This window comes from Lacipirellula sp. (genome assembly GCF_965279485.1).
Lineage (GTDB): Bacteria > Planctomycetota > Planctomycetia > Pirellulales > Lacipirellulaceae > Lacipirellula.
The window spans coordinates 804,180-1,034,865 of sequence record NZ_CBDIIC010000001.1 but is presented as its reverse complement, the minus strand read 5'-3'; the positions used below and the strand labels follow the sequence as shown (position 1 = coordinate 1,034,865).

The window sequence follows — 230,686 nt, the reverse complement described above, 5'->3', positions numbered from 1 at the left end:
GCGCTGAAAGGTGTCGTGGATGGCAGTTCTAAGTCAACGTGAGTTTCAGCCGGAACTGATGGACCAATTCGACATCCCAAAAGCAGAGCATGTACGCGCGCTTCAGGGACTTCGACGGCTCAATACTGCTAGCGGCGTGAGTCGGCAACTCTGGAGGCAGATCGCGATGAACCGCGGTGTTTTACTAGGTGGCCGCCTGCGAGTTCTCGACGTGGCATGCGGCGGGGGCGATGTCGCGATGAGCATCTGGAAGCTCGCTCGAAGACATAGCGTCACCCTAGACATGGTCGGCTTGGACCGAAGCCCGACCGCTTGCGAACAGGCCTCTCAACGATGTCGAGTTGGGGGCGCATCGATGGAGTTAGTGTGCACCGACGCTGTCCAATCGCCTTTGCCTGGCGGCTTCGACGTGGTGATGTCGTCATTGTTCCTTCATCACCTGTCGCGACCAGACGCCGTGGCGCTACTCGCTAAAATGCGCGATGCGGGACGCCTGCTTGTGGTCAGCGACCTGCGGCGATCTGCTGTAGGGTATTTAGTAGCGCACGCCGCTTGCCGCTTGGTCACTCGGTCCCCAATCGTCCGCTACGACGGGCCGCAGTCAGTTGCCAACGCCTTTTCAATTACCGAAGTCGCCGACCTGTGGGATGAAGCAGGTCTCTCGGGAGCCATCGTCCGCCGTGCGTGGCCATGGCGTCTGACAATCACGCACCATGAGGACTGGAGCGGATCATCCTTACAACTGGTCAGATGACGGCTATCAACGAAAGCGTTCGCTGGGATGTCGTAGTCGTGGGAGCCGGACCGGCTGGAGCCATTGCGGCTCGCCAGCTGGGGCTACAACGCAAGCGCGTGCTGTTGATCGACAAAGCAGCATTGCCGCGCGACAAAGTGTGCGGTGGCTGCTTGGGAGGATCGGCTCTCACACTGCTGAAGGGCATCGGCCTGGGCCATATTCCGATTGCGTGCCACGGCGTGCCATTGAGTAAGTTTGAACTCTCCAGCGGGGGTGCTACCGCTCGCATAGCTATCGGCGAGCGCATCGCCATCTCGCGTCGCGCTTTCGACGACGCACTGATACGCGAAGCTATGCGGGCAGGTGTCGTAGTCTGCGACAAGGTGCAGGGAATACTTCAACCCGTCACTGACGACAAGTGTCGGAACGTGACGCTGCGGCGTGTGGGGAAAGAAATGAATGTACGTGCAGACGTTGTCGTTGTGGCTACGGGCCTAGCGAACGTTCCTCGAGAATGCGTCACGCATTCGACGCTCCATTCATTGATCGGATTGGGCGCTATATCGGACCATGTGCCCTACAATTTCGCACCGGGCTCGCTGCACATGGCCTACGGCTCGGCTGGCTACGTAGGCGTGACTGCCGTCGAGCGAGGACGTTTCGGCATCGCGGCCGCGATCGATCCGAGCGCCCTTGCCGCCGCGGAGTCGCCCGGGCGCCTCGTCCGAAAAATTCTGCAAGCGTCCGGCTCGATGTTGGCGACCGATTGGGAGAGTCTTCAGTGGCAAGGAACGCCGAGTCTCACCCGGCGCACAACGCCAATTGCCTCGCATCGCTGCCTGCTGGTTGGCGATGCAGCAGCATATGTGCAACCGTTCACAGGCGAAGGAATAGGGTGGGCGATGCAGTCGGGAGCGTTAGTGGCGTCGCTGCTGGTAGGGTCGCTCAGTCAATGGGATAGTGCGATCGAGTACCGCTGGAAACAACTCTTCGATAAAACTATAGCTGATCGGCACAGGTTCTGCCGCATTCTCTGCACTTGCATGCGAATCAAGGCTGTTCGCCAGCTCGCCGTTTGGGGATTGCGCCAAGCGCCTTGCTTAGGCGAGCCCGTCATGAGGTATCTCGATCGGCCCCTCGATCGTACTTGCTGAAAGTAGTGTTTAATGGACATTGAATTGCGTTCGGTCGGCGTTGCCGTCCCGGCGCACGAAATTACTCAAGCAGCGTCTCTGGCGCTAACCGAGCGAATATGTTGCATCGACAGCCGACAACGGCGATTCGCGAAGGTCTTGTATGAACATGCCGGGGTTGCCACGCGATTTGGCGTGTTGCCGTTAGAGGAGGCTGATCGCTGGGCACCGAACGGCTCGCTCACGACGGACGGGTCGCCTAATCTTGGCCCCTCCACCGAAGCCCGTATGGAGTATTATCAGCAGCACGCCCTACCGCTTGCGGTCGAAGCGTGCCGACAGGCGCTCGACCGCTCGGGTTGCCAGCCAAGCGCAATCACTCACTTGGTCACCGCATCCTGCACTGGATTCTCAGCGCCCGGGGTCGACCTAGGACTAATTCTGCATTTGAGGCTTCCACCGACCACCGAGCGCATTCATGTGGGCTACATGGGCTGTCACGGCGCGATCAACGCGATTCGCGCGGCACGCGGTCTTGCGTGCGCTGATGTTCGCAACTGTATCCTAGTATGTAGCGTCGAACTCTGCACGATTCACTACGCATTCCAGTGGAGCAATGAGCGCATGCTCGGCAATGCGCTATTCGCGGATGGCTCAGGGGCTGTCGTTCTGCGCGCGAGGGAGACAGCCACGGACCATCCGAATAGCTTGTGGCGCCTGGCCGCGACAGGCTCCTACATATTTCCCGATACCGCTGACGCCATGACGTGGAGCATCGGAAATCATGGATTTGTGATGTCTATTTCGAGTGAATTGCCGCGGCTAATTCAGACCAATCTCCGTGAATGGCTATCTGTGTGGCTGCAGAGCTACGGACTTGGTGTCAGCGATGTCAGCTTATGGGCTGTTCATCCGGGAGGGCCAAGAATCGTCGAGGCGGTAGAGGAGGCGATGGGCTTAAGTCGTGAGCAAACGGCGATTTCGAGGCAAGTGCTATCAACCTACGGGAATATGTCTTCAGCGACGGTACTCTTCATCTTGAAGTCTCTGCTTGACAGTGGGGCCCGGCCACCTTGCGTCATGCTAGGGTTCGGCCCTGGCCTAGTCGCCGAGGCGGCTCTATTCGTGTAAGGGCTTATTCATAATAAGACATACGCAGACTAATCGCACTACGACGATTGGCATTGAGGATGGGCCGAAAATCGCGGATGCGGGATGAGGCAATGGCCGCAAATGGGCACCGGCATCGGTAACGCTATACATAGACCGACTGATAGTCCTCCCACATACGTAGCCCGCCGTAGTAAGCGTTCATATCACCGCCGCGGCAACAACCTGGCGGAATTATTTCGAAACGCTCCGCGCCGCACCCGCCGAGTAGCACTTAATCAGCAATCATTGCGTCTTTGAAGATTGTCGCGGCGTCAGTCGCTGCTTCACGCCATCGCTTCAGTCCAATCCGGTCGAGAGCATCATTCGTTAGGTACTGGTCGAACTTTCTGCCACTTTTATATGGCAGCAGTCCGAGCGCCAACGGACTTATATGTCCGTCGATAACCATCGAAGTTCCGACCCCAGTTCCGAAGCCTAGATACAACACTCTGCCACCTGAATAGCCTCCCAGCGCCTGCATGTCGGCGTCATTCATAACTCGTACTGGGCAATCGAACTCTTGGGAGAAATCAATGCCAACCCAACCAAGTCCGAGGTTCACGGCTTCGTCAATTATCTGTCCCCACCTCACTCGTCCCGGGAAGCCGATCGAAATTCGATCAATACGTTGATCGCCAAGAGTGTTCTTAACAATAGTAACGAATTGCTTGGCAGTGAACTTCTTCCCGGTCTCGAGTTTAACTCGCGTACTGGCGTCTGGAGCCTAAAGCTTCAACGTGGTGCCGCCAATATCGAGTACGAGTGTGTTCATAGGTAAATAGTCAGAAGTGTAGATTCGGTGAGATGATGCCGCGCAATGATGGATTGCTTGAATTAGCCGAATTTCAAGCCTCGGCTCGTTGGGAACCCGTCAAGGTTCGAGTAAACGGCGATTGGTTAGCTGCAACGCGGTGACGGTCATGCGAAGGTGGCTCTCTGCCACGGTTACCGGCGGCTTGCACTAACTTCCCATGATCAACAGGATTATCTGGGAATCGCGTCAATGCTTGGCGGCCAATTTCGCTATGGTTGAAGTTAGGTCTGGAATGCTTACCGGCTTTGAAATGTGAACCTGAAACCCAGCGGCCATCGCGTCCCGCGCGTCCTTATCGTGCGCGAATGCGGTCAGAGCTACCGCCGGTAGCTCAGTAGCAAGGTGCCCACGAAGCCGTACTTCGCGAATTAGGTCATATCCATTGTGCTCGGGCATGCCGACATCGCTAACTAGTATGTCAGGCCCCAGATTTTTCGCCTTCGAATTGGTTAACGCGACAAGGGCCTCCGCGGCGCTAGCCGCCAATGTGACCGTTGCACCAATGCCTTCCAGAACCTTTCGCAGAATCTCACGAGCGTCAGCCTGATCGTCGACAACCAAGACTCTGATCCCGTCTAAACGCACATTCGGCGAGTGGCTACCGTTCGTCGCGTTGAGGCCACCGCCGGGCTCTGAAGGCGCGTTCTCAACGTCTACTACTTCGGCCACGGCACGGATTGGTAGGCGAATGGCAAACGTGGATCCTCGTCCTACCCCCGTGCTTTGAACCTCTGCCGTTCCGCCATGCATTTCGGCCAAATGCTTTACGATCGAGAGTCCAAGCCCTAACCCACCGTAGTGACGGCGAGTGCTGTTGTCGGACTGGCGGAAGCGATCGAACACGAATGGTAACAAGTCTGCGCTTATGCCCTCACCGTCGTCGCTCACGGCTATCCGCAAGTCAGAACGGTCTCGACGAAGTGTCACCCGGACGTGGCCACCTTTATTGGTAAATTTCAGGGCGTTGGATAAAAGATTCCAAATAATCTGGGTGATCCTTGCTGGGTCGCATTGAGCGAGACCTGCGGACGGATCTAACTTGCAGCTCAGCGATATATCCTTCGCATCTGCTGCTGGGCGGACGGACTCCATGCTTGCTTTGATGAGTTCCGCAATGTCGCAGTCGGCAATCTCCAAATTGAGTTTGCCGGACACAATGCGTGAAACATCGAGCACATCCTCAATGAGTTTTACCTGTGCATTCGTATTACGTTCGATAACGTTAAGTCCCTCAGTGAGGTCGGTCTTGCTACTGCCGACCATTCTAAGAATGGCAATCCAGCCGACGATTGCATTGAGAGGAGTGCGCATCTCGTGACTTAATGTCGCAAGAAACATATCCTTCGCGAGGTTGGCGTCCTGTTCATTCTTTAGGAGCTTTTCGCGGTCTTTTTCAACCTGCTGCGTGTAAGTACGGACCGCTTCCGTCAATGATTGATCCATACACTCATTAAACCGGGTGATGTCGCCCAGGTCGTGCAGGTCCGGTTCAGGATCGCTATTTCGCCATAGTTGAATCACGCTGGCGCGTAGCGCTCGATACTCTGAAATCACAGCCCACAGTTCAAATCCGGAGGTGTAACGTTCCGAACCATGCGATTCCGACGCACGATTCACACGTTCCCCAGCCGCACTGTCGCCTGCCTCGCCTTTGGACTTGTTTGCCTGCTGGGCGGGAGTCTGGATCGAGTTCATCTCGATAGCCGACGTCCGCAGAATAGCTTCGGCGTGGTCTCGTAACTTGGCGGGATCTGTGGAGGCGTCGATCAGAGCTTTTGGCCAAATGCTACGAGCAAACGCCTCCCACTCGACCAGAATAGCTTCGACATTGGCCAGAATGAATTCAGCTAGGCGCATGTGACGCTCCCGATGTGATCGCGTAACCCCGGAATCGAGGGCTTCGCTCTGAAATGGAGCGCAATTTACTAGTGTGTAGCAACTACCGCGCCGCGAGTGCTTTCAGGCTGATTTGAAGTTGGCTATCGAGTACGCGCACTTACGACTGGCTCCTCCGCCCTCGGCCCCGGAATGGTACAATGCCTGCCGTGAACGTCCCTTCCCCTTTGCATTAAGGCAGGTCATGGAGACCATCGAGCCGAACGAAAACCGGTTGAGCGTTCTCGCTCAGCACCTGTTCGTTCGGCGCGAAGCTATCCTTGCGGATTGGCGAATTCGGGTAGCCGGGGATAAGGACATCTCGACCGCTTCCACATTGCCGCGAGCGCAGCTCAATGATCACATTCCGCACTTGCTCGCCGATTATGAGTGCAAACTACGAAGAACGAAACGAAGCGCCACGGAGCTTGAGGCTTCCGAGAATGCAGTCCAACACGGGTTGCATCGCTGGCAGCAGGGGTACGATCTGCGTGAAGTGATGCGTGAGTGGGGACATCTGCAAACCTGCGTCCTGAACGAACTCGAAATCTACGCATCGACGCATCGGTCGCTGCCAGCCAAAGATCTCACGACCGCTTGGCGAATCCTGTCGCAGTTATTTAATGAGGGAGTGAGCGAAAGCGCATCTAAGTACTACGAGATGCAGGAAACGGAGGCAGTCGGGCACGTTCGAGATTTGGAGAATGCGGCGGAAGAGCTGACTGAACTTGAACGTCGACGAGGTGAACTGTGGCGCCAGGCCGCACATGATCTCCGAGGCAATGTTGGCGCTGTCGTAAACGTCACGGAGGGCCTCACGATGCAGGGGCTACCGGATTTGGTGCGAGACGAGTTCGTCGCCCTTCTGCAAAAGAGCGTTTCGTCGCTGCACTCCATGCTTGACGAGGTCATAGAGATTGGGCGACTTCAAGCGGGGCAGGAACATCGCCAGGTCGCGCGTATTGACGTCTCGCCAATCTTGCGGGATCTGGGAGAGAGCCTGCAGCCGATTTCGCGGGAGCGAGGACTGGTGCTTTCCGCCAATGGACCTGCATCGCTGGAGATCGAGTGTGACGCTGGCAAAATCCGGCGGATCGCTCAAAACCTGATCATTAATGCGTTGAAATATACGCAACAGGGGAGCGTCACGCTTAGTTGGGGAGACAGCCGCACTGATGACGTCGACCGCTGGATGCTGTGCGTGACGGACACCGGGCCCGGATTTCACGCTGGACCTGGAGCGCCACTGGCGGAGGCGCTCGTCGAGGCCACTTCAGAAGCGATGAAATTGGACGCTCAGTCTGAAGTTGAAGGAGCCTCGACTAGCGCAGCCCGCTCGCAGTCGCAGAGAGACCAGCCCATGGATGACCGCCCTGTCCACCAGGAACAGGGCGAAGGCATCGGGCTATCGATTGTAAAACGCCTCTGCGACTTGCTAGACGCGAGCGTCGAGTTGGAATCTGGACCTGGTCAGGGGACAATATTTCGCGTCATTTTCCCACGCGATTACCAAAAGTAGACACGCCCCTGTTAGCCCGCCCGCCGTGGGCGACCCGCTGCAATCTCCCCGCCATCATTAGTAGCTTGGGATTGCTTGATGGCCCGCCCCAATTTTCATAGCATCGCGGCGACGCCGAGGCCGTACGCGAGTACTGGGAAGAGCAGCAATCGCGCCGATGACACGCTGGCCGGTAAGTAGCCCCCGAGTTTTGCCGGTACGACGATGATCATCACAACGATCGCCGCAATGCAGCCGCCGATGTGGGCCGCCTTGCATGCTTTGCCGCGCGCTTCGCGGCTAGAGTCGATAACTGCACTCATAATGATCTCTCTGCTGGTGAACTGTAGTGAAACGGCAAGCAGCCTCAGCCGCTAGCGCTGCATGAGCAACAGCACGCCGGTACGCCTAGAACATCGCCGCGATGACCAGCTGGTACCGAGCCGCGGCGCCGTCGACGAGCCGAAAAGAAGGCGCCAGACGGCGGGGAGTACCATGCCATGGTTCTTGCTCGGTCTCAATAGATGGGGTCGCGGGCAAGGCGTCGCGGGACACGCTATGGTGAGATTCGACGCTAGCGTCGAATGAATTGAGCTGTTGATTCGCGGCGCGAGCTGTCGCGATAGGGTTGACGTTAGCGGACGACGCGATTGGGGTGCGACGGCGAAAGCCCGTGAGCTGCGAGTTAAAACAAATCTTCGCCGTTATTCACGTCGGGTATGGGCCGCGAATTTATCTTCTGTCGAACATCCCTCCGTCGCCACCGTGGAGCTGAATGCGCACGTACGGCGTCAACTGACTACTTTGACTCGTTCGGCCACGCCGACACCTTCAGTGGCTTTTCGCGACCGTGTAGTAGCCTTACGGAAAATGCGTGCTGATCGGAGCTAAGCACGAGCCAGAGTACCTGAGCTCTGCAATGAAAAACGTCGCGAGAAGTTCTGCACCTCACTTGCCGGCGACTTTACAAGCTGAGTTCACGAGACGGACCAAGACCACCACTGAAAATACGCTCGACCAGGTCAAACGCCGGCTCAAGGTGCGCGGTGATACTTTCCTTGATTCAGACGGCGAGAAGCTGCTCGCCGATTTAGAAATCACGGGTGCGGACAATCCCGACGCCGACAAAGCCCTCAAGGAAATCGAGCACCGCCGCAGCGAGAAAATTGAACGAACCGCTTGGGCAATGTTTTAGCTTGGGTGTGCGGCGAACAGTGGTGCTACGCAGAGGTAGGTGACGCTGCTGCGCCCATCGCAGTCGAAATGGAGCGGTATGAGTCTGAAGGTCGTATCATTTTGTACTGGCCCTATAGAGACAGTGGTTCACTAATTTGGAATGCCGAGCGGGTTGAATGAGTTCGTGTGGCACGACCGCTGGTAAACGTCCTGCGAAACAGTTAATCGCAGCTTGTGACCTCGAATGACCAAAGATAACTCCAACGATCGTGCGGAGGTCTTGAAGCGGAAGACTCCGCAGGTCAATCAGATTGTGGCTGAGTAAAACGCGCTAACCCCGCTGTAGGGGGAGATCAACTCGGCGGGATTCTCGTTTCCGATTGTCAGAGCTTCGGCTTGGCTATTTGCCGCGGCTCGTCAACTCGTCCTTCTGACCCGCCACCCTAGCTGCCTCGGGGTGACCTCTTGGACGATTGAAGCAGCGGTAAAGCAGCGATGTCCGCGAGTGTCGCCTTCTTCCGTCGTGCGAATTGCCGAAGAATTCGCTCATAGTCGAAACGCAAATGCCTCCGCGACCAGCAATGTGAGTATTATTCGCAGGATGCAATTTGAAGTGGCTGCCAATATTCGAATTTGGTAAGCCGCACTGTTCGGTCGTAACGCAAGTCAGCGTTACTTGTTTGGAACCTTTCAAGGAATGCACATGGTCGCTGCCGCCTTAAAGCTCTCCCCGCTCACCTCCCGCACTGTAACACGCCGCTCGACTACTGCGGATAGCATGCTCTCAATTGGGGCAGAATAGCTTGCCATGGCGGCACCTCGTTTTTGTTAACCTTCCCAATTCGGTCCGACGTGTCTTGTACCGATCATGCCTAGTGTAGTACCTGCTCATGACTCACGCCCGGCGATGACCGGAGCTCAGCAGCAAGCAATCGATAAGCGAGGATGCAGCGAGGCATTTGCACATGGAAACAAACCCCTTTTCTACTCATGATGCGCTGCGAGAGAGCAAATACTTCGGGCTAGCGAATGGCAGAGTCGTGCGGATGGACGATCTGGAGGCGACGCCGGAGCTTTTCACGTCCGCAGCTATCGGCGCGTTTCAGGGCTTTGTCGCTGACCCACAATTTCCCTGCGTAGGCGCTAAGAGTGCGATGACTCGCGAGAGCATCAGATTCGGCGTCTACGATAAGCTTGGAGCTGCAGCTTCGTCCGCCGGCCTCGCCCACGATCTGTTCACATTCACGCAGGATCCCCTAGTCCTGGCTGAAGATGACTTCGTGACATTCGTCGCAATATTTCGCGAACCCGGTGAGCTCACTGAGGTTGAATTCGAACAGCTCCTGTGGGATCAATTAGCTCAGCTTACTAAGGTCGATGCGCCGCTTCACGACTGGGATCCGACAGTAAGCAGAAAGCCCGACGACCCGCACTTTGCTTTCAGCTTCGCGGGCCTCGCATTCTTTGTAGTGGGCCTCCACCCACAAAGTTCACGACTCGCGCGCCAGTTTCCCTGGCCGACGCTGGTCTTTAACCCCCATGCGCAATTCGTCCGCCTCAAGGAATCTCAGAAGATGGCGCGAATGCAGGAGGTGATTCGTGAGCGCGAGAACGATCTGCAGGGGTCACTGAACCCGAATCTGGGCGAGCACGGCGAGATTAGCGAGGCTCGGCAGTACTCCGGGCGGCCTGTCGAACACGACTGGGAACCGCCAGTAGACCTCTGATGAAAGTGAAGGGACGATTAGAATGGAATTGAACGTCGTGCATCGCCTTGCGCCGCAGACCGGAACGGGGTTCGTGATGAGCGCGGGACAGCGACTTCGTGTTGTCGATCCAATGGGCGAGCAGGTCTCGGACCTAATCGCCTTTTCTCAACAAGATACGGGTGAGTGGCTTTCGGCCGGCAGGTCGATCGACTACGCCAACACCATCTATCTTACGACAGGGCACACGCTGTACTCTAATCGTAGTCGGCCGATGTTTACCATCGAGTCCGATGATGTGGGACGTCATGACTTCCTGCTGACGCCTTGTAGTCCGGAGACTTTCAGCATCATTTACGGGAACAATGATCCACATCCCAGCTGTTTTATGAACCTGGTGAAAGGCCTGGCACAATTTGGCATCGCGCCAGACTCGATCCCAACGACATTCAATATTTTTATGAATGTGACGATAGACGCTGACGGTCAATTAACAATTGGGCCGCCGCGTTCGAAAGCGGGGGACGCGACGATCTTTCGCGCCGAGATGGATTTAATAGTTGGACTCACCGCCTGCTCGGCCGAGATGAGCAACAACTACTCGTTCAAACCAATAGACTTTGAACTTCTTACGGCTCTGGACAGGTGACGGAAGTCTTTAGGGCATAGACGACGCAATCCGATGCGCGTCATCCATCAAATAATCTGTTTCGGCGGCGGCCAATTACCGCAACGGGCGAAGCTCGCTGATCCCTAAATTCGCTCGCAGGGAAATCACGTCATAGCACCGTCAAAGTTAGTAAAAGAGATGCTAAAACGGCGCTCGCTGGCGGTCCGTTTGCCGCGTTGAATAGCCTCCTGGCAAGTCGGTAAGCGAAGCGTATTGCCGCCGTCATGTTCGGTCAGGGCAATGCCGACGATGTGCTTCGTGGTCTAAATCGCCAAGCCATATTGTGATGGGCAAATTGCTCCTGAAATTCCTGTCACGCCAAAATTAGATGCATTAATCATTGGAATGTCTATTTACGACCTGAGAGGTTAATCAATGCTTTCTCGCCGTCGACTAAATAAACGACGAACGGCGGAGATTTCAGCTCCGCCGTTTGTTAGAGGTTTAGTCGACCTGCTACGCGATTACCGCTTAGCACCAGTAGACGCCTCGCCGGAAGTTGCAATGTCTTCAGCCCCGGCCGCTTCGAAAATCTTTTTAGCGCGTTCGGTCTCAGTAGAGTCCTCTGAATGTACCGAAATCAGCGCATTACCACCCTTCACTTTGCCCTCGTATCGCTTAGCCTCGTATTCAGGAATACCCATCCCAATCAAGGCTCCGGTGAGACCCCCAATAGTCCCGCCGACCGCCGCGCCAGTTAGGGCTGCCATGATGGGGCCGGCCGCGATCAGCGGACCGAGTCCCGGTATGGCCAATGCTCCAATGCCGGCTAACCATCCCAAGCCGCCGCCCAACACTGCACCCGTGCCAGCACCAGTAGCAGCGCCTTCCGGAGCTTTCGTTTTATTGTCGACGGCAAATTCCTTCGTTCCCGATTTGTCGGGCATCAATACGGAAATATCGTCGCTAGTAAATCCCGCGACTTTCAATTGGTCCACGACCCGCGTGGCTTGATCAGATGTTTTTACAGTACAGAAAACGGCCTTGGCCATGATGTAGCTCCTACGAGTCCATTAGCGAGTTAAACTAAGCAATAGTCATTTCTGTTCGATTTCCAACTGACTTTCGACGTTGTTAGCACCGGCGACTTCGATAGCAAGTTCTTCAACGCGTTTCTTTTCATCTGCCGAGGCAACAGGACCGCGAAGAGTCACTTTGCCATCTTGCGTCATGATTTTTACATTCTGCGCATTGACCGACATCTTGGTGTCGACCACCCGTTTCCGAATATTCGCTGTAACGTCGATATCGCTTTGGTTCTCATTCTGATCGATCGGAGTCTTTGCGCTTGAGGCTCGATCGCGTTCATTCACTGCAGTGTTATCGCGGTCCGGCGTGGACATTTTGTCTGCAGCAGGTTCATTGCACCCGATTGCTGTCACGCCCAATAGCACTATAGTCTTTGCAAATTTCATTTACGGAGTTCTCTGGTTTGGAAGCAATTGATTAAAACCTAATTGCAAATATTGCACCGGCCGAAAAGCTCTATTGCGCCCGCACTAGTTTGGATAACGCGCACACGTCGGATCGTTCGCCCACCTCACTCGTGCCTCACGCGGGTAGACTTTCACGTGGCGATAACTGCCGATGTGCCGGCGATGGCGTGTGAGTCGGTGGTGCTAGCGGAGACTCCAGCGCAACCTACTCCGCCCTACCGAGGTGAGAAAAGTCGTCTTTCTCTCAAACGCAGTTCGCGGCGCACAGCCCAAGCCTTTCGTTCGGCCTCTTTTTTCATTTCGGCTTGGTTCTCGACCTCTTCCTCGATAGCAGCTCCATATCGCTTCGGTCGTCCGTTAGTTCTATCGTCGCGTGCCATTGCTAGTCCTTCCGAGGTGTCGTGGTTCATCCCCGGGAAGGCAGGCAATATACATACCGTCTTTACGTATTTGGTCGCAGGCGGCCAGGATTCAGACAGCGCCGTAGGCTCCTCGAAACTTAGGCATGGTGGTCGCGTCGTAGCTTCACATCCCCCGAGACGAATCATAAAACTAATGGCATTAGTTACGGCTCCAGTTCTTGCGACCGCGGTTGTAAACGGCCGTGCCCCAGACGAAATGACACCCGGTCACCGCGAGAACGGGTCCGGTACGAGCTCCGAAAACCGCGGAGACGACACCATTGAAAACGTCGACGCTCCGGGCGCCGATGGCACATTGAGTAGGCAAATCATGCTTGGCGGAGCCGCTGCTCATGCGAACGAATGGGGCCATCGGGCTCAAGCTGACTCAACTACTGTCGATTGCGATGCGACGTTGTTTCAAATGGCGGCGTGTTATAAGCGGAGTGTTGTAGCTAAATCGGCCTTTCACTTTTCAATCCCACCTCGTCGGCGAGACGCTCACTGACATCGCACGGGAGTTTGTCCCGCTTTACATTTGCGCTCGGTGTGAAGTGCTACGGCATCGTTGAAGGCGCGAGGAGCTTGGTCACACCGCGTGATGCACCGCCACTGCTGAGCGCGTCACGGCTTTCAGAACTGCCTTTCATGTCCTATCGAGCGTCGTCTTGATCACCCCAAAGAGTGGAACCCGCCAAGCGGATTCTCAGCGGGTTTTGAGTATAATCGGGTCGCTCTTAGCAGATCACTCAGACCCCTGAAGCTTCACCAGCTTGTTGTAGAGGCCGAGGATCAGGAACGTAGGCGCCCACTGTCCAACGAACGTGGCGTCCCTATCCTGGCCCATCGACTTAAGAGCCAGAGAACCCAAAATGGACGCGCCAGCCGCCCAGAGAAACACATCCGATGGAACTTTGGCCGTCTGCTCCTCGATCATCTTGGCTACGTAGCCTTCTCCGGCGTGGGGTTGGGCGCCAATTCGACTGGCAGTTGCGGTTTGGGACATTCGCATTCTCCTAATGCTATTGGCTTGCGGAAGACGGGAGTCGTCTCACCTGCGCGTGAGGTAACTGCGGCAACTCGTGCGCCGCAGAGCGATACTAGCGATCCCATTGCAAGCGCGGGAAACTCTTCGTGAATCTTTGAATCCGGGGCGAATGAGGATCGAAGACAACACGCCCGCCATCTGTCACAGCGTTGGTCCCTTGGAGGACGTGACCTCAATTTCAGGTAGGGCTGAGCAGTCGACGCTTGGATGCTCGCCCAATGCCGCGGCGACCTGAACACGTGCGACAGATTTCGGCAACGTGGTTTGATATACGATAACCTTCCGCGGCTGATCGCTGAGTAGACCGCTCAAGTCATAGAGAGACATGCTAGCTAGGCGTTAGGGAGGTGCCTCTGATGCACGGCACATATCAGACGAGGCACGACATTTGCCTCTTAGCTCGTCTTCCAAGTGACGCTTCATTGCTCGGCTGTCTCACGAAATAGCTCAGCGAACGCAACTCTCAAGCGTCGTGAACGCCACTCTTGGCGGCTTATCAGTCAACTTATGCATCTGTAATTTTCATGCGCCAGATTACAGCGGACTAGCGCGCTCTAAGGAATCACGGACCTCTATGTTCTATCACTTTCAGAACCTGATCAACCCAATCGTCGACGATGAGCCAGATCCCTCCGCCGCCAACGCCCTGCAGGAAGGTCTCGGCGGTCAGTTTGGTGAAATGCGAACGATGATGCAGTACCTATTTCAGAGTTTTAACTTCCGAGGAGAGGCGACTCCTTACTTGGACTTAATTCAGGGAATTGGGATCGAAGAAATTAGTCATGTTGAATTGATTTCGAAAACAATCTCAAAGCTTCTCGACGGGGCACCCGAGTACCACGGGAAAAAGTTCGACGTGCCTGGCAAGGGCGGCAAGGCAACGATGGACATGGCTAAGGAGCAACAAAATCCACACCATTTCATCGTTGGCGCTCAGGGCGCGCTGCCGGTAGACGCCGCTGGTAACCCTTGGAGCGGTAGCTATGTCCATTGCAACGGCAACTTGGTTCTAGATCTCCTGGACAACCTCGTTCTCGAGTCGACTGGACGCCTGCAGAAGTGCCGAATTTATCAGATGTCTGAGAACAAAACGTTGCGCGCGACTGTGGCATTTCTGATTGCGCGCGATGAGGCGCACGAAATGGCGTTTGCGAAGGCGCTTGAGACCCTTGGTGTCGAATGGAATAAACTCTTGCCCATTCCAAAGTTCGACTCGTCGAAGTATCCAGAAGTTAAGAAACTGATCGATGCTGGAATAAACCGGGAGCAGTATCACTTTCGCCTTGATAGTTCTCAAATGGAAAAGATATTCTCTGGGGCGGCTCCGGCAAATGATGGAACTGAATTAGTTACCCTAGCGGAGCCAATCGAGAAATACCCGATTCCCGCCGCTCAAGAGAGACCTGAAGAGTTCTCTCCGGGACTGGACCCAGAGCTGGACGATTTAGCCGCCGCGTTGACCGAGGCGAAGGCAAAGCTGAAATCTGGAAGTGGCAAGGGCTAGAACCCGCGGACAGATGAATAGATTCGTGTGTAGCGGTTAGCGGCAATGATTTTCGGCTAAGCTACGGCCGTCAACTAAATGAATGCTGCACTTTGCAACAGAGAATTTCTGACGATCTCAAGTTAATAAAAGAATGCGGGTGCAATAAGGCACCACGCGAGTGGCCACTCGCGTGGTGCGCGTACCCACTCGCAGGAACCGCAGGCCGCGAAGCGCGGCTTCGGCAAGGACCACTGCGAGTGTGACCAGCATACCGGCGTTGAACCTTAGTTGGCCGCTAGATCTCGCTGATGTCATGAGATTTCTCCAAAACCTGACGGAGTTCGTGGAGAATCCCGACGTCGTCCCGCGTCTGTTATGGAGCTTTTCTGGCGCGAGGTGAAGATCGCATCTGCTAACTTGGCAACTGCGGCTCGTCCGACGGTAGAGGATAGGTATGCACTTCGCATTAGCGAGTTATCTACAAGCTAACGGCTCGCCTCCGCCGCTGCCTTACGCCACTAAGGTGGTCGGCCGGTCAATTGACGAAAAGCTAGTCACAAATGCACGCCACAGATGCCATCTATAAAGTTTCGAGAATTTTCGCCGAACTTCCCTACACGGATTCTTGGCTGAAGATTTGCCATCATGCCGAGCGGCTTGAACGCGTTGAGATCACAGCGTTCGACTCTAACGGCGAAGGGACTTGGCTGCGATTCACTTACGCCGACTTCAAGTTCGCGGTTGGCGAATACAACGAGCGAATCCGGCTGACTGTGAATGATGGGAATTGTCCACCTGATTTGCTAATCGAAGTGACCGAACATTTCGCCGCTTTACTCTCACCTCACATGCAACAGTGTTGAGACGCCAAGCCTTACGGCGGCTCATCGGGCTTCTGCTACGACGATGAGTCGTCGGCGGTTTGCGTTGAGCGCGCCTGGCCTCCGCTAATAAGCATACCGGGCGGAATAGTTTCTCAGCCTGTACGGTGATTAATATCGACCACCGCACGGGCCAATCGCAGATGTGGGTTGGGCATTGGCGCAGCAGTTCCCCGACCGGACCGGCCCACGCAGCGAAATTTGTTTGAGACGTACCAAGCGATCTATTTCTTCGCGCAATGTAACTTCCGCATCATTGAATCGATCGAACTTTAGATTCGGACGGTCAACTTTCCACTTGCACCGTACGAGATGTAGAACACTCAATCGAAATGGCTCGCCCGGCGCTTGAAAGATTTGGCCTACGATCTGCCGATCTATCGTGGCATACCAGGCATACCCTTTCTCTGGCGCGCCGTGGTCCGCGCCGGAGGTCAGTGAAGCGAAGCGCTCGTGGCTAATCGCTTCGATTTCCATAGCAAAAACCCCACGAAGGCTTGAGCGGCCGATAGAAAAGCTTCAGTCTAGATAATTCCGTTGTAGACGGTATGCCGCCCATTCGATAATCGAGCGCACCCTCCGAAACTAATCCTTGGTTTCGCGGTTGCGAAGTGCCAAGTTTGGAATGCGAGTATTTAGGGCAACGGATGGTCAACTTCTCGCGACGATTGAGGTGCTTAGTGCTGCAGGCGGGTCAGAGGCCGCTCGCAGGCGAAATGTTTGGGGCGGACTAACGAAAAAGCGTGATGGAACAGGAATGTTCCACCACGCTTACGCCGGGCAATTTCATGCTAACGCCAGTTAGTTAGCGGCGGGGGCCGTTCGTTGCGAGGTGCGGGCCGGCTGTCCTTTCGCGCCCTCGAGCTCCGCCATGATCTTCTTAGCTTCTTCCAAGTGCTTCGTGGCCATCTGTTCGCCTTCAACGATGACAGCTTGAAGCTGCGGGTTGGCGAAGCTTTTGCTGCCTTGGAGTTGAGCCAGCATTCCAACATGAGCGCCGATCTGCTGACCGATGTAGCACTTGTCGAACTCAGCGCCCTGCTTGCCTTCCATCTCTTTCTGGGTCAAAACCAGGCACTGTTGCTTGATCGCCTTTGCCAGCTCCAACTCCGGCGAATCTCCAGCTTTACCAGCCGCTTCGCCCTGTTGACGAGCTTGCCAGTCTGCAGTGCCTAGGGTGAGGCCAGCCACCTGAGGAACCGCTTGCTCCAGCTTAGTCATGGCTTGTTGATGCTGCTCGACCATGTGGGCGGCGAACTTCTTCACCTCGGGATGCTCCGCATGCTTTTGCGCGATTTCCGCTATAGCAACCTCTTCTTGATTCCCCAACACTAGGCATGAAGCGATTTGCTGGCTTAGATCGCCCGCCGCCTGGGCGTTCTCCGCATTGCCGGTCTGACGACCATTAGCTGGAGTTGCCTGACGTTGCCCAGGTTGGTTTCCTGGTGCGCCAGCGTCATTGATCCCCGACTGGTTCACCGCGGGCTTCCCGGTCGTCGAATCAATCGTTGTTTGCGCATGAGCGACCATGGTAAGGCATGTGACACTAGCCGCTGCCAGAACAGACTTTCGTAGCACCATAAATAACGCCATCTCGATATCTCCTACTAAACTTGACTCACGCCTCAGGATGAATCACGTCTACAAACATGAGGCCATGGCCCAGTTGACGCGATCAAAGCGATGGGATCTAAGGTGCAATCGATGTACCATTCAGCGTGTGCCAAGCTGCGACAACCGCGGAAAAATAGTAAGCGGTAGTAATCATCAAAGTCACGCATCAAGCCAGGAACTTGCCAATCACTTTCCGCGTGAAGCGAGTGACTAGAAGCTTCGTGTCACGTCCACAATATCGGTGGGCGCAAAGAAGTAACGCGAAGAGATGCCACTCTATCCCTCAGGGACGGTGGCTTGGCCCATCGCCTCTAGGTAGGTCATATGCTCTTGAACGGCTTGACTACTAGCCATGAGTCTGGGAATCCATCGCCTGCTCATCATGGCGTCTGCATCGGCTGATCCGCTGTCACATTGCGGCGTGAACCGATTCTGGCTTTCATTGAAGGGGACGCACCCATCTAGTAATTTACGATTTCGATATTTCCTTGGCATTGTGTTCAGCAGTTACCCTCAGTCGCCCCCGTCCTCCACACCGATTCCGAGGAAGGTTCATATATTGATCGCAAGTGCGCGTTCTACTCATATCTATGCAGTGCTTGGCAATTCGACTTGCCTAGGGGCGAGCCGCAGTGCGCCATGACTAAATGTTCGCTAGCATTACGTGACTGCGTCGGCGACGCTAAGGGTCGCAGGTGAAGCAGCGCCGTTAAGTCGCCGGTGCCGTGCCAATGGGACCACATCAGTCGCCAGCCCAACCCGCTCCAAGCATTTAATGAAGTAGTAATTCAAGTCAAACTCCCACCATCGGGTCTGCACCGATGCGGACGCTTGGTCTGAATGATGGTTGTTATGCCACCCCTCTCCACCAGTGATCAAAGCAACGAACCAGTTATTGCGGCTATGGTCAGGTGTGTTGAAGTTTCTATAGCCGAAAATGTGTGAGAGCGAATTCACGCTCCACGTGATATGCCATACGTATACAGTTCGCGCTAACACACCCCACACTAGAATGCTGGAAGCCATTTGGAATGCCGGCGCATTGCTTCTCATAACGGCGAAAGAGATGGCCCAAGCAATCAGAAAGTACGCGAAGGCGTGGAGGAGATAAATCCACGCGAACGCGGCTCGTGACCGTTCTAAATACATATAGAAGGGGTCCTGCAGTATGTCACGAGAATATTTCTCGTAGAACGACATTGGCGTTCGGCTTTGGTTCTTCACGCACAGCCATCCCACGTGCGACCAGATGAAGTTTACCAACGGCGTATGCGGATCCTCTTGTTCATCAGTGTTCCCGTGATGCTTGCGGTGCCACGCCACCCATTTTGCGGGGGTCTCCTGCGCACTGCACAGCGCGAGGACTACGAAGGAGTGTTCCAGCCATTTCGGCGTTTTGAAACTGCGGTGAGTCAGTTGGCGATGGTAGCAAACCGGAATTCCGATTTGTCCGAAGACGATTACACCTACCCAAAAAGCGATGACGCCAAACCAGCTGAAGAACCAGGGCAAGAAGACCAACATTGCCAAGAGATGCATGATCGCAAAGGATAGTGCATAACTCAGCTGCAAGTGATTCGCATCGACCGATGGGGGATGAGCAACCTTTCGTATCAGCGGCGCTGACCTTAAGAGAGCTCCATTCGGGGAGGGCATCCAAACACTCCTATTGACGGTGACGTGACGGTAGAATCGAGTAGAGAGCAATGCCCAAGCACTTGCTGTCAGGCGTCAATCGATATCATGTCGGGACGTGCCGAACATGCTTCTGCTAAACCTTACAACGACTTGTAATGCCTCTTCGCGTCGCGGTGGACGCCGCAGCACCGCACTGGACGCCCCGCTGCCTTAAATACTCGGAAAGCATATTGCCGTGGCTACTCTGACAGTTGTTCTGGCTGATGATCATTCAGTTGTGCGCGAGGGGCTCAAATCCCTCATTGCTGCCGAACCAGACATGAAAGTGGTGGGCGAAGCATCAGATGGACTGGCAGCCGTCGTGATGATTGACCGCCTCGCCCCCGACGTCGCGGTAGTAGACGTCTCAATGCCCGGCCTGAATGGAGTTGAAGCCACGCGACGGATCCGGCAAGACTCACCAAAAGTTAAAGTCCTCGCACTCACCGTCCATGAGGACCGAAGTTACTTGCGGCAAATCCTTGACGCGGGCGCGAACGGATACGTTCTGAAGCGCGCCGCTTCGCAAGCGCTGATCGGCGCGATCCGAGCGATCGCGTCTGGCGGCACGTATATCGATCCCGGCATCGCTGCCAAACTAGTGAAACGGCCGGGCCATGGGACCATCAGTAGCACAGCGTCAGCTGATGGAATGAGCGCACGTGAAGAGGAAGTGCTTCGGCTAATTGCTCAGGGTTTCAGTAATAAGGAAATTGCCGCGCGCCTCGCGGTTAGCACCAAATCAGTGGAGACCTATAAGGCTCGCTGCATGGAAAAGCTGGGCCTGACGAGTCGCGTCGAGATAGTCCGCTTCGCGGTCCAAGAAGGGTGGCTGCAGGGATAATGAATCCCGTATCTCAATCGGTCACCACATGAAGGTATCTCAGTGTCGTTGAGTTCAACGAAGGCGTTCCGAATTGTTGATTCGCCAGCTGGATGAAACAGTCGCATGACCGATTCTCACGCCACGCAGCCACCATCCCCCGGGGACATTGAGCGTCAGTTTCGCGAAGTGAATGAGGCGCTACTGCTCTCGTCACTTCGGCAACATGAACTCACCGAGCAGGCGCAAGAGAGCGAGGCGCGATATCGCGCTCTGTTCGAGACGTCTCCCATGGCCGTATTAGTATGTGATCGCGAGGGTGTGATTCAGGAATACAACGCCTGCGCAGTGCAGCTATGGGGCCGAGAACCCGTTCGCGGCCTTGAAAAGCATTGCGGGTCAACACGAATGTGGCACCCCGATGGCTCGCCGCTCCCCCACGAATGCAGTCCGATCATTGCGGTGCTCGAAAGCGGCATTTCGTCCCACAACGTTGAATTCGTAATGGAACGGCCAGACGGCTCACGAATCCCTGTGATAGTCGACGTGGCAGCCACCACGAATTTGCAAGGACAAGTCACAGGAGCAATTACAGCGTTCCTTGACATCAGCGATAGGAAATATGCGGAAGAATCGCTTCGCGTCGCCAATGAACATCTCGAACGCCGAGTCTCCGAACGTACTGCGGAACTTCATCAGGCGAATGTCGCCCTCCGCGAAGAAATCGAGGAGCGGAAGCAAGTTGAAAAATCGCGGCAACAGTTGCTCCACGCCCTCGTCACCGCGCAGGAGGAAGAGCGTCGACGAATTTCTCGGGAACTCCATGACCAAATGGGACAGCTGATCGTCGGTCTCATGCTCGGCCTCAAATCGATCGATGACGCCTCAAGCGAAAAGACCATCGGCAAGCGTCTTCAGACACTGCAAGATATCGCCAATCAAATCGGAAGTGAGATCCACGAACTCGCCTTCAGGTTACGGCCCACGGCACTCGATGACCTCGGCCTTGAGGCTACGCTTACTAACTACATCGAGAATTGGTCTGAGTCGACGGAGATAATGGTCGATTTCCACTCCCGTGGCATGGACTGCAATCGCTTGCCTTCGACAGTAGAGACTGCGTTGTATCGCATTGCGCAGGAATGCCTGACGAACGTGCTGAAGCACGCTCATGCATCCCGAGTGAGCGTGATTTTAGAATGCGATGAGGACATCACGACTCTAGTAATCGAAGACAACGGCGTCGGCTTCGATGCTGACGCGGCAACGTCTGGTGTGAGGAAGCTTGGAATCTTAGGAATGCATGAGCGACTCGCCGCGATCCAGGGACATATGCAAATCGAATCGACGGTTGGCCAGGGAACCACCATGATTGCGCGTATCCCTGTCGCATGACCAGCAACGCCGGAAGACCTCGACTTTAATGACTCCCGCTTTCGAAGCCAAGATCGCCGTTGCGAGGGGTTATGTCTTTAAGTTATCCCTTTAACTAGCGATCTCAAGGCAGACTTCGTCACTCTTTCTCCTCACGCCTTCGCGCGGCGGCCGCTCGATCGCGATCGGCTATTTCTTGATTAAGCGGCGTGGGCACGCCGGTGATGAGACCATGGTAGTCCGTGAGGTGATCGCCCACCCGCAAACCTTCCGCAGTAATCGCATATTCGCAAATGTCTTTACTGTGTTTTCCGCGCCGCATCTTGATCACCATCATTACATTGCGAATTTGCCCCGCGATTTCGACGTAGCGCAAGCGAATGACATCGTCGCTAAGGAACGATATCTCGTATGGGCTCAGCGCCAACTCAGTGAAGCTCTCCACCAATTCGACGGTGCTGATGATGGTGACGCCAGTGCGGGTGAGCGCTCCGATCATCCTATATAGGGATTCACGAAAGTCCTCGCGGAAGCCAGGCGCCAGGGCCAGTTCAAACCCAGCCAGCGAGTCAATGACCAGCCGCTTAGCTCCAGTCCGCTCGACCGCGTCGATAATCTCGCGCATGGTCTCGTCGACGGAAAGATCGAGCGGCCGGAGATAAAGGAGTGTCAGCTTGCCATTGTGTTGCGGACCGTCGAAATCCATGCCGAGCGATTTCGCCCGCCCTGCGTATTCCTCGGGCCGCTCCTCGAAAATCGCAATGATTCCTGGCTCTCCGTGCCGCAGGCCTTCATTGACAAATTGCGTGGCAATCACCGACTTCCCCGATCCGGACGGGCCTGCGATCAACACGCTGTCGCCCTCCGGGAACCCTCCGCCGAGCATCGCGTCCAGCTCTTTAACTCCGGACGAAAGTCGCCGTGGCACACCGCCGCTACTGCTGATCGGTCTACCTGTTAGCCCGTACGTACGGGGGAAAGTCTCGACTCCGCGATCGGTAATGCGAAATGTATGCAACCCCGGGATCGGCGCTTGCCCGCGTAGTTTCATGACTTGAAATTTTCGAACGATTGAGTTGCGCTCGATTTGTTGCGTCATCCAATACAAGCCGTCCGAGACTGTGAACACTGGGTTGTCGCGGATCTCCCCCTCGGTGTATTCGCCAATCAAGAAGGTCGTAGCCTCCCAGCTTGTTAGATGCAGCGCCAACCGTTGAACGAACGCTTGTAGCTCTGTTTCGCTAGTCCCCCCCGCGCTCTTTCGCACAACAGTTCGAAATGAATCCACAACGACGACGCCAGGACTAGCCGCCTCGACCTCCGTGATGATGGCGGCAAGAACAGCGTCGAGATCTTTCTCAAGGACCACCTCGCTGAGATTAATGAGACGCACCGCCTTGCCGAGTTTCTCAAGATCGAAGAACTCAAACTGCTGCTGGTAACGGAGCATCTTGATCGCCGGTTCACCCAGCACCGTGAAGTAGAGCGCCGGTCGCTCTGGGGTCGCATTGGCGAACATAATTTGGTGTGCGAGCGTCGTCTTCCCGCCACCGGGCGCTCCAGCAATGATATTGAAGGAGAACTCAGGCAGACCGCCGCCCATGATCTGGTCGAGGCCAGGGACGCCGGTCGGCAGCTTACGAATTGGGACTCGCTTCTTCGTAGTCATGATTTGTCCTCCGTGTTCGAAGGCGTGTTCTCCAAGTTCGCGTCCGGCCAACCGTCGCGTATCAAGCCTAGCGTGATGGGTTCACCGACAAACGTTACTAGCAACTTGAGCAAATGGGCTACCACGCTGATAGCAGCTTCGCGGTCGCTTTTCTCACAGTCCGCGAGACCCACAAGCGAGCCATCCATATTCGCTCGGACTGCAGCAAGGCAAGGAGCCTTGGACTTAGCTAGCGCGAGTGCTCGGGAAATGAGCGAGTGGTAACCCGCGTGACCGGCGAGCTTTGCGAGCGGAATCCGCAGCTTTTCGCATACGCTCGCGACTTCGCTCTCGATTTCCCCATGCATCTCGCCTCTCGAAATTTCGAGGGCGACTAATCGTCGGGCCAGTTCTTCAGGGGCGGCCGTCATGGAATCCATCGGCGCTCTGGTGGGAGTGAATGCCAAAAGGCCTGGACGTTTACGCCCAGCTTACCGTTGAATAGGTACTAGACTAGCCGAAGGCTGATCATAATTGACGTAATGTTCCTGATAATAGAACAGTGCTACCGCACAATGCCAAGGGTCATCGTGCCCTAATGATTCTTCGCGATCTCTCGGCACTAAACGCAATCTTGTCCGATGGCTTTCTCTCGGCCCAATTACTTCCTAATCATGTTTCCATCGGAATTACGTGTCAGGTTATTGCGAGGCCCCGTGAAGACTGAGAGACGAGATCTCTCCAGTGCCCGCAACGCTTCAATCTCTGGTGTGCCGAGCCAACGGCGTAGCAGAAACAATGCTGACGTTCGAAGCCATCCCCGCCACCCCAAGGCAATCGGTAGCCCAAGAGCTCAGCTCGATCTGCCACCAGAGCAGACCATGTTTAGTGGAGCTGGAAATGGCGTGGTGCGAGTAATGCCAGCGATCACCCAGTCCAAGAAGGGAGACGGCTCCGCATTCTTCTAGCGACTACCGGCGGATCCATCACCGGCCTACCTGCGATGAATCTGGGTGGAATTCCGAAGTGCGCGCGTCTCATGGCGATCTCCGAAAAACCTGACAGGGATAGCAACGAACCCTTACGCCGCTCGATCACGTCGACTGCTAAGTTTCAGGATGCGAGACTACGAACACGCCCCTGAAAGTGAACGATGGTTGACACTGATATGAGTTGCGTAGCGTGCGACGGTAGTGGCCGCTGTAATCACTGCGACGGTGAGGGGTCGTACCCGTCTGAAGACATGGAGCAGCCGGCCAACCGGCGAGCGTGCAAAGCGTGCTACGCCAGCGGACGGTGCCAGGTGTGCCAAGGCGGCAAAGTGCCAAGTCCGGCTGGGGTTCGAGGGGGCATCCGATGACTGAAAGGACCGACTGGTTGCCTGTAATTCAGTGGGGCAAGATGAACGTCAACGGCGCTGCGTATACAGGTCGTCGAACTTTCGCTGAACTACCTAACACGCACTGTTGGCTAAGGATTTGTCAGCACGCGGAGCTTATCGATCGCGCGGAGATTAAAGAGCTCAACATGGACGGCGACGACTCTTGGATCTGCTTCGAATGCGACGGCTACTTGTTCTCCATCGGTGAGCGCGGATCCCATGTCCGACTGTCGGTCAATGACGCAGATTGCCCTCAAGACGTACTCACTGAAGTAACTGAGCATTTCGCCGTATTGCTCTCACCTCACATGCGAGACTGTTAAGACGCAGGTCCGGACGGCGGCACCCTCTATGACACTGCGTCTGGCCGCTGAAATGTGCCGCACGGGCCCGGAGGCAGTAGCAAAGGCGGGCCGGCGCCGCCACCCAAGCGCAACCTCTGAGGCTACCTGGGCTCCGCCGCTGGGCATTTTGATTACCCGCGTGCTGGAATTCCAACTGTTTTTATTCGGATGTATTTGGCAATAATAGACAAAGCTGAGCCAGAATTGACGTGCGTGCAGGCACGTTGCTCGACACAGCAGAAGGAAGCACCTAAAGCGGCATTCGCCATCTGTGCATGCCAGATTGACGACACTCTCCTCACCGGACGATTCGCGACCAACGTCAGAGCGGCGTGAGCGAAATCGATTACCAGCGAATCGAAGAAGTCGAGTAGCCAGACCTGGTGCGTTGTAAGTGAGCGATACGCCATCTCCGGATCATTGGCCGAAAGCACCAGGCAAGCAACCAAAGATAGAGGGCGGCCTGCCGTGCTGTGCAGCCGGCCGCCGCACCCCACTCGCCCCTGAGCTAACCAGGGAGAGTAAATAGCTTTCTGGTGATAGTCTAATCCAATCCCTCTCGCACATAGCGTCGTCACGCTAACGCCCGGCCTGCACTTCGCGGCATCAGCATTGCGGTGTCGGTCGCTGCTTTCGTTCGCTGGCCGCCCGTCCCCGCGAGAAAGCTGCCCTTGCTCATTGGAGGCGGCGTTCGGCATTTTCGGTATGTCCATTGCGTTAATGCTATGAATCACGCAAGTCGCGTGGCGCCGCTATCAAGGCGGTTCATCAAACAGTCGCGTTTTCTCGCTTAACTCGCTGCGTTCTTTGAGCTCTCCCGTCTCAGCTCAGCGACGTGCCCGATTGTTTCGCAGTCACAGTGGTTCGCAATTGCGCTGTTGACTCGCGTCGCGGGGGAAGTGGAGCGGCAGTTGAGGGACAAGTTGCGATTTATTTTTGACAAAGATAGAAGAAATTAATTTCCCTTCATGCTGCGAGTGAGAGTGTTTCTTGAATCCGCCAGCAAATGGGAATATTAGCCGAGCTGAAATTAGTTTTGTGGAGTCGTGAACGTGAACGCGGATTTTCCGCCATGCCTCTATCGAGGCATGCAACAACCTTGGAGTGCGTAATGCAACAAACTTTTAAGTGTTTCTTACTGTTCCTGGCCTTCGCCTTTGCGAGTTCAGTTGGGAGCGCCGAAAGCCTATACGGAATTTCTAGCTTCGTCGCCGGGTCACCCCAGCAGCTGTACACAATCGACACCGCCACCTCAGTTGTTACTTCCAGTGTGGCAATTCAAGCACCGATCGGCTCGACTACCTTCGCACTGCGAAGTATCGATGTGCGGCCCTCGACGGGGCAGTTGTACGGCATCGGCTTCAACGACAATCAGCTCTACACGGTTAACACTGCGAGCGGTGTCTTGACGGCCATCGGCTCACCGCTGCCTGTGTCAGGTGCGATTGATTTCAATCCCACAGTCGACCTTATTCGACTGATCGGCCGTTCGACGCCGAACACGAGCTACCGCGTCAATCCCACGACCGGAGCTGTCGTAATGTTAGACGGGCAGCCAACGTTCGCGGCGGGCGACGCCAACGACGGAGACATCGCCGATATTCGCACCGTCGCTTACACGAATAGCGTGACCGGAGCAGTGAGCACGACGCTTTATGACATCGATGTTTCTAACGATATTCTCGCCACACAGAACCCTGCAAATGCTGGCACGCTGCAAACCGTCGGGTCCGTAGGGGTGAACCTTGCGAATGGATTCCTAGGCAGTGGTTTCACGGGTTTCGACATTAGCGGAGCGACTGGAGTCGCCTATCTCACTGATGCCCTGCCGGGGCAGTTGAGCGGCTTGTACACCGTCAACCTGACCACCGGATTGGCGTCGTTTCAAGGCAACATTAGCGGCCTAGTCGGTCAAGGCGTAATCGCCGACATTGCAGCCATTGGTAGTGCGGTCCCTGAGCCTGCCACCTTGTGTTTAGCACTTGCGTGTGGCATGGCGACTGTCGGAATAAAGCGTCGCCGCTAATTCAGAATTCCTTATCAATGTCGGTAAACATTGCACCCGTCATGCTCTCGCATGGCGGGTGTGTTTTTATTGCACGTGCGTCACTCAAATTGCTGGTATGGCCCGGGCAATTGCGAAAGCCCATGTTTCCTCCAGCTATAGTTGATGCGGGGGTGCTCCCGACTAGCGCGTGAAGCCGACTGCCTCGTCGAGCTGATTCGGTTTCTGAAGGTTTTAGTTGGTGCGTGCGGTGTGACCACTTAGGGAGCGTTTTCCGCCTCTGCGCGGTCCACTTGGAGCGAGATTGGGCGAACGTTCGCGGCCAGTGTGCTGCACGCAAGCGGCTGGCTGGCAAGTAAATGAAGAGAGCACACCCGGAATATTACCGGCGATATCCGTCAATCTCGCAAGTAAAAGGCGTCGAGTGCGTCGCAACATCATCAGGCCTCTGCGCTGCGTCGCCCTGGGGGATGGCCGCCGCTCCGCTGGGCCTCTTCGGCAGCTTGCCAGGTGTCCGACTCGCCAACGCAACTATAATTTCAGACATGTCGATTTAAATCCGCACTGCTTCGTCGGACACATCCAATCTGTAGGTAATTATTTGACCGAGCGTGCCCGCACTGAAGTGCGGGCGGTGGCCGTCCCAGCGTTTATCGCAAGTTAGCATTCTGCCCATCCCGCCGGTTATTAGGCTCCTGAGATTGCCGCCCCCCCCCTTGGATACGTCCGTCAAGCTTCGGATTTGGCCAGTTTTTGCGGGATGCTGGTGGTAAGAGGTTGCGCCGTACTATGTCTCGCCTTCTTTAATTCGGGTATCGATTTCCCTCGGACGCTGGCAGTTCCTACTTACTTTGCAATCCGCGATGGCCGCAACTGCTCGCACCTCACTTAGCGGCACCCTAGAAGCATCAGATTCAAATGGAGCCTGCCGGACACGTGCAAGTAGCTACTGTGCCGGCAGCTAGATGTACTCCTGTCTCCGGCATGCGAGGCACTTGCGACTGGTGGAAATACCCGATTGAACTTATGCAGCCAAGCGCCGGGGCAGGGCAGCATGTCACTTCTTACGTGCAGCGAGCTTCATAATATCTACCTGTGTTTTAGCCGGCAGCGCCGCCCATCGACTTAATATGAAGAGCAATTCCTTTGTAAGTGCTGTGGATTCTGCTGTGCTTTGGAAGAGGACCTCAATTTGCGCCCTTAATTCGTCATTTATTCGAGTCCCGACAGGCTCATTCTTATGTGGTAAGAAGTTAGGTCGATATCGGAGCGAGTCAAAATAGCGTGACCCTCCATAAACACTCCGCAACTCCCGCGGCCAGCTGCCGCGGAAGCCATCTTTCTGGCTTTCGCCCTGGTTAGCTTTTTTATCCATGTTGGGCTAACGCTCGCTATGCTCGCCGGCGCGAAGCGTATCGGCTGCCGATGGAAATTGGGCTAGTGCTCTGGAGGTGGACAACGCTCGTTGGTGGGATTGTTGCTGTAGGCAGTTACTCGTTGATGTACCATACGAGCTCATGCTCGGACCGCAACGAGCCCTCCAGTAGTCAGCCCGCCGCTTGGAGGGATCCGGTCGGCAGCTCCACTTCTCTTGGTCCGCTCCGCCACGTTGGAACAGGGGATCGCATGATCTACAGATCACTCGTCACTGCAGCAATTGTTGCTGCGTTTCTTGCACGCCCCATTTCTGCGGCGACGGTTGATTTGACAACCGCGACGATGGCCGGTCCCGATGCACATTTGCATGGGTCGCTTAGTGACGAGGGACTTATTAATCCCGGCGCATTCTCCATCTTGAAAAGCGCGGCCACTGTATCTGAACTCCGCGGCTACCTAGTATTTAATCTCGGCGGTATCCAGGGCCAAGTTACGAAGGCGGAGTTGCTGTTGCCCAACGGAACGCTTACGACCCAAGGTCAGCAGGAAGGTTTTGCGACGCTCGTGCTGCATGATTTCTACGCTCCGGTCAACGAGATTTTGACACACCCCACAGAGGCAATGTTCGATGATCTCGGGACGGGGATTCTGTACGGCGAAAGCTCAGAGTTTTCGACTTCCGCACCCGCTGCAACCATGAGGACGATCGCGCTAGACAGCACAGCACTGGTCGCTATCAATTCGCCGCATGATGGCAAATTCATGATGGGCGTATCGATTTCGTCGGCTGGCCAGCAAGCCCCGTGGTTCCGCTGGATCAACTACACTAGAGATATTAGGAACCTCACCCTGCGACTTACTCTCGTCCCAGAACCAGCCGCCGGTTTACTTGCGGTCTCGCCACTAATCGGAGTTGCGTCAGTTCGGCGTACATCAATCGCCTAGTCAGCGATTTGCCTCCACTGACTTTCGCCAGGTACAATCGCCCCCAGCCGAAACAGTCGCCGTCAGCAGCGACTCGGACGACGCGAATTCGTACCATGGAAACCGCAATGAACTCATCGACGTGAGCAAGGCATGGAGCGCCGTCGCCAGTGCTCGAGGGAGAACTGGCGACGGGCTTTTTCAAATTTGATTGCTTGTAGGTGCTAAGTCAGAGCCCCTAATGCGTTGGTCCAGCAAATCACTGATGCTTTATGTTTCGGTGTTTTGCGTTTGCTTCTCGCTGACTTGGCTTCCCTATAGAACTGGCGCGACGATTCTGGCGCTGGTCACACTGGCGTCAGCAGCTGTTCTACCTTTCGCACTCTGGTGGCGAATCGTCGTTTGGTCGACGTTAAGCATTTCCCTAGCGTTTGTTGCCGTCATATATAGGTGTATAGACAAATACGCCTCGACATTAAACGCTGCTGCAGACGCTGAGGCGTTCTTCCAGCGCTGGTTTCCGATTGCCGTTTGTCTTGGATGGCTTCTCGGCTGCACTCTCGCTGCGGTTCGGTACACCATGACGCGGCGCGCGGCGGATAACTAGTCACAACGCCACCGCCATCCCCAGAATCGCGGCGACGACGCTCGTTCCCACCAACGCCGACCGCGGCGTGAACTGGCGGCCGATGCGAATCGCCGTGAGTGCGGCGAGTGCAAAGGCGAGTGCGGGATACCAAAGAGGGAAATGCGCGCTCATGCCATGTGCATGGAAACGCCCATGCTTCTCGATGCGTTCGATGACGTTCCGCCTGAAGGAGGCCGCCGCATGCGACGCAAGAACGTACATCCGTTTTTCGGTAGGATCGGAATTGTACATGTGGTCCAATTCGACCAGAAGCATACCGTCAACTGATTGAAAAATTCGCCCGCAACCCGGCTGAGTTCCATTGGGCTTTTGGAGAATATCGCAATGGCCTGTACTCCGCCACCACAACGCCAAGCAGCCCACGCTCGCCGCAAGGCAAATCGCCGCCGAGGTGTAGTGGATGGCTTTGAGCATTTAAGGGCTGGCAGTTGCGGGCGCTATGCCCTTAGATGTGTGCTTCAACTCGCGACGTGTTTGCCGCTGATCTGACGGCAATAAGCAGCTGTCAGCGTCCCCCACAGCAGAAATGAGGCGAAAAGTGACGCCGGCTCAGGTACCAAGGCTGCAAACGAAACATTATTGGCGTCACTGCTAGTGTATGAGACTTCCCCGCTGGCGTCGGAGTAAATTAGCTGAACGTACGACGGAACGGTTACCGGCAGACCAGGGGCGAAGGCCACCCCCGCATGCGGTAGGTCTTTACTCAATAGAACGTCCGTTTCCGTGAATGCTTGAAATCCAATGCCGCTGTCGTCGTAGACGAATACAGAACTTCGCTGGCCGTTGGCAAACACCACGACATTGAAGTCGGAAAAACTATAAGGCGATGTGTAGCCGCCGGAGAACGCGAGTGTTCCGCCAATGACCGCCTTTGGGTAGGTAGAGAACTCGGAACTCGGAACACCTACCACGTTTTTGATTGCAAATTGCGCCGTCCACGTCTCGCCAACGTGAATCGCTGGGTTCGTAAGTCCTCCGTTCGCTGGGACGGTTCCTGTGAACTTGTAGATAAGCGATGCTTGCACTTGCGAGGCGCAAAGAAAAAAGATCGTCACGAGGCACGCATTGTATTTTGCGAGTGACCATTTCATGGGAGAAGCTCCGCGGGAAGTGTGAACTTAGCGGGAATCGATTATAGCGGATCGGGTTGTTGGATTCGAGGCAGGCAGCGGGTAGATTGGGGACTATGCTTCGGCCGTATTGGCAATACTTTCTGAGCTTAGTTGGCGACGTGGATTACTCGTCGCGGTTTGTTGAGCGTGCCGAAGACAATTTCGCGACATATTCAACTGATTGCACCGGTCTTCTGGCCGCTGCACCAGAGGTTGATGTTGTCGCCAAAGTGTTGTGCTACAAGGTTTGGCCCGGAAGTAAGCCGCATTTAATAGTCGACTACGGTGGCGTTCTACTCCCTCGGTACCCGGCACTGCCGACGATTGAAGTCTCGATTTCCCGCGTGAGCTTATCACTTGTGTCCTGGAACGGATGGACAGCCTCCTCACGCCCTGCATGATGGCAGTCCTACAACGCCGTTAAGCACGAACGACATAACCACACTGAAGCTGCCAATCGAAGAAACGCATTAAATGCTGTCGCGGCTCTCTGCGTATTGGTTTGCTTGCTACCTCGACTTTGAGTTCGTGGCAAAAGGTCCGGCGGACCGGCGGCCATTCCTTTTCTTAGACCGCCGGTGCAACACCGGCGGCTCAGTCCTATTCAGCAGCCACATTAAGTTGCCGGACATCGGATAAACGTCGCCGAAACAATCGGCGGCATGCTAAACCACTCACCCACTCCCACGTCCGTGCGGGCGTAGCGGTGCACTGGTTCCCGGCGGGCTAGCCCGGGGCTACTCGATGCCGCCTTCAAAGGTCATGCGCTCCAAAACGTCGGCAGTCTTCTTGTTGCTGCCCGGAATGGCCGTCAGTACGACTTCACGGCTTCGACCGCCGAACTGCTGCAAAGCTGGCATCAAAACGCGGCGACAGAGCCGGCTCCGCTCGTGCGTCCCCTCATTTCCCCAGCGCTTGCAAATTGCATGGTGAGGGGCGAGATTGAGTAGGCGTGACTATTCGACCTGATCGGAGGCGACGTGAAGTACTGCATATACGCTCTAGTTGGAGCAGCGGTCGGCTCAATCGCATTTGCCATGCTTGCTGGCGCAATGCATGGATACCGGACCAAAGTAAGGGGCGGTGACATCGAGTACGCTCGTCAGACGATACGTAAGCGACTGGACCCCATTACCTCTGTCGGCGCAATTGCTGGCGCCATCGCAGGCGTTAACGTCGCCGCATGGAGAGATCGGCGTTGATTTCCTATGCGATTCAGTCATGCTGCCGCATCGCAGCCTAGGTGTTGAGGCGCCATAAGATCGGCGGGCGGGCATTGGTATAGCAAAGGGAACTATCCTCTATCACGGCCGCATCTCGATCAGGGGCGTCGCATCTTACGAAGTATGCGTGATGTTCACGCGAAACCCACCTTATCAGCAGCATCGCCAAGTGGGCGCGATACTTGCCTACATTCGACCAGCTTGGTTGCTCGCTAATTCGCTGTAACCGCTGACGGCCTCAAGACGTCGGCGATGAAATCGGAAAGCGAGAACAAAAAATCGGAATGACTAAATCAGAGGATATCTTAGAATCCTACGCGAGCGCTTTAAATGGGTCGTTCAAGGACTCTTTCTCTTTTCTGCACGTCGGCTATTTCTTTAGTCGCGATTCCGCTTGACGGTTCGGCGAGTTTGTTTTTCGCCGGTATGGTCGTATTCAATGCCGCAGCATAGCGCTGTCGCAGTCAGCGTGAGCTTCGTCTCGTGTTCATATCTAATAGGAGATTCATGATGTCGATCTGGCGAGTTTCGCAGCAAACGACGGTTCAACTCCTTCTTGGCCTAGCGGGGCTTGCGCCGCTCACTGCGCAGGCGCAGACGCTGGCATTCCCGGGCGCAGAGGGGGCTGGGCGCTACGCAAACGGCGGGCGCGGCGGCGACGTCTACTACGTAACCAATCTCAACGACAGCGGCGCAGGCAGCCTGCGCAATGGCATTGGCACCGCCCCCGCGGCTGGGCGGACCATCCTGTTTAAGGTAGACGGCACGATTAATCTCAACTCGAACCTGGTGATTAACAAGCCTAACATCACGATTGCCGGGCAAAGCGCTCCCGGCGATGGCGTCACGATCGCGAACTACTACACGACCGTCTACAACACCAACGATGTCGTTCTCCAGTTCCTGCGATTTCGGCTCGGCGACTCACAGGCCGGCTCGAGCGCTTCCGATGCTCTTTGGGTTCAAGGATCGACGAACGTTATCGTCGATCACGTTTCGGCTTCATGGAGTGTTGACGAAGGACTATCTACGAGTGGTTCGGATAACGTGACCGTCCAATGGTCGACGATTAGCGAAGCTCTGAAGAATGCAGGTCATCCGAGCGGCAATCATAGCTTTGGATCGCTCATTAACGGCGGCGACGTCACGTATCACCACAATCTTTACGCCAGCAACGACAGTCGCAACCCGCGTCCGCAGGGCAACGCCACCGTCGGCACCAGCCTCAATTTGGATTTCGTCAATAACGTCATTCAAAATCCGGGTGGACGTTATGGCTACAGCGGAACCGGCGATACGCTCCACCTGAACTATGTCAATAACTACGGCATTGATGGGCCAAGTACGACTGCGACGACGTTGTTCGAGCCGGATTCTTCGACGACATCGATTCATTTCTCCGGCAACTACCGCGATGCCGACAAAGACGGTCGACTCGATGGGAGCGCGGCTTCCGGCACGGCGCTCGTGAACGGCAGCTATACGAGTTCCGGCAGTCGCTTTTCTGATGGCGGAAATCTTCCCGCCGTTACGACCGACACGGCAACTGCCGCTTACGTTCAGGTCGTCAGCCGTGCCGGCGCTTCAAGGGTTCGCGACGCCGTTGACCGGCGAATCATCAAGAACGTTTTTGATCAGACGGGCGCAATCATCGACCACCAGAGCCAAGTAGGAGGTTATCCCGCGCTAGCGTCTGGAATCGCGCCGACCGATACGAACAGCGATGGCGTTCCCGACTCATACGCCCTTGCACAGGGTTACACAATCTCGCAAGACATTCACAACACTGTCGCTGGCAACGGCTACACGCATCTACAGAATTACCTGACCTCGCTTACGCCCTATTCCTACGCGCCAACGGGAACATCGTCGGTCACGATCAAGGCCGTTGCCGACGCCGAGGTGCGCGAGAATGGCGGAAGCAGCGGCGCTACGAGCGTCGGCGACGGAACGTCGGGCTTCATCAACGCCCGGTTTAACGGCAATGATCGGAATGAGTACATCGTTTTGAAGTTCGACTTAAACGCGATTGTTCCCGGATCCGTCACGGATGCTTCGTTGCAATTGACGGCGTTTCGCGATATTACCGGGACGCAAGATTTGAAAATCTTCGGCGTCGTGAACGACGCGACTAATTGGAATTGGAGCGAAGGATCGATCCAGTTCAATAACACGCCAGGCCTTGCCTTCGACGGCAACAGCACGACCAAAGGCTTGGCGACCAACGCCCTCTACACGCTGGGAACGCTCAGCGCCGGCGGGCTGACGGAAGGTCAAGTCGCTAACTTCTCTAATGCCAACTTGGCGGCATTTCTCAATCTCGCTGCATACTTCGAGGGGAAACCTCAAGACGGCGTTGTGTCCATTTTGGTGCAGCGCACGACGCAGAGCGGATCACAAACTCGTTTTGCAAGCAAGGAAGCGACCTCGCTCGACGGCGGTTCCAGTCCAGCCGTGGCGGGTACTTATGCTCCGCGGCTCGTTCTCACGGCTCAATCGGCGGGCGGAAGTTTTTCAGTGGTCCCTGAGCCGCGTGGCATCACCGTCTCGGCGTTCGCTCTAGTCGGCTTTCTGGTGCAACGCCGGTCGAAGCAAGCTGCCGCCATGGAGTCGTAGGCGGATCGGCGCGATTCGACGGAAGCCGCAGTGCCGCAGAGTTGCGTGTGACTCGGCGACTAAGTCAGACTAAGCTTCGGGATTCTGGAGCGAGATAAGCTCAGCGGATACGCTCACGGCATCGGCTTGCCGGTCGTCCGCCCTAACGAAGCGGTCTTCACGGTCGAGCCGGCTGGTTCGTTACTCGCGCGGCTTCGTTCCTTGCCTTCCGACCATCGCGATCGAATCTCGGCGGCTAGGCGGGCGATCTCGTCCTCGCTGGGATCGGGATGTAGGCTCTGGCGTGCGTCGGACATTGAGTACCTAAGTCGTTAGCCTGATTGAAGTCTCAATTCTCGCATGCCGGCGCGGTTGCCTCCAAGACAATTGTGGCAAGCAGACGACGGATTGCTCAAGATGTAATGGGGTGCACTTTGAAGGACCGGCAGAATCGACATCGCTCTCCGGTGGTCACGACGCCGCCACCGTACCCAGCAACGCGGCGGCGACGCTCGTTCCCGACAGTGCTGAGAGCAGTGTGAACTGGCGGTCGACGCGAATCGCCGCCAAGGCGTGGCGAATGGCTTTGCGCATCTACGGTTCGAGGCCATTTGTTGGCGAATCACCGGCTTAGCGCCTCCGTCACGACTTGCGGCGCTTGGGCATTGTTGACGTGCCAAGTGCGTCCCGTCACAGTGTCGGTGATGTAACAGCCGTGGCCCTGAGGATTGCCGTACGCAGAGACCTGGTATCGCCCCGGTAGAATCGCCTCGGGCACGGCGCTCTCTACCGGTTCGAGAACGGGCCCAGCAATCGTTTCGCCAATTTGCAGGGTATCAACGCCGGTTTTCTGCTGAGCGTCCAACCCCGGCGGCACATTGGGCATCGACTCCGCATCGGCGTTTGGGGTAAATGCCGGCGCGTCAGTCGTTGGACTTGGTGAGGCCGAGTCCCTTTGCGGCAGTAGCCCACGACGACGGAGCACGCCATCGCCGCGACGAATCGATCGTTCCGCACCAGCGGGTGGCGGGGAGGATTCCTGTCCTACCGCTTCGCGGCTCCAATCGACGCCCGACGCTGCCCACCCGAGAACGACGCCAATGAGTAGCAGCCAAATAGGTTTCATGATTAGGCTCCGAAGGGGTTAGGGATGTGGCCGGAAGCAATTATAGCGGATTCGCTGGCGACTCCCGCTCGCACGCTCAGGAGGCAATCGTGAGGTTTAGTTTGGAAGGGCCTGGCGATTCAGGTCGCTCCTGCCCAGATTTTGCGGCCACTAAGATTGACAATCATTGAACGCGATTTTTGCACGAAAGCCACTGTTCGCGCCAGATCTTCTTGCTGGCCGAAACATCGTCTGCGATTCCGCTGACGACCTTTTAGCTGCGGATGAAAGCCCAGGCTCTGAAGACCGATTCGGCCACAGCACTGCAACTTACCAATCGGCAACTGCATCTCACAAGAATATGCGGCCGCAATACTCGCGCTGAAATATTAGCGACTGGCAAGTCAGGCGCGCGAGCAGCAACTCGTCGGCAGTGTTCACCGCATGGCCGACGTATGGGCTGATTGTCGACACGGCAGGTAGGGCTCCAACAAAAGTGGCGGCCCATTCGCCCGCTGCCACGTACGTTGATTGCCCATCTGCGTAGGGATGGAACGACCGCGCAGAGTGCGAGAGAGAATGCGCGTGGGGAGCCGCAAGCTTGGCCTACGGCGCGCTTGTAGAAGTCGCCTGCTTTCGAAATTCTCCCGGCGTTTGACCTACCTCGCGTTTGAAGAGCACATTCAAGTAAGCGGCGTGCGAGAGCCCGCTCTTTGCTGCAATTGTGTCCAAGGCATAGTCTGTTTCCGCTAAAAGCTGCTTCGCCCGCGCGACTTTGGTTCTCACAATCTGATCGTGGGGCGACATCCCCAAGAAGTGAGCGAAGGTTCGCTCCATCGTCCGCCGAGAAATGCCGCAATGCTTCGCGACGTCGGCGACGTCGACGCCTGCGCATGCGTGTTGCTTAATAAAGCGGACTGCTTTAGCCGTAAGTGCGTCGTCGATCGCCACGACGTCGGTTGAGCGTCTTGCAATGACGCCGCGAGGCTGAATCATGATCGGTTTCTTGGAGTATTTTTTGCCTTTCATCATGCGGTCGAGAAGTTCTGCTGCGCGATAGCCCATTAACTCATGGTCGAGAATAATGCTGGAAAGGGGCGGATCGCCGTGCATGCAGAGCGGCTCGTCATTGTCGACGCCGACAACGGAAACTTGCTCGGGCACGGTGAGCGCACCGCGGCGACAGGCGTCGAGCACGCACAGCGCTCGCAGGTCGTGAGCCGTGAAGATGCCGAGCGGCTTCGGTAGATCGGCGATCCACTCGGTAAGGTCTTGCTGGCCGCCTTCCCAACTTTCCGTGAAACGGCGCCGTGACAGCGGTGAATAGATGTGGCAGGGATGGCCTGCCGCACGCAGCGCGTCGACGAACCCGTCGCGCCGCGCTTTCGACCAATACGATCGCTCAACGCCCACGAACGCGAAGTGCCGGAAGTGGCGTTCGAGTAAATGTTGCGCCGCCATGATGGCGATGGCGCGGTGATCGGGAATGACGATGGGCACGTCGAGACCGCTGTACTGATGCAGCGTGTCGATCGCGGGGACTTTCAGATCGGCGACAATTTGGGCCATGCGCCGCGTTTGCGCGCGCATAATCACGCCATGCCCGTTCCAGTCTTGCAGCCACCCAGGAGGCGGGTCGTTGAGGCTGCGTTGATCGATGTAGGTCGACCAGTAGCCGTGCTCCGTGACGTACTGCGAAATTCCCTTGAGCAGTCCCCGACCATAAGCCATCGAGGTCTCAATAATAAGGGCGACGTGGGGAGTCGAAGCATCCATCTCGCGTTGCTCCTACGGCGAACCGCACGTGCGGAAGTCAGAAAAACGAAAAGATCCAGTCGCAAAAAAATATTGTGGCGTTGCGCTGGGCGACAGTAGAGTTAACGTTAATGCACGCCGGCGGCGGGTGCAAGCAACGTCAACAGGCTCCGCAAAGAGCAAGGAACGAAGCATTTCGCCGTTCTTTTCACTTTGTGCGGCTTGATGATTCGTCGCTGAATAGCCGTGTGGCATCATGTTCGGCGCATGAGACGGATCCTCTGCAGATGTCGCAAAAAGCAATACGTTATCCAAGATTGCGCCAGCCCCAGCGGGGGGCGATGCGAGAGGTCGGGGAGGGGTGAACGAATCGTCAGGGGGCAGCGTCCAACCCGCTCCGATCTCCGCTGACGCAATGAAGCGAGGAACGGCTTAAGGACCGCGTCAGAGGTGTAACTGTAGCCAGGAAGTAGGCGTCGTTTTTCAGGATCAGGACACTATCGATGTCAGTTCTCAGCGAACAACGAAGAGCGAACGATCTCCAGCGTCATGGATTTACGCTGGTTGAGTTACTCGTGGTCATTGCCATTATCGGCGTGCTGGTGGCGCTCTTGCTGCCAGCTGTGCAAGCGGCGCGGGAAGCAGCCCGGCGATCGCAGTGCGTCAATAACTCTAAGCAGATCGCGTTAGGGTGCCAGAATTACCACTCGGCGCACGGTGCGCTCCCGATCGGCTATGGCATGCTCGGGAAGAACGACTATGGCAAAGGAGGGCTCGCGACGGGCGCTGAATGGTCGTGGGTGGCGCGGCTCTTTGGAGTAATGGAGCAAGCGCCAATTAGCGGAGCGATCGACTGGGACTGGAATCCTGGCATCGTCGCGTCGCCGTCGGCGACCATTAAAGCGGTCCGAACAGCGAAGATTCCTGGCTTCCATTGCCCTTCAGACGAGAGCGTGAGCACCAACTGGAACGAAGGGTCTCCGTGCGCTGGCGGAGGAGATATCGAGGGCTGGGGACGGCTCTCTTACGCGGGCAACTTCGGCAGCATTGCGGACACTTCCGATTTTAAAGGCACTGCGGAGTCGAGCTATCTCGAGGCTTCGAGAGAAGTTGGTCGCACGCCGAGAGTTGACGGCGTTTTTAGCTTCAATCACGGCGATGATTTCGGCCAGATCACCGACGGAACGTCGAACACTTTGTTGACTGCGGAACTGATCGTCGGCGGCGTCTGTTCGATGCGGGGAGCCTTCGCGTACGACGAGGGTCCCGTCTTTATGCAGTTCCGCCTTCCGAATGATACGACGCCCGATCACGTTCGGTGGTGTGACGAACAAGACAAGATTCCCGGCGCCAAAGCGCCCTGCGACGGCACTGAGAGTGATTTGAACAAGGTCCTCCACACGGCGCGAAGCTATCACGCAGGCGGCGTCGTCACGAGTCGCTGCGATGGTTCGGCGAATCTGATCAGCGACAGCATTGATCTCATCGTGTGGCGCGCACTTGGCACTCCCACCGGCGACGAGGTGGTAACGCTGCCATGAGCAAGAGAAATTCATTCCATGTCTTCACGTTCGCCGCAATCTCAGCGAGTCTAATCGGTTGCGGATCGGGGGCCGTTGGATCGCTCGGCGGACAGGCCACCGTCGATGGCGCGCCGATTGAAACCGGAACCATCTCGTTTAAGCCAGCCGCCAACCCCGCGGGACGAGGGATTGGCGGCGCGCTCGCGAGCGGATATTTCGAGATTCCTAGCGCAGATGATGTGAATCCGGGCAAGTACCTCGTCACGGTGCAGGCGATGAAATCGACCGGCAAGATGCGGAACGATCCGCAGCGAGGCCCGGTCCCCATCGTGGAATCACTCGAACTAGCCGATTCGCCGCAAGAGGTGGAGATTACGAGTGCGAATGCTCAGGAACTGCAACTCGGGTTCACCGCCAAGAAAAGGTAATCAACTTAAGTTCAGCGACTCGTGCGACCCCGCTTATCTCGCGGTTTGGTAGTCGCCGTTTTTGATTCATCAACAGCCAGCCGTTTGTTCCTTTCCGAGGAGAAACTTCATGAGACGCCAGTTCGTTGCGCTGAGTTTGCTATTCGCTTGCCAAACGCTCGTTGCTTCAACGTCGGCGGATGCGGCGTCGGTGCAAACGATTAGTAACCCGGTCCCTAACGGGTACATCAAACTGGACGGCAACATTGCGGACTGGCTTGCGATCACTGGCTACGCGCAAGACACCGTCGGCGACGGTTCCACCGGCGCCGCGCGGCCGCTGGACATCGACATTTTGCAAGGCGCCATCGCGCATGACGAGAACTTCATATACTTCCTGTATCGCAATGCCGGCGACAACATGGTCGACGTCGCCTCTAACTGGGTCTTCATTGATCTAGACCAGAACGCCAGTACGGGCCTCAGTTCAATTTCGGCGATGGGCTCCATCGGTACGGACTACAACCTGGGTGGGACCGGCGGATGGAATGCTTGGAATGCCGCCGGCGGTCATGCAGGCGCGGCGGCAGGGCGATCGGTCGCCATCGGCGACTCCAATGGATCGGGCGGCGCCGATTTCATTGAATGGTCGATCTCAAGGACCGCCGTTCAACCCGGTGGCGGCACGTTCAATCCTCCGACCGGCTCGTTTAACGTTGTGTTCGGCGCCGAAGATACAACGATCGACACCAGCCCGAATAACGGCAACGTTGACTGGTTCACCTACAACGCCACGGGCGTGTACAACCCCGGCGTCGCCGGCGATGCAGACGGCAACGGGGTCGTCAACACGAACGACTACCTGCTGATCCAAGCGAATAGTTTCACCATCGTGCCGTTGGGAACATTGGGCGACGTCAACGACAGCGGGTTCGTCGACTTCGATGATTTTCAACAGTGGAAGACCAGTTTCCCGGGCGGCGTTGCCGCAGCGGAAGCGGCTGTAGCCGCGCTTCCCGAGCCGGCCTCCTGGGGCCTAGCGCTAAGCGGCATCGGTTTCCTCTTCGCGAAGCGGCGGAAGCGAGGAGCTTAATCCAGCTGATCGCCGTGGGCGTTGGGCCCATGCGGTTGCGTTGGATTCGTAGCTTCATTCTTTCGTCATTCAGCACTGAGGAGCATATTCAATGCGTTCGCTTCAACGAACTTTGCTGTCCCTCGCCGCGGCGACGGGATTGTGCGTTAGCGGCCAATGGGCCGTCGCACAAGATATCTTAGTCACCTTTAACGTCGCCGGCCCAGCGGACTGGAACACCGGCGGCAATTGGTCTTCCGGGTTCACGCCTGAGGCGCAATACAACGAGGTGGCTCTGATTGGCGCCTTGCGGCAAGCCTATGTCGCGGGTGCGGCGCCTGCCGTCGGCGGCATCATCATGGATTCGTCGACGCTCGAAATCCGCAGCGGCGGCAATCTGCAAGCCGTTGCCAATACGTCTGGCAGCAATACGGTTCTTGGCAACATCGTCGTAGGGCAGTCGGTCAACACGTTTCTCACCGTGAAACGCGGCGGCTCGCTGACTGCTCAGCAACTGACGACTGGCGGCGGAACCGGCACGGCGTTGACGCTCGGCGAAACGACTGGCGCGGGAACCGCTTCACTGTCGATTGCCGGCGGAACGCTCAACCGCATCACGCGCGTCGTCGGCAACAGTGTGAACTTCACAAGCTCCGGCGGACTGACGTTTGGCTCGGCGAGCGTCCTCAATCCCGTCATCACAGGGGCCGCTCAATCGACGATCAATGTGACTGGCACGGCGAACTTGGCAGGCGTCGTGCGGCCGGAATTCAGCGGCTACACCCCGGTGTTAGGAAACTCGTGGAATTTAGTGACTGCGAATCAATTGGCCGGCAACTTTACCGTCGACGCCTCGCTGGCGCCCGCAGGCCCGCTCGGAACGGCGTATGTCGTCAGCAAGACGAACACGACCGCGACGCTGAAGTACACCAACTTGCTCGTCCTCAACGTCGACCGCGCGACTGGGGCCGTTAATATCCAGAACAAGGTCGGCTCGCCAATCGCATTGGATGCCTACACGATCACGTCGCCGTCGGGAGCGCTTACCGGGAGTTGGAACAGCCTGCAAGACCAGGGCGTGACCGCCTGGGATGAGGCGGACAATTCGAGCAATTCGCGGCGAACAGAATTTCGTACGAACGGTTCTTCGTCAATCAACGCCGGGGGCCAACTCGCTATCGGCAATCCGTTTATGCCGACAGCGCCCGCCGCACTAGGAATCGAGCCTGGCGCCGACCTTGGTTTTCAGTACAACGTGCCGGGTCAAGGGACGTTCAACGGCATCATCGAGTACACCGGCCGGCTCAACAACGTCGTGCTGACGATTGATCCGGCGACGGGCAAGGCGGCGATTCAGAACGAGTCGCCGTACTTCTCGGCCGCGATCGACGGCTACACGGTGACGTCGACCTCTGGAAAGCTGCTCACCGCCAATGGAACGTGGAATAGCTTGCAAGACCAAGGCGTCGCAAGTTGGGATCAGGCCGACAACGCCAATGCGAATCGGCTCACAGAGTTCAAGACGAGCGGCACGACGACGTTGAATGGCGGCGGAACGGTGCTCAATCTCGGAACTCCAGTCTCGTTGGCAAGCGGCGCCCTCTCACTCAGCGACTTCGGCTTCCAATACAAGCTGAGCAACGGTGAAGTGAAGAACGGCATCGTGAAGTTCGGCACGATTCCCACCTTCAATCCTGGGGCTGGCGACTACAACAACGACGGCAAAGTCGATGGCGCCGACTTCCTGGCATGGCAGCGCGGTTTCGGCAGTTCGGTGACGCCGGGCTCGGGCGCCGACGGCAGCGGCAACGGCGTTGTCGATGCCGCTGACCTCACGATTTGGAAGAATGGCTTCGGCAGCGCCACGGCGACTGGCGAAGCTGCTGCCGCGGCCGTACCCGAGCCGACGACGCTGAGCACTGTGCTGCTTGCCCTCGGTTGTCTCGGCGGGAGATTCTCACGTCGGGCGGCCACCGGAGTCCGAGGCTAAGCATGAATCGATTTCGCAACGCTCTATGGCAGGCGAGCTTTCTGCTCGCCTGCCTGACGAGCGCCGGCAGCTACGGGCAGGACGGATATTTCGGAACGGCGAAGGTCAACATCAACCCGCTGACGCCGATCATGCTGAGCGGATACGCCGGTCGAGCGACCATAGCCGAATCGACTGGCGTGCAGCAGAACATATTCGTTCAAGCTGCGGCGTTCGGCATGGGCGCTGAAACATCGCTGCTGCTAACCGTGGACAGCACTGGGTTGCCGGACAACGTCGTCGATCCGTTGCGGGCCAAACTGGCCAACAACTTGGGGATCGCGCAAGAGCGAATCGTGATGACCTGCACCCACTCGCATAGCTGTCCGTGCGTAAGCGGGTATTTGCCAAATTTGTTCGGTGCACCGCTGCCCGCGACGCAACAGCAGCATGTCGATGCCTACACGGCGAAGCTTGTCGAATGGATGGAAGAAGCGGCGACCGAAGCACTCGACAACCGCACGCCAGGGCACGAGATCTCTTGGGCCAACGGTTCTGCTGGTTTTGGTCAGAATCGTCGCGGCGAAGGCGTCGACGACCACGACCTGCCGGTGATGCTGGTGAAGAACGCCGTCGGCGAGGCGAAAGCAATCATTGCGAGCTACGCCACGCATGGAACCACGCTTAACGCCAGCGACAATCTCGTCAGCGGTGACTGGCCAGGCTACGCACGGCAGGCGATCGAGACGCTGTACCCTGGCGCAGCGGCGATGATCATGATCGGCGCTGCCGCAGATTCGAATCCGACTCCGGCGGGAACATCGCTAGCGGCGTTCAATCATGGCCGCACCGTTGCCAACGAAGTGCGGCGGTTGATCGATAACAATTTGATGACGCCCGTCTCGTCGCAGATATCGGCGTTCCAGACGGAGGTGAAGCTCGACTTCGCCACGACGCTGCAGCCGGGAGATCCCTCCGGAACGATGCTGGCGCCATCGCCGAGCTCGATGAACTACGGCGTTACCTCCTGGACCTTCGGCAAAGACTTGGCGATGGTCTTTATGGAAGGCGAGGTTGTGGCGGATTACTCGCTGCGATTGAAGGCTGAGCTGGGCGACAAGGTGTGGGTTAACGCCTACAGCAACGACGTGATGGGATACATCCCTTCGGAGAGAGTGCTGAGGGCAGGGGGCTACGAGGCCGACTCCTCGAACTACTACTACGGCAATCCTGGCCGACTCGCGTACGGCCTTGAGGACAAAATCGTTGGCGCCGTGCACGAGCAGTTGTTCGACTTCACTGGGCAAGGCGACCGGCTGCAACTGTTGGTCGATTGGCGCACTGGCGAAGCATCAATCGTCAACATGGGCGATCTCACGCTCTCCATCGACGGGTACACGATCGCCTCGCCGGCAGGCAAGTTGAATCCCGCCAATGGAGCGTGGCAGAGTTTCCAAGATCAGGGACTTAGCAGCTGGGATGAAGCCAACAATTCAAACAGCAGTCGCATTACGGAGTTCAAAACGGCCGGATCGCAGTTGTTTGCGCCTGGCACGCGGTTCTCGATCGGTCGACCGGTGATTATCGTTCCTCCCGCCAAGTTTGGCGACGACGTCGGTGGCACGGTAGAACTGACGTTCGAGTACTCGCTCGCTGGCGGCGGAACGGAGCAGGGGGGCGTTCGGGCTGAGATTGGCGTCGACGTCATCAACAACCTCGTGATGACGATCAACCCCCTCACAGGGGCTGTGGGCATTCGCAACGCGTCGCCGTTCTTCGACGTTTCGATTGCGGCGTACTCGATCGCTTCGACGGACGGCAAACTGCGGCGTGCGGTCGGCTGGCGCAGCCTCGCTGATCAATCCCTCGCGGGCTGGGACGAGGCCGACAACAGCAACGCATTCCGCGTGACAGAGTTCAACCCCACGGGCCAACTCTATCTCGCCGAAGGCGGAACGGTGCTCAATCTCGGGACGTTGCTCGATGTCAGCGGCGGAGCGATCAACCTCGACAGACTCAAGTTCGAGTTCTTGCTGAGCAACGGCGAAACGCTTGAAGGCGTCATTGAACTCGCGCAGGTCGGAGCGGCCGGCGACTATGATCTCAGCGGCAGAGTCGACGGGGCCGATTTCCTCGCCTGGCAGCGATCGCTTGGCAGCCCGGTCGCCGTGGCGGGCGCCGGCGCCGACGGCAATTCTAACGGCATCGTCGATGCGGGCGACCTCGCCGTGTGGCGCAGTCATTTTGGATTGGTCGGCAACGAGACGGCCGCTGCGAGCGTCCCCGAGCCAGCCTCGAGCAGCACCGCGTGGCTGCTGCTTTCACTTGTTTTTTTGCATCGACTGCGTGGCGTCTGCGCCCGAGTCGCCGATACGCAGGCATGTTAGAATTGACGGACGGTCGTCAGCAGACGCCGTTCGCGGAACGAGAACAGCGATGAGTGACTTCACAAATTCTCTACGGCACTCGCTGCGTTGGGCCCAATTGGTCGGGCTGCTGTTGGCATTCGCGCCGATCTGCATGGCGGAAGAAGCCGTCTACGACGTCGGCGTAGCGAAAATCGACGTCACCCCCGCGTATCCGATTCGTTTGAACGGCTTTGGCGGCCGCCGCGACGAGTCGGAGGGGGTGACGCAACGCATTTGGGCCAAAGCGATCGCCATCGGCTCCGACGAGGCAAAGCCGGCGGTGTTGATCACGCTCGACAGCCTCGGCGTTCGCGAGGCGATGGTCGACGAAGTGGCGCGACGGCTCAAAGAAAAAGCCGGGATCGATCGCGATCGCGTCGCGGTGACGTTCAGCCACTCGCACACGACGCCAAAGCTGACCAACGTTTGCGATACGATCTTCAGCTCGCCGATTTCCTCCGAACACCAAGCCCACATCGAACGGTATACGGCCGAACTGACCGATGCGATGGAGAAGGTTGCGCTGGAAGCGCTAGCCGATCGCAAACCATCGACGCTGTCGTGGGCGGTCGGCAAGGTCAGCTTCGCGGTCAACCGCCGCACGCCTGGCGGCCCCGTCGACCACGACTTGCCGATCCTGGTGGTAAAGTCGGCCGACGACGGCGCCGTTCGCGCCATCTATCTGAGCTACGCCTGCCACTGCGTGACGCTGTCGGACAATAAGATCAGCGGTGACTGGTCGGGCTACGCGCAGGAGGCGGTCGAGCGAACGCATCCCGGCATCATCGCCCTAGTATCGATCGGCTGTGGTTCTGATTCGAATCCTGCCTCCGGAGTGACGGGGAGCAACACGGCAGCCGCGGCTGACCAGGGGGCGCAAATCTGCGACGAAGTTGACCGACTGCTGGCTGGGACGCTGAAGCCGGTGAGCGGCGAACTGACTGCTGCGTTGTCGCACATCGACATCCCGCTAAATCCGGTACCTGTTAAAGAAGAATTGGAGAAGCTCGCCGCTGCCGGCGGGGCGCCGGGGTACAACGCCGAGTATCAGCTGGCGAAGCTGCAGCGCGGCGAAGAACTGCAGGCAGCGCTCGACTACCCAGTGCAGACTTGGGCATTCGGCGACTCGCTGGCGATGGTCTTCCTGGCAGGCGAGGTTTGCGCCGACTACTCGCTGCGGCTGAAGGCCGAGCTCGATCCTGAGCGCATCTGGATGCACGGTTATTCGAACGACTTCTGTGCATACATTCCCTCCGAGCGGCTGCTGAAGGAGGGCGGCTACGGCGGTGGCGCCGAGGTCGTGTACTTCGCACTGCCGAACACAATCGCCACTGGCGTCGAAGAAAAAATCATTGGGCAAGTCCACGCCCAGATTCCGCCGCAGTTCGAAGGTGCGGGACCGCGTAAGCAAGTGAGCGCGCAACCTTGGCCGCTAGAGGAAGCGGTCGCGTCGATCGTTCCGAAGCCCGGCTTCGTGGTGGAAGTTGCCGCGGCCGAACCGCTCGTCGCCGATCCGGTGGCGATCGACTTCGGTCCCGACGGCAGGCTGTGGGTGGCGGAAATGCCCGACTACTCGCGGTTCGCCGATGAGGATTTTAAACCGAACGGCAGCGTGCGCGTGCTGACCGACGGCGACGGCGACGGCAAGTACGACGAAGCGAAGACATTCGCCGACGGCCTCCGTTTTCCGACAGACGTGAAATCGTGGCGGAACGGCGTGATCGTGTGCGATGCACCCGATGTAATCTATCTCGAAGACGCTGATGGCGACGGCAAGGCCGACGTCCGCAAGGTGCTGCTAACCGGATTTGAAACGCACAATGCGCAAGCTCGCGTGAACAGCTTGCGGTGGGGGCTCGATAATTGGCTCTATGGTTCGTGCGGCCTGTTCGGCGGAATGATTAAGACGAGCAGCGGACGCGAGATTCAACTCGGCGGCCGCGACTTTCGTTTTCATCCAGATTCGGGCGAGCTAGAGCCTGTAACGGGTTCCACGCAGCAAGGCCGCACGCGCGACGACTGGAACAATTGGTTCGGCTGCGACAATTCGTCGTTGATCCATCACTATCCGCTCGACGATCACTACCTCGCACGAAACCCCCACATCGCTCCGCCGGCGACGCGCATATCCGTACCGGGAGGCCCTGATCCGAGTGCGCTCCATCCCATTGGCGAACCATCAATCTTCCAACTTTCGGGTCCCCCGGGCCGGCCGACGGCGGCGTGCGGACTCGATATTTACCGCGACGAACTGCTGGGGAGCGAGTTCTCCAACAACTCGTTTGTTGCCGAACCGGTCAACCAGTTAGTACACCGCCGCATCCTGTCGCCGAACGGCGCGACCTTCACCGGCGCCCGCGCGGCCGACGAACCCGACGTCGAGTTTTTAGCATCGACCGATCCTTGGTTTCGGCCTGTGCAAATTCGGACCGGACTCGACGGTTGCCTGTACGTCGTCGATATGCACCGTGCGGTCATTGAGCACCAGAAGTTCATTCCAGAAACACTGGCGGAACTCGACGTCACCGCTGGCCGCGAGCAAGGGCGAATCTTCCGCGTTCGCCGTGCCGACGTACCGCCGCGGCCGACCACCCGCCTCGATCATCTGAATGCCGCGGGGTTGGCGGCGGCAATTGATTCGCCGAACGGACCGCTGCGCGACCTGGCGCAGCAACTGCTATTGCAGCGTCACGCGACGGAAGCGGCGCACGCGCTGAAGCAGCTTGCTCAGAAAGCGGCGCGGCCGGCCGTACGGCTGCAAGCGCTGTGCACGCTGGATGGTCTGGGCGAACTTGACGTACCGGCGATCTTGGCAGCGCTGGCCGATGGCGATCCCGCCGTGCGGCGCCACGCGATTCGGTTGAGCGAGCCGATGTTGGCAACCGCCCCTAACGTGCTCGATGCGTTGCTCGCACTGGCGGACGATGCCGATCCGCAGGTCGAACTGCAGCTAGCTTACACGCTGGGAGAAACGCAGGATCCTCGCACCAGCGCGGCGCTCGCCAAGATCGCTCTCCGCCAGGCGGCTGAGCCGACCATTCTGGCCGGCGTCTGGAGCAGCGTGAATAGCGAGAACGCGGGGCAGGTCGTCGAAGCGTTGTTCGCGCAATCGCAAGGTGAGACGATTCCCGACAGCGTCTTGAAGCCATCGATCCGATTGATCGCAGAACTCGGCAGCGACGCTGATGTTCTCGGAGCCGCGAAATCGCTTGGCGGTAAAGAAGGCGCTGCGGAGTTAGCGAGTTGGCGTTTTGCCGCCGCTGCGGAGTTGCTGGAGCAATCACGACGGCGGAGCGAAGCTGCGAACGGGCTGCAGAAGCAGTTTGCACCGCTGGCCGATCAAGCGCGCACGATTTTGGAAAACCCGCAAGAAGAAGCCGCCAGCTTGGCGGCGTTGAAAATGGTGGCGGCCACCGGCGTCGACTCCGATGAGTTGCTGGAACTGCTCACGCCGCTGCTGGAGCCACAACACTCGCCCACAGTTCAGCAAGCCGCGATCGAAATGATCGCTGCCATCGGCGGCGATGCGGCTGCCGAGACGTTGCTGTCGCCGTGGCGCGGTTACACGCCGGCCGCGCGGTCGCAAGCGTTCGACGTGATGCTGGGTAGCGCCGATCTCACGGGTCGCCTTCTGAGCCATCTCGAAGCCGGTACGATTGCCGTCACCGATCTCGACGCCTTGCAACGCCAGAGACTAGCAAACCACCCTGCCGAAGAGCTGCGCGCCCGCGGAGCCGCGATCATGGCCTCGGGCGTCGATCAAAACCGCGACAAGATCGTGAAGGAGTACATCGCCGCCGTGGCCGCCAACGGCGAGGGCGACGCCGGAAGCGGACGCCAAACCTTCGCAAAATATTGCTCCAGCTGTCATCGGTTGGAAGATCAAGGGCACGAGGTCGGACCCGACTTGGCTGCCCTTACCTCACGAGCTTCGGCCGCTCTCATCGAATCGATTCTCGATCCTAACCGCGCCGTCGACGAGCGATTCCGCAGTTATTCGGCGCTCACCGTCGACGGACTTGCCCATGCCGGCATCATGACAGGTGAAACCTCCACCAGCATTACCCTGACCGAGCAACAGGGCAAGCAGCATACGCTGCTGCGTACTGACCTCGATGCGTTGGAAAATACCGGCAAGTCGCTCATGCCCGAAGGGCTGGAGAAAGATCTCGCACCCGCCGCTGTGGCGGATCTGCTGGCGTACCTTAACTCCGTCGGGCCGCCTGCGAAGACGGTCGAAGGCAACAATCCGAAGCTGATCGCTCCCGACTACGACGGCACACTCTGGTTGCTCGCCGAGCATTGCCACATCTACGGCGCCGGCATCACGTTCGAAAAGCCGTTTCGCAACATCGGCTACTGGCATGGTCGCGACGAGTACGTCACGTGGCAAATCGATGCTCCCGCCCCCCAGGAGTACGAGGTCTACCTCCACTGGGCCACAGTCGATGACACGGCGGGCAGTTCGTACATTTTAGAGGGAGGAGAGAAGCCGGTGACTGGCCAAGTCGCGGGCACTGGCAGTTACAGTCGCTTTCAAACGCAACGCATTGGGCGCATGAAACTCGTCGCCGGCAAGCAACGCTTGATCCTTCGGCCAGACGGACCGTTGAAGACTGCCAACTTGATGGACCTGCGCGGCGTCTACCTCACGCCGGTGGGCGTGCCGGCCGATCGCGCTATCTCCGGCGATCCGCCGCAAGGGGGCGAGGACGCCGCCACGGCCATCTCGAAGCTGCTCGACGGGCTGGCCGTCGGCCAGCCGGAAGAATATGAGCGGATCCCGGCTATCTGGGAGCACGCGATCGCCGCTGGGCGCCGCAATCAGCATCACGAATTGCTGCGCGTGATGGACCTCGCGTTGCCCGGCGACGGCGAACCGCTTGCCGACTGGCAAGCAGTCGTTATTGGCGGCGGGGTCGTGAACGGCGTGAGCCAAGCCGGTGCATGGCCGAATCAACGACTAATGGAACTGCTGAAGGAGCACCCTCAATTGCAAGCCGAGTGGAATCGCACGATGACGCTGGCGGCTCAGATGGCCGCCAACGAGCAGGTTCATGGAGGCACAAGGTACGATGCGCTGCGAATTCTTGGCGCCGGTAGTTGGGAAACTTTTGGGCCAGACCTCGTTGAGAAGCTCTCGGTCGAGACCAGTCCAGAATTGCAAATGGGTTTGGTTAGCGCTCTTGCCGACATGGACGCCGATGAAGTCGGCGGCGTCTTAGTCACTGCACTCTCCTCCATGACCGATCACAATCGAAGTCTGGCTATTGAGGCGTTACTCCGCACGCCGGGACGGGCAGAAGTTCTCCTCAACGCAGTGGATAGCGGCAAAGTAGCGCCAAATTCCGTGGCGAACGATATTCTTGAACGGGCGAAAAGCGTTGCGAAGAATGGACCGCGGAACCCGTGAACTTCACGGTCGCCGCGACAAAGTAGCGAGAACGCGGCTCAGCGCTCTGTGGCGTTCGCTTAGCAGATCAGATCGACGAATGTTACTTCGCAACGCGACTTGTTGTTCGTACTAAGGACACTCACAGCAAGTCGATAAGGATGGCGGCGATCCCCTACGTCCGAAGAAGCGTTCGATCAGATTGCGGCTTCTTCAGCCCTGCGCCTGCACGTCGACGCTAGATTTTAGATAGACCTTCCTCTTGGCACGCGCTACTTACCGCCGGCTCTGTCGACTCGTCCGCTTCGAAGTTGAGTTTTGTACTTCCGTCGAACGCGACGTAAGCCCGCCGCCAGGGCTGATCGTTGACTAGGCGCCACTTATGGCCCGACCCGGTGACGTCGGTCGCCACCAATACATCGCCCGGAAGAATCGTGAAGGATTCTCCGGTTTGAGTGACGAACTCCAATTCGCCGGCGAGCGTCAGCACGTACTGCGTCGTGGGCGCATTGTGCCAATCGAGCGACGAGTATGGCGGCGACTCCGCCCACATCACCGACTTCGCTGCGGTCACTTCGCGTTCGACTAGACGGCCGCGCTGAACATGCGAGTGGCCGTCGCGCCCGGTGTAGAGGTAGTAGGCTCGTAGCATTGTGGAATATCGTTGATCTGAAGGACCGCAGCCGTCTCGGCCCGCACTTTCCGGCAAAGCGCGGCATTGTCGATGAGCGACTGACCGTAAGAGGGAATCATCTTCTTCAAGCGATCGGCCCAGCCGCCGCTGGCGAGCTTGTCAGCGAAGCACTTCTCGATCAGGCTGACCATGATCGCCACTGCGGTCGAAGCGCCAGGCGAAGCGCCGAGCAGGGCGGCAAGCGAGTGGTCTGCCGAGGAGACGATCTCGGTGCCGAATTGCAGAATGCCGCCGTGCGTCGGATCTTTCTTGATGATCTGCACACGCTGTCCGGCGACTTCTGGACGCCAATCCTTCTCGTCGACCTGCGGATAGAATTCGCGGAGCGCCGCGAAGCGCTCCGCGGAACTCTCTAGCACCTGGCCGATGAGGTATTCGGTCAGGGCCATGTTGTCGCGACCGACGGCCAAGAGCGGCAGAATATTTTCCGGATCGATCGAGCTGAACAGGTCGAGGTACGATCCGTGCTTCAAAAACTTGGTCGAGAAGCCGGCGTAGGGCCCGAACAGCAGCGACGTCTGGCCATCGACATGCCGCGTATCCAGATGCGGCACCGACATCGGCGGCGAACCGACCGAAGCCTTGCCGTACACCTTGGCCAAGTGACGCGAGACGACGGCTGGATTGTCGCAACGCAGCCAAATGCCGCTCACTGGAAACCCGGCGTACCCCAAGCCCTCGGGAATTCGGGATTTTTGCAGCAGCGGCAGCGCGCCGCCGCCGGCGCCTAGAAACACGAACTTTGCTTGAACGATCCGATGCTCGCCAGTTTGCTCATTACGGATGTCGACGCACCACACGTCGCCCTCGCGGTGCAGATTGGCCACGCGGCTGTGGTAGTGAACGGCAAATCCTTCCTCAGCGCTTAAGGCGTCGATCAGCGTGTTAGTGAGGGCGCCGTAGTCGACGTCGGTGCCGGTCGCCATGCGAGTCGCTGCGACGGCTTCGCTCGGATCGCGCCCTTCCATCACGAGCGGAATCCACTCAGCGATTTCCTGTTTGTCGGCGGTGTACTCCATCCCTTGATAGCAGTGGTGGGCAGAGAGCGTCTCGAAACGTTTCTTCAGGAACGCCACATTGTCGGCGCCGCGCACGAAGCTGCAGTGGGGTACCGGATGGATGAAGGTCTGCGGATCTTTGATCGCTCCCTTCATCACCAAGTAGCTCCAGAGCTGCCGGGAAAGGTCAAACTCCGTGTTGACCATCAGCGCCTTAGAAATATCAATGCTGCCGTCGCTGCGGGGCGGAGTATAGTTCAACTCGCAGAGCGCCGCGTGACCGGTTCCGGCGTTGTTCCAGGCGTTCGAGCTTTCTTGCGCAGCGCTGCCCAGCTTTTCAAAAAGCCCGATCTTCAGACTGGGTTGCAGCTCCTTCAAAATCGTCGCTAAGGTGGCGCTCATGACGCCAGCGCCAATGAGGACGACGTCCAACTGATCTTGCGAGGGATTATTGGATGAAGTCATCGAATATTTTTGGTTTGAAGGACATCCCTAGTGCGGGAAGCTGCGAAGTCGGGCTTGGCCGGGCCGGGCAAGGCGGGAGTTTCTCATCGTGTCGACGAAGCGTAGGTCGCGACGAACGCCAGCCACGGGCGTTGCGTTTGCTCGCTCCGTTTAGTCTAGTTGGCTTATTCCGGTCATAAGACCTGAAAGGATCGCCGTCGCCGTCGCCGTCATGCTAACGAAATTCGTTGGATGCGCCGCTAACGCCGCGAAAATCGGCAGAAATGGAAGTTCGGCCGAGCGCGTGACTTCGGAATCGTACAGCGCTAAATCTGTAAGGCGGCAGCGTGCCGCGCCAAATCAATCCTACGTCGACTTGGTCGAGTCGGACCTTTGATCGCCAAGGACCTCCTTCGCGATCAAAATGGCATTCGTCGCCGCTGGAAATCCGCAGTAGGCGATCATTTGCGTGATCACTTCAACAATTTCTTCAGGCGCGGCGCCGCAATTGAGAGCGCCCTGAATGTGGATTCTTAGCTCGGCTGAGGCATACCCTTGCACGGTTAGGGCGGCGATCGTGCAGAGTTCACGCGTCTTGTCGTCGAGCACGTCGCGCGTGTAGAGCTCGCCGAAGGGAAACTCGACGTTGACCTTGGCGAACTCAGGGGCGATTTCCTTGATGCTGCTAATCCACTTGTCGGCGGCGGAGCCGAGGTGCCGACGCATCTCCTTCATGCCTTTGTTGTAGAGCGCGCTGGACATCGAGATTTCTCCAATCGGTGGATGCAAATTGTCAGCGGAGCATTAGTGCCCGCGGTGCGGATCGGTCGACTCGAACAGCGCCATGTTATCCTGGTAGTCGATCGGCACATCGATCAACACGGGCCCCGGCATGGCTTGAGCCTTTTCGAGTGTGGGCAAAATTTCATCGGCGCTTCGTAGCGCGAAGCCATGGGCGCCAAAGCTCTCAGCGAACTTAACGACGTCGATGCCGCCAAAGTCGATGCCGTAAGTGCGGCCGTACTTCATTTGTTCTTGCGCGGCGACCATGTTGTACGAGCCGTCGCGCCAAATGAAGTGCACGAAATGTAGCTTCTCGCGGACCGCCGTCTCCAACTCGGTCGCCGAAAACAGAAACCCGCCGTCGCCTGAGATCGAAATCACCTTCTCGTTAGGCCGGGCGAGTTTCGTCGCCATCGCCCACGGCAGCGCAACGCCCAACGTCTGCTGTCCGTTGCTGAACAGCAAATGCCGAGGCTGGTAACAATAGAGATGGCGGGCCAGCCACATGTAGTGGGAGCCGATGTCGCTGACCACCGTCGTATCGTCGTCGATTGCCGATTGCAGATCGTGGATGAATCTGAGCGGATGGACGGGCGACGCGGCGTAACGCTGCGCGTCTTTCAGTCCCGCATCGAGTTCCGCACGCAGCGAAGCGACGAGCGCTGCATTGGCGACGCCTTTCTTCTGGGGTAAGACGGTCGTGATCGCATCGAGCGTCGTCGCCACGTCGCCGGTGAGCTCCAACACGGGGTGATACCTATGGCCGACGACCATTGGGGCGGCGTCGAGGTGAATGATCGCCAATCGCCCTTCCGCGTTCCATACTTCGGGATCGTACTCAACTGGATTGAAGCCAACCGTAAACACTAGGTCGCACGCGGCGAGCAATCGATCGCCCGGTTGATTGCGAAACAATCCCACCCGGCCGGCGAAGTACTTGGCCAACTCCCGCGACAGCGTGCCGGCGGCCTCAAAGGTTTCAACGGTGGCCAACGGAAACTTCGCGAGCAACCGCCGCACGGCGGCGGCGTTGGCCGGCGTCGACGCTGCAGCGCCGAGCAGCAGAACAGGTTGCTTCGCCTGCTGGAGCAGCTTCACCGCCTGAGCAATCGAGGAGATCGCGGCTGCACCGAGCGGACTGACGATTTCCGCTGAAAGGCCGTAGTCATCGACGGACGCGAGCGCGACGTCCTGCGGCAGGCTGATGAATGTGGCTCCGCCAGGCGAACGGGCGGCGATGCGGAACGCGTTCGCGACGATTTCAGGAATGCTTTCCGGGACGTCGACCTCGACGCTGCTCTTGGTCACAGGCCGGGCGAAGTCGACGTTGTTCAAATTTTGGTGCGTCTGCTTTAGCTTCATGCTGCGTGAGACGGCGCCGCCGATCGCAACGAGCGGATCGCCTTCGGTGGTGGCGGTGAGCATGCCAGTGGCAAGATTCCCGACGCCCGGCCCCGAGGTAACGAGCGCCACGCCGGGCTTCCCGGTCAACCGGCCGATGCACCCCGCCATGAAGGCGGCATTCTGCTCATGCCGACAAACGATCAGCCGCGGCCCGCTATCAGCCAATGCGTTGAACACCGAGTCGATCTTCGCGCCAGGAATGCCGAAAATGTACTCGACTCCCAATCGCTCGAGGCTGTTGACGAGCAGTTGGGCGCCGGTGATTTGCCCAGCCATTGCTAACACTTCCTTGTTCGCTGCGCAACGTTCACGTTGGGTACGCCGTCACTCTCCCGATACTAGTTCAGTGATTATAAGGTTCCTGCATCTTTCCAAACAGCGGACTTTTGCGCGATGCTCAGGCGGCTCTTTAGCCAAAAAGCCGTTGCCGTCGGCAGCGACGGTAGTGACTTCACTGTGGTTGACTCCAAAGTCTGTAAGGGTCGTCAAGCCGGCGCATTTCAGAGAGAAGCAACGCTTCCAACTCGGATAATTTGTTAGAGTAACGCGGGTCGCTGCACAAGTTTTTTTGTTGCGGCAGCGGCATGGAGCCAGCCGATCGTTCAATCTCCGCTAGTTGATGCTCTTCAAGTAATTCTTCCGGATTCTCCGCAAGATTAAAGAGTTGCGTTTCACGATTCGACTCATCGCCGCCGTCATACTTGATCAGTTTCCAATCGCCTTTTCGAACACAGCGAATTCCCGGCTTCGCTCCCCCGCAGTAGCAGCCGTACTGGACGTCGCGCACCGTATCCTGTTTGCCCTCCAACACGAGTTTCATGCTAAGACCTTCGTTGGTCGCTGGAGTCGCGACGCCAGCGAGATCGCAAAGCGTCGCGAGGATATCCAACAGGTACACGTTCCCCTTCGCCCTCGCGCCCTGCGCAATGCCCGGCCCTTTGGCGATGAAGGGGACGCGCCAGGTATGTTCGTAGAGGTTTTGCTTTCCCATCAGCCCATGCCGACCGATCGCGATGCCGTGATCAGAGGTGTAGATAACGACGGTGTTTTCCAACTGCCCCATCGCCTGCAGCTTGTCGAGCACGCGGCCGATTTCGACGTCGATATTTTCGCTGCACGCGAACTCTCGCCCAATCTCGTTCCTGATGGTGCGCTCATCGCGATTGTTCCAGACGCCGCTAACGTCGACTTCGTCCCGCACATCCGAGTGCGTCGTGTCGAAAGGATGGCGAGGCAGGTAACTGGCGGGCAATGCGGGTTGCTGATTGTTGGCGGGAGGGAGCGACTTCTTGTCCTGATGATTCACTGCACCATATTTCGCGAGCAGTTTCGGCTTCCCGTTGCGCGCGTCGTGGGGGTGGGAAAAGCCGAAGAAGATCAGGAAAGGATCTTGATCATTCGTCTCCGCTCTGGAGTCGAGATAATCCAGCAATTGGTCGCCATGCCAACCGCTGCCGGAATCGTGCGTGCTGCCGCGCTTATTCGCTTCTCTGCGAACGTCAAAGCGTTTGTTCGCGGCGGGATAAGTGTTGCCTTGCTTGCAGGTGTACATCGTGTCGTAGCCGGCGCGGTGGAAGACCGCGGCGAGCGTGTGGTCCGCAATCTCGGGCGGGCAGTGCTTGTTCTCGTCCGGCCCAATCGGAAGATGCCACAAGGTGCGGCCGCACATGATCATATGGCGGGAAGGGGTGCAGACGGCTCCGCAAACGAACCCATGTGGTAGGCGGCGTCGAGGACGATCCCTTCGGCCGCGAGGCGATCCAAATTTGGAGTCTCCAGAGGCGAATCGGGGTTATAAGCTTTGAGTTCGAAAGGAGATTGGTCGTCAACGACGATCAGTAAAATATTGGGGCGCTGGTTGATCGCTTGCGACGTTGACACGCAGCAGCACGCGATTGCGATAGCGATTGCCCACGAGGCTGACGGGATTTGACGAAGCGGGATGGAGAGGTGATTCATAACAACCTTTGATTTCATTTGCGGCGGCTCCTAGCCGGTCTGCCGCCATCGCGCTTCGAGGGCCAGCGCTGCAGGGATCTGTTCGAGCGTCGCCATTCGGTGAGATCGAGCTGAACGGCATTCAGCGCTGCCGTGCTCAATTCCGCCTCAACTCTCTCGATCGCTTCGACCCGCAAGCGCCGCCGGCAGCGGCCGCCCAGGCAGCACGGCAACTACCCGCGATCAACGCAAGCGTCATTGCCGTCGGCTCTGGAATCAAGCTTGTACTTGGCTGCTGCGACTGAACGCCTTGGAACTGTCGTTGCCAGACAAGAAAGTCGGCTCCGTCGATCACCTGATCGCCGTTGGCGTCGCCTTGCGACTGAGTGGCGCCGCTGGCGCCGAAGTGCCCTCGCCAAACGGCCAGGTCGTTGCTGTCGACCACGCCATTCCGATCGAAGTCAGATTCAAGAAATGAAGCTTCCAGCGCCGTAAGCACCAATTTCGGCGCGAACGTCCCGGCGGGGAATTCGCCCAGCGCGTCGCTTTCCAGGCCGGTGGCTTCTTTCGACGCAAAGCGAGACTGATTTCCGCCCGAGTTCGAGCGCTCGAGGATCAAAGTAACGACGCCGGCTTCGGGAGTTCCCGCGAAGTATGTCGAAAGGTTGAGGAAGACGGCCAGATTCGGGTTGTCGAACCGAACGGTTTGACCTTCGCTTGCTCCGGTGAGCGTTAGAACGCCGAGATTGTACATCTGATCGGCAATGAGGCCGCGCGTGCCCGGGTTGGCGTCGTAGCTAAGCCCCGGAGCGTCGGCGAACACGACCGACTGCTCGTCCCAGTCCCAGTTGGCGACGTCGTGCACCAATCCGTAGACTTTGATCTGCTCTGTGCCGCTGGCAGCGCGGAAGGCAGTGAGATCCAAGGCGGCGTCGGCAATCGAGCCAGCCTCAATTTTCGCTAAGTCAAAACGTAGTAGCGAGTACTCGTTTCGAGTGCCCGAAGCGCCGGCCCAACGAGCGTTCAGCGAGGCTGCGGTTCCGTTGCCTGCGCTGCTAACGATGCCTCCATCATTACGATTTTCATCAACCTGGGCGTCGGCGCCGCGACCGTCTGCGGTTGAGATCGTGAAAGGCGCCAAGTTTGCCGACGGGAGTGCGCGCGGCGTTAGCGATTGGAGGTAATTCTCTAAATAGGTATATCCGTTGGGAGCGTAGACCTGGGAGTTGTTCTGAGCAGGATTCAAGCCATTGGCGATGGCCCACGCCTCAGGGATGCCATCGTTGTTGGCGTCGGGATCCGCGACTCCTGCAGGCAAGGCAGGCCAGCCGCCGACTTCATTTTGCGAATCGATCAGTTTCCCTGCTTGGTTGATTACTTGGCGAACAATTCGCAAGTCGACCGGATCGCGAAACTTCGAATTTCCGCCGCGGCTCAGGGTTTGAATGTATGCCTGCCGCGCGCTCACGGTGGCGATCTCCGGCAAGGCGCCTCCGTTTGAAAACCGCGTGGGAGACGACGTGTACGCTCCGTCGACCAAGGCCGTGCCGGTAGCGGGCGTTCCGTCCAGGACGCCGTTTTTATTGGAGTCTCGGTAGTTTCCGCTGAAATAGACCGAGGTGTTCGCCGAATCGGGCTCGAACAGAGAAGCGCCGTTGGTGGTACTCGGGCCGTGAATTCCGTAATTGTTCACAAAGTTCATGTGCAACGTGTCGCCGGTGCCGCTGTACCCGTAACGGCCGCCGGGGTTCTGAATCACGTTATTGACGAAGTCAAAGTACAGCGTCGTATTCGCATTGCCTTGCGCGCGAGGGTTGCGGCTGTCGTTGTCAGCGTAAAGATTGTGATGAAAGCTAATATTGGCCCCGTTAATGAGCGAGCCGTAGCTATGTTCCCCCGAGGCGTGACCGGCGTCCTTGAGAGCCTCCGTGATGTACGACCATTGGACGGTGACGTTATTCGAGTTATCCGTAACGGAGAGGACTTCGTCGACGCTCCACGAAGCGCTCACGTGGTCGATCATCACGTTCGACGACCCCTGAACCCACAACGCATCGGGTTCGTACGTCGGATCCGTCGTGCGCGTGACGACGTCACCGACGCGAAATCGCAGATTTTGCAGCACAACGTCGTGCGTGTTGTAAATCGACGTGCGACGCCCAGCGATTGTAATTCCGCCGCCCGGAGCGCTTTGGCCGGCGATGGTGAGCTTGGGACGAGTGATTGTGAGATTCGACTGAAGATTGATCGTGCCCCCAACCTTGAAAAGAATCGTCCGTCCATTGGCTGGGGCCGTGTCGATCCCGTATCGCAAGCTGCCTAGCCCCAGGTCGTTGAGGTTAGTGACGTAGTAGACGTCGCCGCCTCGGCCCCCTGTGGCGTACATGCCGGCGCCTTCCGCTCCAGGAAATGCGATCAGCTGCGCCCAAGCGCGCGCGGGCATTACGGCAACGGTCATCGCCGCGCAAGCGAGCGCAAAGGATGCGCAAGTCGAGTTTATCTTCATGGCAGGGGTGTATCTAAGTTGAAGGGCTGGTTATAAGTAATTTTGTTGGCGTTGCGACGGCATGCAATCGCGACCTCACCAGTAACTCATCAGCGATCAAACGACGGTATCCGGTCATGAACAGATTGCAATTCGTTTGTTATTTGGCGCTGACGGCGGTTTGCCATCCTGCTCTTCACGCGTCGCAACGCCCGAACATTGTGTTCATTTTGTCCGACGACCACGCCTGGCAAACCGTGAGCGCGTACGGCGAATCGCGACGGCTCGTCGAAACCCCGAACATCGATCGCATCGCGCGCGAAGGGATGCGCTTCGATCGATGCCTGGTCACGAACGCGATTTGCGGGCCAGCACGGGCCACCATTCTTACCGGCAAGTATTCGCATCTGAACGGGTTCTACAACAACGCCAACGGTAGCTTCGACGGCTCGCAGCAAACGTTCCCGAAGTTGCTGCAGCAGGCGGGCTACTCGACGCTTTTGGTCGGCAAGTGGCATTTGAACAGCAATCCCACTGGCTTTACCGACTGGGACATCGTTCAAGGGCAGGGGACCTACTACAACCCAGTGATGATCCGAAACGGCCGAGTACAGCAACAAGAAGGTTACGCGACGGACGTGATCACCGATCACACGATCGAGATGCTGGAGCGGCGCGATAAAGAAAAGCCGTTTCTCATGATGTGCCATCACAAGTCGACGCATCGCGGCTGGGATCCAGCGTTGCGGCACCTGGAAGCCGACGGCAAACGCCAGTATCCCGAGCCTGCGACGTTGTTCGACGACTACGAAGGGCGCGGCGCCGCTGAGCGAGAGCAGGAAATGTCGATCGCCGAGGACATGCAGGGATTTGACGTCAAGCTGTCGGCGCCGGCGACGCTCAACGCCGAACAGCGAGCTGTGTGGGACGCTCACTACGCCGCCCGCATCGAAGAGTTCCGTGGGAACAAGCCGAAAGGCCGCGACTTGGTGCGGTGGCGCTACCAACGCTACATCCACGACTACATTGCGTGCGTCCGCAGCCTGGATGAAAGCGTTGGGAAGCTGCTTAAGTATCTCGACGACAACGGTTTGGCGGACAACACCATCGTCGTCTATTCGTCTGACCAGGGATTCTTTCTCGGCGAACACGGTTGGTTCGACAAGCGTTGGATCTTCGAGGAATCGCTGCGCACTCCACTCGTCGTGCGTTGGCCAAGCGTCGTTGCTCGGAATTCCACGAACGACTCGATTGTTTCGAATCTCGATTTTGCCGAGACGTTCTTGGACGCTGCAGGAGTGGCCGTTCCCGCTGACATGCAAGGACGCAGTTTGGTTCCTTTGCTGCGCGGCGAGCATCCGGCCGATTGGAGAACGAGCTTCTACTACCATTACTACGAGTATCCGGAGCCGCATCGAGTCAACCCGCACTACGGCGTCGTCACGGATCGCTATAAGTTGGTACGCTTTTACGGGACTGGAAATGATTATTGGGAACTGTTTGATCGCGAGGCCGATCCGCAAGAGATGAAAAGCTTCTGGGGAGCAGCCGAATATCAAACGGTGCAGGCCGAACTCACAAAGGAACTTGATCGCCTCCGCCAGGAACTAAAGGTTCCTGCTGTCGATGCCGAAGGCGCCTTCGGCAACTGATCAAGATTCGCGGTCAGCGTTTTATCCATCGCCGACGGGCGTCTAAGCGAAAATTTCGTGGGCCACGTAGCCATGAATATCGGTAAGACGCATATCTCGGCCGCTGTAGCGGTAAGTCAGTCGTTCATGATCTAACCCCAGTAAATATAAAATGGTCGCATGAAGGTCGTGGATGTGCATCTTTCCTTCCACCGCCTGTCCGCCATGCTCATCAGTGGCGCCGTACGCGAAGCCGCTTTTGACGCCGCCGCCAGCCATCCACATTGTGAATCCGGCGGGATTGTGATCGCGGCCGTCGCCGTTTTGCGCCTCAGGCGTGCGACCGAATTCGCCGCCCCAGACGACGAGCGTGTCGGCGAGCAGGCCGCGATCGTCTAGATCGGCCAGCAGCGTTGCGATCGGCAGGTCGACCTTTCGGCAATAGTCCGGCAGCCTCTGCCGGAGTTGCGAGTGATGGTCCCAGCCGCCGACGGAGAGTTCGACGAATCGCACGCCGGCCTCGACGGCGCGCCGGGCTAGCAAGCACTGCCTGCCAAAGTTGTCGGTCTCGCGCTGACCGATGCCGTAGCGCTTCTGCGTGGCTCGCGTCTCTTCGCGGAAGTTGAACAACCTTGGGGCCGTCGACTGCATGCGAAAGGCAAGTTCATAACTGCTGATGACGTTTTCCAGTTCAGGATCGAGCGATGGAGAAGGTCTTAGTCGGTGCAGGTCGGCGATCAGGTCAAGCTGCTCGCGTTGCCGCATGGGGGACGTCTGCGGGTTGGAGATGTGGGCGACTCCCGCCTTCGCGAGGCTGCGGCCTTCGCCTGCGATGCGCGTCGCCTGAGAATCTCCCGGCAGGAACGAGCTGCCGTAGTTCTGCGGGCCGCCAAACCGGCTGAGCGGATTGATGGCAATAAACCCTGGAAGGTTTTCGTTCTCAGAACCAAGGCCGTAGAGCGTCCACGCCCCTAGGCTGGGGCGAATGAATTGAGCGCTTCCCGTGTGCATCATGAGCGTCGCCTCAGGATGATTGGGAAGATCGGTGTTCAATCCATGCAGCATGCAGAGCTTGTCGGCATGTTGCGCTACTTCAGGAAACAGCTCGCTAATCCACATGCCGCTCTGGCCGTGTTGCGAGAATCTCCAAGGACTTTTCATCAACGTCCTTGTAGCGCCAGCGGTCAGCGTCTTGCCATGGTCGCGGATCAGCCGAGGCTTATAGTCGAAGGTGTCGACATGGCTGGGGGCGCCGCCCATGAAGAGAAAGATCACGCGCTTGGCGCGAGCAAGGTGGTGCGTCCCGCTACTTGCCGCCGAACCCTGCGACGGCGCAGCGTCAGCAAACTGATGGGCAAGACTCGCCAGCGCAAGCTGGCCAAAACCGCACGATGCGCGCTGGAGTAGTTGGCGTCGCGATAGTTGCTGCAAAAAATTCATGGCCAGCTCGCGTGAACGCGTTCGCGGTGACAGGGTCGCGTGATGACGTTACAGAGAGTCTTCCGAGAATGTTTCGTCCCCGGCAATCGTGCCGACCGCGTTGAACGTTTGCAGATCAACGTCGTTCTTGATTCCTCTGACATGGCCGTCGAGAAAGACGCACTGCATGAGCCCGTTGTGCTCGGAGCCGAACACGTCGCGAGCGGGAGTGTCGGGGCCGGCGGCGATGCCGCCGCCCGTTCCGGCGAAGATGGTGTGAGGCATGTCGCCCCCCATGATTGCCGTATCGCCTTGATCGTAGTGAAGCATCTCCTCGCTGCTGACTACTGGATGTTGCGGTTTATGCTTCTCGCCGATGCTGAAGGTATTCGACAAGCCATCAGTGACGTAGCGATCCTTCGTTCTGGAGAAACTGAAGATGGCGCCGCTGGCGGCCGTGTCGGGGCGACCATCGGACTGCGAACCGTTGTCGGCTCCTCCCGTGGCGTTCACAATGCCGTTCATCGCGCTGATGCCGGCGCACGCGGCGTAGTCGCCCAGCGTTGCCGCGGCGCGGACGACGGGCGGTTCGCCGTTGTTGTCAAAGTCGCGATCGGCGGCGGCGACGCGTCGACTTGGGCAGGCGTACGTTTCGATTGGCGTTCGCATGGCGACTGCATTCGCGTCGGCATCGACGCGCTGGCTCTTATCGTACGCCTTGAACACGTTGTGCTTCTCCAAATAGGGAAGCAGCCGAAACGCCCAAGAAACGGAGTTCTGCAAAATGGCATCTCGTCCCATGGGGTATTCTTTGGCGGCGTCATGGTGAGTCTGCACCGCCAGGCCAATCTGTTTTAGATTGTTGCCGCACGAATTGCGTCGAGCCGCTTCACGCGCCGCTTGAACCGCAGGCAGCAGCAACGCCACAAGCGCGCCGATAATAGCGATCACGACGAGCAGTTCGACAAGCGTGAACGCCCGGAGGCTTCTCTTGCTTCGATAGGCTGGCATAGATGGCAGTCTCCACTCAAGTCGGCGCAGTTGGAACGTCTAAGCCGAGGTTATGAAAGTCACCGGCGATGGTCCCCGCAGCGAGCAGGCCGCTGAGACGACGCCACGATGTTTTGCAATCAATCGAGGTAGCGAAACTCCGGCAAGGCAAAGACTGCCTGGGTAATCAGCGCCCACGTCTCCATTTCGTCGGCGCCTCCGCTGGCAGCGTCGGCATTGCGCACAAATTGTTTGATTCGATTTCGCTCCGGGCCATCGGCTCGTCGCGCCAAAGCAAGTTCATACAACAGATCAACCCGCGAGCCGACGTTCCGCGATGTCGAGGCGACTCGCAATGCTGCTGATCGCGATTGCTCAAGCACAAACGGACTATTCATCAGATAGAGCGATTGGCTTGGGCCGCCAGTCAAACTCCGCACGGGAACGACGAGATTTGAGTCGGCTTGATCGAATAGCTGCAGCATCTCCGGCGCGTATCCGCGCGGAGTCGGCAGGTAGATACTGCGGCGGTGATCTCGGCTGACAAGCTCCTGAAGCGTATCGTCGGCGTTCTGAATTTCGGCCATCCCGAGCGCAGCGATGATGATGGATCCTTGCGGCCGGGCGAGTTCAAGTTGACCGCTGATCGCTAACACTGCATCTCGCAGTTCTTCTGCATCGAGACGCCGCCGCCTCATCCGCCACAGCAGGCGATTCTCGCCGTCAATTCGCATCGCGGCGGCGTTCACGACGTTTGATTCTTGCCGGTAGGCGCTGCTCAGCACGAGCGAGCGGACTAGTTTCTTAGTGCTCCAGTCGTCCTTCACAAATTGCAGAGCCAGGAAGTCGAGGAGCTCAGGGTGAGACGGCGGATCGCCATGAATGCCAAAGTTGTCGGGAGTCGCCGCCAAACCGCGGCCGAATAGCTTGGACCAAATTCGGTTGAGCGCGACGCGCGCCGTGAGCGGGTTGTCTGGCGAAGCGACCCAGCGTGCGAACTCCAATCGGCCGCTGGCGTTCGCAGGCATCGGTGGGGAAGAGGGGCGGCGAATGACTGAGATCATGCCTCGCGGCGCCACTGCTCCTACGGCCGCGACTTCTCCGCGAATGCGGACGGCGACGTCGACCGGCGCAGGTAGGTCGGCGACTGCCATCACGTAAGTGCCGCTCGCAGCGAGCGCGACGAGCTTTAGCTGCTCGTTCAGTTCATATTCTAAAGTTTTCTTCTGTTCACGAAGCTCGATGACGCGATTGGAGTTCTCAGCGACGGCTTGGTTAATTTCCACCTGCACGTTATCGCGACGAGTTTCCAGTTCTTTGGCCTTGGCGACTCTGGCGGATAGCTCGTCTGACGGGACGCTCGCTGCGGACAATGGTTTGCAACTTGCGAGATCAAACGCGATGCGCCCCCCTCTGGTGGTGCTATCGAACACTTGCGTGCTGCGAAAGATGCCGGCCAAGGCGTAGTAGTCTGCCGTCGGCACGGGGTCGAACTTATGGTCGTGGCAGCGAGCGCATGCGACGGTCAGGCCGAGCATCGAGCGCGTGACGACGTCGATTTGCTCGTCGACTACATCCAGGAGGTATTGTTCCGGGTTCGGTTCGGCGAGGCCCTTCGTTCCGATCGCCAAGAAACCGGTCGCCGTTGCCAGCGCGTCGCGCTGCGCGATCGATTCCGCCGGCAATTGATCGCCGGCAAGTTGCTCAATCAGAAATTGATCATACGGCTTGTCGGCGTTGACGGCGTCAATCACCCAGTTGCGATACGGCCAAGCGAGCGGATAAGGACGATTGAATTCATTGCCGGTGCTCTCGCCAAACCGGGCGACGTCGAGCCAGTGCCTCGCCCATCGTTCGCCGAATTGCGGACTGGCGAGCAGCCGGTCAACGATCCGCTCGTAAGCCTCGTTCGACTCATCGTTGAGGAAGGAGTCAATCTCTTCCGGCGTTGGCGGCAAGCCGACCAAATCGAAGGTAACGCGCCGCAACCACTGGCGACGGCTGGCGGGGGGGGCCGGGCCGAGGCCTGCTTCCTCCAACTTGGCGAGGATAAACCGATCGGCGTCTGTTCGCGGCCAAGATTCATCTTGAACGGCCGGCGGCACTTGCAGCTGCGGGGGTTGAAAGGCCCAATGCTTTCTCGCGACGTCGCTGTCCACGTCGGGAGATTTAAGTCTTGCGACGACGCTCTCATCCGGTGCGCGCGGATCGGACGCTCCCATTTCGATCCACCTAACAAAGTCGGCGATCACTTCGTCGGGCAATGGCCCGCTGGGGGGCATTTCAAAGCTTTCTTGTCGCAGGGCGGAGATCAATAAGCTCTCGCCAGGGTTGCCAGGGACGATGCCCGCCCCGGAATTGCCTCCCAGCAGCGCTCCGTCGGCTGAATCGAGATTGAGACCACCCTTCGCTCCTGCTTCGGCGCTATGACATTCAAAACAGTGTTTGACCAACACAGGGCGAATCCGACTTTCGAAGAAATCGATTTCGTGCTGAGTCAATGCCTTTTCGATAGGAGCGTCGCGCGCTGTCGCTTGAGCGCCAACAAGCAGCAGCGCGCAAATGGAAGCGATGATGGGTAAGGGAAGACGCATCTGTTATTTCGTCGACAACGCGGCAGGCTGAACGTCGCTCTCTGGACCTTGGGTTGCCGCAGTCTCGTCGATGCGGGTCAAAAGTAGACGATTGAGCGACATCAGTTCGGCTCCCAAAACGTCCACTGCCGACAGTCGTACGACGGTTACACCGGCCGCCAAGTCAACGACGCCCACGGGGTGATCGACGAACGTCGTCGTTGTGGGCGTGGCCGCGACTTCCGCGGTCAGTTCGGCGTCTCCTACGCTCACTGAGTACTTTCCGCCTGCGCTGTCAGATGCTGCGCCGTAGGTTGCCGTCACTTGATAGCGGCCTGGCCGAACGACGTTGATTCGCCACTCAGCGGCATCGTCAGGCTGTTGCCAGCCCTCGATAACGTCCCAGTCGTAGCCATCGAATACGTACTTAAGCGTCGCGTCGCTCAGATCTGCCCAGCTAGCCGGCAATTCGATGGGGTTCTCGTCGTCGCGCCCGACTTCAATCAACGCCCGTTCAAAGCTTTGCCCCGCACACACTTCTTCGAACCACGCGAGAAACTCTTGTCGCAATCGTGAAGCGATGTCCGGATGCGCTGCGGCAATGTCTTGTTTTTCGCCCGGGTCGCTTTGCAGGTCGTAGAGCCGTCCGTTGGCTAACTTGTAGCGTTCATCGCAGACCGCCCAATTTCGTTCGCTGGATGGTTTTCCGCGACTCCAATTGTGGTACATCCGCTCATGCGGACTTGCTCCGCCTCCAGCCTTCAGCAGCGGCAAGAGATTGCGGCCGTCGATCGTGCGATCCGCCGGAACGTCGACGTCGGCAATGGCGGCGAGCGTTGGCAATAGATCAATGACGCCCGCCATGGCTCCGACTTTGGCGCCCGCTGGAAACTGGCCCGGCAAGCGAACAAGCAAGGGTGTGCGCACGCCTCCCTCGTATACCTGCGACTTCTTGCCTCGCAGCCCCGAGTTATAGTAGCTGCTCACGCCTCCGTTATCGCTTAGGAAGAGGACGACGGTGTTCTGGGCTATCTCCTGCCGATCAACGGCGTCTAGCAATCGCCCGATATTGCGATCGCATTGCTCGATCAGGGCGTAAATGCGGGCGTTGTCGTAATCGACTCCCTTGGCGAGGTACTTCGCAACGAGGCTATCCTCGGCAAGGAACGGAGAGTGCGGTGCGTTGTAGGCGACGCAAGCGAAGAATGGCTCGCGACGCTCGGAAATAAAGTTGATCGCAGCGTCGGTGATTAGTTCGGTAATGTGCCCGCGGCAAGCGACGCGATTTTTGTTCTGCCAGATTCGATCGGGGTGAAGGTAGCGCTCGACATGGCCGTATTGCCAGAACCCGAAGTATTCCTCGAAGCCTTGTTCGTTGGGGTGGTTCGGCATGAACCGTCCGAGGTGCCACTTGCCGAACAACGCCGTGCGGTAGCCGGCTTGCTTGAAAAGCTCGGCGATCGTGATTTCGTCGGCGGCTAACGTGTCGTGGCCGAAACGAGTGTCGAAGCATCCCGTTCGCTGCGGGTAACGCCCCGTCATGAGCGATGCACGAGTCAGACTGCACACAGGCGCTGCATAGAACCTTATGAATTCGACCGATTCTTTCGCTAACGCATCCAAGCGAGGCGTTTCCAGGGCAGGGTTGCCGTGCGAAGAAAGATCCCACCAGCCCTGGTCGTCCGTCATGATGAGCAAAACATTGGGGCGCGACGCCGTTGGCGCCGCAGCGCTGGCGGCATCTCCCCAGGCGACGATCGCCAGTGCCCCGACGATGGCCATCGTCGCCGCCGTAAACGTCATTCGTGGATGCAAAGCGGAGATCAAGACTTATCCTTTCGGCCTTGCCCAAGCGGCGTGCGAACCGGTTGCTGATCTCCCCACCGGGCCTTTTCTACCGGAAATTTCTCGATCCACGCCGACCAGCTTTGCGCAAGTTCTTGAGCGATGGATGAGTACGCAGAAGCGACGTCGCGATTCTCGCCTGGATCAGCGCTCAGATCATACAACTCGCCGTTTAGCCATTTCCAATTCCCGCGTCGCACAGCGCGTTCTCTCGTCAATGGCGCCTGCCGGAGGTACGACCAATACAGCGTTCGCTCGTCGGGCTGAGCCGATTGTTCGAGGAATGGCAGTAGATTGTCGCCGTCGAACACATCCGCTTCGTACTCTACGCCAGCAGCGGAGAGAATCGTGGGAGCCACATCGTGCGAGATCGCTGGCTGCGAATAAGTTGAACCAGGCGGAATGCGCCGCGGCCAAACAACGATCGTGGGCACGCGAACGCCGCCTTCCCATAAAGAATGCTTGGAGCCGCGAAACGGTCCTGCCGAGCCCCCGGCTTCGGTGACCGGTCCATTGTCGGAGGTGAAGACAATGAGCGTGCGCTCCGCTCGACCAGAGCGGGCAATCGCGTCGACGACTTCTCCCACAGCTTCGTCGAGAGCCGCAAGGCACGCGGCCATGCGCTGGCTGTTCGCGGACGAGGGCGGGACGGACAATTGACGCAGCCAGCGGGCAGGGGCTTGCACGTTGCCGCGCGTCTGCGGTCCCATCGACGTATGCGGAGCGTGGAAACTGAGCATCAAGAAAAAAGGTTCGCTGCCCGCCGATTCGATGAACTGGATTCCCTCGGAGGCAGTCAGATCGGTGACGTAGTCACCATCACGGACGTACGGCTCGTCGTTGCGCCATAGGTCATGCCCATGAGCGATCGTCTCGTGAGTGAAGAAGTCGAGACCTCCGTGCAAGCCGCCGACAAACTCATCGAAGCCACGGCGGTGAGGACGAATTTCGGCGGCGGCGCCAAGGTGCCATTTGCCGCATAGAGCCGTTCGATATCCGGCGGCCTGGAGCGATTGCACGAACAGCGGCTGATCGATCGACAGGTGCCGATGATCATCTGCCCGCGCTTCGATAACATTGGTCAGTCCATGCCGTTGCGGGTAACGCCCCGTTAGCAGCGAGGCGCGAGTGGGCGAACACACGGGCGCATCACTGTAGAACGACGTGAGCCGTGCGCCTCGCTCGGCGATCGAATTCAGACGGGGAGTTACGCCCGCCTCGCCCACGAAACAGCCGACGTCGCCGTAGCCTAGATCGTCTGCGACGATGAGGACGATATTGGGGCGATCTTCGGATGCCGACGCGGCGGCGCAAGTATCGACGCCGCTCGTCGCCACAGCTAGGCAAGCGATCGCGATACTCCGTACGAAGCAGACGACCCCAGGCCACCGCAACTGGCGCATCAACATTGCAGTTTCACGGTGCATCCGAATCCGAATTCCTGCTGGAGGAAAACCTGCATCGCCTACGACGTTGCCTTGGCAATTGATCGTCGACGAAGAACGGCTCCAGCGCTGACGGCGAGGGCGCCAAGCGCCAAGCTTGAAGGTTCTGGAACCGCTCCTAGGGTCGGCACAGCCGCCGTTTGCCCGAAGTGCGTTTTCCAGACCGTGAGATCGGCCGCATCGACGACGCCGTTCGCGCTTCCGTCGGCGCCCGATCCAGCGGGCGACGCGGACTGGCCAAATTGACGTTGCCAGAGGAGAAAATCAGCGCCGTTGACGACGCCATTACTGTCGTAATCGCCTAGCAGCGGCGTGGAGCCAGTCGACGTGATTTTCAGCCCGAAATCATTACCGGTGCCGCCAGCATAGGTCCAAACAAAACTGTAACCCCCTGCGGTGGCGGTTGCTCCTTCAGCAATGTTGCTAAAGGCGCCGCTGAAGCCGTTCGAACTCAGGTTGTTGATCAACGGCAAGAACGTGTTCACTGCGCCGCCGCTGAACGTTGGAGATATAGTGAAGTAAAGCGCTACGCCGGAGCCAATCGTCACCGGTTGCGCGCCCCCAGCGATCGTCACATCAAGAACGTCGAATGAAGCTGCGCTGGCGACTTCGAGCTTTAGCGATGCATTGTTGCCAAACGTCAGCTTGTCTGTTTGGAGGGCGATCTTGCCGACGTCGAGCGTGCCGTTGTTGCCGTCCGAGACGCCAGGAGAAAGGGCGCCATTGATGCGGACAGCCTTCACTCCGTCTGGCGCCATGGTGTTGCCAGTCGTGTTGCTGGGTTCGATGGCGTTTGCGAGCGTCGAATTAGTGATAATCATTCCGACGCCGCTGAGAGTTGCTCCCGCATCGACAGTGACAAAACGCCGACCGGTTGCCGAGCCGACGTTAGCGGGATTGTTGACGACAAGCGAACCTTCTTTCACCCAGGTGCCGCCCTCGTAGACGTTGCCGAGCGTGTTGTTGCCGAGGATGAGCGTGCCGCCGCCAACTTTGGTGAGCGTTCGGTTGTGGTTGACGCCGCTCCCGCCGGAAGAGTTGGCTCCGGTGACTTGCCCGCTGACGTTCAGCGTTCCGACAGTGCCGCCGCCGGCGTTCACGAAGATCGCGGCGCCAGCGCCCTGGTTGCTTGCGAAGACCATGCCGCCGTCAGCCGTGCCCCCCGTGGCTGGAATGCTGCTTTTGCCGCCCAGATCAATCGGCGAAGTGAAGTTCGTCGTTCCGCTGACACTGTTGTAACGCAAAGCCCCCTGGAAGTTGGCGCCATATCCATTGGCCGTGAGCGCCGCGGCCGACGTTTGCTTGCCGGGGCCCGTGATGCTGAGCACGCCATTGAGCGAAAAGGTCGCCGGAGCGCCGTCGATTTGGAGCTGACCGCCCGAAGCGACGGTGACGCCGGTGCTACCCGTGAGGCTGTTTCCGGTGACTCGCAGCCCGCCGGCGACAATTCCCACGATGCCTTGATAGGTTGGCGAGTTGCCCACGGTGAGATTACCGGCAAGCTTGCCATTCTCACCTACATCGGTTCCCGAGTTGGCTTCGTACGACGTCCCGTTAATGATTAGCTTGCTAACGGTGCTGCCAATCAGCCCGCCCGACAGCAGCAAGCCTTGATTGCTGTTAGGGCGATATCCCGTCGACAAGATCATTCTTGCGCCGTAGGACGCGTCGATGCCGGCGTCGTTCCGTCCGATTTGAATGGGGACTTGAATGTCGTTGGCGTGATTGTCGCTGAGGCCGCCATTGTCGCTCCCGTTGTCTGTGGGAGTGTAGGTGCCCGTGTCTAGCGGAATCTTGGTTGAACTAAAGCGAGTCTGGCCATTTGGGTCGGGCACCGGCTGGCCAAGCGGGCCGGCCATGATCAACTTGCTTCCATTGGCACTCGAAATGATCGTTTGTTGAGTGCCGCTCGTTTGCAGGTTGTTAATGAGTAACGCATTCAGCGTGACGTCCGTCGTGAGAACAATATTCCGCTCGACGTTGTCGCTAATGCCGAACCCCAACGAATCGATGATGGCGTTTCCTGTGGTATGGGCCGGCTCATTAACCCCTGGAACGTTGATGGGATTGTCTGGGTTTCCCCAGTTCACGTTGTCATTCCAGTTGTAGGGCCCCGTGCCGTACTTGTTGAACGGCAAGTTGTAGGCGATCGCAGTTCCCTGACTAACGAGGCATAAACACGCCGCGGCCCACGCAGCGACGCGCTTCGGTATGAGTTGAATCGACGTGGAGCCGTTAAAACCAAGAAGGCGTATCATAGCGGTTGCTTTCTCCTAAGCCGTCTGAAAGCAGACAGGCGCTGTGCGGGCATCTATTGCGGTGTAAGCGTTTTTTATCCTGGGGTCGCTGACAACGCGTTACTTGACTTCAAAATCAAACGTATTCGACGAAGAGCTGACTTCCACTTCCTGTGCCGGCGGCAGTTCCGGCGTCAACGGTTTGCCGCCGACCGTTTCGTTGCCGTAGTTCTTGGCAAACGTGACGCTATGCTTGCCGACCAGCGCACCCTTCTTATCAAGGGTGTAGAACAGCTCGTAAGCGCCATTTCCGTCGGTGCCGCCGTTTGACGCACGACCGCCGGCGGCTGGCGTGAATTGCACCATCACGCCGGTTAGCGGTTTCCCGTTCTTCGTGATGGTGCCAGTGACCTCGCCCAGTGATGGGCCCGAACTGCCACACCCGAGCAGGGCGACGATCGGTGCGGCAAGCAAAAGTATGCGAACTGAACGCGAGCGTTTCATGCGGTTATTTGGCGTCGATTGAATAAGGGGGCGAGTAAAGTAATCAAACCGCGCGCAGCTCAATAGGTTCCGGCCATGTCGCTTTGACACATTGACCCCAGAGCTTCGTAAGTGACGGGATCAATATCTTCAGAGATGAACTTCACGGCACCGTCGGCCATTGAAAAGTTGGCGCCGCCCGCGTGAAAACTTCCAGCGGCGTAGTCAGTGACGGCCGAGGTTGCATCGGGCGCGGCAATCGCCGGGACAACCGCATTAATTTGCGAACCGACGTAAATTTCAGCCTGACCCAACGACGCGAACCCATCCTTGCCAATCGGCGCGCCGATCCAGTAGGCGGCTTTTCTGCCTTTCAGTCCGATGGGATTGCCGTAGTACATGGCAAAGCTTGAATCTCTTTCGCCTACCAACAGCGTGTTCGTCGTACCATCGGTGACGTCCTTCATCTTCGTCTTGTAGCTATAAGTGAAGATGCCTCTTCCCTTTTGATTTAGATGGTAGTCGGTTCCTGCCGAGGGATCCCAGTAAGCTTTGCCGCTACCCGGGTCGCCAATTAATTGGTTGCGATTGCCCGAAATGCCGACATAGTTGGATTTGCCGTAAGGGTCTTTGCCGGCTTCGGGGCCGTGATCCGCCAGCGAGCCTGGTTGATTAAACACAGTGTTGATCGGCCCGATGATGTCGCTCGGGCAAAGGAAGACGGATGGCGACGGCAGTTCGGCGATTGCTTTCGCCTGCGAGTTATCTTTCCAGCTGTAGTTCAACGCCGGCGCAACGGACGCCAACTGCTGGTAGATCGTCGCCTGCTCTAGGTGCGGGAGCGTGAAAGCCCACACCCCAAAAATAGATTTCTTGCAATCGGGATTGCTGCTGCAAGGTATGTTCGTCGCGCCGGTGTAATTCATCCCCGGCGGAAAGGCCTTCTTGGACGATTCGTGATTCATGAGGCCCAAAGCCAGTTGCCGGATATTGCTCGTGCACTGCGCACGCCGAGCGGCTTCGCGCGCCGCCTGGACGGCAGGTAGCAGCAGGGCGACCAACACCCCAATGATCGCAATGACCACTAGCAACTCGACGAGCGTAAAACCGGCCAACCGCTTTGCGGTAACGGCGTCATGCCGACCGTTCCAAACCACCGGCATCGGTCGTTGCCGTGATTGCCGGCGCCCGCAAAGTGCGAGGTCCCTAACGCGCTTTGTCATCATATGTTTGCTACTTAAAGTCTTTGGAAAACGGAGTTCCCCGAAGATGGAGTATGAAATAACGGTGCGACGCCTCCGCAATGTTCGGGAGGCGTCGCGCCGTAGGACGCTCTGCTTTAAGTCGCAGCGACTCGTCGACGTCTCGCGGCCATCGCGACCCCAATCGCGCCGATGGCTACCGTAGCCATAGCGGCGGGCTCGGGAACGGGCACCGCCGTCGTGCTGATGCCCAACAGCACAATGTCGTTATTACCATACGAGCCAAACGTGCGGCTCACGTTTCCGCTTTGGTCGATGTTGCCAAAGTAAGTCAGCTGCCATTTGTACTCGAAACCGCCGAAGGTTCGCGTGATCATCGCGCTCGCCGAATTCTCTAGTAATAACGAAAGAGCACCCGTGCTTCCCAACGCATCGAGCCGAAACGGCGCGTATTGGCGTTGGATCGAACTGGCGATAATCGTCGTCCCCGTCTGAATGCCTCCGGCGACAATCGTCCCCGCCGATGCGGTCTGGCCATTGTTGCCGTCGCGAGCAGTGGCCGTCGCCGCCAAGGCAATCAATGGGAGGTCTTTAGGGCGATAAGTTCCCGAACCCGGCGAGGTCTCGACGATATCGACGGCCGAGTCGAGCTGGAAGTCTAGGAACACTCCGCGGTCGTCCGTCCGGGCTGCTGGGTCAGTGAGGCTGTTCTTTTCCGTATTCCACCGGTACGTGTTTTCCACAAAGATCGGGGTGACGCCGCGATCGTTGGGGTTGTTGTTGCGCGCTCCGTAGTGGAAGCCGTAGGTGACGGCGCTTTTCGCGTTGCTCGACGAATTGGCAACCATCGTCTGCGTCCAAACTGTTCCCGGCGAATCGTAGTACGTGGTGAAATTGGCTGCGTTAGCCGTCGCCGTCAACTGATTCGACGTGGCGCCGCCGCCGAAGCGGAAGCCCAGCCAGTTCGTGTCGTTGCCAGCTCCGCCGCCTGAACGCGGGCCGTTGTTTCCGGTTTTCACGTCGCCGTTCGTCGCCGTGTGCGTGCCTGCCGCCAGGTATCCGCCGCGGAATTCATAGTTTGTGGTGACGCCGCCGCCGTTGGACGTGCCGCCGCTGCCGGACAACCGCAGCTGCCCGTATCGCAGGTCGAGCGTTCCGCCCGTTTGCCGAATCGTCGTCGTGTTGCCGGTCGAGCTGCCTGCCTCGATTCGCGTTGCCGGCGATCCCGTTCCGTAGAACGGTCCCGTGGGATTGTCGGCGGCGTTGTAATGGGCGAAGTAAAGGTAGCCGCTCTTCAATTCAACCAGGCTGTTATCAATCGAAAGACGCCCCGTGACGTAGGTCGATTTCGGCGGGTCGACGTAGGCATTCGGGATTGTGTAGTTGGTATTCGGGCTCGGGAAAGGTCGAGTGACGAAGCTGGGGCTGCCGCTCATCGTTCCGCCGCCGCCGCCCGGTTGTGCGGGGTCGTTCGCGGCGTATGCCGAAATCTGCGGCAAGGCGGCAATGCCCCCGGTGTAGCCCAGGTAGTCGCTGACGTCTTGCGTCGCCGGATCGAAGACCACGGGCACGGCGGCGTTGTTGATCGAGTTGGAAACGAACGCGGGGAGCGTATCGCCTCCCCAATTCTCTTGGCTGTACCACGATCCGTCGCCAGCGCCATTGTCCCAACCGACGGCGAGAGCCAGTTGAGGAGCTGCCATCGAGCCCGATAAAGCGAGGGCAAGCGAGCAGCTTCTTAGCCGCCGGCGCGCTTGACTAAAGCGACCGTTAGAACCAACGCGGGATTTCATAATTAGCGACTCCTCAAAGTAGGTGAAAGCGATTGATTGTTTATCTGGCGTGGCAATTAAAAGAGATAAGTTCCCGGTCGACTTGCCGGCAGGCAGCAGCGTGAGCGAAGCAAACGACGCGTGCGGATCGCCCTCCCAGCATCAGTTCAACGCGACGCGGCGTTGTTCATGAACGGCCGAACGGAGCTTCCAACTTATTAGCACTCAGCGTGCCATTGGGATTCAGAGAAGCAAAAATGATGAGACTCTCGAAGTTTTTGAGTCGCCTCGAATCGACTGTCGTCGGATCCAGTAATTAAAGCAGATTATACTGTCATATATTAGCGTCTCCCGCGAAATGCTCTGGTTGTTTTCCGCAATGCGAGGTCTTGGGATTTCATCGTTCGATACCGAGCGAGCTTTCCCCTGAATGACGAAAACGTTACGGCAGTCCGTCCGCTTCGCCAGCGGCTTGCAGCGACTCGACCGACAGCGACCGACGTCGCGCTTCCATCAACAATTCCATCCAAGGCCCGATGAAATGACCGTGATCGTGATAGGTGCGCCCGCTCACCAAGTTGCCGTCGATGACGCACGGCTCGTTCACAAAGATGCCGCCGCAGACCTCGAGATCGAAGCGACACTTGGGAACCGTCGCCATCCGACGCCCTTCGAGGCAGCCTGCGTAAGCGGGGATTTCGACGCCGTGGCACACCGAGCAAATCGGCTTGTGCGTTTCAAAGAAATGCCGCGTGACTTCGACGAGATCTTTGTCGTAGCGGAGATACTCAGGCGCCCGGCCGCCACTTAGAAACAATCCCAGATATTCGTCGGGCACGATGTCGCGGAAGGCAATATCCGCCCGAATCGTGTAGCCCTCCCACTCCTTCGTAATCGTCCAGCCCGGTTTCACCTCGTGCATCACCATGTTGTAGACGCCGACTTCCGGCGCCGCGACAATGGGCGTGAAGCGAGATTCTTGCAGCCGGTAATACGGGTACAACGTATCAACCGTTTCGGAGGCATCTCCGACGATGATCAACACCTTGGAAGACCGAGAGCTCATTAGACGTCGTATTCTCAGGTAGTAACCGCTTCAGAGCGAATCGTCTGACGCGAATGTCGGTTGGAAAGTCGTGAGGCGCACCGCTGTAGGTAGTCGCGAGATCGATTGATTTCTGCGGTTACCTCAGCCGTAGTCGCGTGAATGGCCGTCCCGCGCGGAGTAGGGTGCATGAAGATTTCCGTCCAGCCGCGATAGTCGACGCGCTCCAGCGCGCCGAGCAACGCGGTAAAGTCGAGCGTCCCGCGCCCCGGCAACTGTTGCAGTTCTTCCTCCTTGGGCATTGGCTTATCGCAGCCGCGGCCATGTTCCCACGCTTGGAAGAAGACGAGTTTTTCGCCGAGCGCATCAATGACGTCGGCGATTAATGCATTGTCTTGGGGCAAGTGGTAGGGAGCCAACGCTATGCCCAGGCGCGGAGAGTCGGCGAACTCGCCGAAGTAGCGAATTGCATCGGGCGAGTCGAGGATGGTCCCGGAGTGATTCTCGATGCCGATCGTCAGGTCGTGAGCTTCCGCTGCCGCGAGTTGCGGTTGCAGGCTGGCGACAAACGACTTGACTTCCGCTTTGACGTCGCCGCCGCGCCGCCGCGGCGCGCCGGTGATCAGTAGCTTGCAGTTAAAACGCTTGGCGTAAGGCATTTCCTCGATCAAACGCGCCGTTCCCAAGTCGTACCGCGTAATGGCGCCCAACTGCAGCCCTCGCTCCGAGAGCAACTCAGAGACGCGATCGTCGCCGAGTTCCGTCATCTGCTCGCGGTGATTGGCATGCCGAAGCGGCCAAATGTCGACAGCCGTAGCGCCAACCTTCTTCGCCTCGTCGAGAACCTCCGCGAGCGGGGTCGTTCCGTACATGGGCGAGGCGAGGATGAAGCGCAACTTGAAAGGTTCGCTTGCTTCAGGCAAGGCGGCCTGAGCAGAAAGCCCCGCCAACGACGCGATCCCGGCTCCCGCCGCGAGGCGACCGCAGAAGGCGCGCCGCCCCAAGAGATTCAGCGAGTTGGCTGCTGCAAAATGCATGTAGGGACCGATGAGAGCTGCCGGCTGGGCGTAGATCTCGATGCCGCTGACGTTTCTGCGTCGCTGGGACAAACCGCCCTGATCGCCGCTGGCTTGACTGTGAGAATAGAAGCGGGACCGCCTGGAGAGCTTCCCGCCTCCCCAAAATTAATCTGAACCGGCTTACCAGTCATTCAGATTTCAGAATGTCCGTTTCAACAAAAACCGGTGGGAAAAATGGCGAATGGGCCGTCTCGGGAGGCCCTAGTGCCGCTGGGCGTTCGCGCGGAAGGACCCCGGAGTCAGGCCAAACCGCTTCTTAAACAGCTCGGCCATGTACTGTGGGTGCCGAAATCCCGCTCGATCCGCAATCTGCGCCAGGGATAATTCGGTTTCCGCTAGCAGCAGCTTGACCCGTTCTAGCTGGACGCGAACGATCTCCGCCTTCGTCGTCCTGCCGATGGCGTCCCGCATCCGTTGATCGAGGGCAGCGCGCGAGAAGGGGAATCTCCGCAGGATTTCCTCGACGCTCAGCCCCAGCGGCGCTTGGATGCGAACGTAACGCAGGACTTCGGCAATTTCCTTGTCCTCGACGGCGACGATGTCGGACGATTGCCTGGTGACGATGCCCAAGGGGGCGATGAGCGTGGGCTCCGCCGGAGGCGGCTCGCCCTTCATCAAGCGATCGAGCAGTGCGGCGGCTTCGTAGCCGGTTCGTTCGGCATGAAACTGAACGCTCGACATGGGGGGAGATGCCATCGTCGCCAGCGATTCGTCATTCTCGCAGCCGACGACCGCTACCTCTTCTGGAACGGCGACATTGGCCCGTTTGCAGGCGTCGAGAAACCAGAATCCCAATTGGTCGGTGCACGTGAGCACGCCAATCGGCTTTGGAAGCTGCTGGATCCACTTCACGAGTTGAAGTTGCTGCTGCTCCCAGTCGAGTGGGTGTTCTCCGCCGTGGTCTTGATTGAAAACCTCGCAGTGAAACCCCATCTCCGCGACGGCTTCGACGAAGTTACGGCAGCGTTCTTCAAAGAAATCTTCGGTGTCGATGCCATAAACCGCAAAACGGCGAAAACCTTGCGCCGCGAAGTGCTCGGCGACCATCTTTCCCACGGCTCGATTGTCGACGCCGGCAAACGGGTAGCCAGGCATGAGCCGGCTGGTTCGCAGTTCGACGACAGGCAAGTTGGCGGCTACGACGGCGTCGACGATCGCCTGGTTTCCGGTCCTGACAAGAATGCCGTCGCCTTTCCAGTGCTCGATCCACTCCGGCGGCTGGGAGTCGAGCGCCCGCAGCTCCATATAGACCGACCAGGGGCCCTGTTCCGAGATGTACCGCCGCACGCCGCGCAGCAAGCCGCGCCCGTAGCTTCGGGCCGTCTCGATCAGCAGCGCGACGTGAGGAGTTTTCTTCGCCATGGGGAGTCAATCTTGCTCGAAGAGAGGCGAGCCGAGTGCAAACTATCTATAGTTCATTAACGATATCCTCGTATAGGGCTGCTGGGCCGTCGAATACCTGATTCCTGATCGCAGGAATCTGATTGACCCGCTTTGTCGGCGGAGCTGAGAATAGCGAAAATATTGCCCCGCGTTTCTCTTCTCGGACTACGCATGACGAAGGCGACGAACTCCCGGCGTACCTTTCTGAAAACAGCATCGGCGGCGACCGCGGCCATTGTCGCAAGTCCAGCAGCTCGCTCGGCTCCCGCTCCCGCCGGCCCGCCGAAGCGCCGGCTCCACGTGGCATGTATCGGCATGCGCTACCAAGGGACGGTGATCGCGCTGAAGGCTCAGGAGTATGGCGAGATCGTCGCCATCTGCGACGTCGACCGCCATGTTCGCGAGCAAGCGCGAGCGTCGTTCGGCAGCACGCCGAAGATCTACGAAGACTACAAGAAAATGCTTGCCGACGGTGACTTCGACGTCGTCACCATCGGCACGCCCGATCACTGGCATACGAAGATGCTGATCGACTCGTGTCGAGCCGGCAAAGACGTCTATTGCGAGAAGCCGCTGACGCTGACCGTCGACGAGGGCAAGTTGATTCGCCAAGTCGTCAACGAGACGAAGCGCGTCGTGCAAGTCGGCTCATGGCAACGGAGCGATCATCAGTTTCGCTTGGCGGTTGAACTCGTCCGCCAAGGCAGAATCGGCAAGCTTGAACGCGTCGAGGTCGTGCTCGGGAAGAACGACGTCGGCGGGCCATTTGATTTGGCGTCGCCGCCTCCGTACTTGAACTGGGATTTGTGGCAGGGCCAGACTGCCGACGTTCCCTTTCAGTACGAGCGTTCTCACTACAACTTCCGCTGGTGGTATGCATACTCGGGCGGAGGAATGACCGACTGGGGAGCTCACCACCTCGACATTGCTCAGTGGGCCATCGGAGACAACCCTGTCGGTATCAAAGGAGAGGCCGTCTTCCAGAACGAAAAGAACGGCTACGACGTGGCGCGCGACTTCCACGTGACCTACGACTATCCGAACGATGTGACGATGACCGTTAGCGACACGGGGAGAAACGGGATTTTATTCATCGGCTCCGACGGTCGCGTCTTCGTCAATCGCGGCACGTTGGCGGGAAAGCCAGTTGACGATTTGCAGCGGAATCCCCTGCCGCGAGAGCAATTCACGTTGTACGCTCATGACAATGTCGAGCGCCCGCCGCGCACCGGGAAGCTCGACGCGATCATTAATCACATGGGCAACTTCTTCGATTGCATCGAATCCAGAGAACAGCCGATTTCCGACGTCGAGAGCCAACACCGCAGCGCGACGACGTGCCACTTGGGGAATATCTCGATGCGATTGGGACGGGCGCTGCATTGGGATGGCCGGTCGGAAACGTTCGTCAACGACGCTGAGGCGAACGCATGGCTGAGCCGTGAGCAGCGTTCCGGATTCGAGGTCGTTTAGTGAGTTCCGTAAACTTGCGTTGCATCGAGGCCTCGATTGATTCCACCAGATGACGTGAACGGCGCCGAGAGAACAGTTCGCAATCGCTTGGAGAAATGCTCCATGCAATTCTCTCTGGCTTTTGCATTCGTCGCTGCCGTTGCCTGCAGCGCCAGCGCAGCGTCCCCCGCCGCTTCGTTGCGCGGATCTCGACCCAACATCATCCTCATCATGCCCGACGATATGGGCTATGCAGATTTGGGGTGTCACGGCAATCCACTCATTCAAACGCCCCATCTGGACTCGCTGGCGTCGAACAGTTTTCGCTTCACGAATTTTCAAGTCAGCCCCACTTGCGCGCCGACTCGTGCGGCGCTTATGACGGGCCGGCACGAATTCAAGAGCGGCGTCACCCACACAATCGAGGAACGCGAGCGACTCGCACTCGACGCAGTCACCGTCGCTGAGGCCTTGCGTCGCGCCGGCTATGCGACCGGCATTTTCGGCAAGTGGCATCTCGGTGATGAAGAACCCTACCAGCCAAATCGGCGCGGCTTCGACGAAGTCTTTATCCATGGCGCCGGCGGGATTGGTCAATCGTATCCGGGAAGTTGCGGCGATGTGCCCAACAATTCTTATTTCAATCCGGTAGTTCGACGCAACGGAACATTCGAACGGACGGAGGGATATTGCACAGACGTCTTCTTCTCCGAAGCGATTAAGTGGATTGGCCAGCGGAAACAAAGCGGCCAGCCATTTTTCGCACTGATCACTCCCAACGCGCCTCACGAACCGCTCGTAAGTCCGGGCGCGCGCTATGACCGCTTGTACGCCGGCAAAGAGATCGACCGCAAACCACTGACGACTGCGGACGCCGCGTACTACGCCATGATTTCCAACATCGACGACAACGTGGGACGGCTGATTGCAGCGCTCGCTGAGTGGAAGTTGGAAGAAAACACGCTTGTCATCTTCATGTGTGACAATGGCGGCACGCGAACGCATCTCTTTAGTTCTGGCGAACGAGGTCGAAAAGGCTCGGCGCATCGTGGAGGCGTCCACTCCCCGGCATTTTGGCATTGGCCGGGGCATCTGCCTGCCGACGTGAAGTGCGATGCGTTGAGTGTGCACATCGATCTGTTTCCGACGCTTGCGGAATTGGCCGCCGTCGAGCTTACTGAGGTCGAGAACAACCAAATCGAAGGCCGCAGCTTGGTGCCGTTGCTGGAGAATCCTCGCACCGAATGGCCGGATCGCATCCTCGTAACGCACGTCGGGCGGTGGCCGCGAGGCCAGGCCGTCGATTCAAAGTTTAAGAATTGCTCGATTCGCAACAATCGATTTCAGCTTGTCGACAGTCGTGAACTGTACGATCTACAAGAAGATCCCGGAGAGACGGCCAATGTGATCGAAAAGCACCCGGAAATAGCCGCCGAGTTGAGCGTCGAGTACGACCGGTGGTGGCGGCAAGTGCAACCGCGCCTGGTCAATGAGCAGGCGGTCGGCCCAGAGGTTAATCCTTACCGCAAGCTCTACGAAGAACAGTTAACTCAAGATGCACGTCTTCGCGGAGAGTAGCGGGCGGCACGGAGCAGGCGCGTGCTTTGAGAAGGCAATGCGTCGGGTTAACATGCGGGTGAAACGACAACTTCACCGACTCAGGCAAGACTTCAAATGCAATCACCCCAACGCGTTGCACTGGTTACTGGCGGAAGTCGCGGCATCGGTTTCGGCATTTGCGTCGCGCTTGCCGGTGACGGTTGGAACTTAGCCGTCAACGGCATGCGGCCTGCTGATGAAGTCGAACAGGTACTTCATGATTTGCGTGCGCTGGGCGCCGACGTCGAATACGTCCGCAGCGACGTTAGCTCGGCTGCCGATCGGGACGCTATGCTCGCCGGCATTCGACGCCGTTTTGGCAGGCTCGATTTAGTCGTGAATAACGCCGGCATCACATCGCCTGGTCGCGTCGACATTCTCGACGCCACGGAAGAAGCGTTCGATCGCGTCATGGACGTTAACTTCAAGGGCGCATTCTTTCTCGCGCAAGCCGCTGCATTGTGGATGAAGGAGCAACGCGCGGAACGCGCCGACTTTACGGGATGCATTATCAACATCTCGTCAATTTCCGCCGTGTTGGCCAGCGTCAACCGGGGCGACTACTGTATTTCTTGGGCGTGCGTTTCCGAAATGACGAAGGTGCTTTGCGCGTGTTTTCAGACTGAAGGAATCCAGGTCTACGAAGTCCGACCAGGGATTATCCGAACCGACATGACCAAAGGCGTCACGGAAAAATACGACCGTCTCATTGCGAACGGACTAACGATCGAACCTCGCTGGGGAGAACCAGCTGACATCGGCCGCGCCGTTGCCATGCTAGCGCGCGGAGACGTTACCTACGCCCCGGGTGCGGCGATCACGGTCGACGGCGGCTTGACCTTGTTGAAAGAAATTGCATGAACACCGTTCGGATCGTGAGCGCCGCGTTCAGGTTGCCGGCATTCTTCGCGATTTGCTTTTCGTCTTTTCTGGCCGCACAGATTTCCAGCGGCGCTCCGCCGAATATCCTGCTGATCGTCGCCGATGACCTGGGGTATGGCGACGTTGCCTGCTTTCGCGACGGCGTGGCTTGGCGCACGGTAAAGCCTGCGCCGCCGGGGACGAAGCCCCCCGCGACCCTTCATCTCGATCGCCTCGCAAAAAGCGGGCTGATGCTCACCAGCTTTTACGCGAACGACGCGGTATGCAGCCCCACGCGCGCAGCGCTGATGACGGGACGCTATCAGCATCGCACCGGCGTCATCAACGTCCTCGGCCAACTCAGCGAGGCGATGGAGCAGACCGCTTCCACCGGAGAAACCCCTTTCACCGGCCTTGGCGCCGACGAAACGACGATCGCAGAACTGCTACAGAAAGCCGGCTATCGAACGGCATGTATCGGAAAGTGGCACCTGGGAGAAATGTCGACACAGCATCCCATGGACAACGGCTTCGACCATTTCGTTGGAACCACGGCGGGCGCCGGCGACAACTTCGCCATGCGCGATCAACGCGGCCGTTCGACGTTTTGGCGCGATCGCGAACTCGCGGAAGCTTCCGGAGAATACTATACCGACCTATTGGCGAACGAAGCGATCGGCTTCATCCGTCAGCCAAGCGATCAGCCTTTTTTCGTCTACCTGCCTTTCACAGCTCCGCATGTGCCATACTTCGCCCCCGGCGATCGGGACCTCGCGTGGGATGGAAATGAGAAGGGGCCGCGGTCTGATCTGCATGCCGCCTATGCAGAAGTCGTCGAAGCGTTGGATTCAGCTGTTGGTCGCGTGCTGCAAGCACTGGAAGAAGAAGGATTGGATCGACACACGCTGGTCGTGTTCACTTCCGACAACGGCCCCGTGGATTACGGCAGCGCGACGCCGTTTCGCGGACGCAAAACGAATCTCTATGAGGGTGGCGTTCGCGTGCCGACGATCGTTTCGTGGCCGGGAGTGATCAAGCCGGGAACGCAAGCGGATGCTCCTGCGATGTCGATGGATTTGTTCCGTACATTCGCGGTCGCTGCCGAAGCCGAAGTGCCGGCAGAGTTGCAACTCGACGGCGTTGACCTGACGCCGCTCTTTTCGGACGAAGGGCGGCTTCCGGAACGCAGCTTGTTCTGGGAGCGTGGCGTCGGCGTTCACATGAAGCAGTTTCATCGCCGCTTGGCTGCAATTCGCCGCGGGAATTGGAAGTTGGTCTTGCCGGGGCCTGGGAAACCTCCCGAGCTATACGACTTGTCCAACGACCCTCAGGAACGTCACAGCATTGCGACCGACCACTCTGCGGTCGTCGCCGAAATGAAGGCAGCGTTTGATGCGTGGCGAACAGACGTCTACGCCGACTGCCCGTACGATCCGGATGAATTAATCCTGCGACTCCGCAAGGCGGGCATTATTGCTGAACAGCAGCCAAGTTCATAAAGCCGCGTTCATTCGCACGCGCCTCACTATGCCAGAGACTAGCTGACACCAAAGAGTTCCTTCACCGGTCGACCATTGTCGGCGATCTGGAAGAGTTGTCCTGAGGGATCGGCAATCTTCTCCTCAATCGGCAGCCCCAGCGCCCAGGCGATGGTGGCGTTGAAATCTGGAATGGCGACCGCGCGATCGACGACCTCGGCGCCTTGGGCGTCGGTAGAGCCGTAAACTTGGCCTCCCTGCACGCCGCCGCCGGCTAGTAGGCAGCTAAAAGCCTTAGGGTGGTGGTCTCGGCCATTCTTGTGCGCAGGATTGATGGCGGGCGTCCTGCCAAATTCCGTCCCCACAACGACGAGCGTATCCTCCAGCATTCCCCGCTGCTCGAGGTCGGTCAGCAAGGCGCTGATGGCTTGATCGATGATCACCGCTTTCTCTCCGACGACGACAAAATTGTCGTAGTGGCTATCCCACCCATCAAGCCCCACTTCCACGAACCGCACGCCATGTTCCGCGAGCCGCCGCGCGAGTAAGCATCCTTGCCCAAACGACGAGGCCCCGTAACGCGTGCGCAGCGAGTCGGGTTCTTCCGCGACGTCGAACGCCTGCAGGTCTCGGCTCTTCATCAGCCGCACGGCTTCGGCAAACATGTCCGCATGCGAATCTGTTTGGCGAGACTTGTAGTGCGCGCGAAACTCTAGGTTGAGCGCTTGCGATAGCTTGAGACGCCGACTCAATTGGGCGTCGTTCACACGCGCCGCGCGGCGACTGTTAGGAAGGCCTTGCAGCGGATCGCCAATCGGCACAGGCGCGAATTGCGACTCGAGAAAACCGGTGCTGACGCTATCGTCGTTGCCGGCGATTGAGACGCTGCCAGGCAGTTCCGGATTGATTTTCCCGAGCGAGCGCAGCGCCCAGGCGGCCAGCGTGGGGTGCGAGATCGTCCCCCCCTGCAAGTAACTGCGATGAAGCAGATACTGGGCCGCAGGATGATCTCCCTGATTGGATGTCATCGAGCGAATGATGGCCGTTCGATCCATCAGATTCGCCAGCCGAGGCAGGAATTCGCTCACGCGAACGCCGGCGACGTTCGTGTTAATCGCTCTTACTGGCCCTTGGACGTCTGGCGACTCGGGCTTCACGTCGAACGTATCAATGTGACTCAAGCCGCCGATCATGTTGAGGTAGATCACTCTGGCGGCAGGACTGGGCGCCGTCATTGCTCCCTGGGCAGTTGATGCGAGCAGCGAATCGGACAATGGCGCCAATCCAACGCCGAGCAACGCCTTCGCCGCGCCGACAATTGCCTGCCGACGGGTGAGCTCAGGTACTCTGTTCGAGTACATAGTTGCCATCTTGATAGTGACGCCTTACGAACTCCAAGAAGCCTGCGCGGACTTATTGGTTTGACTGCCCGACTTACCTCACAAAAATAAACTCGTGCGTGTTGAGCAACGACCAAACCACGTCGTCGATCGCTGGAACATCCGCTTCTTCCAGCGTCCGCCTCATCAACGCCAACTCGTCTGCAGTCGGCTTGCGACTGAGAATGCTGACAAACGCAACTTCGACTTTTGCATCAAGGCTGGTGGCGTCGGTAAGATCCTTCATCAGCCGCGATTGAGGGTTTTCGATAATCGAGGCTTCGACGACTCCGTTAAACATCGACAAGAATTGCGGCACGGTGGGGGCCGTGCTGCCCGCTTCGATAAACTCTCGGTTAGATTGCCCGAAGATTCGCAAAAAGTGGGCGGGATACTCCGGAGCATGCAGTTCCGAAGCTCTAGCCAAACCGTTGAACGAAGACACGGCCTGTTTGCTACGCTTCATTTCCATATCGGCCTTGAGCACAGGCACCTCCGCGGCGACGTACTTCCAATGGGCGTCCACCGAATGGCGCCTCACTTCCTCAAACCGCGAGTAGTTGTCCTTCTTTCCCACCAACACCGGCAAACCGCTGTAGGTGATCGCATCGCTGTGGACGCCCGCTTGTTGGCGATCAACATCGTCAACAGTCAACGTCATCAACGAATCCCAGGTCTGCTCCGCTGTCATGCGCGTTAGGGTTCGACCACGAAAGTTATAGCCCTGGCCAGGTTCTGGTTCGACGGGGTCGGCGCTGCGTTGATAGGCCTGGGTGTTGAACAGGATGCGTTGATACGCCTGCATGTCGTATCGCAATTCCTTCATCAACGTTTCAAGATATGCCATGAGTTCGGGATGCGACGCCGTCGTGCCGTCGACGATCTCGTCGACAGGTTCGAACAGACCGCGTCCCAAGCTGCGCTTCCACAAACGATTGACGATGACCGTCGTGAAGCGAGGGTTGTCAGGAGAAGTCACCCAGTCTGCGAAGAGCTTGCGGGAGTCAGCTGTCGAAGAACCGGGAGGAATGGCGAGTTCCGGGCCAAAGATCGTCCGGGCCATCACCACGTTGCCCGGCTCCGCATCTCCGTATTGGTAGTCGATCGGCAGTTTGATTTTACCGATGCCGTTGCCATGAACGACGTCGCGATGGTACGTGTTGCGGATGAACTGAGAGTAGGATTGCAGCTCAATGTCGCCGAGGGTTTTTTCGCGTTGGACAATTTGACGAAAGCGTTCGTCGCGGTTCTCCGTTTCGAGGCCATGCGTGAACGCGGCCATTTGAAAGAACTCGTGACGCGTCCAGCGGTCGTTGGGGTGGTCGTGGCACTGCGCGCAAGACATGCGCGTTCCCAGGAACGCCCGCATCGTGTTCGCCATGTTGTCCAGCGGCATGCCGCGATCTCGCAGGTAATAGCCCACGGCGCCGTTGTCGTGTTCCCAGCCCGACCCGCTCGACGCCAGCAGTTGGCGAACCATCGCGTCGTAGGGCATGTTCCGCCCTAAAGCGTCTTTCAACCACTTGATATAGTACGCGCGTGTAATTCCCCCTTCGTCCGTCTCCTTCACGCGGAGAATGTCGGCCCAGTAGTTGAACTGGTGGCTTACGTAGCCGGGCGACCTGATCAGCTTATCGACCAGCGCACTTCGCTTCTCGACGGCAGTCGACTTGACGAACGCTTCCGTTTCGCGACGAGTAGGAATGCGTCCGATCGCATCAAGATAAAGTCGCCGCACAAACTGCTCGTCGGAAGTCCTCGGCAGCGGCGCCGTTCCTTCCCGCTTGAGCGCTTCGTCGATGAACCGATCGATCGCGGCTGCACGCTCGACAATTTGCGCCTGACTCAGCGGCGCGGCGTAGCACGTTGCCGCTGCAGCAAAAGATGCAGCGGCTAGCGCGAGTAAAATGAGGAAGCAAGCGCCGCGCATGACGTTTCCGATCGCGATTGCCAACGGGGCCAATTCCTATCCATGGTATTCGGCTTCAGGGCGACGAGCTATCAGGAAGTCATAGCGGCCGTTTCAGCTATTGGGCGTCGTTACCGGAGCGGAGCCTGCTTGGTAACCTGGTAGCCCCCATTTATCGCGGCAAACTCGCTGATATTTCGTAAAACTCGCCGCCGGCTCGGGCAGCGCTCGATCGATTTCATCAATTCGGTAGCAGAACCCTGTAGCTCCCAGTGTGCTCAAATCGAGCCGGCCGTCTTTGCGGGTATAGATTCCTGGATGGATCCTTGCTTCAGGCAACGAGGCGTTGGGGTAAAACTGCATCGCATTGGATTCCACTCCCATGATCGATGACACCTTCGCAGCCAAACGCACGTGAGGAATTTGCGCTAGCATTGGATTGGTTAAATCTTGCACCATGATTTGCATGCCATGAGCGCGTGCCCAGCAGAAGCTAAGAATCGAACCAGTTTGCGTCTTGCAGGTCTTCAAGCAGACCCCGTTCCAACCCAACGAGTGCCCAAGTTTAACGTGCCGCCAATCGTGCGCGCTCTCGTCGAGAAAGAGCGGTTTGATGGCCGAGAGCTGGCGCACGTCGAGACGATGCGCCGCAAGATCGTAGGGGAAGGGTTGCTCGACGTACAGCAATTTCTGGAACGTCGCCGGTTCCTCGCTGCGCAGGCGATCCAAAATGGCGACCACATACGCTGGCTCCTGGACGGTGCAGTTGAAGTCGGCGCTCAGGAACTCTACGCCTTGGACGGCGGCAATCGCGCCGACCTCAGCCAGCCGGCGGAAATCCCATTCGCCGTCATTGCCCCGCAGTTTGATTTTGAGGCATCGCAAGCCGTCGCGAGCGATCCAATCGCTGAGCAGCGTTGGGTAGCCGTCGTTGACTTGTTGCGACACGTCCTCGTCTGCCGGAACAAGCGGATCAAGCGCGCCGACTAAATGCCAGACTGGCAGTGATTGGAGTCGGCCCGGAGTCAGAAAATCGGCCGGGAACTTGCCCGCGAACGAAACGCCTTCCGTAGCAGGTTGCAGGTAATGCGCTAAATCATGCGGCATGTGCTCTGCCGAGTAGGCGTCGAAGACGTCAATCCCGTGCAGATTGCCGTAGGCGTCATGGACGGCGACGTCGAAGGCGCTAATGCTGATGAGCGCCGCCAAATACGGAAGCGATTCGCCTTCAAGTTGATCGCTGACGATCTTCTGCAGCGCTGGTAGTTGCCCTGCCTGGAAATGAACTCCCAAGTCAATTGGGTGACCATACTCACCGCTTCCTACCCATGCCCTGGCGGCGTCGATGGCGCACTGACGCATCGCCGCGGCTCGCTCCGCGTAGGGCAAATCCGACGGCCACGCCCATTGAGCAGAGAGCGGCGTCTCGCCCCAGCCGACGGCTGTCCGGCCCGCGCGATCCTGAACAATGACCGCGACTCGGCAGCATTCGACTTCGGTGAGCGTTTCCCGTCCAAATTTTAATGGAACGCGGGTCCGAACCGGCAGGAAGTATACGTCCGCCGCGACGACGGTCACTCCCTCGGCACGCTTGTTGGTTGAATTCGCCACGTCTGACCTTCCATCGCGAGCAGTGCGAAGTCGCGGTTGCGCGCACTACTTAAGTTCTCGAAGATGAATGTTGCGAAAGCTCGCATTGCCGCCATGGTTTTGAAGAGAGATGTAGCCGCTTAGCGGCTTTCGCTGAATCTCACGGAACGACGCTTGCTGAACATCTTGAATGAGCACGCCGTTTAACGTCGCTCGCACATGTTCGCCGCAACACTCAATGAGGAGAGCGTTCCACTCCATCGGGCGTTTGATCGCGTTACGCTTTGGCGCGACGTAGCGATACAGCGCGCCACTTGAGTTGACTGACGGGGGAGTTCCATAGTCATCCAAAAGTTGTAACTCAAATCCAGTGAGCGAGACGCGAGTGTCGAGTTCCCCAGTAAATGATCGGTGCCGAAAGCCGACGCCGCTGTTCGTTCCGGGGGCTGAACGATACTCAAGTGAAAGGACGAAATCGTTATGCTTTGTCGCGTGACGGAGGTACCCAATGCCATGTCCCTGGCACTCGATGATTCCATCTTTCACCCGCCACACCGAGTTGCCTTGGCCATCGCGATCCGCTCCTTCGACGACCCACCCGCTCAAATCCTTTCCATTGAACAGCGACGTCGCGGAGGCATCGCATCGCGTTTGAGGACGGCACATATCTTCCGCGCTTGCGGACAATGCTGACCCGGCAAAAAACGTTGCCGTAAGAACCATGGACAGCGGCCTGAAATTCATCAAACTTCGCCAATGAAACTGCGCTGATGATGAATCGTCTGGCTCAGCAGACGCAACGCGATGCCTGGGACGATCTAATGACGGCGCTCAGCGAAATTGCCGCAACAAGAACTTGTACGACCGCCGAAGGTGGCGCCCGTGCGGCAATTATGAGCACGCCAATATTGGCTTGTCGAGCCGCAGGAAGCGTTTCGCCACCGCGCCAGTAAGAGTGAATGGAAAAAGTTGAAACTCCGCGCTAGGAACCTGATTGACTTCTACAGGATGGCGCTGGAATTTGTGGTAGAAGATAGTCGAGAGACGCAGGGGCGTTTCTGCTCAGCTACGTCTTCGCCTGTTTTGCCTCTTCCTCTTTGCAGCGCGACAACGACATAAGTTGAAGCGTCCTCGTAGCAGGTTCAAAGCTCACGCGCCGCACTTCGTAAAACTAGCTACTCTTAGAAGACGCTATCTGATGACGATTGGCTGATGCAGGCCAAGCACTCCTTCATTTTATTAGCAGATCGACGACGGCCCTCAATGGCGCAAGACCTCGCAGCTTCGGGCGGTCAACGCGGCAAGTGGATGGCCCTATTGGCCGCGCTGCTTGGTTGGATGTTCGACGGCTTTGAGATCGGCATGTTCCCGCTGGTCGGGCCGAACGCGCTCAAAGAATTGCTGGCCGACGAACTATCTGCCAATCCGGCGGCGAAGGACCAATGGTTCGGCGTCATCATGGCGGTGTTCCTGATCGGCGCCGCAACCGGCGGCGTCGTCTTCGGTTGGCTCGGGGATCGCATTGGCCGCGTTCGGGCGATGTCCCTGAGTATTTTGACCTACGCAATCTTCACCGGCCTTTGCGGGTTCGCGACCCAAGCCTGGCACATCGCCGCACTGCGGTTCGTCGCCTCGCTCGGCATGGGCGGCGAATGGTCGCTCGGCGTGGCCCTAGTCACGGAACTGTGGCCGAACCGCTCGCGCGCGTTCCTGGCAGGGCTCATCGGCGCTGCGGCGAACGTCGGCTTCTTGGCCGTTGGCTTACTGAGTTTGGTGCTGGTGAATTTCATTCAAGGCTTCGGCGAGTTCCTCAGCGCCGTCGGTCTACCGGAGGCGACAGTTCAAACGCTTCTCCACGGCGACGGTTGGCGACTACTAATGATCGCCGGCGCGCTACCGGCGCTCTTGGTCTTCTTCATCCGTCTTTTCGTTCCCGAGTCGCGCAAGTGGGAAGCGGCCGCGAGCGAGCAGGAAACTTCCTACTGGGCGACGCAAGACTTGCTGGGCGTCGTCGTTGGCGCGTTCGGCGCTGCGGTCATGGTGTTTTTGTGGTCGCCGGCGTTCGACCAGTTCGCGCGGACGCTTTCTTCGCCTGCCGAGGGGAGCACGCCGCCAAACTGGCTCGGACCGCTGCGAATTCTCGCCACGGGGATAGGATTCGTCGCCGCGCTCGTTGGCTACATCTATCCGGTAGTACGTTACTTGGGCCGCGCGCATGCCGCCGGACAACTGACCGCCGCTGACCGGCGCCGCAACCTCAATCTCTTGCTACTCGGCGCCTGTCTCGCTGGCATTCCGCTGTTGGGGACTTGGGGCTCGTTTCAGTGGGCGCCGAAATGGGCGATCGCTCTTGCCAATCAACTCCCCGTTGACGGCGGCCCATATCATGCCAAGGAATACGCGCAAATCGCCGCATCGCTCGGCGCGATCATTGGCACGATCCTCGCCGCACTGGCTGGCGGAGCGATCGGTCGCCGGCCGACCTACGTCATCCTGTGCATCGGCTCGTTCGCCTCGCTCGTTTATTTGTATCTGGCGAATGACGCCTACGGTTCCCAGTTGCTTGCGTCCATCTTCGTCGCTGGCGGCGTGACGGCGGCATTCTACGGTTGGTTTCCGCTCTACTTGCCGGAACTTTTTCCAACAAGCATTCGCGCCACGAGCCAAGGCTTCGCCTACAACTTCGGCCGCGTCCTCTCCGCCGTCGGATCGCTGCAAACCGCTGTGCTGACGGCCTACTTCGCCCGAAACATTCCCGCTGAACGCGTTGAAGTCGAGGCCTTTCCCCGCGCGGGAGCGACGCTTGCCGCCATCTACCTTGTGGGCGTGGCCATCATCTGGCTCGGGCCAGAGACGAAGGGAAAGCCGCTGCCGGATTAGTTCGCACTAGAACTGGAATCGATGACGCTCCAGCTAGTAGCGTCAGCCCCTGACCGCATGCTGATCAATTCGAAGAATGACCGCTCTCGTCGTGCCGACTCGATATTCAGTGACCTTGTGATGGAACAATCTGTCGTATGAACGCCAACCGTCGCGATTTTCTGGCTTCGTCATCGAAAACGCTCGTCGGCGCCGCTGTGTTCGCTAACTCGTCGCTGCTGACGACGCGCCTGCACGGCAACCCATCGTCGGCAGCCTCGGGCGATCGCATCCGCCTCGGACTGATCGGCGTCGGCAACCGGGGAATGCAGAACCTCGAAGAATTGCTCAAGAAAACGCATTGCGTTGAGTTGGCAGCCGTATGCGACGTCGACCAAGCCAGAATGTCAGACGCTCAAAAACTGATTGAGCAGCGCAGCGGCCAACGCTGCGCGACCTACAACGATTACCGTCGCTTGCTCGATGACAAAAGCATCGACGCCGTCGTCATTTCCACCCCCGATCATTGGCATGCGCTCGCGACGATCGACGCCTGCCGCGCCGGAAAAGACGTCTATTGCGAAAAGCCGCTCACGCTCACCATCGCCGAGGGCCAAGCAATGGTAGCGGCAGTGCGCGCCAACAAGCGAATTGTTCAGACGGGCAGCCAACAACGGTCCGACGCGCGGTTCAGACGCGCGTGCGAACTCGTGCGATCTGGCGCGATCGGCAAGGTGCACACGGTTCGCGTCGGAATTTCCAAGGTAAACTTTAAAGGTCCGGAAGTCCCCGACGGCAATCCGCCGCCGGAACTCAACTACGACCAATGGTTGGGCCCCGCTCCCAAACGCCCATACAACAAGAACCGCGTGCATTACAACTTCCGCTTCTTCTGGGACTATTCCGGCGGTCAGATGACCAACTGGGGAGCCCACCATCTTGATATCGCCCAGTGGGGGCTCGGCAAGGATGGCAGTGGGCCCGTCTCCGCCCTTGGCAAAGCTCGCTACCACCAGAGCAAGTTGTTTGAAGTCCCCGAGTGGTCTGAGGTCGTTTACGACTACGGCGACGGCACGACTCTCTACTGCGGGCATGATCAACCCAGCGGCACGACGTTTGTAGGCGATCGCGGCACAATTTCGGTCAATCGTAAAGAACTCAAAACGACGCCTTCCGATCTTGAGCTGATGCCGCCCAGCGAAAATTTCGTCGAACTCTACCGTAGCGACGATCATCTCGATAACTGGCTGCAGTGCATCGAGACGCGCGAATTGCCGATTTGCGATGTGGCCATCGGTCATCGCTCGGCCACCGTTTGTCACCTGGGCAATATTGCCATTCAGTCCGGCAAGGAAGTTCGCTGGGATCCGGTCAAGGAGCAGGTGATAGGCGACGACGTCGTCGCTCAAATGGTTAGCCGTCCCTACCGAGCTCCTTGGTCGCTCACATCCACCCGATAAAGGTATTCGATTGATGGCACTCCAGAACCGCCGACAGGCGCTGCTGAATATTGCTGGCGCAGCGATTGGCGTCGGCCTGTCGAACGGAGCGTTGCGTCTCGGCGCTGCCGAATCGCAACAGCCACCGCTGCGGGTCTGCATGCTCTCCGGCTCCGAGGAGTATAAGTCGGATGAATCGCTGGCGGCATTTCAGGCCGAGGTCGAGCGCAACTACCCGATAAAGTGTTCGCGCGCCTTCGCCACCGCCGTCGACAATCTACTTAACCTCGACGCTCTGAGTTCTTGCGACGTGATGCTGCTGTTCACGAGGCGCCTGAAGATCGACGGCAAGCAACTCGACGCCGTCAAAGAGTATTGCTTGTCCGGTAGGCCGATTGTGGGGCTGCGCACGGCAAGCCATGCTTTTGAAAACTGGCTCGACCTCGATCGCCAAGTATTCGGAGGCGACTATCGGGGCCACTACGGTAGCGGCGTTTTCACTCGTATCTCGCTTGTTGAAACCAAGCATCCCGCACTGGCGGGCGTGACGCCGTTCGAATCGAGCGAAAAACTCTACAAGAACCCGCAGCTAGCGCCAGATACGACTCTGCTATTGCGCGGCGACAGAGAATCGCACCAAGAACCGGTTGCCTGGACGCGCATTAACAATGGCGGAAGAGTTTTTTACACTTCACTCGGGGGGCCGTCAGACTTCAAAACTACGCAGTTTCGGAAACTACTGATCAACGCGATATTTTGGGTCGCAGAGCGGGATGAACGCGAGCAACCGTAGGCCTCGACTGGCCGACGAAATTCGAGCCGAGCCAGTTCGTCCCAGTGAAATCCAGCCTTACCGCGGGCGCCTTCTCGTGCAGTGCCATTGAAAGCGAATGGGCGATGCGTCTGAGTGGCTCCTAGATTCAGCTCAAGCATTTTCCCAGACGCTGCAGTTCGCGGCCGGCATGCTAAGCCTTCTCGGGCGTCTTCACGTGAAACTCCCGTTGTGAACAGAGCCAAGCCGCCAAGACGACGCAAGCGATGGTTCCCATTGCTAGTGACGTGAAGGAAGTCGATGCGGCGGGGTGCAACAACAGCTGCGGATCTTCGCGCAAGTTGAGCTGCCACGCTTCCGCGGCAATATCCTCCTCCATATGCGGCGTGGTGACGACGAAGCTCAGCGAGCGATAGGCGATCATCCGGGCGTGGTAGATCACGGTAATCAGTCGGATGCCGAACGGAAGATTGGCGAGCAGCCCTTCGATGACTGCGATGTAGACGACGCCAACGATCAGCGCCCGCTTTGTCAGCAGGCTCAACAGGCCGAAGAGGCTGCAGTACGCGGTGACGGCTAACGAATGAAGGCCAGCGATTTTCGCGAGCCGCACGCTCCACTCAGCAAAGGGAACGCCGGATCCCACGTAGATCGCAGCAAAGGCGAGCGCCGTGAACGCCGCCGTTAAGGCGACCGTCGTCGTGACCGTCGCGAGGAACTTAACAAGATAAATGCCCCACTTGGGCAGCGGGCGGACCAACAGGTACGTAATGGTTTGCTCTTCCTGCTCATCTTCGATCATTCCAGATGCATAGAGCAGGGCGACGAGCGGAATCAGAAGTTGCGGCAGAAGCATCATGCCCAGCAGAAACTCTAGGCCGCGCGGCGGAACATCGGGCGAGGTAAACCTCACCAGCAACGCCAACGCTGCGGGGATCGAGAACAACGCGCTGATTACGAGCCACCGCTTACCGTGCAAGTGCTGCCGCACTGAAAGCGCATAGAGCGCGATAAGTCCGCGAACCGAGGTCCCGGATGAATGTCCGTTTGATCGCGAGGAAGCGGTGCTTGCGTCCATCATTTGCTCACCAAGTACTTGAATACCGCTTCCAAGTTGTCGTCGTCGGAGTAGACCGATTCGATCGCGAGTCCTTCGCCAAGAGAAAGGTCGGGCAGGCGTCCGTAAAAATCGTCGGGTGAGCGTGTTTCCACCATAAGGCCTCCTTCACGCTCCAGAATGCGGACGCCTTCGACGTCCGGCCACAGCGACACGCGACTCGCCAACTGCCGATACTCTTCGCAAATTAGAACAATATGATGCGGGTGCTTATCGATGAGACTGCGAATCTCGCGGACATGCCCTTCGGCAACCAGGCGGCCGTGATTCAACAGCACGATTCGAGAGGTGAGCGACTGCACTTCGTGCAAGACATGGCTGGAGACAATGACGCTCTTACCTTCGTCGCTCAGTCGCAACACGATGTCCATCAAGTCGCGGCGAGCGATCGGATCGGTGCCCGTAAATGGCTCATCCAGGAACAGCACCTCTGGATCGTGGACCAGCGATTGAGCCATCTTGATCCGCTGCCGCATGCCTTTGGAGTAGCCGCGAATCGCTCGTTGCTGATGCCTGGTCATGCCGACCGCACCGATTGTCCGCGCGGTCGCGTCGCGAGCCGCTGATCTAGTTAATCCGCTCAATCGAGCGCACGTGTGTACGAAATCCCAGCCGGTCATCCATTCATAGAATCGGTCTTGCTCCGGGCAGAGACCGATGGAGCGGTTGAGCCCAGGGTTATTCCACGCGTCTTGACCCAGGACTCGCGCAACTCCCTGACTCGGCCGAAGCTGACCGGTCGCCAACTGCAGAAGCGTGCTCTTGCCTGCTCCGTTGGGGCCGAGCAATCCCGTGACGCCAGCGGGGATCGCCAGCGTCAACTTATTGACGCCGATCACATTGCCGTACCACTTCGACAGATCGCGAAATTCAACGACGGGCGTCATTTCAGCCGGTCCAGGGATTTGACGGAACGATTGAGGAGCCACGCTGAGAGCCCGAAGAGTGCGAGCAGTACGCCCGCCGACCAAGTCCACGGATACTGCGAGCCTACGTTGCGCAGTCGCGCCATATCTCGCTCGGCGCTGGGGCGCAATTGAGCCAGCTTGTCCCACGCTGCCGGCGTTCCGAGCATCTCTTCGCCGACGCGCGCCAGGTTTGTCGTGTAGGAAACGAGCGGTCGCCAGTCGGTGCGAGCGGCCGTGAGCTCCTGCTCGACGTAAGCGCTGGGATCGCGTCGGTCGAGGCGGATCGCGGCATGCCGTCGCTGTTGATGCTCGATGCCTTGCAGCACCGTCGCGACGACCCCGGAACCAATCCAGACGGCGAGCCAGAACATCGCGACGTAACGCGAACTGCGCGATAGCGAAGACAACGCGAGAATGAGCGTTCCCGCCGATGCGGCGATGATCAGTCCGTACCCAATGCTCGCCAACAGCAAGGGAAGCGTCTCTTTCACGATGCCGAAGTCGAGACTAAATAAAACCCCAAGCACGTAGGCGACGATCGATGGAACGATGGTGACGGCGCCTAAGAACGCGACAACGACTCCCCATTTACCAATAAAATAATCGATGCGCCGCAAAGGCCGCGAAAGATAGAGGGGCAGGGCATTGTAACGGAGATCTTGGCTGATGAGATTCGGGCCGACAATGAGGATCAGCAACATGGCGAGCCGTAGCTCAGTCAGCATGAAATAGCCGTAACAGAGGGCCCACGCTTCTTGGCGGTACGCCCGCGGATCGAGGAGCATTTCCCGGTCGATGAAACCGAGCAGCGGCAGGAAGGATTGAATCAATTCCGATTGCTGTTCAATCAATCCCCAAAAACAGAGCGCCGTGGCGAGCACAAGCGCCGGGATCCACGAAATAACCAATGCGATGCGCAGCCAACGATTCGTCAGCGCCACGCGAATCCCATGTCGCGTAATCGGCAGCCAACGCCAACTACGCCCGGAAAGCGTTCCCGACCAATGCTGATAGCCTTGATCAAAAATAGGCATCTACGCGCGCTCCAGGGATGAGAGAAAAACTTCCTCGAGCGTGCTGCGTTGGGGCTTCAAGTGGCGAATCTGTTCGCCAGCCTCCGCTGCTGCGCGCCAAATCAACTGCGGCGTTGCTCCGAGAGGCACGAGAACCTTCAGCACGTCTGTAGCGACTTCGGCGACGCAGCCACAGCTTCGCAGGCGTTCGGCGAAGGGAGCGAGCTCGCCTTTGACGCGTACTTCGTACGACTGGCTGTGAACTTGCTTCAGGTCCGCAATTTCGCCTTGAGCGAGCAGCTTGCCGGCGGCGATGACAATAACATGGTTACAGACCGTCTCGACATCAGGAAGAAGATGACTGGAGAAGAGCAGGCTCATTCCCTTATTCCGCGTCAGATCGCGAGCTAATTCGAGAATCTCTTGTCGCCCGTCGGGGTCCATCCCGTTCGTTGGCTCATCGAGAATCAGCATCTTGGGATCGTGAACGATTGCGGACGCGAGCTTCAGGCGTTGCTTCATCCCGGTCGAGTACGACTCGACTTTCCGGTAGCGGGCTTCGCCCAGGCCGACGTAGTCGAGCGTCTCGTGCGCCCGCTGCAGCGCATCAATCCGGCTCATTCCCACTAATTCACCGGCGTACGCCACAAAATCGACCCCCACGGTGTGGGGAAACAGGCACTCGTCCTCGGGAGCAAATCCAATCTCCCGGCGGATTTCGAGTTGCTGCCGACGGAAGTCTTTTCCCAGCACCTGGCCAGTCCCGGCATCCACCGGGATGAGACCCAGCAGCGTCCGAATCATTGTCGTCTTGCCCGAGCCATTCGGCCCAAGCAAACCGATCGCGCCGATCGGCACAGACAACGTCAAATCGTTGAGCGCCGTGATCGAACCGTACTTTTTGGTGACATTGGAGAACTGAAAGAGCACAGCCGCTCCTCTGGATAGCGTCCGGGGGTAGAGGCAATCTAACGCATGCGCCTTCAACCTTCAAAGCGCGATCGGCGGCCCGCTTTCCTACCGGGTACGCTGGCTTTCTAACGAGGGCGAGTTCGGTCCGCGCTTTGTTGAGGTGGCGCGGCTCGTGTACCATGGAAACGACGAACGCGCCGCCTCAACATCGACGGCAAACTTAACGCAGTGAGTAAGCATGCGAAATCTGCTCCTGATCGCCATTTTGTCTGCTCTCGTTTTCGCTTCATCAGCTGACGCTGCGCGACCGAAGCCCCCCGTGCGAGATCCGCAGGAGGAAGGTTTTGTCGCAGCCGTTGAACTCCCCAATGGCGAGCTGCCGCCGAAGAATGTGGTTGGCAATTTTGTGATTGGCCCCAAGCACCCAGTCGCGCCGGAAATGCTCGATCCACCCGGCGGACTACGGGGCAGGGTGGTTGAGTTCACGATGAAATCGGCCGACAGCAAGATCTATCCCGGCGTGGCGCGCGATGCCGGCACCTCAGGCAAGGTTGATCCGGCCGACCCGGCGAAGCTGATCGTCACCACCAGCCGCCCAGCGCCGTACGATCGTCGCGTCGCCGTCTACATTCCGAAAGATTACATGGCGGGGACAAAGGCGCCGTTCATCGTCGGCGCCGACGGGCCTGACAACGGCCTGTTCACGGCGCTCGACAATCTCATCGCCGAGGGGCGGGTGCCGCCGCTCATAGCGATCTCCATCGGCAACGGCGGCGGCGACGCGCAGGGGAGCCAGCGTGGACTGGAATACGACACTGTGTCGGGCCTCTATGCCGAGTTCGTCGAGAAGGAAGTCTTGCCGCGCGTGGAGAAAGAATGCGGCGTCACGCTCACCGACGATCCGAACGGGCGCGCGACGACCGGCTGTAGCTCGGGCGCCTCGTGTGCGTTCACAATGGCGTGGTTCCGCCCTGACTTGTACCGGCGCGTTCTCAGCTACTCAGGTACCTACGTCAATCAACAGTGGCCTTCGAACCCTGAGACGCCGCACGGGGCGTGGGAGTTCCACGAGCGACTAATTCCCAACAGCCCGCCGAAGCCGCTGAAGATTTGGCTCGAGGTGAGCGACCAAGACAACTTCAACCCGAACCGCATGCGCGACGGTTTGCACGACTGGGTGCTGGCTAACGAACGGATGGCCCGCGTCCTGGCTGAGAAGGGTTACCAGTACCAGTTCGTCTTCGCAAAGAATGCCGGCCACTGCGACGGCGCCGTGAAGCGGCAAACGTTGCCTTATGCACTCGAGTGGCTGTGGAGCGATTACAAACCGGCGGAGTAGATCGAAACCGGCGGAGCAGAACGGCGTTACCGTCATTCTGAGCGAGTCAGCGTCATTCCGAACGAAGTGAAGAATCTAGCGGCTCGATCGCCACTTCAAAGCGGCCCGACGAGTCAGCCATCCCGCGCGGCATCGCATTGGTGTTGAATTCGGCGACGATATCGCCATCGCCATCGACGGCGATTAGCCCTGCCGTTTCCTTCGGCAACCGGTCGCGCACTTGCACAATCGCCGCATCGGCCAGCGAGGCGTCCGCATAGCGCATCCGCGCTGCAACGTCGTAACACACGGCGTTGCGAATGAACAACTCGCCGACGCCGGTGCCGGAGATCGCGCACGTTTCGTTGTCGGCGTACGTTCCGGCGCCGATGATCGGCGAGTCGCCGATGCGACCATACTTTTTCATCGCCAGTCCGCCCGTCGAGGTGGCGGCGGCAAGATTCCCGTGCGTGTCGAGCGCGACGCAGCCGACGGTGCCGTAGTGATCAGGCGCCGCGAGTTGCGAAGTCTTCGGCTTGGCCGCTTCGCCACGTGCTTCAACCTCGGCCTTTGCTTTCGCTTTCTCGTATTCCGCCCGCGTGCGATCGGTCCAAAAGTAATCAGGCGAAACAATCTCGGCGCCGACTTCGCGAGCAAACTTTTCCGCCCCGTCGCCGGCGAGCAGCACGTGCTTCGTGTCGGTCATCACGCGGCGTGCGAGCGAGATCGGATTCTTCACCGTCGAGACTCCGGCAACGGCGCCGGCTGTATGGTCGGCGCCATTCATAATCGAGGCGTCGAGTTGATGCTGCCCCGTCGCCGTGTAGGTGGCGCCATGGCCGGCGTTGAAGTACGGCGAATCTTCCAGCACGCGCACCGACTGCTCGACCGCGTCGAGGCTGCTGCCGCCCTTGGCAAGAATGTCGCGGCCAACAGTGAGCGACTTCTCCAGCGCCTGTTCGATTCCTTTGCGAGCTTCGGGCGTCAGATCAGCCCAACCGCCGGCGCCGCCATGAATCGCGATGGCATACTTCGCCGGTTCCGCTGCCACGGCCGGCAATGCGGCGATCAATCCAACAACAAGATGACAAATTGCGAACGCGACGAGACGATTCACGGCAATACCTTCCAGTGCGTGAGGAATTCCGGGCGCTGCTGCAGCATAATGGCCGCGACTCCAACTTGCCACCAATTGCGAACGGAGAAGCGATGCGGCGCCTTGGCTACGTTTTACTATTGCTCGCGATCGGAATCGATCGGCAGCGTGCGAGCGGCGCCGACGAATCTGCGCACGCAGCGAATCCAGTTGTCGCCGAGAACGCGCAGGAGGGATCGCTCGACTGGCAGCTCACGCGCGTTCGCGTCGACGATCGCGGCTTTCGCTCTCCGTTGATTGAAGGTTACTGCTCGCGGCAAAGCGTAAAGGCGGGCGAGTCGATCGACATCATGGTCTCGACGAACCCGCCGCAGCGATTCGAGATCGAGATCTTCCGCATGGGCTACTACGGCGGCCGCGGCGCGCGATTGCTGGCGAAGCTCGGACCATTCGACGGCGTCATGCACCCGGACCCGTCCAAAGGTGAAAAGAACCTCCACGAATGTCGTTGGCCTGCCGCTGCAACGCTGACGATTCCCAATGATTGGCTCAGCGGCGTCTATTTAGGGCGATTGACGACGCTGCCCGAGGGCAAAGAAAAACCATACTGGCAGAGCTACGTCATCTTCATCGTCACCGACGATCGCCCGGCGGACATTCTGTTACAATGCTCCGACAACACCTGGCAAGCCTACAACCGCTGGCCCAACGATTTTTCCGTCTACACGCATCCGCAGGGAGGGCAGGGGCCTTGGGCCGATGTGAGCTTCGATCGCCCCTACGCCCGCGAAGCGCAGCACAACGAAATCGTCAACGACCCGCTCACCGTCGGTGCCGGCGAGTTTCTGCCGTTCGAGTTTCCGCTTGCTTACTGGTTAGAAGAGCAGGGGTACGACGTGGCCTACTGTTCGAACAGCGACATGCTCACGCCCGATCGCGGGCTCAAGTGCAAAGCGTTCATCAGCGTCGGCCACGACGAGTATTGGGACATCCGCCAGTTCCGCAGCGTCGAGGCGCTGCGCGACGCCGGCGTCGACTTGCTCTTCCTCTCGGGCAACGCCGTTTGTTGGGTGACGCCGTATAGAGCGAGCGTCGACGGCCGCGAGAATCGCATCATCTTCCGCGGCGGTCCGTACGGCGCCGACAACGACTATGCCGAGCAGCGCCAGCGCGAGCATGGTCCGTTCCCCGAGCGCGGCCCCGACGAAGGGTTACTCATCGGCGCCCGCAACATCGAACCCGTCAACGGCGGCGGCGATTGGATCGTCACGCAGCCCGAACATTGGATGTTCAACGGCACAGGAGTCCAGGCGGGCGACAGAATCCCCGGACTGATCGGCTGGGAGTATAACGGCGCCCCGGCCGATATCCCGGGATTGGAGGTCGTCGCCGCGGGCACCGCCTGGGTCGGCGGCGACGAACCGCAGCAGTGGACGGCAACAATCTACCCCGGCCCAAAGCAAAACTTCGTCTTCAACGCCGCCACCATCTTCTGGTCGCAAGGCCTCAGCTCGCCGCCCGGGCACACGCTCCCCTGGTCGCACTGGTCCCGCCCCCACGGCCCCGACCCACGAGTGCAGCGGATCACCAAAAACCTGCTCGATCGAGCCCTCGCCCCGCCGTCGTCAGACAAGTAGCAACCCAAGGCAGCCCAGCCTCATCTATATAGACGCCATCTTGCCTTCTACCTCCCCGCCCCCGACCTGCCAAATTGGCGGAACCAGCCCGCAGCAAGAAATCGCCTCCGAACTCTCGCCCTGCCAATTTCCCCAAGAAACGCCGAGGATTAACGCCCACCCGCGGCAGTTTCTCCCCGTTGGCACGCCCATTGCCTTAACTGGCCCTCACACCACGGTCTGCCTGCCATTTCCGGCAGAACGCCCGCCTCGACGCTTCAAAATGCGGCCCGAGCGGCTATCGCAAACCCCTTAAGCCGTTTAGATTTAGCGATTCGCCGCAGTCCGCTCCAGGCAACCATACACACCTCGAATCACCGTCCGGCCGGCCCATCGCGGCCCCGGACCGATCGCATCAGTCATTTAGGAGGATTTCACGTGCCCAAGCAGATGGTCTTTGAAGACGACGCCCGCAAGTCGTTGGCGGCCGGGGTCGAGAAGTTGGCCCGCGCCGTTCGTAGCACGCTCGGCCCGCGCGGCCGCAACGCGGTGCTCGATAAGGGATGGGGTTCGCCCAAGGTGACCAAGGACGGCGTGACTGTCGCCGAAGATATCGAACTTGAAGACGCCTACGAAAACCTCGGCGCCCAGCTCGTCAAGGAAGCCGCCAGCAAGACGAACGACGTCGCTGGCGACGGCACCACCACCGCGACCGTGCTGGCTGAAGGCATCTTCCGCGAAGGCTTGAAGATGCTCGCCGCTGGCGCCGATGCGATGGCCCTGAGCCGCGGCATCCAGAAGGCCGTGAAGGCCGTTGCCGAAGCCATCCAAAAGGCTGCTGAGCCGCTCGACGTCAAAGACAAGAAGAGCCTCCAGCAAATCGCCACCATCGCCGGCAACAACGATCCGACGATTGGCGCCGTGCTGGCCGAAGCCTTTGCCAAGGTCGGCAAAGACGGCGTCATCACCGTCGAAGAAGGCCGCGGCAACGAAACGACCGTCGAGGTCGTCGAAGGCATGCAGTTTGATCGCGGCTACCTGTCGCCCCACTTCGTCACGAACGAAGACGACCAAACCGCCGATCTCGACAACTGCCTGGTCCTCGTCTTCGAAGAGAAGATCTCGAGCGCCAAGAGCCTCGTGCCGGTTCTCGAAGCCGTCTCGAAGGCAGGCCGTCCGCTGATGATCATCGCTGAAGACGTCGAAGGCGAAGCTCTCGCGACGCTCGTGGTGAACAAGCTCCGCGGCATCGTCCAGGTTGTCGCCGTGAAGGCCCCCGGCTACGGCGATCGCCGCAAGGCGATGCTCGGCGACATCGCCGCGCTCACCGGCGCCACCGCGATCTTCAAGGATCTCGGCATCAAGCTCGACGGCGTGCAGCTGTCGGACCTCGGCAAGTGCCGCAAGGTGATCATCTCCAGCGACAACACGACGATGGTCGGCGGCGGCGGCAAGAAGGAAGCCATTACCGGCCGTGCCGAGCAGATCCGTCGCGAAATCGAAACGACCGACAGCGACTACGATCGCGAGAAGCTCCAAGAACGCCTCGCGAAGCTCGCCGGCGGCGTGGCCGAAATCAAAGTCGGCGCCGCGACCGAAACCGAAATGAAGGAACGCAAGGACCTGCTCGTCGATGCCAAGTCGGCCACGCAGGCCGCGCTGGCCGAGGGCGTCGTCCCCGGCGGCGGCGTCGCCTTGCTGCGTGCGGAAAAGGCTCTCGATAAGCTCGGTCTCGAAGGCGACCAGAAGCTGGGCGCCGACATCATCCGCAAGGTGCTCGACTACCCGCTGCGGGCCATTGCTGAAAACGCCGGCGTCGACGGCGCCGTCGTCGTCAACCGCGTTCGCCAGCTCAAGGGTAAGACCGAAGGCTACAACGCCGACAAGGACGAATACGGCGACATGATCGCCGCGGGCGTCATCGACCCCGCGAAGGTCGTCCGGACCGCGCTGCAAAACGCCGCGAGCGTCGCCGCGTTGCTCCTCACCACCGACGCGCTGATCACCGACCTTCCGAAAAAGGAAGAAGAAGGCGGCGGCGGCCACGATCACCACGACCACGGCATGGGTGGTATGGGCGGCATGGGTGGCATGGGCATGGGCGGCATGGGTGGAATGGGCGGCATGATGTAAGACGCAGGCTTTCGGCCGTCGGCTCTCGGCTATCAGCCAGAGAGCTTGATGTTTGGCCGGTAGCCGTCAGCCAAACAGTCCCAACTCAAATTCGATCAACACCTCAAATAAACATAAGTAAGGATTCAAATTCATGGCCAAAATCAAGCTTCGTCCGCTCGACGATCGCGTTGTCGTTCAACCCCTCGAGGCCGAGGAAGTCACCGCCGGCGGCATCGTGCTGCCAGGCGCCGCTCAAGAGAAGCCGCAACGCGGCAAGGTTGTCGCCGTCGGCGCCGGTAAGCTCCTCGATAGCGGCAAGCGCGGCGAACTGTCGGTCACCGTCGGCGACGAAGTTATCTTCGGCAAGTACGGCGGTTCGGAAGTCGAAGTCAACGGCGAGGAATTCAAGATCCTCCGCGAGAGCGACATTTTGGCCAAAGTCGTCGGCTAACCAGCCGCGTCCGCGCATCGGACTGGTCGCTTAAGCGACCAGTCCAGCCCCGACGCTGACTTTCCATTCAAAACAAATTCACTCCTGAATCAGGAACCTTACAGTGCCAAAGCAACTCATGTTCGACGACGCAGCCCGCGCGAAGCTGCTCCGCGGCGTCGACAAGCTGGCCGACGCGGTGGCCGTCACCATGGGCCCCACCGGCCGCAACGTTATCATCAATAAGTCCTTCGGCGGTCCCACCGTTACCAAAGACGGCGTTACCGTCAGCAAGGAAATCGAGCTCGAAGACCCCTTCGAAAACATGGGCGCTAAGCTCGTGCACGAAGTGGCCGACAAGACCTCCTCGCTCGCCGGTGACGGCACCACCACCGCCACCGTTCTCGCCCGCGCTATCCTCCGCGAAGGCGCTCGCAACATCGTGGCCGGCAGCAACCCGATGGCCGTCCAACGCGGCATTCGCAAGGGCGTCGAAGCCGCCGTCGCGAAGCTCGACGAAATGAGCAAGAAGGTCTCCAGCAAGGAGCAAATTGCCCAGGTCGGCTCGATCAGCGCGAACAACGATCGCGTCATCGGCGACCTGCTCGCCGACGCGATGGAGAAGGTCGGCAAAGACGGCGTCATCACCGTCGAAGAAGGCAAGTCGACTGAAACGACCCTCGAGTTCGTTGAAGGCATGCAGTTCGACAAGGGCTACCTGTCGCCTTACTTCATCAACCAAACCGCCGACATGGCGTGCGTCCTCAACGACGCCTACATCCTGATCCACGAAAAGAAGATCAGCAACCTGCGCGAGCTGGTGCCGATCCTTGAGCAGGCCAGCCAAAAGGCGAAGCCGATCCTGATCATCGCCGAAGACGTCGAAGGCGAAGCCCTCGCCGCACTCGTGGTGAACAAGCTCCGCGGCATCCTCAACATCTGCGCCGTGAAGGCCCCTGGCTTCGGCGATCGTCGCAAGGCGATGCTCGGCGACATTGCGGCCCTCACTGGCGGCACGCTGATCAGCGAAGACCTCGGCATCAAGCTCGAGAGCGTCACGCTCGAACAGCTTGGCCGTGCGAAGAAGATCACCGTCACCAAGGACAACAGCACGATTGTCCAAGGCGGCGGTTCGAACGCCGACGTCAAGAAGCGGATCGATCAGCTGCGTAAGGGCATCGAAGGGACCACCAGCGACTACGATCGCGAGAAGCTCCAAGAGCGCCTCGCGAAGCTCACTGGCGGCGTGGCCATCGTCTCGGTCGGTGCCAATAGCGAAGCCGAAATGAAGCAAAAGAAGGCGCGAGTCGAAGACGCCCTCCACGCCACCCGCGCGGCGGTTGAGGAAGGCATCCTCCCCGGCGGCGGCGTCGCCCTCATCCGCTGCAAAGAAGCGGTCGAGGCGGCTCGCAGCGGCGCCAAGGGCGATGAGAAGATCGGCGTCAACATCGTCGCCGGCGTCCTCAGCGCCCCGCTGAAGCAAATCGCCGACAACTGCGGTCTCGACGGCAGCGTCGTCGCCGACGAAGTCAGCCGCAAGTCGAACAGCATCGGCTACGACGCCAACAACGGCGAGTACGTCGACATGTTCAAGGCTGGCGTCATCGACCCGACCAAGGTGGTGAAGACCGCCCTGTCGAACGCCGCGAGCATTGCCGGCCTGATCCTCACGACCGAAGCCCTGGTGACCAACCTTGACGGCAAGGACCAGGACAAGCGGGCCGTGTCGGGCAGCGTCCGGTAACGCGTCAGCCGTATAATTAGGAAAGTTCGCAAGCCGGGCCACTCGATTGGCGATCAAACGAGTGGCCCGGTTGCGTGTCACGGGAAAAGGTCGAATACGGATAGCCGCGATGGCGACCAAACGTTGTTACTACGAAACGCTCGAAGTTACCCGCACCGCGTCGGGCAGCGAGATCTCTGCGTCCTACCGGAAGTTGGCGGTGAAGTATCACCCCGACAAAAACCCTGGCGACGAAGAAGCCATCGCGCGCTTCAAAGAATGCAGCGAAGCGTTCGAAGTTCTCAACGATAGCGACAAGCGAGCCCGCTACGATCGCCACGGCCACGCCGGCGTTAACGGCGGCGGGGCAGGGCAGTTCAACGACGTCGAAGACATCTTCTCGGCGTTCGGCGATATCTTTGGAGACATCTTCGGCGGGCGGCAGCGAGGCGGCGGCCGTCGTGCACGTCGCGGCCGCGACGTGCGCTGCGAGGTGACGCTCACGCTCAAGGAGGCCGCCGAAGGCGCCCACAAGAAGGTGACGTTCCACCGTCACGAAAGCTGCAAAACCTGCGAAGGCTCGGGCGCCGCGGCGGGCAGCAAACGCGAAGTTTGCTCCTACTGCGGCGGCCGCGGCCAGGTGATCCAGCAGATGGGCATCGTCCGCATGCAGACGACGTGCCCGCAATGCCACGGCGAAGGTTCGGCCGTGTCGAACCCCTGTAAGCCGTGCCGCGGCTCCGGCCAAACCGCCAAGAAAGTCGAAGCTGAAGTCGACGTTCCCGCCGGCGTCGACAACGGCATGCAGATCCGCATGACAGGGCAGGGGGAGCCAAGCCTCGAAGGAGGCCCAGCCGGCGATTGCTACTGCGTCGTCACCGTGTTGCCGCATCCGCTGTTCGAACGCGAAGGCCAGCATCTCATTTGCCGCATCCCCATCGCCTACTCGCAGGCGGTGCTGGGGGCGACGCTCGAAGTGCCGACGCTCAGCGGCCCTATGGAACTGAAGGTCCCCGCCGGCACGCAGTCGGGCGAAGTCTTTCGCCTCCGCGGCAAAGGCCTTCCCGATCCCCGCGTCCACGGCGTCGGCGACCTACACGTGCAGGTGACGATCGAAGTCCCCAAGAAGATCACCGCCGAAGAAAACGAACTCCTCCGCAAGCTCGCGGAACTGGAACACAAAAACGTCGCCCCCGCGCGCAAAGGCTTCTTCGACAAAGTGAAGGAGTTCTTCGCCCCGGAGGAAGAACATACGGAAGTCGAAGCGTCCTAACGCTCGCTGGAGAGAAACAATGCCAAGCAATCCTTTTCGACAAGATCAGCCGTCGCGCGACGGCGGCGAAGACAACCCGTCCGACGCCCAGTTGGAAGGCGCCACCGCCGACGGCGCGCCGGGCGACAACGCCGGCATCGCCGACGGCATGAACGGCGGCGACCTGCTTGAAGCTGAACTCGCCGCCGAACGCGATCGCAACTTGCGGCTTCGCGCGGAGATTGAAAACCTCCGCACCCGCAGCTCGCGCGAACTCTCCGACCAAATTCGCTACGCCGCGCTGCCGATGGCTCGCGACCTGCTGCCGGTGCTCGATAACGTCGACCGCGCCATCGCCGCGGGCGAAAAGGCTGGCGAGAAGGGTCCGCTCGTCGACGGCATCAAAATGGTCCGTCAGCAGCTGATCAGCGCTCTGCAACAGCAGCAGTGCCAAGAGATCAAAGCCCTCGGCGAACCGTTCAACCCGCAGTTCCACGCCGCGATCCTGCAGCAACCCTCGGCCGACGTCCCCGCGAACCACGTGATGATGGTCACCCAAGCCGGCTACCAACTCCACGACCGCGTCGTCCGCCCCGCGCAGGTAATCGTCTCCAGCGGACCGGCCGCGTAAGCATTTCCTTCCTGAACCCCGACCCCTGAACCCTCCCACCTCTCCATGCCCACCTACGACTACGAATGCGACGCCTGCGGACATGAGTTCGAGTTGTTCCAGGGAATCAACGACGCCGTCCAGCGCAAGTGCCCCAAGTGCGGCAAGCTGAAGCTCCGCCGCCTCTTCGGCACCGGCGCCGCGGTAGTGTTCAAGGGCTCGGGATTCTACGAGACGGACTACCGCAGCGACTCGTACAAGAAGGCGGCCGAGAAGGATAAGAAGTCGTCGTCCGAATCATCAAGCGGCTCCAGCGAGAAGTCGTCGGAGAAGAGTTCTGAGAAATCGTCGTCCTCTGATAAGTCGTCTTCGAGCGGCGAATCGAAGTCGAAATCGAAGAAGCCGAAGAAAGATTAAACGCAGCGTTATGTTTGTCGATGGGAATGCATTTTTTGCCACGAAATACACGAACCGACACGAAAAATGCGTGAGATGAATGCTTTGATGGCATCCTTCTCCGCCTTCCATGCTCTTCAATTTTTGTGTGCTTCGTGTGTTTCGTGGCAAATCTCCCCGCATTTCCACCGTCTAATCCGCGTCCCATTCTTTCTTCCATCCTTCGTGCGTCTTCGCGACCGTCGTGTCTTCGTGGTGAGTTCTCTTTGTCACTGCTCCGGCGGGTCGTTGACCCGCGGCTACTATGCGTTGTCCCACCTGCGAACGCGAATTTCAGCCTGCTGAATCGACGATGCTGCCGTTTTGCAGCGAGCGATGCCGCACGATCGACCTCGGCCGCTGGTTGGAGGAAGGGTACGCCCTTCCTGAGTTGAGCGAAGTCGAAGACGACGACTCTTTCGGCGACGGCGAATAACACGCCTCCTCTGTCATTCCGAGCGGAGCGAGGAATCTCGCATCTCGCTCAACTCCAAAGCTTCCGCCGCCAGCCCCCAATTTCGCGGTCGCCGGCAACGGCGCGATTGGCCTATAATCCGGCCAACGCCGCGGCCTACGTACTGCCGCCGCGACCAAGCTCGCCGCCAGACGCACGCCTCATGACTCCCTCGCCGCATCAGCTTTCCTCCGTCCGTTGGTCTGCCATTTTTCCGTGGCTCATCCTGGTCCGCGCCGCTCGCGTCTCGCTGATGGTGCGCGTCATCATCTTGGCGCTTCTCGGCGTCGCGGCAACGCACGGCGGTTGGCGGCTGATTGATTCGACGCTGCAAGGCAGCCAATCATTGCAGTCGCTAGAGCGCGCACCGCAGATCTCGATTCCGCTGATGCCGGAAAGGCACGAACCGCCCACGACGTTCAACGAGCCTGTCATCGTGAGCGCGCGAATGACGACCGGCGCCTTCCTCTCCGCCTGGCATTGGCTCGGCCGGCCGTTCGGCTTGCTAGCGCTGCGGCCAACGCTGCAAGAGAGCGTCACGCTCGCGCTCGCTGGCGTTTGGAGCGTCGCTGTCTGGGCGCTCTTCGGCGGAGCGATCGCCCGCATCGCCGCCGTTTACCTCACCTACGGCGAAACGCTCGGACCAATCGCCGCCATCCGCGCAGCGGCCCGCACGTGGCTGGCGGCCATCGGCGCCATCGGCTTTGTCGCGCTCGCGATGCTTGTCGTCGCCTTGCCGCTAGTCATCGCCGGCGCGCTGCTTCGCTTTGATCTCATGGTCTTGCTAATGGGCATGGCTTGGATCGTCGCGCTCCTCTGCGGAGCCATTGTCGCCATCCTCGCCGTCGGCCTCGCGTTCGGTTGGCCGCTCATGTGGGCGACCTCCGCCGTGGAGCGCACCGACGCGTTCGACGCGATCAGCCGCGGCTTCGCCTATCTCTTTCAGCGCCCGCTGCAGCTCTTGTTCTACGTCTTTGTCGCCAGCCTGATCGGCGTCCTCGCGCAAGTCGCCGTTTCCGCCGCCGTTACGGCCACGACGACCGCCACGCATTGGTGCGTCGCCCTCGGCGCCGGGCAGGGGCGCACCAGTGACCTCGGCTTCGACCACCAGGGCGTCAGCGATGACGTCGATTCCGTCGGCGAGATCGGCGCCGGCGGCATTGAATTTTGGACCAGCGTCGCCCAGGGAGCGTCGAGCTATTTCCCGCTCGCCTTTTTCTGGCCTGCCGTCACGGCGATCTACCTGCTACTGCGGCGCGAAATCGACGGGACCGAGATGACCGAAGTCGTCTTCGACGAAGGCGAATCGTTCCGCGGTCTGAAGCCGCTCACGCCAACCGCCAGCGGCGTCCCGCAGATCGAAGGCTCTGCTGCCGCACCCGCGCCGCCGAGCAAATAAAAGCCACCGGCTCTGCCGGTGGACGGATTGAAAGAAGCCCTACGAGCGCAAGGTAACTCGACTGGCACGGCGTCCACCGGCGAAGCCGGTGGCTTTCATCGCGACAGCGCCGCGACGAGCGCATCGAGCCGCCCCTCAAACTGCCCGCGGGTAACGACCTCGTCGCATCCCGCCGCCACGGCCGCTGCGAGCGAGTCGCGCTGCACATGCGGCCCGCCGGCCAGAATCTTCGCCGCCGGCGCCGCGGCTCGTAATTGAGCAACCGCATCCGCCACATCGAGCGCGGGCAACCGCAAGTCGATCGCAACGAGCGCCACATCGTCCGCGGCACAGCGCGCGACGGCGTCCGCAGCGCTCCCTGCCACGCCCACGGTCGCCCCATGCCGATCTGCCGCCCCCTGGGCTGCCGACATCAGCATCAAATCAGAACTCAACAAGAGGAAGTGCATGGTCGTATGAATGTTGTCCTAAGCAGAACTATTAATGTCATCTCGTCGGCGGAACTATTAATGTCATCCCGAGCGGAGCGAGGGATCTAGTGGCGCAAACGAGCGTCCAGATTCTTCGCTGAGTTTACCCTGAGCGGGGCTAAGGGCTCAGGATGGCGAAGAGTGGCTCGGGCGAAGCGAATAAATCTAAATCGCCCCCGGCCCGCGCGCCCCGTCGCTCACCTGAATCGCCTCATCCATCGGCAACACAAACACCTTGCCGTCGCCGATCGTCCCCTCGCCGCCGGTACGGGCGACTTGTTCCAGAACCTCGATCGTCTTCTCGACAAAGTCGTCGTTCACGGCGATCTCAAGCGCCACCTTCCGCAGCAGGTTCGTTTTGTACTCGGCGCCGCGATAAGTCTCGTCCTGGCCGCGTTGCCGCGCAAACCCCATCGCATCGCCGACGGTGAGCCGCGACACGCCGATCCGCCGCAGCGCTTCTTGCACGGCCTTCAGCTTCGGGGGTTGGATGATTGCGATGATCAGCTTCATAAATTGCCGCCGCCTGACGAGAAACCACTCCTTTTGGGTAGGATAGAGCATACCCCGAGCGAGCCGATTCGAGTAGGTCGTCCGCCCCCTTGGAGTCGTTCCATGGCCGTGAAGCAACAGGTCGAAGAGCTGATCTACGCCCTCGGCCACTGGTTGCCGAACCCCCGAGTGGCTCAGTTCTGTGGGCTAGGGGAGGGGAGCAGTTTTAGCGGCGCCGGCCTGTGGCGCGTCGAGCACGGCGGTCAGGTTTACGTCCTGCGACGTTGGCCGCCGGCGGCAGGCAAAGGCTGCCATATCAACCGTATTACTTGGTTGCAGCGGCATCTTGCCGAAGCGGGCCTCCCCGTCGCCACTCCGCTACAGTTGCTGGAAGATCCCGAGTCGCTACTCTTCTCAATCACTTCAAAAGTTTCCGGCGAGCGCGAGATCTCCACCTGGACGCTCACCTCCTGGCTTCCCGGCGTCGCCGACTACTGGACCTACCCGCGGCCCGCCAAACTCAAAGCAGCGCTCCGCACGCTCGCGGACATCCACCTGGCCGCGACCAGCTTCAACATCGCCGACGCCCACGGCAAGTTGCGAGTCGCCCGCTCGCCCGCCTTATCGAGACGAGCCGACCGCCTCGCCACGTTGCAAGCTGGCGACCTCGCCGAACTAAAATCACCCGTCACCCGCGCCCCCGCCAGCCTCACGCGCGAGTTGGCGTTCCACGCACTCGCCCACGCCGAGCGCGCCCTTCCGCGCCTCGGCCATGAATCGCACCGCTGGCGTGACGAGCCGCTCCCATTGCAGTGGGTCCTCCGCGACGTCTGGCACGATCATCTCCTTTTCACCGAAGACCGCGTCACCGGCGTTCTCGACTTCGGCGCCGCCGCGGTTGATTCGCCGGCGGGAGACGTCGCAAGGCTCCTCGGCAGTCTCGTCGGCGACGACGAGGCGGCGTGGCAGCTCGGTCTCGACGCCTACGCCAGTCGCCGCCAGCTAGCGCCCGACGAACTCGCCGCCGCCCGCTTCTTCGACGCCAGTGGCACGCTCCTCTCGGCGATGAATTGGGTCCACTGGCTCTACCGCGACAGCACCGCGCTCGGCCCCAATGTCGACCTGCCCGCCGCCCACCGCCGCTTGGAACGGCTTGTCGCGCGGCTCCGTTCGCTCGCCCCCACCTGAAAACCACCAGAAAAAGTGTCGCTTTTGTCGGCAAACCGCACGCCGCTGCCGTTCGGTGCCGCCATCGCCCGCCGCCGATCGCCGTTGACCCGGTTTTCGCCCCAACCGTAAAATCTTCTCATCGGCAAAGGCGGCGGGGATTCCGCGCGCGATGCTGGCATCTCCCGGTTAGGAATTCGACGGAATGACTCTTACTCGACGCTTCGGGAACTTCGCCTGGCTGGCGACCGCCCTATTCGCGCTTGCTCTGCTGCCAACGGCGGCGGCCCAGGAACTCGACTTCAGCAAGTTCGACAGCAAGCTCGGCGGCGGCCTTGGGGGGGGCTTCGGCCAGACCCACAAAGAGGTTTCCATTTCCGCCGAGTTCACGGCGCCTACGCCCGACGCGCCTGCGATGCTCTTCGTCACCGCGAAGATGGCGCCCAACTGGCACATCTCCTCCATCGATCAGGGAGCCGACGGAAGCGGCGGCGGCCCCAAGCCGACGGTGATCAACATCGATGGCGGGCAAGAAGTCAAACTCCTCGCGCCGTTTCAACACATCCAGCAACCGACTTCACGCATCGACAACGAAGCCTGGATCGGACTGGAACTCCGCGAACACCGTGACGTGGTCACGTGGTACGCCCCGGTTGAATTCGCGGCGAGCATCGATCCAGCGAACGCTTCAATCAACGGAAAGATCGACGGCCAAGTCTGCGATCGTTCCTGCATTCCGTTCAACATGACGTTTACCGCCAAACTGGGCCAAGGGACCGCGATTCCGGCGACTCCCGCCGCCGTTGTGCCGGCGCCGATTCAATCGATCTCTTATTGGTCGCTGGTCGGCTCGGGCATTCTGGGCGGGTTGATCTTGAACTTGATGCCATGCGTGTTGCCAGTCATCGGCCTCAAGCTGTTCTCGTTCGCGAAGCAAGGCGGGCAAAGCCGTCTGCATAACATTTGGCTCAACCTCGCGTACACGGCAGGTCTTCTTACCGTGTTCATGGTGCTCGCGACGCTGTCTGCCGGCGTGCAGTTAGGGCTCAGCGGCAAAGGGATGGGCTGGGGCGAGATCTACACCTACACCTCGTTTAAGGTGGCAATGACGGCCCTCGTCTTTGCGATGGCTCTCAGCTTTCTCGGCGTTTGGGAAGTGCCGATTCCCGGCTTCGCCACGACGGGCTCTGCGACGGATCTTGCCTCGAAGGATGGCCCTGGCGGCGCGTACTTCATGGGCATCATCACGACGTTGTTAGCGGTGCCGTGTAGCGGTCCGTTCCTTGGCCCGCTCTTCGGATACACCATTTCGCAGCCGCCGATCGTTACTTACCTGTTGTTTTTCTCAATCGGCCTCGGCATGGCCCTGCCGTACCTGATTGCCGGCGCATTCCCCGCAGCGGTGAGTTGGCTGCCGAAGCCAGGCGCCTGGATGGACACGCTCAAGAACCTGATGGGCTTCGTCCTGCTGGCGACCGTCGTGTACCTCTTCTCGACGTTGGGCGACAAGTACTTCCTGCCGACCTTGGCGTTGATGTTCGGCATCTGGTTCGCCTGCTGGCTCATCGGACGCGTCCCCGCCTATGCCGAGCGAAAGCAACGGCTCAAGGCGTGGGGGTGGGGAACTGCGGTCGCCGCGGCCGTCGGCGTGACAGCTTTCATGCTAACCGTCCCCAGCAAGTACGCACTGGCTTGGGAGCCTTTCTCGCCTCAGGCAGTTGCTGTGGCGAGGGCGCAAGGCAAAACGGTGCTGGTCGACTTTACGGCCAACTGGTGCCTTACCTGCAAGTTGAATTTGGCGACGGCGATCAATCGCAAAGATGTGAAGGAAGTCGTCGAAGCGAATGACGTCGTGACGCTGTTGGCCGACTGGACCGATCAGAACGACACGGTCAAGAATGCGTTAACGGAACTCAACAGCCAAAGTATTCCGCTAATGGCAATCTATCCTTCTGATCCCAACAAGGAAGTTCTGGTGCTGCGAGACGTGATCACGCAGTCGCAAGTCCTTGAAGCCCTCGCCGAAGCGGGCCCCTCGCTTGACCCCAAAACGGCCGCCGTGACTAGCGAGAAAAAGTAGCCGCGGGTCAACGACCCGCCGGAGCAGCGAGAAAAAGGCTAACCACCAAGTCACCAAGGGCACAAAGAAGCACTAAGCAAGCGAAGCAAGGGAGATATTCCGAACCGTTAGCTTCGGCTCTCTGCATTTCTTCGTGTTACTACTTAGTGCCCGTCGTGCCTTCGTGGTGAAAAAGGAATTCGTTCCTACGCCCAACGCGCCTCGCCCTTGCCCTCAACAATCCGCCCAATCCTCCAGCTCTCAAACCCCAGCCCGTTAAGCTGTTGCTGGATGCTCTCGGCGTAGTAGTCGCTCACCACCAGCGTCAGCCCGACGCCCATGTTGAAGACGCGAAACATCTCGGCCTCTTCGACGTCGCCCAGCTTCTGCAGCCAAGGGAAAACCGGCGCGATCGGCCAGCTGTCGCGGAAGATCTCCGCATCGACGTGATCGGGCAGCACCCGCGAGAGATTCTCATGCAACCCGCCGCCCGTGATGTGGGCCACGGCGTGGACGACGCTTTTTACTTTGTAGTGATTCAGCACGTCGCGCACCGGCCGCGTATAAAGCCGCGTCGGCGTCAGCAGCACGTCGCCGACGGTCTGGTCGCTGAAGTCGACCTTGTCGTTCACTTTCAGCCCGGCATGATCGAGGACGATCTTCCGCACGAGGCTGTAGCCGTTTGAGTGGATGCCGCTCGAGGCGATGCCGATCACCGCGTCGCCTGGCGTGACGTTCTGCCCGGTGAGCATCCGCGACTGCTCGACGATGCCGACGCAGAACCCGGCGAGGTCATAGTCGCCCGGCTGGTAGAGGTCAGGCATGATCGCCGTCTCGCCGCCGACTAGTGCCGCGTCGCAGTCGAGGCACCCCTGGCTGATGCCGCTGACAATCTGCTCCAAGAGCCCCGGATCGTCCGCCGCCATCGCGACGTAGTCGAGGAAAAACAGCGGCTCCGCCCCGCAGCAGATCGCATCGTTAACGCACATCGCCACGAGGTCGATGCCGACCGTGTCGTGCCGGCCGAGCAACTGGGCCACCTTCAGCTTCGTGCCGACGCCGTCGGTGCAGGAAACCAGCACCGGCTCCTTGTAGTTTCGCGCGAACAGCCCGCCGGCAAAATCGAGCTTAAACAGCCCCGCGAACCCATTGGCCCACGGCAACACCCGCGGGCAGTGCGTCCGCCGCATCAGCCGAGGGAGCCGCGACATCGACTCCTCGTAGGTGGCCAGATCGACGCCCGAGTCTTTGTAAGTCAGTTTTGCCATTGAACTTGCTTGCGTGAAGATAGCTGCAAGGGAGCGATTTTAAGGGCCCAGCCGCTGACCGTCGAGGGTCCGCGCCTTCCCCGGTGCGTGGGGCCCTAAACGCTGCTACTTGTAACCGCCAAGGACGCCAAGGACGCCAAGGGGAAGGCGGTTCCAAATCCCCGCATTCCTTGGCGCTCTTGGCGTCCTTGGCGGTTCAATCCCCAACCCCGCAACCAGCCCCCAGGGCTGGCATCTCGCCCCCGCCCGGGTACGATTGTGCAGGTCCTATCGGTGAGCGGGCGACGGCGGCCGGCGCAACCCGACAGTGGCGCCGCGTAGCGAAACAAAGCCTTCCGCGCCGGTGCGCCTACCTGCTCCGCCTAAGCTATGTTGAAGCGGAGGCACGGGTTGACGCGCGTGTGCGGTAAGGCGAAGGTGCGCCGCGGCACATTTGCGTTTTCAAGACTAACGGGAGATTGAGTCGAAGCATGAGGCGTGGCCCAGCGCTGCGCCTTCAGGGAAGCAAGGCACGGCGGCGGCAACTGGAACCACAACTCCTGAAGCCGGCCACCGTCATCCCGAGAGCCTTCCCGATCCATGCTGACCCAATGGACCCCCACGCTCACCACGCCGTCGTTTACGCCCGTCATGCCAGCCGCGCAGCGATTCATGCAGTTTCGCTATCCGCTGCCTTACGGTGCGCTCTTACAGGACGGCGGGGTGCAGTTCGTCGTTTACAGCCGCTCGGCCACGGCCATGCGGGTGTTGCTGTATAAGCGAGTCACCGACCGCGAGCCCTATCGCGTCGTCGACTTCAATCGCACCACCGACCGGTGGGGCGACATTTGGAGTCTCTTCGTGCCTGATCTTGAAGCAGGCGCGTTGTACCATTTTCAAGCCGACGGGCCTTACGCCCCTGAGCGCGGCCATCGCTTCAGTCCGCAAGCGCGGTTGATCGATCCGTATGCTCGCGCGTTGGCCGGCGCCTTCCAAGCATCGGAAGACGGCATCATCCGCCCGCCGAAGTGCGTCGTCATCGACGATAACTTCGACTGGCAAGGCGATCGCCACTTGCGCCGCCCGCTGTCTGAGTCGGTGATCTACGAGATGCACGTCCGCGGGTTCACCAAGGGCGGCTCCAGCAACGTCGACTCGCCCGGCAGCTATCTCGGCGTCATCGAGAAGATTCCATATCTGCAGTCGCTCGGCGTCACGGCCGTCGAGTTGATGCCGATTCACGAGTTCCCCACGAACGGCGTGTTTGGCGGCAAGCTCGATCGTCCCAATTACTGGGGCTACGACTCGCTTGCGTTTTTCTCCCCTCACCGCGGCTACCAGCAGGGGAACGAGCCGGGCGACCAAGTCCGCCAGTTTAAGGAAATGGTCCGGGCGCTCCACGCGGCCGGCATCGAGGTGATCCTCGACGTGGTGTTCAATCACACCGCCGAAGGAAATCACATGGGACCGACGCTCAGCTTCAAGGGGCTGGAGAATCGCGTCTACTACATGCTCAACGGCGACGGCACCTACAAGAATTACTCCGGCTGCGGCAACACGGTGAACGGCAATCACCCGATCTGCCGCGAGATGATTTTCCACTGCCTCCGCCATTGGGTTTACAACTACCACATCGACGGGTTCCGCTTCGACTTGGCGTCCATCCTCAGCCGCAACCGGAACGGCGAGCTTGTGCCGAACCCGCCGATGGTCGAGCTGATCGCCGAAGATCCGATGCTCGCCGACACGAAGATCATCGCCGAAGCATGGGACGCCGCCGGGGCGTTCCAAGTCGGCAACTTCGCCGACAAGCGTTGGGCCGAGTGGAACGGTCACTACCGCGACGACGTCCGCCGTTTTTGGCGCGGCGATCAGGGGATGATCGGCCCGATGGCCACCCGGCTGTCAGGCTCGAGCGATCTCTACCAAACGAGCGGCCGGCATCCCTACCACAGCATCAACTTCATTACATCTCATGACGGCTACCCGCTCAACGACTTAGTCAGCTACGAGCACAAGCACAATCAGGCCAACGGAGAAGACAACCGGGACGGAGAGAATAACAACAACAGTGCAAATTACGGCGTAGAAGGTCCGACTCGGCGAAAGCACATCGTCGAGCTGCGTCGCCGCCAAGCGAAGAACATGATGGCGTCGCTCCTATTGAGCGAAGGGACGCCCATGATCGTCGCCGGCGACGAAGTCCTGCGAACCCAGCGCGGCAACAACAATGCTTACTGTCAGGACAACGGCACGAGCTGGTTCGATTGGAATTTGGTCGAGAAGAATTCGGAGATGTTGCGGTTCACGCAAGCCATCATTGAGTTCCGCAAGGCCCAACCCAACGTTCGTCGTCCCACGTTTCTCACCGGCCAAGCCGCCGGCGAGGGGCAGATCCCGGACGTCAGTTGGTACGGCCCGGAAGGGCATGGCGTGAACTGGAGTTCGCCGCAGAAGAGCTTGGTATGCGTCCTCGGCACCGCCGGACTCGATGATCCGACGGCCCGATACATCATGCTGCTGCTCCATGCGGGAGGCGATTCGCAAGATTTCACCATCCCGGCGGCCGTGCGACGGCTTCCTTGGCGCCTGTTCGTCGATACCGCAGCCGAGTCCCCGGGCGACGTTTATCCCGGCGTCAACGGCCCCGCAGTCCCCGCCGGCGGACGCGTGAAAATGGTCCATCACTCGCTGCGGTGCTATGTAGCATAGCCCGGCTCTAAGTTGTAGGCTGTAGGCCGTAGGCGGGGCATTGCTCCTCGCCTACGGCCTACTTCGTTTTCTATCCAGAATTGGAATTGATAGCACTGCCATGGCGGCCTCACGCTCCAACGTTTCGATCATCGGTATTGGCGACGACGGGCTCGACGGCGCTTCCGACGCCGTTCGCCGCATCATCACTGAGGCGGACTTGCTGGTCGGTAACGACCGTGTGTTGGCGCTCGTCCCTGGCAATGTGACGGAACGGCTCGTCCTCGGCGCCGACGTCGAAGCCGCCGCCGATCGCATTGCCGCCGAGCATGGCCGCGTCGCGGTCCTCGTTTCGGGCGACCCGCTGTTCTACGGCTTGGCTCGTTACCTGTGCGATCGCGTCGGCATCGAGCGTTGCGAAATCGTGCCGCACGTTAGCAGCATGCAGCTCGCCTTCGCCCGCGTGAAGGAGAGCTGGGACGACGCCTACCTCACCAACCTCGCGAACCACTCGCTCGAAGCCGTCGTCGAGCGGATCCGCACCGCCGAGAAGGTCGGCCTGTTCACGACCGACGAGCATGGCCCCGACGCCGTGGCGAGGGCTCTCGCGAAGCGGAAGATTGACTACTTCACCGCCTACGTTTGCGAGAACCTCGGCGCCCGCAACGAACGCGTCACTCGCGGCTCGCTCGCCGACATCGCCGGGCAGAAGTTCGATCCGCTCAACGTGATGATCCTCGTCCGCAGCAGCGACGCCCCCGACCGTCCCCGCGACGCCTCGGTGCGCAGCCTGTTCGGCAATCCCGACGAGGCGTTCGTTCAATCGAAGCCGAAGCATGGCCTGCTCACCCCGGCCGAGGTGCGTGCTGTCGCGCTCGCGCAAATGGCGCTCTCGCCGCGGAGTATCGTCTGGGACGTCGGCGCTGGCAGCGGTTCGGTGAGCGTTGAAGCCGCGCTCCTGGCACCCGCCGGGCAGGTGTTCGCCATCGAACAAGATGCCGAAGACTTGGAACTGATTCGCGAGAATGCCGACCGCTTCGCCGCCGAGAACGTGACGCCAGTCGTTGGCCGCGCCCCGGAAGTCTGGGCCGACCTCCCCGATCCAGACGCAGTCTTCATCGAAGGGAGCGGCCGCGAAATCGCCCGTCTCGCCGAACTCGCCTTCGAACGCCTCAAACCGGGCGGCCGCCTGGTTGCGAGCGTCTCGAGCATCGAAGGCCTCCACGAAGTGAAGGCCAACCTCGCCGCCGCCACCTCCGACGTCAACGTCTGGATGCTCAGCGTCGCCCGCGGCACCGACCAGCTGCAACGATTACGGCTGAACTCACTGAACCCTGCGTTCCTAGTCTCCGCAACAAAAACGCCCTAGCACCCTACAGGCGAGCCGGAGGCTTTATGCCTCCGGTCTTCAAGTCTCCGGTCTTCCCTCAAGTCACTCATCCCGATGAACCGTCCCCGGCGAAAACGCCGGCAGACAAACCGCCACGTACTCCGCCCCCTCGGCGCCCGGGCTGCTATAGCGAATCCACTCGCCCGCGTCCGTGATGATTGCTTGCCCTGCGGCAACGTCGAATGTCTCGCTGCGGGTCTCGACTCGCAGCGATCCGCGCAGCACCAGGGTGTACTCCGCGAACTCCGGCGTCTGGCCCGGCTCGCTCCAGCCTGATGGGCTCACCATCCGCGCGACGCTCAGCTCGGCAGTCTGAGAATTGACCCGACCGACGTATTCCTCAATCACTTTGGGCGGTTCGCCATGGGCGTGAATACGCGTCGGCGAATTGATGAGTCGCGGCATCGCATTTGCTCCTGAGTCGTAGCTGTTGGAGTTCAGGAATTCAACCGAACGATTGGCGCCAGTTCGGCAATCACGGAGCATACATGCGTTACCAAGCCCTCGCCACCGACTACGACGGCACGATCGCCCACAACGGCATCGTCAGCGAGAGCACCGTCGCCGCGCTCAGTAATCTACTCGCCACTGGCCGCCGGCTGATCCTCGTTACCGGCCGCGAGTTGCCTGAGCTTCTTGCAATCTTTCCCGAGGTAGATCTCTGCGAGTGGGTCGTCGCCGAGAACGGCGGCCTCCTCTACCACCCCGCGACGAAGGAGGAACGCCCCCTCGCCGAGGCTCCGTCGCCTGCGTTTCTGGAAATGCTGCAAGCCCGCGAAGTCGAGCGCGTCTCCGTCGGCCGCGTCATCGTTGCCACCTGGGAGCCGTACGAAAACATCGTCCTCGAATCGATCCGTGACCTCGGGCTGGAAAGCCAAGTCATTTTCAACAAAGGCGCCGTCATGATCCTGCCGGCCGGCGTCAACAAAGCGAGCGGCCTCACCGCAGCGCTCAAGGAGATGGGCCTCTCGCCGCACAACGTCGTCGGCGTCGGCGATGCCGAGAACGATCACGCGATGCTCAAGCTCTGCGAATTCTCGGCCGCCGTCAGCAATGCGCTGCCGGCCGTGAAAGAGACGGCCGACTTCGTCACCCCATCCGATCACGGTGATGGCGTCGCGCAACTCATTGCCGCGATGGTTGAGGACGACCTGGCGAAGTTTGACGAGCGACTCGCCCGCCACCACCTAGTCCTTGGAAAGGCCGGCGACGACGAAATCGCGATTCCCTCACACGGCCCCTGCATCCTCATCTGCGGTCCGTCCGCCAGCGGCAAATCGACGCTCGTCACGCGGATCGTCGAAACGCTCGAAGAGCAGCACTACCAGTTTTGCCTGTTCGACCCCGAAGGCGACTACGAAAATTTCGCCGGCGCCGTCGCGTTCGGCAGTCCCGACGCGCCGCCAGCCGCAGATGAAGCATTGCAACTCCTCTCGAACCCGGACGCCAACGCGATCGTCAATCTCACCGGCCTCAAAATTCCCGATCGGCCGCCAATGTTCCTCAGCATGCTCGGCCCGCTGCTGCAAATGCGGACCCGCACCGGCCGGCCGCATTGGCTGATCCTCGACGAGGCCCACCACCTCCTCCCCGCCGATTGGCGCCCGCCCGACGGCGTAGTTCCTGAAGAGTTTCAAAATGTGATCATGATCACCGTGCATCCCGAACTTCTCGCGCCTGAGATGCTCCAGCGCGTCGACATGCTGCTCGTCGTTGGCGAGAACGCCGAGGAGATGATCGCCACTTACTGCGAAACCGCCGGCATCGATGCCCCCGATTTCGCACCGCCGCATTTGCAGCAAGGCGAAGTCCTGCTTTGGAAGCCCGGCACGCAGGAGCCGCCGCTAAAAATCGCCGCCTACCCCTGCAAAACCGAACGCCGCCGCCATCGCCGCAAGTACGCCGAGGGCGAGCTCCCCCCCGACCGCAGCTTTTTCTTCCGCGGCCCCGATGCGAAACTCAACCTGCGGGCTCAAAATCTGATGATGTTCCTGCAAGTCGCTGACGGCGTCGACGACGATACTTGGGAGTTTCATCGCCAGCAGGGCGACTATTCCAAGTGGTTCGAAACGTGCGTGAAAGATGAGGGCCTCACCGTCGCGGCGAAGCAAATCGAATCGCTCGACGCCCTCGACCCGCACGAAGGCCGCGAGATGCTGCGGGCCGCCATCGAGCGCGAGTACATCCTGGCGCCAACGTCAAAGATGCCCGTCGCCGGCGCGAGCTGAGTCGTGTATTGAACGCTACGGACTACTCATGCTTCCTGCGGGGCGCTACTCGACCAGAGTTGATGGATCGATTCGCCAGTAAGAGAGTTGATCAAATCGCCGCTTCCGAGCATTAACTGCGAACCGCGCAAGCAGAAAGCGGAGTCGCCGCAATGCCCCAAGTCCAGGATCGGCTTGCAAGTGGGTAATGTATCGCCAAGGCGGAATAGAGTTTGGTGGCCACCACCTTCGTATGGCAAGCAAACTCCGGCGAACGAACTGGCTTGCTCAACGTATCCGAGGTTAAGGAAATGAGTTCCTTTCTCCGGAGCGAACCGCCAAACTTCTTCCCCAGATTGTGTATCGAAGCATCGGACGGCCCCCCCCACTTTCTGAGGTGCAGACGAAGCCAGGCGAAAACGCGGTCGACAATATTGCAAATGTCTCTTTGGGAATCTCGAAAAGTTTCTCTCCGTCTAAGGTTTGGAGAAATCTCCTTCTATTTAGATTCACCACTAGTCTTACGGGGTCGTAAGGGCTTTCCCATAACTCGCGAACGCCGCGAAACGTCCTGATCGTTTCGCCCGTGCTCCGATCTAGTTCCTGGCAGGGCTTCGTGTCGAGACAACAAATGATTCGTTTGTCATCTACAGAAATTCGAATGTATTGCGGATGCTTTAAGTCCTTGCGATGCCACTGAGCGTTTAGCGAAGTCGTGCAGTATGCTGCGACCCCCTTAGTCCAAGAGCCTGCGACGACTTGCTTGCCGTCTCCGGTGACGGCGAGACGATCTCCGCCAAAATCAAGCACGGTGTCGAGCGTGCCGAGGCATTTCGGCTCTGCAACATTCCATAAATGCACTGTCTTCTCAAATTCGCCAATCGCCATCACAGGACCGGCGTAACTTGCGGCGAGGTGGCTCGCATACACGTGAATGTCCTTAGGAGACAATAGTCATGGAAGAGGCAGTCTACCGCCGCGGCGAGCGCGATTGCGAACCTTTCGCTCCCTTAGCCCCTTTGCCACCCTTCGGCCCGCCAGCCCCCTTCGCCGCGGGATGCTTCTTATGCGGCCCAAGCGTGGCCGCAGCTGCCGCCCGGGCCTTCGCCGCGTTCTCCGCCTGCCCGGTCATCTCATACAAAAACCGGCTCGGCACCGTGTCCTTCGGCTTCCCCCACTTCCGCCGCGTGAGGGCGAACGACATCGTCAGCTTTTCTTGGGCTCGCGTGACGCCGACGTAGCAGAGCCGCCGCTCTTCGTCGATTTGCGATTCGTCCGGCATTTCGAGCGTCCGCTTGTGGGGCAGAATCCCTTCCTCCATCCCCACCATGTAGACGTACGGAAACTCCAGCCCCTTCGCCGAGTGGAGCGTCATCAGCGCGATCGCGTTGCGTTGCAGCTGGTCCTCTTTTTCGTCGCGGTTGTCGCTGCCGCCGAGGGCGACGTCGTCGAGGAATCCGCGGAGCAGCGGGATTTCCTTTTCGTCTTTCTTCGTCTTATTTCCTTTGTTGTACGCGGCGCCGGCGTTGATCAGTTCCTCGATCGACGCGGTGCGGGCCTCGCGTTCCATCGGGTCGGGGTAAAGCCGATCGAGCTCGCGGCGATACTGCGTGCGATCGACCACCGCGTCGACCAACTTGTCGACCGGCGCTCCGCGGTCGGCGATCTCTTTCAACTCGCCAATGAGTTTCACGAATTTCCCGATCGCGTTGCCCGTCGCCCCGCCGCCGCCGGCCGCTTCGCGGAGCACGTTCCAAATCGGTTCGCCGCGATTCACCGCCTCAGCCAGCAACTGCTTCACCGTCGCGTTGCCGATGCCCCGCGGCGGCGTGTTGATGATTCGCAGCAGCGACGTTTCGTCGGTCGGGTTCTCGACCGTCTTTAGGTAAGCCAGCAGATCGCGGACTTCCTTGCGATCGAAAAACGATTGCCCGCCGACCAGAATGTACGGCAGCTTGAGGCGTCGCAGTTCGGTCTCGAACGCCCGCGGCTGCTCATTAGTGCGGCACAGGATCGCAAAATCTTTTGCCTGCATCCCCGGCTGCGTCAGCTGCATCTGAATATCGCCGACCACCCGTTCCGCTTCTTGCGTCTCGTCCGGCAGCTGCATGATGATCGGCCGTTGCCCGGCGCCGCGCGCGGGCCGCAAGATTTTGTCGTGCCGCTTCTTGTTGAACGCAATCAGCGTGTTGGCGTATTCGAGAATCGCCCCCGCCGAGCGGTAGTTCTCTTCTAGCCGCACGACCTTTGCATCGGGCCAATCTTCTTTGAACCGCAGAATGTGCTCGACCTCGGCGCCGCGCCAGCCGTAAATGGACTGGTCGTCATCGCCCACGACGCACAAGTTGCGATGCCCCATCGCGAGCGCTTTGACAATGCGGTACTGGCTGCCGTTCGTGTCCTGGTACTCGTCGACCAGCACATGATCGAATCGGCCTGACTCTTCGCGACGGATCGCCGGATATTTGGTGAACAGCTCCTCGGTACAGAGGAGCAGATCGTCGAAGTCGACCATGCCGCGGGCCTTCAAGCTGCTCTGGTAGCGCCGATAGGCCGCGGCGGCGAGGTGCTCCTTGTCGCTTGTCGCTTCCGACGCCGCTTGCATCGGCCGCAGCGATTTGTTCTTCCAGTTGCTGATGATCGCCAGCAGGTCGCCCGGCCGCAGCGAATCTTCCGGACAGCGAATATCGCGGAGCGACGTCCGCGCGAGCGATTCCTGGTCGCCCCGATCGCAAATGGCGAACTGGGGGGGGTAGCCCAGCTGAGTGATGTGTCGCCGCAGCACCTGCACGCACAGCGCGTGGAAGGTCGAAATCTGCGGCCGAATCTTCGGCCCCTTCGGCTTCGCTTTGCGGTGCGTCTTCCCGCCCTTCTCCGGCCCGCCGAGCAGGGCCATCGCCCGCTCCTGCATCTCGCCCGCCGCCTTGCGGGTGAACGTCACCGCCAGAATGCGATCAGGCTTAATCCGATGCCGAATGAGATTCGCAATCCGCGTCGTCACGACGCGGGTCTTTCCCGTCCCGGCCCCAGCCAAAACGAGCAGCGGGCCGCTCAGCGTCTCAACGGCAGCGTGTTGGGCGGGATTCAGTCCGTGAGCCATCGGGCATCCATGCAGGCGGGCGAAAACAAGGCGGGCCGGCGGCGACTGTTTCAGCAGTGCGGCGCGACCCGCCAGTCTACCGTCACCCGCGCGAAAACAAACGGCCTCCGGCAAAGTCCCCGCGATCCGCCGACTCGATCAACTGAACCGCCAAGCGCCCCTCCGCGCAAAGTGACGGAAGCCTGCCGCGGGAACTGCTCCTCCGACGCTAGCCTTGACGCAAGTCGTTTCATGGCCTTACACTTCGGGTTTTAGGCGGCCTCTCACGCCCGGCACTACAGCCGGCAACGGCCCCCAGCGGTTTCGATCTGCCGACAGCCCACTGCCCACTCATCAATATTCATGAATACCGAACGCCGACACGAGCTGGAAACCAACGCCCTGGCCGAAGGGATCACCACCTGGAGCGACAAGGCGCGCCCCTACACGTCGGCGCTCCTCGGCCTGATCGCCGCGCTGCTCGGCCTGTTCATCGTCGCCTCGCTCTGGAATTCCTACCAAGAACGCCGCAACAGCGAGGCGTGGCACGAGCTTGAAGTCGGCCTACTTGAAGGCGACGTCGAATCGCGGAACTTGCGCACGATTGCCGATCGCGAAGACCTGCAAGGCACTGAGATGCAGGAATGGGCCTACATGAGCTGGGCCGATCGCCAACTCCTTCGTGCTTCGCAGCTCTATCTCACCAATCGCGAAGACGCCAAGAAGCGCCTCGATGAAATCGAATCGATCTACGAGCAATTCGCCGACGGCGCTTCGAACTCCGAACTGAAGAGCCGCGCTCGTCTCGGCTTGGCTCGCGTCAGCGAAATGCAAGGCGACATCACCGACGCGATCGCTCAGTACGAACTCGTCGACGGCGCTTTCGCCGAGCTTGCTGAAGATCGGATCAAGGCGCTTAAGGCGAAGCCGGCGAAAGAAACGATCGAATGGCTCGCCACCGTCGAACTGCCGAAGCGTACCCCGCCGACCGGCCCCGGTTCGCCCGGCGCACGGCCCGGTTTCGAAGCCGCTCCGCCGTCGGCCGATCAAGGTGGTGTGAATTTCGAAACGACGCAATCGCTCGAAGAAATCCTTGGTGGCATCAAGGCCGCCGAAGACGAAGGCAAGCGGTACTCGGAAGGCGCGGCTCCGGCCGAAGGCGCTGCGGCCCCCGCCGCTGAAACTCCCGCTGCTGGCACGACTGAAACACCGGCTGCGGAAGAAAAACCAGCCGCCACGACTCCTGCTGCCGAAACGCCGGCGGCGGAAACGCCCGCTGCCGACGCTCCCGCAGCTACCGAAACCCCCGCTGAATCGCCGGCCGCCGACGGCGCTGCCGCTGAGAAACCGGCAGCTCAATGACGGTGGACGACGAGGGGGCTTGGGATGACGAAGTCGCGCCAGTCACGTCACTGGCCAGCGAGTTCGGCGACTACACGCTCACTGTCGACGAAGCCGCGGCTGGCCAGCGCATCGATGCGTTCTTAGCCGCTGCGATCGATGGCGTCAGCCGCGCTCGCATTCGCCGCTCGATCGACGAGGGTCTCGCCACCGTCAACGGCACGCAGCAGAAGGCCGCGTACCGCACGCTGCTGGGCGATCAGATTCAAATCCGCATCGCCGCAGCGGTCGAAGCACCGCTCCCCGAGCCGATCCCGCTCGACTTGCTTTACGAAGACGACGTCATCGCCGTCGTCAACAAGCCTGCCGGCATGGTCGTCCATCCGGCGAAGGGGCATTGGGCCGGCACGCTCGCCGCCGCGCTCGTCCATCGTTTTAACGACGGCCTCAGCGCCGTCGGCGGCCAGGTTCGCCCCGGCATCGTCCACCGGCTCGATCGCGAGACGAGCGGCGCCATCGTTGTGGCCAAGAACGACGCCGCCCACGAATCGCTCGCCCGACAGTTTCATGACCGCCTGGTGCAAAAGGAATATCTCGCGATCTCCGCCGGCCGCTTCGATCGCGACGCCGATCGCGTCAACGAACCAATCGGCCCCCATCCGACGCACCGCGAAAAGATGGCGATCCGCGGCGACCACCCTGATAGCCGCCCGGCGGAGACCTTCTTCGAAGTGCTGGAACGCTTCCCCGGCTTTGCGGTGGTTCGCTGCCGCCCGAAGACCGGCCGCACCCATCAGATTCGTCTCCACCTGGCGTACCTCCGCTGCCCGGTGCTGTGCGACAAGCAGTACGGCAGCCGCTCGCGAATCACTTTGGGCGAGGTCCGCAGTATCACGCGGCAGAAGCGACTCGGCGGCGATGCTCCGGACGATGAAGTGCTGCTCGCTCGTCACGCGCTACACGCCCATCGGCTCAGCTTCGCGCACCCGGTGAGCGGCACGGCGATGACGGTCGAAGCGCCGCTGCCGAAAGATATGGAGCGTTTCCTGGAAGTGTTGCGATCGGCCGTCTGATCGTGATACAACGGCAGCGCGTCGATTCCTGCGACACGTGCCTTCAAGGAGATTCTCAATGGGACTACTCAGCGAATTCAAGAAGTTCGCCATGCGCGGCAACGTCGTCGATATGGCAGTTGGCGTGGTGATCGGCGGCGCCTTCGGGCTGATTGTCACCGAGATTGTCGGCAAGGTGATCACGCCGATCATTGGGTACCTGCAAGGGGGCGTTGATTTCAAGGACGCCGCGTGGGAACTGCCTGTACCTGAAGTGATCGACGGCATGAAGGCGCCGATGATCGGATACGGCGCCGTCCTGCAGGCGATCCTGAATTTCATCATCGTCGCCTTTGTGCTATTCCTCGTGATCAAAGCGATGAACCGCATGGTGAAGAAAGAAGAAGCAGCGCCCGCTCCGCCATCGGAAGAAATTCTGCTCCTGCGCGAAATCCGCGACGCGCTCGCGAAGCGCTCGTAGGTACAGCGAGTAAAAGGGGTCGGGATCGTTTTGCCACTGGCGAGCTTCGCCTGATGGTAGAGCCTCCAGTGGCAAAACGATCCCGACCCCGTCAGCGGCGCCATCTCATTGCAGATGGCGCCGCTTGAAACGCGCGCAATCGTCCCAGCAGATTCTTCGCGCCGCTCCACGCACACGCCGTGGCTGAATACATCGCTAACGATGCTTCTCAACGATTCTCAATCGTTTAACGCACGAAATTAAAGATTTCTCGAAATCGTTAAAAAAGCGTGCACTTTCTTGAGCTCGTCGCGCGCCAATCGCGCCGCGTTTTGCGCCAAGCAAATGTCCTAATCCGAGGCCCATTAGACGCCCGCGCTAGCGATGGTAGAATGCTCGCTTGCGAGTCTCAAAAACTCTTAAGCGTAGTGCGATTTAACTTACGGAAGCGAACAATGCCAGAAGTCGACGTCAGCAAGAAAGAAAAGAACTATTTCACCGACGTGCCGCAGCAAACCCCCGGGTTCTTCCTCAAGGGCAGCGGCAACCTCGATTGGGGCATGAAGCACCGCCTCTCGCACACCTTCAATCCGAAGACGGGCCGCACCGTGATGCTCGCCTTCGATCACGGCTACTTCCAAGGCCCCACCACCGGCCTCGAGCGCATCGATCAAACGATCGTTCCGCTCGCTCCGATGTGCGACGCCCTGTTCTGCACCCGCGGCATCACTCGCTCGATGATTCCGGCCGACATTCAGAAGCCGGTCTTCCTGCGTGCTTCGGGCGGCCCGAGCATCCTCAAGGAACTCTCGGACGAACAAATCGCGATGGACATCGAAGATGCCATCCGCCTCGACGCAGCCGGCATCGGCATCCAGGTCTTCATCGGCGGCGAGCATGAAACCCGCTCTGTCCACAACATGACGCGCCTCGTCGACGCCGGCATGCGTTACGGCATCCCCGTGATGGCCGTCACCGCTGTCGGTAAGGAACTCGTTCGCAACGCCCAGTACTTCCGGCTCGCGTGCCGCATGTGTGCTGAACTCGGCGCCCACGTCATCAAGACCTACTACGTCGCTGAAGAGTTCGAAACCGTCACCTCGTCCTGCCCTGTGCCGATCGTCATGGCCGGTGGCAAGAAGCTGCCGGAACTCGAAGCCCTGACGATGGCTTACAACGCCGTCCAACAAGGCGCCGCCGGCGTCGACATGGGCCGGAACATCTTCCAGTCGGACGCCCCTAAGGCGATGATGACCGCCGTCAACAAGGTCGTTCATGAAAACATGAAGCCAGCCGAAGCGCTCCAACTCTTCGAATCGCTCAAGGCGGAGTCGAAGTAGTGAGCCAGTCCGCAGTCCTTGAAACGCTTCGTACGCAGCCCCCGAAACTAAGCGTCGGCATCCTTGCCGCCGACGCGATGGACTACGGGGCCGGCGTGAAGCTGCTGGAGCAGTTCGGCGTGCTGTTGCACCTCGACGTGATGGATGGCCGCGTCTGGCCGAGCATCACCGCCGGGGCGCCGGTCCTCGTCGGGCTGCGCACCAGCTTGCTCAAGGACGTTCATCTGCTGATCGAAGAACCCGAGAAACACGTCGCCGCGTTCGCCAAGGCGGGCGCCGACGTGATCTCGTTCTCGATCGAGCATTGCGGCGACGTGGCCGCGACGCTCGATCTGATCGGCCAGCAAACGAACGCCAACGATCCGGCCCGCAGCATCGTGCGGGGCGTTTCGCTCGACCCGGCGACGCCGGTCGACGCAATTCGATCTGTCGCCGACAAGATCGACGCGGTGACGCTGCTCGCCGTCGGCCCAACCACCGGGAAGCAAAGCTTCATCGACGCGCTCCCTGCGAAGATCGCCGCTGTTCGTGCACTGAACGAACAGATCGTCATCTTCGTCGACGGCGCGGTCACCAAGGACAACATCAGCCAGCTGGCCGCGATGGGTCCGAACGGCATCGTCACCGGCAGCGCCGCGTTCGCCGGCAATCCCGCCGAGAATATTCAGTTCATGCTGGAGCAAATCAGTGTCTAAGGTTTTGAGCGGCAAGGTCGCGGTCGTCACCGGCGCCGCCGGCGCCATCGGCTACGGCATCTGCGAAGTCCTGCTGGAGAACGGCGCTACGCTGGTCGCCACCGATCTGCCGGGCGAGAAGCTCGACGCCTTCGCGAAGGATCTCGACGCGCTCGCTCCTGGCCAATCGATCGGTCTGCCGATGGACGTCACCAGTCCGGAAGGCGTTGGCGCCGCGCTCGACGAGATCTACGCCAAGTTCGGCCGGCTCGACATCATGATTCACAACGCGGGGATCGCGTACGTGTCGAAGATCGTCGACATGGACATCGCCCGCTTCCAGTTACTGGAGAAGGTGAACGTCGACGGCACGCTCGTCGTGCTCAAGGAAACCGGCAAGCGGATGATCGAGAAAGCGGCCGGCGGCGACATTGTCGTCATGTCGACGAAGAACGTCCCCTCGCCAAGCGCCGGCTTCGGCGCTTACAGTGCGACGAAGGCCGCTTGCCATCAGCTCGGCCGCATCGCGAGCGTCGAGTTCGCGCCGCACGACATCCGCGTCAACATGATCGCCCCCGACGCCGTGTTCGCCGAAGGCAAGTACAAGTCGGGCCTGTGGGACCTCGTGGGCGAAGACCGCATGAAGTCCCGCGGCGTCAGCGAAGCGGAACTCCACGAATACTACCGCAACCGCAACTTGCTGAAGGCGTCCGTCACCGGCCGCCACGTCGGCAACGCGGTGCTGTACTTCGTCTCGCGGCAAAGCCCCACGACCGGCGCCACGATCCCCGTCGACGGCGGCCTGCCCGACGCGACGCCAAGGTAGTCGTATCCTCTAGCCCCGGGCTCCGCCCGGGGGTCGGCCACCACTCCGTTTGGTTGGGTGCCATGCCCTCAGGTACTCCTGTGGGCATGTATTCAGTGTTAACGGCGAGGACGCTCCGCGCGCATTTGTTGTTATTGTCTGGCTCCCTCCCCCTGGAGGGGAGGGCGGGGGAGGGGGGAAGAACCCGGGTATCCGCTGCCGTCACCCCTCCTTAACCCTCCCCCTCAAGGGGAGGGGACCAGATGGCTTGTTGATGTGAGTGGGAGCCCGGGGCTACATCGGCGCATCCGAAGGCGGCGACACCACCACGTCCCCAAAAATCGCCCCCATCAGATCACGCGTCCCCAGCGTCCGCGGCGTCACCAGCAGTTCGCCCGCCGCGAACCCTGCGATTTCACCCATGTGTTTGGCCTGCGCCTCGACGCGCCCAAACACGTGCTCCTTCTCTTTTGGGAACTGCGTCGCATAGCACCGCACCGCCGCGAGCTTTTTCTCCAGCGTGGCACTAATATCCGAGATAATGTGCCCCGCCCCCTGCAGCGGCGTCGCCGAGTAAAACGCCAACGTGTAGTACAGCTGCGCCGCAATCTTATGCGGCGGCAAGTTCTCGAACTGATCGTCCCACTTCGTGAGCCGCGCGTAGAAAATCGCCGCGTCGGTGATCTGCATCGCCTGCCAATGATCGGGCGACGCCATCGGCGTCTTCTCGCCAAACCCAATTACCAGCTTCGGCCGATATCGCCGCAACTCGATCGCGAGCGCCACGCGATTTTCGTACGAATCGAACAGCTTCCGATTCGAAAGCTGCAGCACGATCCGCTTGTGAATCCCCAGTGCCGCCGCCGCCGCTCGCGCTTCCTCGAGCCGCGCCTCCGGCCCCGGCGAATTCGGCGTCGGCTCGCCGTCGGTGAGATCAATGATCCCGACCTTGTGCCCCTGCTCAGCCAGCCGCGCCAGCGTCCCGCCGCACGCAATCTCCACATCGTCCGGATGCGCCCCGACGGCAATCACATCCAGCGCTTCTGGAAGTTCAACAACGTTCGACATACTGCTCGCCTTCTCTCTCGTATTTCCTTTGCGCCTTCGCGCCTTTGCGTGAGACACTCTTAAAACAAGATCTCACGCAAAGGCGCGAAGGCGCAAAGAAGAAGTCCCTACTTCAGTTTGTCCCGTAGCTTGTCCGCGACGCGCTCGGCGATGCGCTCAATCAGCGCCTCTTCATCAAACGGCCCGCCGCTTCGCTTCGTCCACTCCGCCGCCGCCCGCGACCACGCCGGAATGCCGAACGCCCCGCCGTTCACGCCGCTCGCGGCCCACGCCTCTCGAAAGATATCGTCAGCGAACAAATCGCTCCCCTGATAGCTCGCCGCATGCCGCGGGTCGTCGATGCCGAACCGCTTTTTCAGCGCGAGCAGTTCCCATCCTTGCTGCTCCGATAGAAACTCCACGCCCCCCACCTGTTTTGCGAGAATGAGAATCCGGCAGTAGGCGTCGAGAATCTCAGTGAGCCAGTACGCCCGCTCGACGCTCTCGCCGTAGCTCACAACGCCGTGGCTGGCGAGAATCATCACGTTCGTCTGCGCCGTGAACGGCAGCACCGTCTCGGCAAACTCTCTACCGCCCGGCGTCTCATAACGCGCGATCGGCACGTTGCCGAGAAACACATCGACCTCCGGCAACACGCACGACGGAATCGCCTCGCGGGCCACGGCAAACGCCGTCGCATGCGGCGGATGGCAGTGAACGACGCTCTTCACGTCGGGCCGCGCCTTCAGGATTTCGAGATGCAGCAGCACCTCGCTCGACCGCTTCCGCTCGCCGGCAAGTTGATTGCCTTCAAGATCGACCGTCGCGATGTCGCTCGGCCGCATAAAGCCTTTGCAGATCATCGTCGGCGTGCACAGGACTTCGTTCGGGCCGATGCGATACGAAATATTGCCGTCATTCGCGGCCGCGAACCCGCGCTTGTACAGCCGGTCGCCAATGTCGCAAATCTCTTGCTTGATCTGTTCAATATCGACCATGGCATCGCGTCTTGCTTGACGGTGTCAATTCAATCATCAATCATCGCTCCGCCGCGCGGCCGCCCCGCGACAATCCGCACCCGCCGCCCGTCGAGCTTAATCCGCCCCGCCGCCAGCAACTTCAGCACATGCGGGTACGCCTCTTTCTCGACCTCAAACACCCGCGCCGCGAGCGTATCCGCCGTGTCGTCATCGAACACCGGCGTCGGCTGCTGCCAGATGATCGGCCCCGCATCGTACTCGTTGTCGACGAAGTGTACCGTCACGCCCGTCACCTTGGCGCCATACTCCAGCACCGCCTCGTGGACGCGATGCCCGTACATGCCGTGGCCGCAGAACGCCGGAATCAGCGACGGGTGGATGTTCACCACGCGCCCCGCAAAGTCGTCCGGCACCGGCGCGAGCTTGAGGAACCCTGCCATCGCAACGACGTCAACATCCGCCGCGCGGCACGCCGCGAAAATCGCATCGCCATACGCCTGCGCCGATGAAAAATTCTTCCGAATGAGCACTTCCGTCGGCACGGCCGCATCGACGGCGTACTGCAACCCGCCGGCCGTTGGGCTGCTGGAAATCACCAGCCGCACGTCGACGGGCAGGCTTCCCTCGGCGGCCAGCTCAAGGAAATTCTTCAGCGTCCGCCCGCTGCCCGAAATCAGCACGGCGATCTTTAGCGGCTTCACCGGTTCGCGACTCATGACGCCACCTGCAGGTAGAGTTCCACATCGGCGTCGCCGACCTTCGTGGCTAACGGCGCCGCGTTGGGAATCGCCTTCGTCGTCAATTTCGCCGCCAGCGTTTCTGCAGAGATATACTCGCGGAAGCTCTCGACGGCGCCGATCAGTTCCGGCGCCGCGGAAACAACGCCGACGTTGATCCGGTCCGTAAACTCGCAGCCCATTTCCTTACGGCGATCCTGAATCACCCGCACCAAGTCGCGAGCCAATCCCTCGGCGAGCAGTTCCGGCGTCACCTCCGTCGCTAGCACGACGACGACGCCCTTGTCGTTCGCCGCCGCCCAACCTGGCTTCGCCTGAAAGCGAACCTCCAGTTCCTCGGGCAACAACTCCACCGCTTGTCCGTCGATCACCAGATCAACCTTGCCGTTGTCGCGCAAGTTCGCGAGCAACTCGGCGCCGCTCTGGCTCGCCAGCGCGGGCTTGATCTTCGGCATCAGCTTGCCAAGCTTCTTGCCAAGCAACTTAAAGTTCGGCAGCACCTCGTGCTCCACATACTTGTCGGGCTCGTCGCTGAACTCAACCTGCTTGACGTTCAGCTCTTCCGCAATCACCTCGGCATGCTCTTCGAGCCACCGTCGATGGGTATTGTCGGCGAGAATCACCTCGACCCGCGCGAGCGGCTGCCGAACCTTGAGACTCGCAGCCGTCCGAGCTTGCCGCCCCAGTGACGAGATATGCCGCACGAGATTCATCCGCTCCGAAAGCTGCACGTCGACCGCCGCCGCATCCCCCGCGGGGTAGTCGCACAGGTGAACGCTCTCCGCCGCACTACCGGCCTTCGCGCCGTTCAGCGGTTTCGCGACCAGATTCTGCCACAAGCTCTCCGCCAAGAACGGCGTAAACGGCGCGATCAATTGCGCCGTCGTGGTAAGACACTCGTACAGCGTCCAATAAGCATCGAGCTTCTCCGCTGACTGCTTGTCCGTCGCCCAGAACCGATCGCGACTGCGGCGGACATACCAGTTCGACAACGCATCGACGAACTCGGTGATCGCCGCGCACGCCGCGAAGTTGTCGTAGGCGTCCATCCGCTCAACGACGATCGCCTCGGTGCGATTCAGCTCGCTGAGGATCCAGCGATCGAGCTCGCTCCGCTGAGCCAAAGGTCTTCTTGTACCCGCTCCGGCAGCTCGTTGAGCTGCGGCTACTGGCGTGAACCCATCGATATTCGCGTAGATCGTGAAGAACGAATACACGTTCCACAACCGCAGCAAAAACTCCGGCACGCTGTCCTTAATCGACTGCTCGCTATACCGAATCGACGTCCACGGCGGCTGATTCGCGAAGAAGTACCATCGCAGCGCGTCGGCGCCATACTTGTCGAAAATCTCCCGCGGCTCACGATAGTTCCGCTTGCTCTTCGACATCTTCTGCCCATCCTCGCCGAGCATGAGCCCGAGGACGATGCAGTTCTTAAACGGGTGAGGGTAGGGGAAGTTATGAGTTTCGAGTTTCGAGTCGCGAGAATTGTTTTCTTCTCGTGACTCGCCGCTCGCTGCTCGCTGCTCGCCCCACAACATCGTGCTCACCGCGAGCTGGCTATAAAACCACCCGCGCGTTTGGTCGATTGCTTCGCTGATGAAATCGGCCGGGAACTGGTTGTGGAAATTCCTGGCTGCTTCTTCTGCTCCCCTCCCACCGGAGGGGAGGGGTTGGGGGAGGGGGGAGGAACCCTGATTGGACTTCGCGCTATTACCCGCTGCCACCCCCTCCCCAGCCCTCCCCTCAAGGGGGAGGGAGCCAGAAAGATTTGAATTTGTTGGTTCGCCCTTATATCCCCACTGCGCAAACGGCATGGCGCCGCTATCGTACCAACCATCAATCACCTCGCTCACGCGCTCCATCCGCGCGCCCTTCGCGAACGGCGAATCATAGGTGACGGCATCGATGTACGGCTTGTGAACCTTCAAGTCCTCGACCAACTCCGGATTCTGCTTCTTCGCGGCCGCCCAAACCTCGGTCCCTTGCACGCCCGGCTTGGCGAGCAGCTCGTCATACCCGGCGAGCGCCTCCATCTTCCCCGTCTCGCTGCACACCCAAATCGGCAGCGGCGTCCCCCAAAACCGCTCGCGGCTCAGCGCCCAGTCGACGTTTGATTCAAGGAACTTGCCAAACCGCCCATCCTTGATGTGATCAGGCAGCCAGTTGATCTGCGAGTTGTTCTCCAGCATCGCCTCCTTGAACGCGGTGGTGCGGATGAACCAACTCTCGCGCGGGTACTGGATGAGCGGGTCTTGTTCTGCCCGCCAGCAAAAGGGGTAGTCGTGGAGGTACTGCTCTTGGTGAAACAGCACGCCCCGGGTTTTGAGGTCGCGGATGATTTCCTTATCGCAGTCCTTCACCCACCGGCCGCGCACGTACTCAGGCGCTTCGTCGGTGAACTTACCGTCGGGGCCAACCGCGTTGATCAGCTTCGGTCCGCTTCCGTCGGCAAAGCGAGCCTGCTCGGCGATCAGCACATCGTAGTCGACCTCGCCGAACGCCGGGGCCTGATGGACCACGCCCGAACCGCTGTCGGTGGTTACAAAGTCGGCCGCGACGACTCGCCACGCGATCGCCTGCTCGCCGCCGGCGGCGAGCTTGCCGGTCTGCTTCCCCTGCGTCGCGTGGTATCCATCGAACGGCGGTGCGTAACGCTTCCCGAGCAGTTCCGCGCCCTTGAAAGTCTTCACCGCCTGCAACTCGCGCTTGCTCTTCGCCGCGATCGCTTCGACCAGCGCGGTCGCAATGACGAGCTTCTCGCCCTCCGACTCCACGACGGCGTAATCGAGTTCCGGGTGCACCGCTGCGAACTGGTTGCTCGGCAATGTCCAAGGCGTCGTCGTCCACACCAGCAGCGACGTATCGGTCGGCTTGCCGCTGTCATCGAGCAGCGGAAACTTCACATACACGCTAGGATCCGCCACCTCGCGGTACCCTTGTCCCACCTCGCCGCTCGACAGGGCCGTCCCACCCTGCGCCCACCACCAAACGATCTTGTGCCCCTTGTACAGCAGCCCGCGGTCGAACAAATTCTTCAGCGACCACCAAACGCTCTCGATGTAGCTTTGGTGATAGGTGACGTAGGCGTTCTTCAAATCGACCCAAAAGCCGATCCGCTCGGTGAGCGTTTCCCACTCCTGCATGTACCGCCAGACGCTCGCCTGGCATTTCTGGATGAACGGTTCGACGCCGTAGTTTTCGATCTCTTCCTTCGAGTGAATCCCCAGCTCTTTGGAAACCTCGACCTCGACCGGCAACCCGTGCGTATCCCAGCCCGCCTTGCGCTCGCAGCGGTAGCCGCGCATCGTCTTGTAGCGCGGGTAAAGATCCTTGATTGACCGGGTGAGACAGTGCCCGGGGTGGGGCATTCCGTTCGCCGTCGGCGGCCCTTCGTAAAAGATGAACGGCGGCGCGTCGGCGCGGGCTTCGAGCGTCTGCTGGTAAACGTTCCGCTCCTTCCAGAAGCGAAGGACGTCGAGCTCACGCTCAGGAAAGCCGCGGTCTTTGTCGACAGGTGGGAACATGGGCGGAATTGGTGATCAGGGATCAGTGACTGGTGATCGGTGTGTCGTGAGCTGCCTTCTAGCCCCGGGCTCTGCCAGGGGGGCGCTCTGCCGGCCGTTAGGCATGGTCGCGCAAAACAACCGCCGCAGCCGTAAACGCTTAAGTTTAAGGGATTTCGGGCCACGAACCCAGGGGAGCGGCACAGGATACGGCCGGTGTGCCTCGCCCGTTGAAAGCCACCGGCTCCGCCGGTGGACGCGCCGCGAGTAGAGCGTCGATTGCCACTTCGTCCACCGGCCGAGCCGGTGGCTTTTGTTAGGTGCCAGGCGCCTCATCCTCAGCGGCATCCTCTTCCGCTTCAGCCTCTTCCAGCACCTCGCGGACCTTCTTCCGCGCCGTCACGTAGTACGCCGCCCCAATCCCCGCGACCACGTAGGTCATCGCTCGGTAGCAAATCGCCGCGAGCAACCCGTCGCCCTGCTGGCTGCCGACCGCCTGATAAAGCTGATCCATCGCCGCTTCGAACGTCCCGAGCCCCGCCGGCGTCAGCGGAATTGCCCCCGCGCACAAGCTCAGCGGCCCCACCAAAAACGTCGCCGCCAACGTCGGCGCTTCAATGGGCAACCCCTGGCCAATCAGCCAAATCGCCGCGACGAGCGACAAGTGGGTGCAGCACGCCACCCCGATCGCTGCGAACAGGTACCGCCGCTCGTGTCGGTACGCATCGGCAGCGCCGAACAGTCGCACGAGCGTCGACCCGACGCCCGGAATCTTCCGCAACCGCTCTCGCAACCATGGCCCAGTGAGCGCCGGCGTCATCAGGAGCGCGATTCCCACGGTTCCGATGACAGCCAGCGTTAGCACGAGCGCCATCAGCCCGCGCAATTCATCGTCGAGCGCCAGCGACTCGCCCGCCGCGATGGCGCCCACCGACGCCACGAGCAGCAGCGCATAAAGCCCCACGACGCGGTCGATGATTACGCTCGCCACCGCCTCGGTCCGCTTTCCCGGGTGCTCGCGGGCGACCACCATCGCTTTAAAGACGTCGCCGCCGACGCTGCCGAGCGAGACTTGGCTGAGCAGATGTCCGAGCGCTCCCAACCGAAACGCATCGCGGAAGGAAAAATCGAGCTTCAGCGCCCGCACCAGAATCTGCCAACGAACCCAATTGAGCGAGATGCCCACGAGCACGAACACCTGAGCCAGCGCGAGCCGCCCCCAATGTTTTGGCTCCTCGATAAGCCGCGTAAAGACCCCTTCGCCCTTCAGTCGGTAAATAAGAAACGCGAGGATCGCCGCGGCAATCGCCATCTTCAAAATGCCCACGACAACCCGACGACGGTGATGCGACGAGTGGGGCAGGGGAGCAGGCATCGGCGGCAGTTTGCAGAAAGTTGGATTGTGGTAAAGCCGCCGCTCTAGCCCCGGGCTCCGCCCGGGGGTGGCGTGACGCTGGAGTGTGATGACCAAGTCAGCCCGACCAGACCACTCATCTAACAAGCATCTGGTCCACCCCCTCCCCAGCCCTCCCCTCAAGGGGGAGGGAGCCGGAAGACTCACAATATCAAGCTTGATATCGGTAAACCCGCTCCCCAAGGGCCCCTAGTGTGACCGCCTCGCCTCCAATCCACCAGGGCGACCTACGCCGCAACCCGCCCAAACGCCCATTTTGCAACTCGCTTTTGGCCACTCATCGCGGTATACTGTACGGGTGTTTATTGGCGTGGCGTGGCGTGGTGGGCAGTGGGCAGTGGGCAGTGCGGTGCTGGAACCGAGCGGAGCTTCCAACTCCCAGCCCCCGTAGGGGGCGAAATGTTGTAGCCAGGGGCGCAAGCCCCTGGTCAGCAGCCCAATAAAATCCGTAGCCCCAGAGGGGCGACACAATTCCCAAGATGGGGCATTTGTGGGAGGCGTCTCCGACGCCGATCCGGCGTTCGATCCCTCTCGCACTGACCCATGGATTCGAGCTCACCCCAAACCCGCTCTTTGAAAACCGAATAGCCGACTACTTCACCGTGGCCCGCTCACCCGGCGTTGCCCCCCGATCGAGGGGCAAGTGTCGCCTCTAAATGCGACACTAAACGCGACGCGATAGCGTGTAACTCATTTCATGAAAACGACTTACACGCCAATCCTTAGTGTCGCCTAAAATCGCGTTTTGCTCTCGTGAGCAATGCGACACGACACGACGACGCTTGTCGTCAACCTCTTTCTAATCGCCCGCAACGCCCGGCCGCCCCCGCACGGGGCCGCCGCCTCTCTTCGTCCCGGCCGCCCGTACGACCGGTCCAACCAGACGCCGCCGCACCTGGTGCGGATGAAAAAAGGGGACCAATCTGCCCCAAAAAATTGCCGGTTTGCCAATCGGTGACTAGCGTGGATGTAGAGCCCACGCATTTTGCCCAGGCCATTCTCTTTCACCGCATTCCCTAACCGGACGAGGCAGGACTAATGACGGACTTCGACGCTCGCTGAGCGTCAGCCCTTCATCAACTACCGCAGACCGCTCCGGCGGCCCGCGTTTCTTCAGTCCACCTTGGGATGCGCTTCTTATGATTTTCCGACACCGATGGGGCCGCCGCGCGCTTGCGGCGACCTGCGCTTGCCTCGCCGCGACGCTCTTCGCGTCCAACGCTCTGGCCGTCAGCCGGCTCTCTGGTTACACGTACGTCGATCGTTATAACGATGGAATACTCCTGTTTAACGATGCGCCGCACCCCGATCTCGTCATCCCCAACGTCGAGATCAAGCTTTACAGCGTCTCCGGGATGACCGAGACGTTGCTCTCGACGGTCGTCACGAGCGACATCGGCCTCTACTCGTTCACGAACCTCGCGGCCGGCACCTACTCGATCCGTCAGACCCATCCGTTTCAGTATCTCGACGGCATCGACACGCTCGGCACGATTCGGAACTTGAACAACAACAACGTTCCGCCCGGCGCTAACGTCGGCACGCTGGCCGCCGATGCGTTCGTCAACATCGTGCTCCCCGACAACGCCCGCGGCGAGATGTACAACTTCGGCGAACGGGGCCTGCTCGCTCAGTACGCCTCGAAACGCAACCTGCTCGGCTCGGCCCCGCCGCCACAGTATGCTCCTGATCCGAACGGCGTCCCGGAACCGGCGACCGCCTCGCTATTCGCCCTCGGCGGCATGGGGCTGCTCGCCATGAAGCGCCGCGCGAACCGCAATCGCTAGTCGCTGTTTGGTCCTAGCCCCGGGCTCCGCCCGGGGGTCGGCAACCACGCTGTTAGACTTAGTCGCGCTCAGTGCGACCCCCGGGCGGAGCCCGGGGCTATAAGCCGGCGTCGCGCGCCGCAGTGATCGCCGCGAGGCTGCGATCAACGTCAGCCTCGGTCGTCGCCCAGCTCGACACGCTGATCCGCATCGCCTTGCGGCCGCGCCACATCGTCCCGCCGCACCAGCACTCGCCGGAGCGTTGAATGTGATCGATCACGCGATCGGTCGCGGCGTCGTCGGCAAATCCGACAAGCACCTGGTTAATCACCACCTCGTTGAGGACTTCGATCCCCGCCGCACGCAGCCCGGCGGCGAATCGTTGGGCGTGATCGCTGCAGCGATCGACCAAGTCCGCGAGTCCGCTCCGCCCCAGCGTTCGCAGTGCGGCCCACGCATCGAACGCTCGCGCTCGCTGCGATGACTGCGGCGTGTGGTGCATCGGATCAAGATCTCCCTCGGGCAAGTAGCCGGCCCGCGCCGACATCGTCGGCCGCAGCAGCGCCGCATCGCGGATGAGGATGATCCCCGAGTCGTACGGCACATTGAGCCACTTGTGCCCGTCTGTTGCCCACGAGTCGGCGCCGTTCATCCCCGCGGTGAGATGCCGCCGCGCGCGCGATGCAGCCGCCCAGAGCCCGATGGCGCCGTCGACATGCACCCAGCTGTTCCGCTGGCGGGCCCAATCGATGATTTCTTCGAACGGATCGAAGGCGCCTGTGTTCAACTCGCCCGCTTGCGTCGACACGATCACCGGCCCGTCGACGTTGGGCAAGCGGCTCGGAATGATCCGCCCTTGATCGTCCGTGGGCGCGACGATCACGCGCTTACGGCCAAGGCCGATGATCGACAGTGACTTGGCGATCGTCGAGTGTGCCTGCTCGCCAACGATCACGCTTACCGGCGGCGCGCCGATGAGCCCGTCGCCCGCTGCATCCCAGCCGACTTGCGAGAGCACAAAGTCGCGCCCCGCCGCGAGGCCGCACAGGTTGGCGACCGTCGCGCCGCCGACGAACATCGCCTCGCTTCCCGTTGGCAAATGCAACGCATCGACCAGCCACCGCGAAACGACCGACCGCACGCGGCTCGCCAGCGGCGACATCGCCGAGAGGGCCGCGTTCTGATCCCACGCCGTCGCGAGGATGTGGGCCGCCATCGTCGCTGGCAGGACAGCGCCGTTGACGAAACCGAAGTAACGGCCGCCCGTCGTCGCCATCGTCGCCGGCGAGCCGAGCCGATCGAGCATCGCCAGCGTCTCGTCCGCCGCGGCGGGCCATTCTGGGAACGGCTCGTCGAACTCTGCGAGCGCGGCCAAACTCTCGGGCGTCGGCGCCACGCCTCGCTCCGGCAGCGAGGCGTGGTAGGTCGCGGCGCGCTCGGCCGCAGCGCGAATCAGGTGGGTCGTCTCGTCGAGGTCCATCGACCAATTCGATCGGTCGATGGACCCGCCGTCAACATGCCGCAGTGATGCCAAGTGGACTTGCGGCAGACTGCGTTAGAACGTCAGTTCCAGCCCTAAGTCGGCGCCATGGGCGACCACCGTCGAACCGAACATCCCCGGGAACGCGGGTTGAGCTCCGCCGCCACCTTGCACCGGCGGCAAGTTCCGCGGATCGCTCGACAGGCCCGGCGGCAATTCCGAAGCGGCTTGCACCACGTTGGTCCAGACGATCACGTTGTAGCCGAAGCGAGCGCTGAGCCGTTCGGTGATCTGGGCGCCGAGGCCGAGTCGGAAGCGGGGAATGACCACCGCCTTCGTATCGGTGTAGTTGCCGATGTTCGTCTCGCCCGAGGTCAGCAGACCGCCGGGGTTCGAGGTCGAGCCGCCGCCGGCCGGAACGGTGATGTCGGTGCCGCCGTTGATCGACACCGCGCGATTGTTGGCGCCGATCGCCATCGTCGCGAGGCCGTCGATCCAGATCCAACCCTCTTGCCGGCGACCTTGTAGACCGATTTCACCGCCGTGGAATTGATTGCGGGCGCCGAACTTGTCTTCAACATAGATGGTCGTCCCCGGGACGAGCGGCGAGGTGGTGTTATCGAGCACCAAGATATCTTCGTTGACCTGCAGCGCGGAGTTGTGCTGGTAATAGCGGTAGCCGCCGACGAGGGTCACCCAGCCGCTCGGGCCGCACGAGTTTGCGTTGCCGCAGCTCAGCAGGCACTTCTCCAAACCGAGGCCGGCGCCTTGGAACTGGCTGCTGCTCTGCACGTGGACGTTGCCCGCCTGTTCGTCCGGCACGTTCACCAGCTGGGCGTCTTGCAGCCCGGTCTCGCTGTTGAAGAACGGGCGGGCGTAGATCGTGCCGTCGTCGGGACCAAGGCTGGAGTTGAAGTTGTTGCTGCCAACTTGGAAGTAGTCGCCGACGACCGCCAACCCGTTGCACGGATCGAGCCAGTAGCCGGTGCTCACAGCGAAGCCCGACCGCCACTTGTCGGTCAGTGCATCGTTGCCGACGAGCGTCGTCGTAGTGTTCTGACCGAGCTGGCCTGCCGTGGCGAGCGACGTACCGTCGGGGCTTGAGGTGACGAGCGCCGGCGAATCGGCGCCGGTAACTTGCCAGTAGAGGTACTCGCCCCGCACCCAGAAGCGGTCACAGCCGTTCGACTTGCAGGCGCCGCCGCAGTTCGAGCCGCATGAATCGCAGGAAGTGCAAGAATCGTCCGGAAACCCACAGACCGGTTCGCCGCAGTCGACGATGCCGCAATCTTGGGCGCTGGCGGAAAGCGGGCTAGAAGCCAGCAAGAGACAGAGCAGAGCAGCGCCGCGCCGCCCCGCCGAAGCGGTGAAAAGCATGAGATTCCCCCCCAGGAATTTGAACGGCGAGCTGCCCCATTGTGAATTCGCGCCGATTGCACCGGTCGCCGCAGTCGTGTTCACCTTTCCTATCGGCGAAACTGTGAGGCCCGATTGACCGCGAGTCTTGCTCCAAAGGCCGCTCGGCGGTTTGCGGGGTTTAAAATGGGAAGAGTTTGACGGCGCCCTCCCGCCCGCTGGGGTGATCTGCCCACTGAAGGAGAGTGTTTAGCTGCCAGCCAATCGCTCCTGCCCGCGGATTTCTTGCTCCGGGGCCGCTCGGGATATAATTGTCGCGCCGGTTGCGACAGTCGCCGACAGAAAGCTCCGGCCGGCACGCATCGCCGGCCGATCAATCGAGGCAAGGCCGCTGATTTCGGCGGAGTTTGGCTCCGCGACAGCCCCGTTTTCGGGCGGTTGGCGAGTCGGCAACCGTCGAAACGAGGCGTCAAGCAACTCTCGGGTGCGTTGACAGTCTTCGCAAGGCCTGATAATTTCGGCTTTCTGGCAACAACTTGTTGCCGCCCAAGGGGGATTAGCTCAGTTGGGAGAGCGTTTGGCTGGCAGCCAAAAGGTCATCGGTTCGAACCCGTTATCCTCCACTTCGACGTAAGTCGTGAATCTGCAACGCATCAAAGGCCGCTTGCCCGGACGGGGCAACGCGGCCTTTACGCTTAATCGGCCGTAATCGATTCCGTCTTTTCTTGTTTGTAGTGCACTGTCATGGCAGTCGAGCCGGGGCGTCGAGGCTCGTGACCAACCTGTCGGAGCCCGCCTCGCTAGCGGTTAGAATCTGGTTATGGCTGAAGAACCTACTCCCGAACTCGAGCTCACCTTCGAGCCGATTCCTCAAGCCCTCGCAGATCTCGGTATTTCGACGGAAGAGTTCGAGGCGGCCTTGGCCGTTGCGCTCGAAACCTTCGATGACGAGTCGTCGATCGAAGAGGCGCCGATCGTTATCAACGGCGTTGAGTACGAATTGGTGAACGTGGCTCGCATTTTCGTTCGCGGCGAGATCCAGACGCTGCGGGAGATGTTCGGCCCCAGCGACGCCGCGGATTGACCTGCGGACGAACGAGCAGAGCTTATGGCATCGATTCAATGCATCGCGTGCCCGGTTGAAGAGATTGGCCACTGGCGCGAACTCTACCGCCAAGAAATGAACTGCCAGATTGTCCACGATTCCTTTTGCGCTAGGCCAGGTTGGGTTCGCGCGTGGCAGTTCTTCGTTGACGGCGTCGCCGTCGGGTACGGCTCGCTTGTCGTCGCCGGCCCCTGGCAGAACGCGCCGACGGTTTACGAGATGTTCGTCCTCCCGCATTTCCGTTGCCATGCCTTTACGTTGTTCGAGACGCTCCTGAGCGCGAGCCAGCCTGTCGGCATTGAAGTGCAAAGCAATGATTCGCTGATCACGGTGATGCTACACGCGTATGCCCGTGAGATAAAAACTCAGAGCATCTTGTTTCACGACTGTCGCACTACTTCGTTGGCGGTCAGCAGCGCGACCATTCGCCGTTTGGAGAATACGGAGGGCTTCGCTGAGGCTGGCGAATGGATCGCGGAAGTTGACGGCGAGATCGCGGCCAAGGGGGGCGTCCTGTTTCACTACAACCGCCCCTATGGCGACATATATATGGAAGTCGCCGAGAACTTCCGTCGCCGCGGATTGGGAAGCTACTTGGTGCAAGAGCTCAAGCGAGTGGCGTACCAGTCGGGCAATGTCCCTGCCGCTCGCTGCAATCCAGCGAATCTCGCTTCCCGCCGCACGCTCCAGAAAGCCGGATTTGCTCCCTACGCGAACCTTCTTGCCGGGGATCTGTAGGCCTCGATGGCGATTCGCTCCGCCGGCAGCAGATATCGAGCCGGTGAGAAGCGGGTGGCTTTTTCTCCTACATTGAAGCCAGCGGCGAGATCCATTATCATCCAGGCTGTCTTGTAGTCCACTTTTCGGGAACAGAACAAGAAGGATCGCTCCATGAGAACCGCAGCACTGTGTCTTCTTCTCTCGTTGGCATCTACGAACGCCTTCGCAGCGCTCGTGCTCGACCAGGAATACAATCCGGGATCGCTCGGCCAGGTAGGCTCGATGACTTTTCTGACTGGCGGCGCCGGCGACCGTCAGCAGGCTCAGACATTCACGGTTGGCGTAGCAGGCGAGTTGAAGGCGATCGAGTTTTACATCTTCACGTCATCGACCGCGAGCCAACCGCTTCAAGTCGAACTCTTGTCGACCGTCGCCGGCCAGCCGACAGGCTCGGTCCTGGCCTCTGCAACCATCCAGCAGTCGGCAGTTCCGACGGCGAGTCAGCTACCTGGCCCAGTCGGCGGGTACAACGTGTGGGGCGGTCCGATGACTCGCTTCGAGTTTCCGGGCGTCGCTGTTGCGCCCGGCGACGTGCTTGCGTTCAAGCTCAAGACAAGCGATCCCCAGTTCGCGTATCAATGGATCGTTCCTACGGCGCTCAACATTAACGATCCCCCGTTTCCCAAGTATCTCGGCGGCTACCTCTGGGAGAAGGAAGCGGCAGAGGCCGCTTGGCAGGGAGGCGTATTCCAAGTGAGCGGCGTGTTCCGCACGTTCGTCGACGTCGTCCCGGAGCCGGCGTCGCTGGCGCTATTGCTGCCCGCCGCGATGGGAATCGCCCTCGTTCGCCGCCGGAACGCCTAGTAGTGGGAGAACTGGGTGGCACGTTTCTAGTCGCCAAGGCAAATGTTTAGTCTCGGTTGGCACGAGTTGAAAACGAAAAAGGCCCGGCGAGTTCGACTCGCCGGGCCTCTGTTATTTGATCGGTGCAAGCAGCGGGTTGCATTAGATTTCCAAATGATCAACCCCCGCTATCAGCGACCGCCAGCGGCATGTTGACGAGGTGCTCCGCCAAGAACCAGGCTTGCAACTCGTTCGGGCGAATCACGCCGCCGACAACCATGTCGTTGGTGCCGTCATCGCCAGCGTCGGCCGCTTCCTTCGCGATCGTATGACTGAGCTGCAGCACGATCTCATGGGCCTGCAGCAGCCGCGAGATTTGTACCGGCGCCTCTTCGCGACCTTTCGGCGGACGCGGAATCGTCGTCGTTTCAGCCACATCGTGAGCCATCGCGACGCTCAATCCGCCGAGCGTCATGATCCGCTCGGCTATCGTGTCGACGATTTCCGACTGCTCGCCGAAGTGCTTATCGAACAGCAAGTGAAGCTGGTAAAACGTCGGCCCCGAGACCTGCCAATGGTGCTTCTTGTACATGTCTCGCAGCGTCATCGTGTCGGCGAGCAACTGGTTGAGGTTGTCGACGCTTTGCTTGCGGACCTTCTCGCTCAGTGCCAGAGGCATCGCCACGACGTGGCCGAAGGCTTGGATTTCGTGGGCCTTCTGATTAATGATCGGGGTGGCGCGGTTCCCGGCGGTCGGGGCGTTTTTCGTGGCCGTGGTCATATTGGGTCACTCCAGAAACAAGTGATAGAGAACATTGAGTGATTGCTAAGCATATCAGATGCCAATCGCATCCCTGCCACGTTGGCGGGTTACGGCTTCTTAATGCGAGGCGAACCGCCGGCGATGAACACGTCGCCTTGAGGGAACTTGGCGAAGAATTCCGGCGGCTTGCCAAAGTGGTCGGCAAGCAGGTATGCAGGGTTGCCCGACATCCACTGCGAAATGCTGATCGCCGCGTAGACGCCTGTATTGAACGCGATCAACATACGCGCGGGAGTCGTCCCGGTGTTCTCGATCGAGTGGCCGTACCCTTGCGGGATGTAACCTACGTCGCCCCCTTGGAGCGTCTCGGTGCGGAAGCGACCGTGCGAGCCGAACATCGTTACGCTGACGTTGCCCGAAATGACGTACTGCCACTCGTCGGCGGTTGGGTGCCAGTGAAGTTCGCGGAGGGCGCCTGGATCGAGATCGAGCACGACGCCGGTGATCGTTTGCGAGATCGGGAACTTGTCGGCGCCGAGCCGCCACTCGCGGCCCCCTTCGTGTACCGAGTGGGGCGGTTCAGAGAGTAGTGCGTACTTGTGCGTTGACTTGCTGACGTTCGCCGCGGCTTGCAGCGGCAAAACGGGAGTCGCCGGCGGTTGCTTGCCGTGGGTAAAGTAGACTTCAGTGGATGGAATGCCGTCGAAGTCTTTCGCGTCGAGGCCAAAGTTCTTAGCCAGAAGTTCCTTCGGGGCGTGGCCAAGCCAGTCGGTGATGCTGAACGTGCCGAACTCGCTGAAGTAGCCGTTATCGAAAATGAGAATGAAATGGCACGGTTTGTCGCCGAGGCATTCGATCGAGTGAGCATGCCCGCGCGGGAAGTACCAGACGTCGCCGGCTGCGAAGTCGTCGGTCTCGGAGTTGCCAGCCGGATCGACCAGCGTCGTGCGGCAGCGGCCTTCTAGCACGAACGCCCACTCTGCTGCGGTGGCGTGCCAGTGCAGTTCGCGCGTCACGCCCGGCTCCAGCCGCATCGAGACGCCGGCGATTCCCTTCGAAATCGGCAGCTGTTCGACGGTCGCTTCTTTGCCGAAGCTGCCATTGTCGACACGGCCCGTCGTCGCTTCGAGTTCAAACTTGAACGTCGGCAGCGTCTTTCCAGAAAGAAGCGGGTCGGGCGTGTTGTTGCGAAATAGAAAGTCGGCAGTGGCTCGCGGCGGGATTCCGAAGTCGGTCATAGCAATTGAAATGAGCGGAGGGGGAGACTAGTTCGCCCGCGATTGGTCGCGCTACGCCCGTTCGCGGAGGCGGCCTGCAGTCGATATCGAATCACGGCGCAGTGCGAATGGAGGGGTTTTAGGTGAAGTCTACCGCTTCCGCGCGGCGGCGGGCGACACATCTGCTTCGAACGGAGCAAACGGCCAGTTGCTGCATCATCTCGCTGGAGTTACCAGCAAACTCGTTCCTGAGCGCCTTTCGCCGTCGCTCCGCGCGGCGCGGCAGACCTAATTCGTCTGAGAGCATGCGCAAATCGGCGGAGTTGGTTGACGGCAAACCGACTGGCTCGCTGGTGCTACACAGATATCGCTAAAATCTAACGATCGTTCCTGCAACGCCATCACGCAACGCCCGTCATCGGTGCTGGAGTACCGCTGCGCCGCTGCAACATTGCACCCTCTATTCGCGAAGCGAATCGGCTTGTTAAGCGGCGTTGAAGGGCCCGGGGTTCTTTGACAGCCCCCATCCCATTCATTAAGCTGCCAGCTGATTTGTATTATTGGAAACGCCCGCGACTAATCGCGAGCGTCGCTCCCGCCCCATCATCTCGCCCATTCCAGGTACCTACCGCGTCGTCTGCAAAGTCTCCACTGACAACGTCATTGCCGACTTCCCGCGACGACCGTCTAAACGACAGCTCACCAGCGATGGATTCTGCGTGAGTTCTTTTTTGCCCCAGCCGTCCCCAATGGAGGGTGTTCGTATGGCGCTTCTCAGGTCTCCGCTTCGCCGCCGCAGTTTTTTGGCCGTCGGCGTTGCAGGATTCGGATTGGATCTCGTCGACTTCTTCGCGATTCGCAAAGCTCAAGCGGTTGAGAATCAATTCGAGACGCCGCCGGTCGTCGCTGAGAGCATCATCCACATCAACCTGCCGGGCGGCATCGCCGCGCAGGAATCGTTCGATCCCAAGCCCTTCGCCCCGCTGGAATACCGCGGCGAGTTGAAGGCCATCCCGACTAAGATCGCCGGCGAATCTTTCAGCGAACTACTGCCGCTGACGGCCAACATCGCCGACCGGCTGACGGTCGTCCGCTCGCTTACCCATGGCGAAGCAGCCCACGAGCGCGGCGAACACAACATGTTCACCGGCTATCGTCCGAGCCCCGCGCTACTCTACCCGAGCATGGGCAGCGTGGTGAGTCACGAGTTCGGCCCGCGCAACGATCTGCCGCCGTATATCTGCGTGCCGAATGCGGCGACGCCGTACGCGGGGCCTGGTTACTTGAGCTCGTCGTACGCGCCGTTCAGCCTCGGCGACGACCCCGCGCGTGCCGGTTTCAAAGTGCGCGATTTGAATCTGCCGGGAGGCGTCGACCAGGCTCGCTACCAGCGCCGGCTCTCCGCGCTCGAGTCGATCAACGAACATTTCGCCAAGAAGACTCAGGCCGACAACGTCGCCGCGATGAGCACCTTCTATGAGCGGGCGTTCGATCTCATCGGCTCGCCGAAGGCTCAAGAGGCGTTCAATATCGACGCCGAAACGCCGGAGATGCGCGATCGCTACGGCCGCCACGAAGCAGGACAGCGGATGCTGATTTCGCGCCGCTTGGTTGAAGCTGGCGCACGCTTCGTTTCGCTCACCTATGGCGGTTGGGATCACCACGTCAACATCATGGCCGGCGTGCGCGGGTCGTTGCCGGCGTTCGACCAAGGCTACGCAGCGCTAATTACCGATCTCGACGAACGCGGACTGCTCGACAAGACGCTGGTGCTTGTGACCACTGAATTCGGCCGCACACCGAAGATCAACGGCACGGCCGGCCGCGATCACTGGTCGAAGGTATTTAGCGTTGTGCTGGCCGGCGGTGGTACGAAGCGGGGCGCCGTCATCGGTTCGTCGGGCCCGACGGCGATGGAGTCGGAAGACTGCCCCATCTCGCCCGAAGATTTGGCGACGACCGTCTACAACCAACTCGGCATCGCCGCCGCGAAGGAACTGATGGCGCCAGGCGATCGACCAATCGAAATCGTCGACGGCGGCAAAATCCGCAAAGAACTGTTGGCTTAGCATCGAACCGCGCGGCGGCTCGTTCGATGCATTGCCGCGCGAGTTCGTCCTTTCATATTGAGGGCGAGCATGACCAAGTCTGTAGGATTGATCGTCGCGGTTTGCGGCATCGCGGCGGCGACGGTCGCCAGTGCGGCCTCGCCGCGGCTCGACCACCTGCAACCGCAAGGCGGGCAGCGCGGCACGGAAGTCGCCGTCACCCTCATCGGCGGCCGCATTGGGCAAGAGCCGCAGCAGGTGCTGTTCTACGATCCGGGGATCGAGCTGAAGGCGATCGAGCGGATCGACGACAATCAGGCGAAGGCGACGTTCGCCATCGCGGCCGATTGCCAGCCGGGCATCCACGGCATTCGCGTTCGCACGGCGACGGGACTCACCAACCTGCGGACGTTCCACGTCGGCACGCTGCCGGAAATCAACGAGGCTGAGCCGAACACCGAGTTCGAAAAACCGCAGCCGATTACCCTCGGCACGGTGGTGAACGGCGTCATCACGAACGAAGACGTCGACTACTTTGTCGTCGAAGCAAAAGAGGGCGAGCGGATTTCGGTCGAGGTCGAGGGTCTGCGACTCGGCAGAACCTTCTTCGACCCAGCGATTGCGATTCTTGATGAAGAACGTTTTGAGGTCGCCGCGAGCGACGACGCCCCGCTGCTATTGCAAGATGGCTTTTGCAGCGTGATCGCGCCGAAGACTGGCAAGTACATTGTCGAGATGCGCGAGACTTCCTACCGCGGCGACGATGCGTCGACCTACCGATTGCATGTCGGCAAGTTTCCGCGTCCGACCGTCGCCTTCCCCGGCGGCGGCAAGCCGGGCGAAGAGGTCGAACTCAAGCTGCTAGGCGATCCGCTGGGCGAGAAAGTTGCCAAGGTAAAGCTGCCGGAGGCTCCGCCGCTCGATTTCCGCTTCGCGGCCGAAGACGAAAACGGCGCCGCTGCGACCGGGCTGCCGCTGCGGGTCGTCGACCTGCCGAACGTTATCGAAGCCGAGCCAAATCATGAGCTCGACAACGCGACGCGCGGCGAACTGCCCGCCGCGTTCTGCGGCGTGATCGGCGAGGCAGGCGACCTCGATCGGTTCCGCTTCGCCGCCAAGAAGGGCGAGGTGTGGGACATGAACATCGTCGCCCGCGAGATTCGGTCGCCGCTCGACGCGATTCTCCGCGTGCGAAAAGCGAGCGGCGAAGAACTCGCCGGTTCCGACGACAACGCGGGACGACCCGACAGCTATATCCGTTTCACGATCCCCGAAGATGGAGAATACGTCGCCGACGTCGTCGACCAACTCAACCAAGGTGGCCCGACGTACGCCTATCGTTTGGAAGTCGCGAAGCCGCGGCTCGCCGTCGACATCGTGCTTGAAGAGCGGAGCCAGTTCGAAACGACCGAAGTCGTCGTGCCGCAGGGGGGACGCGCCGCGGTGATGGTGACGGCCAATCGCGCGGAGTTCGGCGGCGATCTCAACGTCTTGTTCGGCGCGCTGCCCGAGGGAGTGACGCACGAGACGGTAATGCTCACCGGCGACTACAACCGCGTGCCGATGTTGCTGCGGGCGACGCCCGAAGCACCCCTCGCGGGCCAGCTGACGACCGTTACCGCGGAACTCACTGACAAGTCGCAGCCGGTGCTCAACCGCTTCCGTCAGCAGACGTGGCTCATTCGCGGCTCGAACAATGTGAATGTTTGGAGCCACTACGCCACGCAGGGCGCCGTTGCCGTGGCCCAGCCGTTGCCGTTCTCGATCAAGATCGTCGAGCCGAAGGCGCCGCTCGTGCAAAGCGGTTCGAAGGAACTCAAAGTTGTTGCGGAGAAGAAGGAGGGCTTCGACGGCCGCATCGCCGTTCGCATGCTCTACGATCCGCCCGGATTGTCCTCGCATCAGGGGATCGGCATCGAGCCGGGCCAAACCGAGGCGGTAATTCCGCTCACCACCAACCCGCAAGCTTGGCCGCGCGACTGGAAGATCATCGTCGTCGCCGAGGCCGATGTGAACGGCACCGTCCGCACGGCGTCGGAGTTCGCCACGCTCAAAATCGCACCGCAGTATCTCGCGATGGCTTATCCGACCGTAGCGACGGAACAGGGCAAGTCGCTTGATTACTCGATTGCCATCACGCAGACGACGCCATTCAATGGCGCCGCGAAGGTCGAACTCGTCGGCCTGCCGCCGGGCGTGACGACGCAGCCGCAGGAAATCACGAAGGATTCGACCGAAGTGAAGTTCCCGCTGCAGGTCGCCGCCGACGCGCGGGTCGGTCATCACAAGCAACTTTACTGCGTCGTTACCATCATCGAGAACGACGAACCAGTGGTCCACACGGTCGGCACTGGCGAACTGCGGATCGACGCCCCATTGCCGCCGCCGCAAACCGCTCAAGAAGGAACTCCTGCGACAGGAGAAGCGTCATGAAGATTCCTGCGACGTTCTTAATTTGTGGGCTCATCGCGGCGATGGCGAGCTTTGCCGTCGGCGCGAAGACCTCGTCGCCGTCGAGCGATTTGGCGTCTGCCGGCAAGCCGGCTCTGGTGGCCGATGTGGTTAGCTTGGCTGTCTACCCTCCCGAGATCGTGCTCGACGATGGCGACGATTATCAGGGCGTGATCGCCGTCGCCACCCGCGCGAACGGCGTGACCCTCGATGTGAGCGATCAGGTTGAGTGGTCCGTCGACGGCGCCGCTCGGTTGGATGGCAAGCGGTTGCTACCGGTCGCTGATGGAGCGACTGTGCTCCGCGCCGCGTACGGCACGCATCAGGCCGAGGCGCCGGTGAAGGTGGCCGGCGTAGCCGAGCATCCCGCGGTCAGCTTTCGCCACGACGTGATGCCGATCTTCCTCCGTGGCGGCTGCAACGCCGGCGGTTGCCACGGTTCGTCCCGCGGCAAAGATGGTTTCCGCCTCAGCCTGTTTGGCTTCGATCCCGCTGGCGACCATTTCCGCATCACGCGCGAACAGGCCGTGCGTCGCGTTAGCCTGAGCATCCCGGAGGAAAGCCTGCTTATTACCAAAGTCGTCGGACTAGTGCCCCACACCGGCGGCAAGCTATTTGAGCCCGACAGCGTCTATGCAAAGACGCTCCGCGATTGGGTCGCCGCCGGCGCCGTGAGCGACGTCGCGGCCGCGCCGACAGTAACGCGCGTCGACATTTTCCCGCCGCGCGTCGTTATGGAAGGGGAGGGCGTCAAGCAGCAATACATTGCCGTGGCCCACTACTCCGACGGTAAGACTCGCGACATCGGCGACCTCGCGTTGTTTATGTCGAACAACGAGTCCTCTGCGGCGATCGACGCCAACGGTCTCGCGACCGCCGGCGCTCGCGGCGAAGCCTTTGTGATGGCCCGCTTCGATACGCACACCGTCGGCAGTCAAACGCTGGTGCTCCCGCAAGGGGAAGAGTTCGTCCCGAAGGAGGAGGCGCCGGCCAACTACATCGATGAACTCGTCGGCGCCAAGCTCCGCACGATGCGGATCAACCCCAGCGATATTTGCAGCGACGAAGAATTCCTCCGCCGCGTCTCGCTTGACGTCGCTGGCCAACTGCCGACCCGCGCTGAGTACGAGCACTTTATGAACGATTCGAGTCCGCAGAAGCGAGCGGCGAAGATCGACGAACTACTCGAACGCAAAGAGTTCGCTGAAATCTGGGCGCTCAAGTGGTCGGAACTGCTGATGGTCAAAACAGTGCCGAACCGCATCGAGTACAAGCCGATGTTCCTCTACTCGCAGTGGATCACCCGGCAGATCGCCAACGGCGTGCCGCTCGATGAAATGGTGCGCAACCTGCTCGGCGCCAGCGGCGGCTCGTTCTCCAGCCCCGCGGTCAATTTCTACCAGATCGAAGAAACGACGCAGAAGACCGCCGAAAACGTCGCGCAGATTTTCCTCGGCACACGGTTGCAATGCGCTCAGTGTCACAATCATCCGTTCGATCGTTGGACGATGGACGATTACTATTCGTTCACGGCGTTCTTCGCGCAGATCGGCCGTAAGACGGCGGAAGATTATCGCGAGACGATCATTTTCGACCAGCGCGGCGGCGAGGCGACGCACCTTGTCGACGGTCGGCCGATGAAGCCGAAATTCCTCGGCGCGGCCGAGCCAGACGTTTCGACGCGCGACCGCCGCGTCGTGCTCGCCGAGTGGATCACGTCGCCCGAGAATCCTTACTTCGCGGTGAACGTCGCGAATCGCGTCTGGGCCCACTTCATGGGCGTCGGCATCGTGGAACCTGTCGACGACGTTCGCGTCAGCAATCCGGCGAGCAACCCGGAACTGCACGCGAAGCTTGGCGCCAAGCTCGTCGAGTACAAGTACGACCTGCGCCAGTTGATTCGCGATATCTGCAACAGCCACGCTTACCAACGTTCTTCGCAACCGAACGCGACGAACGAAACCGACAGTCGCAACTTCGCCCGTTCGCAAGTCCGTCGTATCCCAGCGGAGGTGCTGCTCGATTGCCTTTGTGCGGTAACCGAAGCCCCCGAGAAGTATCCCGGCCTGCCGATGGGCGCACGTGCCGTGCAAATCGCCGATGGCGGTCTCAGTACCTACTTTCTAACCACGTTCGGCCGGGCCCCGCGGGTGACGGTTTGCGCCTGCGAGGCGAAAAGCGAGCCGACCCTCTCGCAAGCCCTCCATTTGTTGAACGGCTCGGCCGTACAAGACAAAATCGTGCAAGGCAAGCTGGTGGAAACATTGCTCGACGGCGGTAAGCAGCCAAACGAAGTAGTCGACGAGATTTACCTCCGCTGTCTCGGCCGCAAGCCGACGGCGGAGGAAGCGACGCGACTGGCGGAACTCTACGGCGCCGGCGAGAAGCCGGTCGGCGAGTTGCAGGATGTGTTTTGGGCGGTGCTTAATTCACGCGAGTTTTTGTTCAACAAATAGACAGAGCGTAGCGGTAAGTGGGCTGCCAGTTGCAGCGCGGTACGAGCTGGACGATTCGCAGTAGTTCTTGAATTGATGAGCGCTATGAGTTTTCAACGAGTTGACGCAGTGAAAATCGTCCAGACTTCGCTTATGGCGCTGCTGGCAATGGGATTATCAGCGAACTTCGTCGCTGCGACGCGCGCCGACGAAGCCGCGGAGAAGATCACCTACGCCGATCACGTCCAGCCAATCTTCCGACAACACTGCTTCGCCTGCCACGGGCCCGATACGAAGAAGAACGACCTCGGGCTCGATTCGTACGCTAACGCGATGACCGGCGGCGCCAGCGGCGAGGTGCTCTTCGCCGAAGATCTCAGCAGTTCGCAACTCTGGCTGATGGTGACTCACGAAATTTCCCCTTCGATGCCGCCTGGGGGCGCGAAGCTCCCAGACGCCGAGTTGGACATGATTCGTAAATGGATCGAAGGGGGCTTGCTCGAAAAAGGCGATTCGCAAAAGCGGGCGCCGAAGAAAAACGCCGTCGCGGCGTTCACGCCTTCGGCCGACAATCGCCCCGCCGGCGAGCCGGCGATGCCGAAGGGACTGCTGCGCGAGCCGGTGCTCCATGCTGAGCATCGCGGGGCGGCGACGTCGCTTTCCGTCAGCCCATGGGCGCCGGTTGCGGCCGTCGGTGCACCATTCCAAATTTCACTCTACAACACCGACTCGGGCGAGCATCTCGGCGTGCTGCCTTTCGTCGAGGGAATGCCGTTCGTGCTGCAGTTCAGCCGCGATGGCAGCATGCTGCTCGCCGCTGGCGGCGAATCGGCCGCCCGTGGCTTGGCCGTCCTCTACGACGTGAAGACTGGCAAGCGGCTCACCGCGGTCGGCGACGAGCTCGACGCCGTGATTGCCGCCGACCTTCGCGCCGACCACGGTCTCATTGCGATCGGCGGGCCGCGCAAGGTAGTTCGCGTCTACCGCGTTGCCGACGGTTCCCTCGCCTACGAGATCACGAAGCATACCGACTGGATCACGGCCCTAGAATTCAGCCCTGACGGCAAGTTCCTCGTCACGGGCGACCGCAGCGGCGGCCTGCTGCTGTGGGACGCCGAGACCGGCCGCGAACGCGGCGACCTGCGCGGTCACGCCGAGCAAGTCACTAGCGTTTCCTGGCGCGGCGATAGCGCTGTCGTTGCGTCGTCTAGCGAGGACGACACCGTGCGGCTCTGGCAACTCGACTCACAACAGATCAAAAGCTGGGCGGCTCACGGCGGGGGTGTCGCTTCGGTCCGTTTCTCGTCAGCAGGCGATCTGACGACGACAGGCCGCGATCAGGTCGTAAAACTCTGGAAGGCCGATGGCGCCCATATTCGCGACCTGACGACGCTCGAAGATCTCGGCCTCGCCGCGCGGTTCACGCACGATGGCGCCCGAGTCGTCGCCTCCGACTGGCGCGGAAACGTGCGGGTGCTCAATGCTGCGGACGGCGCCCAGGTGGCGGCGTTCGATCCCAATCCGCCGACCGTCGCGACGCGCCTCGTCGCCGTCGAAACGGAGGTTGGTCAACTCCGCACCGAAGCGCAAGCCGCGAGTGAAGGGCTCGTGTCTGTCCAATCCCAAGTTGCGGCTGCCGAAGCGGCGCTCGCTAATGCCCGAGCAGCAGCTGAAAGCCAAACCAAATTGCAAGCCGAGAAGGCCGCCCAGCTAGCCGCTGCCGAGCAGCGTTTGGCCACCATAGCCGCCGAGAAAGCTGCGGTCGATAAAGCGGCGACGGCGGTGATCGAACAACTTGGCGTCGCCCAGCAGGAACTCGTCGCCGCTGAAACGGGGGCCGGCGCCGTTCGAGAGACGGTGAAGGCCACCCAGGCCGACGTTGCCAAGCAAGAAGGCGTCGCCGCCACCGCCGCCGAGCAACTCGCCGCCATCCAAAAGCAAGTCGCGGAAGCTCAAGCGGCGCTCAAGACCCTCAGCGACGCACTTGCCGCCCAAAGCCAAGGCGCCGCCGAGGCTGACGCGAAGGTTGCCGAAGTTCAGGGAAAAATCGACGATCTCGAACGGCAGAACGCCGAGCTCGAAGCGATCCGCAAGCTGCGGGAAGAGCACGCCACGGCCAAGTGACCCCGTCCGCTAGGTTGCTCGATGGCGAAGATTCCATGAAGCTCCTCTCGCGAAGAGTTTCAAGCAAAAAGCGTCGCCCTGCTGTTGAAAACAGACATTCCGCGTTAGATGATGGGAGGGCGGCGGTTTTCTTCTCCCATGGGCGACGCAGGATCGCGTCGTAGTTCGCCGATGAGTAAGCGTGCCAAAGTTGCGCTGCTGATTGACACCGCCACGACGTGGGGCTCTGGCCTCATCGAGGGGATCGCGGAGTACGCCCACGCTCACGAGGATTGGCAATGCTTCCTCGGCCCGCGCGGCAAGTACGACCGCTCGATTCTCCCTGATAACTGGGACGGCGACGGAGTCATTGCCCGCGTCACCAACCAGGAATTGGCCGATCAGCTGATCGCCAAGCGGATTCCGGCGGTGAACGTTTCTTGGTATCGCTACGGCGAGGGAGAGATCGCCCGCTGCACCTGCGACGAAGAGAATATCGCCGAGTTGGCGGCCAACTACTTCATCGATCGCGGCTTTCGGCAATTTGCGTACTGTCCGTCGACCACTCGGCCGAATTACGTCGACCGCTTCGGTCAGGCGTTTATCGAATCCCTGCGGCGCCGTACCTTCCCGTGCCATGCCTTCGTGCCGGAACCGGGGATCGACAATTTTTTCCCGACCGCCTCGGAGCTGGCGCGGATGGTCGAGTGGCTGCAGCTGCTGCCGAAGCCGGTTGGCCTGCTGGCGTTCGATAGCGTGCAAGCGCGGCAAGTCACCGAATCGTGCCACTTGGCGAACATCGACGTGCCGCATGAAGTGGCGGTGCTTGGCGGCGAGCACGATCTGCTGAGCTGCACGATCTCTAGCCCGCAACTCTCGAGCATCGATCACTCGCCGCGTCAGGTCGGTTGGGCCGCTGCACAGTTGCTCTCGCGACTGATCGCCGGCGAAGAAGCCCCGCGCGAGCCGATTTACGTCCCGGCGACGCGCGTTATCACCCGTCAATCGACCGACACCGTCGCGGTGAACGACGATCTTTTGGCGCTGGCCCTCGATTTCATCAAGCAGCACAGCCATCGCCATATTCAGGTGACCGACATTCTCCGCGAGGTGCCGATCAGTCGTCGCGCGCTGGAGAAGGGTTTCCGCAAATGCCTAGGGCGTTCGCCCGCCCAGGAAATCCGCCGCGTCCGCGTCGACCACGCGGTGCAGCTGCTGTGCGACACCTCTTGGGCGATGCCGCGAATCGCCGTGGCGTGCGGATTCGAACGGTCGGAACTGCTCACGCGGGCTTTCCGTCGCGAATTGAAAACGACGCCGTCGGAGTTCCGCAAACAGCATCGCAAAGACCGCCAGGAGCAGGCGGCCCGCTAGGCCGGTTTGCGGCGGCGCGGAAGAGCGTTTGCGACTCCAACCGTCTCCCCGCGAGACGATCTTCATGCGGTTATTGCTTGCAGCCGCAAAGCGTCGCGCACGCTGCGCGTTGCCCTGTCAATTGCAGCGACAATTGCGGCTACTCTGGGGAGAAATTGACGCATTTCGTATGTCACCCCCGGTGAGTTCGCCATGTCGATCCCTTCTGCCGTCGAGCGCTCGCTCTCTGTTTTTCCCGCCGGCTGCAACGGCGAGTTCAATCTCCCTCCCCGCCTGTCGAAAGTGATCGTTCGGGGCGCCGGGTGCGAGCTGTGGACCAGCGACGGCGAGCGAATGATCGACTTCTCGATGGGATGGGGATCGGTGCTGCCGGGCCACGCTCACCCGGCGGTCGTCGAAGCCGTTCGCGAGCAAGTCGGCCGCGGAACCAATTTTTCGTACGTGACGGAAGCTTCGCTCCAACTCGCCGAAGAGATTCTCGCGGTCAGTCCGGCCTGCGATCAACTCCGCTTCGCCGCCTCCGGGACCGAAGCGACGATGTATTGCTTGCGGCTCGCGCGGGCGTTCACCGGCCGGCCGAAGATTCTCAAATTCGAGGGCGCTTACCACGGCTCGCACGACGTCGGCGTCGTCAGCCTGTTTCCGAGCGATCCTCCCGAGTTTCCGCAGTCCGTCAGCTCATCGGCCGGTATCGAACCAGGCGCGGGCGAAAACACGCTGGTGGCGCCGTTCAACGACCTTGAGAAGGTTGCAGAAATTCTCGAACGCCACGGCCACGAAATCGCCGGCGTCATCGCCGAGCCGTTCCAACGTTGCATTTCGCCGCTACCAGGCTTTCTAGCGGGGCTGAAGCAATTGGTGCACCGCGCCGGAGCGTTGCTGATCTTCGACGAAGTAGTGACCGGGTTTCGACTGGCCTACGGTGGCGCTCAGGAGTATTACGGGGTGATCCCAGACCTGGTCGCCTACGGCAAAGCGCTCGGCGGCGGGTTGCCGATTGGGGCCTACGGCGGCCGGCGCCAGATCATGGAGCAGGTTTGCGAAGACCAACTCGGCCAGTCGGGGTACGTGTGGACCGCGTCGACGCTAGGCGGCAATCCGGTCTCGACGGCGGCGGCGAGCGCCGCGTTGTCGCTCTACCGCGGCGAAGGGGTCTACGCTCGCCTGCATCGTTTGGGAGCCTACCTGCGGCGAAATATGGCGACGGTGCTGGCCGAGCAAGGCGTGAACGCTCAGATTCTCGGCGATGGCCCCATCGCCCAGGTCGCCTTCACCGACGTGACGCCCCGCGATTACCGCACGAGCCGCCATCTCGACGCCCGCATTGGTCGCAAGCTGATGCTCGAACTTTTCGAGCGCGGCGTCTTCCTCAATCCGATGGGGACGAAACTTTACTTGTCGATGGCCCACACCGAAGCGACCTGCGACGAGTTCTGCGAACGGTTTGCTCAAGCCGTTAGCATCGTGACTCGCGACGCCGCAACTGCTACGGCTCTTGCGTAGCGGTCGCAGCCACGGACTTAACGCTGCGTGCTCGACGGCTGCTGGTGCAAGACTGAGCCGAACGCAAAGCGGCAGAAATTCCCGCGCGCGTCGCGGTGCTTCGGGAACTAGCAACCCAAGCCTTTCGGCCCAACGCAAAGAAAAAACGCCCCCGGAAATTCCGGGGGCGTTTTCGTTGAAAGTTGCCATGCTGCCGTCTGGCTACCGACGGACGGCGCCGGTATCCAAAAGCTGGCTCGCCCGCGAACCGTAGTTACTCCAGACAAGAGCGTCGATGCTGTCTTGGATTTGCTCGACATGCCCGTCCACGAACACCATCTGGACGATGCCCGTGTGTTCGCTGCCGAACGCTAATTGCAGCGATTGGCACTTCGTCGACTCTTCGTTGGTGCACCACTGCTGATGCTCTTCGGGAGTGGCGCGTTGGTAGTTAGGGGCGACCGCCGTTGAGCCGAGAAACTCCGATAGGTCCGATCCTGGCGTGGTGTCAATATCGTCACTACCGCCCCACCAGTGGTCTTTACGATTTCCGGCCCTCTTCTCGGCGATTCCGCCCTGGTTTTCTTGCGTAACATAGTCGTGAACGGCTTCGCCCACCATGACCGTGTTCGAGGTGCCGTCTTCGACCCACGAAAACTTCACCCCTTTGTCGGCGACGTCGTCTTTGTCGATGCCGTAGAGCACCCCGTCGGCGCCTTCGTAGAAATCGTTGCCGTCGCCCTCGGTATTTCCGTCGGCCGTTTTGGGATGACCCTTCAGGAAGTACACAGAGCCGCCAGCATATTGCTGCGAGACGAGTCCCGACGCGACGCCGATGTAGGAGACAGGCGAACGCTTCATGATCCAATAGCCGTCAGCGGTGACGTCCAGCTGATGTTCCGGCAATCCCGCTGAGGGACAGCGATAGGCGGGCATCACGCCTTCGATGACCGCGACGTTGCGCTCATCCTCTGGCAGCGTCGACGCATCCGTATAAGGACCGCCTTGGTGCCCCCACTGCATATTGAAGTTTTTGTTGTCGCCAATTTTGAGATTTTTGAAGGCGTTTCCCCCTTCAAGGTAGCTCAACAGATAGGCGGACCAAGCACTTCCTTCATTCATGAGGGCGCCCGGCGGCAGATGCTTGTGCGCTCCTTCATAGTTGTTCATCGCCAAGCCAACCTGCTTCAGGTTGTTCATGCATTGGCTCCGTCGCGCCGCTTCGCGAGCAGCTTGCACTGCCGGCAGTAGCAGGGCGACCAAGACGCCGATGATGGCGATCACCACCAGTAGCTCGACAAGGGTGAAACCTGTCGATCGCCGACGGCGAGGCGAGGGAAAGAAGGAAACCATGTCAGACGCTCCGTGTCGAAACGAGTGTGTTGAAGCTGTTGACGGTAAATGGACGAATCCAAGCAACGTTTCCGGTAGCTAGTTGTAGTAACTTCGTTGCGCGGACCCCAGTATTTCGTGCGCAGATCAGCAGACGACTTGCGGCCGACGCCGACGACAATCAGACGGATTGCGCCGCCGAACCGTCGCGACGAGTCCCACGAGTGAAATCGCTCCCAGCATGCAGGCAGCGGGTTCCGGTACGCTCTGGATCAGCGCCATCGCCGCGGCGCCCATCGCCGGATTGGCCTGATTCAAGATCGCCCAATCGGCGAGATTGACCCGACCGTCGTAATTCAGGTCGCCGATCATCCGGGTGCTCAGGTCGCCGACGACCAGCGAGCGGGGATTGCCAGCTTGCGTCCAGGAGAGCACCTTCTCATCCAACCAGTGGTTGGCAAAGATCGTCACGTCGGCCATCGTGATCGCGTTGTCGCCTGTGAGGTCGGCGACGTGCGTCGGCTTGAAGAACGCCGCGTACTTATTGTCGCGTTCAAACTTGAACTCGCCCCGGTCAGACGTCGTGTTGAGACCCACCACGAACATCTCTAGATCGTCGACGATGCCGCGATAGTAGCTGTTGTTCGCTAAGCTGAGCGGTGATTCGCTCGTGTTAGCTCCGACGACCAGCGGGCTGTTGTCCTGCTTCGTCGCATCGACTTCGTCATTGGGCGCGTCTTCGCCGAAGTAAAGGCCCGTGGCAGCCGCCTCGGCGACGCCGTTAACGTACAGAATCGAACCGCCGCCCGGTCCCGTGGGGCGGACGACCATCAGGTGGTACCAGGTGTTCGGCACGACGGTGGTTTGGCCTACGTAGTCGAGGTTCGAATACCGCATCGAAAACTTCCCCGCGGCATTGATCAACACGCCGTGATTGTTCGTATCCATCACGATGTGCTGCACCGCGGCCGATACCGCCGGCTGCACCCAGAGTTGGAAGCCGCGATCGTTGATATAGGCGTAATCGAGCGTGCCGTTGGGAAGCGTGCCATCCAACGAAGACGGCGACTTCTCAGGGAAATTGAGCGCTTCGTCCGGCGCCGTACGGAGGAAATTGCGGTCGGTCGCCAGGGCGTTAAGGCGGATGCCGAGGCCAGTGCCGCCGTCGGGCCGTCCGCTAATGGTGACGTAAGTCGGTTTCACGGACGCCTTGGTGAACGCAGTCATGTCAATGAGCTGGTTCATCCCCGTCGCCCCGGCGCTATCGAAGGTGACGTTCACCGTGCCGCCGTTGACGGCGCCTGGTTCGGTGTCGCCCATTCGGTAGTTGCGATCAACGAAGGGGGCCGGCACAACTTGCGCCTCGGCGGCCGATGGCGTCAGCGCGACCGTCGAGGTCGCGACGACCGCCGCTACAGCGGCGACGGTTGCCGGAGCCAACCGTCGGCTGAAACGACGGCGGAACGAAACGACCAAGCCGAGGGCGGCGCCGAACAGCGTGATGCTGGCCGGTTCGGGAACCGCTGCCGTCGCGGCGGTCGCCAGTCCGGTCATGCCATACTGCGTCTTCCAGATTGCGAGATCGTCGGCATCCACGTCGCTGTCTCCATCTGCATTGCCTTGGGCCAAAGTCGTCCCGGTGCCGAAGCCGCGTTGCCAGCGAAGGAAGTCGGCGCCGTCGACGTCGCCGTCCGCGTCGAAGTCGGCGTTCGCCGGCGTCGACACGTACTGCACGATGCCGTTGATCACGTCGCCGAAGATCGTCGTGTAAGTGAACTGCAGATCACGATTCGCCGGGGCCGTCGCCGTGTTGAAAATTTTGCCCAGCGATTCAGTGCGGCTCGACGTGAAGGCCGAATTGCCGTCGAGGAAGAACTCGGCAAACTGGTTCGGATTGGCGGCGCCAAGCTGCCAAGTTTCGTTGATCGAATTGCCGACAATCGCGTCAGGGTCGGAGCCGTCGATCGAGTTCGGCTTCGTGAAGCTCAACCCAACGTTTCCGGTCGGCGCCAGGTTGCCGTTCGTGCTGGAGACGTCGAAGCTCGTGATCGAGGTGCTGATCACGTCGCCGCCGACGATCGACGCCGTTCCCGTCGCGGTATTCACGCGAAGAATCGACGGCTCGGCGGGAACGAAGACGCGAACATTGTCGATCGCCCACCACCAGTTGTTCCACGATTTGCCGAGGCCGAACTCAAGCTGCACCGATGTCGCCGTGCCGTTGTAGTTCAGGTCGAGCAGGATCGCTTCGTTCATCGTGTTAGGGTTGCTATCCGGCGCTTCCGGGCCGTGGTACACGCCCGACGCCGGCGTCGAATCCCACGTCAGCACGGGTGCAAACGCCCCGGCGCCGTACTTCACGCGAATCGTGGCCGTTTGGTTATGGAGCGTGCCGATGGGGGCGCCGTAATCAAGGCCTGCGGGATTTTCCGGCAGCCAGCTCGAATCGAAGGCGAGCTTGATCTTGCCCGCCGGCGTTCCTGCGGGAATCGGAATCACGGGCGTCGTAACGAACGTGTCGAAGAAATCTTTCGGCGCCACGTTCTTGTCTTGCCACTCATCCGAGTCGGCGATCATCACGGTGCCGCTGCCGCGTGTGAAGTTGGCGCGACCCTGGTCGCCCGATGCATTGACCCAGAAATCCTTATCCGCGAACGCCCAACCTGCCCAGTCGGTGACGCCGTCGGTATCGGGATTGCCGACGCCCGGGACGCCGGTGCGGTCGACGGTCCAACCCGCGGGGCCGCTGCCGTTCCAAACGGCGAGCTTGCTGGGATCTTCGTCAGGGCTCGGGCCGAGAACGACCCCTTCAAAGTTTTCGACGAGCAGCGGTAAGTTGGCAGACGCCGGCGTCGCGGCGCTGGCGATCATTACGCCGACGGCGACGGCCGCTGCAGAAGAAAGCCGACGACGGCGCCGACGACCGGCGAAGAGCCCCACCACTCCGCAGATCATGCCGAGCGCCGCCGTCGATGGCTCAGGAACCGCCGCCAATGCTGCGGCAAACGCCCCGGCGCCGAGCGCCGCATCGTATTGTCTCTTGAAAATCAAGAAGTCCTTCACCGTGTGCTTCTTGTCGCCATCCAAATCGCCGAGATTGTATTGCTGAGCCACGGTCTTTCCTGTCAGCGTGACGTTGTATCCGGCCAAAAACGCTGCATAGTCGCCAATCTCGATCGACCCGTTGAAGTTCAGATCGAGAGGGTTGAAGGTTTGGTTAGAGTTGCCGACGAATTCGATGATGCCGGTTTGCGGCGTGTTGTTGCCAGCGATCAAATATTGGAACGAAATATCGCTAATGTCTTCGTGGAACTTGCGCCATGAAGTTCCGAGATTAATCTTGCCGAGGGTGGGGTTCGACGCGAACGTCGGCATGGCGTATTGGTCCGGGATGTACCCCTCGCTTAGTTCCGAGTGCTCGGGGCTGTCGAAAATCGTCCAATTCGGATTGGCGTCGCCCAGAAACGTCGCGGCGACTTCGTCGAGTGTTCCCTTGCTTGATTGGATGGAGTAACCCCGCAAGTTCACCACGCCGTTCGTATTGTTGGCGATGCTCACCTGCCCGGTTCCCCGATCGATGGTGAGCCGCAAGGCGCCATCCTGAGCGGGCGACGCGCCGGTGAACATGTTGAGATTGTCGATAGCCCACCACCAGTTGTTGTCCGCATCCCACAGACGGAACTCCAGCGACGCCGTGGTAGCGCCGGCTGGGTTGAGCATGTTGATGCTCACCGCCTCGTTCACCGCGTCGGGCTTGTAGTTTGGATCCGATTCGACCGACGCCCACTTAAACAACTCGATGACGGTTGCACCGGGGTCGTTGTACTTCACCGTTAGCGACGCCTTTTGGTTGTCTTCAGGCCGCCACGACGAGTGAAAGAAGAGCTTGGCGGTGTTCGCCGCGACGCCTTGCAGCGGGATGGCGGAAATTTTGAGCTTGGAATCGTAATCACGGTCGGCGGCGGGCAGGCTATCCAACGACGCGGTGCCGAAGTCGTCCCATTCGTCCGAGTCGGCGACGGCGATCTTGCCGCTGGCGCTAACGAACTTGGCCCGGTCCTGATCACCGGCCGTGTTGATCCACCAGTCGCGATCGACGAACGTCCAGCCTTCGAATTCGGTGACGCCGATCAGCGGGTTGCTCATCACGCCCGCAGGCATGCCGCTGTCGTCGATCGACCAAGTTCCCTCGGTTCCGGGACCGGTCGGCACCGATTTCGTCCACGCGGCCCGGCTGCGAATTTCGGTGTCGAACGTGACGATCGGATTGAGCGTCAGGCCCTCGAAGTTCTCCGTGAGCAAGTCGACGGCGTAGGAGATATTTGGGAAGAGCGCCACGCAGGCGATCGGTGCAATGGCTAGATGGCGAATCGTTCGGCGAACCATGGCATTCATCGGAGATTGGCTCATTGAATTAGGGGAGGCCTACGAACAAGCGCGGCTTGCCGATAGGCGGGTGGTGGTAACGCGGTCTCGGCGAGCGTGACGCGCGAAATCGAACCGACGACGATCGACGCAGCTGCCCGCGACGACCCCAGAATCCTCCTTGTGAGTGAACCGCGTAACCACAGCGCACGGGACACAAGTCGCATCCTTGCCGGGGGCTCCGGCAAGGATGCCGATGAACTGCTCAACATGCAGACAAGCGATATCGCATCCGCTGCATCACGCACAAACGGCGTGATACAGCGGCATGTCAGCGAACGTTAGCGGCGGCGCCGTGCGGTCGCCCCTGCGACCGCCACTCCGACAGCGACCATGGCGAGCGAAGCAGGCTCGGGCACGGCGGCCCCGATCTGGACGTTGTCAAGAGCCCAGAACCAGTTGTTGCCGCCGGTGTATTTGAACCGGACCTTGGCCGTCGTCGCTCCCACTGGATTGTCGAGATCGACGAGAACTGTTTCGTCCAAGTTCGTGCCGTGGAACAACGGGTCGCCGGAGATCGAATTCCAATTCAGCACGATGACTTCGCCGGCGCCGTAGTCGACGGTAATCGCGGCGAGTTGGCCCTCTTCATCCTGCCAGCTCGAATCGAACTGCAGCGCCAACGTTCCCGCAGCCAAGCTGGAGATATCGATGGTCGGCGATTCGAGCACCGTCGTGATCGGCTTGGTCACGCCGTCGGCCCCGGCCAAGTCGTCGAACTCATCCGAGTCGGCGATGACGATGTTGCCGCTGCCCTTCGTGAAGTTGTTGAGGCTCGTCTGCGACGCGAACGCCGAGAAGGCGCGAGTCGTGACGCTCCAACCTTCCCATTCGAACACGCCGATGTTGTTGTTGCCGATCGCGGCGGCCGGAATGCCGGCGTTGTCGATGTTCCAACCCGCCGGCACAGTGTGCGAGAAAGCGTTCGGATAGGGCGTCGACCCGGCGTCGGTGTTGGCGGCGGTAACTTTTGCGAAGGCCGCCACCGTCGAAACCCGCTCGTTGGTGCTTGGGCCGAGCGTCACCGACTCAAACCCTTCCGTCCAGAACGCCGGATTGGCGCCTTGCGCTAGCGACAGGTTGTCGACCGCCCACCACCAGTCGTTCGCCGCATTGATGAAGCCGAAGGCGAATTGAACGTTTGTCGTGCCCATCGGGATGGCGAGGTTGTACGACAAATTCTCGTTGAGCGCGTCGGCCTTGTAGTAAGGCGAAGCCGGCCGATCAGGAACGTTGTCGCCCGCGTTTGAGTTGCCGGCGTCCGAATCCCAGAAGTCGAGCGGTTCCGGCGCGCCGCCGTCGTAAATCGCGTAGACGATCGCTGTTTGATTGTTGTCGGGGCGACCGAGCGTGACGTGATCGTCGTCGAGAGCTTCAGCTCTCCAGCTAGAATCGAACTTGAAGGTCAAGTTTTGCCCGGCGTAAGCAGCGACGTTCACTGCCGCCGAAGTCATGCCGGTGTTGTAGTAATTGCCGCCGAGGCCGTCGCCGAGGTCGTCGTACTCGTCCGCATCAGCGACGGCGACGTTGCCAATGGCGCTGGTGAACGCCGATCGGCTTTGATCGTCGACGCTGGCCCAGAAAGTCTTATCGGCGAAGCTCCAGCCTTCCCACTCATCGACGCCGTGCGCGGCCAAGCCTTTGTTGCCGACGCCCTTGTTGCCGACGACGTAACCGAGGTTGGGGATGCGGTAGAGAAGCTCCGGCACCGGATCGGTGCTGAACACCGCCGTACCGCCGGCGTTTGTTTCATCGTAGAGGCCGTAGTTGTCGAAGTTGTTGTCGACGCTCCAGCCGACGGGGCCGGTGTGCGTATAGGCGTTGGGACGCGGAGCGGAATTCGGGTCGGTAGCGAGCGCCGTGAGATTGGCGAAGCTCAGCGGACCGCGACGCTCGTTGACGCTGTCGCCGAGCGCGACGCTATCGAAGTTTTCTTGATAGAGAATCGTTCCAATTTGGGCATAGGCAGGACACGCTGCGCCCACTGAACCAGCAACTGCTAAGACTGCCAGATGTCGTTTCATTGTCGACTCCCAGGAGCATCTCAAAGGATTGCTGGGGCCATCGGCTTCGCGGCGCGTTGGATCCGCTCCAACCCAAGCAGGCGCCGGCCTCTTCTCTTGCAGTTCCTTGCCTGCGGTTGTTCCGTCCGCAAGCAATTCCGATGGGGGTTCGCACCATGCGAACCAATTCCAGGCTGCTGAACGGATTGTAATGACGATATTTGAAGAAACGAAACAAACTTTCCCCGCGACCCGCGCAAAGATTAAGCCGAATTGCGTCGTTCGCGAAAGCCTCTCGCACATTGCGCACACCGGCCCCGCGAGAAGCGGGCGAAAGCATCGCGCATGGCCGGAATCGCCATCCGAAATGTATTGAGATTTACTCTCAACGCATTCACAGATTCCGGCAGGTGAAAGCCACCGGCTCTGATGGTGGACGGAGTGCGCGTTAGCCTCACGTTTGCTGCGTCCATCGGCAAAGCCGGTGGCTTCTATCGTTGCGAACGGCGATTCAGCCTCCGCTCGCCTTACGGGGTGTCGCCGGCTGCGAGCAACTTCTCGATCTGGTCGAGAACCTGCGGCAATTCAGCCACCGAATCAATCACGAAGTGCGCGCCGCTCGCTTTCATCCGTTCCACGGCGGTGCGCCGTTTAGCCGCCAATTCCGCGGCTGGCATGGCCGCCGCTTCCGCTTCGTTGAGCCCGATCATATTGCCTGACACGGAGAGTCCCACCGACCACATCCCCGCGTTGAGGCCTTCCTCAACGCCAACAATCGTGTCGTCGACTTTGACGATCGCCGCCATGGGGTAGACCCCCAGCGTGCGGGCGTTCTCAAAACTCATCCACGGAGCCGGCCGCCCCTCGGCGAAGTCGCTGGCGCAATACATCGCATCGACTTCCAACCCTTGCGCACCCGCAGCGGGAACAATCACTTCCATCAGCTCGCGCGTGTAGCCGGTCGTCGAACCGATCCGCATGCCGCGCCGGCGGCAATCGGCGACGGCCTCCAAGGCGCCCGGAATAAGCTTGGCGTGATCGGCGAGAAACGTTTTCTGGGTTTCGAGGAAGCGGGCATAGAGCTTGTCGATGGCGGCTTCGTCCGCCGGCGCGCGATGGACTTCCTGCCAGGCCGCGGCGATCCGCGGCATCTCAAGCATCGTCCGCAGGTGGTCGCGCTTGGCCATTCCCATCGGGCCGCGCGCTTCCTCAATCGAAACGGGGACGTCGAACGAGCGAAAGACGCTCACCACCGCCAATACCGGCGCCTGGCTGCCGTAGTCGAGCAGCGTCCCCGCCCAGTCGAAAACGACCGCTTTCAAGGGACCAACTTGCCGGCGGCGTGTGTTGAGGGTGCTCATTCCGCGAAAGATCCTATGCGAAGGGGCAAATCGCTCGCGACCCAGTTGACCGGGTAGCGGCGGTTGTTGTCGTAAGAGTGGGCGAACGGAACGTCCGCCGCGACTAGGCCGGTGATTCTACCGTGCCGTTTGCCGTCGTGCGCAGCCGCGCATCGAGCGGATCCCAGCGATCCCACAGCCGATGAGCAAAGCCGAACGACATCGTCATGCCGCAGCCGCCGGAGGCGATGACCACCTCGACGTTTGGCTCCGGTTGATTCTCGTACTGAATCAGCCCTGGCGACTTCGGATAGATGCCGTGCCACCGCTGTTCGATGGTCCAGTCGGGCAGATCGATCATCCGCCGTAGTTCGCGGAGCATCAGTTCGTCGATGTCGCGTTTGTCGAACGGCGTGATCTCGGCGTCGTATTCGTGCGAATCGCCCAGCACGACCTCGCCCAGCCCGTTCTGCGAAGCCATCACATGGATGCCGTACTTGTCGAGCTCGGGCGTCTCCGAGGCCACGCGCGCTTTTAGAGCGGGCAGCGACGGGCACTCCGCGAACGCCTCGTAGTGCCGCAGCGTGAGCCCGCCGGCGAGCATCGGGCCGAGCGTCCAGCCGCGCGGTTGGACCGGCGTCCGCATCATTTGCAATTTGCACTGCCGGAAATTGGCTTCCGCGAATAGGTCGGGGTAGAGCAGCCGGAAGTCCGTTCCTGCCGCCACGACGACGCGGTCGGCAGCCACTCGGCCGCCATCGGCTAGCGTTACGCCGTGCCGATCGACCTTTTCCACCGGTGAATCGAAGCGGAGCTCGACATTCCAGCGTTGCTCGAGCCAACTAGGCATCTCGCGAATGATTTCGCGCGGATCGACGCAGACTTCGGTCGGGCTCCACAGCGCGGCAAGCAAGCCTTCCGACTTCGCGGCCGCCGACATTTTGAGCGCTTCTTGCGGCGGAATGAGCCGGCAATCGTAGTCGAACGCCGGCGCCATTTGAGCGAACTCGTCGAGCACCGCCAGTTCGTCATCGCGGTAAGCAAGGTGCAGCGCCCCGCACGGGCGCGCCCAGAGGCCGGTCTCTCGCGCCAGTTCGAGCCAGTATCCACGGCTTTCCACGGCGGTGCGGTAGAGTTGGCCATGTTCCTGACCAATCGGCCAAACCATCCCGAAATTGCGAATCGAGGCGCCCTGGGCCTGTCGATTTCGCTCGATGAGGATGACTTCCCATCCCCGTTTCGCCGCCGCCCAAGCGTGAGCCAAGCCTACGATACCGGCGCCCACCACGGCGACGCGCGGACGCTGGCCATTGAAACGCGGAACCGAGTTCAGCGAATGGTTGAGCGCAGTCACGGAATCGCCTCGGCCGCCATCGGCGTGGTTAAGACTTCGCGAAGAATGGGAAGGTAGTGGGCGAGCGGCGGGGTTTGCCGCTCGGGATCTTTCGCCAGATCGTCCCACTTACGCACGACCAGGCTCTGTTTGTAAAACGGCTCCGTTTCGTACTCTGCCACCTCGCTCGGCGACATCGGCCCGCCCTGCAGCGCCAGACTTTGCACCGAGGGAGGACTTAGCGTTTCAAAGTAGCCGGGTTCCATTGCGCACAAGTAGCGTTTAGCTTCGACATGCATGCGGACCGGTTCGGAAACTTCCGGGCCGAACCAGCGGTGCAGAAAGTTGTAGCCAAGCCGCTCGTGGACATCGTCGACCCCCTCGTCGGGAGCGTCGTCCGGCAGGTTGTGGAGCAGATGGCCGACGTCGTGCAGCAGGGCCGCCGCAATCAGCGCTGACGAGGCGCCGCTCTCCTCGGCCAGATGCGCGGCTTGCAGGGCGTGTTGCTCCTGGGTAACCGCTTCGCCCCCGTAGAGCGAGCTTCCCTTGCGCTCGAAGACTTGCTGGATCTTGTCGATGACGTGGAGGCGGGGCATGGCGGGATCACTCCGTGAACCGAAGGCGTGTTCTCAGCATACGCGGGCCGACAAAATAGGGGCGTCGGGCGAAAGCGCAAACTATTGGACTGTTTGCGCAGTGCCGAGCGACCTACACACGCTTTGCGTCGCGCCTCTCGTCGTCGTGTCGAATTAGCCGCTGTCGACTGAATCGCCAGATCAGCCTACGGATTGGTCGTTCATCGGACTCGTCGCTTCCGCGACCAATCACCCCCCGGCCGGAAATCGCGACTAACCTCACGCCCACAGCAACAGTACGATCGATCGAAGTCTGCCCGCTCGTCTGTTGGCGTTTACTGAGCGTGGCAGCATCGCTCTTTGAAAACCACTCCGCAAACAATCTCCCGCTCACGCCGTACGCCGCCAAGTTCCGACTTTTGCGCCTTTTGCACTGATGCGAAAAAAGTCAAAAGTCACCCATGAAGGCGACCGAGAAAGCGATAAATTTCTCGAGAAATAGTGAGTGAAGGGCCTGCAGCGCATGGCACCGGCCCCGACTTTTGCACGCATTTAATGGGGCCCCCCCGCCGAAGCGCAAAACGCAAAACTCCCTCATCCGGGGGGCTCGTCAGCGTTTCTTCACGCCCTCCAATTCCCCCGGGCTGGCCGCTACAGCGACCAGTCAATTGGCGCCACATCCGCGAACGCCTTCATTCGCGATCGAAATACCGCTGCAGCGCCCCGAGATCGTCGGTCCCAATGACGTCGACGCCTGCCCTCTGCAGCACGCCCCAGAACTCCGGCGTATCGGGCGTTCCCCAGAATCGCAGCCGTCGTCCCTGGTGATGGGCCTTCGTAACGAACGCCTCAAGCCGCCGACGTTCTTCTGCCGGAATTTCGCCGTCGCCGCGCCATTCAAAATGCGACGACCAGTTGTCGCTCACCAGCGGTATTGCCTCGGCGCTGTCGACACCGTCGAGATCGCTCACCCGTCCATCGAGTCCTGCCAATCGCTGCTTGTCGTTCGTGACAAGTTCGATTGGCCGATTGCCGCTGATGATCACGTCGATTTGTCGCGGCGTCCACTTGCCGTCGTGCATGCCGGAAATGAGATCTTCGTACTTTTTGAGAATCGCCGCCAGGACGGGATAAGTTTTCTCGCCGTCCGATTTGAAGTCGATGAGCAGCGTCAGCCGTTGATCGCCAGGAAAGAGCTTACCGCCGTTTTTCTCAATGCGTTCCTTGAGCGGATCGAGGTAGAGGGCTTCGAGCGTTCGCTGCGGACGCAGGTCGATCCAGTCGTGGGCAACGAGCAGTTTGCCGTCGACGAGATAGACATCGGCCTCGACGTTGCAAAAACCCCGGTCCAATGCATCAAGCAGCGGCCGGTCGTGCTCGTAGTCGTTGTGCGAATGAGCCTGCGGCAACGAGCGGGGCAGGGCAGGCGCCTCGCCGCGGCAGAAGCCTGCCGGCAGGAAGAGGGTGACGGTGCAAAGCAAAGAAATCGTGGAGCGCATCGGCAGTGTCGAGCGATAAGGCAAAAGGAAGTCAGTTTTTCAAGGCGTCGCGCGCTCTACGACGTCTTGAGACGCCGCTGCTGAAGCAGACAAGCCACGCCGCCAAGGCGATGAGTATTGCACCGCACGGTTCCGGCACAGCCGTCACAGGAGGCAGGTTCACATACTGCACGAACCCCGTCGCCTTCTCACCGGCAAGCGTCGTGTAGACGAACTGCAAGTCGCGGGCGCCTTGCACCGCATCATAGCCGGACCCGATCGCGCGATCACTCGCAAATGTGGAACTCCCGAGCAGGTACGATTCAATGAGTTTTGAGTCGTTGGCGAGCAGCGTGAGCCATGTCGAGGCGGGATCGCTCGTTTGGCCGAACTGCCGCTGCCAGCGCAAGAAGTCGGCGCCGTCGGTCTTGCCGTCGCCGTTCGCATCGCCGCCCGCGGAGGCGCCGAACGCGGTTTTCCAAATCGCGAGGTCCGCGGCGTTGACGCCGCCTGTGCTGTTGAAGTCGGCGCTACTTGGCACGGGCGTGCCGACGTTCTGGGCGTCGAGATTGCCGTTCTTCCAGCCGGTGGGGTTGAGCGAACCGCTCGGGCTGGTGATCTCATACGCCGTCAGCGCGACGCTGGAATCGCCGAGGATTTTCATGGCACCCGACTGAGCGTCGACCTGCAGCGTCAGCGGCGTGAAGACCGTGAGATTGTCGACGGCCCACCACCAATTGTTCCCGGCGTTCGTCATGCCGAACGACAACTGCATGCTCGTTGCGCCAGCGGGGTTGTTGAGCGGAACGACGACGGTTTCATTCGTGTTGGCCTGCTTATAGAACGTTTGGTTGCCCCCTTCTGACTCCCAACGCAATACCTCCGCCGGCGCACCGCCGTTGTAAGCGACGGTGATCGTCGCGGTCTGCACTCCTTCCGGCATCCAACTGCTGTCGAACCGAAGCCGCGCCGCGCCGGCGCCCGCCCCGGCCAGCGAAATCGCGGGCGTCTTCAAAAACGAGTTGTACGTCCCGGCGGCGTGGGCGATGTCGTCCCACTCGTCAGGATCGGCGATGGCGATGGCGCCGGTCCCTTTCGTGAACTGCGAACGCCCCTGGTCCTCAGCCGCGGCGGCCCACCAACTCGGGCTCGCGAACGACCAACCGCGCCACTCGGTGACGCCCCCCGTCGCCGGCATGCCGGTGTCGTCGATCGACCAACCCACTGGTGGCGTCTTGCTCCACACGTTCGTCCCGGCGAGCGTTTCGTCAACCTTCGGCCCGAGCGCCACGCCGTTGAAGTCTTGCTGCAGGTAGACGGTCGCGTGTGCAGGGTTCATCGCGAGCACGCACACCGCGACGCTGGCGGCCGTTGCGGCCCCGCGCACGCGGCTTCGCAGGGGCCGCTTGCGGCCAACTCCCAGGAAGATTGTCGCACCGATAGCCAGCAACCCGAGTCCAGTCGGTTCGGGAACTCCCGCCACCATCGCTGCAAAGGCGCCGACGCCATTGGCAGCGTCGAAGTCGAGCCGAAACTGCAGCACGTCGTCAATCGTGAAGGCCCCGTCAGCGTTGAGATCGCCCGATCGATACCGCTGCGCCGTCGACTTGCCGGCGAAGTTCGAGCCGGAGAGGCCAGCGAGCGTCGACCAATCCATCGAATCGAGCCGCCCGTCGAAATTGACGTCGCCACGCACATACGCCGAGCCGCCGTTGCCGACGAATTCGACAATTCCCTCCAGCGGGTTGTCGCCGACGCCGTCAGCGTACAGGAATTTCACATCGCTGTTTTCTTGGTGGTACTTCGCCCACAACCCGTTGCCGAGCGAGATTGACGCGCCGTTGACGAGCGCCCCAGCGCCAAGCGACGCCTCGCTAAAGTCCGACACCGAGTTCGCGGCGGTCAACACGACCCAATCATCGTCGACGTCGACGGTGCCGTTGCCCGAATCATCGAGTCGCCCGGCAATTGGCGTCCAGCCTGTTCGGTTAAAGGCGCCGGCGTCGGAGGTGATCTGGTAGCCGATAATCGGCTGCGTGGCTCCCATGTTGTTCTTAATCGTCATCTGGCCGCTGTTGCGATCGATCACCAACCGCAGCCTCGAATCGACCACCTGCGCTCCGAGGTCGATTCCCGCGCCGGTATTCCAAAGTTGGCTCGCCTCGCCCGGTGAAAGTGCACGCCGCCAAATCGCCAACTCGTCGACGGCGCCGGTAAACTCCGGGCCGTAGTTGCCGGTCCCATCCTGCCCGACGTTCCAGGGTAAACCGCTTTGAAAGTTTCCTTGGGACGAAAGGTTGATCGTGCCCGTGTTGACGCCGTTGATGTAAAGCTTCGTCGGCCCGTCGCGATCAATGGTCATCAGCACGTGACTCCAGATGCCGACGCCGAGCGGGGCGCTGTTTTGAGCGGTATCGAGGTCGAGTCGATTGCCGCTGCTCGCTCGGGTGTTGAGGTCGAAGACCCCGTTCCCTTTGACGGCCCAGTTAATCCCAACGTTATCGCCGGTCGTCCAGTTCTTGTTGCTGAAGACGGCCGGGTCGCTCACGAAGTCGTCCTGTCGAACCCACATCGAAACGGAAAAGTCGGTCGTCGTGCCGAAGTTGAGTTCCGTCAGCGTCGCCGGGTTGAGCGACATGTAGTCTTTTACCCCTGGCAACCACATCGCCTGGCCGATCTTGCCTGCAGTGAATTGTGGGCCGTTGACCGGCATCCCGTTGCTGAGAAACGGCGAGCCGGAGCTATCGAGAAAGTTGCCATCGAATTCGTACAGCGCGACCAGATTGTCGGTGAGCGCCGCCGACGCCGTAACGGGGGCCGCCGCCGTTGCTGCGAGCACCGCCGCGCCCGACAGCCGGCTCGCACGGCGGAGTTTGCGGCGCCACGCGGCCAGCGCCCCCACGCCGAAAGCTGCTAACCCAACACTGGCGGGCTCCGGAACGCCGCGAATGCTCGCCAGCGCGGCCGACGCCATCGCCGGGTTAAGGCGGTTGAGAATGATCCAATCCTTCAGGTCGGTGACGCGGTCGAGATTTAAGTCGCCGCTGCGGTACGACTCGAGCACCGAGGGATGGTTGCGGGTTAGCCAACCCTGAACGAACGAGGTGACGTCGTCGCTTGCCGCGGGGCCTTTGCCGTTACCGGCGATGATGCCGTCTTGGTTGACGTCGCCGACAATCCCATTCGGCGCGCCGAACGTCAGCCCCACAACCTTACCGTCGACGGGCGTGCTGAATGGATCGACCCCCATGTGCCACAGCGCCGTGGGCACCACGTCCCGCAGCGTCCCTTGCGGCAGTACGGCGCCGTCGGGGATGGCCGGGCCGCTAATCACGAACGGAACGTGCCAGTTGATCGTCCCCTGGCTCGCGTAATGCGACAGCCCCTGACCGCCGTGGTCGGCCGTCACCATCACCAGCCACGACTCCGTACCGTTGACGACGCCGGGGCGGGCATTGAGGGCGCCCATCACGTTGCCGATGAGACCGTCGACGGTTTGCAGGGCGGTGTAGTACGTGCCGGTTCCCCAGCCGATGCTGTGCCCAGCGTGATCGACCTGGTCGAAGTGGAGGAAAATCGCGTCGGGATCGCCATTCGTGAGCAGATTGACGGCGGTGCTCGCGACCGTGGCGTCGTCGACGCCTTGTACGGAGAGATCGGCGGTCGACTTGTCGAGAATCACGTCGTTGATTGGCGCCCAATCAACGATCGACGCGGTGTAGAGGGACGGATCTTTCTGCTTGAGATACTCGAAGAAGAAGGGGTATTGATCGAAATGGCTGCCGCCAAAGCTGTTGTCGATGACGCCGTGATGGGCCGCGGAAGCGCCGGTGGTGATTGTCGACCAATTGACGCCGCTGGCGCCGTACCCTTCAGGCGGATTCTCGTAGAGGGCGCCCTCGTTCAACCAGTCGTAGCGAGCCCCGCCCGCCGCGGCGAGGGCGTCGAGATTCGGCATGTTCGCGGTTTGCGTGTAGCTGCCGCCCGCCCCGTCGACGCCGATGATGAGAACGCGTTTGCTAACCACGGCGGAAGCGGCGCCGACGCAGCAGGTAAGGGAGAGCAACGCGAGGCAGAGACTCGATAGGTGGCTACGCATGCTGGTTTCCAGGGGAAGCTTGTCGTCGATCGGTGTTTTCGAGGAAGCCGTTGGATTCGTGTGAGGTTTTACTTGGCGTTCTTTAAGAATGCGACAAGATCGGCAAGTTCTTGGACGGTGAGCTGTTTGTCGAGACCGGCGGGCATCACGGAGATCGTGTTCGGCTGCACTTCTTCGACGATGTCGCGCGGCAGGCGGACTTCTTCGTTCGGGCCGGTGGCGACGACGTATTCGTGTTCGGTTTCGTTGCGGATGACGCCGGAGACGGCACGGCCGTCGCTCGTGACGAGCAGCATCGGTTCGTAGCTGCGGACGAAGCTGAGGCTCGGAAAGAGGATCGATTCGAGAAGGTCGCGCTCGGTGCGGATTTCGCCGATTTTGGAGAGTTCGGGGCCGGTGGCGCCGCCGCCGTAGCCCATGCGGTGGCAGGCGGAGCAGGAGGCCTTCGCGCTGTTGAAGACGGCGTGGCCGCGGCGCACGTCGCCCGATGCCATGGCGGGAAGGAGCTCTTCGATGCGGGCTCGCTGTGCAGCGGCGTCGACGTTCACCAGCGCCTCGATCGCAGCGATGCGATCGGTGACCGTGGTGTCATACTCCTTGAGCGCGATTCGCAACAGATCGAGGCGGAGCGAGGAGAGGGCAGGGGAGTCTTCGAGCGCGTCGAGAAGCGCGCGGCCGATGGCGGCGTCGTTGGTTTTGGCGAAAGCGCCGACGAGTTTGTTCAACTCCAGCGGCCCCGCGGCAGGGATGACCGCGACGAGTTGGACAAGTTGACCGGCTGACAATGGCGCTGCCGCAAGGGCGTCGGCGGCTGCAGTGCGGTCGATACTGGGCGAATCCTCGTTGAGGGCTCCAGTGAGGAGCGTGAACTGCTGTTCGCCTAGCGACGGGAGCGCCGGCGCGACGAGGGCCGCCGCGGCGAGGCGTTCAGAGAGGGCAGCCCCTGGATTGTTAAAAAGTTCGGTAAGAGCGACGTGCAGTGGCGAATCGGCGTGTGGTCGCGGGACTTGGCGACGAGCGGCGGCGAGGGCGGGAGTGTGGAGCGTGTGTTCGTCACTGCTGAGAATGGCGGCGAGAGCGGCGGGCCAAGCGGCGGCGTCGACGGGTGGGGCTAGTTCCATCGCGCGGAGCGCGGCGATGCGCGCTGCTATCGACGCGCTCATATCTTGCGCCGTGGCGGCAATCAGCGTTTGGATACCGGCATCGCCGGCGAACGCCGCGAGCATTGCGACTAGGCGGGCGCTCGGCGACGGGGGCGGGGCGCCGTCTTCTTCGGTCTCAGCAGGGAGAGATGCCAGGCGTTTTTGGAACCAAGCGGCGAGTTGGCCGCCCCATTCGGGATGATGGGTGACAACCCAGTTGGCGGCGGCGCTAAGGCGGGGATCAGCAGCGTCGAGATGTATCAGCACATCGTCGGCTGCGAGATTGCCCTCCGGCATTTGATCGAGGGCGATCAGTGCGACAGCGGCCGTTCCAGGCTGCTGGTTGCCGGCGAGACCGGCGCGGGTGGCGCCAGCGTCGCCAAGTTCGAGCAGGGCGTAGGCGATCGAATGCTGCAGGACGCGGTCGTCGGCGGTGGCGGCGGCGCGCAAGAGGTAGGGGATCGCCTTGGGGTTGCCGAGCCTGCCGCTCGCTTCGGCGGCGGTGCGGCGGACGGCGGGATCTGCATCGGCCAGGAGTGCAAAGACTTGCGCCGCCGCGGCGGCGTCGCGGTGGAGACTGACCCCGTGGAGGGCCGCTTGGCGAATACGCGGGTCGGCGTGGTCCAGTAAGGCACGCACTAACTTCTGCGCGGCGGCGAGTTCGATTTGAATGAGCGTCCAGGTGCGGGCGAGATCGGCGGTGAGTTGGTCGCAGCCGTCGGCGACTTGGCCTGCAAGTGGCTCGCCTTCTGAACGGCTGGCGAGGAAGTTGGCGACGCCGGCCGAATCGCATTGGCTGGCGAACGAGCGCGCGGCCCGTTGACGCACGGCGGGGCGAGCGTCGCCAAGCAAGTCCCATAGTTGCCGCACGGTTTGCTTGGCCCAATCGATTTTGAGACCGCGCGGATCGTCGACCGGCTGCGCATCATTGCGGCGAACGCGGTAGATACCGCCCAGCACGTCGGGCTTCCACAGCTGCGACGTTGGGCAGCAGAGCTTGTACCAGCCGCCGGTGTCGACGACCAGCAGCGTGCCGTCGGCGTCCGTTAACACGTCGGTCGGATGGAAGTCGACGCTGTCGCCCCAAACGAAGTCGCTGCTGGCGGCGGCAAACGTGCTGCCTGTCGGGGTGAGCGTCTGCCGCGAGACCTTGCGGGTGTTGAACTCGGCGACGAAGAGATTGTCGCGATAGTCGTCGCCAAAGTGGTTCGACTCATACCGTTCCAGTCCTGAGGGAGCGGCGGAGTTCATTAGCAGCAGCGCCGGCATTAGCTCGCCAGTGCGGGGATGGCCGTCGAGAACGCCATGGTTCTTGCCGTAGACGCCGCCGTAGATGGCGTGGGCGAGCCCGTCGCGACGGCCGTCTCCTTCGAGGAAGGTGGCGGAGAAGATCCGCTCGCCGCTCGGCGTGAACACCACGTCGACCGGGTTGTCCATGCCGCCGGTCATCACCGGTTCGAGGCCGCTGCCATCAGGGCGGGTGCGCCAGATGTGGGCGGCGCGGCTGCGGAACTCGCGACCGTGGACTTGGTGGACCTGCTCGGCGAAGGCCCCTTTGCACCAGTAGATCCAGCCGTCGGGGCCGGCGTAGGGACCGTGGAGGTCGTTCGCGCAGCCGGTGAGGGTACCCTTGAACCACTCTTCGCGCTGCTCGGCAACGCCGTCGCCATCGGCGTCGGTCAGCTTCCAGATGCTGGGGGGCGCTGAGACGTAAAGCGAACCGTCGAGGAACATCGTTCCTTCGGGGAACATCATCTGGTCGGCGAAGACGACGCGCTCGTCGTAGTGGCCGTCGCCATCGATATCAGTGAGGCGGACGATGCGGTGGGGCTTTTCCGCGAGTTGCTGCTCGACGGGGTCGTTCGAGCCTGAGGACTCGGCGACGTAGAGATGACCGGCGTCGTCGAAGGCGGCGGTGATGGGGCGCTCGACGAGCGGCGGGCCGGCGACCAGCTCAATGGAGAAGCCGTCGGCGACGTGGATGCCGGGCGGGGCGTCATCGGCGGGCGGCGCTTCGGGGGCCGTTTGCGCGCGGGCGCGAACGGGCGTAACGGCGAGAGACGCAACAAGCGCGAGCAACCAAAGCCAACGAGCGGTGAGTCGCATGTCGCCAACGCCGAGGAGTGGGGCGACCGCGGCGCGCCTTTGGCCGCGGATCTGGCGCGCAGTATAGCGACCCGACGCTCAAAACCAAAAAACCGCCGCGACGCGGACGCAAAGACGCTGCGCGCGAACGCAAACGGCCGTTGTTGTCTGAAACCGGAGCATGACGCGGGCTTCGCGTGTGGCTCAAGTAGCAGAGCGGCGTTCGTACGTAGCGCTTCGTTTGACGACGCTGCGGCGAAGTTGACATCGAGCAACTGCCCCCGTACCTTCCGGTGATGCGCGCCACCGTTCAAATCTCGCTCGATGTACTCTCGATTGACGAAGCTCTCGCGACCGCCGAGATGGCGATCCGTGCGGGCGTCGATTGGCTGGAAGCGGGCACCCCGCTGATCATTGCCGAAGGCATGCACGGCGTGCGAGCGCTGCGGGCCGCGTTCCCGCATGTGCCGATCGTCGCCGATCTCAAGACAATGGATGGCGGTTACCTCGAAGCCGAGGTGATGGCCAAAGCGGGGGCGACGCACGTCGTCGTCATGGCGCGGGCCCACGAAGAGACGATCCACATGGTGGTGAAAGCGGGCCGCGACTTGGGCATCAAAGTCATGGGCGACAACCTTGGCTGCGAGGATATGGTCGCCGGAGCGCGGCGGCTGGAAGATTTGGGCTGCGATTACGTGATCCATCACATCGGCTACGACGAACGTCGCGGCATTGCCGCGCGAGGCCTGCCGATGCCGAGCCCGCTCGACCAACTCCGCGAAGTCGTCGCCGCCTGCAGCGTGCCGGTGCAGGCAGTCGGCGGGTTGACGCTCGAACAAGCGGTGCGGACGCCCGAGTATGGCGCGCCCCTGGTGGTGCTCGGCGCCCCGCTGACGATCGACGCCGATGCGTTCAAAACGGCCAGCGGCGATCTCGAATCATCGCTGCGACTTATCTGCGAAAAAGTGCACGCCTACGGCGACGTCGCGAAGTAGGCAGTAACCCAGGCTAGACCATGCAAGATCTCGGACTCGTCAACTTCTCGCCCGAGCCCCATAGCGTCGAGCTCCGCGATATTCCCCGCGCGACGATCGCCGACGATCAGGTGCTGCTTGAGGTGCAAGCCGTCGGCGTCTGCGGCAGCGATCTCCACATGTGGACGGCCCAGCAGAGCTGGCAGGTCAACTACCCGGTGGTGCTGGGCCACGAGTTCTGCGGCGTCATCCGCGAAGTCGGCCGCAATGTGAGCGGCTGGCAAGAAGGAGATCGCGTCGTCAGCGAGACGGCGGCGGTGATAGACCCGACGAGCCCGCTGAGTCGCCAGGGACTCTACAATCTCGACCCGAACCGTCGCGGCTACGGGGCGATGATCGACGGCGCCATGCGGAGCTTCGTGCCGGTGCCGGCGCGGATTCTCCACCGCATGCCCGACGGCATGGCGTTCGAGCAGGCAGCGCTCACCGAGCCTTGCTGCGTGGCGTTCAACGCCGTCGTCAACAACGTGCGGATTCGGCCCGGCGATCGGGTGGTGGTGCTTGGCCCTGGGCCGATTGGCATCTTAGCCGCGGCGATGGCTCGCCTCTGCGGAGCGAGCGTGGCGATCGTCGGCTTGGAGAACGATCGCACGCGTTTGGAAGTCGCCCGTGCGTACGGCTGCGAGCCAATCGTCGGCAACCCTGCGGCGTGGGCGCGAGAAGTCGACGGCCTCGGCGCCGACGGCGTCGTCGACGCGACCGGCGTTTCGGTCGCGCTGGCCACGGCTCTCGATGTCGTGCGCCCCGGCGGCTGGATTAGCAAAGTCGGCTGGGGCCCGCAGCCGGTCGGTTTTTCGCTCGATCCGCTCGTCCAGAAAAACGTGACGCTGCAGGGGAGCTTCAGCCACAACTGGCCGGTTTGGGAACGCGTGATCCACCTCATCGCCAGCGGCACGCTCGACGTGCGGCCCATCACCGGCGGCGTCTGGAAGCTCGCCGATTGGCATGAAGCGTTTGAAATGATGCACTCGGGGCGAATCGTGAAGGCGGTGCTGACGCCGCAGTAGCGGTCAGCTGTCAGCGTTCAGCAAGCAGCTAAATGCGGGAACCGAACACGCTAGCTCCCCACCTACTCACTTAAACACCTACTCACTCCTCTCATGCGACTCCAAAATAAATCCATCATCGTCACCGGCAGTACCACCGGCATCGGCGAAGCGATCGCGCGGCGGGCGATTGCCGAGGGAGCGCGGGTACTCATTCACGGTCGCGATGAGGAACGAGGCCGAGCGCTCATCAAAGAACTCGGCGACCGCGCCACGCTCGCCATCGCCGATTTAGCTGATCCCGCCGCGGCGCCGCAACTCATCGACGCGGCCCTCAAGGCGTACGGTCAACTCGACGCGATCGTCAACAACGCCGCTTGGGTCGTTCGCAGCGAGCTAAAAAACACCGACGCTGCGATGTTCGACAAGGTGATGGCAATCAACGTGCGAGCCCCGATGCTACTCGTGCAGGCGGCATATCCCCACCTCAAAAAGTCGCACGGAGCCGTGCTCAACATCGGCTCGATCAACGCCTACACGGGCGAAGGGAACCTTCTGGCCTACAGCGTTTCGAAGGGGGCGCTAATGACCCTCTCCCGCAACTTGGCCGACTACCTCTGCTACGACCACATCCGAGTGAATCATTTCAACGTCGGCTGGGTGCTCACCCCCAATGAGTACGAAACGAAGATCAAAGACGGTTTGCCCGAGAACTGGCCGAACGAGGTCGAGCCGCAGTTCGCGCCGTCGGGACGGATCTTAAAACCTGAGGAAATCGCCGCCGCGTCGGTCTACTGGCTGAGCGACGAGAGCCGCCCCATCAGCGGCAGCGTCGTCGAGCTGGAGCAGTACCCCATCATCGGCCGCAACCCAACGAAGCGAGGCGATTGATGCCCCAACTCGCCGCGTTCCCCAAAGCGTTCATGGACGAACTCTGTTTGTCGGGCGCCATGACAATCCGCCAGTGGATCGAATTGGCGGCGACGCTAGAAGTTCCCGGGCTCGAGTTCTACAGCGGGTTTCTTGAGCTGCGCGATCGCGCGGCGTGGCGTGAGTCGCGCCAGATCGCCGCAGATTTTGGGATGACGATCCCGATGCTTTGTTGCTCGCCCGATTTTACGCACCCCGACGCGGCGTTCCGCCAACGGCAGATCGAACAGCAACTCGGCTGGATCGAAATGTGCGCGGAACTCGGCGGCAGCTACTGCCGCGTGCTGAGCGGCCAGCGCCGGCCCGAAGTCAGTCGCGCGGACGGCCTGCTTTACGCCGCCGACAGCATCACCGCTTGCCTCCCCGCAGCGGCCGAGCGGGGCGTGACGCTCATCATCGAGAACCACTATAAGGACAACTACTGGGAGTTTCCGGAGTTCGCCCAGCGGATGGACGACTTCTGCGATTTGGTAGCGATGATCGACTCGCCCCATTTCGGCGTGAACTACGACCCCAGCAACGCCTTGCTGGCCGGCGACGATCCGCTCGAACTGCTGCGACGGGTGAAGCATCGCGTGGTGACGATGCATGCCAGCGACCGGTATCTCGCGGAGGGGACGCTCGACGACCTCCGCCGCGAGGAAGGCTCGGTCGGTTACGCGAAACGCCTGCGGCATGGCGTCATCGGCCGGGGAATGATCGATTACGATGGCGTCTTCGGCGAACTGAGCGGCGTCGGCTTCGACGGCTGGATCAGCATCGAGGACGGCGTCGACGGCATGGAGCAACTCCACGAAAGCGTGGCGTTCCTTCGCAGAAAGATTGCACAACATTGGGGAGTAGGGCGCTGAGCCCACGCGAATGTAGCCCCTAGCCGGAAGGCCACGCCTTCCGGGTGGCGTCGCGATTGAATTTCCACACAATAGGCGGGCATGACGAACTCCTCTCCACGCACGTCTCCTCTCATTCTTGGTTTCGGCGAAGCCCTGTTCGACGTCGTTGACGGCGTTGCAATTCTCGGCGGCGCCCCGTGCAACTTTGCGGTCCATGCCCAGCAACTGCTTGCGGGCGACGGCGGCGAAAGTTCCTCGGCCCGTGCCATCCCGGTCAGTCGCGTCGGCGACGATGCCCTGGGGCAACGGCTGCGCGGCGAAGTGGCGGAGCGCGGCGTCGCGGTCGACCAGATTCAGGTCGATGGTTCGCTGCCGACCGGGACGGTCGAGGTCGAACTCAACGCCCAGGGGCACCCGTCGTACGACATCCGGCCAGGCGTTGCCTGGGATACCATCGAACTGACGCCGGCGCTTGCCGAATTGGCGTCTCAAGCCGCTGCGATTTGCTACGGCACGCTCGTTCAGCGGACGGCGGCGAGTCGGGCGGCGCTCCGGCAACTGCTGGAAGCGGGGCAGCAGGCGCTCCGCGTTTGTGATCTCAACCTGCGGGCGCCCCACTACACGCCGGAAACGATCGAGTCCTCGATCCGCTTGGCCACGGTGCTCAAGTTGAATGGGGATGAGCTCGAGATCATCGCCGACCTGTTCGGTTTGGAAGTCGACGGCGGGGCGCCATGCAAAACGACGGCGTTGATCGAAGCGGTCGCCGCACGGTTTCCGCACCTGACGACCATCGCGGTCACTGAAGGCGCCGCCGGCGCTCGGCTATGGCATGGCGGGCAGCATGCGGCGGCGGCTCCGCCGAAGTGCACCGCTGTCGCGGGCGCTGATTCCATTGGCGCTGGCGATTCCTGGTGCGCAGCGCTGGTCGTCGGGTTATTGCGAGGCTTGCCTCCGCAAACCATTCTCAACTGGGCGAACCGAGTCGCGTCGTTCGTCGCCTCTCAGCGGGGCGCTACCCCCGTTCTGCCGCGCGAGCTACGCACCTCGTAACCGCCGTTCTCGGGCCGCGCATTTGCGTGTCGTAGCGGTTGCGCCGATCAGAGCGCTTTCGCCCATCGCGTCATCTAGGCATTCTTGCGAGGAGGTTCCTGTGGGGCGCCTTGCGCGGGTTATATTTTTGCCGACCCGCGATGTTTACAAAACTCCCCATCGGTTGGCGCACGAGCCATGACTGCTCGCATTTTCACGTTCGTTTTGCTGACGCTGGCTCTGGCCGGATGTCGCGAAAAATTATCAGCGCCTGCCGCCGCGCCGCCGGTCGTGCGGACGGTCCAGCCGATCAGCCGTGAAGTGGGCGACTACGTCTACTTCACCGGTCGCCTCGAAGCCGTGCAGTCGGTCGAAATCCGCTCCCGCGTCACTGGGTACTTGGTGAACATCGACTTCCAATCGGGGAAGCCGGTAAAGGCGGGCGATCGGTTGTTCAAAATCGATCCCCGGCCCTATCAAGCTCAACTCGATGAAGCCAACGGACAGGTCGACCTAGCAAAGGCCCGCCTCCAACTCGCCGTGGCCGACAACGCTCGCGCGAAGGAAGTGGCGAAGACGCCGGGCGCCATCAGCCAACAAGACGTCGACAAGTATCAGGCGTCCGAAGAGGCGGCCGCCGCCCAGGTAACAGCTGCGGAAGCTGCGTCAGAAGTGGCGGCGCTGAACCTGAGCTTCACCAACGTCGTCGCTCCGGTCGACGGCATCGTCAGCCGCAACTTGCTCACGATTGGCAACCTGGTGACGCAAGACCAGACGCTGCTGACAACGGTCGTATCGCAAGACCCGATCTACGCCTACTTCGACGTCGATGAACTCACGCTCCTGCGAGCCGAACGACTGATCCAGCAGAAGAAGATCCAATCGACCGCGCAAGGCGCCATCCTGCCGGTGCAGTTCGGCCTCGCGAACGAAGGCAACGAATTCCCTCATGCGGGAACAATCGACTTCATCAACAACCAAATCGATCCCTCGACCGGGACGCTCGAACTACGCGGTGTTTTCTCGAACCCGCTGCTCACGCCGGTCGGTCCGCGGATGTTCAAGCCGGGCGAGTTTGTGCGAATCCGCTTGCCGCTTGGACCGGCGTACGGAGCGCTGATCATCCCGCAAGCCGCCATCGGCAGCGATCAGGGCAAGAAGTACCTGCTCACCGTCAACAAAGAAAACATCGTCGAGTACTCGCCGATCACGCTCGGCCCGCAACAGCCGGGGGGGCTGCAGGCAGTGCAGCCGGTGAACATCCAGCGGACCCCGGCTGGCGTCCGGTTCGCCCTTGAAGGGGAACCAAGCGAACCGAGTTTGACCGCCGAGAGCGTGATCATTGCCGAAGGGCTGCAGCGCGTTCGCCCTGGCGCGAAGGTTGATCCGAAGCCGTTGCAGCGCGACACGCTCGAAACGCTGCCGGCTGATAAGCCGGAAGCGACGGCGCCCGCTGCGGAGCCAGAGGCGAAAGCCGCCGCGCCGCAAGCGACGACGCCCGCCGCGAAATAACCTGAGGCAAGCTTGCCTCAGGCTAAGTAGTTGCTTGCGGCTCGCGAATTGTTGTTACGCATCACCAGTCCTAAGTTAGTTTTCCCCACCCTCGCGACCTGCCTGCCATGTTAGCCCGATTCTTCATCGAGCGGCCGATCTTCGCCTGGGTGCTGTCGATCGTCATTTTATTGGCGGGCGGCGTCTCCGTCGTCACGCTGCCGGTGGCTCAGTACCCCGATATCACGCCGCCGACGGTGCAAGTGACGGCGTCATACCCCGGCGCCAGCGCGCAGGTCGTCTGCGATGCGGTCGCCGCTCCGATTGAAGAGCAGGTCAACGGCGTCGAAGGCCTGCTCTACATGTCGTCGCAGTGCACCAACGACGGCGCCTACAACCTGACGCTGACGTTTGAACTCGGCACCGACCTCGACATGGCGACGGTGCTCGTGCAAAACCGCGTCTCCTGGGCGATGGCCCAGCTGCCGATGTCGGTGCAGTTGCAAGGTATCAACACGAAGAAGAAGTCGCCGAGCATTCTGCTCGCGATCAACCTCATTTCGCCCGGCGGCACCTACGACGACATCTACCTCAGTAACTACGCCACGATCCAGGTAAAAGATGAAATCTTCCGCCTCGACGGCGTCGGCGATATCACCTACCTCGGCGAACGCGACTACAGCATGCGGGCGTGGCTCGACCCGCAAAAGCTCACCAGCCGCAATATCTCGGTGAACGAGGTGATTTCGGCGGTTCAGAACCAGAACATGCAGGTCGCCGCCGGTACGATCGGCCGGCAACCGGTGCCGGAAGGGCAACAGTTTCAGCTGACGCTCACGACACTCGGCCGCCTGCAAGATCCCGATCAATTCGGCGACATCATCATCAAGACCAGTCAGGGGAACGACCAGACCGGTCGACCCTCGACGCAGGTGGTGCGGCTGCGCGACGTCGCTCGCGTGGAACTCGGCGCCCAGCAATACGACCAGATTTGTAAGCTCGACGGCATGCCGTCAGTCGCGCTCGCCATCTTCCAGCAACCTGGCTCCAACGCGATGAAGGTCGCTAAGGAGATCAGGGACAAGATGGAGGAGCTCAAAAAGAGCTTCCCCGCCGACCTCGATTACCGCATCGTTTACGACACGACGCCGTTCATTCAGGAGTCGGTCAACGAAGTCTTCAAAACGCTTCGCGACGCCGTGATCCTTGTTGCCATCGTCGTGCTCTTCTTCCTGCAAGACTGGAAGGCGATGATTTTGCCGATGATCGACGTGCCGGTGTCGCTCGTTGGCGCCTTCGCGGTGTTAGCGGTGATGGGCTTTAGTTTGAACAACTTAACGCTGTTCGGGTTGGTGCTCGCCATTGGCATCGTCGTCGACGACGCGATTGTGGTGCTCGAAAACGTCGAACGGCAAATGGCGACCGGCCTTGATGCGAAAACCGCGACCATCAAGGCGATGGATGAAATCACCGGCCCGATCGTGGCGATCACGCTCGTGCTGTCGTCGGTCTTCTTGCCGAGCGTGTTCATGCCGAGCATCACCGGCCAATTCTACCGCCAGTTCGCGCTGACGATCTCCGCGGCGATGGTCATTTCCGCGATGAACGCGATGACGCTCACCCCTTCGCGGGCGGCGTCGGTTTTCAGCACCGAGCACGTCGACGAGCATGGCGAACCGATTCGCGAAGCGTTGCCGTGGTGGATTTTCTGCCTATTTGGCGGGCTGCTCACTTACTGGATTGGGGCCAACTTCCTCGGCGGCGTGTTCGGCCATGACGCGCCCCCTGCCGATGGACACGGCGAAGGCGGGCCCGGCTGGGGGATGTCGATCGCTTACTTCGCCGTTGGCTTCGTCCTCGGCGGCTTCATCGGCAAGATGATCATCCTGCCCGTGAACCGCGTGCTGGCGAAGTTCTTCGGCGCGTTCAATCGATTGTTCGACCGGATCACCGATGGATACAGCAACATCGTCAAACGCTCCATCCGCGTAAGCTTCATGGTGCTCGCGATCTACGGTGGGCTGCTCTATCTCACGGCTCACGAACTCGTCGTGGCGCCGAAGGGCTTTATCCCGACGCAAGATCAGGGCTACCTGCTGGTGAACGTCCAGCTGCCTGACTCCGCGTCGGTGCAGCGCACCGAAGCGGTGATGGACAAGCTCGCGCAACTCGCGCTCGGCGATCCCAACGACCCGAATAAGCCTGGCATTCCCGGCGTGCAGCACATGATGTCTGTCGCCGGCCAGTCGGTGCTGCTCAGCGCCAACGCCAGCAACTTCGGCTCTTGCTTCTGCATTTTGAAGCCGTTCGAAGAACGCCATTCGCACGACGAGTACGACGCCGTCGTCGCCGAGAAGCTACGCGCGATCGTCGCTCAAGAAATTCCCGAAGCGCAAATCAACATCTTCCGCGCACCGCCGATTCAGGGTCTCGGCACCTCGGCCGGTTTCAAGATGCAGATCGAGCAGCGCGGCTACATCGACTTGCACCAACTGCAGAGCGATGCCGACGAAATGGTGGCCGAAGCGGCCAAGAATCCTGATCTGCTGGGCGTCTCGACGATGTTCCGCGCCGAAACGCCGCAGATTTACCTCGATATCGACCGTACCAAGTGCGAATCGCTCGGCGTCGCGATGAACGATGCGTTCACGGCGCTGCAGGTCTATATGGGCGGCTACTACGTCAACCTGTTCAACGAGTTCGGCCGCACTTGGCAAGTGAACTTACTCGCCGAGCCGAGTTTTCGGACTCAGGTCGAAGACCTCAACCAGATTTACGTTCGCAATCGCCTCGGCGACATGGTGCCGTTGGCGACGCTCATGCAGGAGGAAGACGTCGGCGGGCCCGTGATGGTGAACCGCTACAACATGTACGCCTCGGCGTCGATTCAGGGGCTTCCCGCCCAAGGGACTAGCTCCGGCACGGCAATGCAGATGATGGAAGAGCTTGCCGAGAATCTCGGCCTCTCGTTCCAGTGGACTGAAATCGCCTTCATGCAGCAGGAGCCGGTGACGGTCGGCACGTTCGAAATCTCCGCCGGCTTGGTTGGCATCTTTGTTTTCGCGCTTGGCGCCATCCTGGTGTTCTTGGTGCTCGCGGCGAAGTACGAAAGCTGGAAGTTGCCGTTCTCCGTGATCCTTGTAGTGCCGATGTGCTTGCTCTGCTCGGTGACGGGCATGCTCATCGCCGCGATGCCGGTCGATATCTTCGTGCAAATCGGCTTCATCGTGCTCGTCGGCCTCGCGGCGAAGAACGCGATTTTGATCGTCGAGTTCGCTCACCAGCTCCATTTGGAAGGCAAGCCGCTCGACGAAGCGACGGTCGAAGCGTGCCGCTTGCGGCTGCGGCCGATCATTATGACCAGCTTCGCGTTCATCCTCGGCGTCGTGCCGCTGGTGCTCGGCACCGGGGCAGGGGCCGAGATGCGGAACTCGCTCGGCACGGCCGTGTTCAGCGGCATGATCGGCGTGACGTTCTTCGGCATCTTCCTGACGCCGGTGTTCTTCTACGTGATGGAGCGCTTCGGCCGGAAGAAGAAAGCCGATTAGAAGCCACCGGCTCCGCCGGTGGACGAACTTCTCGAAGGCTGACCATCAGATTGCTGCGTCCACCGGCAGAGCCGGTGGCTTTTATTCGAGTTCCAGCGCCACGGGCTGCACCAGCGAAGGCCCGCCGCGTGAATCGGCCGCCGGCGGCGTCGGCACGACCGGTCCCGGCCCTGGCGCCGGCAGCGGCAAATTCTCGGGGTGAGCCGGCTCCTCTGGAGCCCGGTCACTTCCCGCCGCATCCACCGGCGGCAACGCCACCGGCCCCTGCGAGGCTTCGAGCCGAATCTGCCAACCGCCGCCGAGCGCGCGGTAGACCTCGATCAGCCCCAACGCGATATCGCCTTCCGCCTGAGCGTACAGATCTTGCTGCTGCACCAGGTTCTGTTCAATGAGCACGACGCGATTGAAGTCAATCATGCCGAACTCATACTGCTTGAGCGACACGTTGGTCGCCCGCACCGAGGCGTCGACGCTCTCGTTCAGGAATCGCGCCTGCTCTTGCGAACGCAAGAACTGCACGAGGCCCGACTCAACTTCGGCGTTCGCCTTCAGAACTGTGTTCTGGTAGAAGGCGATCAATTCGGCGAGGCGCGCGTCCTGCGCCCGCACTGCGTTCAGCAACCGGCCATAGTTGAGGACGTTCCATTGGAAGCTGGGGCCAATCGTTCCCTGCAGGGCGTCGCTTGTGAACAGGTTGCTGAATTCTTTCGACGACACGCCGACGGCGCCGGTGATGCCAATGTGCGGGTAGAGATCCGACTCGGCAACGCCGACGCGAGCACTTTGCGCCGCAACTTCGCGCTCAGCCCGTCGTACGTCGGGCCGCTGCGTCAACAAGCTTGCCGGAATGCCGACGGCCACCGATGGCGCCGCTGTTGGAATGGCCCCCTTGCCAATCATCCGGTCCAAGTCGGTCGGCGGAATGCCCATCAAAATGCACAGCCGCAACTCGGCCTGCCGCAGCGGAATTTCCAGCTGCGGTTCCAATGCCTGCGTCTGGGCGAGGTTGCTCTTCGCCTGATCGACGTCGAGCTCGCTCACCATGCCGCCTGAAAACTTCGCGCTGACGATCTTCAGCGTCTCGGTTTGCAGCGTCGCGTTCGCCCGCACGAGTTCGATCTGCTTCTGGAAGGTGCGGACTTCGACGTACGCGGCAGCGACGTCGGCCAGCATCGTCACGAGGACGTCGTCGTAGTTTTCCACCGAAGCGTCGAGATCGGCGTCGGCCGCTTCGATCGCCCGACGGTAACGGCCCCAGAAGTCGAGTTCCCAGCCGAGGTTGAAGCCCCCCTCGTACTGATCGAAGAACCGGTCCTGCAGGAAACCGGTGTTCGCCGCTTGGTTGCTCATCGCGTTGCGCGAGTAGCCGCCGGCGACGTCTTGCTGCTGTGGGAAGAACTCCCCGACGGTCACGGCTCGCACGGCACGAGCTCGCATCACGCGAAATCCCGCTTCACGCAGCGAGAGGTTTTGATTGACGGCGTTGTTGATCAGCGCGTCGAGCGCGGGATCGTTGAAGACGGTCCACCACCGTTCGAGGTGGGGCGATTCCTCGCGGATGCGGACGTCGGCGGCGTCGATCCAATCGGCCGCCACCGGGGCGACTGGTTTATTGTAATTGGGGCCGACCTTGAAGCCGTTGTGGACGTAGTCGCGCATCGACGTGCAACCGCACGTCGCCACGAGCATTCCCGTCAATAACGGCGATCGCCGAAATCCCCCCCGCATCGGTCGAACGTCCCCCCCGAGACTTCGTCGATTGGCGTCGGCTGCACGGCGACCTGCTGGTCGCGAGATGAGTGCGCACCCGTTACACTGTTCGTCACTATCGGCACGACCGCCAGAGTCGATCTAGTTTTTTGCCAGTGGGGAGCCGGCTGCTGGCAGCACCGTGCCCGGCGGATAGGGGAGCGGCGCCGTTAAGCCGCGCAGAACACGCTAGCTATTCGCATTGCGGAATTGAGGCGGGCTCTTAGAATGCGGAAGTCAACGCTGGCAGCCAGCCGCGACCCGGCCCGCAAGCCCTAGTTTGGCCGGCACTCCCCACGGCTCGGGTTCTCTCCCTTGAATCATCTTCAGCGATCCGTTCGCCGCTCCGCTCGCGCGGTTGGAGTCAGTGTCGGCAGTCGGCCAGCGACCTTCGCCGGCGGGGCAGGCCGTCGATGAGCACTGCCCCCGACAACGACCCTGAGTCGCTTCTCACCGTCGTTCCGCCGGAGCAGATTCCGGTCCCAGCCCCAGTGCCGGAGGAGGTGACGCACGTCGGCGTCACCTTACGGTCGAAGGTGGGCGTGAAACTCGCCATTTTGATGTTCCTGCACCACTTCTCGGTGGGGGCGTGGATTGTCACGCTGAGCAGCTACATCAACGCGAACGCCGGAGACGCCGGGCTCGCGATTTTCGCAGCCGGGTTCGTGGGAAAGGTCTACAGCGCGGGCCCCCTGGGCGGCATGATCTCCCCGTTTATCACGGGATTTTTGGCCGATCACTATTTCTCGACCGAGCGGCTGATGGTGCTGCTCAACATCGGCGCCGCGACGGCGCTTTACGGCGCCATCAATGCTGATTCGCAGTCGACGTTTTACCTAGCGGCTCTGGCCTACCATGTCTGCTTCATTCCGAGTTACGCCCTCGCGACTTCGATGACGCTCCATCATCTGAAGCAGCCGGAACGCGACTTCCCGGTGATTCGAGCCTGCAGTACCTCGGGCTGGGTTGTTGCCGGGTTCTTTGTCGGCTGGTTTTGGCCCTGGATGACGGGTGACTCGATCGAAGCGACGTCGATCCCGATGAAAATCGCCATGGTCGGCCAATTGCTGACGGCGGCGTTCTGCCTCGTTCTGCCGCATACGCCCCCCACCAATCGGCAACCGGCGGGGCAGGGGGGAGGATTCTCGCTGGCGGCCACGGCCGACCTCCTAAAACATCCCCGCTTCATGTTCCTGCTCGCCTTGGCGGTGCTGGCGCACGCGCCTCCGCAATTCTACTACTCTTATCTGAACGTCTACCTCAACACCTGGATTGATATGACCGACACCGCCGCAAAAATGGCGCTCGGGCAGGTCGTCGAGGTCTGTTGCATGATTTTCCTACCGGCCTTACTGCTAAGGATCAGCGTGAAAACGTCGATTCTGATCGGCTTGGCGATCTGGACGCTGCGGCTTTGCATACTTTCAGCTAGCGCCTCGCCCGAGATGTGGGGCCGCACTGGCTGGATCTACTTCGTAATCCTGGTTCACGGATTCGCATTCACGCTGGTGTCGATTTCGCTGCAACTCGACGTCGACCGCTGCGCCGGCCGGAAACGCCGGGCAACCGCTCAAGGATTGCTAGCAATGTCGATGTCGGGGTTTGGCTCGTTCATCGGGGCGGAAATTTCGGGCGAAGCTGGCGCCCGCTGGCTTCCGGCGGAATTGGAGCAGGCCACCTCAGCCGGCTGGCATTCTTTCTGGCTACTGCCAGCAATTCTGATGGGAGGGGTCTTCATCATCACGGCCCTCTTCCTGCCGCAAGACAAGAAGCAGTAATGGCTTAGCGATTCCGGAATTAGTTGGTGCACAACGCCACATAGTTTTCTGGATATTTCACCTAATTTGGTAACCGTTAGGTTTGCACTTTCCCGAACCGCTGATACAATCGACACCAAGGGTCGGACTACATCTTGCTTATCATCCGGATTACGCGCTCGGGCAACGGCGCGTCATTACATCGTTGAGGAGAGCGTTCTAATGATGTTGAGAACTCGTAAAGCTTTCTCGGCAAGCGCCGCTGCGCTTGTTGTGGCCCTCTTGGCCTTCGCCCCAGTCGTTCGGGCGGCTTCTATTAACTACGGAAACTTCGGCCCAATCGCGCCGGGGCTTACCTTCACAGCTGTGACTGAGTCGTCCGGCACTGATGTGGTGCCTCTCTACGGCGCTCCAGCTCCTTACGTCACTGGGCTCGACTTCGACCCCAAGAGCTTCGTCGCTTCGGGCGCTGGCGGTACAGCAGACATTACCGATGGCCAATTGAACTTCGGCGTCACTGGCCAAGTTAGCGGCCTGAACATCGTCGCCATCAAGAACATTAGCCTCAGCGAGGGCGGCGACTACACGCTGTTCGGAACTGGGACCGCAGCGACTCAAGTTGCCGGCGGCGCTATCTTGAACGTGAAGGTGACCGAGATCGACGGCGTTGCCGTGACGCCCATCACGCTCACGCCAGCAAACGCATCAGTCAACTACACCCTGCCTGCCAACGCCGGCGTCGTGAAGCCTTGGTCGCTGGGTATCCTCGTCGACGTCGAGGCTCAGCTTCTGTCTTTGAGCGTGCCGTTCGTCGTCGGCGCCACCAAGGCTGAAGTGGTCATCAACAACCAGTTGGTCGCCATCAGCGAGCCGGCGAGCGTGGCCTTCATCGCGAAGAAAGATTTCGTGATCGGCGTTGTGCCGGAGCTTGGCACCTTGCCAGAGCCGGGCACGCTCGGCATGGCCGGCCTTGCCCTCTGCGGCATTGGCGCCGCCTCACGCCGGAAGCGCAGCTAAGTTGCCAAATGCTGCTTCCTGAATAGATCTCCTCAAAAGGCCTCCTTCGTTTGAAGGAGGCCTTTTTTATTGTTCGAAGCGCCGCGCAATGCCGGCTCTGGTTGAGCCCAGGCACGAAGCGCGGCAATGAGCTTTGAAGAGCTTTCGGCGTCGCGGTTATTGTGCGCCCATCGTCGGGAACAGTTCGTTCACCATCGTGATGGCCGCCGGCCCGACGAGTACCACGAAGATCGCCGGGAAGATGAACAGCACGAGCGGGAAGATCAGCTTCACCGCCGTCTTCGCGGCCTTCTCTTCGGCGAGTTGGCGGCGCCGCGTCCGCATCGAATCGCTTTGCACGCGCAGCGCCTGAGCCACGCTAGAACCGAACTTGTCGGCTTGAATCAAAATCGCCGCGAGCGCCTTCAAGTCGTCGACGCCCGTACGCGACCCGAGGTCGTGCAGCACTTCAGTTCGCGCGCGGCCCATCTGTAATTGCATATTGCTGAGGGCGAATTCTTCCGAGATGACCTTATAGGTCTTCTTCATTTCATCAGTGACTTTCCGCATTGCCTGGTCGAGGCCCAGGCCGGCTTCCACGCACACCACCATCAAGTCGAGCGCATCCGGCAGGCCGTAGAAGATGTTGTCTTGCCGGCCTTTTTTGATGACCCACAGGATGATTTCCGGAAGGTAGAAGCAAACGCCGGCAATGATGCCGGTGTAAGTCAGGGCGTCTTTGTTGACGCCCTTGGTGAGCAGCATGACGCCGCCGCCGAGGAAGAAGCCAGCTCCCAGTGCCAGAATCTTCAGCGACCAGTACATCTGCGGCGCGTTGGCGCCGCGGAAGCCGGCCATATTCAGTTTATCGCGGACTTTGCTGACTTCGGCTTCGGTCTTCGGTTGCAGCGGAGCGGAGAGCGCGGGCGACGCCTTCTCCAACACCTTCGAGATCGCGCCGACTTTGCTCGATTTGCCGCTCAGCAGATCGCTCTTGCGAGCGTTCGGTTCGCGGTACTCTTCGAGCCGCTGCTCAGCGCGAGGCTTGCTGCGCGACATCGTATCAAGCACCCACCACGCGACGGCGGCGACGGCGCCGAACACGGCCATTTGCGTGATCGTCGATTGGCTGACCAAAGCGGCGAGTAGTGGTTCCATTGTCATACTCGAATGTTAATGATCTTGCGGATGACCAAGGCCCCGACGAACTGCAGGACAATTCCACCCAGCAGCATCTTCTTGCCCAACTCGTCGGTGAATAGGACCATCAAGTAGTCGGGATTCATCCGATAGACGGCGAGGAACAAAAGCGGCGGCAATGCGAGCAACACGATGCCCGACAAACGGCCTTCGCCAGTGAGGGCCTGAACTTGACCCCAAATTTTGAACCGCTCGCGGACGAGCGTGCCGATTTTGTCCAGAATTTCCGCCAAGTCGCCGCCCGTCTGGCGTTGCAGAATCACGGCGGTGACGAAGAACTTCAAATCGAGATTCGGCACCCGTTCGGTAAGGGCGTCGAGGGCTTCTTCAAACGGCAGGCCCAGGTTTTGCTCTTCGAACACGCGGCCGAATTCTCGTCCGATTGGTTCGGCCATCTCCGTGGAGACAAGACGGAAGCCTGCTGCCAAACTGTGCCCGGCGCGCAACGCCCGTGAAACAAGTTCCAGGGCCTCGGGCAACTGAGCAGCGAACTTGCCCAACCGCCGCTTACGCATGAACATCAGCCACGCCATCGGCAACAGCGCGAAGCCGAAGCCAACGACAGGGGCAAAGGCATAGTGGACGCCAACATAGGCGCACGCGAGAAACGCCACGAATCCAAGTGCGGCGGAAATCGCCACGAACTTCGTCACCGACATATGGACGTCGGCCTGGCTAAACACACGCGGCAGATTGAACCACCGCGAGACGACCGATTCCAGAAAGCCTTTGCCGGCGCCGCGCTCCTTCGCCAAGATCTGCGTGAGCTCGGCGAGCGTGCCTTCGCCGCCCCCCTTGCCGGTCAGCGTGTTAAGCCGCCCCTCCATTTGCGAGATCGACTTGTCGCGCATCAGCGCCGCGATCGCGACGACGAGCAGCGTCACGCCGACGAACACCGCGCCGATGATCAGGATTGTAAGCATGAACGTCTCGCTGACTTAGGGATGTCTCTTCTGCCGACTGCTCGATTAGTCCCGCAGCATGATCCGTTCGCGGAACACGCTCGCGGGCAACCGGACGCCGTGCGACTCGAAGCGCGGAATGAACGACGGGCGGATGCCGGTTGCTTCGAACCGACCGACGCCGCGGCCATTCTCGTTCACGCCTTCGAGAACGTACTTAAAAATGTCTTGCATGATGATGGTGTCTTGCTCCATCCCCATGATTTCAGTGATTGCCGTCACTTTACGAGGGCCGCCCGGCAAGCGATTCACCTGGACAATCAAGTCGACGGCGCTTGAAATCTGCTGACGCATCGCCTTAATTGGCATTTCGAAGCCCGCCATCATGATCATCGTCTCGAGACGAGCGATCGCGTCGCGCGGCGTATTGGCGTGGCACGTCGTGAGCGAACCTTCATGGCCCGTATTCATCGCCTGCAGCATGTCGAGCGTTTCCGGTCCGCGACACTCGCCGATGATGATGCGGTCAGGCCGCATACGCAGGCAGTTGCGCACGAGGTCGGTCGCCGTGATGCGCCCCTTGCCTTCGATGTTCGGCGGACGCGTTTCCAGCCGCACGATGTGCTGCTGCTGAAGTTGAAGTTCCGCCGCGTCTTCGATCGTCACGATGCGGTCGTGATTCGAAATAAAGCTCGACAGCGTGTTGAGCAGCGTCGTCTTACCGGAACCAGTGCCGCCGGAGATGATAATGTTCAATCGCGCCTTCATGGCGCCTTCGAGCAGCATGACCATTTCCGGCGTCATGCTTTTGTAGTTCAGCAGATCTTCAAGCTTCAGCGGGTTCGACCCGAACCGCCGAATCGTCACGCTCGGGCCGTCTAGGGCCAGCGGCGGAATGATGGCGTTCACGCGGGAGCCGTCCGGCAACCGCGCGTCGACCATCGGGCAGACTTCGTCGACGCGCCGGCCGACCTTCGAGACGATGCGGTCGATGATCTGCATCAAATGCTTGTCATCGCGGAACGTCACGGTGGACTTTTCCAGCTTGCCGCCGTTTTCAATGAAAATGGCCTTGGGGCCGTTGATCATGATTTCACTGATCGCCGGGTCCTTCAGCAGCATTTCGAGCGGCCCGAGCCCGAAGGTTTCGTCGAGCACTTCGTCGATGAGCCGATCGCGCTCGTTGCGATTGAGGAACGTGTCTTCCGTATCGCATAGGTGTTCGACGACGAGCCGAATCTCGCGGCGCAGGACTTCGCCCTCAAGGTCGCCGATGTGCGACAAATCGAGTTTGTCGACGAGCTTCGAATGGATCCGCTGCTTGAGCTTCTCGAACTCGGCTTCGCGATCTTTATTGGCGGGCTGCTGTTGAGCCTGAGTAGCGAGTCGTGTCATGGCGATCGTCTTTTGCTACGAGCTGTTCCGGGAATGCGCACGATCCCCGCCTGCGTTGGGGAAATACCCCGCGCAACGCCGCTGGGGCGTCAGAAAAGGATAGTTCACGCTGGCGGCCCATGGCGCAAACCCGCAGGCGGCGGAGAATTCGCGGCAGATCGCACAAGCGGAATGTTCCGCGTGGAGCGATTGAGTGGCCGCAGGCCAGGCTTTTAGCCTGGCGGAAGTGCTCGCAAGGTTGGCAAATCAATCGCGCTGCCGTTGGGCAGAAGTGCCCGACCTACGAGCGGCTCGACCAGAGATTGAGCCACCGTCGGCTCTTGCCGTCGCTAGCGCCGTCGTCGTCGCTCTTCTTGCCGCATAGCGAATCGGCCAGCTGACCGATCGATTGCGTGATGGCGGCCTTCGGGGCGTGCTGCAGCAGCGGCACGCCGTTGTTGCGCACCTCCACCATCACGCGGTAGTCGTTCGGAATCTGCCAGTAGACGTCGCGGCCGATCGTATCGCGGGCTTTCTTCAGGCTAATCTGCCCCGAGTCCTGGCCGTAGCGGTTGACGATTACCTTCGTCTTCGAACGCAAGGCCTCGTCTTCGTCGAACGTCATCAGCAAGCGGACGACGTTTCGCAAGCAGGGTAGGTCGAGTTGCGTCAGCATCAGCACGTCGTCGGCTGTGCGAAGGGCCAGCATGTCGAGTTCGCTGAAGCTCTTCGACGTGTCGATCACCATGTGAGTGAACGACGTTTTCAGCAGGCCGAGCACCCGCTGCAACTTGTCCGGCGTGATCTGTTTGATTTCGTCAAGCTGCATCGGCCGCGGCAGCAAATGGACGCCCGTAGAATGGACAGTCAGCGATTTGCGCAGCAACGTCAGATCGAGCCGCTCGACGTTCTGAGCGATGTCGGCGAGCGTGTATTCTGGGATCGTGTCGAGGAACACGTCGTCGTCGCCCAGGGCGACGTCGAGGTCGACCAGCACCACCGAGTTGGCTGGATCGGCCGCCAGCGCACACGCCAGATTGACGGCCACGCTCGACGAACCAACGCCGCCCGTCGCGCCCGCGACGGCGAACACTTGGCAACCGTCTTTCGCGGTAGGCGAGGCGTTGCCGCTCGATTGCCGCTTCACGCGCTGCAGGGCGGCCGAAAGATCTTCGGTCCGCAATGGTTCCGTGAGAAACTCCTTGGCGCCGGCCCGCATCGATTCGAGAATCAAGCGGCCGTCGGTTGAGCTGCTGGAAACGAGGATCGAGCAGTTCGGCGACTTCGCGAGCGTTTCCTGGATCAGCTTGACCGCCCGCGGCGGATCGCTGTCCATGGCGATGAAGCCGATGTCGGGCTTCGTCTGCTCAACGACGTCGACGAAAAAGGCGTACCGCGAGCACTCCGCCTCTAACCAGACGGTATCTAACCCCAGGAGAACCGATTTCAGGTTCTCGCGTGTGGCGTCGTTCGGGTCGACGATCGCAATCCGCAGTACGTTTGCCATGCCCAGTTGCTGACTAGGGTCATTGCTCGACGGCTCGCACTCACACGGCAGTTGCCGGAGCGGAATCGACTATCGAGTCTATGACCTCCTTGGAGCCCTTCTCTCCGAGCAAAATTAGCTTATTTCTGCACGTCGTAGCCGATCGGCCCAATCAAACCCGGAGTACTTGTCGATCGAGCCGACGTTTGCCGAACCTGGTTCGGCTGATGCCGATTCACCGGGCTGTAGTGGGCCGCGGGCGCCGCCCGGAACTGTGGCCCTTGGATACTGGCAGCCGGGTCGGGTAGCGTAGCAGGGGCGAGTTCCGGTTGTAAGGGCTGTACCGGCATCCCGCCGGAAGGCGCCGCCTGAATTGGGCCCTGGTAGATCTCGCCTTCATACTGCGGTCCGGCGTTTTGGTAGTTCTGGCCACGGTAGACTTGGTTCGGAGCCATTCCGCCGCCGTCGGACGCCATTGCTGGGCCGCCCCCGGAGCCACCGCACGGGCCGAAGCCATTCATGTTGCAGTCGAGGCCCGGGGCGTTGCAGTAGCAAGGGTCGCTTGCTCCGCAGGGACCGCAAGCCGGAACTTCGAGCATGCCTTTGCAGTACAGTTCGCCGCCGGACGGAGACATCGTTTCCATACCCGGTCCGCACAGCGGAACCTCGTGAGGATCCATCGCTTCCGCGAACTCAGGAGTAACGAGGATCAAGAGTTCGATTTCTTCGACCTCTTCTTTCACCTTACGAAATGCTGCGCCGACGACCGGGACGTCCATCAAGTAGGGCAAGCCGCGGCGTTGAGCTTTGACGCGCGTCTGCTTCAGACCCGCCAAGGCCAGCGTCTGTCCCGCCTGCATTTCGACGCCGGTGTCGACGTAGCTCACCTTGGTGCGGAACAGTTCATTGCCGAGCGGCACCGTATTGTCGATCTCGCTGATCTTCGGGCGGACTTCGAGCCGAATCCGGCCGTTGCCCATCACGATGGGCAAAAAGTCGACTTGCGTACCGAAGTCTTCCGACTGCACGGTGCTGCCGGAGATGCCGTTGTTGATTTGGAAGAAGATTTCACCGCCCGCGTTAAAGGCGGCGGGACGACCGCTGACCGTCACCAGCGTCGGATTGGCGAGCGTCTTCACCAGGTTATCCTGCTGCAGCGCTTCCAGCGTTCCCAGGAATTGCGTGTTGCCGTTGACGATGTCAAACGTCACGGTGGAACTCGGCGCGATGAAGGTATTTCCGCTGCGGTTGATCGAGGTCAGCACGCCCGACGCTGACTGCGTCAGGAAGCCGCCCGTACTGCTCAAATCGAAGTCGAAGCCCAAGCTACGCAGCTTGGTGCGGTTGACTTCCATAATTTTCACCTTGAGCAAAATCTGCTGAGCGCCGCCGACGGTGATGTTGTTGACGACCTTCGGTGCGTAGTCTTCTGCGAGTTGGCGAATCGTGCTGACGATTTCAGGCCGATCGACCTGACCTTCCAGCACCAAGCTGTTGGTCAGGCGGATCACCCGCACTGACGACGACGGGAACATGCGCTGCAAGTTGACTTCAAGCTCGCGAACGTCGCCGAAGATCAGCAAGTCGACCGTGTAGATCTCGCCGTTCTCGTCCCATAGGTTGATCTGCGTCACGCCAGGCTTGCGCGCCGCAATCTGCACTTGGGTGTCGCTCACGGGGGTCGCAGTGACCAAGTCGGGATTATTGACGACGATCCGCGGAATCCGCGTGCCGAGCGTCAGAATTTGACTGGTGTTGACTGTCATCTCCAGTCGTTCGTTCGACTGCGACAGGTTGCGTACCACCGAGCCCGCTTGCTGGGCAAACGCGGGCGCTGCGAGCGTGTTCGTCAACAACGCCACTGCCATGACGAGTCGAATGCCAGAACGGCGTGAGAAACGAGTTGCGTACATCCGTGTACATCCTTCGCAGGTGGAGGGCAGGGGAGTTTCGCTCTCCCTGACCCCGGCTCCGGAACGTCCTTGTTCCGCAGGATTGTCGATCTAGCTCTATCCGGCCGGGCGTCGAGTTTCCGACGCGCAGCTCCGGGCTATTTACTCAACTTCAAGTCGATCGGGAAACCGGCAGGCGTCGATGCGTCTCCGGTATCGGTCGATACAGGAGCCGGGGCAGGCGCCGGGGCGACAGGCGCGGTCGCGAACGGACCTGCCACGGGCAACGGCAACGACGTCTCCGGCGAATTCGTCTCGCTGATCGGATCGCCGTTCTCCGAAAACTGTACGGTTGAGATCTCGTTCGGATAGATAATCTTCATCTGGAACTGCGGCTTCTTCGGCTGCGGGTTCGAAGCCGCGGCCGCCGCAGCACTGCTCAGCGCTTGCTGCATCAACGATTGGAAACCGGAGAGCGATCCCTCCCCCTGTTCGACTTCAGGGGCGTCCTGCTCATTTTCACGACGGTTCGCCGTGCTGCGGCCGAACAACTCGTCGGCTCCTTGCTCGGAATCCTCCACGACGGCGTCGTCGTCAGGATTGCGCGGGATCAGGCTGATTTCGCCCATGTTCTCCGCAAGGTTGATTCGGTTCGCCTGAGTCGGCGTCACGATCAGCGAGACAGTTTTCGCGACATTGCGGGCTTCTTCACCGTCAGTCGATTTGTCGATGGTTTGATCCACCGCGTAGACGCGAATGTTCTGCAAGAAGATTTTTGTGAAGGGGCTGGCGATCCCGTGCTCGGGATTCGCCCGCACGAAGATCTGGACGTCGACGCGGTCGCCAGGGCTAAGCAAACCGGCCGCGCTCTTCCGAGCATCGACCTGGATCGTCTTCAGCCGCATGCCGGCCGGCACGCCTTGGATCGGATCGCTCCGCTGCCCCTTGGCCAGCAGCTTGTTGTCGAGGAGAGGCTCGCCCTGATAGATATTGCTGCGCGGACGACGGTCTTCGAGCTCTTCCCATTTGGAAATGGCGCCGAGCGGAACCTTGTCCTTCGGCCACTCCTCAAGGGCGACCATCTTTTCCGTCAGCGGGTCGCCGACGTTGACGTTCTTGAGAGCGACGTAGATCGGCGCCGTTTCCACAGCCGCCGGGCGATTGCTGCCGTCGAGTACTTGGCTAATGCCAATCGACGCAACCAAGCCGCAGCCTAGCGCAAGCGCAAGCAGAATTAATGATTTCGGACGCATCATACCCCCCTGGCATGAAGCGATAGACGTTCACCGGCAATGCGCCGGCTTACAATCCGCGCCTCGTCGTTGTTTTCGGCGCCCTCGTCACAATCGGTTCAATCTAAACTTCCGACAAAGGCCGAATCGCCGAGTGCTAGCGGCGATTCAGGCCTTGTTCGGGTATCTAGTTGAGTCGTTACCTAGACCAGCATCCCCGCCCACGCGAAGTAGGCGATGGAGCCAATGGCCATCGGAATTCCATAGGGCAGCAAGAACATCCGCGACTTCCGTTCGGCCGCGATGGTTGCAAGCTGCTCGGGGTCTTTAATCGTGCTGAATTCGTTCAGGATCGAAAAGAACTGGGCGTGGTGCTTGTGCCAAGCGCCTTGCGACAGCACCATCCCGACGGCAATGACGCCGCCGACGATAGCGGAGACGGCGAAGGCGTAGAGCGTCACCTCGCTCCCTAGCCAAGCGCCGACGCCGGCCATCAGCTTTACGTCGCCCGCTCCCATCCCGCCGACCGAGTAGGCAGGCAGCAGAACGGCTAAACCAACCGCAGTGCCGGCGAGGCTGTAGAACAATCCTGCCCAACCCGCGTCGGGTGAGAAAAACGTGCCGTAAATCCAGCCCGAGGCAATCATCGGGAAGGTAATCCAGTTCGGCACCTTTAACTGCTTGCCGTCAATAATCGCGGCGACGACGAGCGTGATCGTAACGACCCAGCAGGCCCAGTTTTCAGCCAAGCGAGAGCCAAGTTCCTGATAGTCGGACATGTCGGACTTCCCTATCAATGCTGCGGAATGATTCGGACTGTTTTATTACCAGCGGGGCGCGAACATCACCGCGGCGAACGCGGTGAACGCTGCGAAACCGTAGCACGCCAATTGAACTGCGCTGCGAACGACATCTTCGGGCAACAAGCTGAACATGGCAGAAACTCCGGAATCAGCGATTCAAACGTCCTTAGCCGACTAGGCGAGGGCGCGCCTCTATACAAACCTAGCTCACAAAAACGGCAGGCGTTTCCGCCGCCTGCCGGCGGCAAAAATCAAAACCACTCGGGAAATGCCAGTGGATTTGGCCGCGCGCAGAAAAAACCTCTCGGAACGCCGAAGCGTTCCGAGAGGGTCGTTAGGCAACAGTGATCTTGGCGTCGTCAGACGCAGATCAGATTAGGTGCCGCCAAGCTGAGTGGCGACCTTGTTGAACGTGGTGTTCGCGTTGCTGCCGATGGCGCCAATCGCCGTCAGACAGACAATCACGATGAGGGCCAGCATCACGGCGTATTCGACCGCGGTGGGGCCATCTTCCGACTTGAGGAAACGTTGTACCTTCAGTGCGAGATTCTTCATAGCATCCTCCGATTCTTGAGCCGTCGACTACGCGAGTCGGCGAACTCTACTGGTTGTCGAGAGCCATCACGCTCTCGGTGGTTGGTTTGGACAGTTGCCTCTGTTCGTCGCCGAACCTAGGAGCCTGCTTACTTTGCCCCCGTCCAAACCGGAAAAAGTGAAACGATAAGTTTTCCTGCGTCACATCTCGGTGAACTCATTTCGTTGCGCCGTTTGCACGACGCGGATCCCTTCGGCGGCCGAGCTAACGTCAAGTCGCTGTAGCGACCCGCCGTCCTCTAGCTTTGCGTCCCGGCCTTGCGACCGGTTTGCCTTTGTCGAGGATGAAAACGCAGCAGGCTCGGCGTCATACGCCTCTTCGCCCGGCTTCGTCCAATGAAGCGTCCGGTGAACCCGGAACCCAAGAGAAGAGAGGTCATTCGCCGGCGAACGCCTGCTTGCATTCGCCTTCGAGCCGTCGCCGCTTGCACGACTTCGACTCTGCATGAAACCTATGTCGAGTTCTCAGGGTGTCAAAAGAAAATGCTTGGCAGCCGGAGGATTTCAAACTCTTCCTCCTCGCTACAACCTGCCCTGCCGGACTAACCCGATCGCCGTACCTCAGAATCGCTACCATCCCGAGCGCACGGGCCTTCGCGACCTAAGATTGGAGCGTGATCGGAGTGCAGTCGGGGAAGATTGGCGGCGTTCGGCTGCCATCTCCCGCCGAATAGCCCCGCTGCGCAGCGTTTCCCTCGGCAGTGATATCAATAAGAGTGCGTTAGGAACCGGATGATGATTGCGACGGCGTTGGCGGCAGCTGCGATGATCTGGGCGCTCGGAGCCCCGCTGCCCAACGTCTGGCTTCCACTCGCGGCGAGCGCATTGCTGTGGGCCGTCAGCTTGAAGTGGCAGCCAAATCTGCTGCGTGCCCTGGCAACGTTGGTCGTCTTCTCCGTGTCATTCACGCTGCTTATGGAGGGGGCCGCCGCCGCCAAGCTCCCGCTCGCCGACCGTTCGCTCGCGTCGATTGACGCCGCACTTGGGCTTAGTGCTCCCGCACTGGTCGCGTGGGTCGCGAAGCACCCATGGCTCTCGCTACTGCTGCAGTGCGCTTACTTCTCGATCATGCCGCAGACTTGTTTGCTCATTTTGCTGAACGCCGAGAAGCCAGAACTCTGGCTGTTCCTGAAACGGTTCTTTCTCGCGGCGCAAATCGCACTGTGTCTGTTTTTCTTCTTTCCGGCTGAAGGCGTCGCGACGTGCTTGTCGCCGCCTGTGATGGCGCGCTTCCATGCACTCCGCGCCGGGGCGCCGCTCGATTGGCAGCAAGCGCAGGGAATCGTGACGTTTCCCAGCTTCCACGTCGCCTGGGGCCTGATTCTTCTCGCCTCCTTCTGGAAAACGCCCCTCCGCTGGCCGGCAGTCGTGCTAAATGGGCTGATGATTGTCTCGACGGTGACCACTGGCGGGCACTACTTCATCGATGTTCCCGGCGGAGTATTAGTTGGCCTGGTGGTGATCATGCAGCCTACCGCAGCGGCCGTTCCTACAGGCTGGGCCGCTCATTTATGGAGGCAAGTGGCTCAGCGATTGTCTCCCACTCGCTCGGGCGGCGCTAGCTGATCTCTTCACGCGCTCGCGTTGCGAAGTGCTAGCGATGCTGGCGGTTTGCCATTCGACTTTGCCGGCTGGGCAAGCGATGCCAGTTTCGGGAAAAGCTGGGCAGCGACCTTCCGGTTCGTGTCGATACTGACGACGGTAACGCTTCCACGGCGGCTTCGCGCCGACGCCGCGCTATCCCGACTGCCTACGAACACCTCGGCCGTTGGCCTCGCCACGTTCCGCTCCGCAGGATCGATCGATGAAACATTCCGCCGTTTGGGCCGCACTTCCGGCCGCCATGTTGCTTGCCGCATCAGCTCAAGCGCAGCAGTGCGCTCACCGCGGCGGCGGCTGCGTCGTCGGGCCAAATGATCACTACACCTGCGAAGAGGCCTACTACCAAAATTCAATTTGGCCGCGGCAATACATCAGTCCGGCTCGCCGCGGCATCTGCACGGCGTTCGACACGATGACGACCAACGGCTGGCGTCGGCAGAACTTGCTCGGCCCGTATCACTTCGAAGCCGACGGCGTCCAACTCAACGAAGCTGGCCGTCTAAAGGCTGAGTGGGTGATGACGCAGGCGCCGCCACAACAGCGGGTGCTGTACGTCCAGCGCGTCGCGAACCAGGAGCGGACGGCCGGCCGAGTCGAAGCGGTGCAAGAATACCTCGCCAGCATCCAGGGCATGGGCGGTCCTGGCGACGTGCAAGAAACATTGGTTCGCGACGACGGATATCCGGCCGGCATGGTCGACGCCGTATTCACGGGCTTCAAAGCCAACCAGCCAATTCCTGCGCTGCCGGCCGCCGGGGCGCTCGAATCATCGAACTAACGCCGCCGCTCTCCATCCCTTCGTCTGCCGATACGACCAACCGTTCAGGGAACGCCACAATGCGAAAGTTTTGGTTCGCAAACTGCATGCTCGCGGTCGCCGCTCTCGGCTGCTCGAGCACGAACGGACCCGGCGTCTCCGGCGGTTACGTCTCGAAGGGAGGCCCTCCCGGAGCGCCTGGCGCCGTCATTGCCGAGGCGGGTTGGACCGATAAGTTCGTCGCGTCGATGAAAGAGTACTCGCCGAGCATGTTTGGCGACTCGAAGCCGAACGCCGTTGCCCCGGCTGCCCCGTCGAGTGACGTGCCGTTCGATCCGAAGAAGGCGACGCCTGAACTTCACGTCTCGCTCGCTCACTTCGCGCATCGCGCCGGTCAGATTCCGCAAGCTCGCCAGCACTACCAAAAAGCGTTGGCGATGGATCCAAAGAATCTCGACGCCTTGCTCGGCGCAGCACGGTTGGAAGATCGCGAGGGCCGGCTCGACGTCGCTCAAATGCTCTACGAGCGCGCCGCCAAGGCTCATCCGCAAAGTGCAACCGCGCAAAACGACCTCGCGCTCTGTTACGCCCGACGCGGCGATCTGCCGACCGCGGCCCGCGTCCTTGACCAAGCCGTCCGGTTAGAACCGCGCAAAGCCCTCTACCGCAACAACTCGGCCAAAGTGTTGGTGGAGATGAACCAGGTGAAGCCTGCCATGGATCACCTGATGGCAGTTCATACGCCGGCGGTTGCTAACTACAACATGGCCGTGCTGCTGAACGACCGCGGTCGCAGCGCCGAGGCCATGCCGTTCCTGTCGCAAGCGATCTCGCTCGATCCAGCGATGCAGCCAGCTCACGAAATGCTGGCTCAGTTGACGGCGCCGGTAACCCCGCAGTACGAACACTCGATCGTGGCTCAGCAACAACCTGCGATGCCTGCCCCTGCGGCTTACGGCGAGGAATCGATCTTGCCGACGCCCGAAGCGGTCGCCGCGATGCCGAACACGCCGTGGATCGCACCGGCGGCGGCTACGCAGTCAGTCGACTCGGCCCCGATGCTGCTCCCGCCAGTCAACCAGTAACCCAATTACTGGCGAGATCACCCTAGCCCCGGGCTCCGACCGGGGGTGGCAGCACGCGACGCGACGCCAAGCGGAATGGTTACCGACCCCCGGGCGGAGCCCGGGGCTAGAAATGCGACGCAGCGGGTTGCAATCGCGCGACCCTACCGCGCAGACGGCGCGACAAAAGTCGGTTGGTTAACGCTGCTCGGCTGAATGACGGCGCCTTCTGCGACCGGCGTCTCGAGCGCCACTGTGTCGACTTGCCCGTCAAGAATGATCGGCGCTGCCGCAAGCGGAGCTACTTCGGTCGGAGCTTCGGCAATTAACGGCGGCGCCATCCGCGGGCCTTGGCCATGCTTCGCTTCCAGGATCCGATACACGATTGTTGCGGAGAGCAGAGCGAGCAACACGCTCAGAAAGCTGATCCCAATCACCGCGTCGCGGCGACTGATTCCATCTTGTTGATCCATAAATGATCCGTGGGGTTTCCGTCCCGCTGCACTACACCGATGTTCGTTCGGCGACTCGCAACTTGGCGCTGCGAGCACGCGGATTTCGACTCGACTCTTCTTCGCTCGCGACGATCGGCTTACGCGTCACCGCGTTCAACCGGTCATCTTCTCGAAACGCTTCCTTGACGATTCGATCTTCCAGCGAGTGGAAACTAATGATCGCAAGTCGGCCGCCCGGCTTCAAGTAGTTTGGCAGCCGCCGCAGTGCTGACTGCAGGGCGTCCAGCTCCCCATTCACGGCAATTCGTAGGGCTTGGAAGGTTCGTGTGGCCGGATCGATGTTGTGGCCGCGGCTGCGCGGGACGCAACTGCGTACTAGCTCCGCTAGCTGCGCGGCGGTCTTGACTGGATCGGTTCGTCGTTGCTCGACAATTTTGCGCGCGATCCGCCGGCTGAAACGCTCTTCACCGTATTGATAGATCACGTCCGCCAAGTGCTCTTCGCTCATGCGGGCGATCATCTTCCACGCCGGTTCGCCGTTGTCGGCGTCGAATCGCATATCAAGATCGCCGTCGGCCATGTAGCTGAAGCCGCGGTTCGGGTCGGCCAGTTGATCGCTCGACAACCCAAGGTCGAGTAGCACGCCGTCAACGGCAGCGACGCCGATCTCGTCGAGCACTTCAGGGATGTCGGCGTAGCTGGCGTTCGCTACGGAGACGGATAAGCCCGCCAGCATTTCGGAAGCGCGCTCTACGGCAACGGCATCGAGATCAACCGAGATGACGCGGCCTGTATCGCCGACGCGCTCGGCCAACGCTCGCGTGTGTCCGCCGCCGCCTAAGGTTCCGTCGACAAAAACGCCGCCAGCGGCAGGGCGAAGCTGTTCCAGCACTTCATCGAACAGAACTGGAATATGGACGGTCGCATCATTCATCGCTCCAGCTTAATGACTGGTGCAGGCAATAAAAATGCCCCATTCCAAAGCACGTCCCTGCGCCTTGGATGAGGCTGCGGGTTGGAACGACGAATTTCGCCGATCCGCCCCAACCTCCGCTCCGTGACATCCATGCCGCGAGCGGATCATCGAATTCCCCAAAAAGGCGACGCCAGCCTGTGGCCTCGCCAGCGTCGCCCCAGGGAAATCGAAATGAACGGTGGTCGTGGTTCCTCCACGCAGGTCTGCTGTTCGTTACCGCGGCGCCCGCGGCATCGCCTCGTGGGGGCTCTCTTCACCATTGGGAGCGTTGTTCTGTTGCAAAAGCTGCGTGGCAGCCCCGCCCATGAGCGCCGCTTCCGCCAGCTGTTCATACTGCCCGTCGCACTGGGCGACGTAGGCCTCCCAGCGGTCGGCGGCCCAAACTTCGATGTGGTCGCGAACGCCCACGACCATCGCCTCGCCGCTGAGCTTGGCCCAATTAATCAGTTCGGTCGGTACGCGTAGCCGCCACTGCGAATCTGGGCTAACTGTCGCCGCCTGAGAGAAAAACAGCCGGCTGTAATCGCGAACTTCCCGCGTGGCGGGGGAGGTCGCCGCTAAGCGATCGGCCAGCGCCGCAAATGCCGCGGGCGGGTAGATAGCCAAGCAGCCATCCAGCCCGGGAGTCAAATAGAGCGGGCCGTCGGCCGCCAACTGGTCGCGGAGGGGTTTGGGAATCGCCAGCCGCAGCTTGTCATCGAGGGCGCGACGATACGACCCCGTAAACAGCATGACCTGGCCCCCATTTTTCCCCAATCGTCACCAACGGTCCCCAACATACCCCCGCTGAGCCGCTCGTCAACGCTGATCTTTCCCTCCGCCGAAACCGACGATGGGCGAACGAAACCTTTCTGTCACTCGCGCAACGAGTTACGGCCGATCACGAAATTTGAAAATTCGTCGTCGTCCCGTTCCGAGGCGCTGCTCGGGCTGATCGAGCGGCGTGGCCAGTTGGTGATTGCGGTAGCCGGTAAACTATTGCCCGGCATATACTTGCACGTTTTCGCTCCGTTCGCGTCGCTTCGTCTGCAGGAACTCGCCCCGCATGGAACCTTGGTTCGATTACGATCTCCCCGCCGAACTCATTGCCCAGGAACCGCTTATCAATCGGGTCGACGCCCGCTTGATGATTGTCGACCGCGCGCGGTGCACGATCGATCATGCCCACATTCGCGATATCCCCGACTTCATCCGCCGCGGCGATCGAGTCGTTCTGAACGACACCAAAGTGATTCCGGCCCAACTCCGCGGCAAACGCGTCGAGACCGGCGGCCAATGGCAGGGGCTGTTCTTGGGATCGACCCCGGAGGGGGACTGGAAGCTCGTCTGCAAGACTCGCGGCCACCTCAAAGAACCTGAGGCGGTCCACCTGCTCGATCGCGAGGGGCGCGTCGCGGCGAAGCTCTGGATGGTCGAACGACTCGACGATGGCCAGTGGCGAGCTCGTCTCGACGAACCGATTGATACGCTAGCGTTGCTCGACCGCATCGGCCGCGTGCCGCTGCCGCCGTACATCCGCGGCGGCCAGATGGTCGACGCCGACGTCGAACGCTACCAAACCGTCTTCGCCCGCCGGCCCGGCGCGGTTGCCGCGCCGACGGCAGGGCTCCATTTCACGCCCGAACTCCTTCGCTCGGTCGGCCAGCGGGGCGCCGACGTCTCGGCGGTGACGCTGCACGTCGGCATGGGAACGTTCCGCCCGATTGCCGTCGAGAACCCAGCCGATCACCCGATGCACGCCGAGTGGGCGGAAGTCAACGCAGCGGCCGCCCGCGAGATTTGCGCCGCCCGTGCCGCCGAAGGCCGCATCGTGAACGTCGGCACCACGGTCGTCCGCACGCTAGAAACAGTAGCCGCGGCTCAACGAGCCGCCGGAGCCCCCGACCTGGTGGCGCCCTGGCAAGGCGAATCACGCCTCTACATCCGCCCGCCGTACGAATTCCTGGCGACAGACGCGATGGTCACCAACTTCCATTTCCCGCGGACGACGCTGCTACTGCTCGTGCAGGCGTTCGGGGGCGTCGAACTTGTCCGCGAGGCCTATGCGAAGGCGATCGAGCAACAGTATCGCTTCTATAGCTACGGCGACGCGATGCTCATCCAATGACAAGCGTCGCATCGCCGTGGCGTCTCTTGAGATTGAAGCTAATTAAAGCTGGCTGTCGCTGGTCGCAAACGAGTCACGAACCCCAAACGCTCGACAGATTGGCAGCGGAAGTGTTGAAGCTTTCGCCTGTCCGTTGAGCGAGGGCCGTGACCGACGTGATGCAGACCCCGACAATCAGCGCTAACATGACGGCATATTCAACGGCCGTAGGGCCATCTTCTTCCGTCAGGAAGCGTCGAATGAAGTCGCGCATGGGACACGTCACAAGAAAAGGGGGAAAAGAGGAGGGGATGTGCAGGACCGGAGGCGTTCGCCTTCAATCCCGACATCTAAACTCTATGTCGCACCCGGCCGTGTGCAGGCGATTGTTCGTGGGAATCGCCGACTTTTGGAATTATTTTTCGCCGCCGGTCCGTTTGTAACGCCCCATGACGATCGAGGCATGATCGGCCGCTTGCCGCTTAGCGCGAACGCCCCAATGGCCGCTGCGCAACAAAAAAAGGGCCTGTCCCGCAGGACAAGCCCTTCGTGTTTGATTCGCTTTTACGCTCAGCCGATTAGGCCTGGAACGAGCTGCCGCAACCACAGCTCTTTACCGCGTTCGGGTTGTCGAACGTGAACCCGCGGCGATCGATGCCTTCGTAGAAATCAACCGTCGTGCCATCAAGGTAGAGAGCGCTCTTCTTATCGACGACGACCGGCACGCCGTGGAATTCGTACTTCGCATCGACCGTTTCGTCGAAGTCCTTGGCAAAGCCCAGGGCATAGCTGAAGCCGCTGCAGCCGCCGCCGGCAACGCCGACCCGCAGTACGTGGTCTTCGTACTTCTGGGCTTCCATGATCCGCTTGACTTCGTGGGCAGCTTTTTCGGTGAGAACAATGCTCATGGGAGACCCCTTTTTCCGTCTTTCGATGACTTAAACAAGCCGCCCACGCGACGGGGCGGAGGTTTGCTCAATTTGCCGGCGACGCCTTGCAGCGACGCCAGCCGACTACATTATACCACTTTTACGTCCGGGAAAAGACGCGTTATCGTAGCTCCCGCAATCGGGCGACGGCAGCCGCAACGGTTTCCGCCGCCGCTTCGACCTCCGCCATCGTACTAAACCGCCCCAGGCCGAACCGGAGCGTGCTGCGGGCCAAATCCTCGGTCAAACCAAGGGCCAACAGGACATGGCTGGGGGTCGGGTCCGTCGAACTGCAGGCCGCCCCGGAGCTGACGGCCAGGTTTTCCATCGCCAGGAGCAGGGCCTCGCCGTCGACGTTGCCGAAGGCCACATCGAGGTTGCCGGGAAGCCGCAACGGCCCGCCCGTGGCCGCCCGTTCACCCAGGGCGGGGCCGCAGAGCTCGATCCCTTCGATCCGCTCGCGCAACAGCTCCCAGAGCCGGTTGCGAAGGTCGGTCAATCGTTTCAGCTCAGAAACGATCTCCATCGTCGCTAATTGGAGCGCCGTGCCAAAGCCCACGATTCCCGCGACGTTGAGCGTGCCGCTTCGCAGGCCATCTTGTTGCCCGCCGCCGGTGATCTGCGGTTCGAGCCGCACCGCCGGCCGCGTCTTGCGAATGTACAGGGCGCCGATTCCCTTCGGGCCGTAAATCTTGTGCGCTGTGAAACTCATCAAATCGACGCCAAGCTGGCGGACGCTGATCGGCCACTTGCCAACCGCTTGCGTCGCATCGCAGTGGAACGTCACGCCGCGGTCGCGGCAGATGGCCGCAATCTCGGCGATCGGTTGGATGACGCCGATCTCATTGTTGGCGAGCATCACGCTTACTAGCGCCGTGTCGTCGCGCAGAGCGTCGGCGATGCGCTGCGGATCGAGCCACCCGGCTCGTGGGCTCCCATGCGGTTCCACTTCCAACAGCGTCACGTCGTAGCCGCGTCGCGCCAGTCGCGCGAGCGGGGCGAGCACCGCTTTGTGCTCCGTCTGCACGCTGACAAGATGGTCGCCCCGCCGTTTCGGCCGTTCAGCGATGCCGCGGATGGCGAGGTTATTGCTCTCGGTGGCGCCGCTCGTAAAGACAATCTCTTCCGGCTCGGCGCCAATCGCGCCGGCAATCACGGCGCGAGACTGCTCGACTGCTTCGCGCGCTGCTTCGCCGTACGCATGACCGATGCTGCCGGCGTTGCCGTACTGCTCCGTGAAGTAGGGCAACATCGCCTCGACGACGCGCGGATCGACCCGCGTCGTGGCGTGATTGTCCATGTAGATCGGAACAGAAGCGGGCATGGATGGTTCGCGGCAGCCTCGGAACGCAACGAGCTGAATCAGGCTTCCATCCTAGCTGGTGCGGCCCCCCCTAGGCAAAGAGCGCCTTCAGCACGATTTGCGACCACGTTTCGCAGCGGTCGATTTCTGCCAGCAGCTGATCGACCGGGCGGAAGCCGGCGTCGAGGATGTCTTCCTCGCGGGGGCGGATGCCGGGGTTGTCGACGTCGCAAATGTGGACCACGCCGAGGTGAACCTGCCCGACCGGCGTTTCGTCATCGTTGATCAGCCCGACGCACTTCTCGCGGTACTGCGTTTCGATGATCACCTCTTCGGTCAACTCACGAAGCATTCCCTCGCGGTAGACGTCGCTGGTGGTCGTCTTCTTTGCGGCGTCGTCGGAAGAGATGTGCCCGCCGATGCCGACGCTCCGCTTCGCGTGAAGCCGCTTCTCGCCTTGGCCGCCGCCACGGGTGTATTGAAACAACTGCACGGCGCCGTGCGGATCCTTGAAGCGAAACAGCACGTAGGGGATCAGCTGCTTAAAGCTAGGGTCTTGCTCCATCTCGCTCCGCGGGCGGTAACCGAGATCGCCCCCTTCGAGCAACGCCGGCAGGTACTTGTCCGTCTCCGCCGAGAAGCCCTGAAAATGCCCGAGCGAGTGGAAGCGTTTTGTGGGAACGACCAACACGCGTTCTTCAGCGACGGCGGGCATCAAAGAATCCTTTCGGCGAGGCAAGGCAGGCGGTACTAGCAGTGTCGCAAGTGTAAACGCTCCCTGCGACATCGTCGACCCGCTGGAAGACTAACCGCCAAGGACGCCAAGAGCGCCAGGAAATGCAAATGCTTAACGAAACCGCCGATGAACGCAGATGAACGCTAATGATTTCTTATCTGCGTCTATCCGCGTTCATCCGCGGTTCCGATCTCCCCGTATTTCCTTGGCGCTCTTGGCGTCCTTGGCGGTTCAATTCGAAATTTGCTTGACTCGCCAATTTGAAAACTATAAAACCAAATCTAAGGAACCAAATAACTCGCAGCGGGGGCCACGCATGGCGCGACCAAAAGCTTCTGACCTCACTGAACGCGAACTGGAAGTGATGCACGTCTTCTGGGAGGCGAGTGACGCGCCGCTCACCGCCGCCGATGCGCAGCAGCGACTGGCGACGGCCGGCCGCGAGCTCGCCTACACGACCGTCGCGACGCTCGTGCGGATTCTCGTCGAGAAGGAATTCCTCCTCCAAACCAACGAGCAACGGCCGTTCGCCTACAAGCCGGCCCGTTCATTCGAAGACGTCTCGCGGAGCATTGTCGGGAATCTCGTCGACCGCGTGTTCCAAGGCTCGCGCGAGCAGTTGTTGCTGCGTCTCGTCGAAACCAAACGCCTCTCCGCCAAAGAGCGGGCGCTCCTCGAAGAAGTGCTCAAGGAGAAGAGATAGATGGCTGCGATTTTTACCACGCTGTTTTGGTGTGCATTGCAGGTGTCGCTGTTTCTATTGCTGGCGGCGCCGATTTACTTGCTGGTGCGGCGGCGGAATCCGTCGGCGGGAACCGCGGTGGCCGCGAGCGCGTTGGGGGCGGTTGTTGTGTTGAGTGCGTTGGCGATCAGCCCGTGGCCGCGGTGGTCGCTGGAGTGGCCGACCGGGACGAGCGCGAATGTTGAGCAAGTTGTGGCAGTGCAGGGGAGCAGCGAACTCGAAGGGAACGCCGCTCGAATCGACAATGAATCGCCGACGCCGGCTGCGAGCGACGCTGTCGCGATTGGCGATGATTCGCTACTCGCCGCATTCTGGCGAGTCGCGCAATACAACGGCGAGCCTGCCGCGCCGTCGGCCGGGAGTGCAGCGCCCGCTGCCGAACGCGTCGTTTGGCCGAAATGGATCGTTTGGGCCATAGTCGCGGGCGTCGCGCTCGGCGCCACGCATTTGCTAGTGAGTCTCGCGGCCGTGCGGCGATTGATCGGCCGCAGCGCGCCGCTCGACGATCGCGCCACGCAACAAGAACTCGACGACCTGCGGCGGCAGCTCGACGTGACGCGACCGATTTCGCTCCACGTCTCCGCGGAGATCTCGACCCCCGCCACGGTCGGCATGCTGCGTCCAGCAATCATCTTGCCGACGAGTTGGGGGACTTGGAGCGCGGTGGAACGTCGCGCCGTCCTCGCTCACGAGCTCGCCCACATCGCTGGCCGTGATTTTGCCGCATGGCTCGTCGCCCGCGGGGCGGTCGTCCTCCACTTTTATCATCCGCTCGTGAGGTGGTTCGTCGGCCGGTTGCAACTCGACCAGGAACTGGCGGCCGACGACACGGCGGCACGGCTGCTGGGCGATCGCAAGGCGTATCTGCAAGCGCTGGCAAGCCTCGCCCTCGCCACGCCGCACGAGCGGCTGGCCGGATCGTTGCGTACGTTTATTCCTACTCGCTCCCTTCTTGTCAGGAGAGTTGAAATGCTTCGCGGGAGCGAGGCGGCGTTTCCTCATCGCCGCAGGCCTTCGCTTGCACGACGGCGGGCAACTCTCTTCGGTCTTGCATTGCTTGCAATTGTCGTGGCCGGGATGCGGCCGCGGGCTTCTCTGCTGGAGGCCGCGGAGGAAACATCGACCGCCACCGCGTCACAAGGGGAGAAGCCGGTTCCGGCATCCAGCGAGTACGATCTGAGTCACGTGCCCGATGCCGTGAGCATTATCTACGCCTACCGGCCGGCTGAGATTGCAGCCTCGCCGCGGCTGAACCCGTTGGCGGAAATTTTAGAGATGGCGCTAGAGCCTCACGTGCCGGCTGCCTCGCTAGCGCAGGCGATGTCAGTTCATTGCTCACCGACCGTTCCTGATGAGCTTCCCGCTGGTTTCTCAATGCTGCGTGCGAACGAGCCGATTGACTTCATCGCGTTGTTGAAGGCTAAGCATGGCGGATTGGCGGAGGGCGTCTACCGCAATCGCAAGTTTTATCGCTTGGATAAGTTCGCCGCCCACGAGCACTACTACATGCCTGAGGATGGCGTGCTTGTTCAAGGCTCCGTCACTGCAGTGGAGTTGTTTATCGACGACCCGGCAGCCGCCGCCGGCCCGAGCGACGCCGCCGAATGGCGCCGCCATCTCACCGGGCCTTTCGCAATTATGGCCAAGCCGAATGTGATTGAAGAGGTGATTCAGGGAGGATCGTCGGGCGAGAATCCTCGCGTAGCAGAGCGACTACAAGAGGTCGCGAAGGCGATTCGTTGGGCGACCCTGGCGACGGAAGATCGCGACGCATTTTTGTTTCGTGCACGATTCACATGTCGCAAGGTGGAGGACGTACCGCGCGTCGAAGAAGCGCTCCGGGAGCTCGCAGAGATATCGCAGCGGATAATGAGTGAAATGCTTGCCCTCCGTAAACTAAACCCCGTGCCGCCGGACGGGGAAGACGCATTCCTGCAGTTAGCGCATGAGGCTTTCGGTTCGCTTCAATATCGGCAAGATGGCGAGTCGTTGGAAATCATTGCGACGATCGCCGACGCGAAATCAAAAGTTGCCAATGTGATCGCTCCGCCGAATTTGGAGTACCAGCGGGCGCTGCGGCGGAGCGAGACGCACACGGATATGTTCAAGCTATCGACGACGGCGCGCAGCTATTGGGGTAAGCACGGTGTTCTCCCGCCCGCTGTTTTCTACGGGCCGTCGTCCTACCCGGATTTGAACTCTAGCGGCGACTCGACTGTGCGAGTCCCGCGAAGTTGGCGCGTCGAGCTACTGCCGTTGCTCGGTTATGAAGAACTTTACAAGCAATATCGGCTCGATCAGCCGTGGGATAGCGCGGCCAATCTCAAGGTGTTGAGGCAGATGCCCCCCATTTACCGCTCGGCGTTCGATCAAGTGACCTCCACGAATAGCTCGTTCTTCGCCGTGGTCGGGACAGGGACGGTTTTTGAGAACGAACTGGGAACGGCGCCGGACGACATTAACGACGGCCCGGCGGACACACTGCTGTACGTCGAGGCGAAACGCGATATTCCGTGGACGAAGCCCGAGGATATCGTGTACGTCCCAGGCGAAGCGATTCCTCCCTTTGGCGGCTGGCTGCCGAAGGGAGAGTTTTTCGCCGGATTCTGCGACGGCAATATCCGCGTGTTCTCAGACGTCGCCGAGTCGAAAATGAAACATTTGATCGAAATGGCCGACGGCTCCGGAACGCTTCGCGATGATTGAAGCGTGAACGGCATCCAACGCGGTAAGCAGCCTCAACACGAATCGCAAGCAGCCCCGACCAAGCTTGGTCGGGGCGAGCGGGGCACGTACCACTGCTTGTCTTGAAGCTCTTCTCTCTCGGGTGGCCCATGTTCTTGAACATGGGTGGCGCAGCCACAAAAATCTTTGGCGAGGGGAGGCCGTTTACAGATGCTTCTTGGCTTCGCCCTCGGTTTGAAGAACCGAGGCTACCCGCTTTTGGTCAGGGCTGCCTCTTCCGCTTCGCTTCAAGCTTTTCAGCCGCCTGTAGAGCCCGCAGCAAGTAGGGACGTTCGTCGGGAACAACGTTTGGCGGTAAGCAGTCGCGGATCGCCAGGTACACCCGCAGCGCTCGAGCCGACTCCTCGACCTTCGCAGCGTTGAAGTACGGATCGCTTGGATCCCAGCGGAGATAGGCCAGGTTGACCGACTTGGCATGGTCGCCGATGACCACGGTAAGCGTTTTGCTGCCGCCGTCGGGGACAAGATCGCCGTAGCGATCGTCGAGTTCGAAAAACCGCTCGGTGACGAGCAGATCGCGAATCGCCTGCTGCTGCTCGTTCGTGAAATTGAAGGATTGGGGGGCTGCGGGCTCGTAGACGCCCGGGTGCAACGTCGCGGCGCCGGCGGCGTTGACGCTCAGTTGCCAATTGGACTCAATCGTCGAGCCTTCGCTGTTGATGGCGATGGTGACTGGGAACGTTTTCAGGATATGTTCGCTGGGGGGAAGCGGTTCCTCGGGAATGAGCGACAAGATCTCGTTCCGCTCCGCCGCCCAGCGTCCTGCCGCGGCGGACCAACCGACGGCAAGTGCGACGACGCTTCCTAAGGCGAGTAGCGTCAGCAGCGAGTAACGCGGCTTGGGTCTCTGCTGGGGTTCCATGCGCGATCTCAAGGACGCTCACATAGAGTTGTCGCTCAAACCTTAGCCCCGACCAAGCTTGGTCGGGGCTGTTTGCTTGCGCTTGGCCTTTCGCTCAATCCGCGATCTGCACCTTGAACTCGTCTGAATTCGCCCGCAGCTCCGGTGCGTACATCCCTGAACCCTTCGCCGGCAGCGCGCTGAACCGGCCCGGGATCTCGGCTCGCAGGCGGTAGCTCACGCTATGTTGCCCGCGGGCGAGCGTGCGGCAGAACAGCACGACGCGTTCGTCGCGGAATTCTACGTAGGCGCCGAGTTCGTTGCCGTTGTAGCCGCTGCGGACTTCGAGCGCCTCGAAGCCGGCCGCCTTCATGTCTTCGAGCATCACATACTCGTAGTCGTTCTTGCTGTCGACGGTCAGCTCGACCTCGACGAGGTCGCCGCTCTTCAGTTCTTGCAGGCTCGCGATTTCGCTGCGGTCGTACTTTTCGACCTGCTGTTCAACCACTTCGCCCCTACCGCCCGCGACGGCGGCCGTCTTCTCGGCGGGAGTGAGCTTATAGAACTTGCGGTTCACCTTCAGCTCGAGGCCGGCGGCTTTGATGTCGTCTTCGAGCGTGAAGTTGGTGAGATAGCCGTTGAAGTAGATCGGTCCGTCGCCCTTCTTACGAAGTTCGACGGTATGCTCGCCGGCGGCAAGGGCGGCGCCTTCGAGCACGAGCGCGTTGTCAAAAGTGAACAGCGTTTCGGCGGTGATTTCGACCGCTTTCTTCAGTTCGCCGTCGACGAGGACTTCCAGCGACAGGTTCGGCTTCGCTTCGCCCGTCGCCTTCAGGTAGTCGGCGAACGCTTCGACGACCAAGGCCGTGTCGCGGGTGCTGTTCCAGTAGGCGCCATGCTTGCGGTTGTTGAGCAGGTACTTCACGAGCCGCGGGGCGACTTCGCTCTTCGGTTCGTTGGCGACGAGCAGCTTGAGGTAGTAGGCCATCGCCTCGTTCTCGCTGCCGTACCAATACCACCAGATGCCGCCGGGCATGTCGAGCCAGGCGGTTTGGTTTTCGTCGTCTTGCTTGACGTACTGCGAGAGGTTTTGCATGACCATCTTCAGCATGTCCGCGACTTGGGCGTCTGCGCCGGCCTTCTCGATTTCTAATGCCAGGCCGAATGTTGCCAGGCTGTAGACGGCGAGCTTGGTGCGGTCTTGGTAGAGATAGCCTCGCATGCGGTTGCGCGTGGTGGCGGTGTTGTCGGCGGGGTCGACTGATTCCTCTGCTGCGGCGCCGGCCGGGGGCGGGGACGCCCCGGCTCGCTCGGCTTCGGTGAGGACTAGGTAGACTAGCGCGTCGAGGTTGTCGGCCTCCGACTTCGCCGGCTCGTCTTCGTTGCGCCGCTTCTTCGCTTCACGGTCCCAGTTGTCGAGCTTCGCCAGCTCTTCGCGCTGGTAGCGCTGCAGCCATTCGACGCCGCGCTCGACCACGCCCGGCACGATGGCCACATCGTTTTGCTTCGCGACGAGCAGGCCGCGGACGACGGTCGCCGTCGTGTGTGCCGACGAATGCTCGCCCCAGCCGCTGAACCAACCCCAGCCGCCGTCGCTCAGTTGCATCTCAGTAAGACGGTTGACGCCCGCCTTCACGACGCTCGTCAACTCGGCTTCGTCGAACACCGGATTGCGGTCAAACCGCTTCCACTGCTCGGCTCGCGCCTTGTCGTCGCCGATTTCTTGCGCGTTGAGGTTCGTGCGCTTCTCTTGAATCGCCTTCAGGTCGACGCCCATTTGCTGCAGCGTCTTTTGCGTCAGCACCGCCGGGAGGAACCGATTGAGCGTCTGCTCGGTGCAGCCGTAGGGGTAGTCGACGAGGTAGGGGAGGGCGTCGACCATCGCCCCGGCGAGCGTCGGCGAGTAGCGCACTTCCAGCCGCGTTTGCTCCGCCCGTCGCTTCTCCGGCACGTTGATTGTGAACTTGCCGCTCTCTTCGCTCGGGCGAATGACGCCGCTGTAGGACTCGGTTCTCAGCATGCCGTGCACGAGCACGGGGAAGCTTTGCTGCATCGCGTCCGACTCGGCGTCGGTGAGGGCCGACATGCGAATGGTCGCCTCGCCTTCGCGGACGGCCTTCACGCGCCAATCGACGCGCGTCTCGCCGCCGGCGGCGATTTCGACGGTCTTCTTAAGCGACTCGGGCCCTTCGAGCGTGTTCCCCTGCAAATCGAGAACGACGCGGACCTGCTTCGCTTCCTTGAGGTAATTGTGCACCACCGCCGACAGCACGACTTCGTCGGTCTCAACGAAGAACCGCGGCGCCTGCAGGCGGACGATGATGTTCTTGCGCGTCACCGTCTCGGCCGAACCTTCGCCGACGCGCGTGCCGAGACCCATGCCCCAAACGTTGATCTTCCACGCGGTGAGATTCTCGGGCATCGTCAGTTCGACTTCGGCGAGGCCCTCGGCGTTGGTTTCGAGGTTGGCAACCCACAGGGCGGTGTCGGCGAAGTTCTGGCGAACGGTCGGCTGAACGGTTGCTCCGTCGCCGTCGCTTGGAGCGTTCTGCGTCCGGGCATCGGCGAGTTCGGACTTGAACTTCGCTCCCTGCGGCGCTGGCGCCGCAGGGGCCACGGGCGCCGCTTCCGCCGCCATCGCCATCGGCGCTCCGAGGCTGCGCATCATGCGGCCGTTGGCCATCCCGCCGCCGCTCGCACTGTAGGTCACGGCGGTCCCAGCGAAAGAAGCTAGTTCATCCGCCGTGCTCCCGCCGAACACTCCCAGGTCTTGCATCACCTTTTCATTCGGCTTCGTCACCGGATACTCAACCCGGCTGAGGCTCGTCTCGCTCTGCGGCGAGTGGCTCCGCCGCCACTTCCAGAAGAACTCGCGAATATCCGGCACATTGCCGCCGCCCGAAATGTAGTCTAGCGCCTTGTCGTACATCGCGATCACCGTCGACGCGACGACCGGCTTGCCGTCGGCGCCGGTCAGCTTTACCTGCACCTTCGCCTTCTGGCCCGGCAGGAACGCATCGGACGACGGCACGACTTCCACGTTGACGATCCGCTTCGCCGGCGGCACGAAAATCTCCCGTACAGCCGTATGGAGCTTGCCCCCGTGCACGGTCATTGCTTCGACGAAGAAGTTCGGCATGTCGCGCAGCTCGACCGGCACTTCGACGACGGTGCTTTTTCCCTTGAGCGTCACCACTTGCGGCGGCAGATAAACGCCGTTGGCCGGCCGCAGGAACAGTAGCACCGTCGAACCCGCGCGGTTCGAACTTACCTGCAGTTGCACCTTCTCGCCCGGCGCATACTCGCGCTTGTCGGCGATCACTTCCACGGCGTTGAACCGGAAATCGGTTCCGTCAAATCCTTCGCCGCGCACGACGATCACCTGGCCACCCTCAATCGCGACGCTCTCATCGCCGCGCTTCTTCGTCACCTTGTAGGAAAGCCGGTACTGGCCCGGCTCCGATGCCTTCACTTGGAATCGCGCAAGCCCTTGCGCGTCGGTCGGCACGTCCCACTTGGCGACTTCGTTCTCAACCGGCTTGCCTTCTTCATAGTTGATCTTCAGCAGCCGCAGCTCGCCGCGGGCCTTCACCGGCTTGCCGTCGATGGTGCGGGCCGCCATGTCGAGCTCCATCGTCTCGCCAGTGCGGTAGAAGCCGCGATTCGTCCAAACGTAGACCTTGAACGGCTCGCGCGCCACCAGCACGCGACCTTCGGCGACGATGCTCCGCCGCGATTGGTCGACGACTTCAGCTTGGATTTGATAGCTGTGATCGGTGTTCGGGTGGAACTGCTTCGCCGCCGCCGTGTCGATCGTGATTTCGTACGTCCCATCGGGGCGCAGCTCCGCCTCCTGTTCGGCAACGACTTCCGGCTGTTCCGGCGCCTGCCAGAACCATGGCGGCTGCGGCCGCAGGCAACCCCAATGCCGCCAGCCGGGGAACCAAGTGTAGTTCTCGCCAAACCACCAGTAGCCGGGCCCGTACAGCCAATCCCACGGCGCCGGCGGGAACCACGGTTCGTTGAACGACGTCCGCAGCACCTTGTACTTCAACTTCCCTTCGGTCACCGGTGAGCCGAAGTAATACTTCGCAGAAATCTTCGCCGTGATTTTGTCGCCGAGCTTCACCGGCTCGCTCGGCGCGTCGACGGTTACTTCGAACTCCGGCTTCTTATATTCCTCGACACGGAAGCTGCCGCCGCCGTGATTGACGACGTTGAGCTGATACTGCCCCAGCGCCGCGCCCTGCGGCAACTTGAAGACGCCGTCGATGCCGCCGTACGCGCCGGCGACAAGAGACTTCGTATAAACCTTCTCGCCGCGGGCGTCGAGAATCTCAACGACGAAGGACTGCCCCGCATACGGCGACGCATCGGGCTGATCGAACTGCGCGTTCGCCACCCAGAACTTGAACTTCACTTCCTGATCGGGCCGATAGACAGGCCGATCGGTGATCGTGAAGACCTTCACTTGCTTGTACTGTTCGTCGATGTACTGTCCCGACCAGACGCCGCTGAAGCCGAGGTAAGCGAGCCGACCTTCCGGGGTCGACGCCGTGGCGATCCACTGGAAGCGGCGATTCGCTTCGTCGGCCGGCAGCTTCACCATGCCGGCTGCGTCGGTCTTTTCGGCGAAGTTCTTCGTGTTGACGCGATAGCTCGCGCCCTGGTCGACCGGCTCGTTCCAGTAGCCGAAGAACTCAACGTTGCATTTGGGAATCGGCTGCCCCGTCACCGCATCGGCGACGTAGTACAGCGCTTCATTCTCCAACGGCTTCTTGACGATCGCCGTGTCGGCGACCCACACGACGACGTTGTGGGTATTCCCTTTCTCCATCTTCGCGGTGAGCAGGTAGGCGCCCGCCTTTTGCAGCGGCGTCGTCACCGTCACGCGGCGATCGAAGTGGGCTTCGCGCGGCTCGAGTTCCAGCGACCAACGGGCCGCTTCGGCGCCGAGATATTTCTCCTGGCCATTCACCACGAGCCGATGCCCGAGGTTTTCCAGATTCATCTGGTCCCAATCGAGTTGCTTCGGCTGGCTCTGCAGATACTTTTTCATATCTGCGAGCAGTTCCGGCACCTTGATCGCGCGGGCGGTGAACTCCACCCGCTTGCCGTTACGGTAGCGATACTCGAGCGTCGCCCCCTTCCACGCCGGCTGCGTTTCGACCGGTTCCAGCCGGCCCCAATTGCCGACGATCTGCTCGAACCGCTCGCGGTACGGCGTCGAGGTCGGCGACGATGCGAACAGTTCCTTCCACTCCTGCGCGGCCCGCGGATACTGCCGGCGGTTCTCGAACTCCTGCGCGAGCGCCGACTTCGCTTGTTGCCAATTGTGCGACGGTGCTTCCGTGTTTTCGACGATGCGCTTCCGCAGCGCGATGTAGTTCTGCTCTTCAGGAAGCTTGAACCGCTTAATTCCCGTGGCGAGCTTCGCCATCGTTTCGTCGTCGGCGAGCGTGTGAAGCGCGAACATGCTCTTCGTCACCTCGGCGTCGTCCGAGTTCTGATTGAACCACCAACCGTAGTCGGCCATCGTTTGCACGCCAAACTGGCTCACCAGGAAGTCGGCCCGCTCGCGCCACTCGTCGACGCTTGCACCAGGTTGCCAAACGGTTCGTTCGGCCAACAACCAACGCCAACGCTCGCCGTCGTTCTTCGCGGATTTCCAATCGGCCGGCACGTCGTAAAAAATCGGATTGCCCGCCTCGTCGACCGGCGCTCCCTGCGGGCCGCTGTTGTAACGATAGCCCCAGCCATCCTCGTAATCGGGCAGCGTGCCGACGTCGGTAAGCATTTGCAGCAAGAACGGCTGGCGATACGAACCGCCGTTGAGCACCGCGTTCGCATACCCGCTCAGCAACCGGCGGGCTTCCTCGGTCTTGCGCGCATCGGGCGCCTTCGCCGCCAACTCGAACGCTTGCTGATAGAGTTGCAGCGCGCGGACGCGGTCGCGCTCCACGGCGTTCACCACCTTGCCGCCGCCGCGATGTTGCCCGCGGCGGAACTCGCCGGCGATCATGAATCCTTGGTGATCGATCGTCGTGTAACTCTCAGCGACCGCGGTGAGCACGATCCAATCGTCCTCATGCGCTGCAACAACGTCGGCGCGGTAGGCGTCGATCGCATGCATCTCGTTGAGCTGCTGCAGGCAAGAGAGGGCGCTATAAAAGTCTTCCGCCAGCGCGCGGGAGTCGTCGGCCTCGTCGTTGAGCGTGATCGCGCGGAACTTCGCAAGCGCATCCTTGAAATTGCCATCCTTCATCAATTGCCGCGCCTGCTCGCGCTCCGTTGTCGGCGGCGCCGCTCCGTTCAACTGGTGAACGCTGGCAGCCCCCGCCGCCAAAACCGTCAGAACCGCCGCGACCTTGAAAAAATTCGTCATGAGTTGCCGCCCGTATGTTGAACTCCCGCGGACTCCGCCGCGTGGAGAATTTCAGCCGATTGATTGGCTTGCTACGCCCTAGTTTTATGCCACCGCTGTGGGACTGGTCCACCCGAACCGGGCCATCCCTCAATTGCTCCAATAAAAGCCACCGGCTCCGCCGGTGGACGAACTGCTATTGCGACTTCGCCGTACTCCGTCCACCGGCGGAGCCGGTGGCTTTTATATTTTCGACGCCCGCTCCCCCAAAAAGTTCCCCGCCACGCTCAAAAACGCCCATTGTGCCGGTTGTAGCTCCCAAACGGCTCGCCACATTTCCGGCTCCCTGATCCCCGCTTCCCCGCCATTCCCCACGAAAAACCTAGATTTGCAAGCGCTCCGGCGACCGTTCTGCAACGTCGCCGGCGGCGTGAGCTTCAGGCCAGTCCACCACCGCTCCCGGGCCATCGAACCGTGTCAGGCAACGACAACGTCCGCTTTCGCTCCCATCGCTCGATCGTCGACCTCGCGTACCGTCTGTCGGACGCGGCGGCGATCATCGCGGCTGCGCTGGTTGCCATCGAGTTCACGCCCAACGCGCCTATTTCCAGCCTCGCCATCGTCGTCGGCACGACGCTGCTGATTCATGTCGTTGCAATTGAAGTCAGCGGCCTCTATCGCAATTGGCGCGGTTCGAAGATCGCTCGCGAACTCTGGTGCGTTATCATCACTTGGGTCTACGTGGCGCCGACGGTCCTCGGCATCGGGCTGCTCACCCAAACGAACGCCGAGTTCAGCTACGCTAGCAAGCTCTGCTGGCTCGCGCTGACGCCCGTCGCCATGGCCGCCGGCCGCATCGTGATGCGCATGTTGCTGCGGCAACTTCGCATGCGCGGCTTCAACTCCCGCAAGTTCGCCATCTGCGGGATGAACCGCCTCGGCATGCAACTGGCCGCCAACATTCAAAATTCCCCCGAGCTTGGTTTGCAGTTCGTCGGTTACTTCGACGACCGCCCCGAACGCCGCACCAACGAAGCCACCGGCGCTCAACTCCATCAGGCCGGCAACCTTACGCAACTTGTCGAACTCGCCCGCACCGGCGAAGTCGACATGATCTATATCACCTTCCCGATGCGGGCCGAAGAACGGATTCGCACGTACCTCAGCAAGCTAGGCGATACCACCGCCTCGGTCTACATCGTTCCCGACTTCTTCGTCTTCCAAATGCTTAGCGCCCGCTGGAACCAGATCGACGGCCTGCCGGTCGTTAGCGTGTTCGAAACGCCGATGAGCGGCATCGACGGCGTCTTCAAACGGCTGTTCGATTTGGTCGTCGGCACGTGCGTGCTGGCGCTCGTCGCCGTGCCGATGCTAATCATCGCCGCCGCGATCAAGCTCACCTCGCCCGGCCCCGTTTTCTTCCGCCAGAAGCGTTACGGCCTCAGCGGCGAGCAGATCGGCGTCTGGAAGTTCCGCAGCATGCGCGTCTGCGAGAACGGCGCCGAAGTGAAGCAAGCCTCGCGCACAGACGATCGCATCACCCCCTTGGGCCGCATTCTCCGCAAAACGTCACTCGATGAACTGCCGCAACTGTTCAACGTCCTCGACGGCAGCATGTCGCTGGTCGGCCCGCGGCCGCACGCGAACGCCCACAACGAGCAATACCGCCCGCTGATCGACGGCTACATGCTCCGCCACAAGGTGAAGCCGGGCATCACCGGCCTGGCTCAAGTGAACGGCGCCCGCGGCGAGACTGAAACGCTCGATAAGATGGAACGCCGCATCGAGTTCGACCACCGCTACATCCGCGAATGGTCGCTGTGGATGGATTGCAAAATTCTCATCAAGACGTTCCTGGTCGTCTTCCGCCAAGAGAACGCGTACTAACGCGCGTTTCTCTCTTCTCCCCAAGCGAGCCGGGTCGTCCCGACCCCGGCGCGCGTCCGCTGCGTATTAACAGCAGAGAAGAGGCACCGCTAATAAACGCTAGAGCAGCGTCACTTAGGTGTGGCGTCTGTCATCCCGAGCGGAGCGAGTGATCTAGTGGCTCAAACGACTCTCCAGAGCCTTCACTCCGCTCAGGATGACACCGTGCAAGCTTGTGTCTTGCCTATTTTCACACCCTCGGCGCCAGATTCGCTCCCCAAATTTCCCTAGCCAAAAGACTTCCCCCATTTCGCGGCCTGCATAGAATGGAAATGTACACCAGTACACTAATGGAGCCGCCCGATGATTCGCACCAATCAGAGTCGCCGTTCCGCTAACGTCCCCGTCGTGACGAACGAGGAGATCGCGCAGACGCTGGTCGAAATCTCCGACCTTCTCGAACGGCAGGGGGCCAATCCGTACCGCATCCGCGCCTACCGGCAAGGCGCCGAGACGATTGTGATGTGCCCGACGCCGCTGCAAGCGATTCTCGCCCGCGGCGGCATTCGCGGGCTGATGGAACTCCGCGGCATCGGCGACTCGCTTGCTGCCGCCGTGCAGAAAATCATTCACGCCAAACGCCTGCCGCTACTCGAGCGCCTCCGCGGCGGCGGGGCCCCCGAACGACTCTTCAGCACGGTCGCCGACATCGGCCCAAAGTTGGCCACCCGGATTCACGAACAGCTCGGCATCCGCACGCTCACGCAATTAGAAGCCGCCGCGTGGGACGGCCGTTTGGCCCGCGTGCCTGGCATGGGCGAGAAGCGAATCCGTGCCGTGCGGGAATCGATCGCCGGCCGCTTCCGCCGTAGCGCGAACCCCACCCCGCCTATGTCCCTGCCGCTACCGACTGACGCGCAGCCGACGCCTTCGAGCGATCCCAAGAAGCTCGCCGACTCTCCGCGGCATCAGGGGATGCTCTGGTAGGCGCCGTGAGAAGTCTCTCGCAGAGGCGCGGAGGCGCAGAGTTAAGGATCTGCGTCTAACGTTCAGCTTTTATTGCTGTGAACTGCGCTGCCGGCAATTCATACCGACTGCGCCGAGGAAACTGCCGCGGCTTGCTTAGCACCCGCCACAGCAACCACAACGGTAACGCGACGATTCCAAACGTCTCCTGAGTCCACCACGGCGGCTCTTTATACGCATGGGCCTCTTGGATCCCGTCCGCCAGCCACTGCGGGTCATCGGCGACGATCACGTCGCAGTACCCGCACGCATCGAGAAACGTACGCATCTCTTCCTGAGTGCGGACCGCGTGCAACTCTTGGTATTGCTGGTAGGTGAAGAACGCGCCCATCATCTGCCGCCTGGCGAATTTGGCGATGAGCTTTTCACCTAGTGTGAGCATCGTTCATGACTCTGCATGAGCTAGTTGGCTGATTGTGCCAGTCGCATCGCTACGTAGGCATAGGAAGCGATAAACGATACGCCCAGCAATCCAATCGCTCTCGTTGCCATCGTCGGCAACGGAAAGCGGCCAAGCAGCCAAACGACGACTCCGGTTACTCCACTGGCCAGGGCGATCATTAGGCCGATTCCTTTTCCTTCGACAGCGTAGCAATCGGCCGCCAGCCAAAAAGCCGCCCAGAGAAAGAGCACAAGAAAGTAAATGATTTGGGCGAGATGCGTTGAATCCGATCGCGTTTGAAGCTTATTCAGTGCTAAGTGCAACGCTGTCAGTGCACCCGCGACTCCGCCCAAGAGAAAGCCGACAATATACGGGTCGTCAGACGCAAGCAGGTGGTCGCCGTCGGCCCACGCCGCGGCCAATCCAGCGCCGACTGCCACGAGCGAGAACGCGACATAAACGCGAGTAAAGAAATCGAACATATAGCAATTCTCGTAATCCAGCGATGCAAGCGAGGTAGTTGACGCTCATCGATCAGCATGCATTTCGTACAGTGATCGCCCATCTTGCAAATAATTCGGGCTGACTACTTCTTCACCTTGATTGTCGTCACCTTGTAAACATTCCCCGCCTTGTCGTAGGTCGTCCACTCGCCGACTTGCTCGCCGTTCTCGAACGATCCTGAGCGCATGCGCGTGCCGTCCTTTCGGAACCATACCCAGTGGCCGACCATCACCTCGCCGTCCATCTGACCCTTCGCCCAGACGGAGCCGTCCTTGTGGTAGAGCGTATGGGCGGCGGGCTTTGATTTCTTCTTCGCCATCACGGTTTGCTGGGTTCTCGCGTCAGAAGAAGTTTCTCGCAGAGGCGCGAAGGCGCAGAGGAAAGGCGGCTGGCCGTTGGGTTACTCCGGTCTTAACTCTGCGCCTTTGCGCCTCTGCGAGAGAATTGCATTTCAAATGCCGCAGAACCTCAGCGTCCTCGCGTGCCCCACCAAGCCATCCAAATCATGACCGCCTGCAGCGGCAGCCGCAACAGATGTCCCCATAGCGGCACGTCGTGGCCCGCTACAGGAATATCGTTCATCGCGATGTGGATATTGGCAGGAAAAATCGCAATCAGCAAGGCAATGACGCCGAGGCCGGCCCAACGCCGCGTCCAGGGGAGCAGCATCCCGACGCCGCCGGCGATTTCAAAGACGCCGCTTAGATAGACGAGCGGTAGGTGCGCCGGAAGGTACGGCGGCATCATTGGTAGAAAAACTTCGGGCTGGAGCAAATGCAGAGTTCCGGACGCGATCAGCAGCGCCGACAGCGTCCCCACGGCGATCCACTTGCCGATTGTCATCCGAACGAGTCTCCTTCGGACATTGAGTCGCACGCGTCGTTTGTGCTCAGATGGAACAGAAGAGGTTTCTCGCAGAGGCGCAAAGGCGCAGAGAAATGATGGCAGGCCGTTAGTTTTCTCCAGTCTTCACTCTGCGCCTTTGCGCCTCTGCGAGAGAGCCTCTTTAGAAGTAAAGTAAATCTACCCTTCTTCCTTGAGCAACTTCTCCACCGCCGCGTCGATATCTTCCGTTGTGAACGCCCGCTCGGCCGTCGGATCAACTTCAAACACCTCCCGCAACTTCCCGCTGCGGTCGTACAGTTTGTAGTGGGGCGCCGAGCCGCTCGTGATCTCGAACGCCTCCATCGCCTCCGACCCGCCGCCGAGGCTGCTGTGGAGGTGCGTCACCGGGGCGTCGCCGACGCGCTTCGCAAGTTGCGCTGCCGCTTTGGCACCGTCGTCCGGTTCGTCGAGGCTTACCGTCATCACGGCTAGGCCGTCGTCGGCGTGCTTCTTCGCGACCTCGCCCGTGTGCGGCAGTTGAGCGAGGCAAGGAATGCACCACGTCGCCCAAAAATCGACGAGCACCACTTTTCCTTTTTGCTCCGCGACGAGGGCGTCGAACGCTGCTCGATCGACTGGCTGCAATTCGATCGCCATATTCGCCGCTGGCGGTTTCACTTCACCCTGCTCGCTGATCGCAGGCGATGGATTGGCAGCCGAGTCGGCGGCGGCCGGCGCACTCGCCGGCCCGCCGCAACCCGTACTACTCAGCGTCGCCGCACCGCACGCGACGGCAATCGTCGTTGCCGCCAACTGCGGCCAAGCTCGCTCAATCATAGTGAATCCCGCAACCAAACTGCTTCGTTTCCGCGACTTGCGGCTTCTTCCCGGCCAGCACCGCTTTCACAGCGTCGCGAACATGATGCTTCGACGCCTTCGCCGCGTCTTGGCTGTCGTCGATGGCGCCCTTGTACACGACGTTCCGCTCCTTATCGAGCACGAACGCATGCGGCGTCACCGCGGCGCCGAACGCCCGGCCGATCTCTTGCGACGGATCGTACAGGTAGGCGAACTCAAACCCCTTCGCCTCGCCGCGCTCCTTCATCGCCGGCAACTTATCCGCGTCGGCGTTACTGACGTTGATGGCGACCAACTCAACCTTCTTGTCTTTGAAGTCGTGGTCGAACTCGACCAACCGCTCTTCGTAGGCCTTGGCCACGGGGCAGTGGTTGCAGGTGAAGACGACCACCACGGCGTCGGCGTCCTTCAGATCGGCCAAGCCGTGCTTCTTGCCGTCGATCCCTTCGAGGTCGCTCCAAGCCGGAGCGGCGTCGCCGATCGCGAGGCCCTTCTTCGCTTCTTTCTTCGCCGCCGGCGTGTCAGCCTGCACCGTGGGCGCTGCGAGCGATCCGCCTACCATCGCCAGCGCGGCGGCGATAATCGCAGCACGCAGGCCAAAAAACTTCCTCATCTCTCAATCTCCTGGGGTGAGAACGAAGTCGTCAACGCATGACGCTGGGAGTTATACCCCGCGCGCGAGGTAACGGACACGCGACCGTGCCTAACAACGGCGAAAATTTACCGCGAAGTTCCACGGCATTTGCTGGCGACGCGCGCACATCGACGACAAAGAGTTGATTCTTTCGACATCTGAAGAACGCCCCGAACCAACGTTCAAAAGTCTACGTACAGACTCGTTCGGACGATATGTAAACTCGCAATAGTTCAACGCATTGAATCAATCAGCATCGCTAACCGGCGTTCTTCAGCATCGAGCGACAAGCCGCTTCGCACGCGCGGCATGATTCCGCGCATTGCTGCAGGTGCTCATCGTCCTTGAACGCATCGCAAGCGTCGCCGCATTTCTTACATGCGTCTGCGCACGCCTTGCAGCTAATCTCCGCAAACGGCCCGCCGCGCGCCACGATCCGCGCCGCCGCATTGCACAACTCCGCGCAGTCGCGGCACGTCATCAGCGTCTCAAGATGCTTCGCGTGACCCTCGGCGACATGCTTCGCGCAATGCGTCGAGCAGCTTTCGCACTCCCGCGCGCAATCGCTGCACGCCGTGGAACAAGCCAGCATCTCCGCCGACAGTCCGTCGTGAGCATGCACGTGGTCGGCGTGCGCACCGCCACCGTGCTCATGTTCGCCGCGCGCTATGGTAGCGCCTGCGAGCCCAGCCGCAAACGCCGCTGCGCCGGCAGCGCTAAAATGACGCCGATTCATGATTTTTCCTCCGCTCAAAGGTGGGAAAAGAAACGGCGGAAGCGCTGAGCCTACGGCACAACGCCTCCGCCGCTGGAGAGCGAAAGGATTTTCGAGCAAATTTCGCGCCGCCTCGCTTAAGACGCGGCACGATCGTCGCGGATCGTCTAGTACGGCGAACCTACGGGTTTTGCTCCGCCGGTTGTTCGATCGCCGCCGGTTCCGCTTCGTCCTCGCTGGTCGCTTCGCCAGCTGGCGCTGCATTCTCCTCAGCGGGCGCGGCCGGCCCTTCTTCGAGCGTCTTGTCGACGAGTCGCTTGAACTCATCCGAAGGATCAACCTCCGGCAC

General features: G+C 60.5%; 170 protein-coding genes, 1 tRNA gene and 1 riboswitch (1 of these 172 running past the window's edge). Of the genes, 77 read left to right on the top strand and 94 right to left on the bottom strand.

Going from position 1 to position 230,686, the window contains the following annotated elements; translation table 11 throughout:
• Window positions 1-19: 19 nt before the first annotated feature.
• The 3 genes from ACQY7R_RS04305 to ACQY7R_RS04295 are packed head-to-tail and all read left to right on the top strand — an operon-like array spanning window position 20 to window position 3,000.
• Entirely contained in the window at window positions 20-754 is a 735-nt protein-coding gene (locus ACQY7R_RS04305) for a methyltransferase domain-containing protein (RefSeq protein ID WP_428304980.1), read from the top strand.
• Window positions 751-1,890, top strand: a complete 1,140-nt coding sequence (locus tag ACQY7R_RS04300) for an NAD(P)/FAD-dependent oxidoreductase (RefSeq protein ID WP_428304364.1) — start codon at window positions 751-753, stop codon at window positions 1,888-1,890. The genes ACQY7R_RS04305 and ACQY7R_RS04300 overlap by 4 nt, the downstream gene beginning before the upstream one ends.
• Window positions 1,891-1,902: 12 nt before the next feature.
• On the top strand, window positions 1,903-3,000 hold the full coding sequence (locus ACQY7R_RS04295) for a type III polyketide synthase (RefSeq protein WP_428304363.1): 1,098 nt from the start codon (window positions 1,903-1,905) through the stop codon (window positions 2,998-3,000).
• 253 nt (window positions 3,001-3,253) lie between these two features.
• Here the strand turns inward: ACQY7R_RS04295 and ACQY7R_RS04290 are convergent, their stop codons facing one another.
• Together ACQY7R_RS04290 and ACQY7R_RS04285 are read right to left on the bottom strand one after the other, a co-directional pair.
• Window positions 3,254-3,646 carry an ROK family protein gene (locus ACQY7R_RS04290; RefSeq protein WP_428304979.1) on the bottom strand — a complete coding sequence of 131 codons (393 nt, stop codon included), beginning with the start codon at window positions 3,644-3,646 and terminating at the stop codon, window positions 3,254-3,256.
• 375 nt (window positions 3,647-4,021) lie between these two features.
• The gene (locus tag ACQY7R_RS04285) at window positions 4,022-5,692 is read right to left on the bottom strand and encodes a hybrid sensor histidine kinase/response regulator (protein ID WP_428304362.1); all 1,671 of its coding nucleotides are present in this window, start codon (window positions 5,690-5,692) and stop codon (window positions 4,022-4,024) included.
• A 223-nt stretch (window positions 5,693-5,915) separates the two neighbouring features.
• Between ACQY7R_RS04285 and ACQY7R_RS04280 the strand changes: the two genes are divergently transcribed.
• Window positions 5,916-7,229 (top strand): ATP-binding protein, encoded by a 1,314-nt coding sequence (locus ACQY7R_RS04280; RefSeq protein ID WP_428304361.1) that lies wholly within the window; start codon window positions 5,916-5,918, stop codon window positions 7,227-7,229.
• A 95-nt stretch (window positions 7,230-7,324) separates the two neighbouring features.
• Here the strand turns inward: ACQY7R_RS04280 and ACQY7R_RS04275 are convergent, their stop codons facing one another.
• Window positions 7,325-7,531: a hypothetical protein gene (locus ACQY7R_RS04275; protein ID WP_428304360.1), complete on the bottom strand. Its 207-nt coding sequence runs from the start codon at window positions 7,529-7,531 to the stop codon at window positions 7,325-7,327.
• Window positions 7,532-8,127: 596 nt separating this feature from the next.
• Between ACQY7R_RS04275 and ACQY7R_RS04270 the strand changes: the two genes are divergently transcribed.
• The 3 genes from ACQY7R_RS04270 to ACQY7R_RS04260 all read left to right on the top strand — a co-directional run bounded on the left by ACQY7R_RS04270 (window position 8,128) and on the right by ACQY7R_RS04260 (window position 10,739).
• Window positions 8,128-8,403, top strand: coding sequence for a hypothetical protein (locus ACQY7R_RS04270; protein WP_428304359.1), 276 nt, complete (start codon window positions 8,128-8,130; stop codon window positions 8,401-8,403).
• Between the two features lie 946 nt (window positions 8,404-9,349).
• Window positions 9,350-10,111: a guanitoxin biosynthesis heme-dependent pre-guanitoxin N-hydroxylase GntA gene (gene gntA, locus ACQY7R_RS04265; RefSeq protein ID WP_428304358.1), complete on the top strand. Its 762-nt coding sequence runs from the start codon at window positions 9,350-9,352 to the stop codon at window positions 10,109-10,111.
• 22 nt (window positions 10,112-10,133) lie between these two features.
• Window positions 10,134-10,739, top strand: a complete 606-nt coding sequence (locus tag ACQY7R_RS04260) for a DUF1989 domain-containing protein (protein ID WP_428304357.1) — start codon at window positions 10,134-10,136, stop codon at window positions 10,737-10,739.
• Window positions 10,740-11,224: 485 nt separating this feature from the next.
• On the opposite strand, the gene ACQY7R_RS04255 is transcribed toward ACQY7R_RS04260, so the two are convergent.
• From ACQY7R_RS04255 to ACQY7R_RS04245, 3 genes are all read right to left on the bottom strand, one after another.
• The gene (locus ACQY7R_RS04255) at window positions 11,225-11,752 is read right to left on the bottom strand and encodes a general stress protein (protein ID WP_428304356.1); all 528 of its coding nucleotides are present in this window, start codon (window positions 11,750-11,752) and stop codon (window positions 11,225-11,227) included.
• 45 nt (window positions 11,753-11,797) lie between these two features.
• Window positions 11,798-12,175, bottom strand: a complete 378-nt coding sequence (locus ACQY7R_RS04250) for a BON domain-containing protein (protein ID WP_428304355.1) — start codon at window positions 12,173-12,175, stop codon at window positions 11,798-11,800.
• A gap of 1,167 nt (window positions 12,176-13,342) precedes the next feature.
• A complete protein-coding gene (locus tag ACQY7R_RS04245; RefSeq protein ID WP_428304354.1) occupies window positions 13,343-13,603 on the bottom strand; it encodes a hypothetical protein in 261 nt (86 codons plus the stop codon).
• 616 nt (window positions 13,604-14,219) lie between these two features.
• On the opposite strand from ACQY7R_RS04245, the gene ACQY7R_RS04240 reads away from it, so the two are divergent.
• Both ACQY7R_RS04240 and ACQY7R_RS04235 read left to right on the top strand, forming a co-directional pair.
• On the top strand, window positions 14,220-15,149 hold the full coding sequence (locus tag ACQY7R_RS04240; protein WP_428304353.1) for a manganese catalase family protein: 930 nt from the start codon (window positions 14,220-14,222) through the stop codon (window positions 15,147-15,149).
• A gap of 542 nt (window positions 15,150-15,691) precedes the next feature.
• Window positions 15,692-15,994: a hypothetical protein gene (locus ACQY7R_RS04235; protein ID WP_428304352.1), complete on the top strand. Its 303-nt coding sequence runs from the start codon at window positions 15,692-15,694 to the stop codon at window positions 15,992-15,994.
• Window positions 15,995-16,813: 819 nt separating this feature from the next.
• On the opposite strand, the gene ACQY7R_RS04230 is transcribed toward ACQY7R_RS04235, so the two are convergent.
• Window positions 16,814-17,605: a DUF4142 domain-containing protein gene (locus ACQY7R_RS04230; protein WP_428304351.1), complete on the bottom strand. Its 792-nt coding sequence runs from the start codon at window positions 17,603-17,605 to the stop codon at window positions 16,814-16,816.
• Between the two features lie 681 nt (window positions 17,606-18,286).
• On the bottom strand, window positions 18,287-19,282 hold the full coding sequence (locus tag ACQY7R_RS04225; RefSeq protein WP_428304350.1) for an acyl-CoA desaturase: 996 nt from the start codon (window positions 19,280-19,282) through the stop codon (window positions 18,287-18,289).
• Between the two features lie 217 nt (window positions 19,283-19,499).
• Here ACQY7R_RS04225 and ACQY7R_RS04220 point away from each other — a divergent pair, with 217 nt between their 5' ends.
• Window positions 19,500-20,147, top strand: a complete 648-nt coding sequence (locus ACQY7R_RS04220; RefSeq protein ID WP_428304349.1) for a response regulator — start codon at window positions 19,500-19,502, stop codon at window positions 20,145-20,147.
• A 105-nt stretch (window positions 20,148-20,252) separates the two neighbouring features.
• Complete coding sequence (locus ACQY7R_RS04215; RefSeq protein WP_428304348.1) at window positions 20,253-21,521, top strand: PAS domain S-box protein; 1,269 nt, start codon at window positions 20,253-20,255, stop codon at window positions 21,519-21,521.
• 118 nt (window positions 21,522-21,639) lie between these two features.
• Here the strand turns inward: ACQY7R_RS04215 and ACQY7R_RS04210 are convergent, their stop codons facing one another.
• Together ACQY7R_RS04210 and ACQY7R_RS04205 are read right to left on the bottom strand one after the other, a co-directional pair.
• Window positions 21,640-23,169 carry an RAD55 family ATPase gene (locus ACQY7R_RS04210; protein WP_428304347.1) on the bottom strand — a complete coding sequence of 510 codons (1,530 nt, stop codon included), beginning with the start codon at window positions 23,167-23,169 and terminating at the stop codon, window positions 21,640-21,642.
• Window positions 23,170-25,004: 1,835 nt separating this feature from the next.
• Complete coding sequence (locus tag ACQY7R_RS04205) at window positions 25,005-25,571, bottom strand: hypothetical protein (protein ID WP_428304346.1); 567 nt, start codon at window positions 25,569-25,571, stop codon at window positions 25,005-25,007.
• A gap of 413 nt (window positions 25,572-25,984) precedes the next feature.
• Between ACQY7R_RS04205 and ACQY7R_RS04200 the strand changes: the two genes are divergently transcribed.
• A complete protein-coding gene (locus tag ACQY7R_RS04200) occupies window positions 25,985-26,899 on the top strand; it encodes a DUF4394 domain-containing protein (RefSeq protein ID WP_428304345.1) in 915 nt (304 codons plus the stop codon).
• A gap of 1,605 nt (window positions 26,900-28,504) precedes the next feature.
• The gene (locus tag ACQY7R_RS04195; protein WP_428304344.1) at window positions 28,505-29,200 is read left to right on the top strand and encodes a hypothetical protein; all 696 of its coding nucleotides are present in this window, start codon (window positions 28,505-28,507) and stop codon (window positions 29,198-29,200) included.
• A gap of 586 nt (window positions 29,201-29,786) precedes the next feature.
• Here ACQY7R_RS04195 and ACQY7R_RS04190 read toward each other — a convergent pair.
• From ACQY7R_RS04190 to ACQY7R_RS04180, 3 genes are all read right to left on the bottom strand, one after another.
• Entirely contained in the window at window positions 29,787-30,083 is a 297-nt protein-coding gene (locus ACQY7R_RS04190) for a hypothetical protein (RefSeq protein WP_428304343.1), read from the bottom strand.
• A gap of 203 nt (window positions 30,084-30,286) precedes the next feature.
• Window positions 30,287-30,919 carry a hypothetical protein gene (locus ACQY7R_RS04185; protein ID WP_428304342.1) on the bottom strand — a complete coding sequence of 211 codons (633 nt, stop codon included), beginning with the start codon at window positions 30,917-30,919 and terminating at the stop codon, window positions 30,287-30,289.
• Window positions 30,920-31,677: 758 nt separating this feature from the next.
• A complete protein-coding gene (locus tag ACQY7R_RS04180; RefSeq protein ID WP_428304341.1) occupies window positions 31,678-31,800 on the bottom strand; it encodes a hypothetical protein in 123 nt (40 codons plus the stop codon).
• 873 nt (window positions 31,801-32,673) lie between these two features.
• Between ACQY7R_RS04180 and ACQY7R_RS04175 the strand changes: the two genes are divergently transcribed.
• The gene (locus tag ACQY7R_RS04175) at window positions 32,674-34,779 is read left to right on the top strand and encodes a DNRLRE domain-containing protein (protein WP_428304340.1); all 2,106 of its coding nucleotides are present in this window, start codon (window positions 32,674-32,676) and stop codon (window positions 34,777-34,779) included.
• Window positions 34,780-34,892: 113 nt separating this feature from the next.
• Here the strand turns inward: ACQY7R_RS04175 and ACQY7R_RS04170 are convergent, their stop codons facing one another.
• From ACQY7R_RS04170 to ACQY7R_RS04155, 4 genes are all read right to left on the bottom strand, one after another.
• Window positions 34,893-35,075, bottom strand: a complete 183-nt coding sequence (locus tag ACQY7R_RS04170; RefSeq protein ID WP_428304339.1) for a hypothetical protein — start codon at window positions 35,073-35,075, stop codon at window positions 34,893-34,895.
• A gap of 154 nt (window positions 35,076-35,229) precedes the next feature.
• A complete protein-coding gene (locus tag ACQY7R_RS04165) occupies window positions 35,230-35,352 on the bottom strand; it encodes a hypothetical protein (protein ID WP_428304338.1) in 123 nt (40 codons plus the stop codon).
• Window positions 35,353-35,380: 28 nt separating this feature from the next.
• Window positions 35,381-35,884 (bottom strand): hypothetical protein, encoded by a 504-nt coding sequence (locus tag ACQY7R_RS04160; RefSeq protein ID WP_428304337.1) that lies wholly within the window; start codon window positions 35,882-35,884, stop codon window positions 35,381-35,383.
• A gap of 585 nt (window positions 35,885-36,469) precedes the next feature.
• Window positions 36,470-37,639: a substrate-binding domain-containing protein gene (locus ACQY7R_RS04155; protein ID WP_428304336.1), complete on the bottom strand. Its 1,170-nt coding sequence runs from the start codon at window positions 37,637-37,639 to the stop codon at window positions 36,470-36,472.
• A 482-nt stretch (window positions 37,640-38,121) separates the two neighbouring features.
• Between ACQY7R_RS04155 and ACQY7R_RS04150 the strand changes: the two genes are divergently transcribed.
• From ACQY7R_RS04150 to ACQY7R_RS04125, 6 genes are all read left to right on the top strand, one after another.
• On the top strand, window positions 38,122-39,159 hold the full coding sequence (locus ACQY7R_RS04150; protein ID WP_428304335.1) for a DUF1559 domain-containing protein: 1,038 nt from the start codon (window positions 38,122-38,124) through the stop codon (window positions 39,157-39,159).
• Window positions 39,156-39,569: a hypothetical protein gene (locus ACQY7R_RS04145; protein WP_428304334.1), complete on the top strand. Its 414-nt coding sequence runs from the start codon at window positions 39,156-39,158 to the stop codon at window positions 39,567-39,569. Before ACQY7R_RS04150 ends, ACQY7R_RS04145 begins: the two co-directional genes overlap by 4 nt.
• Before the next feature lie 109 nt (window positions 39,570-39,678).
• Window positions 39,679-40,641 (top strand): PEP-CTERM sorting domain-containing protein, encoded by a 963-nt coding sequence (locus ACQY7R_RS04140; RefSeq protein WP_428304333.1) that lies wholly within the window; start codon window positions 39,679-39,681, stop codon window positions 40,639-40,641.
• A 91-nt stretch (window positions 40,642-40,732) separates the two neighbouring features.
• Window positions 40,733-42,610 carry a dockerin type I domain-containing protein gene (locus tag ACQY7R_RS04135; protein WP_428304332.1) on the top strand — a complete coding sequence of 626 codons (1,878 nt, stop codon included), beginning with the start codon at window positions 40,733-40,735 and terminating at the stop codon, window positions 42,608-42,610.
• Window positions 42,611-42,612: 2 nt separating this feature from the next.
• A complete protein-coding gene (locus ACQY7R_RS04130) occupies window positions 42,613-44,976 on the top strand; it encodes a hypothetical protein (protein WP_428304331.1) in 2,364 nt (787 codons plus the stop codon).
• Window positions 44,977-45,025: 49 nt separating this feature from the next.
• Window positions 45,026-50,410: a neutral/alkaline non-lysosomal ceramidase N-terminal domain-containing protein gene (locus ACQY7R_RS04125; RefSeq protein ID WP_428304330.1), complete on the top strand. Its 5,385-nt coding sequence runs from the start codon at window positions 45,026-45,028 to the stop codon at window positions 50,408-50,410.
• A 217-nt stretch (window positions 50,411-50,627) separates the two neighbouring features.
• Here the strand turns inward: ACQY7R_RS04125 and ACQY7R_RS04120 are convergent, their stop codons facing one another.
• The 7 genes from ACQY7R_RS04120 to ACQY7R_RS04090 form a co-directional block, all read right to left on the bottom strand.
• Window positions 50,628-51,041, bottom strand: a complete 414-nt coding sequence (locus ACQY7R_RS04120) for a hypothetical protein (protein ID WP_428304329.1) — start codon at window positions 51,039-51,041, stop codon at window positions 50,628-50,630.
• Complete coding sequence (gene mqo / locus ACQY7R_RS04115) at window positions 50,975-52,546, bottom strand: malate dehydrogenase (quinone) (RefSeq protein WP_428304328.1); 1,572 nt, start codon at window positions 52,544-52,546, stop codon at window positions 50,975-50,977. Before mqo ends, ACQY7R_RS04120 begins: the two co-directional genes overlap by 67 nt.
• A 345-nt stretch (window positions 52,547-52,891) precedes the next feature.
• On the bottom strand, window positions 52,892-53,287 hold the full coding sequence (locus ACQY7R_RS04110; protein ID WP_428304327.1) for a carboxymuconolactone decarboxylase family protein: 396 nt from the start codon (window positions 53,285-53,287) through the stop codon (window positions 52,892-52,894).
• Between the two features lie 42 nt (window positions 53,288-53,329).
• Window positions 53,330-54,988 carry an acetolactate synthase AlsS gene (gene alsS, locus ACQY7R_RS04105; protein ID WP_428304326.1) on the bottom strand — a complete coding sequence of 553 codons (1,659 nt, stop codon included), beginning with the start codon at window positions 54,986-54,988 and terminating at the stop codon, window positions 53,330-53,332.
• A gap of 175 nt (window positions 54,989-55,163) precedes the next feature.
• A complete protein-coding gene (locus tag ACQY7R_RS04100; RefSeq protein ID WP_428304325.1) occupies window positions 55,164-56,381 on the bottom strand; it encodes a sulfatase-like hydrolase/transferase in 1,218 nt (405 codons plus the stop codon).
• A 2-nt stretch (window positions 56,382-56,383) separates the two neighbouring features.
• Window positions 56,384-56,593 carry a hypothetical protein gene (locus ACQY7R_RS04095; RefSeq protein ID WP_428304324.1) on the bottom strand — a complete coding sequence of 70 codons (210 nt, stop codon included), beginning with the start codon at window positions 56,591-56,593 and terminating at the stop codon, window positions 56,384-56,386.
• A gap of 214 nt (window positions 56,594-56,807) precedes the next feature.
• Window positions 56,808-59,093: a DNRLRE domain-containing protein gene (locus ACQY7R_RS04090; protein ID WP_428304323.1), complete on the bottom strand. Its 2,286-nt coding sequence runs from the start codon at window positions 59,091-59,093 to the stop codon at window positions 56,808-56,810.
• A gap of 179 nt (window positions 59,094-59,272) precedes the next feature.
• On the opposite strand from ACQY7R_RS04090, the gene ACQY7R_RS04085 reads away from it, so the two are divergent.
• Window positions 59,273-60,787 (top strand): sulfatase family protein, encoded by a 1,515-nt coding sequence (locus tag ACQY7R_RS04085; protein ID WP_428304322.1) that lies wholly within the window; start codon window positions 59,273-59,275, stop codon window positions 60,785-60,787.
• Window positions 60,788-60,829: 42 nt separating this feature from the next.
• Here the strand turns inward: ACQY7R_RS04085 and ACQY7R_RS04080 are convergent, their stop codons facing one another.
• The 12 genes from ACQY7R_RS04080 to ACQY7R_RS04025 form a co-directional block, all read right to left on the bottom strand.
• Window positions 60,830-62,206: a DUF1501 domain-containing protein gene (locus ACQY7R_RS04080; RefSeq protein ID WP_428304321.1), complete on the bottom strand. Its 1,377-nt coding sequence runs from the start codon at window positions 62,204-62,206 to the stop codon at window positions 60,830-60,832.
• Between the two features lie 48 nt (window positions 62,207-62,254).
• The gene (locus tag ACQY7R_RS04075) at window positions 62,255-63,196 is read right to left on the bottom strand and encodes a DUF1559 domain-containing protein (RefSeq protein WP_428304320.1); all 942 of its coding nucleotides are present in this window, start codon (window positions 63,194-63,196) and stop codon (window positions 62,255-62,257) included.
• Window positions 63,197-63,315: 119 nt separating this feature from the next.
• Window positions 63,316-65,769: a PSD1 and planctomycete cytochrome C domain-containing protein gene (locus tag ACQY7R_RS04070; protein ID WP_428304319.1), complete on the bottom strand. Its 2,454-nt coding sequence runs from the start codon at window positions 65,767-65,769 to the stop codon at window positions 63,316-63,318.
• Between the two features lie 3 nt (window positions 65,770-65,772).
• Window positions 65,773-67,575, bottom strand: coding sequence for a sulfatase-like hydrolase/transferase (locus tag ACQY7R_RS04065; protein ID WP_428304318.1), 1,803 nt, complete (start codon window positions 67,573-67,575; stop codon window positions 65,773-65,775).
• Complete coding sequence (locus tag ACQY7R_RS04060) at window positions 67,572-69,002, bottom strand: sulfatase-like hydrolase/transferase (protein ID WP_428304317.1); 1,431 nt, start codon at window positions 69,000-69,002, stop codon at window positions 67,572-67,574. Before ACQY7R_RS04060 ends, ACQY7R_RS04065 begins: the two co-directional genes overlap by 4 nt.
• Before the next feature lie 56 nt (window positions 69,003-69,058).
• Window positions 69,059-71,296, bottom strand: coding sequence for a hypothetical protein (locus tag ACQY7R_RS04055; RefSeq protein ID WP_428304316.1), 2,238 nt, complete (start codon window positions 71,294-71,296; stop codon window positions 69,059-69,061).
• A 99-nt stretch (window positions 71,297-71,395) separates the two neighbouring features.
• Window positions 71,396-71,779, bottom strand: coding sequence for a carboxypeptidase regulatory-like domain-containing protein (locus ACQY7R_RS04050; RefSeq protein ID WP_428304315.1), 384 nt, complete (start codon window positions 71,777-71,779; stop codon window positions 71,396-71,398).
• 59 nt (window positions 71,780-71,838) lie between these two features.
• A complete protein-coding gene (locus tag ACQY7R_RS04045) occupies window positions 71,839-72,921 on the bottom strand; it encodes a DUF1559 domain-containing protein (protein WP_428304978.1) in 1,083 nt (360 codons plus the stop codon).
• A 176-nt stretch (window positions 72,922-73,097) separates the two neighbouring features.
• Window positions 73,098-74,663: a PEP-CTERM sorting domain-containing protein gene (locus ACQY7R_RS04040; protein WP_428304314.1), complete on the bottom strand. Its 1,566-nt coding sequence runs from the start codon at window positions 74,661-74,663 to the stop codon at window positions 73,098-73,100.
• Window positions 74,664-75,174: 511 nt separating this feature from the next.
• Window positions 75,175-75,798, bottom strand: coding sequence for a DJ-1/PfpI family protein (locus ACQY7R_RS04035; protein WP_428304313.1), 624 nt, complete (start codon window positions 75,796-75,798; stop codon window positions 75,175-75,177).
• Between the two features lie 14 nt (window positions 75,799-75,812).
• Entirely contained in the window at window positions 75,813-76,886 is a 1,074-nt protein-coding gene (locus tag ACQY7R_RS04030; protein WP_428304312.1) for a sugar phosphate isomerase/epimerase family protein, read from the bottom strand.
• A gap of 171 nt (window positions 76,887-77,057) precedes the next feature.
• Window positions 77,058-78,218, bottom strand: a complete 1,161-nt coding sequence (locus ACQY7R_RS04025) for a XylR family transcriptional regulator (protein ID WP_428304311.1) — start codon at window positions 78,216-78,218, stop codon at window positions 77,058-77,060.
• A 192-nt stretch (window positions 78,219-78,410) separates the two neighbouring features.
• Between ACQY7R_RS04025 and ACQY7R_RS04020 the strand changes: the two genes are divergently transcribed.
• From ACQY7R_RS04020 to ACQY7R_RS04005, 4 genes are all read left to right on the top strand, one after another.
• The gene (locus ACQY7R_RS04020) at window positions 78,411-79,712 is read left to right on the top strand and encodes a Gfo/Idh/MocA family protein (protein ID WP_428304310.1); all 1,302 of its coding nucleotides are present in this window, start codon (window positions 78,411-78,413) and stop codon (window positions 79,710-79,712) included.
• A 102-nt stretch (window positions 79,713-79,814) separates the two neighbouring features.
• Window positions 79,815-81,269, top strand: a complete 1,455-nt coding sequence (locus ACQY7R_RS04015; protein ID WP_428304309.1) for an arylsulfatase — start codon at window positions 79,815-79,817, stop codon at window positions 81,267-81,269.
• Between the two features lie 96 nt (window positions 81,270-81,365).
• A complete protein-coding gene (locus ACQY7R_RS04010; RefSeq protein WP_428304308.1) occupies window positions 81,366-82,151 on the top strand; it encodes a 3-ketoacyl-ACP reductase in 786 nt (261 codons plus the stop codon).
• Window positions 82,148-83,650, top strand: a complete 1,503-nt coding sequence (locus tag ACQY7R_RS04005; protein WP_428304307.1) for a sulfatase-like hydrolase/transferase — start codon at window positions 82,148-82,150, stop codon at window positions 83,648-83,650. The genes ACQY7R_RS04010 and ACQY7R_RS04005 overlap by 4 nt, the downstream gene beginning before the upstream one ends.
• Before the next feature lie 38 nt (window positions 83,651-83,688).
• Here the strand turns inward: ACQY7R_RS04005 and ACQY7R_RS04000 are convergent, their stop codons facing one another.
• The 4 genes from ACQY7R_RS04000 to ACQY7R_RS03985 form a co-directional block, all read right to left on the bottom strand.
• Window positions 83,689-84,990, bottom strand: a complete 1,302-nt coding sequence (locus ACQY7R_RS04000; RefSeq protein ID WP_428304306.1) for a DUF1501 domain-containing protein — start codon at window positions 84,988-84,990, stop codon at window positions 83,689-83,691.
• Window positions 84,991-85,063: 73 nt separating this feature from the next.
• Window positions 85,064-86,962, bottom strand: coding sequence for a DUF1549 domain-containing protein (locus ACQY7R_RS03995; RefSeq protein ID WP_428304305.1), 1,899 nt, complete (start codon window positions 86,960-86,962; stop codon window positions 85,064-85,066).
• A gap of 69 nt (window positions 86,963-87,031) precedes the next feature.
• On the bottom strand, window positions 87,032-88,528 hold the full coding sequence (locus ACQY7R_RS03990; protein WP_428304304.1) for an enolase C-terminal domain-like protein: 1,497 nt from the start codon (window positions 88,526-88,528) through the stop codon (window positions 87,032-87,034).
• A 45-nt stretch (window positions 88,529-88,573) separates the two neighbouring features.
• A complete protein-coding gene (locus ACQY7R_RS03985; protein WP_428304303.1) occupies window positions 88,574-89,173 on the bottom strand; it encodes a 3-keto-disaccharide hydrolase in 600 nt (199 codons plus the stop codon).
• A gap of 597 nt (window positions 89,174-89,770) precedes the next feature.
• Here ACQY7R_RS03985 and ACQY7R_RS03980 point away from each other — a divergent pair.
• The 3 genes from ACQY7R_RS03980 (at window position 89,771) to ACQY7R_RS03970 (ending at window position 93,598) form a co-directional block, all read left to right on the top strand.
• Window positions 89,771-91,387 (top strand): MFS transporter, encoded by a 1,617-nt coding sequence (locus ACQY7R_RS03980; RefSeq protein WP_428304302.1) that lies wholly within the window; start codon window positions 89,771-89,773, stop codon window positions 91,385-91,387.
• A gap of 137 nt (window positions 91,388-91,524) precedes the next feature.
• Complete coding sequence (locus ACQY7R_RS03975) at window positions 91,525-92,826, top strand: Gfo/Idh/MocA family protein (protein WP_428304301.1); 1,302 nt, start codon at window positions 91,525-91,527, stop codon at window positions 92,824-92,826.
• 13 nt (window positions 92,827-92,839) lie between these two features.
• Window positions 92,840-93,598 carry a ThuA domain-containing protein gene (locus ACQY7R_RS03970; RefSeq protein WP_428304300.1) on the top strand — a complete coding sequence of 253 codons (759 nt, stop codon included), beginning with the start codon at window positions 92,840-92,842 and terminating at the stop codon, window positions 93,596-93,598.
• 172 nt (window positions 93,599-93,770) lie between these two features.
• On the opposite strand, the gene ACQY7R_RS03965 is transcribed toward ACQY7R_RS03970, so the two are convergent.
• From ACQY7R_RS03965 to ACQY7R_RS03950, 4 genes are all read right to left on the bottom strand, one after another.
• On the bottom strand, window positions 93,771-94,568 hold the full coding sequence (locus tag ACQY7R_RS03965) for an ABC transporter permease (RefSeq protein ID WP_428304299.1): 798 nt from the start codon (window positions 94,566-94,568) through the stop codon (window positions 93,771-93,773).
• A gap of 86 nt (window positions 94,569-94,654) precedes the next feature.
• Window positions 94,655-95,581, bottom strand: coding sequence for an ABC transporter ATP-binding protein (locus ACQY7R_RS03960; protein ID WP_428304298.1), 927 nt, complete (start codon window positions 95,579-95,581; stop codon window positions 94,655-94,657).
• Entirely contained in the window at window positions 95,578-96,636 is a 1,059-nt protein-coding gene (locus ACQY7R_RS03955; RefSeq protein WP_428304297.1) for an ABC transporter permease subunit, read from the bottom strand. The genes ACQY7R_RS03960 and ACQY7R_RS03955 overlap by 4 nt, the downstream gene beginning before the upstream one ends.
• Window positions 96,637-97,545: an ABC transporter ATP-binding protein gene (locus ACQY7R_RS03950; protein WP_428304296.1), complete on the bottom strand. Its 909-nt coding sequence runs from the start codon at window positions 97,543-97,545 to the stop codon at window positions 96,637-96,639. It abuts the gene before it with no gap.
• A 220-nt stretch (window positions 97,546-97,765) separates the two neighbouring features.
• Here ACQY7R_RS03950 and ACQY7R_RS03945 point away from each other — a divergent pair, with 220 nt between their 5' ends.
• Window positions 97,766-98,866, top strand: coding sequence for an alpha/beta hydrolase (locus tag ACQY7R_RS03945; RefSeq protein ID WP_428304295.1), 1,101 nt, complete (start codon window positions 97,766-97,768; stop codon window positions 98,864-98,866).
• 52 nt (window positions 98,867-98,918) lie between these two features.
• Here the strand turns inward: ACQY7R_RS03945 and ACQY7R_RS03940 are convergent, their stop codons facing one another.
• On the bottom strand, window positions 98,919-99,962 hold the full coding sequence (locus ACQY7R_RS03940) for an isoaspartyl peptidase/L-asparaginase family protein (protein WP_428304294.1): 1,044 nt from the start codon (window positions 99,960-99,962) through the stop codon (window positions 98,919-98,921).
• Between the two features lie 92 nt (window positions 99,963-100,054).
• Here ACQY7R_RS03940 and ACQY7R_RS03935 point away from each other — a divergent pair, with 92 nt between their 5' ends.
• The 9 genes from ACQY7R_RS03935 to ACQY7R_RS03895 all read left to right on the top strand — a co-directional run bounded on the left by ACQY7R_RS03935 (window position 100,055) and on the right by ACQY7R_RS03895 (window position 109,975).
• Window positions 100,055-101,578: a N,N-dimethylformamidase beta subunit family domain-containing protein gene (locus tag ACQY7R_RS03935; RefSeq protein WP_428304293.1), complete on the top strand. Its 1,524-nt coding sequence runs from the start codon at window positions 100,055-100,057 to the stop codon at window positions 101,576-101,578.
• 417 nt (window positions 101,579-101,995) lie between these two features.
• Window positions 101,996-103,690 (top strand): chaperonin GroEL, encoded by a 1,695-nt coding sequence (gene groL / locus ACQY7R_RS03930; protein ID WP_428304292.1) that lies wholly within the window; start codon window positions 101,996-101,998, stop codon window positions 103,688-103,690.
• Between the two features lie 133 nt (window positions 103,691-103,823).
• Window positions 103,824-104,123: a co-chaperone GroES gene (gene groES, locus ACQY7R_RS03925; RefSeq protein ID WP_428304291.1), complete on the top strand. Its 300-nt coding sequence runs from the start codon at window positions 103,824-103,826 to the stop codon at window positions 104,121-104,123.
• A 103-nt stretch (window positions 104,124-104,226) separates the two neighbouring features.
• Window positions 104,227-105,846: a chaperonin GroEL gene (groL, locus tag ACQY7R_RS03920; RefSeq protein WP_428304290.1), complete on the top strand. Its 1,620-nt coding sequence runs from the start codon at window positions 104,227-104,229 to the stop codon at window positions 105,844-105,846.
• Window positions 105,847-105,955: 109 nt separating this feature from the next.
• Complete coding sequence (dnaJ, locus tag ACQY7R_RS03915; protein ID WP_428304289.1) at window positions 105,956-107,098, top strand: molecular chaperone DnaJ; 1,143 nt, start codon at window positions 105,956-105,958, stop codon at window positions 107,096-107,098.
• Window positions 107,099-107,117: 19 nt separating this feature from the next.
• A complete protein-coding gene (grpE, locus tag ACQY7R_RS03910; RefSeq protein WP_428304288.1) occupies window positions 107,118-107,708 on the top strand; it encodes a nucleotide exchange factor GrpE in 591 nt (196 codons plus the stop codon).
• 45 nt (window positions 107,709-107,753) lie between these two features.
• Window positions 107,754-108,104, top strand: coding sequence for an FmdB family zinc ribbon protein (locus ACQY7R_RS03905; RefSeq protein ID WP_428304287.1), 351 nt, complete (start codon window positions 107,754-107,756; stop codon window positions 108,102-108,104).
• Between the two features lie 283 nt (window positions 108,105-108,387).
• On the top strand, window positions 108,388-108,558 hold the full coding sequence (locus ACQY7R_RS03900; RefSeq protein WP_428304286.1) for a DNA gyrase inhibitor YacG: 171 nt from the start codon (window positions 108,388-108,390) through the stop codon (window positions 108,556-108,558).
• 181 nt (window positions 108,559-108,739) lie between these two features.
• The gene (locus ACQY7R_RS03895; RefSeq protein WP_428304285.1) at window positions 108,740-109,975 is read left to right on the top strand and encodes a hypothetical protein; all 1,236 of its coding nucleotides are present in this window, start codon (window positions 108,740-108,742) and stop codon (window positions 109,973-109,975) included.
• 95 nt (window positions 109,976-110,070) lie between these two features.
• On the opposite strand, the gene ACQY7R_RS03890 is transcribed toward ACQY7R_RS03895, so the two are convergent.
• Complete coding sequence (locus ACQY7R_RS03890; protein WP_428304284.1) at window positions 110,071-110,424, bottom strand: hypothetical protein; 354 nt, start codon at window positions 110,422-110,424, stop codon at window positions 110,071-110,073.
• 186 nt (window positions 110,425-110,610) lie between these two features.
• Window positions 110,611-110,958, bottom strand: coding sequence for a P-II family nitrogen regulator (locus tag ACQY7R_RS03885; RefSeq protein ID WP_152098771.1), 348 nt, complete (start codon window positions 110,956-110,958; stop codon window positions 110,611-110,613).
• A 102-nt stretch (window positions 110,959-111,060) separates the two neighbouring features.
• Between ACQY7R_RS03885 and ACQY7R_RS03880 the strand changes: the two genes are divergently transcribed.
• Entirely contained in the window at window positions 111,061-112,125 is a 1,065-nt protein-coding gene (locus ACQY7R_RS03880; RefSeq protein ID WP_428304283.1) for a phosphotransferase enzyme family protein, read from the top strand.
• Between the two features lie 184 nt (window positions 112,126-112,309).
• Window positions 112,310-114,184 carry a protein-disulfide reductase DsbD family protein gene (locus tag ACQY7R_RS03875; protein WP_428304282.1) on the top strand — a complete coding sequence of 625 codons (1,875 nt, stop codon included), beginning with the start codon at window positions 112,310-112,312 and terminating at the stop codon, window positions 114,182-114,184.
• 185 nt (window positions 114,185-114,369) lie between these two features.
• Here ACQY7R_RS03875 and purM read toward each other — a convergent pair whose 3' ends face one another.
• Complete coding sequence (purM, locus tag ACQY7R_RS03870) at window positions 114,370-115,431, bottom strand: phosphoribosylformylglycinamidine cyclo-ligase (protein WP_428304281.1); 1,062 nt, start codon at window positions 115,429-115,431, stop codon at window positions 114,370-114,372.
• A gap of 630 nt (window positions 115,432-116,061) precedes the next feature.
• Between purM and glgX the strand changes: the two genes are divergently transcribed.
• Window positions 116,062-118,122 carry a glycogen debranching protein GlgX gene (glgX, locus tag ACQY7R_RS03865; protein WP_428304977.1) on the top strand — a complete coding sequence of 687 codons (2,061 nt, stop codon included), beginning with the start codon at window positions 116,062-116,064 and terminating at the stop codon, window positions 118,120-118,122.
• Window positions 118,123-118,222: 100 nt separating this feature from the next.
• The gene (gene cbiE / locus ACQY7R_RS03860; protein ID WP_428304280.1) at window positions 118,223-119,470 is read left to right on the top strand and encodes a precorrin-6y C5,15-methyltransferase (decarboxylating) subunit CbiE; all 1,248 of its coding nucleotides are present in this window, start codon (window positions 118,223-118,225) and stop codon (window positions 119,468-119,470) included.
• A gap of 63 nt (window positions 119,471-119,533) precedes the next feature.
• On the opposite strand, the gene ACQY7R_RS03855 is transcribed toward cbiE, so the two are convergent.
• A complete protein-coding gene (locus ACQY7R_RS03855; RefSeq protein ID WP_428304279.1) occupies window positions 119,534-119,896 on the bottom strand; it encodes a cupin domain-containing protein in 363 nt (120 codons plus the stop codon).
• Window positions 119,897-119,979: 83 nt separating this feature from the next.
• Between ACQY7R_RS03855 and ACQY7R_RS03850 the strand changes: the two genes are divergently transcribed.
• Window positions 119,980-121,719 carry an HAD-IIB family hydrolase gene (locus tag ACQY7R_RS03850; protein WP_428304278.1) on the top strand — a complete coding sequence of 580 codons (1,740 nt, stop codon included), beginning with the start codon at window positions 119,980-119,982 and terminating at the stop codon, window positions 121,717-121,719.
• 949 nt (window positions 121,720-122,668) lie between these two features.
• On the opposite strand, the gene ACQY7R_RS03845 is transcribed toward ACQY7R_RS03850, so the two are convergent.
• The gene (locus ACQY7R_RS03845; protein WP_428304277.1) at window positions 122,669-124,798 is read right to left on the bottom strand and encodes an ATP-dependent helicase; all 2,130 of its coding nucleotides are present in this window, start codon (window positions 124,796-124,798) and stop codon (window positions 122,669-122,671) included.
• 342 nt (window positions 124,799-125,140) lie between these two features.
• Between ACQY7R_RS03845 and ACQY7R_RS03840 the strand changes: the two genes are divergently transcribed.
• The 6 genes from ACQY7R_RS03840 to ACQY7R_RS03815 all read left to right on the top strand — a co-directional run bounded on the left by ACQY7R_RS03840 (window position 125,141) and on the right by ACQY7R_RS03815 (window position 130,470).
• Window positions 125,141-126,139, top strand: coding sequence for a hypothetical protein (locus ACQY7R_RS03840; RefSeq protein WP_428304276.1), 999 nt, complete (start codon window positions 125,141-125,143; stop codon window positions 126,137-126,139).
• Window positions 126,136-127,191: an RluA family pseudouridine synthase gene (locus tag ACQY7R_RS03835; protein WP_428304275.1), complete on the top strand. Its 1,056-nt coding sequence runs from the start codon at window positions 126,136-126,138 to the stop codon at window positions 127,189-127,191. Before ACQY7R_RS03840 ends, ACQY7R_RS03835 begins: the two co-directional genes overlap by 4 nt.
• Before the next feature lie 58 nt (window positions 127,192-127,249).
• Complete coding sequence (mscL, locus tag ACQY7R_RS03830) at window positions 127,250-127,651, top strand: large-conductance mechanosensitive channel protein MscL (protein WP_428304274.1); 402 nt, start codon at window positions 127,250-127,252, stop codon at window positions 127,649-127,651.
• A gap of 434 nt (window positions 127,652-128,085) precedes the next feature.
• Window positions 128,086-128,970: a 3-hydroxy-5-phosphonooxypentane-2,4-dione thiolase gene (gene lsrF / locus ACQY7R_RS03825; RefSeq protein ID WP_152098781.1), complete on the top strand. Its 885-nt coding sequence runs from the start codon at window positions 128,086-128,088 to the stop codon at window positions 128,968-128,970.
• Window positions 128,970-129,665, top strand: a complete 696-nt coding sequence (locus ACQY7R_RS03820; RefSeq protein ID WP_428304273.1) for a ribulose-phosphate 3-epimerase — start codon at window positions 128,970-128,972, stop codon at window positions 129,663-129,665. Before lsrF ends, ACQY7R_RS03820 begins: the two co-directional genes overlap by 1 nt.
• A complete protein-coding gene (locus ACQY7R_RS03815; RefSeq protein WP_172991987.1) occupies window positions 129,658-130,470 on the top strand; it encodes an SDR family oxidoreductase in 813 nt (270 codons plus the stop codon). The genes ACQY7R_RS03820 and ACQY7R_RS03815 overlap by 8 nt, the downstream gene beginning before the upstream one ends.
• A 273-nt stretch (window positions 130,471-130,743) precedes the next feature.
• Here ACQY7R_RS03815 and ACQY7R_RS03810 read toward each other — a convergent pair whose 3' ends face one another.
• The 5 genes from ACQY7R_RS03810 to ACQY7R_RS03790 form a co-directional block, all read right to left on the bottom strand.
• On the bottom strand, window positions 130,744-131,517 hold the full coding sequence (locus ACQY7R_RS03810; RefSeq protein WP_428304272.1) for a PIG-L family deacetylase: 774 nt from the start codon (window positions 131,515-131,517) through the stop codon (window positions 130,744-130,746).
• A 107-nt stretch (window positions 131,518-131,624) separates the two neighbouring features.
• Complete coding sequence (locus ACQY7R_RS03805; RefSeq protein ID WP_428304271.1) at window positions 131,625-132,494, bottom strand: class II aldolase/adducin family protein; 870 nt, start codon at window positions 132,492-132,494, stop codon at window positions 131,625-131,627.
• 29 nt (window positions 132,495-132,523) lie between these two features.
• A complete protein-coding gene (gene purN, locus ACQY7R_RS03800) occupies window positions 132,524-133,192 on the bottom strand; it encodes a phosphoribosylglycinamide formyltransferase (RefSeq protein ID WP_428304270.1) in 669 nt (222 codons plus the stop codon).
• Window positions 133,189-136,740, bottom strand: a complete 3,552-nt coding sequence (locus ACQY7R_RS03795) for an isoleucine--tRNA ligase (RefSeq protein ID WP_428304269.1) — start codon at window positions 136,738-136,740, stop codon at window positions 133,189-133,191. The genes purN and ACQY7R_RS03795 overlap by 4 nt, the downstream gene beginning before the upstream one ends.
• A 295-nt stretch (window positions 136,741-137,035) precedes the next feature.
• The gene (locus ACQY7R_RS03790; protein WP_428304268.1) at window positions 137,036-138,094 is read right to left on the bottom strand and encodes a lysylphosphatidylglycerol synthase transmembrane domain-containing protein; all 1,059 of its coding nucleotides are present in this window, start codon (window positions 138,092-138,094) and stop codon (window positions 137,036-137,038) included.
• Window positions 138,095-139,272: 1,178 nt separating this feature from the next.
• Here ACQY7R_RS03790 and ACQY7R_RS03785 point away from each other — a divergent pair.
• On the top strand, window positions 139,273-139,920 hold the full coding sequence (locus ACQY7R_RS03785) for an SdrD B-like domain-containing protein (RefSeq protein WP_428304267.1): 648 nt from the start codon (window positions 139,273-139,275) through the stop codon (window positions 139,918-139,920).
• A gap of 97 nt (window positions 139,921-140,017) precedes the next feature.
• Here the strand turns inward: ACQY7R_RS03785 and ACQY7R_RS03780 are convergent, their stop codons facing one another.
• Together ACQY7R_RS03780 and ACQY7R_RS03775 are read right to left on the bottom strand one after the other, a co-directional pair.
• Window positions 140,018-141,379 carry a pyridoxal phosphate-dependent decarboxylase family protein gene (locus tag ACQY7R_RS03780; RefSeq protein WP_428304266.1) on the bottom strand — a complete coding sequence of 454 codons (1,362 nt, stop codon included), beginning with the start codon at window positions 141,377-141,379 and terminating at the stop codon, window positions 140,018-140,020.
• Between the two features lie 75 nt (window positions 141,380-141,454).
• Window positions 141,455-142,756, bottom strand: coding sequence for a BBP7 family outer membrane beta-barrel protein (locus ACQY7R_RS03775; protein WP_428304265.1), 1,302 nt, complete (start codon window positions 142,754-142,756; stop codon window positions 141,455-141,457).
• Between the two features lie 529 nt (window positions 142,757-143,285).
• Here ACQY7R_RS03775 and ACQY7R_RS03770 point away from each other — a divergent pair.
• From ACQY7R_RS03770 to ACQY7R_RS03755, 4 genes are all read left to right on the top strand, one after another.
• Window positions 143,286-143,358: transfer RNA gene (locus tag ACQY7R_RS03770), tRNA-Ala, on the top strand.
• A 197-nt stretch (window positions 143,359-143,555) separates the two neighbouring features.
• Window positions 143,556-143,819, top strand: coding sequence for a hypothetical protein (locus ACQY7R_RS03765; RefSeq protein ID WP_428304264.1), 264 nt, complete (start codon window positions 143,556-143,558; stop codon window positions 143,817-143,819).
• A gap of 24 nt (window positions 143,820-143,843) precedes the next feature.
• Window positions 143,844-144,578: a GNAT family N-acetyltransferase gene (locus tag ACQY7R_RS03760; RefSeq protein ID WP_428304263.1), complete on the top strand. Its 735-nt coding sequence runs from the start codon at window positions 143,844-143,846 to the stop codon at window positions 144,576-144,578.
• A 153-nt stretch (window positions 144,579-144,731) separates the two neighbouring features.
• The gene (locus ACQY7R_RS03755; protein WP_428304262.1) at window positions 144,732-145,424 is read left to right on the top strand and encodes a PEP-CTERM sorting domain-containing protein; all 693 of its coding nucleotides are present in this window, start codon (window positions 144,732-144,734) and stop codon (window positions 145,422-145,424) included.
• A gap of 157 nt (window positions 145,425-145,581) precedes the next feature.
• Here ACQY7R_RS03755 and ACQY7R_RS03750 read toward each other — a convergent pair whose 3' ends face one another.
• A complete protein-coding gene (locus tag ACQY7R_RS03750; protein ID WP_428304261.1) occupies window positions 145,582-146,184 on the bottom strand; it encodes a Dps family protein in 603 nt (200 codons plus the stop codon).
• An 89-nt stretch (window positions 146,185-146,273) separates the two neighbouring features.
• Window positions 146,274-147,404: a cupin domain-containing protein gene (locus tag ACQY7R_RS03745; RefSeq protein ID WP_428304260.1), complete on the bottom strand. Its 1,131-nt coding sequence runs from the start codon at window positions 147,402-147,404 to the stop codon at window positions 146,274-146,276.
• Between the two features lie 743 nt (window positions 147,405-148,147).
• Here ACQY7R_RS03745 and ACQY7R_RS03740 point away from each other — a divergent pair.
• The 6 genes from ACQY7R_RS03740 to ACQY7R_RS03715 all read left to right on the top strand — a co-directional run bounded on the left by ACQY7R_RS03740 (window position 148,148) and on the right by ACQY7R_RS03715 (window position 159,297).
• On the top strand, window positions 148,148-149,452 hold the full coding sequence (locus tag ACQY7R_RS03740; RefSeq protein ID WP_428304259.1) for a DUF1501 domain-containing protein: 1,305 nt from the start codon (window positions 148,148-148,150) through the stop codon (window positions 149,450-149,452).
• A gap of 69 nt (window positions 149,453-149,521) precedes the next feature.
• Window positions 149,522-151,864 (top strand): hypothetical protein, encoded by a 2,343-nt coding sequence (locus tag ACQY7R_RS03735; protein ID WP_428304258.1) that lies wholly within the window; start codon window positions 149,522-149,524, stop codon window positions 151,862-151,864.
• Window positions 151,861-154,338, top strand: coding sequence for a DUF1549 and DUF1553 domain-containing protein (locus ACQY7R_RS03730; protein ID WP_428304257.1), 2,478 nt, complete (start codon window positions 151,861-151,863; stop codon window positions 154,336-154,338). Before ACQY7R_RS03735 ends, ACQY7R_RS03730 begins: the two co-directional genes overlap by 4 nt.
• Before the next feature lie 84 nt (window positions 154,339-154,422).
• Entirely contained in the window at window positions 154,423-156,441 is a 2,019-nt protein-coding gene (locus tag ACQY7R_RS03725) for a c-type cytochrome domain-containing protein (protein WP_428304256.1), read from the top strand.
• A gap of 171 nt (window positions 156,442-156,612) precedes the next feature.
• A complete protein-coding gene (locus ACQY7R_RS03720) occupies window positions 156,613-157,794 on the top strand; it encodes a substrate-binding domain-containing protein (RefSeq protein ID WP_428304255.1) in 1,182 nt (393 codons plus the stop codon).
• Window positions 157,795-157,986: 192 nt separating this feature from the next.
• A complete protein-coding gene (locus ACQY7R_RS03715) occupies window positions 157,987-159,297 on the top strand; it encodes an aspartate aminotransferase family protein (protein WP_428304254.1) in 1,311 nt (436 codons plus the stop codon).
• Window positions 159,298-159,498: 201 nt separating this feature from the next.
• Here ACQY7R_RS03715 and ACQY7R_RS03710 read toward each other — a convergent pair whose 3' ends face one another.
• The 9 genes from ACQY7R_RS03710 to ACQY7R_RS03670 form a co-directional block, all read right to left on the bottom strand.
• Complete coding sequence (locus ACQY7R_RS03710; RefSeq protein WP_428304253.1) at window positions 159,499-160,629, bottom strand: DUF1559 domain-containing protein; 1,131 nt, start codon at window positions 160,627-160,629, stop codon at window positions 159,499-159,501.
• A gap of 126 nt (window positions 160,630-160,755) precedes the next feature.
• On the bottom strand, window positions 160,756-164,994 hold the full coding sequence (locus ACQY7R_RS03705) for a PEP-CTERM sorting domain-containing protein (RefSeq protein ID WP_428304252.1): 4,239 nt from the start codon (window positions 164,992-164,994) through the stop codon (window positions 160,756-160,758).
• 320 nt (window positions 164,995-165,314) lie between these two features.
• Complete coding sequence (locus tag ACQY7R_RS03700; protein WP_428304251.1) at window positions 165,315-167,057, bottom strand: PEP-CTERM sorting domain-containing protein; 1,743 nt, start codon at window positions 167,055-167,057, stop codon at window positions 165,315-165,317.
• A 506-nt stretch (window positions 167,058-167,563) separates the two neighbouring features.
• Window positions 167,564-168,397 carry a phosphonoacetaldehyde hydrolase gene (gene phnX / locus ACQY7R_RS03695; RefSeq protein ID WP_428304250.1) on the bottom strand — a complete coding sequence of 278 codons (834 nt, stop codon included), beginning with the start codon at window positions 168,395-168,397 and terminating at the stop codon, window positions 167,564-167,566.
• A 103-nt stretch (window positions 168,398-168,500) separates the two neighbouring features.
• Window positions 168,501-169,730 (bottom strand): TIGR03364 family FAD-dependent oxidoreductase, encoded by a 1,230-nt coding sequence (locus ACQY7R_RS03690; RefSeq protein ID WP_428304249.1) that lies wholly within the window; start codon window positions 169,728-169,730, stop codon window positions 168,501-168,503.
• A complete protein-coding gene (locus ACQY7R_RS03685; protein ID WP_428304248.1) occupies window positions 169,727-170,305 on the bottom strand; it encodes a phosphonate degradation HD-domain oxygenase in 579 nt (192 codons plus the stop codon). Before ACQY7R_RS03685 ends, ACQY7R_RS03690 begins: the two co-directional genes overlap by 4 nt.
• Window positions 170,306-170,976: 671 nt before the next feature.
• Window positions 170,977-171,783, bottom strand: coding sequence for a phosphatidylinositol-specific phospholipase C/glycerophosphodiester phosphodiesterase family protein (locus tag ACQY7R_RS03680; protein ID WP_428304247.1), 807 nt, complete (start codon window positions 171,781-171,783; stop codon window positions 170,977-170,979).
• A gap of 31 nt (window positions 171,784-171,814) precedes the next feature.
• A complete protein-coding gene (locus ACQY7R_RS03675) occupies window positions 171,815-175,861 on the bottom strand; it encodes a LamG-like jellyroll fold domain-containing protein (protein WP_428304246.1) in 4,047 nt (1,348 codons plus the stop codon).
• A 68-nt stretch (window positions 175,862-175,929) separates the two neighbouring features.
• Complete coding sequence (locus tag ACQY7R_RS03670) at window positions 175,930-179,109, bottom strand: PVC-type heme-binding CxxCH protein (RefSeq protein ID WP_428304245.1); 3,180 nt, start codon at window positions 179,107-179,109, stop codon at window positions 175,930-175,932.
• A gap of 275 nt (window positions 179,110-179,384) precedes the next feature.
• Between ACQY7R_RS03670 and ACQY7R_RS03665 the strand changes: the two genes are divergently transcribed.
• The 7 genes from ACQY7R_RS03665 to ACQY7R_RS03635 all read left to right on the top strand — a co-directional run bounded on the left by ACQY7R_RS03665 (window position 179,385) and on the right by ACQY7R_RS03635 (window position 188,942).
• A complete protein-coding gene (locus ACQY7R_RS03665; RefSeq protein WP_428304244.1) occupies window positions 179,385-180,083 on the top strand; it encodes an orotidine 5'-phosphate decarboxylase / HUMPS family protein in 699 nt (232 codons plus the stop codon).
• A 20-nt stretch (window positions 180,084-180,103) separates the two neighbouring features.
• Complete coding sequence (locus ACQY7R_RS03660) at window positions 180,104-181,129, top strand: zinc-binding dehydrogenase (protein WP_152098821.1); 1,026 nt, start codon at window positions 180,104-180,106, stop codon at window positions 181,127-181,129.
• A 93-nt stretch (window positions 181,130-181,222) separates the two neighbouring features.
• On the top strand, window positions 181,223-181,999 hold the full coding sequence (locus ACQY7R_RS03655) for an SDR family oxidoreductase (RefSeq protein WP_428304243.1): 777 nt from the start codon (window positions 181,223-181,225) through the stop codon (window positions 181,997-181,999).
• Entirely contained in the window at window positions 181,999-182,889 is an 891-nt protein-coding gene (locus tag ACQY7R_RS03650) for a sugar phosphate isomerase/epimerase family protein (protein WP_428304242.1), read from the top strand. Before ACQY7R_RS03655 ends, ACQY7R_RS03650 begins: the two co-directional genes overlap by 1 nt.
• A gap of 81 nt (window positions 182,890-182,970) precedes the next feature.
• Complete coding sequence (locus ACQY7R_RS03645) at window positions 182,971-183,924, top strand: PfkB family carbohydrate kinase (protein ID WP_428304241.1); 954 nt, start codon at window positions 182,971-182,973, stop codon at window positions 183,922-183,924.
• A 177-nt stretch (window positions 183,925-184,101) separates the two neighbouring features.
• On the top strand, window positions 184,102-185,415 hold the full coding sequence (locus tag ACQY7R_RS03640; RefSeq protein ID WP_428304240.1) for an efflux RND transporter periplasmic adaptor subunit: 1,314 nt from the start codon (window positions 184,102-184,104) through the stop codon (window positions 185,413-185,415).
• Between the two features lie 107 nt (window positions 185,416-185,522).
• On the top strand, window positions 185,523-188,942 hold the full coding sequence (locus ACQY7R_RS03635; protein ID WP_428304239.1) for an efflux RND transporter permease subunit: 3,420 nt from the start codon (window positions 185,523-185,525) through the stop codon (window positions 188,940-188,942).
• 81 nt (window positions 188,943-189,023) lie between these two features.
• Here ACQY7R_RS03635 and ACQY7R_RS03630 read toward each other — a convergent pair whose 3' ends face one another.
• Window positions 189,024-190,625: an efflux transporter outer membrane subunit gene (locus ACQY7R_RS03630; protein WP_428304238.1), complete on the bottom strand. Its 1,602-nt coding sequence runs from the start codon at window positions 190,623-190,625 to the stop codon at window positions 189,024-189,026.
• 479 nt (window positions 190,626-191,104) lie between these two features.
• Here ACQY7R_RS03630 and ACQY7R_RS03625 point away from each other — a divergent pair, with 479 nt between their 5' ends.
• Together ACQY7R_RS03625 and ACQY7R_RS03620 are read left to right on the top strand one after the other, a co-directional pair.
• On the top strand, window positions 191,105-192,469 hold the full coding sequence (locus ACQY7R_RS03625) for an MFS transporter (RefSeq protein ID WP_428304237.1): 1,365 nt from the start codon (window positions 191,105-191,107) through the stop codon (window positions 192,467-192,469).
• 345 nt (window positions 192,470-192,814) lie between these two features.
• Window positions 192,815-193,465, top strand: a complete 651-nt coding sequence (locus tag ACQY7R_RS03620) for a PEP-CTERM sorting domain-containing protein (protein WP_428304236.1) — start codon at window positions 192,815-192,817, stop codon at window positions 193,463-193,465.
• 156 nt (window positions 193,466-193,621) lie between these two features.
• Here the strand turns inward: ACQY7R_RS03620 and ACQY7R_RS03615 are convergent, their stop codons facing one another.
• The 8 genes from ACQY7R_RS03615 to ACQY7R_RS03580 form a co-directional block, all read right to left on the bottom strand.
• On the bottom strand, window positions 193,622-194,602 hold the full coding sequence (locus ACQY7R_RS03615) for a type II secretion system F family protein (protein WP_428304235.1): 981 nt from the start codon (window positions 194,600-194,602) through the stop codon (window positions 193,622-193,624).
• A 2-nt stretch (window positions 194,603-194,604) separates the two neighbouring features.
• Window positions 194,605-195,567, bottom strand: coding sequence for a type II secretion system F family protein (locus tag ACQY7R_RS03610; protein WP_428304234.1), 963 nt, complete (start codon window positions 195,565-195,567; stop codon window positions 194,605-194,607).
• A 45-nt stretch (window positions 195,568-195,612) separates the two neighbouring features.
• Window positions 195,613-196,941, bottom strand: coding sequence for a CpaF family protein (locus tag ACQY7R_RS03605; protein ID WP_428304233.1), 1,329 nt, complete (start codon window positions 196,939-196,941; stop codon window positions 195,613-195,615).
• A 280-nt stretch (window positions 196,942-197,221) separates the two neighbouring features.
• Window positions 197,222-198,427 (bottom strand): AAA family ATPase, encoded by a 1,206-nt coding sequence (locus tag ACQY7R_RS03600; protein ID WP_428304232.1) that lies wholly within the window; start codon window positions 198,425-198,427, stop codon window positions 197,222-197,224.
• Window positions 198,428-198,546: 119 nt separating this feature from the next.
• Entirely contained in the window at window positions 198,547-200,319 is a 1,773-nt protein-coding gene (locus ACQY7R_RS03595; RefSeq protein WP_428304231.1) for a type II and III secretion system protein family protein, read from the bottom strand.
• A 137-nt stretch (window positions 200,320-200,456) separates the two neighbouring features.
• A complete protein-coding gene (cpaB, locus tag ACQY7R_RS03590) occupies window positions 200,457-201,551 on the bottom strand; it encodes a Flp pilus assembly protein CpaB (protein ID WP_428304230.1) in 1,095 nt (364 codons plus the stop codon).
• Between the two features lie 182 nt (window positions 201,552-201,733).
• Window positions 201,734-202,309, bottom strand: coding sequence for an A24 family peptidase (locus ACQY7R_RS03585; protein ID WP_428304229.1), 576 nt, complete (start codon window positions 202,307-202,309; stop codon window positions 201,734-201,736).
• A gap of 399 nt (window positions 202,310-202,708) precedes the next feature.
• The gene (locus ACQY7R_RS03580) at window positions 202,709-202,888 is read right to left on the bottom strand and encodes a Flp family type IVb pilin (RefSeq protein WP_152098837.1); all 180 of its coding nucleotides are present in this window, start codon (window positions 202,886-202,888) and stop codon (window positions 202,709-202,711) included.
• A gap of 231 nt (window positions 202,889-203,119) precedes the next feature.
• Window positions 203,120-203,211, bottom strand: a riboswitch (cyclic di-GMP riboswitch).
• Between the two features lie 448 nt (window positions 203,212-203,659).
• On the opposite strand from ACQY7R_RS03580, the gene ACQY7R_RS03575 reads away from it, so the two are divergent.
• From ACQY7R_RS03575 to ACQY7R_RS03565, 3 genes are all read left to right on the top strand, one after another.
• Window positions 203,660-204,493 (top strand): phosphatase PAP2 family protein, encoded by an 834-nt coding sequence (locus ACQY7R_RS03575; protein WP_428304228.1) that lies wholly within the window; start codon window positions 203,660-203,662, stop codon window positions 204,491-204,493.
• Window positions 204,494-204,731: 238 nt separating this feature from the next.
• Entirely contained in the window at window positions 204,732-205,307 is a 576-nt protein-coding gene (locus ACQY7R_RS03570) for a hypothetical protein (RefSeq protein WP_428304227.1), read from the top strand.
• 59 nt (window positions 205,308-205,366) lie between these two features.
• Window positions 205,367-206,371 (top strand): tetratricopeptide repeat protein, encoded by a 1,005-nt coding sequence (locus ACQY7R_RS03565; protein ID WP_428304226.1) that lies wholly within the window; start codon window positions 205,367-205,369, stop codon window positions 206,369-206,371.
• Between the two features lie 143 nt (window positions 206,372-206,514).
• Here the strand turns inward: ACQY7R_RS03565 and ACQY7R_RS03560 are convergent, their stop codons facing one another.
• From ACQY7R_RS03560 to ACQY7R_RS03550, 3 genes are all read right to left on the bottom strand, one after another.
• Window positions 206,515-206,823 carry a hypothetical protein gene (locus ACQY7R_RS03560; RefSeq protein WP_428304225.1) on the bottom strand — a complete coding sequence of 103 codons (309 nt, stop codon included), beginning with the start codon at window positions 206,821-206,823 and terminating at the stop codon, window positions 206,515-206,517.
• Window positions 206,824-206,854: 31 nt separating this feature from the next.
• Window positions 206,855-207,739: a 16S rRNA (cytosine(1402)-N(4))-methyltransferase RsmH gene (gene rsmH / locus ACQY7R_RS03555; RefSeq protein WP_428304224.1), complete on the bottom strand. Its 885-nt coding sequence runs from the start codon at window positions 207,737-207,739 to the stop codon at window positions 206,855-206,857.
• Window positions 207,740-207,994: 255 nt separating this feature from the next.
• Window positions 207,995-208,513: a division/cell wall cluster transcriptional repressor MraZ gene (locus ACQY7R_RS03550; protein WP_428304223.1), complete on the bottom strand. Its 519-nt coding sequence runs from the start codon at window positions 208,511-208,513 to the stop codon at window positions 207,995-207,997.
• Between the two features lie 313 nt (window positions 208,514-208,826).
• On the opposite strand from ACQY7R_RS03550, the gene queA reads away from it, so the two are divergent.
• Window positions 208,827-209,888 carry a tRNA preQ1(34) S-adenosylmethionine ribosyltransferase-isomerase QueA gene (queA, locus tag ACQY7R_RS03545; RefSeq protein WP_428304222.1) on the top strand — a complete coding sequence of 354 codons (1,062 nt, stop codon included), beginning with the start codon at window positions 208,827-208,829 and terminating at the stop codon, window positions 209,886-209,888.
• Window positions 209,889-209,961: 73 nt separating this feature from the next.
• Here queA and ACQY7R_RS03540 read toward each other — a convergent pair whose 3' ends face one another.
• The 4 genes from ACQY7R_RS03540 to ACQY7R_RS03525 form a co-directional block, all read right to left on the bottom strand.
• A complete protein-coding gene (locus ACQY7R_RS03540; RefSeq protein WP_152098845.1) occupies window positions 209,962-210,141 on the bottom strand; it encodes a Flp family type IVb pilin in 180 nt (59 codons plus the stop codon).
• Window positions 210,142-210,445: 304 nt separating this feature from the next.
• Window positions 210,446-210,775 carry a HesB/IscA family protein gene (locus tag ACQY7R_RS03535; RefSeq protein ID WP_152098846.1) on the bottom strand — a complete coding sequence of 110 codons (330 nt, stop codon included), beginning with the start codon at window positions 210,773-210,775 and terminating at the stop codon, window positions 210,446-210,448.
• Window positions 210,776-210,917: 142 nt separating this feature from the next.
• Window positions 210,918-212,120 carry a cysteine desulfurase family protein gene (locus ACQY7R_RS03530; protein WP_428304221.1) on the bottom strand — a complete coding sequence of 401 codons (1,203 nt, stop codon included), beginning with the start codon at window positions 212,118-212,120 and terminating at the stop codon, window positions 210,918-210,920.
• Between the two features lie 70 nt (window positions 212,121-212,190).
• Window positions 212,191-212,814: a phosphoesterase gene (locus tag ACQY7R_RS03525; protein ID WP_428304220.1), complete on the bottom strand. Its 624-nt coding sequence runs from the start codon at window positions 212,812-212,814 to the stop codon at window positions 212,191-212,193.
• Between the two features lie 337 nt (window positions 212,815-213,151).
• Between ACQY7R_RS03525 and ACQY7R_RS03520 the strand changes: the two genes are divergently transcribed.
• Together ACQY7R_RS03520 and ACQY7R_RS03515 are read left to right on the top strand one after the other, a co-directional pair.
• A complete protein-coding gene (locus tag ACQY7R_RS03520; RefSeq protein ID WP_428304219.1) occupies window positions 213,152-213,538 on the top strand; it encodes a BlaI/MecI/CopY family transcriptional regulator in 387 nt (128 codons plus the stop codon).
• The gene (locus ACQY7R_RS03515) at window positions 213,539-216,283 is read left to right on the top strand and encodes a M56 family metallopeptidase (protein WP_428304218.1); all 2,745 of its coding nucleotides are present in this window, start codon (window positions 213,539-213,541) and stop codon (window positions 216,281-216,283) included. It begins immediately after the preceding gene.
• Window positions 216,284-216,524: 241 nt separating this feature from the next.
• Here ACQY7R_RS03515 and ACQY7R_RS03510 read toward each other — a convergent pair whose 3' ends face one another.
• Both ACQY7R_RS03510 and ACQY7R_RS03505 read right to left on the bottom strand, forming a co-directional pair.
• A complete protein-coding gene (locus ACQY7R_RS03510; protein ID WP_428304217.1) occupies window positions 216,525-217,184 on the bottom strand; it encodes a hypothetical protein in 660 nt (219 codons plus the stop codon).
• Window positions 217,185-217,278: 94 nt separating this feature from the next.
• Window positions 217,279-223,548 (bottom strand): alpha-2-macroglobulin family protein, encoded by a 6,270-nt coding sequence (locus ACQY7R_RS03505; RefSeq protein WP_428304216.1) that lies wholly within the window; start codon window positions 223,546-223,548, stop codon window positions 217,279-217,281.
• A gap of 453 nt (window positions 223,549-224,001) precedes the next feature.
• Here ACQY7R_RS03505 and ACQY7R_RS03500 point away from each other — a divergent pair, with 453 nt between their 5' ends.
• Window positions 224,002-225,414 (top strand): undecaprenyl-phosphate glucose phosphotransferase, encoded by a 1,413-nt coding sequence (locus ACQY7R_RS03500; protein WP_428304215.1) that lies wholly within the window; start codon window positions 224,002-224,004, stop codon window positions 225,412-225,414.
• A 342-nt stretch (window positions 225,415-225,756) separates the two neighbouring features.
• Window positions 225,757-226,380 carry a helix-hairpin-helix domain-containing protein gene (locus ACQY7R_RS03495; protein WP_428304214.1) on the top strand — a complete coding sequence of 208 codons (624 nt, stop codon included), beginning with the start codon at window positions 225,757-225,759 and terminating at the stop codon, window positions 226,378-226,380.
• 55 nt (window positions 226,381-226,435) lie between these two features.
• Here ACQY7R_RS03495 and ACQY7R_RS03490 read toward each other — a convergent pair whose 3' ends face one another.
• From ACQY7R_RS03490 to ACQY7R_RS03455, 8 genes are all read right to left on the bottom strand, one after another.
• Window positions 226,436-226,801 (bottom strand): hypothetical protein, encoded by a 366-nt coding sequence (locus ACQY7R_RS03490; RefSeq protein ID WP_428304213.1) that lies wholly within the window; start codon window positions 226,799-226,801, stop codon window positions 226,436-226,438.
• Window positions 226,802-226,821: 20 nt separating this feature from the next.
• On the bottom strand, window positions 226,822-227,283 hold the full coding sequence (locus ACQY7R_RS03485) for a hypothetical protein (RefSeq protein ID WP_428304212.1): 462 nt from the start codon (window positions 227,281-227,283) through the stop codon (window positions 226,822-226,824).
• Window positions 227,284-227,387: 104 nt separating this feature from the next.
• Window positions 227,388-227,624 (bottom strand): toxin-antitoxin system YwqK family antitoxin, encoded by a 237-nt coding sequence (locus ACQY7R_RS03480; protein WP_428304211.1) that lies wholly within the window; start codon window positions 227,622-227,624, stop codon window positions 227,388-227,390.
• A 149-nt stretch (window positions 227,625-227,773) separates the two neighbouring features.
• Window positions 227,774-228,148, bottom strand: coding sequence for a DoxX family protein (locus ACQY7R_RS03475; RefSeq protein WP_428304210.1), 375 nt, complete (start codon window positions 228,146-228,148; stop codon window positions 227,774-227,776).
• Window positions 228,149-228,328: 180 nt separating this feature from the next.
• Window positions 228,329-228,967, bottom strand: a complete 639-nt coding sequence (locus tag ACQY7R_RS03470) for a TlpA family protein disulfide reductase (RefSeq protein WP_428304209.1) — start codon at window positions 228,965-228,967, stop codon at window positions 228,329-228,331.
• Window positions 228,960-229,601: a thioredoxin family protein gene (locus tag ACQY7R_RS03465; protein ID WP_428304208.1), complete on the bottom strand. Its 642-nt coding sequence runs from the start codon at window positions 229,599-229,601 to the stop codon at window positions 228,960-228,962. The genes ACQY7R_RS03470 and ACQY7R_RS03465 overlap by 8 nt, the downstream gene beginning before the upstream one ends.
• Window positions 229,602-229,881: 280 nt before the next feature.
• Window positions 229,882-230,358: a four-helix bundle copper-binding protein gene (locus tag ACQY7R_RS03460; protein WP_428304207.1), complete on the bottom strand. Its 477-nt coding sequence runs from the start codon at window positions 230,356-230,358 to the stop codon at window positions 229,882-229,884.
• Window positions 230,359-230,518: 160 nt separating this feature from the next.
• Window positions 230,519-230,686 carry the final stretch of a hypothetical protein gene (locus tag ACQY7R_RS03455; RefSeq protein WP_428304206.1) on the bottom strand. 648 nt of this gene lie beyond the right edge of the window, so the window shows 168 of its 816 coding nt (coding positions 649-816); its start codon lies beyond the right edge, outside the window — the gene reads right to left on this strand; its stop codon occupies window positions 230,519-230,521.

Coding starts and splice junctions, on each gene's coding strand:
- ACQY7R_RS04175 (WP_428304340.1), top strand. CDS start 32,674: ATGTCGATCTGGCGAGTTTCGCAGCAAACGACGGTTCAACTCCTTCTT.
- ACQY7R_RS04140 (WP_428304333.1), top strand. CDS start 39,679: ATGAGACGCCAGTTCGTTGCGCTGAGTTTGCTATTCGCTTGCCAAACG.
- ACQY7R_RS04120 (WP_428304329.1), bottom strand. CDS start 51,041: ATGCTACGAGCCTACTACCTCTACACCGGGCGCGACGGCCACTCGCAT.
- ACQY7R_RS04200 (WP_428304345.1), top strand. CDS start 25,985: ATGCAACAAACTTTTAAGTGTTTCTTACTGTTCCTGGCCTTCGCCTTT.
- lsrF (WP_152098781.1), top strand. CDS start 128,086: ATGCCAGAAGTCGACGTCAGCAAGAAAGAAAAGAACTATTTCACCGAC.
- ACQY7R_RS03550 (WP_428304223.1), bottom strand. CDS start 208,513: ATGCTGTTTACGGGGTCGTATCGTCGCGCCCTCGATGACAAGCTGCGG.
- ACQY7R_RS03850 (WP_428304278.1), top strand. CDS start 119,980: ATGCGTTACCAAGCCCTCGCCACCGACTACGACGGCACGATCGCCCAC.
- ACQY7R_RS04305 (WP_428304980.1), top strand. CDS start 20: ATGGCAGTTCTAAGTCAACGTGAGTTTCAGCCGGAACTGATGGACCAA.
- ACQY7R_RS03560 (WP_428304225.1), bottom strand. CDS start 206,823: ATGGATCAACAAGATGGAATCAGTCGCCGCGACGCGGTGATTGGGATC.
- ACQY7R_RS03490 (WP_428304213.1), bottom strand. CDS start 226,801: ATGCTCACACTAGGTGAAAAGCTCATCGCCAAATTCGCCAGGCGGCAG.
- ACQY7R_RS04020 (WP_428304310.1), top strand. CDS start 78,411: ATGACGAAGGCGACGAACTCCCGGCGTACCTTTCTGAAAACAGCATCG.
- ACQY7R_RS04070 (WP_428304319.1), bottom strand. CDS start 65,769: ATGCGTCTTCCCTTACCCATCATCGCTTCCATTTGCGCGCTGCTGCTT.
- ACQY7R_RS03905 (WP_428304287.1), top strand. CDS start 107,754: ATGCCCACCTACGACTACGAATGCGACGCCTGCGGACATGAGTTCGAG.
- ACQY7R_RS03655 (WP_428304243.1), top strand. CDS start 181,223: ATGCGACTCCAAAATAAATCCATCATCGTCACCGGCAGTACCACCGGC.
- ACQY7R_RS03565 (WP_428304226.1), top strand. CDS start 205,367: ATGCGAAAGTTTTGGTTCGCAAACTGCATGCTCGCGGTCGCCGCTCTC.
- ACQY7R_RS03975 (WP_428304301.1), top strand. CDS start 91,525: ATGAACGCCAACCGTCGCGATTTTCTGGCTTCGTCATCGAAAACGCTC.
- ACQY7R_RS03670 (WP_428304245.1), bottom strand. CDS start 179,109: ATGCGACTCACCGCTCGTTGGCTTTGGTTGCTCGCGCTTGTTGCGTCT.
- ACQY7R_RS03475 (WP_428304210.1), bottom strand. CDS start 228,148: ATGACAATCGGCAAGTGGATCGCCGTGGGGACGCTGTCGGCGCTGCTG.
- ACQY7R_RS04100 (WP_428304325.1), bottom strand. CDS start 56,381: ATGTGCGGCCGCACCTTGTGGCATCTTCCGATTGGGCCGGACGAGAAC.
- ACQY7R_RS03730 (WP_428304257.1), top strand. CDS start 151,861: ATGAAGATTCCTGCGACGTTCTTAATTTGTGGGCTCATCGCGGCGATG.
- ACQY7R_RS03680 (WP_428304247.1), bottom strand. CDS start 171,783: ATGCGCTCCACGATTTCTTTGCTTTGCACCGTCACCCTCTTCCTGCCG.
- ACQY7R_RS03720 (WP_428304255.1), top strand. CDS start 156,613: ATGAGTAAGCGTGCCAAAGTTGCGCTGCTGATTGACACCGCCACGACG.
- ACQY7R_RS03530 (WP_428304221.1), bottom strand. CDS start 212,120: ATGCCCGCTTCTGTTCCGATCTACATGGACAATCACGCCACGACGCGG.
- ACQY7R_RS03710 (WP_428304253.1), bottom strand. CDS start 160,629: ATGGTTTCCTTCTTTCCCTCGCCTCGCCGTCGGCGATCGACAGGTTTC.
- ACQY7R_RS04110 (WP_428304327.1), bottom strand. CDS start 53,287: ATGTCCAGCGCGCTCTACAACAAAGGCATGAAGGAGATGCGTCGGCAC.
- ACQY7R_RS03540 (WP_152098845.1), bottom strand. CDS start 210,141: ATGCGCGACTTCATTCGACGCTTCCTGACGGAAGAAGATGGCCCTACG.
- alsS (WP_428304326.1), bottom strand. CDS start 54,988: ATGGCTGGGCAAATCACCGGCGCCCAACTGCTCGTCAACAGCCTCGAG.
- ACQY7R_RS03760 (WP_428304263.1), top strand. CDS start 143,844: ATGGCATCGATTCAATGCATCGCGTGCCCGGTTGAAGAGATTGGCCAC.
- ACQY7R_RS03885 (WP_152098771.1), bottom strand. CDS start 110,958: ATGAAGCTGATCATCGCAATCATCCAACCCCCGAAGCTGAAGGCCGTG.
- queA (WP_428304222.1), top strand. CDS start 208,827: ATGGAACCTTGGTTCGATTACGATCTCCCCGCCGAACTCATTGCCCAG.
- ACQY7R_RS03890 (WP_428304284.1), bottom strand. CDS start 110,424: ATGCACTTCCTCTTGTTGAGTTCTGATTTGATGCTGATGTCGGCAGCC.
- ACQY7R_RS04155 (WP_428304336.1), bottom strand. CDS start 37,639: ATGGATGCTTCGACTCCCCACGTCGCCCTTATTATTGAGACCTCGATG.
- glgX (WP_428304977.1), top strand. CDS start 116,062: ATGCCAGCCGCGCAGCGATTCATGCAGTTTCGCTATCCGCTGCCTTAC.
- ACQY7R_RS04050 (WP_428304315.1), bottom strand. CDS start 71,779: ATGAAACGCTCGCGTTCAGTTCGCATACTTTTGCTTGCCGCACCGATC.
- ACQY7R_RS04210 (WP_428304347.1), bottom strand. CDS start 23,169: ATGACTACGAAGAAGCGAGTCCCAATTCGTAAGCTGCCGACCGGCGTC.
- ACQY7R_RS04235 (WP_428304352.1), top strand. CDS start 15,692: ATGCACGCCACAGATGCCATCTATAAAGTTTCGAGAATTTTCGCCGAA.
- ACQY7R_RS04260 (WP_428304357.1), top strand. CDS start 10,134: ATGGAATTGAACGTCGTGCATCGCCTTGCGCCGCAGACCGGAACGGGG.
- ACQY7R_RS04075 (WP_428304320.1), bottom strand. CDS start 63,196: ATGCCAGCCTATCGAAGCAAGAGAAGCCTCCGGGCGTTCACGCTTGTC.
- ACQY7R_RS03535 (WP_152098846.1), bottom strand. CDS start 210,775: ATGAGCATTGTTCTCACCGAAAAAGCTGCCCACGAAGTCAAGCGGATC.
- ACQY7R_RS03780 (WP_428304266.1), bottom strand. CDS start 141,379: ATGGACCTCGACGAGACGACCCACCTGATTCGCGCTGCGGCCGAGCGC.
- ACQY7R_RS03895 (WP_428304285.1), top strand. CDS start 108,740: ATGACTCCCTCGCCGCATCAGCTTTCCTCCGTCCGTTGGTCTGCCATT.
- ACQY7R_RS03740 (WP_428304259.1), top strand. CDS start 148,148: ATGGCGCTTCTCAGGTCTCCGCTTCGCCGCCGCAGTTTTTTGGCCGTC.
- ACQY7R_RS04145 (WP_428304334.1), top strand. CDS start 39,156: ATGAGCAAGAGAAATTCATTCCATGTCTTCACGTTCGCCGCAATCTCA.
- ACQY7R_RS04060 (WP_428304317.1), bottom strand. CDS start 69,002: ATGTTGATGCGCCAGTTGCGGTGGCCTGGGGTCGTCTGCTTCGTACGG.
- ACQY7R_RS03845 (WP_428304277.1), bottom strand. CDS start 124,798: ATGGCTCACGGACTGAATCCCGCCCAACACGCTGCCGTTGAGACGCTG.
- ACQY7R_RS03650 (WP_428304242.1), top strand. CDS start 181,999: ATGCCCCAACTCGCCGCGTTCCCCAAAGCGTTCATGGACGAACTCTGT.
- ACQY7R_RS03765 (WP_428304264.1), top strand. CDS start 143,556: ATGGCTGAAGAACCTACTCCCGAACTCGAGCTCACCTTCGAGCCGATT.
- ACQY7R_RS04160 (WP_428304337.1), bottom strand. CDS start 35,884: ATGAAACCTATTTGGCTGCTACTCATTGGCGTCGTTCTCGGGTGGGCA.
- ACQY7R_RS03465 (WP_428304208.1), bottom strand. CDS start 229,601: ATGAGGAAGTTTTTTGGCCTGCGTGCTGCGATTATCGCCGCCGCGCTG.
- ACQY7R_RS03665 (WP_428304244.1), top strand. CDS start 179,385: ATGCGCGCCACCGTTCAAATCTCGCTCGATGTACTCTCGATTGACGAA.
- ACQY7R_RS04295 (WP_428304363.1), top strand. CDS start 1,903: ATGGACATTGAATTGCGTTCGGTCGGCGTTGCCGTCCCGGCGCACGAA.
- ACQY7R_RS03985 (WP_428304303.1), bottom strand. CDS start 89,173: ATGTGCCGTCCTCAAACGCGATGCGATGCCTCCGCGACGTCGCTGTTC.
- ACQY7R_RS04125 (WP_428304330.1), top strand. CDS start 45,026: ATGAGTGACTTCACAAATTCTCTACGGCACTCGCTGCGTTGGGCCCAA.
- ACQY7R_RS03810 (WP_428304272.1), bottom strand. CDS start 131,517: ATGTCGAACGTTGTTGAACTTCCAGAAGCGCTGGATGTGATTGCCGTC.
- ACQY7R_RS03685 (WP_428304248.1), bottom strand. CDS start 170,305: ATGCCCCGCCTCCACGTCATCGACAAGATCCAGCAAGTCTTCGAGCGC.
- ACQY7R_RS04040 (WP_428304314.1), bottom strand. CDS start 74,663: ATGGCAGCTCCTCAACTGGCTCTCGCCGTCGGTTGGGACAATGGCGCT.
- ACQY7R_RS03840 (WP_428304276.1), top strand. CDS start 125,141: ATGAATACCGAACGCCGACACGAGCTGGAAACCAACGCCCTGGCCGAA.
- ACQY7R_RS03875 (WP_428304282.1), top strand. CDS start 112,310: ATGACTCTTACTCGACGCTTCGGGAACTTCGCCTGGCTGGCGACCGCC.
- ACQY7R_RS04085 (WP_428304322.1), top strand. CDS start 59,273: ATGAACAGATTGCAATTCGTTTGTTATTTGGCGCTGACGGCGGTTTGC.
- ACQY7R_RS03745 (WP_428304260.1), bottom strand. CDS start 147,404: ATGACCGACTTCGGAATCCCGCCGCGAGCCACTGCCGACTTTCTATTT.
- ACQY7R_RS03635 (WP_428304239.1), top strand. CDS start 185,523: ATGTTAGCCCGATTCTTCATCGAGCGGCCGATCTTCGCCTGGGTGCTG.
- ACQY7R_RS03660 (WP_152098821.1), top strand. CDS start 180,104: ATGCAAGATCTCGGACTCGTCAACTTCTCGCCCGAGCCCCATAGCGTC.
- ACQY7R_RS04150 (WP_428304335.1), top strand. CDS start 38,122: ATGTCAGTTCTCAGCGAACAACGAAGAGCGAACGATCTCCAGCGTCAT.
- ACQY7R_RS04005 (WP_428304307.1), top strand. CDS start 82,148: ATGAACACCGTTCGGATCGTGAGCGCCGCGTTCAGGTTGCCGGCATTC.
- ACQY7R_RS03485 (WP_428304212.1), bottom strand. CDS start 227,283: ATGTTCGATTTCTTTACTCGCGTTTATGTCGCGTTCTCGCTCGTGGCA.
- ACQY7R_RS03880 (WP_428304283.1), top strand. CDS start 111,061: ATGGCCGTGAAGCAACAGGTCGAAGAGCTGATCTACGCCCTCGGCCAC.
- ACQY7R_RS03610 (WP_428304234.1), bottom strand. CDS start 195,567: ATGCTTACAATCCTGATCATCGGCGCGGTGTTCGTCGGCGTGACGCTG.
- ACQY7R_RS03705 (WP_428304252.1), bottom strand. CDS start 164,994: ATGGTTCGCCGAACGATTCGCCATCTAGCCATTGCACCGATCGCCTGC.
- ACQY7R_RS04015 (WP_428304309.1), top strand. CDS start 79,815: ATGCAATTCTCTCTGGCTTTTGCATTCGTCGCTGCCGTTGCCTGCAGC.
- ACQY7R_RS03955 (WP_428304297.1), bottom strand. CDS start 96,636: ATGCCTATTTTTGATCAAGGCTATCAGCATTGGTCGGGAACGCTTTCC.
- ACQY7R_RS03725 (WP_428304256.1), top strand. CDS start 154,423: ATGAGTTTTCAACGAGTTGACGCAGTGAAAATCGTCCAGACTTCGCTT.
- ACQY7R_RS03510 (WP_428304217.1), bottom strand. CDS start 217,184: ATGGAACCCCAGCAGAGACCCAAGCCGCGTTACTCGCTGCTGACGCTA.
- ACQY7R_RS03640 (WP_428304240.1), top strand. CDS start 184,102: ATGACTGCTCGCATTTTCACGTTCGTTTTGCTGACGCTGGCTCTGGCC.
- cbiE (WP_428304280.1), top strand. CDS start 118,223: ATGGCGGCCTCACGCTCCAACGTTTCGATCATCGGTATTGGCGACGAC.
- ACQY7R_RS04195 (WP_428304344.1), top strand. CDS start 28,505: ATGATCTACAGATCACTCGTCACTGCAGCAATTGTTGCTGCGTTTCTT.
- ACQY7R_RS03605 (WP_428304233.1), bottom strand. CDS start 196,941: ATGACACGACTCGCTACTCAGGCTCAACAGCAGCCCGCCAATAAAGAT.
- ACQY7R_RS04225 (WP_428304350.1), bottom strand. CDS start 19,282: ATGCCCTCCCCGAATGGAGCTCTCTTAAGGTCAGCGCCGCTGATACGA.
- ACQY7R_RS04185 (WP_428304342.1), bottom strand. CDS start 30,919: ATGAAATGGTCACTCGCAAAATACAATGCGTGCCTCGTGACGATCTTT.
- ACQY7R_RS03600 (WP_428304232.1), bottom strand. CDS start 198,427: ATGGCAAACGTACTGCGGATTGCGATCGTCGACCCGAACGACGCCACA.
- ACQY7R_RS03855 (WP_428304279.1), bottom strand. CDS start 119,896: ATGCCGCGACTCATCAATTCGCCGACGCGTATTCACGCCCATGGCGAA.
- ACQY7R_RS03585 (WP_428304229.1), bottom strand. CDS start 202,309: ATGTCCGACTATCAGGAACTTGGCTCTCGCTTGGCTGAAAACTGGGCC.
- ACQY7R_RS03775 (WP_428304265.1), bottom strand. CDS start 142,756: ATGCTTTTCACCGCTTCGGCGGGGCGGCGCGGCGCTGCTCTGCTCTGT.
- ACQY7R_RS04255 (WP_428304356.1), bottom strand. CDS start 11,752: ATGGCCAAGGCCGTTTTCTGTACTGTAAAAACATCTGATCAAGCCACG.
- ACQY7R_RS04010 (WP_428304308.1), top strand. CDS start 81,366: ATGCAATCACCCCAACGCGTTGCACTGGTTACTGGCGGAAGTCGCGGC.
- ACQY7R_RS04000 (WP_428304306.1), bottom strand. CDS start 84,990: ATGTACTCGAACAGAGTACCTGAGCTCACCCGTCGGCAGGCAATTGTC.
- ACQY7R_RS04055 (WP_428304316.1), bottom strand. CDS start 71,296: ATGATACGCCTTCTTGGTTTTAACGGCTCCACGTCGATTCAACTCATA.
- ACQY7R_RS03960 (WP_428304298.1), bottom strand. CDS start 95,581: ATGACGCCCGTCGTTGAATTTCGCGATCTGTCGAAGTGGTACGGCAAT.
- purN (WP_428304270.1), bottom strand. CDS start 133,192: ATGAGTCGCGAACCGGTGAAGCCGCTAAAGATCGCCGTGCTGATTTCG.
- ACQY7R_RS03625 (WP_428304237.1), top strand. CDS start 191,105: ATGAGCACTGCCCCCGACAACGACCCTGAGTCGCTTCTCACCGTCGTT.
- ACQY7R_RS03525 (WP_428304220.1), bottom strand. CDS start 212,814: ATGCCCGCCGTCGCTGAAGAACGCGTGTTGGTCGTTCCCACAAAACGC.
- gntA (WP_428304358.1), top strand. CDS start 9,350: ATGGAAACAAACCCCTTTTCTACTCATGATGCGCTGCGAGAGAGCAAA.
- ACQY7R_RS03945 (WP_428304295.1), top strand. CDS start 97,766: ATGCGAAATCTGCTCCTGATCGCCATTTTGTCTGCTCTCGTTTTCGCT.
- ACQY7R_RS03935 (WP_428304293.1), top strand. CDS start 100,055: ATGCGGCGCCTTGGCTACGTTTTACTATTGCTCGCGATCGGAATCGAT.
- ACQY7R_RS03970 (WP_428304300.1), top strand. CDS start 92,840: ATGGCACTCCAGAACCGCCGACAGGCGCTGCTGAATATTGCTGGCGCA.
- ACQY7R_RS03575 (WP_428304228.1), top strand. CDS start 203,660: ATGATGATTGCGACGGCGTTGGCGGCAGCTGCGATGATCTGGGCGCTC.
- ACQY7R_RS03645 (WP_428304241.1), top strand. CDS start 182,971: ATGACGAACTCCTCTCCACGCACGTCTCCTCTCATTCTTGGTTTCGGC.
- ACQY7R_RS03700 (WP_428304251.1), bottom strand. CDS start 167,057: ATGAAACGACATCTGGCAGTCTTAGCAGTTGCTGGTTCAGTGGGCGCA.
- ACQY7R_RS04250 (WP_428304355.1), bottom strand. CDS start 12,175: ATGAAATTTGCAAAGACTATAGTGCTATTGGGCGTGACAGCAATCGGG.
- ACQY7R_RS03520 (WP_428304219.1), top strand. CDS start 213,152: ATGGCGCGACCAAAAGCTTCTGACCTCACTGAACGCGAACTGGAAGTG.
- ACQY7R_RS04025 (WP_428304311.1), bottom strand. CDS start 78,218: ATGGCGAAGAAAACTCCTCACGTCGCGCTGCTGATCGAGACGGCCCGA.
- ACQY7R_RS03795 (WP_428304269.1), bottom strand. CDS start 136,740: ATGTTCCCACCTGTCGACAAAGACCGCGGCTTTCCTGAGCGTGAGCTC.
- rsmH (WP_428304224.1), bottom strand. CDS start 207,739: ATGAATGATGCGACCGTCCATATTCCAGTTCTGTTCGATGAAGTGCTG.
- ACQY7R_RS03735 (WP_428304258.1), top strand. CDS start 149,522: ATGACCAAGTCTGTAGGATTGATCGTCGCGGTTTGCGGCATCGCGGCG.
- ACQY7R_RS03515 (WP_428304218.1), top strand. CDS start 213,539: ATGGCTGCGATTTTTACCACGCTGTTTTGGTGTGCATTGCAGGTGTCG.
- ACQY7R_RS03790 (WP_428304268.1), bottom strand. CDS start 138,094: ATGCCTGCTCCCCTGCCCCACTCGTCGCATCACCGTCGTCGGGTTGTC.
- ACQY7R_RS04180 (WP_428304341.1), bottom strand. CDS start 31,800: ATGCCAGCTTTGCAGCAGTTCGGCGGTCGAAGCCGTGAAGTCGTACTG.
- cpaB (WP_428304230.1), bottom strand. CDS start 201,551: ATGCGTCCGAAATCATTAATTCTGCTTGCGCTTGCGCTAGGCTGCGGC.
- ACQY7R_RS03595 (WP_428304231.1), bottom strand. CDS start 200,319: ATGTACGCAACTCGTTTCTCACGCCGTTCTGGCATTCGACTCGTCATG.
- ACQY7R_RS04165 (WP_428304338.1), bottom strand. CDS start 35,352: ATGCGCAAAGCCATTCGCCACGCCTTGGCGGCGATTCGCGTCGACCGC.
- ACQY7R_RS04205 (WP_428304346.1), bottom strand. CDS start 25,571: ATGCCGAACGCCGCCTCCAATGAGCAAGGGCAGCTTTCTCGCGGGGAC.
- grpE (WP_428304288.1), top strand. CDS start 107,118: ATGCCAAGCAATCCTTTTCGACAAGATCAGCCGTCGCGCGACGGCGGC.
- mqo (WP_428304328.1), bottom strand. CDS start 52,546: ATGACTTCATCCAATAATCCCTCGCAAGATCAGTTGGACGTCGTCCTC.
- ACQY7R_RS04135 (WP_428304332.1), top strand. CDS start 40,733: ATGCGTTCGCTTCAACGAACTTTGCTGTCCCTCGCCGCGGCGACGGGA.
- ACQY7R_RS03570 (WP_428304227.1), top strand. CDS start 204,732: ATGAAACATTCCGCCGTTTGGGCCGCACTTCCGGCCGCCATGTTGCTT.
- ACQY7R_RS04170 (WP_428304339.1), bottom strand. CDS start 35,075: ATGTCCGACGCACGCCAGAGCCTACATCCCGATCCCAGCGAGGACGAG.
- ACQY7R_RS03715 (WP_428304254.1), top strand. CDS start 157,987: ATGTCGATCCCTTCTGCCGTCGAGCGCTCGCTCTCTGTTTTTCCCGCC.
- ACQY7R_RS03495 (WP_428304214.1), top strand. CDS start 225,757: ATGATTCGCACCAATCAGAGTCGCCGTTCCGCTAACGTCCCCGTCGTG.
- ACQY7R_RS04190 (WP_428304343.1), bottom strand. CDS start 30,083: ATGCTTCTGGTCGAATTGGACCACATGTACAATTCCGATCCTACCGAA.
- ACQY7R_RS04285 (WP_428304362.1), bottom strand. CDS start 5,692: ATGCGCCTAGCTGAATTCATTCTGGCCAATGTCGAAGCTATTCTGGTC.
- ACQY7R_RS04280 (WP_428304361.1), top strand. CDS start 5,916: ATGGAGACCATCGAGCCGAACGAAAACCGGTTGAGCGTTCTCGCTCAG.
- ACQY7R_RS04215 (WP_428304348.1), top strand. CDS start 20,253: ATGACCGATTCTCACGCCACGCAGCCACCATCCCCCGGGGACATTGAG.
- ACQY7R_RS04130 (WP_428304331.1), top strand. CDS start 42,613: ATGAATCGATTTCGCAACGCTCTATGGCAGGCGAGCTTTCTGCTCGCC.
- groES (WP_428304291.1), top strand. CDS start 103,824: ATGGCCAAAATCAAGCTTCGTCCGCTCGACGATCGCGTTGTCGTTCAA.
- ACQY7R_RS03470 (WP_428304209.1), bottom strand. CDS start 228,967: ATGATTGAGCGAGCTTGGCCGCAGTTGGCGGCAACGACGATTGCCGTC.
- ACQY7R_RS03805 (WP_428304271.1), bottom strand. CDS start 132,494: ATGGTCGATATTGAACAGATCAAGCAAGAGATTTGCGACATTGGCGAC.
- ACQY7R_RS03980 (WP_428304302.1), top strand. CDS start 89,771: ATGGCGCAAGACCTCGCAGCTTCGGGCGGTCAACGCGGCAAGTGGATG.
- ACQY7R_RS04080 (WP_428304321.1), bottom strand. CDS start 62,206: ATGAATTTTTTGCAGCAACTATCGCGACGCCAACTACTCCAGCGCGCA.
- ACQY7R_RS03580 (WP_152098837.1), bottom strand. CDS start 202,888: ATGAAGAATCTCGCACTGAAGGTACAACGTTTCCTCAAGTCGGAAGAT.
- ACQY7R_RS03615 (WP_428304235.1), bottom strand. CDS start 194,602: ATGGAACCACTACTCGCCGCTTTGGTCAGCCAATCGACGATCACGCAA.
- ACQY7R_RS03785 (WP_428304267.1), top strand. CDS start 139,273: ATGATTTTCCGACACCGATGGGGCCGCCGCGCGCTTGCGGCGACCTGC.
- ACQY7R_RS03900 (WP_428304286.1), top strand. CDS start 108,388: ATGCGTTGTCCCACCTGCGAACGCGAATTTCAGCCTGCTGAATCGACG.
- ACQY7R_RS03505 (WP_428304216.1), bottom strand. CDS start 223,548: ATGACGAATTTTTTCAAGGTCGCGGCGGTTCTGACGGTTTTGGCGGCG.
- ACQY7R_RS04240 (WP_428304353.1), top strand. CDS start 14,220: ATGTTCTATCACTTTCAGAACCTGATCAACCCAATCGTCGACGATGAG.
- ACQY7R_RS03755 (WP_428304262.1), top strand. CDS start 144,732: ATGAGAACCGCAGCACTGTGTCTTCTTCTCTCGTTGGCATCTACGAAC.
- phnX (WP_428304250.1), bottom strand. CDS start 168,397: ATGAGCACCCTCAACACACGCCGCCGGCAAGTTGGTCCCTTGAAAGCG.
- ACQY7R_RS04270 (WP_428304359.1), top strand. CDS start 8,128: ATGAAAAACGTCGCGAGAAGTTCTGCACCTCACTTGCCGGCGACTTTA.
- ACQY7R_RS04300 (WP_428304364.1), top strand. CDS start 751: ATGACGGCTATCAACGAAAGCGTTCGCTGGGATGTCGTAGTCGTGGGA.
- purM (WP_428304281.1), bottom strand. CDS start 115,431: ATGGCAAAACTGACTTACAAAGACTCGGGCGTCGATCTGGCCACCTAC.
- ACQY7R_RS03460 (WP_428304207.1), bottom strand. CDS start 230,358: ATGAATCGGCGTCATTTTAGCGCTGCCGGCGCAGCGGCGTTTGCGGCT.
- ACQY7R_RS04245 (WP_428304354.1), bottom strand. CDS start 13,603: ATGTCCCAAACCGCAACTGCCAGTCGAATTGGCGCCCAACCCCACGCC.
- ACQY7R_RS04275 (WP_428304360.1), bottom strand. CDS start 7,531: ATGAGTGCAGTTATCGACTCTAGCCGCGAAGCGCGCGGCAAAGCATGC.
- ACQY7R_RS04035 (WP_428304313.1), bottom strand. CDS start 75,798: ATGAGCTCTCGGTCTTCCAAGGTGTTGATCATCGTCGGAGATGCCTCC.
- ACQY7R_RS03480 (WP_428304211.1), bottom strand. CDS start 227,624: ATGGCGAAGAAGAAATCAAAGCCCGCCGCCCATACGCTCTACCACAAG.
- ACQY7R_RS03750 (WP_428304261.1), bottom strand. CDS start 146,184: ATGACCACGGCCACGAAAAACGCCCCGACCGCCGGGAACCGCGCCACC.
- ACQY7R_RS03675 (WP_428304246.1), bottom strand. CDS start 175,861: ATGCGTAGCCACCTATCGAGTCTCTGCCTCGCGTTGCTCTCCCTTACC.
- ACQY7R_RS04230 (WP_428304351.1), bottom strand. CDS start 17,605: ATGGCGTTATTTATGGTGCTACGAAAGTCTGTTCTGGCAGCGGCTAGT.
- ACQY7R_RS04045 (WP_428304978.1), bottom strand. CDS start 72,921: ATGCCGGTGGTTTGGAACGGTCGGCATGACGCCGTTACCGCAAAGCGG.
- ACQY7R_RS03835 (WP_428304275.1), top strand. CDS start 126,136: ATGACGGTGGACGACGAGGGGGCTTGGGATGACGAAGTCGCGCCAGTC.
- ACQY7R_RS04090 (WP_428304323.1), bottom strand. CDS start 59,093: ATGCCCGCGCGCGCTTGGGCGCAGCTGATCGCATTTCCTGGAGCGGAA.
- mscL (WP_428304274.1), top strand. CDS start 127,250: ATGGGACTACTCAGCGAATTCAAGAAGTTCGCCATGCGCGGCAACGTC.
- dnaJ (WP_428304289.1), top strand. CDS start 105,956: ATGGCGACCAAACGTTGTTACTACGAAACGCTCGAAGTTACCCGCACC.